Origin of the sequence: Pseudocitrobacter sp. 73 (assembly GCF_008369545.1) — a bacterium.
GTDB lineage: Bacteria > Pseudomonadota > Gammaproteobacteria > Enterobacterales > Enterobacteriaceae > Pseudocitrobacter > Pseudocitrobacter vendiensis.
In genome coordinates, this window is record NZ_VTZO01000001.1 from 1 (window position 1) to 230,686 (window position 230,686).

The following is a 230,686-nucleotide window of genomic DNA, read 5'->3' on the forward strand; positions in this document are numbered from 1 at the left end:
CAGCCAGATTGAGCAAACCGGCTTTGTGTTTGATGACGGGATTGGTAGTATGAAGCATGAGAGCTACCTCGTGTTTTGTATAAGGATTCGACACCCATATCAAAACCGGTAACTCTCAACCTTTCAAGGCCATGTGTCAGATCAAGTCGCGACTAATACAGATAATTAGCTGGATTTAGAATACATCTCAGAGAGACTATCATAATCTAAGTCGATAGATGTTGTATCCCGAATATCAGTGAATTCCGCTGCTAGTTCTTCAATCTCAAATCTTACACGGTATTGTGTCTTCTGTTCGATATAATCGGAGAGTAATTCTGTATCTACGGGCTTTAAGCATGTCACACCATCATGTTGGAGCAACACGATATTATCCCCTAAATACCGAATCATGTTTTGAAGAATCCATGACTCTGCACCGTGAAGAATATGAGCTAATAGTGTTGCTTTTTTTATGTTTTTCATCTCTTCTGTCTTAGTTTTAATAACCATTCCAGCATCATTTCTTATCTTAAAATGCCCCTTGGTTTTGGATGTATAATCATAAATGATAAAATCACGAACACATCGAATTTCTTTTGCAAGCCCATCAATCCAGCTTCCCGACAGATTTAGTTCGTTGCTCTTTATGTTTATTTTCTTCAAAGCCCCCCAAGTGGTGAGGTTCGAACCGTAAATTAGTGCAATGAGAATCTCTTTTGCCATGTTTTCACTACAACCAAAGAATGTGGCTACTTCGGTACGTATTTTCTTTTTGTTACGAACGTATTCATTAATAAATGGGGTAAAAATTCCAATTCGCTCACACATCTGTTTGAGCAATGTATAATGGCAATTTTCAATATCAACATCGTAATTCCCCGCTAAAGCGGCATAACGGATGATGCGAGAACAATTTTGCAGATTCCAGGCTCCTTCAGCACAAAACCTTCCTCCTTTAGATTGATGGTATGCTATCGGTAAGCGACCTGATTTATTCGCGCGTGCAATAGCAAGTATATACTCAATCTGATTAATCAATGATTCCTTTCCTCCTGTCTGGTCAAATTCATTTGCCAGACGTCGGAGTGATAACTCGTTTATAGAAATTTCGTTGGCAACAGATAACTCGACCTTACATTTTCTCCCATCTTTAAGTTGCGAACGAATTCCATTTCTCGGAGGGTTATAAGGTTTGTCATTTTTATCGATAAGCCCGCTATTGGCAACAACAGATTTGCAACTTTTAAGAAAAATGCTTTTGCCAATAGAAGTTGTTATATAGCCATCAGGCCATTTGCCTACAAGATGGTTACAAACCTGTTGTATTAATGGTATGTCACGTTTCATTTGAAGAAATCGAGACGCTGAGGCGATATGTTTTCTTCTCTCATATGCATACAGTGAAAATGCAAATGCATCGTCAGGGTGTGTTCTTCTCCCCACGGATCCAATATAAAGTAGGTTAAAGAAGAACTTCTTTTCTTTGGTACTATATTTACTCAGTATTTCTTGTGAACAAACACCCTGTTTTAGAAGTTGCTGCTCAACGTTTTTGTCAAAGTTTCTTGGTTTAATGCTCATGTTTGTTTTCCATTATGTCAAAACCTCTGCCAAGGCTACAAGCCTTGTGGCATAAGGGGTTGAAGTATTTTATTGATTGTTTTACTGCAACATATACTTAGCTGTGTTCCTGTCCTCCCTGGTCTCTTCGAAAAATCGAGGGACAAAAAAGACAGCAAAGCTAACCCGTCCCAATCAAGCTGGATTTAGTATTTGAGTTCGCATTCAGGGGGAAATTTAGCGAATGCACAAACAAACTAAATCCACAAAGGAAGGCTAGTTTTAATGAGATCAGGGTATGTTGCAATGTAGCGCGTCATTGGCTACAAAGAATTGTTCTCGGACCAGGTAGTCACTTCCTGGCACCACTGTCCAGTCATGGAAGGGAAACTGCACCCAGTGGAAAATAAGTTTTGAAACGGATACCGTTCTTTTTAGATTATTGAGAGTCGTTAACTATGTCAAACAGAAAGTACAGAAATTTTTTAAACGTTAAAGAATTCAAGCATTGCATTAATCCCGCCAGCATGATAAACACACACCAATTATTGAGCTTTAAGTACTCTGCTGATAGTTGTACGGGCAACGCCAGTTGTCTGCTGAATATCAGTATATGACATGCCTGCTTCCCTTAGTTTTATTATGCGCCGATGAAGTTCTAAATCAGCCTGACGTCCCCGAAATTTACCCTCAGATTTTGCTTTAGCAATCCCCTGTGCCTGTCTACGTCTTCTGTCTGTGTAGTCTTTACGAGCGATAGCTGCAAGCATATCTAACATCATCCCATTCAGGGCATCCATCATACGGTTTGTAAAATCATCTGCAATCTGAATCATCATGTGCGAGGTCGGCAGATCTAAGGCTACAACACGGATTCCTTTGGATTTGATAAACATGGATAGTTTCTCCCAGTCTTCACCATTTAGTCGGCTAAGACGATCAACTTGTTCGACAAGTAATACATCACCGGGTTGAGCAACATCAATTAGCTTGAATAGCTCAGGGCGAGAAAGGGAAGCCCCAGATTCATTTTCGACGAACCATGCAGCGATAGAAATCGACATCTTATCAGCAAAGGACTGTAGTTCAATTTTTGCACGATTCGCGTCTTGTTCTTTTGTTGACGCTCTTAAGTAGGCATAAACACGTTTTGTCATACCATTCGCCTTTGTAGTAGCGTTTATATGGTAGTAATTATATCGGTATCATATAGGTAGTAGCAATGGTTTTTTCAAGCCATTTCGGGATAGCGAAAAGCAGTAGTATATGGGTATAACCTAAAGACACTTGCAAGATGAAGGTAAGATATTTGTGATTGAAGAGGATAAACAGGATTGATGCTTCTTTAGACGATAACTGAAAGCTGCTACATTGATACTTCTAACTACAAAGTGTGCAAGGAAGACAATCTCATGCCAAAGATTCGTCATATAGAGGTAGAGAATTTTCGGGTAATAAAAAAGCTTTCGTGGTCACCATCCCCCGGTCTCAACTGTTTAATTGGTCCTGGTGACTCAGGGAAATCGACGATTCTTGATGCCATTGACCTTGCTCTTGGTGCAAGGAGATCCTACACATTTAATGATGCTGATTTCTATGGTTTAGACGTAAGTAAACCGATCACTATTTCTATAACGATCGGAATGCTTAATGATGAATTACTGAACTTTGAAAGATATGGGCATTTTTTACGATCATTTAATGCTGAAACATGTGAAATTCATGATGAACCACATCTGGACTTTGAACCTGTATTAACGGTAAAACTTGTTGTTGAGAGTGATTTAGAACCAGATTGGCGGCTCTATTCATTAAGAGCAGATAGTGACGGAATTGAGCGTCGTCTTCCGTGGAAACATCGTGAGATGATTTCTCCATCAAGATTAGGTGTTACTCCTTACAATAATCTCGCATGGGGTAGTCGATCAGTGCTTAACAAGCTTTCGGAGGAGAAGTTTGATGTCACTTCTGTCTTAACACAATTATCACGACAAACTCGTAATGCGTTTGCTGCTAACCCAGTAGAAGGCTTGGATAAAGTTCTTGAGGATGTAAAATTAATAGGTAACAAATTGGGCGTACCTTTAGGAGAGCTTAAGGCGTTATTAGACGTTAATGGAATCACCCTGTCTAATGGTGCTATTAGTCTGCATAGTAACGATGGCACACCTTTGCGGCAGTTAGGTACTGGATCTTCCCGGTTACTTATTAGCGGTATACAGAAAGCTACGAGTCAGTCAACAATGTTACTTGTGGATGAGGCCGAGTATGGGCTGGAACCATACAGAATATCAAGGCTCCTTAACGAGTTAGGGGCAAAAGAAGAGAATCCGTTACAACAAGTATTTTTAACTACTCATTCACCATATGTTTTGCGAGAATTACTGTCAAAGCAATTGCATGTTATAAGAAAAAAACACCTCATGCATCAGGCCGATGGTATATCTCATAATATTCTTAGTTTAGGTGGTGGTGATGATCAACAGGCGACGCTGAGAGCTTGTGCCGAGGCATTTTTTAGCAAAAAGGTAATAGTTGGTGAAGGTGCGACGGAAGTTGGGATTGTCCGAGGATTAGAATTATATTGTCAAGATATTAAGCACGACGGCTTTCTATCTAAAGGTGTATTTTGCACTGATGGTAACGGGGGAAGTAATTATTTTATTCGTGCTGAGATTTTCTCAAGTCTCGGTTATCCTACGGCAATACTTAAGGATTCAGATATTCAAGATGCCGCACATGCGGTCCAATCAGCGCAATGCATTGCAAAAGGGGTAAAGATTTACGAGTGGGGGCACGGTTTATCAACAGAGGGTGCCATTTTTTCGTGGTGTGATCTTACGCTTATTCCTAAGCTAATCAACCTTGCGATAGAACTAAATGGTCAACAAGAGGTTGCGCAGCATATTGAAAACAAGTCTGCTAATCAGTTTAAGTTGGAGAATTGTTTAAACCAGCCGGAAGAAAGAATGCGGATGGCTTTATATCAGGCAGCAGGTAGCTATAAGTGGTTTAAAAACATAGCAAAATCTGAAGAGTTATCACGAAAACTTATTGGCCCAAACTTCAAAACTTTCAAAGATGAGTTCCAAATTGTACTGAATGGGATTTATCAGTGGGCTTATGAAGAAGGCCATCAGCAATGAATATAAACCAAATACTTACATCAGAACGTGGGTCTGTTGTAGCTCCCGCTGGATGCGGTAAAACACAGTTAATCATTACCGCTTTAAATAATCCACACAATAAGCCTATTCTGGTTCTAACTCATACAACTGCTGGGGTTGCAGCTCTCAAGAAAAGGCTTAGGAAATTTAAAGTAGCAAACCAAAATTTTGTGGTAACAACTATCGATGGTTGGGCATTACGAGTTGCTCACACTTTTGCTGCATCTTGCCCCATGCACTCCTCGGCAGAAAGCCCAAAGCTATTTTATCCCGAGATGCGGCGGGTGGTTAATTCATTCGTTGCTTCTGGCACACTTTCTAAAATTCTTAAAGCATCGTATTCACGACTTTATGTCGATGAGTATCAAGACTGTAATATGGATCAGCACCAGTTAATCGTTTCACTTTCCGACCATTTACCGACAGTAGTATTTGGTGACCCTATGCAATGTATCTTTGATTTTAGTGGTGCAATGCCTAACTGGGTGTCTGAGGTTGAGCAACAGTTTCCATTGCTGGGAACCCTAACTACACCTTGGCGATGGAATAATGCCCATTCTCCAATATTAGGAGAATGGATTCTTCAGGCTCGTGACATTTTAATGTCTGGAGAAAAGGTCGACTTGAGTTCTTGCCCCCAGCACATTTTTTGGCATCCCCTTAGTGGAGATTATCAAACTGATCGTTCCAACAATTACAAGGCAGAACGATCTATATTAGAACTCTATCCAAATGACAGCTTATTAGTCATTGGAGCGTCTATGGATGAACAATCACGTCACAGTTATGCTCAGGGCAATCCCCGTATAGATGTTGTTGAACAGGTCCAACTTGCGGGAATTATAACAGCAGCTCAGGAATTTGACGAAAAAAAAGGCAAATCACTTGCTGATTCAATCGTAGATAATGTGTCTAAAATGATTACGAATGTTGATGCAGCAGTAACTAAACGCCGTATTGACACCATTCTAAACGGTCGTAATGAAAAACCGGCTACAGAATGCGAACAAGCATTATGTGATGTTGTAAATTCCAATTCACGGTCAAGTATTCTATCTGCTCTTCTGCAATTGGAAAAGAGGGATGGGGCACGAGTTTATCGTAAAGCAGCGTTTAAAGCCTTAAAAGATACAATATCAATGTCTATTGGCAGTCCACAGAAAAGTATGTTTGAGTCAGCTTCTATCATTCGTGAGCGTTTACGGCAAATAGGAGATAATCGAATACCAAAAAGGGCAATAGGTTCCACGTTACTATTGAAAGGGCTTGAAGCAGACCATTGTTTGATCCTTAATGCTCAAAACCGTGGTATGAACGCGAGGCATCTTTACGTTGCACTTTCAAGAGGGGCAAAGTCAGTCAGTGTTTTTTCTGCACACCAATATATAGGCTGATTTAGCAGTTGATTAGACAAGCCTAAAAACACTTAAGTTTGACGTAAGGAATTAATATTCCTTACTAAATTTTATAATCATTGGAAGATCATGATTGATCCCCCGCTGATATTTGGCGTAGATGCCAGTGCGTAAGACGGGGTTCTTTTGAACGGGGCTTACCTGCCTAAGCATTGGTGCGGTAAACCACTTCACTTACATCAGTGTTCGTTAGTATCAAGTTGATCTGAAAAGGTTTTCTTTTTCTTGCGTGCAGTATCATTAGAGACAGTTTTCAAGTATCGATAGAAATTATATGAAACACTGTTTAAATGCCCAGTAATAAAGTTTCCATCTGGGTTAAATGAGTGATAGAGTGTCACTCATAAGACCCTTTGGAGGCGTTATGTCAGAATTTGAATTACTGGCGCAGGATCTGCTTGAAAAAGTTGAAGTAGAAGAAAAGCAGCGACAGGAAAATGATAGAAAACTTATTGAGCAGGTACTGGAAATCTATGATCAGAAGTTTGTGGCAGAGCTCTTAAGAAAAGTTGGTAAAAACGATTGGAGCCGGGAAACGCTTAACCGCTGGATCAATGATAAATGCTCCCCAAGGTCACTGATTTCAGCCGAAGAGGCGCTTCTTCGAAAAATGCTTCCGGAACCACCAGCAAATCATCCAGAGTATGCATTTCGTTTCATTGATCTATTTGCCGGGATTGGCGGGATTCGTAAGGGTTTCGAAGCGATCGGGGGCCAGTGCGTCTTTACAAGCGAATGGAACAAACAAGCGGTACGTACCTATAAAGCTAACTGGTTTAATGACGAGTATGCACATACATTTAATCTCGATATCCGAGAAGTCACTCTTAGTGACAAACCTGAGGTATCAGAGACAGATGCATATGCTTATATCGACGAACATGTTCCAGACCATGACGTGCTTTTGGCTGGCTTCCCTTGCCAGCCGTTTAGCCTTGCGGGAGTGAGTAAGAAAAATTCGCTGGGTCGCGCGCATGGTTTTGAGTGTGAGGCACAAGGAACTCTTTTCTTTGATGTGGCACGTATTATCCGGGCAAAAAAACCAGCCATTTTTGTGCTTGAGAACGTCAAAAACTTGAAAAGCCATGACAAAGGTAAAACCTTTAAAGTCATCATGGAGACGCTTGACGAGTTGGGCTATGAAGTTGCCGATGCGAATGAGATGGGGAAAAGCGATCCTAAAGTCATTGATGGTAAGCATTTTCTTCCTCAGCATCGTGAACGTATCGTTCTGGTGGGGTTCCGGCGCGACCTGAAGATTCATAATGGCTTCACTCTACGTGATGTTAGTCGATTTTATCCCGAAAGACGTCCATCGTTGGGTGAGCTACTGGAACCAGTGGTTGACAGCAAATATATCCTGACGCCTAAACTCTGGGAGTACCTTTACAACTATGCTAAAAAGCATGCTGCTAAGGGCAACGGCTTTGGTTTTGGTCTCGTTAACCCTGAAGATAAAGAAAGCGTGGCCCGCACACTTTCTGCCCGTTACCATAAAGACGGATCCGAAATTCTAATAGACCGTGGCTGGGATATGGCAGCAGGTGAAGTCGATTTTTCGAATGTTGAAAACCAAGCTCGCCGCCCACGTAGACTGACTCCCCGCGAGTGCGCACGCCTCATGGGATTTGAAACGCCAGACGGCAAGCCTTTCCGAATTCCGGTTTCTGACACACAGTCATATCGTCAGTTCGGTAATTCCGTTGTGGTCCCTGTCTTTGAAGCCGTAGCCAGGCTACTGGAGCCTTACATCCTCAAGGCAGTTTCTGCCAAGACTGATAAAGCATAACGGATACTCCCGGCTTTCACGGGTCGGGAGCTTCTTATGGTAATTCTGCGTAAAGCCCTGTGAGTTCAGCAATAAAAGCCCCCAGCGTCATTAGTTCTCCTCTCACCGCTTCAGGATATTTTCTGTGGAGTGATGATGGTACAACCAGTTTTACTCCAGCATCCTTCATTTCTTTATGCTGAGTCAGAGAAACTCCCTCCTGTAGAGTGAAAAGATGTATCTGTCTGATTTTGTCCGCCTCGTTTAGTATCTGACGCCAGCGGTCTTTACATGTTGTCTTAACGGCTAACATACGGAGATTTTCTTCGGGGTATACAATATCGTGGTAAGCCTCAGCAGATGGGAATAGAAAGTCAGGTTTTTTATTGCCCTCTGTAACTGCCTGTGTGGCGAAGTGTCGCAGACCATGCTCAACGAAAAGATGTTCAAGATGTAGTTCAAGTGACTTTCCAGCTCTGGATTTTCGGCGATTACTAACGGAATTAGCCAGTGCAATAAACTCATCGACAGTGCCAAATCCCTTACGGATGATGTCCAATACGTGGAACTCTTCTACCAGCAGAAAGATGTCGTACTCTATACGGCGTCGCTCAATGAGCTGTTCGTCCGGGTTATCAGAGTTTTTTGCGTAGTGCCGACCTGCATATTGGATAATTTCATTTCCTGAGGGGAACTGCTTCTTCCAAGCGTCAGGAATATTGTATTTATGATTCACTGGTGCATGTTGCAGTGACAGCCCCCCTAGGATTTCACTGGAGGGCCCAAATATAAGTGTCCCCGGGATGATTTCCCCTATAACGGACTCAATAATATCCTCTTCATCAGGGTTTACGCAGACCCATATGTCCAACTCTGAACTATCACCGCCATGTTCATCCGGCTTAAATGCCAGAAGTGTTAAGGCTCCTGTGTTTTCAGGATCCTGAAGTGGACTCCCTCTTCCCCAGCGAGTGATCCTTCTCTCATTACGGGTCCCGCCAAAAAAACGATTATTGTAATAGATAGCGCGGGCCTCGATTTCCGGATATTCATGCGATGAAACATGCGCTGTTAGATAAACAGAAGGGTTCTGTTCTTGTGTATTGTTGATCGACGGAAGCAGTTTTTCAGCGATGTCGGAAGAAATATATAGGCCTACTTGGTGTCCACCAGTTGCGCCAGTATCATTAGCAGACAATCGTTTGATATAGAGAAAGTAATTGTCACTAGCTATCCTGAGCATCCAGTCATGAAAAATCGACATAAGCATCCCTCTGTTGTTTGAACGTTCAACGCTCGATTTTTCCACAGAAATGCAGGGGGAGCCAGCAAAGTTTTCCTGATTAATTAAGTGAATAAGAGCAGATATGGTTATCCTCGACATTATCAGCGATATGCCCAGTTACGGCTAACGGTCCTGCGTAAACAGCGCATAAAAGGAGTAAGTTCTCCATAGCGCTGAATCTGTAGCCCTGCACAAACGTGATGAGCAGCACACAGAGTAATGGCATGGTCAAACGGTTCGTAAAAACGATGAAGGAAGGCTATACACGTCCATGTCCAAATCGGATGTGGGAACAGCACTGCGAAATCTTGCAGCAGCGTTAACGCAGTAAACCACCCGCACAACACGCTGGGATATCACTCTCCGAGCGAACTCCGGCGGCAACGGGCGTTGTTAACTTAAGATACAAAAGTTGTCCGGAAATGGCGGGTCAAGAGCATCCGCCATATTACTATTCTGGCTTGCAATTAGGCGAAGAAAGAATTAATAGTCAATTGGAAGTTTCTTGCTGGGTTTGTTTATTTCTTCCCTCAATTTGTATTGATTGTAAGGCTTGTAGCCACGTTCCCAACGACCGTTGGTATATTTCTTGCAGCGTTGCTCAATAATATGCTCCATTTTTTCAAGAATATTTTGTTCTAATTTGAATAACTGATCATATGTGCCATCGTATTGTCGGGCGTCTGCTGATGCAACAGATAGTAACAGGTCTCTGCTTGGTCCACCGTTTTGGCAAAGAGAGTCATCGGGTACTTTGGACAGGTCTGTTGCAGTTAGCATGAGACCAGGAGGCATTGCCCAAGAGCTAGCTGATAATGATGCTACTGAAAGAATGGTAGTTACTAATAGCTTCTTCATTATATTATCCTTCTTTGAATTATTCATCCTACTATTAGGAAGTTAAAATATCTATATTGGTTTGAACCGATTGAATGATTCTGAACGGTGTACAGGAGATGGAAATGGACGCAAGAGGTTATAACAACATTGATGGATGAAATTTGAATATAACATTCAGAAGATGATTTCATTTCGTTTCTCCATAACTTCTATCTTAACAATGTGCTCTCCATTTCGATATATTCTCACATCGTCAGGTGGGGACTTAACCGTGTTACGGATTTCATTCATTATATCTTTCGATAACATATCGCAGCACTCCATATACATAACTTTTCTGGTATCAATGTCAGCTATGTCAGTGAATGAATCAATAATCCACGATTGAGGTATTTCGATTCCATGTACCGACTTCATGTATTGAACGATGAAGTAATCTGTTAAGTGAAATCGTCCGACTATGAATTTCCCCTTAAACATAAGGGCAGATGTCGAAGTTCCCCACTCATTACTTAAAAGTAAACTAGTTTCATTACATTGCATATTTTAAACATCCGGTAGAGGTATGCGATGATTCATTGTAGGACTGTCATATGATGTTTTAACATTCACATCAAGCAATATTGGCAATGTGTATAAAGCATGATTTTCCGTCGATGCGCTCATTAAGAATCTGAAATATTGAACATATTTTAACTTTATCGTTGTTTTGGTTGCTCATTTGTTCACCATATTGTTATAATTTTTTAAATTCCATTCATGGACTTCTGGAACTTTGGAATAGTGATCCAGAAAGATTAACTGGACTTGCATCACATGGGCGCGGCTCATATCGAAAAGGAAACGTTGCGGGGAAGAAATACACAGAGAATCTTCGGTGCTCCCTCTGCTTGCTTCAAATTCCTTTGTTTCACCGCCGTCAAATTTAGCATAAACTGTGGTGGGAAAATATGGCGCGAAAAGTTCACGCTTTTTATCGTCCGTAATCGCGCTAAAACACACGTCTATGAGCTTTTCGGTTCCTTCCCGTCTGATGGTAAGCATTGTCCCTTTTGTGCGCCCTAAGACGTTTAAAGAGCGCGTAGTGACATCACCGAAAGCATTTGTATAGTTGGCAGTTTCGACAAATCCACGTTCACGACGCTCCTGTAACATTTTTTCGTGCTGGAGCGCTGCATTTTGTTCTACGGCCTGTTCTGCTGCACGCTTGGCTGCCTTATTCGGATCTCTTGAAAACCATGCGAATAAAAATACTGCTGTGGCTATCACTCCGAAGATTGACCAGCGTGCTGTTTCCGATAATTTCATTATCAACTTCTCTTTAGTAAGCTTAACGTTAATGTTTGACGTACTCAGAAGTATCAAAGCTGCGGCACGATCGATGATGATTGCTTTGTTATCGCGAAGCATATTCCCTTCAGATTTACATCCCTGTCCATTCCGAGAAACATCAGGGCGTTTTGGTCCTTGCTGGCGATACCTACTGATTTTACCTCAGGCAAGAAATAGACGGTACTGGAGGCAGCGGTTATACCTGAAATGAGAACAACGCCTGATGCCATAATTTTTAATGTTTTTATAAGGATAGTCATTCTGGATACCTTCTTCCTATCGCACTCTATCGGGGACAGAGCGCCATCCTGTTAGTCCTGCTTATGAGAAACACTACTCGAAGAATCATGATCTTACATTGATCTGTAAAATCTATCAATATTTGATAATCGATCTATAAAAACGATCGATTTGTGCAAGTGGGAGAGGGGGGAGGGTTATGTTATTTAATTATTTTTCAATGACTTAATATGCGTAAGGCTAAGGTGGGGAGGGGATTGAGTCTAGTCTTGAATATTCTAACTGGAGGGCATTACCTTCGGTTTTTTGTGGCTTTGCAGCAACCATAGAAGTGCTCCATAAGAGCAGAGCAATGGGTCAGTATGTAGACCGAATGAATACGATGTAATTTAGAATCCTTGCTCTAAAACGCTCTGTATCGAGTGTTGTGAAGTTTTAGTATTGAAGGGGGGGGGCATGGTTATTTTAATCGCTCTGACAAAATACAGAGCGATTCATGGCGATTGAATGATGGATAACACTCACTTTAATCCCATGAGTTAATGAGATCTAATATTTCTTTAGTATCAGTAATAAAACTAATTTTTTCGCCATCCCAAAGAAAGCTCTGAACGTGTTTGTTTCTGTACTGAACTTTTATTCTCCATTTTTTGCCTATGTTATAGACAATTATATTTTCGATGATTCGTTTAAGCATCATATTCAGTTCTTGTGGCTCTTTAATCTCCTGTAATAGGTTAAAATCAAACGCTCGCTCTGAGATAATCATACTGTTCTGTCGCTTTATTTTTTCTTCAACTTCCTGTAATTTTTCTTCAAGATTATTTATCGTGTGGAACACACTTGTCGGTATCTTAGATACAGCGAGGAGCATATCATTTAGTTCCTGAATTTTCTTTTTTATTGTGTCGCGCTCTACCAATAATGCCCCATCAAGATTGGTTTTTTTCTCAAGTTTGAGTTTTCTCATTATCTTATAGAGTGCTACTTCTATGTTTTTAAAATTCTTCGTTATGTTACATTTCCCATCTCTTGCATTAGCACAAACATGGTATTGATATGTTTTCCCTGAAGCGACGTGAAATTTTCTGACAAGTGAGCCGCCACATTCATGTTTTAATATTCCGGCAAATGCATTGTGCTCAGATTTATATCCGGGTTTGTTTTGTTTCTGATCAGACTGTAAAAGCATGAATTCTTCTTTGCTGATAACAGCAGGATAATAATCCTCTATGATATCAAGCAGAATGACTTTCCGATCTTTAGTCGTCTCAGATGTTTGATATGCACCGTAAAGTGCAACCGAGTTGATTGTTTTTCCAACGGTTGTATGATTCCAGCCCGCTGAACGTAATGGTCTATGACCTTCGTCGTTTAACACTTTAGCGATTTTATTTGTTCCAAATCCTTCTCGTCGTAACTGAATGATTCTTCTGACCGTATCAACTCTGTCACTAAAAAGAAATTTATCATCTTTCCGTTCTAACCAGAAAGGCAAAACTTTGTTGATAACCTCACCACTTAGTGCGCGTTGTCGTTGCTGCCTTTTCGTTTCACGTAGACGCTGCGACTTTTTCTCAGATTCTTTATGGGCAAGATCCGCAGCTATAGCTATCTTGATGACACTTACGAGGTCGTTGACGGATTCTTTGTTTAATAATAAACCATCGACCAGCGAAGCGATAAAGACGTTGTGTTGCAGAATCGACTTAATAATCTGTTGAGTCACGTCGATGCCTTGGCGACTCAGGCGGTCTAACGATTCAATGATGATAGTGGAACCCTGTTCAATCTGACCTTTCTCGATAGCCTCGAGCATGTCACCGAGTGATGGCCTGTTTCCCTCTTTGAATGCTGAGATTCCGAGGTCTTGAAAGTTCTTATCTGATAGAATCAAATTATTCGCATGTGCGTACTGTTCAGCAAGCTCAGTTTGACGTCTTACGGAGTCGCCTTGTTCTTGCTTCTTTGATGAGAATCTTATGTAAGAATATGCTTGTCCGTTTTGTTTCATAACCACCTCAGTCACTTACGAGAGAGTATCAATTTTGCTTCTTTGCAACAATATCACCATGCAGTTTGGCAGTAAGCCGCTGTTCGAAAACATCTCCGTCAAATTTGGCGGCGGCAACCGTTACGGCCTGATTGGCGCTAACGGGAGCGGCAAATCCACCTTTATGAAAATCCTCGGCGGCGACCTTGAGCCGACGCTGGGCAACGTCTCTCTCGACCCGAACGAGCGCATTGGTAAGCTGCGTCAGGATCAGTTCGCCTTCGAAGAGTTCAGCGTTCTGGATACGGTCATCATGGGACACGGTGAGCTGTGGGAAGTTAAACAAGAGCGCGACCGCATCTATGCACTGCCGGAAATGAGCGAAGAAGACGGCTATAAAGTGGCCGATCTCGAAGTGCTCTACGGTGAAATGGACGGTTACTCCGCTGAAGCGCGCGCCGGTGAACTGCTGCTGGGCGTGGGTATTCCGCTGGAACAGCATTACGGCCCGATGAGCGAAGTCGCACCTGGCTGGAAACTGCGTGTGCTTCTGGCGCAGGCGCTGTTCTCTAACCCGGACATTCTGCTGCTCGACGAACCAACGAACAACCTGGATATCGACACCATTCGCTGGCTGGAACAGGTGCTGAACGAACGCGACAGCACCATGATCATCATTTCGCACGACCGTCACTTCCTGAATATGGTCTGCACCCACATGGCGGATCTCGACTACGGTGAGCTGCGCGTCTACGCCGGTAACTACGACGAATACATGACCGCCGCGACCCAGGCGCGTGAACGTCTGCTGGCCGATAACGCCAAGAAAAAAGCGCAGATTGCTGACCTGCAATCCTTCGTCAGCCGCTTTAGCGCCAACGCCTCTAAATCTCGCCAGGCAACGTCCCGCGCGCGTCAGATTGATAAAATCAAACTCGACGAAGTCAAAGCGTCGAGCCGCCAGAACCCGTTCATCCGTTTTGAACAGGATAAGAAGCTGTTCCGTAACGCGCTGGAAGTGGAAGCCCTCAGCAAAGGTTTTGATAACGGCCCGCTGTTTAAAGGCGTTAACCTGCTGCTGGAAGTGGGCGAGAAACTGGCGATTCTGGGGACCAACGGCGTCGGTAAATCCACGCTGATGAAAACCCTGGTCGGCGATTTAACCCCCGACACCGGTACGGTGAAATGGTCCGAAAACGCGCAAATCGGCTACTATGCGCAGGATCATGAATTCGAATTTGAAAATGACCTGACCGTCTTCGAATGGATGAGCCAGTGGAAACAAGAAGGCGATGACGAACAAGCGGTGCGCAGTATCCTCGGTCGTCTGCTTTTCAGCCAGGACGATATCAAGAAACCGGCGAAAGTGCTTTCCGGTGGTGAGAAAGGTCGTATGCTGTTCGGTAAACTGATGATGGAAAAACCGAATGTGCTGGTGATGGATGAACCGACCAACCACCTGGATATGGAATCCATTGAATCCCTGAACATGGCCCTGGAAATGTATCCGGGCACGCTGATCTTCGTCTCTCACGACCGTGAGTTTGTGAGCTCGCTGGCGACGCGCGTGATTGAAATTACGCCGGAGCGCGTGATTGACTTCACCGGTAATTACGAAGATTACCTGCGTAGTAAGGGTATTGAGTAATAGGATGGCTGGAAGCGCAGAGCGCGATTTGTGTTTCCAGCCACTTTTTATTTTTCCTCCGTTTCAACGCTATTCTTTTATAAAAACCAAATTTTAATTTCAACGCATTGCTGAGTTATAATAAATTTTGCAATGTGATTTATTTATTAAGTATATAAATCGATGCAATTGGATTGATTAAAAGTATTCTTCATTTAAATGGATGACGTTTTCTATGGAAAGAAAAAGAGTGTTTAATCTTTTTTATACCCCGCTGTTTCTCTTTATATATGGATTATGGAAATGCTGGCGGGCAAGTGATACTTCTGATGATATAGAAATCATCCAGTTTGGATTAGCCATGCTGGCGCTTCTCTTAAGTCTGGTCGCGATGTTTATTCTGGGGAGCGCGGTGATAGCGTGTAAGGCCAGTGCACGCACTTCGCAACGTTCCCAGGATGTGCTCATCCAAAAGTTTACTCTCTGCCGACGACTACTGCCCTTCATGATGGTTGGCGAAATTCTTTTTTGCGGCCTCGCGACCGTTGCCTTAGTGCTCTCAGAAATTATCTGGACTATGGGTCATGTAGAGATGAATGGCGGCGGTATGAAATTGCTGTTCGCCATGGTATTAGCGGTATTTGCCATACTCTGGATGATCATTAAAAGTTTCTTTTCTGTGCGTAAATGCTTTGCGCTATTTGAGCCTGAAGATTCGCGGGTGTCAGGCGTCAACATGCCGGAAATGCAGGCGCCTGAACTTTGGCAGTGGGTTAGGCGCCTTACCTCCCAGGGGCGGCTTACGCTACCGGATAACATCGTCGTCGGTTTTTTTGACGGCTTTTATGTCACGGCCAATCCCGTACAAATTGAAAAGGGCGAGCGCTTAACGGGTAATACACTCTATTTACCGCTAACATATTTGTCGCTCCTTAATGAAGCAGAGATTGCCGCCGTTGTGGGGCATGAGTTAGGTCACTTTACCGGCGAGGATACGCAGTACAGCCTGCGCTTCGCGCCACTCTACGCGGGCATGCAAAATAGCCTGCAACAGATGGCCAAAAACATGCAGGATGCCTGGATAGACCGCCTGGTACTGTATTCAGCCCTGGATATGGCGATGTGGTTTTTACAAACATTCCATGAGACGGTGAACCACTGGAGCCGCATCCGGGAACTGGCCGCTGATCAGGCCGGGGCTCGCGTATCATCCTCAGCGACCTTCGCCTGCGCATTGCTAAGAATTACGGCGCTAAGTGAACCTGTCGAACGCTACCTGGAAGCCGTCCTTCGCGGACGCGCGAACAGTGATAATTGGGCTAATGGGCTTGTACTTGCGTTGCAAAAGCAGGGGGGGCTTGATGTCCTTACCAGCATTGATAATGAAATTTCGCATCCCATGGATAGCCATCCCACGACCCGCGCGCGTATCACTGCCCTGAATCTTTCTCTCAATGAAGAGCTGCTTTCTCGCGCTTCTCGTGTTATTACGCCAGAGGAGAACCTCTTCTTCCCTGCGTTGCTGGGGCCTGTGGCTACCGCTTTATCTTGCGAGATCTCTCAGGAGATTGAACCACTGCGCGCCGAGATACGCGAGGAAATCGAGGCAGAAGCAACACTGGCGACAGAAGCGAAGGCCATATGGTCCTCCTCATCGGTTGCATGGGCTATAATGATCGTGGGTATTGTGCTGATATTCGGTGGGGGCTATCTGGTGCTCTTTCAACATCTTAGCGCAATATGCTGGCTGTTTACCTTAATCGGGCTCCCACTGGGTATACTGGGTAATGTGACATTAAACCGGGCACGTCAGCCGTTGTTCATGTTGACGCCGCAAAGTATTACCAGCCCCTATCTTGCGCAGCCACTACCGCTGGAATACATTGAACGTTATGAGGTAGTCGTCATCTCCGGCGTCGCGATGCTTCATCTTTATGTGCGACATGGCGATAAGTTGAATATCACCACCAAACGCTTTATGCAGGTATTCCGTTATGAACCTCAGGAAAGCCGGGTCGTTGTCGTGGTGAACAGCCCCTGGTGTGAAAAAGAGGGGCAAAAAGTTAAGCTTGATGCTGTAACGATGTCGCAGATCGTTGGGCAATATATTTCATCTGCGCATGCGCGCGCGGAATTGAGTAAATAGTAGATGTGTTTTTGCTGTGATGCCGGACTGAGTCCGGCATTTTTTGTTTTGTCATTAATGATATGCAGACCAGGAAGCGATTGAGATTTCAATTTTATGCGCTTTTGCAAATTTTTCTTGCTCTTTGCTTAAGACATCGGCTTTCTGACTAATTTCCTCAAAAGATTCTGTGAGTTGCTCTTTCTTTGTCTGGAATTCATCATCTTTAATATTTTTATCACCTGCCAGTACAGTGAGTGCCTCCAGGCTTTCATCTGTTTTAATAACTTGTTCTAAATAATGATAAGTTGCATTTTGGAGATCTTTAGCATCATCGGGGACACCCTTTTTTTCTTCCATTTCATGCCATATCTTTAGACGGTCCTGAAAACCTTCTTTATGGCGAAGCACGTTATCATTGTAATCCGCAAGAAATTCACGCGAGTCATTATTTGATAATTGCGTAATCATGTTTTCAATATCACTGATCGTCGTATTCCACATTGCAATTTTTTCGCCAAGATAAGCTTTAGGATCGGGCCCGCATCCCGTCAACCACAGACATGACAGGCTAATTAATAATATTTTTAGATATTTCATTGAAATAAATTCCTTTTATTTATGTGTTGGGTGACGTTACTGTGTGACATAAGCTATGAAATCACCGTGTAAAAATATCTTTAGTTTACGGGGATATTACTATGATGAATTGTAATTTTTTAGTGTTCTGTTTTCAAATCTTATTTTGTCTGTGATGTTATTTGAATAAGCACGATAAATAAATATTATTAATCCCATAAGTCTGTGGTATGACTTGGTCGTTTTTAAGGTTTTTCTATTATATAAATTGCATTTTGCTCATGAAGATGGGTAATATTCATGCTGCTTTTGTGACATCGGAATGTTATTTAATGTCTCGCACGCGAATATCACATATATTTATCATGCCGCTGCTTATTCTACTTTATGCAAGCTGGCAATACTGGCGGATAACCGACACGATAGATATAGCAAACTTATATAGCTTTGCGACCAACGGGATATTGCATGTACGCCTGGTGCTGGCGATATCTGGCTTGTTATTATCTTGTGGGGCGTTGAGTATTATCATCTGCGCCGTACTGCTATGCACGCTGTCGGCACGGCACAGTCGGGCTTCCGTTGAACAACTAATTTCCCGCTTTACACTTTGTCAGCGTCGTCTCCCCTATCTAATGGTGGGTGAAATGATGCTCTGTGGTTTAGCGGTGGTGAGTCTGCTTGCTTCTGAAATTCTGTGGGTCATGGCTCGTCACCAGATTCATGCAGTGGAAATCAAAGCACTTTTCGGCAGTGTAATCATCATTGTGATCATTATTGCTCTTCTGGGAAAGAGCATTTCTACTCTCAATAAATCACTGCAGTTTTTCCAGCCAACTGAGAGTATTCTTCTGGGGGAAAATATCTCTGAACAGCAGGCGCCCGTATTCTGGCAATGGATACGACAGATAGCCCACAATGCACATTTAACCGTCCCGGATAACATTGTTGTCGGTCTGTTTGATAGTTTTTTTGTAACAGCTAATGCCGTGCAACTCAACGATGGTGAGCGATTAACAGGTAACACGTTACATTTCCCGCTTACCTATGCTTCTTTGCTGTCAAAGGAGGAAAACGCGGCGATAATTGGTCATGAACTGGGCCATTTTACCGGGGATGATACGCAGTACAGTCTCCGTTTTATTCCAATTTACGACAGTATTAACCGTAGCCTTGTGGCGCTCGCAGATAATTCCATGGCTGGCTCATTTCTGAATAACCTTGTGTTGCACCCTGCGTTGGATATGGGGCGATGGTTCCTGGAATGTTTTCACGAGTCGGTCAACCACTGGAATCGTCAGCGCGAACTGGCCGCCGATCGTGCCGGTGCTAACAGTGCGTCCGTGCAGGATTTTTCTTCCGCGCTGCTACGTATTATTGCGTTAACCGAACCAGTTAACGAGCATCTGGACGCGTTGGTTAACCGACGCGTAAGGGCCGAGAACTGGGTTTCGAGCCTGCATGATTTTATTGCGCAGAGGGGGGCTTTGTATGTGCGGGCGGGAATCGATCGTGAGATAGCACATCCGATGGATAGCCATCCTGTGACACGTGAGCGGATCGCCGCCCTCGGCGTGGCACTTGATGAAACGCTTATCTCTCGGGCTTCTCGTCCGATAAGTAAGAAGGATTACGAGGTCGTTGAACGGTTATTTGATACGAGCGAACCAGCACTTTATCACACCCTATCCAGGGCTATCACTGAGCGTCAGCGTCAGGCACTTCAGGCTGATGCCAGTCAGGGCCTGGAACGTCTTGACTTGTGGATAATTCAGAAATCCGCGCCCATCCTTTTTTGGGGAGGCTGGCTGCTGATTGCGATGTCTCTCATTTTGTCGATTCCTGGCCTGGTGTTACAGCGCTGGAACTGGCTATTTTATGGTATCGCCATGCTATTTTTCGGCGTGGTCTTTACCTGGCAAGCAAAACGGCAGAAGCGCCGAGCCTGTCAGCCCGTCTTTTCCCTTACTGCGCAAAGTATCGAAAGTATTTATCTCCCCCAGCCACTTATGCTGTGCGATATAACCGCGTTTGATTTACAGGGTGAATCCAGTTCGCTGATGCTGGTGCTGTATGTGCGTGAGGGTTATCACCCCGACATTTCGTTGACAACGAAACAATCAATGCCGGCTATTCGTTTTAACGATGCGATACGCGCAATGCAGATTTATGACGTTAATGCGTTGTGGCTTAAAAGCGGTAATGAGCGTGTGAAGATGACGCCTGAGAAACTGATCGAGTGGATTAGGCAATACCTGACATCTGACCGTGCACGTCAGCATTTACAGGATTACACATGATTAACCTCGGTGATTACTGCTGCCGGGGTTAAGAGATTATGGGTTACTGCGCGAGCGAGAACACCACTTCAACGTTGTCGGTAAACACCGCGTCTTTGGCCGAGTAGGTGGGGGTGGCACGATTTGGTGATGCCTGGTAACTAACGTAATGCCATCGTTCCTCTTTTTCAGATGGCATGTACTCAATACTTACCAACGGTCCGACTTTGCGACCAAACCCTTTTGCCAGCGACTCCGCTTTATCAATGGCATTCTGAATCGCCATTTGACGTACTTTCTCCTGATACTCTTCAGGGTGAGCGACGGTGAATGAGATATTATCAATCTCATTTAACTGGAGCTTTAACGCGCCGTCCAGAAAGTCGTTAAGTTTATCCGGTTGGCGTAAAGTGATGATTAATTTACGGTAGGCGCTGTAACCCGTGACACTTTTTCGGCCATTTTCCGAATATGCGTAATCAGTACTGGTATCAATATTTCCGGCATCAATATCTTTTTTCTCAATCCCATTTTTATCGAGAAAATCAAAATAGTTGGCTATGCGGTCGTCGACGCTCTTTTTCGCCGTCAGGGCATCTTTCTTTTTGGCTACTACGGATACACGAATTACCACGATTTCCGCAGGAACTGACAGCATCGCTGTACCAACGGTATGAAGGCCCTGAACGGGGGGGACAGTATCTGCCTGAACGCAGATACTGAAACACGCGGCAGATAATATCGTCATTGCCATACACTGTTTTGCTTTCATTATATCTTCCGTGAATAAAATTTGTTTATATGTATTTTCTGTATTTATTGATGGGTTAAGTACGTTGAGTAATTCAATGGTGGTGCACAGTAAGATAATGGAGTATCACGCGTGTATTATCAAGAACGAAAAAACAAAGAGGAATAGAGAGAATAACCTGCTATCGGGCTATTCTCTCTTCTACAGGTTTATTCAGCTAATTTTCATGCGCCCATTAACTGGCCATTTATGCGTAACCGATATTTCTCTTCCTTCGGCAGCGCTGCCCCAGCGCGCGAACTACGGCGAGTGCGCCCCGGAAAAATGTACACCGCCGTCGATCGTGAAGGGCTCTACGATAATCAGGCTTCCATGCCCAGCGCCCGTCTGCCGTGAATATTCAGGTCGCTAAGGGTAAAGCGGCCCTCCCAGTTGACCTCGTAGTCTTCGCGCGGGAAATCGCCCGGCGAAGTGCCTTTCTCCAGTGCTGCCCGCACGTTATGAGCGTAGGCGAGGTTTTTCTCACACATGGGTGCGGCGGGAATATACATCACGTTGCCCCAGCCTTGCTGATTTTCCACAGGCGCGACGGCGTGAATAACATCGCAGTGCCACCATACCGAATCACCGGCCTCCACTGCCGGTATTGACGTCAGCGCCTTGATAAGCAATGGATGCCATTTTTCGGAAATTGGCAATACTCTGCCTGGCGCGACGCCACACAGCTCATCTTCCGGCACATCATCAAGCAGCGGACGCAGCAGCACGTAAGCCATCGCTTCCGGGATTGGCACTACGTGGAGCAGGCCTTGATCGGCAATCATATCCGAGAGCGCGGTCCAGCCCTGGAAGGTGCGGAAGACGGAGCATTTGGTGGTGTTATCGACGGTGTACTCTTCCACATCAGTACGGTGCGCCGCATTCCAGGGATCGTATTCGTCAATCCTGCCGTTAAACACATTGGCAAAAACCTGCTGATAAGTGGGCAGCAACCAGCGTTCCAGCGCGCCGGAATCCGTATGTGCGCCCAGACCTTTCGAGGTGGTGCCCGGCGGGCGGCGGCGGATGCGATCCGGATAAATCACGCTGACGTCCGGGTTAAACCACTGTTTGCCATCACTCTCGACCTGCCAGAGGCGGTTCAGGAACGACTGCACGGCGGCCATATCGTTGCTCTGTCGGGCTTGCATTTGCGCCTGCGACCAGTAGATCGGGTAGATTTTCGGGCGTGATGCTTCCAGCGAGCCGAAGAAGCTGTCGCCAGGGCCTTTATAGATATCATCAAAGTGGTTGGCATCCAGATAATCCAACATGGCGCGATCCCACGCCAGCGCCTGCTCACGCGGGAAGTGACCTTTGATCACCGCACAACCGCGTCGCTTGATCTCTTCGCGTGTTGCGTCGCTGACGCTACCCGATGCAATTTCAGAAAAAGGGATCTCCGGCCATATCGGCAGACCCTGCGCTTTTCGAGCCTCAATATCTGCAACACGGGCTTCAATTTTTGCGGTCAGCTTATCGAAAACCTGCTGTACGTCGCCGAGTTGAGCACGCAGCGCGGTTTTCATCTGGCGGATAGCCATTTGGGGATTATCGGGCAGCGTGTCGTGGGTAAAGGTAAGAGCCATATCAACCTCGCAATCTTTCATTCGAAAGTAAAAATGATTACAAGTGATACTTTAAGTTAAAAATAAGTTAATGCAAGTTTAAAATGTTGCTGGCTGATTGGGCAGGGATCGGTAGGCCGGATAAGGCAAAGCCGTCATCCGGCAATATACGAGGGCGCAGGTTTACGCCTGGAAGGGACCGGTTTTGTCCAGCACGGCCTGAATAACATTTAACGCGCCGTGATGGTTGTTATCATCCGTTTGATAATCGGCAATCGATTTAATGCTCTCGGCCGCATTTTCCATCGCAAACGCGTATTTCACCAGCTTCAGCATCTCGGCATCGTTGCCGCTGTCGCCAATGGCTACGCATGCCTGCGGGGAGATATCCCAACGCTTGAGCAGACGGCTGATGCCGTTGGCTTTGTGAAGGCCAGGAATAATCAGATCGATAAAGCCAAAGCCGCTGGTGACCGGCTTCATCACACCGTCAAGGGCGATGCGCAGTTTATCAATCAGCACAGGAATCTGTTCATCGGGCAAGTTGAGCGAGAATTTAAACAGCTTATCGTCGATATCCGTATAACGGGCGACGCGCTTGAGGCGGTAGTAGTGCTTTGACATCAGCGCCACAAACTCATCGGGCGCGTTTTCGCTGACATACGCGCTTTCCAGACCGCAGGCCACAAAGTTGAGCGTTTTATCCTTCAGCAGCTCGCCAATCACGGTTTGCGATTCGTGATGGGTCAGTTCACCGTGGAAAAGCTGTTGCCCGTGCTCATACACCAGCGCGCCGTTTTCAGCGACGAAAGAGATGCGGTTCTGGATTTCCGGGAAGAAGGTGATGAGCTGGTAATACTGATTACCGCTGGCAACGACGAACTCAATGCCACGCTGTTGAAGCTGTTCAAACTGCGCCAGAAAACGGTCACGATCGTACTTTTTGGCGTCATTAAGAAAAGTTCCGTCCATATCGGTGACGATAACTTTAACGGTCATACTCAGTGCTCCTGATGTAACTGCGACCAGAAACATTCTAATTACAATGTGACCGAAACCACAAATTTATTTCATATGAAAGTATGAGGGCGTGGGTCAATGTGCTTGTTGTTGCAATTCCTCCACCGCCACGCCGGTTATCGCACTGACTTTTTCACGATCGAGGCCTTCTTTGAGCAACGTTTGTGCGATGCGTTGCGCGGCGATTCGCTGGCCTTCTTCACGACCTTTCTGCTCAAGCTGTTCCGCAATTGTCATCAGAGTCTCCCTGTGCTTTGGCGCTCGCTGCGCCAGTTTCTCCAGCAATGCGCTACAGTTCTCGGTATTGCCTTCCACGAACATATAGCTCACCAACGCTTTTAACTGCGTTTCCGTAGTGTATCCCAACAGCAAAAGGGTCACCAGTTGCTCAAGCAAACCTGAGAGGTCGCGCTGGCGAATATGTTTTTGTAGCAGCTCGAGCAGCGCCATTCTCCGGTGCTGCATGATGTCGTCATCCGGTGTGATAGTGATATCCACCAGCGGGAAGGCATTGTAGAAAACCTGGCGTGCCAGGTCGGGATCGTCAAACTCGTTAATCCAGTCCATTGAATGGGGATAGGGGCTTTCCTCGCCGTGATAAAACAGAATCGGAATGACCAGTGGAATAGTTTTATGGCCGATATCCAGATGACGTTGCATCGCCGCGATGGCGTAGCGCATCAGGCGAAAAGCCATATGATCGTCCGGCGAGCTTTGGTGTTCAATGATGACGTAAATATAGCCTGCACCGTTCCCGGTTTGCAGAGAGTAGAGCACATCGGAATAGCGCGAGCGCAGTTTTTCATCGAGAAAACTTTCGGGCTCGAGCTTAAGCGTATCGAGGTTGCAGTGGGGGCGTAAAAAGGGTGGCAGATGCGCTTCAAGAAAGTCGCGCGCGGTTTCACCGTGACGCAAAAACGTTTTGAAAATCGCATCATGAGGTGTAGCGGGAAATTTGGTTTTCATGGCTGTCCGTGCCGGTTGTTGAAGATGGGCGGACTGTAGCACTCGTGAAATGATATGTGTTTTTGGCGTGATTATCCTGCGAGGCGACTCGGAAAACGGCCCCGTAGGACGTAAAAAAGCCGGGTTTCCCCGGCTTGAAACATGGCCTGATAAGCGAAGCGCATCCGGCAAGGGCTTACAGCGTATGCTCCGTACGCGCGATGATATCGTCCTGCGCATCGGGTGACAGGGCAGTGAAGAATGCCGAGTACCCTGCCACGCGCACCACCAGGTCGCGGTACTGGTCCGGGTGTTTTTTTGCCTCCAGCAGCGTTTCGCGGGAGACGATGTTGTACTGAATATGCCAGCCTTTATGGACTTCAAAGAAGGTACGCAGCAGCATCATCAACTTCTGCTTATCGCTCTCGTTATCCAGCGTCGCCGGGTTCAGCTTCTGGTTCAGCAGCACACCGCCAAGGATTGCTGAGGTCGGCAGCTTGCCCACGGAGCTAATAACAGCGGTCGGCCCCAGATGGTCAGTTCCCGAGGCCGGGCTTGCGCCTTCCGCCAGTGGGGTTTTGGCTCTACGGCCATCCGGCGTTGCCATGGTTTGCGCGCCAAACGGCACGTTTGCCGAGATGGACGAGGTGCCCGCATAGTAATTGCCACCAATTGGGCCGCGGCCGTAGCGCGGGTTGTGATACTGTTTCAGTTCGTCAATATAGGTCTGGTAAGCGCGCGCTAGCAGGGTATCGACGCTATCGTCGTCATTGCCGTACTTCGGTGCGCCGTTGATCAGGCGTTGACGAAGCTGTTCATGCGTCAGGCCTTCGTAATCTTCTGCCAGCGCTTTTGCCAGTTCCTGCTGACCAATTACGCCCTGATCGAAGACCAGTTTTTTCACTGCCGCCAGGCTGTTGCCGAGGTTGGCGATACCGACCTGAAGCCCGGAAACCCAGTCATACTTCGCGCCGCCTTGCTTGATGCTTTTCGCCCGCTCGATGCAGTCATCAACCAGCGCCGAGCAGAGAATGTCATGGACGTTCTCTTCCAACATCGTATCAACGACGTACTCAATTTCGATCGACTTGCGAGTGTAGTAACGAATCTGCGTATCCCATGCCTCCAGCACTTCATCGAAGTGGCTGAAGTTACCGGCAGAGAGCGCTTTCTGCTGACCGAGGAATACCTGCTGGCTGGTGGCATCGCGCCCGCCTTCCATTGCTGCCAGCATCACGCGAGCGAAGTTGATAAAGCTCATGCCGGTGCAGCGATAGCCCCATTTGCCGCCGACGGCGGTTTCGATGCAGCCGATGGCGGCATAGTCATACGCGTCCTGCTTTTCAACGCCCAGCTTGATAAATTCCGGAATAACGATCTCATCGTTGTTAAACGCTGGCATGCCGAAGCCACAGCGAATCACCTGTACGCAGGCGTCGAGGAAGTCGTTGCTCATGCCTGCGTGGTAACGCACGCTCAGGTTCGGCTGGGTGGAGCGCAGGCGACCGCAGGATTCGAGAATAGCGTAAGAGAGTGGGTTCACCGCATCCTGTGCGTCGCCGTTGACCAGTTTCTGACCGCCAATGGTGACGTTCTGATACAGCGGGCTACCGGCAGAGGCTTTAGAGTGCGAGCCGGAGCGGATTTTGTTCACTTCCAGCAGCTTCAGCCAGCAGCAATGTAACAGTTCAATGGCATGCTCGCGGTCCAGCGTCTGTTCCAGCTCGACATCGCGACGATAGTACGGATAGAGATACTGGTCCATACGGGCGAAGGAAACCGAGTGGCCGTTGGACTCAATTTGCAGAATCAACTGTATGAAGTAGCACAGTTGCAGCGCCTGCCAGAAGGTTTTCGGCGGCTCATGCGCAATGACATCGCAGTTTTCCGCCATCGCCAGCAGTTCATCGCGACGGTTTTCGCGGGTCTCTTCTGCAGCCATCTTACGCGCCAGATCGGCGAAACGCGCGATGTGCAGGCTTACCGCGTCGAGAACGATATCAATCGCTTTCAGGAACTGCTCGCCGTGCAGATCCTCCAGCACGGTGAGGTTAATGCGCGTGCGGCGCTCGGCCACTTTGGCGCGCATACCGTCGAGGCCTTTTTCCAGCAGCAGCGGGAAGTTTACCGCCAGGTGCGCGTCGCCGGAGGTCATATTGCCTTCGGCTTTGATAATTCCGGTGGCCAGCAGGGCTTTTTGTTCATCGGTAAACATACCGTAGCAGCGATCCTGCACGGTCTGGCCGCGCCACCATGGGCACACTTCGTGCAGCACGCGTTTGTTCTCTTCGCTCACTGCGAAACCGGCACCTGGGCGATCCGCCAGGTCGTCAATCTCTTTCTCAATCCAGCTCACGGTATATTCCGGGAAGATGGGGGCGGCGCGTACTTCGCTGGCCTGGTTGCCGATGATCAGTTCGTCGTGCTTGATCCAGATGGTACGTTCCGCCAGGTGATGCGCCAGCGCCAGCGCGCGACGAACCGGAATCGGTTTATCCAGATGTTGCTGATAGGCTTCGGTGTAGTGGCGTGCACGTTCAGTACAGACCGGCGGCTTGACGATATTTACCAGCGCCAGTTTATGCGCTTTGATACGGTCGGTCAGTTTGTCGAGCGTCAGAGTGGTCATCAGATTATCCTCGTAGGGTCGCCGTTAAGCCTTTTTCGCGCGCATACTGCTGGGCAAAATCCAGCAATTCCGGGTCGTCGAGTGGCTTGTCGGGGGCATTGTAGGGTTGGCCAAGCAGCGAATATTTATTGATGCCCAGCGTGTGATACGGCAAAAAGTGAATCTCCTGCGCGCCCAGTTTGTCGGCAGCAAATTCGGTAATGGCTTTGATGGAATCAACATCCGCGTTAAAGCCCTGAATCAGCGGCACGCGAATGGTCATTTTTTTACCTGCCGCCGCAATACGTTGCAGATTATCGAGCACGCGTTTGGCGGACCCATCGGTCCAGGTTTTGAAGTGTGCGTCGTCAACGTGTTTCAGGTCGGCGAGAAAGAGATCGATATAGGGCAGCGCAGGTTCCAGATAACGCCACGGTACGTGCAGGCAGGTTTCCACCGCCGTGTGAATACCTTGCTGATGCGCATTCTTCAGCAACGCCAGCGCCAGTTCCGGGTTCATAAACGGCTCACCGCCGGAAAGCGTCAGCCCGCCGCCGCTGCGATCGTAAAACGGCTTATCGCGCAGAACCGTCGTCATAATGTCCTCGACGCTTTTCTCCTCACCGCACACGGTAAGCGCCTGGGTGGGGCAGCAATCGCTAAGCACGGCAAGATGCGTTTGATTAAGCTTCTCGCGATGGATAAGCAGACCATTCAGCGCGCGTTCAATTACCTCAGGCACCGCCTGATGGCAAAGGTCGCATCCTTCAAGGCACAGACGCGGATCGAACAACAGATCCTGCTCGCGGGAGCGGCTTTCCGGGTTCTGGCACCAGCGACAACCGAGTGAACATCCTTTCAGGAAAACAACGGTGCGGATGCCTGGGCCGTCATGGGTGGAATAGCGCTGAATATTGAAAATCATAGGTCGCCCTCATCTTTCGTATAAAGATTTAAATACTTTCGAATGAAAGTTATTTTGACGCAAATCAACCAAACGTGAGGTTTACCCGTGGTAGTGTTAAAGCATGCTCAATCTCACGGTTTAAGGAACGGTGATGGAACTCTATCTCGACACTTCTGATGTAGCGGCAGTTAAAAAGCTGGCGCGGATTTTTCCGCTGGCAGGTGTAACGACGAACCCAAGTATCGTCGCGGCTGGTAAACAAAGCCTCGACGTTTTACTGCCTGCGCTGTACGAGGCAATGGGCGGGAAAGGCCGTCTGTTTGCACAAGTAATGGCGACCACTGCCGACGGCATGGTGGCAGATGCCCATAAACTGCGGGCGATTATTCCTGATCTGGTGGTAAAAGTACCGGTCACGGCGGAAGGCCTGGCGGCAATTAAGCTGCTAAAAGAGGAAGGTATTCCAACTCTGGGCACCGCCGTTTATGGTGCGGCGCAGGGCTTATTGTCGGCGCTGGCGGGGGCGGAGTATGTCGCGCCTTATGTCAATCGTGTGGATGCGCAGGGCGGCAACGGTATTCAGACCGTGTGTGAATTGCAGGAACTGCTGACGCTGCATGCGCCACGTTCGAAAGTGCTGGCAGCGAGCTTTAAAACTCCGCGTCAGGCGCTGGATTGCCTGCTGGCGGGCTGTAAATCGATTACGTTGCCGCTGGATGTCGCACAGCAACTGATTAGCTACCCGGCAGTGGACGCTGCGGTGGCGAAATTCGAGCAGGACTGGCAAACAGCGTTTGGTCGTACTTCGCTGTAAAACTTATTTTTCCCGACAGCATCAGCTGTCGGGAAGGGTTTATGAAATCATCACATCCGAATCGGTAATAAGCCCGTCGACGCAGGCAGGGTGATTCGGCTGACCGCTTCACCCCGCCAGCATCTAAAATAGCTACCTTCTGCGTCCTGTGTGAGCTGGATATCGGTTATCGGGCAGGTTGCGTTAAAATCCCACACACAAACAAACTGCGCGTTTTTTTTCTGGCTGCGTAAAATCACGTAACTCAGGTCGCTAATTGCCGGATTGCCTGGCGCGTTACCTTGCCATATCTCCCCATCGCCCGCGAACCAAAGGGTGATTTCTCCCCGGGGATGGCGGAACTGACGCCGCTGAAAATCATTCAGCGGCGAAACCACGCCATTACGCAGGATGCTAAGCGGGCCGGTCGCCGCAAAGGTTGCCCGTTCCCCCTGACTATCTGTCGCCTGCGCATCCAGATGCAGCGTCCAGTCAAGCTGTTGCTCATGCGGATTCACCACATCAGAAATATCGAGCAGCGCATCCTCCACCCACAATACCCGGCGGCGGAACTGAATGTCTTTCCAGGCATCGACATCCCACTCCACGCGTGTGTGGCTGTTCAGCTGCGGCGCAGGTTCTCGCCAGTCGACGTGGCTGTCGAGCCAGAAATAATCGGCGCCCTGATGCCAGCCAGAAACCTGCGGCGTCGCGGGCGGTTGATTAGTTTGATTTACGCTGATCGTGTTATGCGTCGCACTATTTTTATAATACGCGTAATGCATCGCCGCGCCGTAGCCGGTGGTGCCGAGATCCGGCAGGATAGGGAAATGGTGATCCCAGATCATCACGCTCAAACGATCGTAATGATCGTGCTCGCCGCCATAGGGGGAGTGCTTGATCAGCACCGCCTGGCCGTTTTGCGGTTTACGCCACAGGCTTATGCCCGCGCCCGGCGCGTACAGGGAGGTTTCTGGAATCACCGACGTGGGGAACTCCGGCAGGGCATTATCACGCCAGAGCACGGTTTCCATATCCTGAGTCTCTTCGCCGAGGAAATGCAGCACCTGGGCGTAGCGCGGTTCGTGATACAAAAACCATGCGAATTCATAGACATCGCGATGGTGTAACGTCTCCTGTCCTGCGATGCAATCATTCAGGCGGGGGAAGGTGCCGTCGGGCATCAGCAGGGAAAGCGGAAAATCGAGCATCTGCCGATAGTAAGGAAGATGCCGCAGGCTCCAGTACGTGCCATACGCCATTTTTTCAAAGGCCATAAAACCTTGTAGCGCGTAGTAGTGATAATGCACCGACCCTTCGAACCATAAGCCTTCTTCCAGCAGGCCATGTTCGAGCTGCCAGCGAAGCCCGTAGGGCTGATTGACGGCAAAATCAAGTAGCGTATCGTCTTCAAGAATAAAGCCAATCACCGCAATTGCCGCATTAATCTTGACCTCATGGTTATGAATTTGCGGGCTGCGGTGGGCCATCAAAAACGTGGCGGCTTCGCGCAGCAGGCGCTGGCAAATTGCGTGCTGCTCAGACGGTGATAACGCATCGGCGATAAAATCGTAGCCCAGCGCCATGTCCAGTACACAGTTGGCTTCGCACAGGGTTTGCGCGTTCATCTTGCCAGGACCGTTGTGCGGAATATTGCCGTGTTCCTGATAGCCGGGATAGTACTCGGCGTAGCGGGTTAATATTTCCGCCGCTTTATCGGCATAGCGCCTTTCCCCGGTGAGTTGCCACAGCAGGCCCAACTGGTAACAGGCCTGTGCATTACGCCCATTCATCTCGCGCCACCACGCGCTGTCATAGGGTTCGCCGCTGAATATCTGGTTATCAATCGGGCAGCGATGCTGTGTCGGGGCGTGGCGATCCCATATCAGCCTTACGCCGTGTTCGGGGCAAAAGTAGTAGAGATTCCAGCTGGCAATTCCCGTCTCTGGCACTTGCGCAGGGGCGCTGATAACGGGGTTAAGCCCACGGATTAACGCTTCAACCTGGGAACCGCGTAAGGCGCGTTCGCGAATCGTATCCCAGCGATGAATAAATTGCTTCATGGTTTGCTTATCCTTTGCATTAATGCGCGAGCGGCAGCGGGCTGATGAGCGTGGTGATGTCGTCCGGGTATTTCGCCTGCAACCATCGTGCTTTCTGGGTAAAGGCCGCATCGTCAGGCCAGGCATGCGCGGCGGAAGAAACGTTGAACAGCGCCTTTTTATCATCCCATTTATCGATGTCTTTCCACGGCCATGCGGTTTTACCGCCGACGAACTGAGCAACGTAGGCATAGCCGTTACGCAGGCTGTGATCGTCGAGGGAAAAGTTCCAGATATCGACGCCCACTTTCTCGCCCAGACGCCCCAAACGGCTATAAGCTTCGAGATTAAAGTTGCTGTAGTGCCACGGGCGGGTGCGTTCGAGTTCGGCGGTCTGTCGGCCCTGAATATCAAAATGCCCGGCGATGCGGCGAAGTTGGGTGATTTGCAGTTGTTTTTTCGCTTCTTCCGGTTTTCCGCTAAACCAGGCGAATGTCGCTGCCTGCAAATCAAACCAGGAGCCATGGTTGTTATGCCAGTTCTGCTCATCAAAACCGTTCTGACTGGTCATCATCCAGTGCCAGAAATCGCCATACCACACCTGAAGTTTCTGATAATCGCTATCGGAAAGCTGATGTGTGCCATGCAGCAGTTCAATGGCATCCACGACGTCAACCAGTGCGCGGCTGTCGATGATGCCGATACCGCGGCCATTGTTAATGCCTGGAATCGCCTGCGCGTATTGCAGGTTAGCGTTCATTTTGGTTTGTGAGTTGAGGAACCAACTGTTGATTTGCGCCACGGCTTTTTCGGCATAGCGTTTATCCTGTGTGAAGTACCAGGCCAGCGTCAGCGTATAGACATCGTTGCTCATTTTGACCAGACGATTTTTATCTGTGGCGTCACTGTTCGCCGCCGGGTTGGTTTCGCCATCTTTGCGGATGTAAGGCAGGCCATCTTTTTTGTCTGGATCGGGCCACCAGTAGGGCGGGAAACTGTAATAGTCATGTTTATCACCGCTCACCGCAACCAGCGTTTTATCCATCACCGAAAAAAGTGGATGCTTAAGCGCGGCGTCGGCACGTTTCACCAGCGCATCACGAGCCTGGATAAACGCGGGGGATTTTGCCGTAATCTGCTGTTGACTGTATGCCAGGTCATCGGGTGAGAGAATAGCCGGTTTTAGCGGTGTGACTGCGTGCAATGAGGCGCTCATGCTCAGGGAGAGCATCGTCAGACATAATATTCCACTATATTTCACAACTTTCATATTTATACCCTTAGTTAATGTCTGGGTGTTTGCCGGAAAATATGTTCATGGCGTCACCGATTTGTTATGTGATGAGTAAAAAATAAAGATCCTGCAGTATTTAAATACCGCCTGAAACAATGTTCTGGATTTAATTTGTCGCAGTGTAAAAGAGCATGCGGGAAAAAATGTGATGCAGATCCAACCTGACGTCAGAACGTAAAAACGGGGATGAAATTGTGTTCTTCATCACAAAATATGACAGAAATCAAAAAAAGTGAAAAACATAAATAAAAAACATAATTTCACAACTCATTGAAAATAAAATACATTTTTTATTTGTATAAAATTTAACCGATTTTTAGTGTGATCAGAGACAAAGTTTTCAATTTCGAAACGCTATTTCTATTTTGCCCCGTTGTATTTGAAAAACGCATTCTATTAAATGAAGGTTAATATTGAATCGGTCTGATTTAACTGAATCGGTAATACCACGCTGCCCTACAAAAAAAGGATATGAAAATGTCTGGAAATAAAATTCGCTCGATACTTCTGTTAACAGCTTTAGGACTGGGATGTGGGCAAACCTTTGCCAGTACAACGCTGAATGTCTGGATTCGTGCGGGCAATGACTCAAAAAATATCTATAAAAATGAGGCGCAAGCCTTTGAGAAAAAAACGGGCGTCAAAATTGAGTACTTCAACGCCACGACGGATTTTGAACAACGTCTGGCACGTGCCGCGGCGGGGAATGCACTGCCTGATTTGATCTTCAACGACGCCACGGCGTTGGGGCAATTTATTCAGCTCGGCATTGTCGAGGAGATAAAACCTGAGTCGATTGCCGGCAGTCAGGATCTGTTCCCCACGGCATGGGAAAGTACCCGTTATGCGGACGGCAAATACTACGGTGTGCCAACTTCCGCGCAAACTTTTGCCCTGTTTGTAAGAAAAGACTGGCGCGAAAAACTCGGCCTGCCTCAGCCGAAAACCTGGGACGACATCTTAGCGCTGGCGAAAGCCTTTACCACGCAGGACCCGGATGGCAACGGTAAGCAGGATACCTACGGGTTTATCGTTCCGGGCTCAACCACGCGCGGTTACGCCAGTTGGTTTATGAGCAGCTTTATCTGGCAGGCAGGCGGCGACTATGTCGAGAAGAAAGGCGATAAATTTACCGCCACGCTGAATACGCCGGAAGTTGCGCAGGCAACGCAGTTTGTGCGTACGCTGCTGTGCGAAAAAGTGGCTCAACCGGGGGCGATTAACGCCACCACGGCAGATGTCATACCGTCTTTCCGGTCCGGTCAGTCCGGGATGTTCTTCACGGGACCGTATCACATTGCGTTGATGGATAAAGATCCCGGCAAAGATAAGTACGAAATCGTCAACATCCAGGGGCCAAAAACGGAAGCCACACTGGCGGAAGGCACCACGGTATTTCTGATGAAAAGCAGTAAGCAGAAGGAAGATGCGCGTAAATTCATCGAGTTTATGATCTCGAAAGAAGGGCAGGAGATCGGCATGGGTAAAGGCAGCAAAAACATTCCGGTTGTTCGCCTGCCGGTGAACAAAAACGTCAATGTTGAGCAGGTCTATCAGGACTCACGCTGGAATAACTTTGCCGTCCTCTATAACAGTCATGGTCGCTATGTTCCGCAGATCCCAAACTGGACGCCTGCACGTCAGGTCACGGCTGACGGCTTTAACCGCATTTTTGCCGATTGTTCAAGCGACATTCCTGAAGAACTGAATGCCATGAATGAAAAGCTTAATCAGGAACTGGCAAAGCAAAACGTGCTGGCTAATTGAGGTCCCGGTTAATGACACTACACGAAAGTAAAATGGTGACGCCTCAACGCAAAGAGGCCGAGGGCGTTCGCTGGTTGACGCCCGCTCGCAAGCGCGCGCTAATCCCGTGGATATTTCTCGCCCCGGCGCTGATCATTTTTACCTGGTTCAAATTCATCCCCATGATTCAGGGGCTGGTGATGAGTTTCTACAAGGTGAACTTTAATCAGCCCAATGAGTGGATCGGCGGCGCAAACTTCGCGCGCGCGTTTGCTGATGCGGAATTACATTCGGCGGTGGCGAATACCTTCCTGTACGTACTGGTCACCATGGTGGTGGCTGCTGTACTGGCTTTTTTCCTTGCGATGCTGCTCGAAGGTCCTGCGCGCCATTTGCGGTTCATTCGAACCGCTATCTTTTTGCCTGCGGTCACCAGTGCGGCAATCGTGGCAGAGATGTGGCGCATTCTGTTTAACCCCACGCCGAACGGCGTGGTGAACCATATCCTGAGCTGGTTTGGGGTGGCGGATCAGGGGTTCCTCGCCAGCAGTGACCAGGCGCTGTGGGTCATTATGCTGCTGCATATCTGGAAAGCGGTGCCGTACAACATGGTTATCTTTATCGCCGGTCTTGCGGGTATCAGCCGAGATTTATATGACGCGGCGAACGTGGACGGCGCGAACTGGTGGAATCGCCTGCGTTACGTCACGCTCCCGGGAATGATTCCGGCACTGTCCGTGGTGTTGATGTTGTCATTTATTCGTGGTTTCCGCGTGTTTGCCGAAGTCTACGCCACGACCGGCGGTGGGCCATCTAACGCCACCGAGATGATCATGACGCATATCTACAAGCTGGGCTTCGAGCAGTTCGATTACGGCTATGCCTCAGCCGTGTCGTTCCTGTTGTTTGCCTTTACCGTGGTGCTAACCATCTGCCACCTGACGTTGAAAAAACGCATTGCGCGTTACTAAGGAGACAACATGATAAGTAAACGTTGGGACACGGCAGGACGCTGGTGTATCTATCTGTTGTTGTTAATTGTCTTTGTAGGCCCGTTCTGGGGCATTGTCGCCACGGCATTCAGCGGTGCGCCAGTTAAACCCGGCGAACTGCTGGCCTGGCCAAAATCCTTCTCGCTGGAGAACTTTATCTTCGCCTGGCAGGATATCGGCGTCTGGCAGTATCTGCTGAACTCCATTCTGGTGGTATTTTTCGGCACCATATTGCAGGTTTCGGTGAGTGCGCTTGCCGCCTACGCGCTGGCGCGTAAGAAGTTTCGCGGTGTTGCGCTGGTGAGCCTGGTTATTCTTTCAACCATGATGTTACCGGAAGAGGTGATCGCCATTCCGTTGTACATGATCATCAACTGGCGCCTGCCGTTTATCGATGCTTCTCTCTATAACAGCTATCTCGGCATGATCCTGCCGGTTGTGGGCTGGGCGTTCTCTATCTTCGTGCTGACCGAGTTTATGTCGGCAATCCCGAAAGAGCTGGAAGAAGCCGCGCGCATTGATGGTGCGAACGAATGGCAGATCTTTTTCCACGTCATTTTGCCGCTGGTCAAACCGGCGCTGGGAACGGTGGTGACCTTCGGTTTCATCATGATTTGGGACCAGTATCTGCTGCCGCTGATTGTCATTAACCAGGACAGCCTGAACACCATTCCGGTGATTCTGGGGACGCTGCGTACCGATGAAAGCATCACGCCGAATATTTTCATCGCCATTACGCTGCTGGCCATGCTGCCAAGCATCATCGTTTACCTGGGTCTGCAAAAACATTTCAATCGCGGGATTATGTCCGGCGCAGTTAAAGGATAAGGAGTCTGTTATGGGATCGGTTGTACTGAATAATGTCCGTAAATCCTACGGCGACGCGCATGTGATCAAAAATGTCTCTTTGACGATTCCGGATGGCGAATTCTGCGTGCTGGTAGGGCCAAGCGGCTGCGGGAAGTCGACGCTGCTGCGCATGATTGCCGGGCTGGAGGAGATCTCCGAGGGCGATATCCATATTAATGAGCGCGTCGTTACCGATGTGGAACCGAAGCTTCGTGATATTGCGATGGTCTTCCAGAGCTACGCGCTGTATCCGCAAATGACGGTACGCGAAAACATGGGCTTTGCGCTAAAAATGGCGAAGCTGCCGAAAACGGAAATCAGTCAGAAGGTGGAAGAGGCGGCGGAATTATTAAACCTGACGCCGCTGCTGGAACGTCTGCCGAAAGATCTCTCTGGCGGTCAGCGCCAGCGCGTGGCCATGGGGCGCGCCATCGTGCGCAAGCCGCAGGTTTTCCTGTTCGATGAGCCGCTCTCTAACCTTGACGCCAAACTGCGTACTCAGGTGCGCGGCGAAATTCGTGAATTGCACCGTCGACTGAAAACCACCTCGGTGTACGTCACTCACGATCAAATCGAAGCAATGACCATGGGGCAGATGATTGTCGTGCTGCGCGATGGTCGCATCGAGCAGGCCGGGACGCCGCTGGAGCTTTACGACCGTCCGGCAAATCTGTTTGTTGCCGGGTTTATTGGTTCGCCTGAAATTAATCAGCTTAAGGGTGAGATTGTGCTGGATGGCGATATTGCTCAACTACGGCTGCGCGACGGTTCGCTGCTGCGTCTGCCAGACGACATCAATGTCACTCAGGGGCAGCAGGTGGTTTACGCCATTCGCCCGGAGCAGGTCAATGTCGTGGGCCAGTCCCAGGAGGATGCGCTGGGCGCGGTGATCACCGCCATTGAAAATACCGGTTCAGACATGCAGCTATTTTGCGACACTGGCGGCGGAGCCTTTACCTCAGTATTTAAGCAGCGCCTGGCGGTGAAAGAGGGCGAGAAAGTGTGGTTACAGCCGAAGCTTTCTGGCGTGCATTTGTTTGATGCCGCATCGGGCGAGCGTATTGCCAACAAAGGGGAGTAGCGCCGTGGCGATGAAACTCTACACGCTTGATGAAATCTGTCTGGAATATGCCCGGCTGGGGCTGAAACAACCGTTTTCACCGCTTCAACTGGCGTTGAGTCGCTTGATCAATGATGCCGACGCTTTAAAACGGATGCCGCCGGAAAGTGTGGTACATAAAAAACTGCGCCCGGCGAGCGGGAATGCTCACGATTATTACAGTCTGGGCACTTACTGGTGGCCGAATCCGCGCAGGCCCAACGGCTTACCCTATATCCGTCGCGACGGGCATACCAATCCGCAGTGCGAAAATAATGATACGGACACCACGCGTATTATCCGCATGTGTGAGCGCTGCCTGACACTAGGGCTAGCGTGGTATTTCAGCGGGCAAAAACAGTATGCTCAGGCGGCGGCGGTACAAATACGCTGCTGGTTCCTTGATAGTAATACACGAATGAACCCGCATCTGAACTACGGCCAGGCGATCCCCGGCGTGGTCTCCGGCAGAGGTACAGGGCTTATCGATACGCGCCTGCTGTGGATGGTAATCGATACTATCGGCCTGATTTCACCCGCAGGTGTTCTCGATACCGATGATATCATTGGCCTGCATCAGTGGTTCCGCGATTTTAACCACTGGATGTACTACAGCGATATCGGCCATTCAGAATATGTCTGGCACAACAATCATGGCACCTGGTACGACGTGCAACGGACGGTGAATGCGCTGTTTTACGGTGATAAAGGTCTGGCGGCGCGAATTATTGAGCAAGGATTCACCCAGCGAATGGCGGCGCAAATTGATCAGGATGGTAAACAGACCATGGAGCTGGAACGCACCATGCCTTTCCACTATTCCCTTTTTAATCTGGAAGCCCATTTATTATTAAATCGCTACGCCGAACATGTTGAAATCGATCGCTGGAATCATATTCGCGATGGGCGTGGAGTGAAAAAAGGCATCGATTATCTGGTGCCTTTTATCCGCGAACCTGATCTATGGCCATACAGTGATTTACAGGGCATTGTTTGGGATAGCGCCACCCGCGTATTACTACAAACATTGCGTGGCTATCATAAATATTCAGAGCAATATCGAGATTTATTAACGACCTTCCCACAGGAAACGATGAGTCTGAAAGAACAACTGATGTGGTGCCCACCTTTACGCAGAGTCTGACAGACCTATTTACAGGCTGGGTGCGGCGTTAACGCCACACCCAGCCTGTTGTTGTACGCCATTAAACGCTACGTTAATGCCCGGTTATTCCGGGCATTTTTGTATTTGTTATTCTTGGTGCTAATAATTATAAATAACTTTAAATTATATATTTTTTAATAAAAATAAAATCAAAACAATATTTCAATTTAACTTGATAATGATCTCGCTTTTATTCTCAAATTAATGACAGGGATATTTTTTATATTTACTATTTCTCCTGAAGTACAGGATGAATGTCTGCGGCATGTTTAATGAACTTATCATTAAGCAACAGGGAGCTATTACTTCTAAAAAATACTTCTGCCGCCTTTTTGTAATATCAGAGGAAAATTGCGTGAAAAAAATTATTACCTTTATTTCACTTGCCCTGGTCAGTGCATCGGCAAGTGCTGTCACTATCGACCTGCGTCATGAATATACCGACGACAGTCAGGTTCAGAAAGATCGTTTATTGATTTCTCACCGCTTTGCCAATGGCTTCGGGATTTCGATTGAGGGCAAGGTGAAGTCGGGTGGTGATGATCAGGATAAGGCGTTTAACGACGTCGTTGATAACGGAGATGAATACGTTGTCAGCTACCAGTTTAACGCAGCACCGGGCTTCTCGGTGCAACCCGGCTTTGCGCTGGAAACATCATCTTCAAAAGCGATTTATAAGCCTTATATTCGCGGCCAATATACATTTGAAAATGGCATTTATATCGCTGGGCGTTATCGCTATGAATACACGCGTGATACTTCGGCGGATAAGGACGATGAACATATCAACCGCGGCGACCTGTGGCTGGGTTATAAAATTAAAGCGTGGGCTTTTGAAGGCAACTATTTGTATAAGAAGAGCGAAGACTACGATCGCTTTAATAACGGCAAAGACGATTACGAGTTGAACTTAAAAGTTGCTTATAGCATTGATAAAAACTGGAAGCCCTATGTGGAGCTGGGGAACGTCTCCGTGCGTTCTACAACGGACGAACGCCAGACACGTTACCGTGTTGGCTTGCAGTACACATTCTAAAGCTGAATACTTTCAGGCAGGTTATTGTGCCTGACCCGCCACCCGGCGGCGTCGCCAGCACAATGCCTGATGGCGCTGCGCTTATCAGGCCTACCCGCACCTGACCCGTAGGCCGGGTAAGGCGCAGCCGCCACCCGGCAAACAGACCGCACCGGGTTACCCGCAAACCTCACACCCTGGATGGCGCATCAGTTTCATTTCGCGGAACTGGCAGCTCATCGCGTCATACATCACGATTTTTCCGGCGGCAGGCGTGCCGTAGTGGGTGAGCACTTTAATCGCCTCCATCGCCTGTAATGAGCCAATCACGCCAATTAGCGGCGACATGACGCCCGCTTCTACGCAGGTCAGCGCATTCTCGCCAAACAGACGGCTCAGGCAGCGGTAACACGGCTCACCTTCCTGCCAGGTGAAGACGCTGATTTGCCCCTCCATACGAATGGCGGCGCCGGAGACCAGCGGCGTTTTATGGCGGAAGCAGCCCGCGTTAAGCTGATTGCGAACCGCGACGTTATCGGTGCAATCGAGCACAAGATCGTGCTGTTCGATCAACGCCCACAGCGCGTCGTCGTCAAGCATCGCGTTATGCGTTACCAGATGCGTATGCGGGTTAATCCGCGCCAGTGCATCGCGTGCGGAATCCACCTTTGGCTGACCAATGGTGGCGTCACTGTGCAGCGTCTGGCGCTGAAGGTTAGAGAGCGCCACGGTGTCGAAATCGACCAGCGACAGTTGCCCGATACCCGCGGCGGCCAGATACTGCGTTGCCGCGCAGCCCAGCCCACCGAGGCCGACGACCAGCACTTTCGCCTCTTTCAGCCGCTCCTGCCCGTCGAAATCAAAGCCGCGCAGAATGATTTGCCGGTTATAGCGCATCATCTCCGCATCGCTGAGTTCCGCTGCCATTACAGGCCTCCCAGCAGATGATTAAACGGTTCCACCTCAACCCATTCGCCTGCTTCGACATGACCGCGCTCGCGTTCCAGCACGATAAAGCAGTTACCCTGGCTGAAGGAGCTGAAAATGTGCGAGCCCTGATGGCCGGTGGTGCTGACGGTCAGTTCACCGTTAGCGTCGCGCTGCAAAACACCGCGCTGGAAATCGAGACGGCCAGGCGATTTTTTCAGGCGTGAGGCGGCACGCACGCGCAGGCGTGGCGCTTGTGTGGAGCCGGTGAAACCGCTCAGTTTCGCCAGCAGCGGCTGTACCAGTTGGTAGAAGGTGAGCGCCGCAGAGACCGGGTTACCCGGCAGACCACAGAACCAACTGTGGCTCAGTTTGCCGAACGCGAAAGGTTTGCCTGGTTTAATCGCCAGCTTCCAGAAGCCGATTTCGCCCAGTTCGTCGAGAATGGTTTTGGTATAGTCCGCTTCGCCAACGGAGACACCACCAGAGCTGATGACCACGTCAGCTTCGCTATCCGCTTTGATAAACGTCTGACGCAGCTGTTCCGGGTCATCGCGAATAATACCAAGATTAATCACCTCACAGCCCAGTTGTTCCAGCATCAGATGCACCGCCAGACGGTTGGTATCGTAAATCTGACCGTCACCCAGCGGCTGGCCAGGCAGTTGCAGTTCGTCACCGGTGGAGAACAGCGCCACGCGGATTTTGCGTATCACGTCAACCTCAGGGATTCCCAGCGAGGCCAGCACAGGCAGTTCAGCAACGGTCAGGCGCGTACCTGCCGGGAAAACCACCGCGCCGTTGGCGATGTCTTCCCCGCAACGGCGGATGTTCTGGCCCGCTTTCACCGGGGCGGTAAAACGCACGCCCGTATCGGTTTGTTCGGTTTGTTCCTGCATCACAACTGCGTCACAGCCCGCAGGAACCGGCGCACCGGTCATAATGCGGATGCAGCTTCCGACAGGCCATTCACCGTGATACGGCTGACCTGCAAAGGCTTTCCCCGCGACCATCAGCGGTGCGTCGGTGGCGATATCGCTCAGGCGCACGGCGTAACCATCCATCGCCGAGTTATCAAATCCGGGTACATCCAGCGGTGAAACCACATCGCGCGCCGTGATACGGCCAAAGGCCTGCACAAGGGGAACAGATTCTGAAGTATTGAGCGGGGTGATTCTTCCGAGCATCTGGCTCAGCGCATCATCAAGCGGGATCAGGCCGGCGGTAAAATCCATGGGTAAACTCCTGGGAAAACATCGAATCCGCCCATTATGGCAGAAAAGCGCGGCTCACTGTATTCCACCAGAGGCGTATCTTTATTCAAAAATCGAATAGGTTTGATGCCACGATAATGATATTTATAGATAAAGTTATTTAATGATAGGCAATGAAGAATCCATGGGAAAAGCAGTGATTGCGATTCATGGCGGGGCGGGCGCGATTTCCCGCACGCAGCTCTCGACGCAGAAGGAACTGGAGTACGTTGAGGCGCTTTCCGCAATTGTGGAACACGCGCAGCATAGCCTGGAGGCGGGCGCGAGCGCGCTCGACGTCGTTACCGAGGCGGTACGCCAGTTAGAGGAGTGTCCGCTGTTTAACGCCGGAACAGGGTCTGTGTTTACCGCCGATGAAACCCATGAACTCGACGCCTGCGTGATGGACGGTTATTCGCTGAACGCCGGGGCGGTGGCAGGGGTAAAACATCTGCGTAACCCGGTGCTGGCGGCGCGGCAGGTGCTGGAAAACAGCCCGCACGTGCTGCTGATTGGCGAGGGCGCTGAAACCTTTGCGCAGCAGCAGGGTATTGAGCTGGTGAATAACAACATGTTCTCTACGCCTGAGCGTTTTCAGCAGCTTCAGGAAGCAAAATCTCAGCGTTCTGTTTGCCTCGATCATGACGCCCCACTCGATGAGCGCACCAAAATGGGCACCGTTGGCGCGGTGGCGCTGGACAAACACGGCAATCTGGCGGCGGCGACCTCCACGGGCGGTATGACCAACAAGCTGCCTGGTCGCGTCGGTGACAGCCCGCTGGTGGGGGCCGGATGCTACGCGAATAATGCCAATGTGGCGGTCTCCTGTACCGGTACGGGGGAAGTCTTTATCCGCGCGCTGGCGGCTTACGATATCGCGGCACTGATGGAATATGGTCATCTTAGCCTGCACGATGCCTGCGAACGCGTGGTGATGGAAAAATTGCCCGCGCTGGGCGGCAGCGGCGGCCTGATTGCTATCGACAGCGAAGGCAATGTGGCGCTGCCGTTTAACAGCGAAGGGATGTATCGCGCCTGGGCTTATGCAGGCGACACGCCAACCATCGGCATTTATCGGGAATAAGGAGACGTTGCTTGCCGCACTCTGAACAACTCGATGCGGGGAATGTCCTGAGCGTTCAGGATCTCTGCGTGACCTTCGACCAACAGCAGGCCGTTCGCCAGCTTAGTTTTAGCCTTAAACGGGGTGAGACGCTGGCGATCGTAGGCGAGTCGGGATCCGGGAAATCCGTGACTGCGCTGGCGCTGATGCGCCTGCTGGAGCAGGAAAATGCGCGCGTGTGCAGTAAACAGATGCTGTTGCGCCGCCGCAGCCGCGATGTCATCGAGATAACAGATCAGTCGTCTGCGCAGATGCGCAAAGTCCGCGGTGCGGATATCGCGATGATTTTTCAGGAGCCGATGACTTCACTGAATCCGGTGTTCACGGTCGGTGAGCAAATTGCGGAATCTATTCGATTGCATCAGGGGATGAGCCGCGAAGAGGCGCTGGCGGAAGCGAAGAAAATGCTGGAACGCGTGCGCATTCCTGAAGCGCAGGCGATGCTGGCGCGTTATCCGCACCAGCTTTCCGGCGGCATGCGTCAGCGGGTGATGATCGCGATGGCGCTCTCCTGTCGCCCGGCGGTGCTGATTGCCGATGAACCCACAACGGCGCTGGATGTCACTATTCAGGCGCAAATCTTACAGCTTATCGACGTGCTGCAAAAAGAGATGTCGATGGGCGTGATTTTCATTACACACGATATGGGCGTGGTGGCGGAAATTGCAGACCGCGTGCTGGTGATGTATCAGGGTGAAGCGGTCGAGACAGGCAGCGTCGAGGCGATTTTCCGTGATCCTCAACATCCTTATACCCGAAAACTGCTGGCGGCGGTGCCGACGCTTGGCGAAATGCGCGGCAGCGATTTGCCGCGCCACTTCCCGGAATTTGATTCGCCCGCGTCTGACATTGAAGAACAAAATACCGTGGTTGCCGGCGAGCCTGTACTTCAGGTGCGCAATCTGGTTGCGCGCTTTGGTATACGCAGCGGCTGGTTGAATCGCGTGACCCGCGAAGTGCACGCGGTTGAAGATGTTAGCTTTGATCTCTGGCCCGGCGAAACGCTGGCGCTGGTGGGGGAATCGGGCTGCGGAAAATCCACCACCGGACGCGCGTTGCTGCGGCTGGTCGAGGCGCAGAGCGGTACCATCACCTTTAACGGCGCGCGGATCGATACGCTCTCCGCGCATCAGCTTCAGCCTCTGCGTCGCGATATTCAGTTTATCTTTCAGGACCCTTATGCGTCGCTCGACCCGCGCCATACGGTGGGTTACTCGATTATGGAGCCCCTGCGCATCCACAAGAAGCTGGAAGGCGAGGCCGCGCAACAACGCGTGGCCTGGCTGCTGGAACGTGTGGGCTTGCAGCCGGAGCACGCCTGGCGGTATCCGCATGAGTTTTCCGGCGGTCAGCGTCAGCGCATCTGCATTGCCCGCGCGCTGGCGCTGGAGCCGAAAGTGGTGATTGCCGATGAATCGGTTTCGGCGCTCGATGTGTCGATTCGCGCGCAAATTATTAATCTTCTGCTTTCCTTACAGCGGGAGATGGGCATTGCGTTTCTGTTTATTTCACACGATATGGCGGTGGTGGAGCGCATCAGCCACCGCGTGGCGGTGATGTACCGTGGGCGAATTGTTGAAATTGGCCCCCGGCGCGCCGTCTTTGAAAACCCGCAGCACCCTTACACCCGCAAATTACTGGATGCCGTACCGGTAGCCGATCCCACGCATCGTCGGCCGCAGCGCGTGCTGCTCTCTGACGAACTGCCGGGCAATATTTATAAGCGGGGAGACGCGGTGGTGAGCGTTCCGTTGCAGCAGGTTTCGCCGGGGCATTTCGTGGCCCGCGAACCGACGGCAAATGCGCTCTTGCGAGAATAATAATGACAGGCAGGGTACTTCAGGAGAACAACATGACACAACGCGTATCAGGTAAATGGCTTCTGGCGCTGGGCGTGGCCTCCGCGCTGGCCACGTCCCCGGCGTTTGCCGCCAAAGATGTGGTGGTGGCGGTCGGCTCGAACTTCACCACGCTCGATCCGTATGACGCCAACGACACTCTGTCGCAGGCGGTAGCGAAGTCGTTCTATCAGGGGCTGTTTGGCCTTGATAAAGAGATGAAATTGCAGAACGTGCTGGCGGAAAGCTACACGGTGTCTGATGATGGGCTGACCTATACCCTCAAACTACGTGAAGGCGTGAAGTTTCAGGATGGCACCGATTTCAACGCCGAAGCGGTGAAAGCCAACCTCGACCGCGCCAGCAATCCGGAAAATCATCTCAAACGTTATAATCTGTATAAAAATATCGCCAAAACCGAGGCGGTGGATGCCAGTACCGTCAAAATCACCCTGAAACAGCCGTTCTCGGCGTTTATTAATATTCTTGCTCACCCGGCGACGGCGATGATCTCCCCGGCGGCGCTGAAAAAATACGGCGATGAAATTGGATTCCACCCGGTGGGAACCGGGCCGTATACGCTGGAAACCTGGAATCAGACCGATTTTGTGAAGGTGAAGAAGTTTGACGGTTACTGGCAAAAGGGGCTGCCGAAGCTTGATACCATCACCTGGCGACCCGTTGTCGATAACAACACTCGTGCGGCGATGCTGCAAACGGGGGAAGCGCAGTTTGCCTTCCCGATCCCTTACGAACAAGCCCCGTTACTGGAAAAGAATAGCAACCTGGAGTTGGTTGCCAGCCCGTCAATCATGCAGCGTTACATCAGCATGAACGTGACGCAAAAGCCGTTCGATAACCCAAAAGTACGTGAAGCCATTAACTACGCGATCAACCGGCAGGCGCTGGTGAAGGTGGCGTTCGCCGGTTATGCCACCCCTGCGACGGGTATCGTCCCGCCGTCGATTGCCTATGCGCAAAGTTACCCTGCGTGGAAGTACGATCCGGCGAAAGCGCGTGAACTGCTGAAAGAGGCGGGCTACCCGAACGGTTTCAGCACCACGCTATGGTCATCGCATAATCACAGCACCGCGCAGAAAGTGTTGCAGTTTACTCAGCAGCAACTGGCGCAGGTGGGCATTAAAGCGCAGGTGACGGCGATGGATGCCGGACAGCGTGCGGCGGAAGTTGAGGGCAAAGGGCAGAAAGAGAGCGGCGTGCGCATGTTCTATACCGGCTGGTCCGCCTCGACGGGTGAAGCGGACTGGGCGCTGTCGCCGCTGTTTGCCTCGCAGAACTGGCCGCCAACCCTGTTTAACACCGCGTTTTACAGTAACCCGCAGGTGGATAAAGACCTGACCGAGGCGCTGAAAACCACCGACACGAAACAGAAAGCCAGCCTCTATAAAGCGGCGCAGGATACGCTCTGGAAAGCGTCGCCGTGGGTGCCGCTGGTGGTTGAGAAACTGGTTTCCGCACACAGTAAAAAACTGACTGGCTTCTATATCATGCCGGATACCGGTTTTAGCTTCGACGAGGCGGATCTGAAGTAAGGTTCTGCCCCCTGCCGGGGGCTGAACACAAGGAGAGTCATGCTCAACTATGTTATTAAACGCCTGCTGGGGCTTATCCCGACGCTGCTGATTGTGGCGGTGCTGGTGTTTCTGTTTGTTCATATGCTGCCGGGCGACCCGGCGCGCCTGATTGCCGGGCCGGAGGCCGATGCTGAGGTTATCGCGCTGGTGCGCCAGCAACTGGGGCTCGATCAGCCGCTATACGTGCAGTTCTGGCACTATATTACCAACGCGATTCAGGGCGATTTCGGCCTGTCGATGGTTTCGCGTCGCCCGGTGTCAGAAGAGATCGCCAGCCGTTTTATGCCCACACTGTGGCTGACGCTTGCCAGCATGGTCTGGGCGGTAATTTTCGGTATGGCGATGGGGATTGTCGCCGCCGTCTGGCGTAACCGCTGGCCCGACCGCCTTGGCATGGCGATTGCCGTCACCGGCATCTCGTTCCCGGCTTTCGCACTGGGCATGCTGCTGATGCAGGTTTTTTCCGTCGAGCTTGGCTGGCTGCCCACGGTGGGCGCGGATAGCTGGAAGCACTACATTTTACCATCGCTGACGCTGGGCGCGGCGGTGGCCGCCGTCATGGCGCGTTTCACCCGCGCATCGTTTGTTGATGTGCTTAACGAAGACTATATGCGCACCGCACGGGCGAAAGGCGTCAGCGAGCGACTGGTGGTGCTCAAGCACGGCCTGCGCAACGCGATGATCCCGGTCGTCACCATGATGGGCTTACAGTTTGGCTTTCTGCTGGGCGGGTCGATTGTGGTGGAGAAAGTGTTCAACTGGCCGGGGCTGGGGCGGCTACTGGTCGATTCGGTGGAGATGCGCGATTATCCGGTGATTCAGGCGGAAGTGTTGCTTTTTTCGCTGGAGTTTATTCTTATCAACTTAGTGGTGGATGTGCTCTACGCCGCCATTAACCCGGCTATCAGGTATAAATAAGTGCGACTACTTAACTGGCGACGCCAGGCCGCTCTCAATGCGATGCCGACGATTCACAGTACGCAACCGCGCACGCCATGGCGCGAGTTCTGGCGTCGATTCCGTCATCAGCCAGTGGCGATGGCGGCAGGGATATTTATTCTGCTGCTGATTGCGGTCGCGCTGGTCGCACCGTGGATTGCGCCATTCGATGCTGAAAACTATTTCGACTATGACAGGCTCAATGAGGGTCCGTCATTAATACATTGGTTTGGCGTCGATTCGCTGGGGCGCGACATCTTCAGCCGCGTGCTGGTGGGGGCGCAAATCTCGCTGGCGGCAGGCGTCTTTGCCGTACTGATTGGGGCGGCGATCGGCACGGTGCTTGGGCTGTTGGCGGGATACTACGAAGGCTGGTGGGATCGCATCATTATGCGCATCTGCGATGTGCTGTTCGCCTTTCCGGGGATCTTGCTGGCGATTGCCGTGGTGGCGGTGATGGGGAGCGGCATGACCAACGTGATTATCGCGGTCGCGATTTTCTCGGTGCCCGCCTTCGCGCGCCTGGTGCGCGGTAATACGCTGGTGCTCAAGCAGCAAACCTTTATTGAATCGGCGCGCAGCATTGGCGCGAACGATCTCACGATTATTTTCCATCATATTTTGCCGGGAACGGTGTCGTCGATAGTGGTCTATTTCACCATGCGAATCGGGGTGTCAATTATCTCGGCGGCGAGTCTCTCTTTCCTCGGGCTGGGCGCACAACCGCCGACACCGGAGTGGGGCGCCATGCTCAACGAAGCGCGCGCGGATATGGTGATGTCGCCGCACGTCGCGCTCTTTCCTGCAATTGCGATATTCCTGACGGTGCTGGCGTTTAACCTGCTGGGTGACGGGCTGCGTGATGCGCTTGATCCGAAAATTAAAGGCTAGAAGTCTGTTGGCGTGTTTTATCGTTAATTAAAACACGCCAACAGTATGAAACTATATTCTAACTAGATAATGTCCTTAGGGGATAATTTTAGAAATTAAATTATTCTGATGCATATATTTACTTGAGGTTAGTTATTTATTTGCATATATCTGGATTGATCTAAATTAATGTTTGTGAGGATGGTGTTGTAATTCGCATTTTTTGCTAAAGCAATAAGTGCATATAAATGTTTATAAAAACCAAATTGTATGTATCTATATTTTATTGTTACAGAATATAGAGCATTATTTGTCTAATTTTGAGCACATTTCGCAAATATTTCCTCGTCTCGCTAAGCCACCATTATATCAAGACTAAGTATTATCTGAATTTTGATGTCGCTAAGCGGCTTTTACGTTGAAAAAAGGAAGTACAAAATGAAACGTTCAACACTCGCTCTATTCATTTCCTGCGCAATGTTTTCCACGGCGAGCTTTGCTACGCCGGTTCAATTAGCTTCGGTAAAAAATCTCTCTACCGACACTGAAGTCAATGGTTTCCAGAGCTCTTTGTTTTATAGCGATACTGGCACGGTGAACGGTTTTGATCTGCCTATTCTCGGCTATACGGAAATGGACCAGGTAAACGGTTTCCAGCTTGGTGCCGCGGCGGGTTCTCATGTGCGTAACGGCGTCAACGGGGCGGCGATTGGCTTATTCAACTGGCACGGTGGTGAAGACAACGGTCTGAACATCAGCCTGGCAAACCAGGTTGGCGTAATGAACGGTGCAAGCGTCGGTATTTACAGTGCCGCTGACGAACTTAACGGCCTGAATATCGGTGCAGCTAACGCCGTCGGTAACCTGAACGGCACTGGTGATATTAACGGTATGAACGTTGCGGGCCTGGGTAACTATAATAAAGGCCGGATGTACGGCCTGAATGTTGCCGGTCTGGGTAACTATACCGAAGGTACTATGCGCGGCATGAACGTTGCTGGTATTGGTAACTATATTGGCGGTGACATGAAAGGTTTCAACGTCAGCCCGTTCAGCTGGGTTGAAAAAGATATTACCGGCGCCAACGTTACCCTTGCTAACCATAGCCGGAATGTCGAGGGCCTGAACGTTGGTGGTATCGCGAACTGGAGCGAAGGCGATATTAAAGGTATGAACGTGGCCGTCGTGAACGTTTCCGAAAATATGACCGGCCTGAACGTTGCGCCATTTAACAAATCAAAAGAGACGGTCGGTGCGAATATTTCCGCCTTCAACTGGTCTGAAAACACCACCGGTTTTAATATGGCGGCGTTTAACCGCACTAACGATATGACCGGTTTCAACCTGGGTGCTTTCAACGTAGCGAATAATGTCACCGGTATGAATCTGGGCGCGGTGAACTTCAACGGCGGGAATGTTGAGGGTCTGAACATGGGGGCGGTGAACGTAACGTCTGAAAATGTTACCGGTTCAAACATTGGGGCCATCAACGTGACGTCTGGCAGCAGCTCCAGCGACTTTGGTGCCTTCAACTATGCCGATACCACCAACTTCCAGTTTGGCCTGATTAACGCCACTAAACACCTGGAAGGTTTGCAGATTGGTGTGATCAACGTTGCGATGAACGCCACGGTGCCGGTGTTACCACTGGTTAACTTCCACCGCTCATTCTGATTCGGTGCCTGAGTGCCTGATGCGCTTCGCTTATCAGGCCTACAAGGTTTAGCAAAATTTTATAGGCCGGATAAGGCGTTTACGCCGCATCCGGCAGGAAAGCCCGAGAGGGCTTTCTTTTACTGCAGAATTACCACATCAAATCATCCGGCACTTTAAAATCAGCGTACGGATCGTCTTCATCCTGCTCTTCCTGACTCAATGCGCTGTTTAATACAATGCTGTCCGCATCACGCTGGGCAATTTTATCTGCCACACTCGCCGGGATAATCGCGTATTGCGCATCGCCATTCGCATCGATCAGCAAACGGGCGATCGCGAGACGACCATTTATCAGCTGGGTCTGCGTCACTTTATCGACAACGACTTTCTTGATGAGGTTATTGTCGGTAAAGTTAAAATCGATATTGCCTTTGCTGATGGTGATGCGGTTCATTTCAATCAACTGTTTAACCTGCGCCTTCAGCTCTTTTGATAAAACGGCCTGTTTTTGCTGCTCGCTCAGTTGCTTATCGCGCTCAAGCTGCGCTTTTTTGTTTTCCTCGACCGCTTCGCGCGCCTCACGCGCCTGCACGCGTGATTTCTTTGCCGTTCTCTGGACTTTGGCCATTTTTTTGCTGGTCACTAAGCCCGCTTTGAGCATCTGCTCTTGTAAGGTAAGTTTTGTCATCTTGCTTGTCAGTCCGTTAAGAGGGTCAGGGTGAAAACGTCAGGCTTACACCTTAAGCATTTTCACCGTGGCATCGATATCAATTTCGTCTTCCGAGAAGATGTGCGTGGTTCCCTGGAAGGTGGTGATAGCCAGTTTTTTCAGCGTGCGTGTTTCACCGGGTTTGGCCTCATTTTTGGGCCGAATGCTGTTCATCAGCACGCCAACAGAAAGCACTGCGTTCTCTTTGTCGATACGCGTATCGGCAGGCACATCTTCGCTGAACACCACGTAAGACTTAATCGAGGTAAGCTTCAGGCGCTCGCCCGCAATGTAGATATATTTGCTTTCCGGCAGCACTTTGACCGCATACGCCGAGAGCCCTTTGTTGTTGGTGGTGGGCTCAAAGGTTACGGCTGCATCTTTCTTGATAAGATCAGGATTGGCGACCTTGATCACATGAAAATAGCGATTGTCGCCGTTCTCATCTTTGATAAATCCAAAACCTTTATCTTTAAACCACGTTGTGATTGTTCCGTTCATCGCCATTACCGCCTGATTGTTTATCTACTCAGTTTTTGCAGCGCGCAGTTTAATGCACAATGCCTGCGCAGACCATGCCTTTGACTTAAGTTTGGGTGAGAAAGTGTGGGTTTGCGAGGGCTGGGGGGCGAAAGCGTAACGTGCGCAATTCCGCCCTGACCACGGTTATGCGCGTTCTTTCGCCCAGGGCCTGGCTACATTCAGACGACGATAAACGGAAGGGGTGATCCCGACGCGTTTTACGAACGCCCTGCGTAGCACATCACCGCTGGAATAACCGCACTGGCTCGCGATCGCCTTTAGAGGCAACGCATCTTTTTCCAACAGCATTTTTGCTTTATCTATGCGGCAGGCTTCCAACCATTCGCCAGCCGCCATCTGCATTTCCTGCTGAAATAGCCGCCCAAGATGGCGAATGCTTAGGCCAATATGATCAGACATCTCTTTCAGGCTTAATACGGTGTCGAGATTCGCGAGTGCCCAGCGCTGTAAATCCTGAAAGGCGCTCCGGGCTGAAGGTGAAATCTCGCTATGGCGGATAAAATGCCCCTGGTTAACCGGTCGGCGGAAAAACATCACCAGATTGCATGCCACCTCCTGAGCCACCTCGCTTCCCAGATCCTCTTCTATCAGGCGTAACGCTAAATCCATGCCTGATGTGACCCCCGCTGCCGTTCTTACCGGGCCGTCACAGACATACAGTGCATCAATATCCATCTCCGTTTGTGGAAATGCGTTGGCAAAACGGGCGGCAATTGCCCAGTGTGTGGTGACTTTACGTTGGGCCAGTAACCCGGTTTGCGCCAGTAAAAATGCGCCAGTACAGATAGAACCATAGCGATCGCTTTTTTCACAAAGCGCGTGAATATGACTCTTTTGTTGTTCCGTTAACGCCTGCTGCCAGACCTGCGGCGCGCCTGCTATTAAGAAGGTATTCGGGCTGAGCGTTTCGGTTTGTTCAAGAAGAGCGTTTGCCAACAACGTGACACCTGATGAGGCATTGATCGTCAATGTATTAACAGCAACGATGATCGGTTCATAGACCTGCCGATGAAGAAGGCGATTGGCTTCGGCGAAGACATCTAATGGCCCGGAAACGTCCAGAAGTTGCACGCCGGGAACGGCAAGAATGGCGATAATGCGTTTCATGAAAGGTGGGTGTCCTGATTCAGCGTAATGTCTTAAATCGTCGTAACTGGATTATTTGAGACAAACAGAATGCCTTGTAAACTTCCTAACATCAACCCACTGGAGGTAAATATGACTTTTAATGTACAAGGTATTCGAATCCCTGACAGCAAACTGGCTCGCGAAGCGACTGAATTCGTTCGTGATACGGAAAACGACCTGCTGTTTCATCACTCCAGCCGAGTCTATTACTGGGGAGCTCTGGCGGGCCAAAGACGTGGGTTAAACGTAGACCCCGAGCTGCTCTATGTTGGTTGCATGTTCCACGACGTTGGCCTGACGCACGAACACTGTAGCTGTGATAAACGCTTTGAGGTGGATGGTGCGAATGCCGCGCGCGCTTTCCTTGAAGGTCACGGCGTTGATGCCCATGATGTCGACAAAGTCTGGACGGCAATCGCGCTTCATACCACGCCCGGTATTCCTGAATTTATGGCACCGGAGATCGCATTATTAACGGCTGGCGTTGAAATGGATGTTCTGGGTATTGAGTATGAAAAGGTGAGTGATGAGAGCCGTGAAGCGGTGGTACATCAGCATCCGCGAGTTGGGAATTTTAAAGAAAACATTATTGATGCGTTTTATCAGGGAATTAAAGACAGGCCTCAAACCACCTTTGGTAATGTTAAAGCTGATGTGATTTGCGATAAAGATCCCCAGTTTATTCGTGGGAATTTTTGTAGCGTGATTCGAAACTCGCTCTGGAAGGCGTAATAAGTGAATGAATAATTTTTTATTCTATGTTTGAGATTTATCCCCATTGAGGATATCAGTTACATTGATCGCTGATATCCTCTACTTTGGAAATTAAGCTGTTACAGTTTTGCAAATTTCATCGCGGATTTTTTCTTCAATATCGGTTACTGACGCTGCTTGTGAGTCAAAAATATTATCCTCGCAAGACCAGGCAGAAAACGCATCCGCGAGGCCTGAGTCGAATACTTTCTTTGCATTTTCCGCAAGCACAGCGATGACCAAATCATGGTGGTTTTTATCGACTTTTCGGGCGATGTTACCTGCTAATTTATCGTTATCGTATCTCTCATTGGTTTGGCGCCAGCTTTTGGTGGCTGAGGTAGTTTTTATCATCACCTCTGCCCGGTAGCCCGCCTCTTTGAGGCGCTTTAATGTTTGCATGGGGGTATCGGCATTACGGAAGGTGCCTTCAATGACGATATTAAATTTGTTTTCAATGGCTTTTTTGAGCACACGCTCAACCATTTCACCGGAAAACTGCGCCGTGTGGCTGACAAAGTCATCGCCATAGGTAGCATAAATTGCCTGGAAATCAGGATGGTGGAAGCGAAAATCATCACCATTAATAACCAACGCATTAAAGTCAGTCCTCACCAGTGCATGCTTAATGAGTAACGACTTTCCGGCACCTGGTTGCCCACCTAAAACAAAACCAACCGGTTGCGCCTGTGATGTGAGTACTCTCTTCGTCAGGCGACGCCATACCGACTCAAAAGGGTCATCATTTATATCGATATTATGATGAGTTGTGTTTGCACTATAATATTTTTCTCTTAAATATTTAAACCGAACAACCCCTTCGTTAAAATTAACCTCGTCGGCATCAGTTGAATAAAGATAATCCCGATAAGTAATACATTGGTTAATATCCTGACTTAAATTCAATGCTTCAGAATTATCTATATTTCCACAAGCTTCCGATAAAAATGCAATACACTGACTAGCGCCATTTAAAAGCGCATCTTTTTCCATTAACGTTGCCATTTACGACTCCTGTAAAGAACATCTTTCCTGAAAAAATACTACTTGTTATGCTCCTCAAACCACATCTCAGCCTCATATCTTGCGCCACCGTGCTCGTCTGTGAGCATTTCCCGGAATATTTCATGCAGTTCCGGTAAATCGTAACCGTTGCCATTAATCGCACAGCCCGCCCAACTGCGGACTTCGCCATGGTTATCGCGAAGTAATCTGATAAGAAGGGGCATGATGCTGTCATCAGCATGGTAAATAAGTGCGCATGCGACGGCATGACGGACGGTGACAAAAGGAGAATCGATAGCCTGAGTACAGCGATGTTTGAGCGTCGCCCAAAGCGCTTTATCCGCAGAATGATTTGAAAATAATTGCCCCATCGCAATAATGGCGCTGGCGCGCACGATGGCGGTGATATCATTGACCGCGCAGGAATCAAGGAAGGCCATAATATCGGAGACGTTACTTTTCGCGGTTTTTATTTGCCCAAGAATAAAACAGGCAACTTCACGAGTACGGTAGTTTTTATCATGGCAGCGCTGTTTCGCCTGGGCCAGAATCGGGTCGGAACCCATGAGTTGTAGACGTCTCGCGGCAGCATAGCGCAGCGAATGGTCTTTATTTTCTAACAGAGGGTAGAGCTCATCTTCACTGAGCTGCTGGCAATAAAGCCAGGTCTTAAGCTCTTTGGCGTCCTGGCGGCGCTGATATTCCGTTCTCATAGTGACTCATCCTGAGTACACGCCGCACAGGGTGCGGTGCGAGGTCTTAAACCCGGCTACCCCACAGGTCGTACTCGTCGGCGTTATCCACTTTCACGCGGATAATGTCGCCCGGCTTGACGTTGGTTTCGCCATTCAGATACACCGCGCCGTCGATTTCCGGGGCGTCGGCCATGCTGCGGCCAATCGCGCCTTCTTCATCCACTTCGTCGATGATGACCATCACTTCACGGCCGACTTTCTCCTGCAATCGCTCGGCGGAGATCTGCTGTTGCAGCTGCATGAAGCGGTTCCAGCGATCTTCTTTCACGTCGTCAGGTACCTGATCCGGCAGATCGTTGGCGCTGGCGCCTTCAACCGGGCTGTACTGGAAACATCCGACGCGATCGAGACGCGCTTCTTTCAGGAAATCGAGCAGCATCTGGAAATCTTCTTCCGTTTCGCCCGGGAAGCCGACAATAAAGGTCGATCGCAGGGTCAAGTCAGGGCAGATTTCACGCCACTGTTTGATGCGCGCCAGCTGACGGTCAACGGAGCCAGGGCGTTTCATCAGTTTCAGAATACGCGGGCTGGCATGCTGCATCGGGATGTCGAGATACGGCAGAATTTTGCCTTCCGCCATCAGCGGAATTACGTCATCGACATGCGGATACGGATAGACGTAGTGCAGACGCACCCAGACGCCCAGTTTTGCCAGCTCTTCACACAGGCTAACCATGCTGGTTTTGACCGGGGAACCGTTATGGAAACCGGTGCGGTGTTTCACATCGACGCCGTAAGCGGAGGTATCCTGAGAGATAACCAGCAGCTCTTTTACGCCTGCGTCGGCCAGACGTTTCGCTTCAGAGAGCACATCGCCAATCGGGCGGCTGTCGAGGTCGCCACGCATGGACGGAATGATGCAGAAGGTGCAGCGGTGGTTACAGCCTTCGGAGATTTTTAAATAGGCGTAATGACGCGGCGTCAGCTTCACACCCTGTTCCGGCACCAGGCTGGTAAACGGGTTGTGCTGCGGCTTCGGCGCATAGTGATGGACGTGCTCCAGCACCTGCTCGTAGCTGTGCGGGCCGGTAATCTCCAGCACTTTAGGATGCACTTCGCGAATTTGATCTTCTTTGGCACCCAGGCAGCCGGTGACGATCACCTTGCCGTTTTCTTTTAAGGCTTCGCCAATCGCTTCCAGGGATTCCTGGACGGCGCTGTCGATAAAACCGCAGGTGTTGACGATAACCATATCGGCATCATCGTAGCTCGGGACCACGTCGTAACCTTCAGTACGCAGCTCCGTTAAAATACGTTCGGAGTCCACCAGGTTTTTCGGGCAGCCCAACGATACAAAACCAATTTTGCTCATTTTATATACTATTCATTGCTCGGAATCGGGAGATTATACATACGGCGCGCCATGACAGCCAGATACGTCAATCACCATTTTTCAGGCCCGGAGTGGAAGATGACCGGCAGTGTAGAAAAAGTGTTTCCGGCGCGTTTCAGTTGTTGAATTATTGACCTTACGCATCGTTCTGTACGAAAAATGACCTTATAATAAATGTGCCAAATGGATGAGGAGGGAGGAAATCACATGAGTGGAATGACGCTGAAACGCAACATGATGAATAAAATCATCAATGCGCGCATCGATCTCGACGCTTACCTGCAACTCAGAAAAGCGAAGGGATACATGTCGATCAGCGATAACGAGCATCTGCGTACTAACTTGTTTGATTTATGTGGTGAATTGCGTAGCAAAGCACCACAGCTGATACAGTCCGCAACGCCGAAAGAAAGGGATGCTTTGCGGCAGGCAGGCGAAGCAATCGCTTCTGCGGCTGTGTGTTTGATGACCGGGCACCATGACTGCCCGACCTCCATCGCCGTTAACGTGGAATCGCTCGAACGCTGTCTGACGACGTTGAGTGAAAGCATTTATAGTATGAATGCCCACATCGACCCTCTGCACGCCTGACCTCAGGGGGAGTTAGCTCCCCCTGTTAAAGGTTTTGTAAAATCACCCGCGTAATCAATGACGTTGTCTAACCTTAAGCCAATCATTGGCGGCTACCGGGATAGGCTATGCGTCGTACTCTTCTTACTTTGACCTTAAGTTCTCTGCTGTATGTCGCTTCCGCTCAATCGGCGGAGGTTAATGTTCAGGTGTTGCAGGATAAGCTTGAGCACCCCTGGTCGCTGGCTTTTCTGCCGGATGGTCACGGCATGCTGATTACGCTTCGTGGCGGCGAACTGCGTCACTGGCAGCAAGGAAAAGGGCTCTCAGCACCCATTTCGGGCGTGCCGAAGGTATGGGCAAACGGGCAGGGCGGGCTGCTGGATGTCGCGTTGGCCCCGGATTTTGCCCAGTCGCGCCGCGTGTGGCTGAGCTTTGCGGAAGCGGGTGACGATGGCAAAGCCGGAACGGCAGTCGGTTACGGAAAATTAAGTGCCGATAACCAAACCCTGAGTGATTTCAGCGTGGTGTTCCGACAGATGCCGAAGCTCTCTACCGGTAATCATTTTGGCGGCAGGCTGGTGTTTGATGGCAAAGGTCATCTCTATATTGGCCTCGGTGAAAACAATCAACGCAGCACCGCGCAGGATCTCGATAAACTTCAGGGCAAAGTCGTGCGCCTGACTGAGGAAGGGAAGATACCGGGCGATAACCCGTGGGTGAATAAATCAGGTGTGCGTCCGGAAATCTGGTCTTACGGTATTCGTAACCCGCAGGGGATGGCGATGAATCCGTGGAGCGAGACATTGTGGCTAAATGAGCACGGCCCGCGCGGCGGTGATGAAATCAACATTCCGCAAGCAGGCAAAAACTATGGCTGGCCGCTGGCGACGCACGGCATTAACTACAGTGGGCTGCCAATCCCCGAAGCCAAAGGGGAAACAGCGTCTGGCACTGAGCCGCCGCTTTACGTGTGGAAAAAATCACCGGCGTTGAGCGGTATGGCGTTTTACGATGCGAAGACGTTCCCACAGTGGCAGCACAAACTGTTTATCGGCGCGTTGAAGGATGAATCGGTGATTGTGATGCAGGTGGATGGCGATAAAGTGACGGAAGAGACGCGCATTCTCGGCGATCGAAAACAGCGCATCCGCGATGTACGCGTCGGACCCGACGGTTATCTTTATGTCTTAACCGATGAGTCCGACGGCGAGTTACTGAAAATCAGCCCTAAAAATTAACGCATAATGCGACGTAAAATACGGTTCGCCTGCTCTTCGAAGGTGGTTGCAGCTTCGTCGATGGAGGCTTTACCGTGGTCGATGCTTTCTCTGGCGGCGGTGAACAGTGCGCCAAATTGCGGATCTTCCAGATACGGCATGGCTGTCGATTTGTTTGGCATTGACTTCGACTGAATCAGCCCGGCAATCACCGGGTCTTCATCTTTCAGGATGCCAGCATCGCGGAGGATTTTTTCTCCGTCATGGCTCAGCGGTGCGCCGCGTTCAAGTCCGACCGGGAGAACACCTTCAGGTTCACTCATCAGGAAGTGCAACAGTAGAGCCGCTTCCTGCGGATGTTTGGTGTTGCGGCTGATGGAGTACATCAGCGCGGTTTTACTAAACTGCCCGGCATCTTTTGCGTCTTTATGCATCGGATAGGGGCCCATCACCAGGTCTGAAGGGTTTTTCAGGTTCTGCGATTCTGCGGTGTACAATACGTTCCAGTTATAAACGCCGCCCCATTCGCCGTTGATCCACGGCTTCATTTCGTAATTCACGCCTTTACCAAACGAGGCCATAGCTTTGCTGTCCGGGATAACGTGGTTATCCGCCAGCTTGCGGTAGAAGGTTAACGCCTCGACCAGTTCCTCATGTGACCAGGCGATCTTCTTCGTTTTCTCGTCGATCATCTCTTTCTGGTTCTTCTGGTACATATAAGAACGCAGCATCAGCAAAGCATCCTGCTCGGAGAGGATCAGCGGATAATAGTTATCGCCCAGTTTCTGTTTAAATACCGGGCCAGTCGCCAGCAATTCATCCCAGGTTTTTGGAAACTCGACGCCCGCTTTTTTCCATGTAGCGGCGTTGTAGAAGAACAACATGACGTTGGACGAAATAGGAATAGCGTTGATTTTGCCATTTACGGTGGTCGTTGCCAGCGCTTCAGGCGGGTATTGATCCAGACCCAGCGGTTGACTCAGTTTGTTGAGATCGTAAAAACCATCGCCTTTTTTCGACAGCAGCGTCAGCCAGTTCCAGTTGGTCTGGATAACATCGGCTTCGGTGTTGCTGTTCATCTGCGTGGTCAGGCGAGGATAAAAACCGTCCCAGCCGGTATATTCGGCTTTCACCTTAATGTTCGGATATTTCGCCTGGAAAGCTTCCAGCGCTTTCATGGTCGCCTGGTTACGGGCTTTACCGCCCCACCAGGCAAAACGCAGTTCGACCTGATCGGCGCTGTGCGCAAGGATTGGCATCGCGCTGAACGCGCAGCAGGCCAACATCAATAGTACTGATTTTTTCATTGAAGAATTCCTCCGTGTAAAAGATCAGCGGCTCTCTCTGCGCTGTTGATGGTAGGCAGATAACGCTTTTACCAGCGTCATTTCCTGTTGGCACCACGGTTTACCGTCGGCGTGAAGCACATCGTGGAACCACAGCGACTGCGGATCTGGATGCGTTTTTTGCACGCCCGGCCAGGGGATCCAGGTTTGGGTTTTTCCGGCGACCAGCCCCCAGTGGTAGCAGCCCGTTTCGAAGGCGCTGAACAGTGGAAGTTGTTCACTGAAGTTGCAATCGACATGGCGGGCAAGCCATTCGGTGCACAGTACCGGACGGTTGCGCTGGGCCAGTTTTGCCAGAATGTCCAGTTGACGGGCGGCGGTATTGTAGTTGTGGTAGCTGACGATATCAGACAGCGCCAGCGCGGTGGCATCAATGGGATGTTCAAACGTGTCGTATTCATCGTGATCCACATGCCATGCGCCAACGGTCAGCGGCTGGCTCGGGCGGATGTCATGCGCCCAACTGAATACGGAGACCATGAGTGTTAACGCGAACTCTTCCAGCGCTTCATCTACTTCGCCAGATTCGCCGGGGCCGCTAAATACGCCTCGGTTGCCGGGTTCATTGTAGAGATCCCAGATAGCCACGCGGTCATCATTTTTAAAGCGGGTTAAGATGTCGCGCACATAGGCTTCGACACGTGGCCAGAGGCTTGGGCTCATCACGATAGCGCGCCCCGGGCTGGCTGCCGCCTGACTGTTATGCAGGTTCGGTACTGGCTCTTTTTGCGGGCCAAGATAGGGTTCGTCGCCGGAGAAACCACAATCATCCATCAGGGTCAGCATCACCTGGATTTTATGTTTTGCGGCAAGTGTCAGAAAGGTGTCGATACGCGACAAAAGGCCATCGCGGTCGTCTTCCCAGACAATGAACGGCAGGTTGGTACGCAGGGCGTTGTAGCCATAATTGTGCGCCCACTCCAGCTCCTGATCGATAGTGTGGGCGTCGAAGGTATCGGCCTGCCACATTTCCGTCCAGTTCACCGCCGTGCGCGGTAAATAGTTAAATCCACAGGCCCATCCATGACTCTTGTACCACTCCTGCGCCTGTGACTTACTCCACTGAGATTGCATGAGTCTTCTCCATTGATAATAATATTAGCTAATATTTATTACTCACGTGGCGCACGCAATAAAATTCCTGGCATTTTGCCGTTTTGTTCACAAAAAAGTCGTAGATGTTTTGTGCTATAGTCGGCAGCGATAAGGAGCCGAAATGCAAAAGAAAAATAAGATAACCATGAGCGATATTGCCAGAGAAGCGGGGGTGTCACAGGCCACCGTATCGCTGGTGCTGAACAATAGTCGGGCGGTGCGTTTGAGCGACGATACGCGAGAGCGTGTTTTCATTGCGGCGCAAAAGCTGGGCTATAAGAAAATCGCCGTGGCGCACCGCCAGGAAGGGCAGGAAGAGATTGCATTACTGTTGTGCGGAATGGACGGTTACGATCCCTTTATTGATGCGCTGAGTGAGGCCAGCGGTACGGCCTGGCAGCGGGATACGTTGCTGACAGTATATGACTATGGCGATGATTTTGAGATGGCCCGGCAAATCATCCAACAGCTGGCGGGGCGTAAATGCGCGGGCGTGATTCTGGCGAGCCCAACGACACGAGCGTTCGATTTTTCTCCGTTTGAGCCGCTGCTTAATGTCCCGGTGGTATTACTGAATCAGTACGACCCTGCGCGGCCACTGCTGCCTACCTTTTTGCCAGACGACCGCGCGAATGCTTGCCAGATAGTAAATCATCTGCTGGAGCAAGGCGTGACGCGTATCGCACACATTACCGGGGATGAATGGATGGACGCCAGCGTCCTGCGCCTGGAAGGCTATCGACAGACGCTTGAGCAGGCGGGGATTGCCATTGATGACGCGTTAATCAAGCCGACAGACTGGTCTTTGAATGCCACCTTCAACGCCACGCTGGAATTAATGAAATTACCGCAGCCACCGCAGGCTATTTTCTGCGCCAGCGACTGGATGACGCTCGGCTGCTACCAGGCGCTGGCGACGCTGAATATTAAGGTGCCGGATGACATTCTGGTGTGCGGCTACGACGATCAGCGGATTGCGCATCAGCTTACGCCGAGACTCACCAGCGTACAGTTAGCTTACAGCGAACTGGGCCGAATGGCGGTAGCTTACTTATGCGACGGTGATGATGTTGCCACGCACGTCCGGCTGGTGGGGAAATTACAGGTACGCGGCAGCAGCCAGCGTACCTGAGGGGCATCAGGTGACGGGGATCATCACCACATTCTGGAAGGCCGGGCGATCTGCAAGCTGCTGATACCAGCGTGTCAGATTCGGATACGGCTGCCAGGTTTTTACCGTTTCCAGCAGGTTGTAAACGAACGGTGCAACAGCGATATCGCCGGGGCCAAAGTCGTCACCGGATAACCAGCGATGCTTCGCCAGTTCGGCGTCAAGCATCGCCAGCAACGGTTCACACTGGGTGATGGCTTTTTCAATCGCCGCGTGATCGCGTTTTTCCGGCGGCGTTCTGACCAGCCCCATCAGAATCAGGCGGTGGCTGGGGGAGAGCGTATCATTGGCCCAGTCCATCCACTTCTCGCCCTGTGCGCGCGTTGCCGGTGAATCCTGCCACAGGCGTCCCTGGCCATACTGGGCTACCAGATAACGCACGATAGTATTTGACTCCCACAGCACAATACCCGCCTCGTCATCTTTCAACAGCGGCACCAGACCATTGGGATTGAGCGCCAGGAATTCGGCATCGTGGTTCAAACCAAATTCCATGCCCGCCATAATCTGCTGATAAGGTAATTCCAGTTCCTCCAGCGTCCAGCGGACCTTTTTCACGTTCGTTGAGTTATTGCGTCCCCACAGCGTAATCATAATCACCCCAGTGTTTCGTATCAGTACGTATCAGCATGGTGATTCAATCCTGAGCATTAGGCAATCTCGATCAAAAAATTGTTCAGGATTTTCGCACATCACGGGGATCTTGCGTAAACTTAACAAACTTTACCAACTCACTGTTTCATTGAGAGAGTTTATACGTTATTACTCACCGCCTGGTGCAGCACGGTTACGGTAGTGGCGTGTTTTTTTGGAATGGATACTTGGGTGGCTTTTATGACGCGTGATGCTTTTTCCCTTCGAGGCCTGGTGACGGGCTCTGCTCTTTTACTTCTTGTCGCACCTGCTGTGCAGGCGGCGGAACAACTTCCTGATGCGCCGTCGATTGACGCACGTGCGTGGATCCTGATGGATTACTCCAGCGGTAAAGTGTTAACCGAAGGGAATGCGGACGAAAAACTGGACCCGGCCAGCCTGACCAAAATCATGACCAGCTACGTGGTGGGCCAGGCGCTGAAAGCGGGGAAAATTAAGCCGACCGATATGGTCACCATCGGAAAAGATGCATGGGCGACAGGTAACCCGGCACTGCGTGGCTCTTCCGTCATGTTCCTGAAGCCAGGCGAACAGGTTTCCGTTGAGAACCTGAATAAAGGTGTGATTATCCAGTCCGGTAACGACGCCAGTATCGCCATTGCGGATTATGTCGCAGGCAGCCAGGACTCCTTCGTGAGCCTGATGAATGGCTATGCACAGAAAATTGGCCTCACCAATACCACCTTCAAAACCGTCCACGGCCTCGATGCGCCGGGGCAGTTCAGTACTGCGCGCGACATGGCCTTGTTGACCAAAGCCATGATCCACGATGTGCCGGAAGAGTACGCGATTCACAAAGAGAAAGAGTTCACCTTTAACAACATTCGCCAGCCAAACCGTAACCGTCTGTTGTGGAGCTCCAGCCTGAACGTCGATGGCGTGAAAACGGGCACCACCGCAGGGGCGGGCTATAACCTGGTGGCGTCTGCCAGTCAGGGCGAAATGCGTCTGATTTCCGTGGTACTCGGCACCAAAACGGACCGTATCCGCTTTGGCGAATCAGAAAAACTGTTGACCTGGGGCTTCCGCTTCTTCGAAACCGTGACGCCGATTAAACCGGACGCCACCTTCGTGACGCAGCGCGTCTGGTTCGGCGATACCAGCGAAGCGAAGCTGGGCGCAGGCGAAGCGGGCTCGATTACCATACCGAAAGGGCAACTGAAAAACCTGAAGGCCAGCTATTCACTGACACAACCGCAGCTCACCGCGCCGCTCAAGAAAGGCCAGGTTGTCGGGACTATCGACTTTAAACTGAATGATAAAACTATTGAACAGCGTCCGCTGATCGTGATGGAAGCCGTGGAAGAGGGCGGGTTCATTAACCGGATGCTCGATTTCGTGCTGATGAAATTCCACGAATGGTTTGGTAGCTGGTTCTCTTAATTGACGATAACAGGCCGCGCCAGCTGGCGCGGTCAGTAAAGTAAGGATATCTGCGTTTTTTTCGCCAGCGCGACAATATCATCATCCGGGCGAATATCACTGGCAATTACATCAAACTTCTCCAGCGCGCCCATTCTTGCCGGGCGTACCTTACCAAATTTACTGTGATCCGCCACCAGCACGTGGTAGCGCGCCTGACGCATCGCCCAGTGTTTTACGGGTAACTCTTCAAGATTAAAGCAGGTTGCGCCCTGAATAATATCGATGCCCGCCGCCGAATAAAAGGCGATATCGGGGCAAAGATGGGCCAGCGTGTCGTGTTCGCTCAGCGGTTTAAAGATGGCGTTGCTGGCATGAAACTCGCCCCCGCAGAGGATAACTTTGCAGTTGGGTTTTTCCTGTAACGCCAGGAAGGTGTTCAGTGAATAGCAAACGCCGGTAAAGGGCAGCTCATTATCAATAGCGTCAATGATCCACGGTGTCGTCGTACCGCAGTCAAAAAAGGCCATCTGGTGTGCTTTCAACAACTGCGCAGCATGCTGAGCCGCACGCTTCTTTTCATCCACCAGGCGCGTTTTTTGATCGCTTAAGAGATAATGCGAGGCGCTACGCGGTTCGAGGACGATGTAGCCGCCGAGCAGCACCACAGGCCCGCTCTGGCTATTCAGGTCACGGCGAACCGTCATTTCTGAAACGCCCAACAGCGCTGCGGCTTCTTTAAGGTGCAGTTTATCGCTGCGTTTTAATGCCTGAATGAGTTGACCAATCCGCTCGTCGCGTCGTGTTTCCATGTTTCCTCTGCCGGGCCAGCTCCGGCAGGGCGCCGGAGTCAGCCTGTCATATTACCTGTGCCTGACGGCTTAGTCACGCACCCAACCCTTGCGAATGGGAAGGGAGAAAAGCATACGGTAGAGTGATTGCAGGCGTTGATAGACCTGAGAGCCAAAGCGATGCCAGAGCATTTGTGAGGTCAGGCAGCCAATCAGGCCGCTCAGGAAACCGCCGAGCATATCGATAGGCCAGTGCACGCCAAGATAAACCCGTGACCAGGCGATCGCGCAGGCAATAACCATTAATATCGCGCCGGACCACAAACGGTGCCAGAACAGGAATGCGAGGGCAAAGGTGAAAATCACCGTACCGTGATCGCTTGGGAAGGAATCGTCTGCGGCATGCGGCAGGAAGTTGTAGCCTACGCCATCAACAAAGGGTCGATCGTGCGGGAAAAGATGGCCCACAACCCATGAAAGCGTCAGGGCGACGACTATCGCCAGCGCGGTTTTAACCACCAGTTGACGCTGGGCGCAAACCTGTTGTTTCGGCCCCCAAAGCCAGAGCGCAGCCGCCAGGAAGGGAACGATAGAGATAAGGTCGCGGGCGATAAAGGTCGCCAGAGTGATTAACCACTGTGCCGAAGCGGGGGTGGCATTCAACAGCGCGAAGAGTTGGTGGTTCAGGATTTCCAGCATAATATCCAGACTTTTATGACAGATTAATGACCGATACCTTAAAAAGCTTAACCGCAGCGGTAAAGGGGGATTGTCTTAATTCCGCTCCCATGCACGCGTGCTAATCAGGTTAACTCGTTGAAATCAGCACACTATACCCATCCAAAGTTAAGTAAACCTTAAACGAGTAAATTTGTGCGGAATTATTACATCTGAGCGATAATTTACTATCGTCACTACGACCTGTGGATTAAACTTGCGCGTTTTTACACTGAGTTAGTTTTGGTAATGAGTAATCCCTCTCTTTCCGGCAAACGTCTGGGCCGTCAGGCGCTGCTTTTTCCGCTCTGTCTGGTGCTGTACGAATTCTCCACCTATATCGGCAACGATATGATTCAGCCGGGTATGCTGGCGGTGGTGGAACAATTCAACGCGGGCAACGAGTGGGTTCCCACCTCAATGACGGCTTATATGGCAGGCGGCATGTTTTTACAGTGGCTGCTGGGGCCGCTGTCGGACCGTATTGGCCGCCGCCCGGTGATGTTGACCGGCGTGGTATGGTTTATTGTCACTTGCCTGGCGACGCTGTTGGTACACAATATCGAACAGTTTATTTTCCTGCGTTTTCTGCAAGGGGTCAGCCTGTGCTTTATCGGCGCGGTAGGCTATGCGGCAATTCAGGAATCTTTCGACGAAGCCACCTGCATTAAGATTACCGCGCTGATGGCAAACGTTGCGCTGATTGCGCCACTGCTTGGCCCGCTGGTCGGTGCGGCCTGGGTGCACGTTGCGCCGTGGGAAGGTATGTTTGTGCTGTTCGCCTTGCTCTCGGTTGTCGCTTTCGGCGGCTTGTTCCGCGCAATGCCGGAAACCGCAACGCGTATCGGCGAAAAACTATCGCTCGGTGAGTTAGGTCGTGATTACGCGCTGGTGCTCAAAAATGGGCGTTTCCTGGCGGGCGCGCTGGCAACGGGCTTTGTTAGCCTGCCGTTGCTGGCGTGGATTGCCCAATCACCAGTGATTATTATCAGCGGTGAGCAGGCCAGCAGCTATGAATATGGCCTGTTACAGGTGCCTATCTTCGGCGCGCTGATCGCCGGTAACCTGACGCTGGCGCGCCTGACCTCTCGCCGCTCCGTGCGTTCGCTGATTATCATGGGCGGTTGGCCGATTATGGCCGGTTTAGTGCTGGCGGCGGCAGCAACGGTTGTTTCATCCCACGCCTATTTGTGGATGACAGCGGGGTTGAGTGTTTACGCGTTTGGTATTGGCGTAGCGAATGCCGGCCTGGTGCGTCTGACGCTGTTTGCCAGCGAGATGAGTAAAGGCACCGTTTCGGCGGCAATGGGGATGTTGCAGATGCTGATTTTTACCGTCGGTATCGAAGTCAGCAAACACATGTACCTGCAAGGCGGGAACGGGCTGTTTAGCCTCTTCAACCTGGCGAACGGCGTGCTGTGGCTGGTGGCGGTTGTTTTCTTCCTGAAAGACAAATCGGTCGGCAGCAGCAACCAGCCGCAATAATGTTTAAGCCCGGCAAGCGCTGCCGGGCAGTCATTCAGGCGAACGGGGCTTCGCCGTTCAATGCTTTCTCAATAATGTCCAGCACACCCTCTTCGTTATTATGCGGTGCGCGATACTTCGCCACTGACTTCACCACGTCCGACGCATTCGCCATCGCAAAACCGTAACCCGCCTGTTGCAGCATTTCGATATCGTTGCCGCTGTCGCCAAAGGCCAGAACCTCGCTGTCGTCAATGCCCCAACGGGCCTGCAGCAGACGCAGGCCGTTCGCTTTATGAACGCCAGGGACGATAAGATCGATACTGCCATGGCCGGTCGTGACGGCGGTGAGCATATCGCCCACTTCTTCATGAATCAGTTTTTGCATCTCGGGCACCAGAGTATCCGGGACATTCAGACCAAACTTCAGGAAAGTATCTTCAATATTGTCGAAGTTATCGACTTCTTCCAGACGATGATAGTAGCGGATGGCGATATCCTTGAATGCCTGATCGTAGCGTTTTAGCGTGTAAGCGCTCTGTTTTCCGCAGGCAATGATCTCCAGTTCGGTACGGGTTTGCAGATAGCGCACCACGTCCAGGAAATGCTGCTCTGGAATACTGCAGTTGAAAATATCTTCACCGGCATCCACTACCCAGCCGCCGTTTTCGGCAACAAACGCGATTTCATCAACAATCTCCGGGAAGAAGGAGATGAGCTGATAGTACTGGTTGCCGCTGGCGACCGCGAAGCGGATACCTTGCTGTTTCATACGCTGATACTGAGCCAGGAAACGCTCGCGATTATAGGTTTTTGCATCGCTGAGAAAGGTGCCATCCATGTCGACTGCAATCAGTTTGATACTCATCCATTACTCTCCATCACAACGTTGGGTTCAGGTTTAGCCACCGCACGCGCCACCAGCGCAGCGACCAGCACCAGCGCCAGCACAGCGAGCATGGCGCTGCGCAGACCATAATGTTCGCCGAGGAAGCCCAGCAGCGGCGGCCCGACAAGAAAAGCAAGATAACCGGTGGTGGCGACGACGCTCACGCGGGTCGGCGCATCCGGGCCGGTATCGCTGGCGGCGGAAATGGTTAACGGGAAGCCCAGCGACGCGCCCAGCCCCCATAAAATTACGGATACGCCGGCAACCCAGTCGATATCGACAAAGATAATCAGCGCGATACCCAGCGCGCCCATCAGCGCACTGGCACGAACCACCGTCACGCGGCTGTAGCGATCAATGAACCAACCGCCGGTAAAGCGGCCAAGGGTCATGCCCAGGGTGAATCCGGCATAAATTAACGCGCCGGATTTCGCGCTAAACCCGTGACCGTCAACCATCAGCAACGGCAACCAGTCATTGGCTGAACCTTCGGCAAATGCCATCGCCAGCACCACAACGCCTATCAGCATCAGTTGCATATCGCGCCAGAAGGGAACGCCTTTCTCACTATGCTGTGTGCCATCCGCGGCATTTTTGCCGGTACCTTCGGGAATCGCCCGAATGGCGATAGCGATAGGTGCGATGCCCACCAGCGCCGCCAGGGCAATGTGCCACATTGCGGGTAGACCAAACGCGGTTAACGCCATCCCCACGCCTGCGCCCACCAGGGTGCCGAAGCTGTAAAAACCGTGCATCATCGGCAGTACGGTTTTTTTCATCTCTTGTTCAACGGCAGCGCCTTCAACATTAATGGCCACTTCCGCCGCGCCAAAGCTGCCGCCAAACACTGCCAGCCCGGCGGCAAATATCCATGCTGAGCTGAACCAGAGTGCGATACTTAAAATCAGCATCCCGATAATGGCACAGGACATAGTCGTGCGAATCACCGTGCGCGTGCCAAAACGTTTCACCAGTGGAGCAGAGCAAAGAATACCGCTCATTGAGCCCACCGACAGCCCGAACAGCACAATGCCCATCTCCGCCGTCGAGACCGATAAAATATCGCGGATAGCAGGCGTACGTGTCGCCCATGAGGCCATCAGTAAGCCCGGTAAAAAGAAGAACATAAACAGCGCATACATGCGCAACTGAAGGGTCTTGCGGGGCGTCACATTGTTATCCATTAGCGAAGTTGACGAAATGATGCGACAACACTAGCAAGGCTGTGTACATTTGTACATAAACAAACGAGGAGAAATATGGCCCGTCGACCCAACGATCCGCAGCGCCGGGAGCGCATCCTGGACGCCACGCTGGAAACCATCGCCGCCCACGGTATCAGCGCCGTCACGCACCGCAAAATCGCCAGTTGTGCCGATGTCCCGCTGGGTTCGATGACCTATTACTTTGACGGCATTGAAGCATTGCTGGTGGAGGCGTTCACGGTATTCACTGAAAGGATGTCTCAGGAGTATCGTGACTTTTTCTGTGGGGTTGAAAACCCAGCCGCCGCCTGTGATGCCATCACTCAGCTTATCTATAGCAGTGAAGTCACCACGCCGCGTAACATGACGCTGATGTATCAGTTGTATGCCTTTGCCAGCAATCGCCCGGCGTTAAAAGGCGTGATGCAAAACTGGATGCAGCGTAGCCAGCAAACGCTGGAGCAGTGGTTTGATCCGGCAACCGCCCGCGCGCTGGATGCGTTTATCGAAGGGATGACGCTACATTTTGTCACCGACCGCCAGCCGCTGACAAAGGCGCAGATACGGGAAACGGTGGGAAGGATTGCGGGAGAGGGGCCGTAGAAAACAAAAAACCCATCAACCTTGAACCAAATCTGGCGGGGTTGATGGGCTCCACAAAATGGGGACATCAAAGAAAAGCAGTGGCATAAGTTATGACTGACGCTTATGCGAAAAGTTCTCTGTATCCCTAAAAATTTTTCTAAACATTTAAGACTAAGAATTATCCTAGCCCAGGCCAAATGATGATAATCAGTGTACCGGCCAATGTTAACAACACGTTAGCAATTGCGTAGGTGCCTGCATAGCCCAGCGCTGGAATGTTGCTTCGTGCAGTGTCGCTAATGATTTCCATCGCCGGTGCGCAGGTACGTGCGCCCATGATAGCACCGAACAGCAGCGCGCGGTTCATGCGCAGAATGTACGCGCCGAACAGGAAGCTAATCACCACCGGCACCAGGCTGACAATCAACCCCGCGACCAGCATCTGGCCGCCGACCGCGCCGAGGCTATTGCCGATGCCGCTGCCTGCGCTTAAACCCACGCCCGCCATAAACACCATCAGGCCGAACTCTTTCACCATGTTCAGCGCACCCTGCGGGATGTAGCCGAAGGTCGGATGGTTCGCACGCAGGAAGCCGAGCATGATGCCGGCAAACAGCAGACCCGCCGCGTTACCGACGCCGAAACTAAAGTTGCTGAACTGGAAGGTGATCATGCCGATCATCAGGCCAACAATAAAGAAGGCGCAGAAGGCCAGCAGGTCAGTGACCTGACTGTGAATAGAGACGAAGCCAATGCGGTCGGCAACGGTTTTAACGCGTCGTGCGTCGCCGCTCACCTGAAGCACATCGCCTTTATTCAGCACCACGTTATCGTCGATGGGCATTTCGATCTGGCTGCGAATGACGCGGTTGAGGAAGCAACCGTGGTCGGTGAGTTTCAGTTGCGCCAGGCGACGGCCAACGGCATTGTGGTTTTTGACCACGATTTCTTCGGTGACGATGCGCATGTCGAGCAGGTCGCGGTCAAAGACTTCTTTACCGTTACGGAAGCTCGGGTCGAGACGAGCATGCGCGTCCGGATATCCCACCAGCGCAATTTCATCACCCATTTGCAATACCGCATCACCGTCCGGGTTCGCCAGAATACCATTGCGTCGAATACGCTCGATATAGCATCCCGTCTGGCGATAAATACCCAGTTCGCGCAGGTTTTTACCGTCGGCCCACGCGACCAGTTCCGGGCCAACTCGATAGGCGCGGATAACCGGCAGGTAGACTTTACGATTAGTGTCCGTATCCAGGCCACGTTCGCGGGCGATTTGCTGGGCGCTGGTTTGCAGATCCTGATGTTGCAACTTAGGCAGATAGCGCGCGCCAACAATCAGGCTGACCAGACCAATCAAGTAGGTAAGAGCGTATCCGAGGCTTAAGTGATCCTGGGCGATAGCCAGCAAGCCCGGTTCCATGCCCGAATGGCGAAGCGTATCGCCTGCGCCAACCAGCACCGGGGTGGATGTCATTGAGCCTGCGAGCATACCGGCCGTCAGACCGATGTCCCAGCCGAACAGCTTACCAAGGCCCAGGGCAATCAGCAGTGCGCTGCCAACCATCACCAGCGCCAGCATCAGATAATTTTTGCCGTCGCGGAAGAAAATTGAAAAAAAGTTAGGTCCGGCTTCTACGCCCACGCAGAAAATAAACAGCATAAAGCCAAGATTGAGCGCCTCCGTGTTAATGCTGAAATGCTGCTGGCCTAATAACAGGGAGACGACTAAAACGCCAATAGAATTACCGAGTTGAACGGAACCCAGACGTAATTTCCCCAGGCAAAGGCCAAGTGCCAGCACCACGAATAATAACAGGATGTAATTCCCATTTAACAAATCTGCGACGTTTATATTCACGGAGACTAACTTCTTGTTTACCAGTAACTTGTTGAAAGAGTTGGTTATTTAGTCTAATGTTTTGGTTCAGACAGCCGCGTAGTTGCCTCTGTTCTGTACCTACAAAATAACCAAAAAATTGAAGCCGTTAGTTTAATCGTTCCTTATCGCTTCGGCTAGCAACAATCGCTTTTTGTACTTAAGTGTTTTGGCACGGATGGCCAGATGCTTTATCTGACTGGGCGCCCAATGGGTGAAATGTTGAGTTTGATAGAGAATTTTTCAGGAGGATCCTTTGAGATCTGAACGCGGCTGGACCGGCGTGATCTGCTGTTTCCTGCTTTTTATCGTGGTTTTCTTTTCATTGCTGCTGCATATGAAGGGCGCATTTCGTGCGTCTGGCGCGCCTGAGCTGGGGTTATTGTTCTTTTTAATTCCCGGTGCGGTCGCCAGCTTTATCTCCCCAAGACGTCGCTTGTTACGGCCACTGGTCGGCGCGATTCTGGCAGCGCCATTATGTATGGTGCTGATGCGGTTGTTTTTCTATTCTGAGCGTTCGTTCTGGCAGGAGCTGGCGTGGTTGTTTAGTGCGGTATTCTGGTGTGCACTGGGGGCGTTGTGCTTCTTGTTTGTGACAGCCCTATTACGGCTGAAAAACCGTGATGAGGATGCCCACCCGCTGGATGGGCATCGGAAGGATTAAGCGTACAGGCCGAGGGTCTCTTTTGCCCAGGCTTCAAAATCCGTACAGCCACCGATGTGCTGCTGATCAACGAAGATCTGCGGCACCGTCTCAACCGGTTTACCCACTGTTTTTTCCAGATCGGCTTTGCTGATGCCTTCCGCATGAATATCAACGTAGCGATAGTTGAAGTCGTCGCGTTCCTGCGTCAGTTTTTCAGCCAGTTCTTTTGCGCGAACACAGTACGGGCATCCCGGGCGACCAAAAATTACGGTGAACATCGTTTCTCTCCTCAACCTTAAAATAAGGCGCTCATCATGACCTGATTACGTCTGGTGCGAAAGAAGGTTCTGCCTGTTGCTTCGATTCATTCTGACTATGTGTGGCGAATTGCCCTGCAACAATCGCTTTGTGTGAGATAGACTTGAGGTCTGATAAAGCAACACGGTTAAGCGGAGGACGCATGCGTTCGCTCGGGGCGTTACCCAAAAGCGTTTTGATTCTGGAAGCAATCGGCATGGTGTTGTTAGGGGCCGCCTGGCTCTCTCTCAACGGCTATGTCACATTGCCTGCGCCTGTTGCCAGCCAGGAGGCGGCGGCGGTGATGATTTTCGCCGGGATAATCCTGATGCTCCCCGCCGCTTTTGCCCTGTTTTGGGGCATGGCGCAAACCGTTGCACCACAATTGATGGGGCGTAGTGCCAAAACGCCCCCTAAACAAGAAAAGGAAAAACATGATGACGCCGACCATTGATCTGCTTCTCAGCCATCGTTCTATTCGCCAGTTTACCGATAAGCCCATCAGTGACGAGCAACGCGCGGCGATTATCGCCAGCGCCCAGGCGGCATCCAGTTCGAGTTTTTTACAGTGCAGTTCGATTATCCGCATCACCGATAAAACAATGCGCGCGCAACTGGTCGAGATGACCGGCGGCCAACAGCATGTCGCGCAGGCTGCGGAATTCTGGGTTTTCTGCGCCGATTTTAATCGCCATCTGCAAATTTGCCCGGACGCGCAGCTCGGCCTGGCGGAGCAACTGCTGCTGGGCGTGGTCGATACCGCGTTGATGGCGCAGAATGCCTTTACCGCCGCAGAATCCCTTGGGCTCGGCGGTGTTTACATCGGCGGAATTCGTAACAGCATTGAGGCAGTGACCGAGCTGTTGAAACTGCCTGAACACGTGCTGCCGCTGTTTGGTTTGTGCCTGGGCTGGCCGGACAGCAATCCGGATATTAAACCGCGCCTGCCTGCTTCTATCGTGGTGCATGAAAACCATTATCAACCGCTGGATGCTAACGAACTGGCGAAATACGACGAACAGCTTGCGGAATATTATCTCTCGCGCGGCAGCAATAACCGTCGTGACACCTGGAGCGATCATATTCGCCGCACCATCATCAAAGAGAATCGCCCGTTTATTCTCGATTATCTCCACAAGCAGGGCTGGGCGACCCGCTAATAATCTTCATCCTTCAAATTGTCTCTGCGTTGGCTGCGCGCGTTGATACGATTCGAATAATTTGATTATTAGAAAGAAAAAAAGGCCGCCGGACGCCATTTTTCTTCCGGCGGTGCGTGTATGATACGCGGGCTTTTTTCAGGTTTTTTAGCGAGGTAAAAGGTGAAAATTGCCATTTTGTCCCGGGATGGAACGCTCTATTCCTGTAAGCGTCTGCGTGAAGCGGCAATGCGCCGTGGTCATATCGTCGAAATTCTCGATCCGCTCTCCTGCTATATGAACATCAGCCCGTCCGCGTCGTCCATCCATTATAAAGGGCGCAAGCTCCCGCATTTTGACGCGGTGATCCCGCGTATTGGTTCGGCGATCACTTTTTATGGCACAGCGGCGCTGCGTCAGTTTGAACTGCTGGGCAGCTATCCGCTTAATGAATCTGTCGCAATCACCCGCGCGCGTGACAAGCTGCGATCGCTGCAACTGCTGGCTCGTCAGGGTATCGACCTGCCTGTGACCGGTATCGCCCATTCGCCCGATGACACCAGCGATTTAATCGATATGGTCGGCGGTGCACCGCTGGTGGTGAAACTGGTGGAAGGCACGCAGGGTATTGGCGTTGTGCTTGCTGAGACGCGTCAGGCAGCGGAAAGTGTGATTGACGCCTTTCGCGGCTTAAACGCGCATATTCTGGTTCAGGAATATATTGAAGAAGCGAAGGGATGCGACATTCGTTGCCTGGTGGTCGGCGATCGTGTGGTGGCGGCGATTGAGCGGCGAGCGAAAGAGGGGGATTTCCGCTCTAACTTACATCGCGGCGGCGTGGCGACGGTGGCGGAAATTACGCTGCGCGAGCGCGAAATTGCCGTGAAGGCCGTACAAACGCTGGGGCTTGATGTCGCCGGTGTGGATATTCTGCGGGCTACGCGGGGGCCGCTGGTGATGGAAGTAAACGCCTCGCCGGGGCTGGAAGGCATTGAGAAAACCACCGGTATTGATATCGCGGGCAAAATGATCGAGTGGATTGAGCATCAGGCACATCCTGGCTTTTGTCTGAAAATCGGCGGCTGAGACTGTTTTTTCGGCTTTCGTGGTATACGCGTGCAATTTTGCGTAAGCTATAGCGATCGAATGCCGGGCCCATTGCCCGGTTTTGTTCTGTTTTAAACCGCATGAGGTCATAGGTCATATGGATTCACTCGTCGTCCCGAGTCTGGATACGTTACGTCAGTGGCTCGACGAATCAGGCATCAGCTTCTATGAATGCGATACCTGTCAGGCGTTGCACCTGCCGCATATGCAAAATTTTGATGGCGTGTTTGACGCTAAAATCGACCTTATTGATAACACCATTCTCTTCTCTGCGCTGGCGGAAATTCGGCCAACCGCACTGTTAGCGATGGCGGCGGATCTCTCTGCGATTAATGCCAGCTCGCTGACGGTCAAGGCGTTCATCGATGTACAGGATGATAATCTGCCAAAGCTGGTGGTTTGCCAGTCTTTATCTGCCTCTGTGGGTGTGGCCTACGAGCAGTTTGTCGCCTTTATGCGTCAAAGCGAAGAACAGGTGTCGATGGTGATTCTGGAGGCTTTCGCGCAGCAATTGCTGTTCAAAACGGAAGAAGAGGAAGATCAGCCATCTGAAGAGATTCAATACCACTTTCTCCACTGATCCTACCCCCGAATAGCGCAGCCATTGCCAGCGCGGTTGCGTATCACGTTCGTTTATTCCGTATTTAACCTAATTTTAAAGATTCATTCACTATCTGATAGGCCCTTTTGGCCTATCAGATAGAGTGATCTTGCATAAAAAATTGATAAAAGGCGTTTTTAACGCTGAGCTATAGCCTCTATCTCTGGCTACAGTTATTCTTGCGATGCCCGGATGATTCCCCCTCACTAGCCAAACCTTTTGCAGATTTGGCGAGGTTTTTGCATCCGTTAAGCGAGCAACGACTGCAGCGAGAGGAACCATTTCTTCTTCAATGCGGTACGACAAAATATGCATGATTATTGCATACCTCCGACTGCGTGTATTTGGTCCAAATGTTAACGGACGTTGAGAAGGAAAAGAGATATGGCCGCTTTCAGTAAAAAATGGTTAACGGGTCTGGTGACGGGTGTGCTGATGGCCACCTCGGCAAGCGCGCTCGCTGCGGAGCAAAAAACGCTGCATATCTATAACTGGTCTGATTATATCGCGCCGGATACGGTGGCGAATTTTGAAAAAGAGACCGGCATAAAAGTGGTGTATGACGTTTTCGATTCCAACGAAGTGCTGGAAGGAAAACTGATGGCGGGCAGCACCGGGTTTGACCTTGTCGTGCCCTCGGCGAGCTTCCTGGAGCGCCAGTTAACGGCGGGCGTGTTCCAGCCGCTGGATAAAAGCAAACTGCCGAACTGGAAAAATCTCGACCCGGAAGTGCTGAAGCTGGTGGCGAAACACGATCCGGACAACAAATACGCGATGCCCTATATGTGGGCAACGACCGGTATTGGCTACAACGTTGATAAAGTGAAAGCGGTGCTCGGTGCGGATGCGCCCGTGAACAGCTGGGATCTCATCTTCAAACCTGAAAATCTGGAGAAGCTGAAAAGCTGCGGCGTTTCCTTCCTTGATGCCCCGGAGGAGGTCTTTGCCACCGTGTTGAATTATCTGGGCAAAGATCCGAACAGCACCAAAGCAGATGACTATACCGGCCCGGCGACAGACCTGCTGCTGAAGCTGCGTCCGAACGTGCGGTACTTCCACTCCTCCCAATATATCAACGACCTGGCGAACGGCGACATCTGCGTGGCCATCGGCTGGGCGGGTGATGTATGGCAGGCGGCGAACCGCGCGAAAGAAGCGAAAAATGGCGTGAATGTTTCCTTTAGCATTCCGAAAGAGGGGGCTATGGCGTTCTTTGATGTCTTCGCGATGCCTGCCGATGCGAAAAATAAAGATGAAGCCTATCAGTTCCTCAACTACCTGATGAAGCCTGATGTGGTGGCGCATATCAGCGATCATATTTTCTATGCCAACGGCAATAAAGCCTCAACCCCGTTAGTGAGTGAGGCGATCCGCAATAATCCTGGCATTTATCCGCCGCCGGATGTATTCGCCAAACTCTTCACCCTGAAAGTGCAGGAGCCGAAGATTGATCGCGTGCGTACCCGCGCGTGGACCAAAGTAAAAAGCGGTAAATAACTGACGCAATCCGCCCGGCGCGCGCGACCGGGCGGATTAGCAGAGCAGTTTTTCGTATGGCAACCGGGCCATAACGAGTGTATTTTTTTTGCCGGAGAGCACCCCATTGAACGACGCGACCCCCCGCCCACAGGCGAAAATCCGTAAAGCGCTCACCCCGCTGCTGGAGATACGTAATCTGACCAAATCTTATGACGGCCAACATGCCGTGGATGACGTCAGCCTCACCATTTATAAAGGCGAAATTTTTGCGCTGCTTGGTGCATCCGGCTGCGGAAAATCTACGCTGCTGCGTATGCTGGCTGGCTTTGAGCAGCCCAGCGCTGGGCAGATTATGCTCGACGGTGTCGACCTGGCGCACGTTCCGCCCTATCAGCGTCCGATCAACATGATGTTTCAGTCCTATGCCTTGTTTCCCCACATGACCGTTGAGCAAAACATTGCTTTTGGCCTGAAGCAGGACAAACTGCCGAAAGCGGAAATTAGCGCCCGTGTCGCGGAAATGTTGGCGCTGGTACATATGCAGGAATTTGCCAAACGTAAACCACATCAGTTGTCCGGCGGTCAACGTCAGCGTGTAGCACTGGCCAGAAGTCTGGCGAAGCGGCCAAAGTTATTGCTGCTGGATGAGCCGATGGGCGCGCTGGATAAGAAACTGCGCGACCGGATGCAACTGGAGGTGGTCGATATTCTGGAGCGTGTTGGCGCGACCTGCGTGATGGTGACGCACGACCAGGAAGAGGCGATGACCATGGCCGGGCGCATCGCCATTATGAATCGCGGCAAGTTTGTGCAGATTGGCGAGCCGGAGGAGATTTACGAGCATCCGACCACCCGCTACAGCGCGGAGTTTATTGGCTCAGTGAATGTCTTTGAAGGGCTACTGAAGTCGCGCGAAGACGACGGGCTGGTGATTGATTCTCCGGGGCTGGTGCATCCATTGAAGGTCGATGCCGATGCGTCGGTGGTGGATAACGTCCCGGTATACGTCGCGCTGCGGCCGGAAAAAATCATGCTCTGCGAGGCGCCGCCTGAAAATGGCTATAACTTTGCCGTGGGTGAGGTGGTGCATATTGCCTATCTCGGCGACTTGTCGATTTATCACGTGCGCCTGAAAAGCGGGCAGATGATCAGCGCGCAGCTACAGAATGAACATCGCTATCGAAAAGGATTACCCACCTGGGGCGATGAAGTGCGTCTGTGCTGGGATGCCGACAGCTGTGTTGTTCTGACGGTGTAAGGAGGGCGGATGAGTGCTTTAGAATCGCCAGCCCGCGCCGCGAAACCGGCGGGTTTTGCCCGGTGGCTCACGCGTATGAACGTCGCGCACGGGCGTAAATTAGTTATCGCGCTGCCGTTTATCTGGCTAATTTTGCTGTTTTTGCTGCCATTTCTGACAGTATTCAAAATCAGCCTGGCCGAGATGGCGCGTGCTATTCCTCCGTATACGGATCTCATGTCGTGGGACGATGGGCAGCTTACGCTGTCGCTTAATTTTGGCAATTTCCTGCAATTAACCGACGATCCCCTGTACATAGAGGCCTATTTCCAGTCGTTGCAGATGGCGGGTATTTCGACGATCTTCTGCCTGCTGTTGGGCTACCCGCTGGCGTGGGCGGTGGCGCACAGTAAGCCATCGACGCGCAATATTCTGTTATTGCTGGTGATCCTGCCGTCGTGGACGTCGTTTTTGATTCGCGTTTATGCCTGGATGGGCATTCTTAAAGGCAACGGCGTGTTAAGCAATTTCCTGCAATGGGCCGGCATTATCGACCAGCCGCTGGAGATCCTGCACACCAATCTCGCGGTGTATATCGGCATTGTGTACGCCTATCTGCCGTTTATGGTGCTGCCTATCTACACGGCGTTGACGCGAATTGATTACTCGCTGGTGGAAGCGTCCCTGGATCTGGGCGCAAGGCCGCTGAAAACCTTCTTCAGCGTGATTGTGCCGTTAACGAAAGGCGGGATTATTGCCGGATCGATGCTGGTGTTTATCCCGGCGGTGGGGGAGTTTGTTATTCCGGAACTGCTTGGCGGCCCGGATAGCATTATGATTGGTCGCGTGCTGTGGCAGGAGTTCTTTAACAACCGCGACTGGCCGGTGGCGTCGGCGGTGGCGATCGTCATGCTCCTGCTGCTGATTGTGCCGATCATGTGGTTCCACAAACATCAGCAAAAACAGATGGGAGAACACGGATGAACAACTTACCGGTCGTCCGCTCACCATGGCGAATTCTGATTCTGGTGCTCGGATTTACGTTCCTGTATGCGCCGATGCTGATGCTGGTCATTTACTCGTTTAACAGTTCAAAACTGGTAACCGTGTGGGCGGGGTGGTCAACGCGTTGGTACGGCGAACTGTTCCGCGACGATGCGATGATGAGCGCGGTGGGGCTTAGCCTGACCATTGCCGCCTGCGCGGCAACCATGGCGGCGATTCTGGGCACGATTGCGGCGGTGGTGATGGTGCGTTTTGGCCGTTTTCGCGGCTCCAACGGCTTTGCCTTTATGATAACCGCACCGCTGGTAATGCCGGATGTCATCACCGGGTTATCGTTATTACTGTTGTTCGTTTCGCTCGGTCACGCCATCGGCTGGCCGTCCGATCGTGGCATGCTCACCATTTGGCTGGCGCACGTCACGTTCTGTACGGCGTATGTGGCGGTGGTGATTTCGTCGCGTCTGCGTGAGCTGGACCGCTCGATTGAAGAAGCGGCGATGGACCTCGGGGCGACGCCGCTGAAAGTGTTCTTTATCATTACCTTGCCGATGATTATGCCGGCGGTGATCTCGGGCTGGCTTCTGGCGTTTACGCTGTCACTGGACGATCTGGTGATTGCCAGCTTCGTTTCCGGGCCGGGGGCGACCACGCTACCGATGCTGGTCTTCTCCAACGTGCGTATGGGCGTCAACCCGGAAATTAACGCTCTGGCGACGCTCATTCTCGCGGTAGTCGGAATTGTCGGATTTATCGCCTGGTATTTGATGGCACGCGCAGAAAAGCAGCGTACGCGTGATATCCAACGTGCAAGACAAGGATAATCCTCTTAAAATTAAGCAAGGTTGTATTCGGTTCCCTGTCAGCAGGGAACCGTTTTCACGGAAGACGACATCTTGGGATTCTTTGCTAAAACCAGCCGTTCACATGCCAGCTTAAACGTTCCTGCTCTGGTGCAGGTGGCCGCGCTCGCCATTATTTTGATTCGCTGCCTCGATCTGTTGATGATTTTTAATCTGCTGGGTTTGCGCGGGCTCCTTGATTTTATTCATCGCAGCGTGCAAACCTGGAACCTGACGCTGGTGTTTCTGGCGAGCCTGACTCTGGTGTTTGTTGAGATCTGGTGTGCGTTTTCGGTGGTGAAAGGGCGCAACTGGGCGCGCTGGCTCTATCTGCTGACGCAGATTATCGCTGCCAGCTATTTATGGGCCGCCTCGCTGGGTTATGGATACCCGGAACTGTTCAGCATCGCCGGGGAATCAAAACGTGAAATATTCCGTTCGCTGGTGATGCAGAAAATGCCGGATATGCTGGTCCTGTTCCTGCTTTTTGTCCCAGCACACAGTCGACGGTTTTTCCGCTTCCAATAACGATGATACAATCGCCGCCCCTGAATTTCTGAAGGTCTTTGTATGCAGTGCGCACTTTATGACGCGGGTCGCTGTCGCTCCTGTCAGTGGATTGAACAGCCGGTAAACGATCAACTCGCCGCTAAGATGAACGATCTCCACACGCTGCTGGCCGGGGAGGCGGTAGAGGCGTGGTGCGCACCCGTCAGCGGGCCGGAGCAGGGTTTTCGTAATAAAGCCAAAATGGTGGTCAGCGGCAGCGTGGAAAAACCGTTGCTGGGCATGCTGCACCGCGACGGCACACCGGTTGACCTGACCGATTGCCCGCTGTATCCCGATTCTTTCGCGCCGGTTTTCGCCGCGCTCAAGCCGTTCATTGCCCGCGCCGGGCTGACGCCCTATAACGTCGCGCGTAAACGTGGCGAGCTGAAGTATCTGCTGCTGACCGAAAGCCAGCGCGATGGCGGCATGATGCTGCGCTTTGTGCTGCGCTCAGAAAGTAAGCTTGAACAACTGCGCGCCGCGCTGCCAGCCTTACAGGCGCAGTTACCACAGCTAAAAGTAATCACCGCCAATATTCAGCCGGTACACATGGCGATCATGGAAGGCGAGCAGGAGATCTTCTTTACCGAACAGCAGGCGCTGGCGGAAACGTTTAATGGCGTGCCGCTGTGGATCCGTCCGCAAAGTTTCTTCCAGACCAACCCGACCGTTGCCAGCGCCTTATACGCGACGGCGCGCGACTGGGTGCGCGCACTGCCGGTCACGCACATGTGGGATCTCTTCTGTGGCGTCGGCGGTTTTGGCCTGCACTGCGCGACACCGGAGATGACCCTCACCGGTATCGAAATTGCCCCGGAAGCCATCGCCTGTGCGAAGCAGTCTGCGGCACAACTGGGGCTCACTAAGCTTCAGTTTCAGGCGCTTGATTCCACGCAGTTTGCCACCGCCCAGGGTGACGTGCCCGAGCTGGTGCTGGTCAATCCGCCGCGACGGGGCATTGGTAAAGCGCTGTGCGATTACTTAAGCCAGATGGCCCCGCCGTTTATTATCTACTCCAGCTGTAACGCCCAGACGATGGCAAAAGATATAGCTAATCTGCCGGGTTATCACATCGCGAGGGTTCAGCTGTTCGACATGTTCCCGCATACTGCCCACTACGAAGTGCTTACGCTGCTGGTAAAAAGCGGAAGTTAAACAAAATGTGAACTTTTGTCGGGTGGAAATCAGGTAAGCTTTATCTTAGAAGATGTGGAAAAGGCACTGATTAATGACGGCAAAACAGATCCTGCTGGTGGAAGACGATCGCGATATCGCCACGCTGCTGCAACTCAACCTTGAAGATGAAGGCTATACCATCGTCCATGAAGAGGACGGTGGCAGGGCGTTGCAGCGCCTGGAGCAGACGCAATGGGATATGGTTATCCTCGATTTAATGCTGCCTAACGTCGATGGGCTGACGATTTGCCAGCGTATTCGTGAGCGCGGGCGCTATCTGCCGGTGATTATCATTAGCGCGCGCAGCAGCGAAACGGAACGCATTCTGGGCCTTGAAACCGGGGCCGATGATTATCTGGCAAAGCCGTTCTCGGTGCAGGAGCTGGTGGCGCGTATTAAAGCGCTGTTCCGCCGCCAGCAGGCAATGGGGCAGGATGTGCAGCAAACCAGCGGCACCATTACGGCCCATGGGCTGGTGATCGACCCGCTGGCGCGCAGTGTGCGTTTGCGCGGTAATCTGGTCGATCTCACCCCGCGTGAATTCGATTTACTGTGGTTCTTCGCCCGCCATCCAGGGGAGACTTTCTCGCGCCTTGATCTGCTGGAGAAGGTGTGGGGCTATCAGCATGAAGGCTACGAACACACGGTGAATACACACATTAACCGCCTGCGCGTCAAAATAGAACATAACGCCGCCGAGCCGGAAATCATTCTGACCGTGTGGGGCAAAGGGTATCGGTTTGTTGGAGGCCCGGCATGAAAGTGAAACTTAGCCTGAGCCAGCGCTTAACGCTGCTGTTTATTCTGCTGTTGGTGTTGTGCGCGACCATTGCCGGGGCAGTGCAACTCTACAGCAGCATGCAGTTTGGTAACGCCATGGTGCAGCGGCTGTCGGGGAATCTGGCGCAGCAGATTGTGCGCAGAGAGCCGCTCATGGATGCGCAGGGCAGGGTGGATCGCAACACGCTAAAACCGCTATTTGACCGTCTGATGACCTTTAATCCCAGCGTGGAACTCTATGTTATCTCGCCCGACGGCGAGATTCTGGCCGATGCCGCGCCGCCCGGGCATATCAAACGCCAGCGCGTCGCGCTCGCACCCGTAGAACAGTTTCTGAATCAGGCCGCGATGCCGGTGTATGGCGATGACCCGCGCAGTGCTGATAAGCATAAAGTCTTTAGCGCCGCACCGCTTCGTCAGGACGGTGAACTGCGCGGGTATCTGTATATCATTTTGCAGGGTGAAGAACTCAACGCACTGGCAGAAAATGCCTGGTACAAGACCCTGTGGAGCACGCTGCTGTGGGCGCTGCTGTTAGTGGCGGCCGTTGGGGGCCTGGTGGCGGTGCTGGTGCGTCAGTGGGTGACACGTCCGGTGAATGCCTTAACGCGCGAAGCCAGCCGTATCGATCAGGACAGCATTAGCGCGATTAAACATCTCGCCGCCCAGCCGACGGTCGATGAGCCGGGCGATGAAGTGGCGTTGCTGCGCAATACGTTTATTGAGCTGGCACGTAAGATTGCCTCGCAGTGGGATGAACTGGCTGACAGCGATCGCCAGCGCCGTGAGTTTATCGCCAATATTTCGCACGACCTGCGTACACCGTTGACTTCGTTATTGGGGTATCTCGAAACCCTGTCAATGAAAGCCGCTACGCTGACACCAGAAGAATCCCGGCATTATCTGGAAATCGCCCTGCGCCAGGGGCACAAAGTACGTCACCTTTCACAGGAGCTGTTTGAGCTGGCCCGGCTGGAGCATGGGGCAATTAAGCCGCAGCGGGAGCGTTTTGCCCTGAGCGAACTGGTTTCCGATGTGGTGCAGAAATTTGATCTTCCCCTTGAGACACGCAAAATCACCTTACAGACGGAGATCCCCGGGCATTTACCGCTGATCAACGCCGATCTCTCGATGGTGGAGCGCGTGGTGACCAATTTGCTTGATAATGCGATTCGTCATACGCCGCCGGGTGGAACGATCCGCCTGAAGATTTGGCAGCAGGAGGAACGGTTGCAGATGGAAGTGGCCGACAGCGGGCCGGGCATTGATGCGGCGGTGCGGGAACAGCTTTTTGTGCGTCCTTCGGCGCTCAGTCAGCAGGCAACGCGCGAGAAGCGCGGTGGGTTAGGTTTGCTGATCGTCAAAAAAATGCTGGAGCTACACGGTGGGGGCATTGGGCTGGAGGAATCAACCGGCGGGGCGTGTTTTCGGTTTTGGCTTCCGTGCGGGCGGTAATTGCCGGATGGCGGTGCAGCCGCCATCCGACGAAGAGCGATTACTCAGGGAACCACTGATTGCTGATTTTCTGATAGGTGCCATCAGCTTTAATCGCTTTCAGCGCGCCGTTCAGTTTTTCCAGCAGGGCTTTGTTATCCGGACGAACCGCGATGCCCAGACCGGTGCCGAAGTATTGCGGATCGGTCACTTTCTCGGTCGCCGCGCCCAATTGCGGGTTAGTTTTCAGCCACTCGTTCACCACCGCGGTATCACCAAATACGCCATCAATACGGCCATTTTTCAGGTCGATAATCGCGTTCTGGTAGCTGTCATAGGCCACGGTTTTCACTTCCGGATGTTTATCCATCAGGTATTTCTGGTGGGTGGTGCCGTTTTCCATCCCGATGCGTTTGCCTTTCAGGTCAGTGAAGGTTTTATAGGTATCTTTCTTCGCGATCACCAGCGCGGAGTTGGCATAGTACGGTTCGGTGAACGCCACCTGCTTGCTACGTTCCGGCGTGATATCCATACCGGAAATCACGGCGTCATATTTTTTGAATTTCAGCGCCGGGATCAGGCTATCAAACGCGTGGTTAGTGAAGGTGCACTCTGCCTGCATCTGTTTGCACAACGCTTTCGCCAGATCGATATCAAAGCCGACAATCTGATTGTTGGCATCCATCGACTCAAACGGTGGGTAGGTTGCGGAAACGCCAAAGTTGATTTTATCTGCGGCGCTGGCGCCAGCGGCGAAGGTGGCGAGTAATGCGGCCAGAACAAACTTTTTCATCGGTAAGGCTCCCGTCTGTCAAAATTAAAAGATGCTGCCCTGCGTGTGGCATGAATACATCCTGCCTGTTTTTGAATTTATATTCAATAAAAATGATTTTTTATTTTATTGAATATAAAAAAAAGCGGACAACTTAAAAGGTTGCCCGCTCTGTGATTGTGCCTTTATGCAATTAGCGTCATCAGTTTCTGCGCTCAAACACCAGCGCTTTTCGCTCAATCAGACGCATCAGCAACGTCAACAGACCGTTAACGATAAGATAGACTACGCCTGCCGCGCCAAAGACCATCACGTCGTAGGTGCGACCATACAGCAACTGCCCGTGGCCCATCACTTCCATCAGCGTGATGGTGTAGGCCAGAGAGGTACTTTTGAAGACCAGCACCACTTCGTTTGAGTAGGAAGACAAGGCACGTTTCAGCGCGTACGGCAGCAGAATCGCCAGCGTATCTTTCTTGCTCATTCCCAGCGCGCTACAGGATTGCCACTGCCCATCAGGAATGGCGCGAATTGCCCCGTAGAACAACTGAGTGGTATACGCGGCACTGTTCAGCGACAGGGCGATTAACGCGCACAGCCACGGTTCAGAGAGCAAATGCCACAGCCCCGGATAATCCTGCAACGACGGGAACTGGCCCGGGCCGTAGTAAATCAGGAAGATTTGCACCAGCAGCGGTGTGCCGGTAAACAGGGTGATATAACCGCGCACAATCCAGACCAGCACCGGCGTTTTCAGCGTCAGAACGATGGTGAAAATCAGCGACAGGATCAGCGCAACGGCAATGGACGCCACGGTTAGCGTCAGGCTGGTGTGCAGCCCTTTCATCAGTTCCGGTAAATACTCGAGCATCAGCCTGGTCTCCGTTCGAAGCGAGTGGTACGCAGGTCAATGCGTTTGAGGATGTACTGGCTGAGCAGGGTGATCACCAGGTAAATCGCCGCTGCGACGATGTACCAGGTAAACGGCTCCTGCGTACGCGTGGCGATACTTTTGGTTTGCAGCATTAAATCATTCACGCTAATCAGCGACACCAGCGCGGTATCCTTCAGCAGCACCAGCCACTGGTTACCGAGCCCCGGCAGCGCATGACGCCACATTTGCGGCATCACCAGACGGAAGAAAATCGCCGCTTTCGACAGGCCCAGCGCCTGGCCAGATTCCCATTGGCCAATTGGCACCGCTTTCAGCGCGCCGCGCAGGGTTTGCGAGGCATAGGCAGCATAAAGCAGCGACAGCGCAATCACGCCGCACAGGAACGGGCTAACGTCGAAGTTTTCGATCTGCATCTGTACCGGAATTTGCACCACGCCAAGGTTAAGCGTGAAGCCGTCCGACAGCATCAGCAGCAGCTGTGAGGAACCGAAATAGATAAACAGGACCACCAGAATTTCCGGCAGCCCACGCAAAATGGTCACGATAGCGGAGCCCGCCCACGCGACAGGGCGCCATTTTGCTGACTCCCATACCGCGAAGAACATCGCCAGCGCCAGCCCAATGACCAGAGCACAAACGGCAAGGCCGACGGTCATCCCGGCGGCGCTTGCTAATGGAAAAAATTCGTTCATCAGATCTTACTTCTGGAACCATTTGCTGTAGATGGTTTGATAAGTGCCATCTTTTTTCACTTTTTCCAGGGCTGCGTTGAATTTCTGCTGCAGCTCGGTGTTGCCCTGACGAACCGCGATGCCAAGACCCGTGCCGAAGTAGTCTTTATCCGTCACTTTGTCGCCGATGGCGGCCAGTTTGGCGTTGGCTTTCAGCCATTCGTTCACCACGGCTGAGTCACCGAAGACTGCATCGATACGACCGTTTTGCAGGTCCAGCTTCGCATTCTGATAGCTGTCGTACGGTACGGTGGTGATTTCCGGATGTTTATCCATGATGAATTTCTGGTGAGTGGTGCCGTTCTGCACACCCACTTTCTTGCCTTTCAGCGCATCGATGCTGGCGACTTTACCCTGCTGGCCGATGAACAGCGCCGAGTTGTCGTAATACGGAGTGGTGAAGAGCACCTGTTTTTCACGCTCAGGCGTGATGTCCATTCCTGCCATCACCGCGTCAACGCGGCGGAATTTCAGGCTTGGGATCAGGCTGTCGAAAGACTGGTTAGAGAAGGTGCAGGTGGCATCAATCTCTTTACACAGCGCATTCGCCAGGTCGACGTCAAAACCAACAATCTTGTTGTTGGCATCCATCGATTCGAACGGAGGATAGGACGCTTCGGTTGCGAAACGGATGGTCTGAGCGGCGCCAGCAGAAAGGCTTACGCTTGCGAGCAGTGCGGCAATCAGTACTTTTTTCATGGTCATTGTCCCGGGTCTCTTCAGTGAGAAAGGTAATTCTTAAACGCTTCAGTCTGTGGCTGGGTGAAGCAGCTGTTATCGCCCTGTTCAACGATATAGCCGTTTTCCATGTACACCACGCGGCTGGCGGTTTTACGCGCCACTTCCACTTCGTGGGTGACGATCACCTGAGTAATGTTGGTTTCCGCCAGTTCGCGAATGATGCTGACGATCTGGGCGGTGATTTCCGGGTCAAGAGCCGCGGTCGGTTCATCAAACAGCAGAACCTGCGGTTCCATCATCAGCGCGCGGGCAATCGCCACACGCTGTTGCTGACCACCCGAAAGGTGCAGCGGATAACGATCGCTGTAGGGCTTCAGGCGTAAACGCTCGAGCAGTTTCTCGGCGCGCGCCATCGCGTTTTCTTTGCTCAGGCCCAGCACGCGGCAGGGCGCTTCAATCAGATTTTGCACCACGGTGAGGTGTGGCCAGAGGTTGTACTGCTGGAACACCATGCCGACGTTCTGGCGCAGTTCGCGAATGGCTTTATCCGACGGTGCTTTGGCGAAATCAAAGTGATTACCGGCGATGCTCAGCGTGCCGGAGCGCGGCATCTCAAGGAGATTCAGCACGCGCAGCAGCGAGCTCTTACCCGCGCCGCTTGGCCCCAACAGTACCAGGGTTTCACCCTGCGGGCACTCAAGCGTGATGTCGAACAGCGCCTGATGCGCGCCGTAGAAGCAGTTAATGCCGTTTAATTTAATGCTCATCGATACTCGTCAAGATGCGTTAGCTGTAGGTACTTACCCTGAACGTCCGTTCAGCGGCTCACTCAGTTGCTGCGGTATCCGGAGGCTTAGACAGAATAACCTTCTGCTCAACCCGGCTTTGCCCGCTCATTATGTAATGAAAATGTTGCTAAATTCTCGAAGGTTTTCAGCAATTGAGGCCGCAAATAGTACCTTTGACAGAATAGTTATGCAATATTTGTGCGTTAAAACTTAAATATAAACCAGCGTTACACTTAAAGTTAGCACAAAATGTTGGGTGGGCGAGGCGGAAGGCGGAAATGTCGGCATTCCTCACGGAATGCCAGACAATTTACCCATGACAGGGGAATAGCGGGGAAGACTTAACGTTTTTCAAGCGACTGGCGCAGCGTTCCGGCTGGCGCGTGGACGCTGCCGCCAAGGTAACGCACATCATCAACCGCCCAGCACTGGCCTTCGCGGATCATCAGCACTTCGTCCTGCCAGCTTTGCGTACCCTGCTTGAGAGTCACACGCAGCGGAATATTTCGTGCATCCGTATTTGGGATTGTGGACGCACTGGCGACACTGGCGCTATCGGCAGGCGTTGTGCGGCTGGAGAACGGATCGGACTGCAACAGCGCACTGTGGCTGGCGTCGCTGCGGCTGTCATTCAGCACTTTTGCCAGATCGTCGCTCAGGTAAGGGCGCAGTGCCGCAAGGTCATTATTACGGTGCTGAATGCGATAATCGTAAAACTTTTGTGCCACGGCGTCCGGCCCGCCTTCCACGCAGGGCCCGCTTCGTGTACCAATATCTTTAAAGGCTGGCGTCACGGTGGTACAGGCGCTCAGCAGCATGACGCCAGGGAGAAGGAGTGCAAGAGTGGAGTAGCGCATAATTTTTCCTTTTAAGCAGCTCAACACATCCTCCTTCAAACGTGTCGTTTGTGCGATGCAGTCTGAAGGATTTGTGTATACGATTATGATGGAATCCCTTTCCAAGCATAGCGTATCAGGCCGATAATGGCAGTGCGCGATTGACGCTAAGGCATTGAACGTTAAAAGAAGGAGTACAACGATGCAATTCTCAACCACCCCGACGCTGGAAGGCCAGACTATTGCGGAATATTGCGGCGTGGTCACCGGTGAGGCGATTCTCGGGGCCAATATCTTCCGCGATTTCTTCGCAGGCATTCGTGACATTGTGGGCGGTCGTTCCGGTGCCTATGAAAAAGAGCTGCGTAAAGCGCGTGAAATCGCTTTTCAGGAACTGGGCGAGCAGGCAAAAGCGCTGGGGGCTGATGCCGTTGTTGGTATCGACATCGATTATGAAACCGTCGGCAAAGACAGCAGCATGCTGATGGTGAGCGTCAGCGGCACGGCGGTGAAAACGCGCCGATGAAACGCTTCCTGACGCTGGCTTTACTCGCGGGGCTTTTAGTGGGCTGCGCGGGCGAAAAGGGCGTAATAGATAAAACCGGGTATCAGCTTGATACCCGCCATCCGGCGCAGGCCGCGTATCCACGCGTAAAAGTGCTGGTGATTCACTACACAGCGGACGATTTTGACGTCTCGCTGGCGACACTCACGGACAAACATGTCAGCTCGCATTATCTCATCCCCGATGTGCCGCCAATCCACAACGGCAAACCGCGCATCTGGCAATTAGTGCCGGAAGATAAACTGGCCTGGCATGCCGGGATCAGCTTCTGGCGAGGGGCGACGCGGATTAACGACACTTCGGTGGGAATTGAGCTTGAGAACCGCGGCTGGCAGAAAACAGCGGGTGTGAAGCATTTTGCGCCATTCTCACCTTCGCAAATTGAGGCGCTGATCCCGCTGGCAAAAGATATTATCGCCCGATACGACATCCAGCCGCAAAACGTGGTGGCGCATGCCGATATTGCCCCGCAGCGTAAAGATGACCCCGGCCCGCTCTTTCCGTGGCAGCAGCTTGCCGCGCAGGGCATTGGTGCCTGGCCGGACGCACATCGGGTCGCGTTTTACCTGAACGGGCGCTCGCCGTATCAGCCTGTTGATACCGCCGGGTTGCTCGATCTGTTGTCACGCTACGGTTACGACGTGACGCCGGATATGACGCCCGCGCAGCAGAAAAGGGTGATTATGGCCTTCCAGATGCACTTCCGCCCGACGCTGTGGAATGGCGTGGCGGATGCGCAAACTCAGGCGATAGCGGAAGCGTTGCTGGAGAAATATGGGCAGGGGTGATGTTTTTTGCCGGGGGCGCTGCGCTTGCCCGGCCGACATTTACTGCTCGTTGTAGGCCCGATAAGCAAAGCGCCATCGGGCATTTTCACCGCTAGCGGTGCAGCTTCCCGTGATCTTCCAGCCACGCGGCGGTGCGCACGATACCGTCGTTCAGCGTCACAATCGGCGCATAACCCAGCTCTTCTTTCGCGCGGGTGATATCCAGCGTGAAATCAAAGTTCAGTTTCGAAACGCCATAATGGGTGAGAGCCGGCTCTTTGGCGGATTTATTGCCAAAGCGTTCCATGCTGCGCGCCACCATATCCAGCATCGGGTAGGGTACGGAACGGATCCGGCACTTGATATCCAGCTCGTCAATTAAACGCTCGACAATGCTGCGCAGGGTGCGCGGTTCATCGTTGGTGATGTTATACGCGCGGCCAGAAGGCAGGCCGTCGCACTGCGGCTGGCTGGCCAGCCACATGGCATGCACCACGTTTTCGTAATAAGTCATATCGACCATCGCATGGCCGCCGCGCGGCAGCAGCACGCTGCCGTAGTGGTGCATCATTTGCGCCAGACGCGGGATAAACACCTTATCGTGCGGCCCAAAAATACTTTGCGGACGCAGAATGGTAAAGCGCGTATTTGGGTTAGCCTGCGCCAGCAGTTGCACGACTTCTTCACCTGCTGCCTTGCTGCGGGCAAATTCGCAGGCAAAACGGTGCGGACGAAAATCTTCTTTGATATCGCGATGGTGGTGATAATCGAAATAGAGCGACGGAGAGGAGATATGAATAAAGTTGCGCACGCCCCAGGCCACGGCCCATTCGCCCAGACGGCGCGTGGCGCGCACGTTAGCGAGATCAAACGCTTCCTGGGTTCCCCACGGAGAAGTAAAGCTGGAGCAGTGCCACAGCGTATCGACACCGGCGAGCATCACTTTCGCCTGAGAAGAGACCAGTTCCGTTAAATCGGCGTGGACGAACTCCGCACCCATTTTCTCCAGCAGTTTGCCCATCGCTTCATTGCGACCGCTCGCTCTGACGCTGATGCCCTTGTTGCGCAAATACTCGACGGCATTTCTGCCGAGCCCGCTGGTCGCGCCGGTAACCAGTACCTTCATATCGATCCACTGTGTAAAAAGAATTTCGTGCGCATTTTTCCGTGAATTTCACTCTCATGCAATGGGAAACTAAGAAGAAATGAGCTTATGCCTCTTTTTTGCCCGTGATTTCTTCTGCAAGCCTGGCAATTCGCCGCGCCATACCGCGAAAAATGAACAGATGCGCGGGGATCATTAAAAGCCAGTAGAGTAATCCTGGCATACCGTGTGGATGCCACCAGGCGCGAACGTCAAGTTCACGATGGTCGCCTTTATCCACCAGTGTAAAACTGAGTCGCCCCAAACCCGGTGCTTTCATACCGAACAGCAGTGACAATTGTTTCTCCGGCTCGACGATAATCACTTTCCAGCTATCGACGCTATCGCCTGTTTTCAGCCGTGCGTGCGCCGGGCGGCCTTTTGCCAGTTTATGCCCTACCAGCAAATCCATCGCAGCACGCGTTTTCCACAGAATATTGCCAAAGAAATAGCCTTCGCGACCGCCCAGTCGATTCACCACTTGCCACAATGCCGCCAGGCTTGCCGGGGTTTTAACCTTATAACCTGCCTGTTTGGCAAAATAGCCGTATTCGGGCCGCCAGCGGGCAAACGCGTGTTCGTCGTAGCCCCAATCGCTGGAGTTCACCAGCTTCTTTTCTTCTTCCAGCGTCTGGCGTACGGCTTCATCAAACGTTATCAATTTCTGCGGGATCAACGCACGCAGTTCGCGATCGTCGGCCAGAAGATCGTGCTTTAAACCCTGGATCAGCGCTTTCGCAATTGTCGGCGGCACAGAGGTGATCACATTTAAGAACCACACCGAGATCCAGCTTGTCGGAAAAGGTATGGGAATTAAGGGGCGATGGCGCCCGCTTACCGCCATAAAGCGCTCAAATTGCTGTTGATAGGTCAGCTCTTCCGGGCCCGCCGCTTCTAAGACGCGATTCTCTGAGGCAGGATGCTCCAGCAACCCCGCCAGATACACCAGCAGGTTCTCCAGTGCAATCGGCGTCGTGCGCGAACGCACCCAGCGCGGCGGTGTCAGTACGGGCAGGTTGTAAACCATATCGCGCATCACTTCGAAAGCGGCAGAGCCCGCGCCGACGATGATCCCCGCGCGCAGTTCAGTCAGCGGAATGCCCGCTTCACGCAGAATATCCCCGGTGGCCTGACGGGCGCGCAGGTGCTCAGATTGTTCATGTGCGGGAGCCTGTAATGAGCTTAAAAAGATGATCTGTTTAACCGGAACCTGGCGTAGCGCATCGCGCACATTGAGCGCCACCTGGCGTTCATGGGCGAGAAAATCGCGGCTCTCACCCATGCCGTGTACCAGGTAATAGAGCGTATCCACGCCCTCAAGCAGGGCGGGAAGGGAAACCGGCCATTCAAGATCGAGCGAGTGACAGGTCGCGCCGGGAAGCTGCTGCTTTTCCAGACGTTCGATATGCCGCGCCGCCGCCCGCACGGTGTACCCGCGCGCGCTCAGTTCCGCCACCAGATGCTGGCCGATATACCCACTTGCACCGAGGACTAAAACGGTTTGCGGCACGTCATTCTCCTTATTTAGCTAAAAACGCTTTCCAGTGGCTGACGACGTCGCTGAGCTGCTCGCGGCTGACGTCCAGATGCGTCACCAGACGCACTACCGGCGAGGCGTTGATCAGCACATCACGTTCACGCATATACGCACCCAGCGCCGCTGCCTGCGCGTCACCCACGCGGACAAACAGCATATTGGTGTCGTGACGCATTACGTCCGCGCCGATCTCACGCAGTTGTGTTGCCAGCCAGGCGGCGTTGTCATGATCGTCCTGCAAACGCGCGACGTTATTTTTCAGTGCATAAAGCCCGGCGGCGGCCAGAATCCCGGCCTGACGCATTCCACCGCCGGTCATTTTACGCCAGCGCATCGCACGCTTGATGTAGTCGTGATTGCCGACCAGCAAGGAGCCGACAGGCGTGCCGAGACCTTTCGAGAGACAAATAGTGAACGAATCGCAATACTGCGCAATCTCGTTCAGTTCACAGCCGTATTCCACCACGGCGTTGAAAATGCGCGCGCCATCGACGTGCAGCCCCAGCTTGCGCTCGCGGGTGAATTCCCACGCCTGGCGCAGATAATCTCGCGGCAACACTTTTCCGTTATGCGTGTTTTCAATGCTCAGCAGTTTGGTGCGAGCAAAATGGATATCATCGGCTTTAATTTTCGCTGCGACTTTATCGAGCGGCAGGGTACCGTCGGCAGCGGCGTCAATTGGCTGCGGCTGAATACTGCCCAGCACTGCCGCGCCGCCGGCTTCATACAGATAATTATGCGCACCCTGGCCGACGATATACTCCTCGCCGCGTTCGCAGTGGCTGAGTAGCGCCACCAGATTCGCCTGGGTGCCCGTGGGTAAAAAGAGGGCGGCGTCCTTTCCGGCAAGATCGGCAGCGTAGCGCTGGAGTTCATTGACGGTAGGATCGTCGCCATAAACATCATCCCCAACCGGGGCGGCCATCATCTCTTCGAGCATGGCACGGCTCGGCCGGGTAACGGTATCACTGCGTAAATCGATCATGACATTTCCTTGTAACTGAGGAGAATGTCGATAGTTTTACCTGAGCCAGTTGGTTTTCGCCAGCTCCATCACTTCATCACCGCGTCCGTTAATAATGGCGCGCAGCATATAGAGGCTGAAGCCTTTGGCCTGCTCCAGTTTAATTTGCGGCGGCATGGCCAGCTCTTCTTTAGCGACCACCACATCGACCAGTACCGGGCCGTCGATGCTGAACGCTTTCTGAATCGCTTCATCGACGTCAGCCGATTTTTCCACGCGGATCCCTGGAATACCACACGCTTCAGCGATGCGCGCGAAGTTAGTGTCGTGCAGCTCGGTGCCGTCGGTGAGGTAACCGCCCGCTTTCATTTCCATCGCCACAAAGCCGAGAACGCTGTTATTAAAGACGAAAATTTTCACCGGCAGTTTCATCTGCACCACGGAGAGGAAATCGCCCATCAGCATGCTGAAGCCGCCGTCGCCGCACATTGCCACCACCTGGCGACCGGGGTGAGTCGCCTGTGCGCCCAGCGCCTGCGGCATGGCGTTTGCCATCGAGCCGTGGTTAAACGAACCAATCAGGCGGCGTTTGCCGTTCATCTTCAGATAACGCGCGGCCCAGACGGTGGGCGTGCCAACATCGCAGGTGAAGATGGCATCATCGGCAGCGAAATGGCTGATTTGTTGCGCCAGATATTGCGGGTGAATCGCTTTATCGCTGGGTTTGGCAAGGTCATCGAGCCCTTTGCGCGCGTCGCGGTAGTGCTCCAGCGCTTTATCGAGGAATCGACGATCGGTTTTCTCTTCCAGTTTCGGCAGCAGGGCGCGAAGCGTCGATTTGATATCACCGACCAGCGCCATATCAACCTTACTGTGCGCGCCAATGCTGGCGGGGTTAATATCAATCTGGATGATTTTGGCATCTGTTGGGTAGAACGGACGATACGGGAATTGTGTGCCGAGGAGGATCAGCGTGTCAGCGTTCATCATGGCGTGGAAGCCTGATGAAAAGCCAATCAGCCCGGTCATGCCCACATCGTAAGGGTTGTCGTACTCGACGTGCTCTTTACCGCGCAGGGCGTGAACAATCGGTGCTTTCAGTTTGGCCGCGAATTCGACCAACTCTTTATGCGCCCCGGCACAGCCGCTGCCGCACAGGAAGGCGATGTTGCTGGAGTAGCGCAGCAGTTGCGCCAGTTTATCAAGTTCTTCTTCGGCGGGCGTCACCACCGGAAGCGGGGCGTGGTACCAGTGGCTACTGGCGCTTTCCGGCGCGGCCTTCAGCGCCACATCGCCTGGAAGCACAACCACCGATACGCCGCGATTGAGCACGGCTTTGCGCATGGCAATGGCCAGCACCTGAGGAATTTGGTCGGGTGACGAAACCAGTTCGCAGTAGTGGCTACATTCGCGGAACAACTCCTGGGGGTGCGTTTCCTGGAAATAGCCGCTGCCGATTTCGCTCGACGGAATATGAGCGGCTATTGCCAGCACCGGCACGTGGTTGCGGTGGCAATCAAACAAGCCGTTGATTAAATGCAGGTTGCCTGGCCCGCATGACCCCGCGCAGGCGGCAAGTTCGCCGGTAAGCTGCGCTTCTGCGCCGGCGGCAAAGGCGGCGACCTCTTCGTGACGTGTGGGCATCCAGTCGATAGTCCCCATTCTGTTGAGACTGTCACTTAGCCCGTTCAGGGAATCCCCGGTTACTCCCCAAATCCGTTTCACTCCCGCTTGTTCAAGTGTTTTAGCAATAAAAGCGGCAACCGTTTGTTTCATGGTTTTCCATCTCCTTAATTGTGATACCGGTTACAAGTTTAGATGAAGATAATGATTATGCTTCCGGCCGCAGCGGCTTATCCTCACCACAATCGAGGATAAGACGTATAACAGGGAAGAATAAGGAGAAAGTTCAGATGGTTGCGACGGTGCAAGGATCGTTTAATCGTATGTTATCCCATGAGGATTTTGGCAAGCTGTTGTTACGCCTCGCTGTAGGCGGATTGATGCTGTTTCATGGCCTACATAAGTTGTTTGCGGGCATCGATGGTATTAGCGCTATGCTGGTAGCGAAAGGATTTCCGGGGTTTATTGCTTACGGCGTTTTAGTCGGTGAGGTTGTTGCGCCCGTTTTGATTATCCTCGGCGTTCTGACGCGTCTTTCCGCTTTGGTGCTGGCATTTACCATGGTTGTTGCCTGGCTGATGGTGGCAATGGGGAAAACTTTTGCGCTGGACGCTGTGGGGGCATGGGCGATTGAAAGCATCGTCTATTACTTTATCGGTGGGATGGCGATAGCGTTCTTAGGCGCGGGGAAATACGCCCTGGCAAAAGGGTCTGTCTGGCAGTAAGACGTTGTTGCGAAGACTAAAAAAACGGCCACCGTTTCCGATGGCCGTATCTGTTTTTGTACTGCAAGCCAGCCTTACGCCAGGACTAAATCACCCTGCGGATGACAGGAGCATGCCAGCACGTATCCGTCGGCGATTTCCTGCTCGCTCAGCGTCATGGTGCTGGTGACGGTGTAATCGCCAGACACCACTTTGGTTTTGCAGCAACCGCACACGCCTGCGCGGCAAGCGGCCTGTACCGGCACGTTGTTGCTTTCCATCGCCTCCAGAAGCGTCGTACCCACCGGGCCGTAAAACGTCTGCGCCGGTTGCAGTTTGGTGAACTTCAGACCGCTGTTAACGGCGTCGGCCACCGGCGTAAAGAATTTCTCTTTAAAGAAACGAGTCACGCCGAGCGCTTTCACCTCTTTCTCCACCATGTCCATGTACGGCGCGGGGCCGCAGGTCATAACGGTGCGAGACGCAATATCCGGCACGCTTTGCAGCAGTTCGCGGCTCAAACGGCCAGAGACAAAACCGTGAGTGGCGTTGTTCTCTGCGACCAGGGTGACCGGATAGTTGCGCCATTCGTCTGCGAAAATCACATCCTGCGGTGAGCGAATGTTGAAAATCACCTGCACGTCGGCCTGCGGGCGATATTTTGCCAACCAGCGACGCATCGACATAATCGGCGTCACCCCGCAACCGGCTGCCAGCAGCAGGAAACGGTCGTTCGGCTCATTGTCACAGGTAAACTCACCCATCGCCTCAGACAGCCAGATGTAATCGCCGCGTTTAACATCGCGGGTCAACCACTGGGAGCCTGCGCCATCGTCGATACGACGAACGGTCAGCGTAATGTATTCGCTCACTCCAGGCGTCGATGAGAGGGTATACGCGCGCAGGGTATCGGCAGAGTTACGCACGCTCACCAGCGCATGCTGACCTGGGCGATACGGATAGTAGTCATGGCACAGCAGTGACAGCGTCCACACATCCGGCGTTTCCTGGTGGATGTGGTGGACCTGCATCCGCCACGGACATTGAGGGGTTGGCATCGTCATCATTTACTCCTTACGCGCTCAGCAGCTGCTTCATATCTTCTTCAACGGTGGTCACAGAACGCAGACCAAACTTCTCGTTGAGGATTGCCAGCAGGTCCGGCGTGAAGAAGCCCGGTGCGGTTGGCCCGGTGACGATGTTTTTCACACCCAGCGACAGCAGGGTCAGCAGAATGACGATCGCTTTCTGTTCGAACCAGGAGAGTACCAGCGAGAGCGGCAGGTCATTGACGCCACAGCCCAGTTTTTCTGCCAGCGTCACCGCCAGGATAATGGCGGAGTATGCATCGTTACACTGACCGGCATCCACCAGACGCGGCAGGCCTTCGATATCGCCGAAGTCCAGTTTGTTGAAGCGGTATTTCCCGCACGCCAGGGTCAGGATCAGGCAATCGTCCGGCACGCTGGTGGCGAAATCGGTGAAGTAGTTACGTTCGCCGCGCGCGCCATCGCAGCCGCCGACCAGGAAGATGTGACGCAGTTTTTCGCGGCTCACCAGGTCAATCAGGGTATCGGCGGCGCCCAGCAGTGTCTGGCGACCGAAACCAACGGTGATCAGGTGCGGGATTTCGCTGTACGGGAAGCCCGCCATCTGCTGTGCCTGGGCAATAACCGGCCCGAAGTTGTCGCCTTCAAGGTGGCTCACGCCCGGCCAGCCGACGATACTACGGGTCCAGATACGGTCGTCGTATGCGCCAACAGTTGGGTCGATGATGCAGTTAGAGGTCATCACGATAGGACCCGGGAAGCGGGCGAATTCCACCTGCTGGTTTTGCCAGCCGCTACCGTAGTTACCGATCAGATGTTTGAATTTACGCAGTTCCGGATAGCCGTGTGCCGGCAGCATTTCACCGTGGGTATAGACGTTAACGCCGGTGCCTTCGGTTTGTTCCAGCAGATTGTAGAGATCTTTCAGGTCGTGACCGGAAATCAGAATACATTTCCCTTCGGTCGCTTTGACGTTCACCTGAGTCGGCGTCGGGTGACCATATTTGGTGGTTTCACCGGCATCCAGAATGCTCATTACTTTGAAGTTCATCTGGCCGATTTCCATTGAGCACTCCAGCAGAGCGTTCATATCGGAAGGCCAGGTGCCCAGCCACGCCATGATTTTGTGATACTGCGCGTAGATATCGTTGTCGTACTGACCGAGAACGTGCGCGTGCTCCATGTAAGCTGCCGCGCCTTTCAGGCCGTACAGGCACAGCAGACGCAGGCCGAGGATGTTCTCGCCAATCGCTGCTTTGTCTTTGTTCGGGGTAAATTCAGCGGCCTGCTGCTGCAGTGCGCCTAAATCATCGCTGACCAGTTGCAGGTCAGCCATCGGGTTATTCACGCTTGCGTTGGCATCAACGGCAAGGCATTGGGCTTTCAGTGCATCACGCAGGGCGATGGCTTCACGTGCGTAGCCGACGATGCGGGGAGAATCGAAGTTAACGTTGGTCAGCGTGGAGAAGAAGGCGCGCGGCGCAAAGTTATCAATTGCATGATCGACAATGCCGTATTCACGTGCTTTCACCGCCCATGCGGAGAGGCCTTGCAGAGCGGCAATCAACAGGTCCTGAAGATCGGACGTTTCGGCGGTTTTACCGCACATACCCTGCGAGTACGCGCAGCCGTTTCCTGCCGGAGTACGGATGGTTTGTTCACATTGCACACAAAACATGGTCACACCTTTTAAAGTTATATTTAATATACATGTTTAAGGGTAAGCCTGTGCCATGTGCATGAAAAGCGGTTTTTATCGCTAGTTACAGGGAGGTTGATTTAGCGCAATTTTGGCGGCAGCAAAGGCTACCGCCATGGGGGTATCAGGCGGTGAAGAAGGCCATCAGCAGGGGAACCAGCAGGCTCAACACAAAGCCGTGAACGATCGCGGGCGGCACCATTTCCACGCCGCCGGAGCGCTGAAGAACGGGGAGAGTAAAGTCCATTGACGTCGCACCGCATAAACCCAGTGCCGTAGAGCGGCTACGCTGCACCAGCGCTGGAATGAGCATAATGGCAATGAGTTCGCGTGCCAGATCGTTAAAGAAGGTAGCGCTGCCAATTACCGGGCCAAAAGCATCGGTGGTCATAATGCCGGAAAGGGAGTACCAGCCAAATCCGGACGCCATCGCCAGCCCGGTTTTTAACGGCAGACCGAGAATCAGGGAATTAATCGCTCCACCAATTAAAGAACTCGCCATCACCACCACGGAAATAATCATCCCACGGCGATTGAGGACAATCTGTTTTAGCGTCATGCCGCTATTGCGCAGTTGAATACCCACAAGGAACAAAAGGAAAATAAGCGTATATTCGCTGGCGGCAGTCGCGTGTTGTAAAAATGAAAGGCCACTTAAGCCCACGACAAAACCACCGACCACTACAAAACACAGCTTTAATGATTCCAGTGCCATTGCCAGTCGCGAAGGTAATTTTTCCTGCTGATGGTGGTGACGCCAGGGCAGAGACTTTTCGAGCCAGAAAAGTGCTGCAATATTACACAGTAAAATAACCACAATACTGATAGAGGAATAGTAGAAAATAGCCAACAGATTACTGGCCAGATTATCGAGAAAAGCCAGGCTCACGCCCATCAAAAAGAGAATGACGTAAACAATCCAGCTAAGAAGACGATTAATCAGCTGGAGTGTAGGGCGATGGGTGAGGGGGATCAGGTAACCCAGAATCAGGGGTACAAGAATGATCAGCAGTCCCGACAACATGAGCGGCATATTCCTTGCAGTGTGTATTAAGCGGCAATGACACTACCGAAATTGGCTTCAAATATCAAACGTGCCCGGTGGCGCTGCGCTTACCGGACCTACGGGATGCAGTGATCAAGTAGGTCGGATAAGCGTAGCGCCATCCGACACAAAAAAGCCCGCATAGCGGGCTTGAGACTGATGACAAACGCTATATTGCCTGATGCGCTGCGCTTATCAGGCCTACAAAGTTTCTACAATTTATTGAATTTGCAGTATTTTGTAGGCCGGATAAGGCGTAAATTAGTCGCGTTTTTCCAGTAGAGTACGGTAGATAAGGCCACCGAGGATACCGCCGATAATCGGCATAACCCAGAACAGCCAGAGCTGTTGCAGTGCCCAGCCGCCCTGGAAGATAGCGACTGCGGTGCTACGCGCCGGGTTAACAGAAGTGTTGGTTACCGGGATGCTGATCAGGTGAATCAGCGTCAGGGCCAGACCGATAGCAATTGGTGCAAAGCCCGCCGGTGCGTGTTTGTCGGTCGCGCCGTGGATAACCAGCAGGAAGCCACAGGTCAGCACGATTTCAATGACGATAGCGGAAAGCATAGAGAAGCCGCCCGGTGAATGTTCGCCGTAGCCGTTAGACGCGAAGCCGCTTGCCGCCGCGTCGAAGCCGGCTTTACCGCTGGCTACCAGGTACAGCACTGCCGCTGCAACGATACCGCCGATAACTTGCGCCACGATATAACCGATAACGTCTTTCGCCGGGAATCGACCGCCCGCCCACAGGCCCAGCGTGACTGCCGGGTTAAAGTGACCGCCTGAGATATGACCGACTGCGAACGCCATGGTCAGCACGGTCAGACCGAATGCCAGCGCCACACCCGCGAAACCGATACCCAGTTCCGGGAATGCCGCAGCCAGAACGGCGCTACCGCAACCACCAAACACCAGCCAGAAAGTACCGAAGAACTCTGCAGCTAATTTTCTAAACATAACCACCTCAATAAAAAGCACGTACAGGATGAGTAAATTCTCTCTGTACATTATTTATCGTCAGAAAGGGGTGACGACACAATTTATACCCACGCATAACCGCTGGCAGAGAAAGTGAACAGAATCACCGCACTGCCAACAGAATTAAGCCGAGTATAGAAGTCGTTATTTTAAAAACGTTATCATCCCTTCACCAGTTAAATTTGTACGTTTAATTTGATGTAAGGCAATGTGATGTTATTCCTTAAACAATCTGCGTGGTTGAATAGAGTGTAGTGCATTTTTTTAAGAATATTCATTGGTGGCATTATCTGTTTCCTATCCCATTTTTGTGCTAGCCAAAAGCATCGTCGCGTCGTGACCGGGCAGTCCGGAACCGTATCAATGCCGCACTCTCTGAACGGCTTGACGCAACTTGAATGTTTTTGCGTATATACTGCCGATAACAGAAGGAAAAGGCGGTAACGAAACGGAGGGGACATGCTTCTTGAACGCGTAGAAATTGTCGGTTTTCGTGGCATTAATCGATTGTCATTAATGCTGGAGCAAAACAACGTCCTGATTGGCGAAAATGCCTGGGGCAAGTCGAGCCTGCTGGACGCGTTAACCCTGCTGTTATCTCCTCGTGATGAGCTCTATCACTTTGTGCGCAATGATTTTTGGTTTCCGCCGGGGGATGTGAAGGGCCGTGAACATCATCTGCATATTATTCTGACCTTTCGAGAGTCTGAGCCGGGGCGTTATCGTGGGCGACGCTATCGCCCGCTGGCTGATTGCTGGTCGCGTGGTGAAGATGGTTATCATCGTCTGTTTTATCGTCTGGAAGGTGAGCTGGGCGCGGATGACAGCGTCATGACCCTGCGCAGTTTTATCGACAGCAACGGGCACGCGCTGGAACTGGACGATATCGATGCGATGGCGCGCCATTTGATTCGCCTGATGCCGGTGCTGCGCCTACGCGACGCGCGCTTTATGCGCCGTATTCGCAACGGCACAGTGCCCAATACGCCGGACGTCGAAGTGACTGCGCAACAGCTTGATTTTCTCTCCCGCGAGCTGGTGTCCAGCCCACAAAATCTGAGCGATGCACAGATTCGCCAGGGGCTGTCGGCGATGGTGCAACTGCTGGAACATTATTTTTCTGAACAAGGCTCGGATGAAGCGCGCAACCGCCTGATGCGTCAGCGCTCTCACGATGAACAGCGCAGTTGGCGTTATCTCGACATCATCAACCGAATGATTGATAAACCTGGCGCACGCAGCCACCGGATGATCCTTCTCGCGCTCTTTTCCACGTTATTGCAGGCAAAAGGCACCGTGCGCCTCGATAAAGACGCGCGTCCGTTGCTGTTAATTGAAGACCCGGAAACGCGACTACACCCGATCATGCTGTCGGTGGCGTGGAATCTCCTCAATCTGCTGCCGCTTCAGCGTGTGACCACCACCAATTCTGGCGAGCTGTTATCGTTGACGCCGATGGAGCATGTTTGTCGCCTGGTGCGTGAATCCTCCCGCGTGGCGGCGTGGCGTTTAGGACCGGGCGGCATGAACCCCGACGACAGCCGCCGCATTTCGTTCCACATTCGCTTTAATCGCGCGTCGTCGTTGTTTGCGCGCTGTTGGCTGCTGGTGGAGGGCGAAACCGAAACCTGGGTCATTAACGAACTGGCGCGCCAGTGTGGTCATCACTTTGATGCCGAAGGCGTTAAAGTTATCGAATTTGCCCAGTCAGGCCTGAAGCCGTTGATTAAATTCGCCCGACGAATGGGGATTGAGTGGCACGTGCTGGTGGATGGCGATGAGGCCGGTAAGAAATACGCTGCGACCGTGCGCGGCCTGCTCAACAATGACAGGGAACAGGAGCGTCACTACCTGACGACGCTCCCGGCGCTGGATATGGAACACTTTATGTACCGTCAGGGCTTCTCCGATGTCTATCATCGGGTGGCGCAGTTGCCGGAGAATATTCCCATGAACATGCGCCGGGTGATAACGAAAGCGATTCATCGCTCCTCAAAACCTGACCTGGCCATTGAGGTGGCGATGGAGGCAGGGCGGCGCGGCGTGGATGCCGTGCCGACGCTGCTGCGTAAAATGTTCTCGCGGGTTATCTGGCTGGCGCGCGGGAAAGCCGACTAAATATTGAAGCGCTGCTGGATCTGGCTGGTGATGCTGTCCAGCAGCGCGTAACGGCGGCGATATTCCGCACGTTTTTTACTGGCGATATCCGCTTCGTCTTTACGGGCGATGCTGAGCGGTAAATGGTAATAACCGCGCTCATCATTCACGCCGCCGACCGCTTCCCAGAAATTGTCATAATCCGCGTGGATTTTTTTCCCTTTATCGCGATAACGCAGGCTGCGGTAGATATGCGCCTGGTTGCTGACCGCGAGAATTTGCTCCATCTGCCAGCGCTGCGCAAAGCTGCACACCGCTTCCATCACCACGCGTTTCGGGAACAGGCCGTGACAGGCTTTGGTCGCCTGATGAATATCCTGCTGTGACTGCTCGGTTTTCCCGCCTTGCAAGCCACCAATAAATAGCGTGCGTTTGCCTTCATATTCGCAAATGGTGAAAGTGATTTCCGCCAGCATTTCATTGCGCGCGTTGCGCAGCAGAATGGTGCTTTCTCCCTCTTTATCCAGCGAGATAACGGACGCAAAATGGAGGGTATAGATTTCGCCTTCTTTGCCTTCGATTTCAGCCAGTGGGATGCCCGCGTGGGCGAAGTAGCGCTGTAACTCATCCGTGGTCAGCGCCTGGCGCAGCGTGCGGTAGTGGTAGCGCAGTGCATCCAGCAACTGTTGGCGATCAAGATTGACGGCCAGATAAGGGCGGTGCAGGCGAACGGGAAGACGTGGCTGAATTAACAGCAGGCGTTCGAGGTCCGGCCATTTCGCCATTTCTGCCATCCATTGGCGGGATAAACGCGGCATCCACAGCGAACGCAGCATAAACTTTCTACGAAAGCTGCGCTGATGCCAGAACTTACCGGGGCGCCACAGCCCGCTCCATAAGCAGAAAAACAGGCCAACGCTGGAGGTGGGGAGTGTCGGGTAGTGGGAGTTTTCAGTGGTTTGCAACATATCAGCAATCCGCGTAATGGATGATGCGTTGATTTCACCACTGGCAAACTTAACCAATTCTCAATAACTCTGTTACCCTGTTCACCTTTACTTATTTGTTTAGTAACGGTTGATGTTGATGCTCTCACTCTGGCTGAAACAACGAAAAATATCAGGATAGGTATGCGTATTAAGGGAAAAATAAAAAAACGATATGTGCTGCTTGCGGTGGTGGTCATCGCGGGGCTGATTGCCGTCTGGCGCACGCTGAATGCGCCGCTGCCGCAGTATCAAACGCTGATTGTTCGTCCGGGCGAACTGGAACAAAGCGTGCTGGCGACCGGTAAGCTTGATGCGTTGCGTAAAGTTGACGTCGGCGCGCAGGTCAGTGGGCAGTTGAAAACGCTCTCTGTTGAGATTGGCGATAAAGTTAAAAAAGGGCAGTTGCTGGGGGTCATTGACCCGGAGCAGGCCGAAAACCAGATTAAAGAAGTTGAAGCGACGCTGATGGAACTGCGCGCACAACGTGCTCAAGCGGATGCCGAACGTAAGCTGGCGCAGGTGACGCTGGCACGTCAACAGCAGCTGGCGAAAACGCAGGCCATTTCGCGCCAGGATCTCGACACCGCGACGACCGAGTTGGCAGTGAAACAGGCGCAAATCGGCACGATTGATGCGCAAATCAAGCGGAATCAGGCCTCGCTTGATACAGCAAAAACCAACCTCGACTATACGCGGATCGTCGCGCCAATGGCCGGAGAGGTCACGCAAATTACGACGCTGCAAGGGCAGACGGTAATTGCGGCGCAGCAAGCGCCAAACATTCTGACGCTGGCGGATCTCAGCACCATGCTGGTGAAAGCACAGGTGTCTGAAGCCGATGTGATTAACCTGAAACCTGGGCAGAAAGCCTGGTTCACCGTTCTCGGCGATCCGCTGACGCGCTACGAAGGCACGTTGAAAGATATCCTGCCGACGCCGGAAAAAGTGAACGATGCCATTTTCTATCATGCGCGTTTTGAAGTGCCTAACCCCCAGGGCGTATTGCGTCTGGAGATGACTGCCCAGGTCCATATCCAGCTCACCGGCGTGAAGAACGTGCTGACCATTCCGCTCAGTGCGCTGGGCGACAGCGTGGGCGATAACCGCTATACCGTGCGCCTGCTGCGTAACGGTGAGGTCAAACCGCGCGAAGTTTCCATAGGTTCGCGCAACGACACGGAAGTGGAAATTGTGAAAGGCCTGGAGGCGGGCGACGAAGTGATTATTGGCGAGGGCAAAGCGGGAGCCGCGAAATGACGGCGCTGCTGCAGCTCACGGATATTCGCCGTAGTTATCCTTCCGGTGACGGAAATATCGATGTCCTGAAAGGCATTACGCTGGACATCAACGCCGGGGAGATGGTGGCGATTGTCGGCGCATCCGGCTCCGGGAAATCCACGCTGATGAATATCATTGGCTGCCTCGATAAACCGACCAGTGGCACCTACCGCGTGGCGGGCGTTGACGTCGCCACGCTCGATAGCGATGCGCTGGCGCAACTGCGCCGGGAACACTTTGGTTTCATCTTCCAGCGTTATCATTTGCTCTCGCATTTGACGGCGGTGCAAAACGTGGAAGTGCCTGCAGTGTATGCGGGTATGGAGCGCAAAGCCCGCCTGCTGCGCGCGGCGGAGCTGCTCAAGCGCCTCGGTCTGGAAGAGCGCGTGGATTACGCACCTTCACAGCTTTCTGGCGGTCAGCAGCAACGTGTGAGTATTGCGCGTGCGTTGATGAACGGCGGGCAGGTGATCCTTGCGGATGAACCGACCGGGGCGCTGGATAGCCGTTCCGGCGAAGAGGTGATGGCGATTCTGCACCAGCTCAAAGAGCAGGGGCACACGATTATTATCGTTACCCACGATCCGCAGGTGGCCGCGCAGGCCGAGCGGGTGATCGAAATTCATGACGGTGAGATTTTGCGTAATCCACCGGCAAAGGCGGCGACGGGCGAAGCGCGACGCCTGACTGGCGAGCATGTCTCCGGCTGGCGGCAATTCAGCAACAGTTTCCGCGAAGCGTTGTCGATGGCGTGGCGCGCGCTGGCGGCCAATAAAATGCGCACGCTGTTAACCATGCTCGGCATTATTATCGGTATTGCCTCGGTGGTGTCGATTGTGGTGGTGGGCGATGCGGCAAAACAGATGGTACTGGCGGATATCCGTTCCATTGGTACCAACACGATTGATGTGTATCCCGGTAAAGACTTTGGCGACGACGACCCGCAGTATCAGCAATCGCTGAAATATGACGACCTGCTGGCAATTGAAAAACAGTCGTGGGTGAGCTCTGCCACGCCCGCGGTCTCGAAAAATCTGCGGTTGCGCGCGGGCAATATTGATGTTGCTGCCAGCGTGCAGGGCATTGGCCAGCAGTACTTTAATGTTTACGGCATGACCTTCAGCGAGGGCAACACCTTTAACGCGATTCAGGCCGCTGAGCGTGCGCAGGTGGTGGTGCTCGATAACAACACTCGCCGCCAGCTTTTCCCGAATAAAACCAGTGTAGTGGGTGAAATTATTCTGGTCGGGAATATGCCCGCCACGGTCATTGGGGTGGCGGATGAGAAACAGTCGATGTTTGGCAGCAGCACGATTTTGCGCGTCTGGCTGCCTTACTCAACGATGGCGGGGCGCGTAATGGGGCAGTCGTGGCTCAATTCGATCACGGTCCGCGTGAAAGAGGGCCACGACAGCAGTTTTGCCGAGCAACAGCTCACGCGTCTGCTTAATCTTCGCCATGGGAAAAAAGATTTCTTCGTCTGGAATATGGACAGCGTCTTGAAAACGGCGGAACGCACCACACATACATTACAGCTGTTTCTGACATTGGTGGCAGTCATCTCACTGGTGGTTGGCGGTATTGGCGTGATGAATATTATGCTGGTGTCGGTGACTGAACGAACGCGCGAAATCGGCATTCGTATGGCGGTGGGCGCACGGGCCAGCAATGTGCTGCAACAATTTTTGATTGAAGCGGTTTTGGTGTGTCTGGTAGGCGGTGCGCTAGGAGTGACGCTATCCTTAATGATAGCGCTGGCGCTGCAACTGGTTTTACCGGGCTGGGAAATCGGTTTCTCGCCCGTCGCGCTGCTTACGGCGTTTATCTGCTCGACACTTACTGGCGTACTGTTTGGCTGGTTACCCGCTCGTAATGCGGCCAGGCTTGACCCGGTGGATGCGCTGGCGCGAGAGTAAAAGAAAAATGCCAGTCGAAGGGACTGGCATTTTGACGGCGGGATGTACACAATGAAGCATGAAGGCTATGCGGTAGTTTCTGCCTCGACGACGGGAATAATCACGCTGGCGTGGTTACCCTTCGGGCCTTCATGAACATCAAACTGGACCGATTGCCCGGCTTTTAGCGTTCTGTAACCATCCATCTGAATGGTGGAGTAATGGGCGAATATGTCATCGCCACCGCCTTCCGGGCAGATAAAACCAAACCCTTTGGCATTGTTGAACCACTTAACAGTACCCATTTCCATACTTCGACATCCTTCGTAACGCTTATATGTAGATGGAATGAACCGGTGGTGGAGTCAGGAGCTGTTTAAAACCTCGCCAACTCTCGCCACTACAATTTAGAGTTTTCGCGCCAAGCGTCAAGGGTTTGAAGGGTGAGATGGACGGAAAATGAATCAAAATTTGAAGCAGTTAACGCTATTGACGGGAATGTGACAGAGTTCGCTAATGACAGCTATAGGTGATAGTTATCTATGATCTACAGTAGATTTAGTACCTGTATAAACAGAGGTCAGCGACTGCGCACTTGCCACCGAAGATGATGACTGACAATGAGTAAGAGCAGAGACTGGCTGGATTTTGACCAGCTAACGGAAGACAAACTCCAGGATGGGCTGAAACCCCCATCGATGTATAAAGTGATTTTAGTCAATGATGATTACACGCCAATGGAGTTTGTTATTGACGTGTTACAAAAATTCTTTTCTTATGATGTAGAACGTGCCACACAACTCATGCTCACCGTTCACTATCAGGGTAAAGCTATTTGTGGTGTTTTTACTGCCGAGGTGGCAGAAACCAAAGTAGCCATGGTGAACAAATACGCGAGGGAGAACGAGCATCCATTGTTGTGTACGCTGGAAAAAGCCTGAAATCAGGCATGAAAATTGGGGGAGGTGCCTATGCTCAATCAAGAACTGGAACTCAGTTTAAACATGGCTTTCGCCAGAGCGCGCGAGCACCGTCATGAGTTTATGACCGTCGAGCACTTGCTGCTGGCACTGCTTAGCAACCCATCGGCCCGTGAAGCGCTGGAAGCGTGTTCTGTAGACCTGGTCGCGCTGCGTCAGGAACTCGAAGCCTTCATCGAACAAACCACGCCGGTTCTGCCGGTCAGTGAAGAAGAGCGCGACACACAGCCGACGCTCAGCTTCCAGCGTGTCCTGCAACGTGCGGTCTTCCACGTCCAGTCTTCTGGTCGTAGCGAAGTGACCGGCGCAAATGTTCTGGTCGCCATTTTCAGCGAGCAGGAGTCGCAAGCTGCGTATCTTCTGCGTAAACATGAAGTGAGCCGCCTCGATGTGGTCAACTTTATCTCTCACGGTACGCGTAAAGATGAACCGAGCCAGTCTTCCGATTCCGGAAGCCAGGCCCCGAACAATGAAGAGCAAGCAGGCGGGGAGGAACGTATGGAAAACTTCACCACCAACCTTAACCAGCTTGCTCGCGTTGGCGGTATTGACCCGCTGATTGGTCGCGACAAAGAGCTGGAGCGCGCCATTCAGGTGCTCTGCCGTCGTCGCAAAAACAACCCGCTGCTGGTGGGCGAATCTGGCGTCGGTAAAACCGCAATTGCCGAAGGTCTGGCATGGCGCATTGTGCGCGGTGACGTGCCGGAAATCATGGCCGACTGCACCATCTACTCACTGGATATCGGCTCGCTGCTGGCGGGGACCAAATATCGCGGCGACTTTGAGAAACGCTTTAAAGCGTTGCTCAAGCAGCTGGAGCAGGACAACAACAGCATTCTGTTCATCGACGAGATCCACACTATTATCGGTGCGGGTGCAGCGTCGGGTGGCCAGGTGGATGCCGCTAACCTGATTAAACCGCTGCTCTCCAGCGGTAAAATTCGGGTAATGGGCTCAACCACTTACCAGGAATTCAGCAATATCTTTGAGAAAGATCGTGCCCTGGCGCGCCGTTTCCAGAAAATCGACATTACTGAACCTTCTGTCGAAGAAACCGTGCAGATAATCAACGGCCTGAAACCGAAGTATGAAGCTCACCATGACGTGCGCTACACCGCGAAAGCGGTACGTGCGGCGGTTGAGCTGGCGGTGAAATACATCAATGATCGTCATCTGCCGGATAAAGCGATTGATGTGATTGATGAAGCGGGTGCGCGTGCGCGTCTGATGCCTGTTAGCAAGCGTAAGAAAACGATCAACGTGGCGGACATTGAATCCGTGGTCGCGCGTATTGCGCGTATCCCGGAGAAAAGCGTCTCCCAGAGCGATCGCGATACGCTGAAAACGCTGGGTAATCGCCTGAAAATGCTGGTGTTTGGTCAGGATAAAGCCATCGATGCGTTAACCGAGGCGATCAAAATGAGCCGTGCCGGTCTCGGTCACGATCATCGCCCGGTCGGTTCATTCCTGTTCGCCGGTCCAACCGGGGTCGGGAAAACCGAGGTGACGGTCCAGCTGGCAAAAGCGATGGGCATTGAACTGCTGCGCTTTGATATGTCCGAATATATGGAACGCCATACGGTGAGCCGCCTGATTGGCGCGCCTCCGGGATACGTAGGTTTTGATCAGGGCGGTCTGCTCACCGATGCGGTTATCAAACATCCGCACGCGGTACTGCTGCTTGATGAAATCGAGAAAGCGCACCCGGACGTCTTTAACCTGCTGTTGCAGGTCATGGACAACGGCACGCTGACCGATAACAACGGCCGCAAAGCCGACTTCCGCAACGTGGTGCTGGTGATGACCACCAACGCCGGGGTGCGTGAAACTGAGCGTAAATCCATCGGCCTGATTCAGCAGGATAACAGCACCGATGCAATGGAAGAGATCAAAAAGATCTTTACGCCGGAATTCCGTAACCGTCTGGACAACATTATCTGGTTCGATCACCTCTCTACCGAGGTCATCCATCAGGTTGTCGATAAGTTTATCGTCGAGCTGCAGGTGCAGTTGGATCAGAAAGGCGTTTCGCTGGAAGTCACTCAGGAAGCCCGCAACTGGCTGGCGGAGAAAGGCTACGACCGCGCAATGGGCGCACGTCCAATGTCCCGCGTGATTCAGGACAACCTGAAAAAACCGCTGGCAAACGAGCTGCTGTTTGGTTCGCTGGTGGATGGTGGCCAGGTGACGGTGGCGCTGGACAAAGAGAAAAATGAGCTGACCTACGGGTTCCAGAGTGCGCAAAAGCACAAACCGGAAGCGGCGCATTGATTCTCTGAATTTAGTCATTTTAAACCGGGCGAGAGCCCGGTTTATTTATTTTTATAAAATAGAAAAGGCCGGGGATTTCCCCGGCCTTTCAGCATCTGGTTGCCACGAAGGGCTCAGGAACGATCAGCGACTACGGAAGACAATGCGGCCTTTGCTCAGGTCGTACGGGGTCAACTCAACAGTCACTTTGTCGCCCGTCAGAATGCGGATGTAGTTTTTGCGCATTTTACCGGAGATGTGCGCAGTTACCACGTGACCGTTTTCAAGTTCTACGCGGAACATAGTGTTAGGTAACGTATCGAGTACGGTACCCTGCATTTCAATATTGTCTTCTTTGGCCATCTAGTCCTCGGGGTATCACTACCATAGTTTTTAACCGGCAAGATAATGCCGAACTTCATCAAGTAAGTAAAGATTTTGCGAATGAATCGCCGAAAGTCGTTTTTGCGCATTACCCCAATGCCACGCGAAAAGAGCGTGCGAGGGACGCAGATCGGGTTGGATACTGCGGGAGATCTGACTCGAATGATTCCCAAACGGCGGCGGGGCAAAAGGCAGAAGCGACTCTCAGCGGACAATTATATCATCCCGACAAAAATTGTGCTGAAAACATTTACACTTCCGGTGAAAAGAGTGTCCGGGGTACCCAGAAATGTTCCGGCAAGCGATGCATGCGTAATATATCAAGTTGTTCAAGGTAGTCGCGTCGCGCTATTTCTATCGCGCCCAATGAGGCGGTATGACTATTCAGCACCTGGCAGTCGATAAGTTTTCCGCCGCTTTGCTTAAACGTATCGCAAAAGACTAACAGCGCCGTTTTTGAGGCGTTTTCCGCGCGGCTGAACATGGATTCCCCACAAAAGAGGGCGCCCAGCGAAACACCGTACATGCCGCCAACCAGCTCGTCACCTTTCCATACTTCAATAGAGTGCGCATGACCCAGTTCGTGCAGACGATGATAGGCCTGCACGATGCCGGGGGTAATCCAGGTGCCTTCGTTGCGGTCTTGCGCGCAACCTTCAATCACCTGGCCAAACGCATAATTTAGCGTGATGCGATAGGGTGAACGGCTGTGAAAACGCTTCATGCTGCGGCTGATGTGAAAGGTATCTGGCCACAGCACCGCGCGGGGATCGGGCGACCACCATAAGATTGGGTCACCCGGTGAGAACCACGGGAAAATGCCGCGCTGATAGGCCATCAGCAGGCGAGCGGGGCTCAAATCGCCCCCTAAGGCCAGTAAACCATTCGGCTCGCGAAGTGCCCCTTCCGGGGAAGGAAACGCTATCGAGTGACGTGAGAGCTGAACAAGGCGCATGTTTCTACTACCTCAAAATACCGATCGCTCAATAATAGCCTACAAACGCTGCTTGAACTGGTAATAACGCCCCTGTTGCGACAGCAATTCTGCGTGAGTACCTTGCTCAATGATTTGCCCGTTGTCCATCACCACGATGCGATTAAAACGCGCCAGCCCACGCAGGCGATGCGTCACCATCAGCACGGTTTTATCACGCATTAACTCTGCCAGTAAATCAAGAATCTGGCTCTCTGTCGTGGCATCCAGCCCTTCGGTGGGTTCATCCAGCAGCATCAGCGGCGCATCGTGCAGTAATGCGCGGGCGATTGCCAGACGACGCAGCTCACCACCGGACAGCTGGCGTCCGCCTTCGCCCAGCCAGCTGTTGAGACCGCTATCTTCCAGCAGTTTGCTAAGGCCTGTCTGTTCCAGAACGCCACTCAGTTCGGCATCGCTGGCGTCAGGACGTGCCAGCAGAAGGTTATCGCGCAGTGTGGCGCTAAAAAGATGCACACGCTGCGGCACCACGCTCATGGTGCGGCGCAGTGTCAATTCGTCCAGATTGCCGAGCGGTTGCTCATTAAGCAAAATCGCCCCTTGCTGCGGATCCCATGCGCGCGTAATCAACTGAAGCAACGTCGATTTACCACAACCTGTACGCCCCAGAATGGCAATATGTTCACCTGCGTTGATCTGCAGGGAGATATCGCTGAGCGCTGACTGCGCCTGCTCCGGATAGCGGAAAGTCACTTTCTCAAAGCGTAGCGCAACCTGGGTTGGTACAGCGGCTTTTGTTTGTGGGAACGTCACTTCAGGTTTTTGCTCGATAATCTGCGTCAGACGCAGCGCTGAAGCAATCACCTGACCAAGATGCTGGAACGCGCCGGTAACCGGGGCCAGCGCTTCAAACGCGGCCAGCGCACAGAAGACAAACAGCGCAATCAGCGCGCCAGGCTGCGTGTTGCCGCCTACGCCACCGGCGGCCAGCCAAAGCATGGCGATGACAGCTAAGCCGCCAATCAGCAGCATCAGCGCTTGCGACAGAGCCGTCAGCTCCGACTGGCGACGCTGTGCGTCATGCCAGTTTACTTCTGTCTGTTCCATCTGTTCGCGGTATCGCGTACTGGCGTTAAAAATCGTCAGCTCAGCCTGACCCTGTAACCAACTGGTCAACTGCTGGCGATAGCGCCCACGCAGGTGCGTTAATTGCTCGCCGGTGGGTTTGCCGGCACGATAGAACAGCGGCGGCAGCAAAAAGAGCGTCGGCAGCATAATACCGCCGAGGGTCAGTGCCAGCGTGCCATCCAGGAAACTCAGCCCGAAGGTCACGACCAGAATAACCACCAGCGCGCCGACTAACGGCGAAATCACGCGCAGGTAAAGATGGTCCAGCGTATCAACATCAGCCACCATACGGTTGAGCAGTTCGCCCTGACGAAAACGTGCCAGCCCGGCAGGGGAGAGGGGAAGCAATTTGCTGAAGGTGAAGACGCGCAGGTGCTGCAACACGCGGAAGGTGGCGTCGTGACTGACCAGACGCTCGAAATAGCGTCCGGCGGTACGGATAATCGCTGAACCGCGTACGCCTGCCGCCGGCAGCATGTAGTTAAAGCTGTAGACGCCCGCCACGCCGACGACGGCGGAGGCCGATAAGAACCAGCCAGAAAGCGTGAGCAAGCCAATGCTCGCCAGCAGGGTGACAATCGCCAGCACCACGCCAAGCGTCAGCAGCCATTTATGGCGTTTATACAGCGCCAGGTAGGGGAGTAACGCGCGCATTTAGATTTCCTCCTGACGGTTGGCGAGCAGATGCGCAAACGGTCCTTGCGCCCCGGCAAGCTGCTGATAGCTGCCTTGCTCAACAATCTGACCGTTATCCATCACCCAGATAGCATCCCAGTCGGTAATTTCTTCCAGTTGGTGCGTTACCATCAACGTGGTTTGCTGCGTAGAGGCGCGCGTCAGCGCCTGCATGACACGCTGCTCACTGTGCGCGTCAAGGCTGGCGGTGGGCTCATCGAGCAACAATAACCGACAGGGCATCAGCAACGCGCGTGCAACGGCAACACGCTGCGCCTGGCCGACGGAGAGACGCGCGGCCTGATCGCCTACCACGGTGTCAAGGCCCTGCGGAAGCTGCGATAAAAACTCGCTGACCCAGGCGTTATCCAGCGCGGCCTGTAACTGTAGCTCGCTGGCGTGAGGATTGGCCAGCAGAACGTTTTCGCGCAGCGTGGCGGCCGGGAGCTGCGGGTTCTGCCCGACCCAACTCATCATGCGCCGCCAGCTTTCGGGGTGGAGCTGACTCAGTTCCACACCATTAACTTGTAAAGAACCGGTATACGGCAGAAACCCTGCCAGCGTGTTCAGCAATGAGCTCTTTCCGGAGCCGCTTTGCCCCACCATCACCACGCGCTGCCCGGCCTCCAGACTAAAGTTCAGTGGCCCGGCAAGGGTTTTCCCTTCTGGTGAGGTTATGAACAGATCCGTTGCGGTTAGGGTCACAGGCTCTTTATCATTGATTTCTCGCTCACCTTGTTCGGGATGCGCCAGCGGCGTTTCCATAAAGGTTTTTAAACTGTCGGCTGCGCCAACGGCCTGCGCTTTGGCGTGATAGAAGGTGCCTAAATCGCGCAATGGCTGGAAAAACTCGGGCGCGAGGATTAATGCGAGGAAGCCCGACGAGAGCGTGACTGCCATCCCGTAGCTGCCAAAATTGAGTTCGCCGAGATAAGAGAAGCCAAAATAGACCGCTACCAGGGCAATCGAGAGCGAGGTAAAGAACTCCAGCACGCCGGAAGAGAGAAACGCCATGCGTAATACTTCCATCGTGCGCTGACGGAAATCCTGCGAGGCTTCGCGGATATTTTCGGTTTCAGCTTCCCCGCGACCAAAGATACGCAGTGTTTCCATCCCACGCAGGCGGTCAAGGAAATGGCCGCTCAGGCGAGCCAGCGCCTGGAAGTTGCGACGGTTAGCATCCGCCGCGCCCATACCGACCAGCGCCATAAACAGCGGGATCAACGGAGCGGTGAACAGCAGAATTAGCGCGGCCGCCCAGTTCGATGGGAAGATTGCGACCACAATCAGCAGCGGTACACATACGGCCAGCGCCATTTGCGGCAGATAACGTGCATAGTAGTCGTGCATGTCGTCGATCTGCTCAAGAATCAACGTCGCCCAACTGCCCGCAGGCTTGCCCTGTATCCATGCCGGGCCTGCCTGTTGCAGGCGATCAAGCACCTGCTTACGGATTTCGAAGCGAATATGCTGCCCCGCGTGGAACCCCACGCGTTCGCGCAGCCACACCACCCAGGCGCGCAGAATAAAGACCAGCACCAGCAGCACAAAAGGCAGCAGCAGCGCCTCGCGCGGAATATTTTCCATAATCATGTGGTGCAGAATGCGGGCCAGAAGCCAGGCTTGCGCGATAATTAATGCGCCGCTGACAAAGCCCAGCAAACGGGAAATCATCAACCAGCGACGGGAGATCAAACTTTGCTGTTTTAACCAGCGGGTGAGTTCTTGTTGGCGGCTTTTATTCATTGCGTGCTTCGCAGGTGCTTGTAATGAGAATTTTTAGGCACGGCAATGTTACATCGCGGCAAAAATAAAGGCGACCTATAGTCGCCTTATTTACCTTTGTTACTGACTTGTAAAGATTATTTACATGCGTCAGCCAAACCGTCGAGATAACGCTCTGCATCCAGCGCCGCCATACAGCCAGTGCCCGCAGAGGTAATCGCCTGGCGGTAGATGTGGTCCATGACATCGCCTGCGGCGAAAACGCCAGGGATGCTGGTTTGGGTGGCGTTGCCATGAATACCCGATTGCACTTTGATGTAGCCGTTTTCCAGTTCCAGCTGACCTTCAAAGATAGCCGTATTCGGGCTGTGGCCGATGGCGACAAACAGACCGGCAACGTCCAGCGTTTCAATGTTGTCGCTGTTTTGCGTATCGCGCAGACGCAGGCCGCTCACACCCATCTGATCGCCCGTCACTTCTTCCAGCGTACGGTGGGTGTGCAGCACGATGTTACCGCTTTCCACTTTATCCATCAGACGCTTGATCAGGATTTTTTCCGCGCGGAAACTGTCGCGACGGTGAATCAGATGCACTTCAGCAGCGATGTTAGAGAGATACAATGCTTCTTCAACCGCGGTGTTACCTCCGCCGATGACCGCAACTTTCTGGTTGCGATAGAAGAAACCGTCGCAGGTCGCGCAGGCGGAAACGCCGCGGCCTTTGAACGCGTCTTCAGAAGGCAGCCCCAGATAGCGAGCAGATGCACCCGTGGCAATGATCAACGCATCGCAGGTGTATTCGCCGCTGTCGCCAATCAGGCGAAACGGACGATTTTTTAAATCCACGCTGGTGATGTGATCGAACAGAATTTCGGTTTCGAATTTCGTCGCATGCTCGTGCATCCGTTCCATCAGCAGCGGCCCGGTCAGGTCGTTTGGATCGCCAGGCCAGTTTTCCACTTCTGTGGTGGTGGTCAGCTGACCGCCTTTTTCCATGCCGGTAATCAATACCGGGTGCAGGTTTGCGCGTGCGGCGTAGACCGCTGCGGTGTATCCCGCAGGTCCTGAACCAAGGATAAGCAGCTTACTGTGTTTGGCCGTGCCCATGAGATCCCCATAATTGTTGGCAGACATTGGGCAGGATTGTAGGGAATTTGTTGACGTAAAAAAAGGGCAGAGCGATTTTGTTAACGATATGTGCAATAGCAAGAACCGATGAATTGATGGTTTTTGCTACAAGAAATATAACTATTCCTACTGTCAGTCGCCCAATTATAAGACGATTTGCTATCAATTTTGCCCCACTGATAATGAATATCCGGCATGTTGTACTAAAAAACGATGTTTTGCTTTGACAATCCCCTGTGCTTTTGCGAAAACATTCAAGGAAGAAGAAAAGCAGTGTTGGCAGTGTTACGAATTTTAATGCACTGAAACACCATTTTTACCCGGCTCGCTGAAATCTACTTATGGTGTGGACAGACATCATACGTGATGTCAGCGGTGCTTTGCGGCGCCGGGCTTCTCATACACGTACCCCTGGGTTATGCGCTGTCAATGAATAGATTGCGCATGGACAACGGGTTCAGGCTCTGAACAGTGAAGTGCACAGGGTCAAGACAGGAGTAGGGAAGGAATACAGAGAGACAATAATAATGGTAGATAGTAAAAAGCGCCCCGGCAAAGATCTCGACCGCATCGATCGTAATATTTTGAACGAATTGCAAAAAGATGGGCGTATTTCCAACGTCGAGCTTTCAAAACGAGTAGGGCTTTCTCCGACGCCGTGCCTTGAGCGTGTGCGCCGACTGGAACGTCAGGGCTTCATTCAGGGCTATACTGCACTGTTGAACCCGCATTATCTGGACGCTTCACTGCTGGTCTTTGTTGAGATTACTCTGAATCGCGGTGCGCCGGATGTGTTTGAACAATTTAACGCCGCTGTACAAAAACTTGAAGAAATTCAAGAGTGTCATCTGGTTTCCGGTGATTTCGACTACCTGTTGAAAACCCGCGTACCGGATATGTCGGCATACCGTAAACTCCTGGGCGAAACCCTGCTGCGCCTGCCTGGCGTGAACGACACCCGTACCTATGTTGTTATGGAAGAAGTTAAGCAGAGTAATCGTCTGGTAATTAAGACTCGCTAATACGGAACAGGTGCAAAATCAGCTCAGTTTGATTACACTCCTGTTAATCCATACAGCAACAGTGCCGGGGAGACCCGGCGCTGTTGTCCGTTTTAGCATTTGGCACCTGGAGAGCCTTTCTTGAGCCAGGAATATACAGAAGACAAAGAAGTCAAACTGACAAAACTGAGCAGTGGACGCCGACTCCTTGAGGCGTTACTCCTCTTATGTTCCCTTTTTGCCATCTGGTTGATGGCGGCACTACTGAGCTTCAATCCTTCCGATCCCAGTTGGTCGCAAACAGCCTGGCATGAACCTATCCATAACCTGTGCGGCGCATCGGGCGCATGGCTTGCTGATACGCTGTTCTTTATTTTTGGCGTAATGGCTTACACCATTCCGGTGATAATCGTCGGCGGCTGCTGGTTTGCCTGGCGACACCGCGCCAGCGATGAATACATCGATTACTTCGCGGTCTCGTTACGCCTGATTGGCGTGCTGGCGATGATCCTCACCGCCTGCGGCCTGGCCGCGATAAACGCCGATGATATCTGGTACTTTGCCTCCGGTGGCGTGATTGGTAGCCTGCTCAGCACTGCGCTGCAACCGATGCTGCACAGCAGCGGCGGCACCATTGCGCTGTTGTGTATCTGGGCGGCGGGCTTAACGCTGTTCACCGGCTGGTCCTGGGTCAGCATTGCCGAGAAAATCGGTAGCTGGATCCTCAATATTCTCACCTTCGCCAGTAATCGTACGCGCCGGGATGACACCTGGGTGGACGAAGAAGAGTACGAAGATGACGAAGAGTATGAAGATGATGAACCCGTTGCGAAACGTGAGTCTCGTCGGGCGCGTATTCTTCGTGGCGCGCTGGCGCGCCGTCAGCGTATCGCTGAAAAATTCTCTAACCCGATGGGGCGCAAGACTGATGCGGCGCTTTTCTCGGGAAAACGCATGGATGACCCTGAAGAGGCGGTGCAGTACAGCGCGCGTGGTGTCCAGGCCGATCCTGATGATGTGTTGTTCTCTGGCTCTACCGCATTGCGCCCGGATGCCGATGATGTGTTGTTCTCTGGCTCAAGCGCAGTACGCAGCGAAAGCGATGAATACGATCCGCTGCTGAACGGTCATTCCGTGAACGAACCCATTGCCGCCGCTGCCGCTGCTACAACGGCGACACAGGCCTGGGCGGCCCCGGCTGACCCTGTGACGACAGCACCGAGCGCAGTCGATGGAGCAGCGCAGCCTGCCGTTGAATGGCAAACGGTCTCTGCTGCAAATCCGGTGGAACCATCAATCGCGCCTGCGCCAGAAGGTTGGCCGCCTGCTCAACCTCAGCAGTATCAGGATGACCCGCTGTTGCAGGGCTATCAACAACCTCAGCCGTATGTGCAGGAACCGGTTTATCAGCAACCTGAGCCGGTGTACGAACAGCCGCAGCAATACGTTCCAGAGCCGGTCTATCAACAGCCGCAGCCGTACGCGCCAGAGCCTGTCTACCAACAACCTCAGCCGCAGACGTCAGAACCTGTCTACGAACAGCCGCAGCCGTATTCATCGGAGCCGGTTTATCAACAGCCGCAGGTTGAGCCTGCTGCGCCTGAATCGGTTGTAGAAGAAGAACCGAAGCCACATCAGCGTCCTCCGCTTTACTATTTCGAAGAAGTGGAAGAAAAACGTGCACGCGAGCGTGAGCAACTGGCTGCCTGGTATCAACCGATTCCAGAGCCGCTGGCCCCGGTTGAGCAGCATATTGCACCAGCCGTTGCGCCAGCGATAGACCCGACGCCTGCCGTCGCGCCTGTCGCCGCCAGCGTGCGTGAGGCTTCCTCCACCGTTGCAGCCGCCGCCACGGCAGCCGCTGCCGCACCGCTCTTCAGCCCGGTTGATGGTCCGCGCCCACAGGTGAAAGAGGGCATAGGTCCGAAACTGCCGCGCCCTAACCGCGTACGCGTGCCTACTCGCCGCGAGCTGGCGTCTTTTGGAATCAAACTGCCGTCACAACGTATGGCAGAAGAACGTGCCCGTGGCATGGAGCGCGATCAGCACGATGTTGATATCGACAACCTGACTGATGATGAAGCCGATGCGCTGCATCAGGATGCTTTAGCGCGTCAGTTTGCGGCAACGCAGCAGCAGCGTTACGGCAGTAATACAGATATCGATAGCGCAGAAGACGATGCAGATGATGCCGCCGAAGCGGAACTGGCTCGCCAGTTTGCCGCCAGCCAGCAGTCGCGTTATGCCAGTGAACAGCCGGCAGGCGCGCATCCGTTCTCGCTGGATGACTTCGATTTCTCGCCAACTAAAGCGCTGGTCGATGACACCCCGAAAGCCCCGCTGTTTACGCCGAGTGTAGCGCCTGAGCCGCAGGTGCAGCAGCCTCAGGCACAGCCGCATTATCAGCAGCCACCTGTGCAGCAGCCGCCGCAGCATCAGCAGGCTTACCAGACTCAGGTGCAGCAACCACCAGTGCAACAGCCGCATTATCAGCAGCCACCTGTGCAGCAACCACAGCAGCAGGGCTATCAGCCTCAGGTTCAGCAGCCGCAACAACCGGCTCCGCAGCCTAAAGAGAGCCTGATTCACCCGCTGTTGATGCGTAACGGTGACGATCGTCCGGCGCTTAAGCCGACCACACCGCTGCCGTCCTTAGATTTGCTGACTCCGCCGCCAACGGAAGTTGAGCCGGTGGATACCTTCGCGCTGGAACAAATGGCGCGTCTGGTTGAAGCACGTCTGGCCGATTTCCGTATCAAAGCGGATGTCGTGAACTACTCTCCAGGCCCGGTCATCACTCGCTTCGAGCTGAACCTGGCACCAGGTGTGAAAGCGGCACGTATCTCTAACCTGTCGCGTGACCTGGCTCGTTCACTCTCCACCGTCGCTGTGCGCGTGGTGGAAGTCATTCCAGGTAAACCGTACGTTGGCCTGGAATTGCCAAATAAAAAACGTCAGACCGTCTATCTGCGCGAAGTGCTCGACTGTGCACGTTTCCGCGATAATCCGTCGCCACTCTCTGTGGTGCTGGGTAAAGACATCGCCGGTGAACCGGTGGTAGCGGATCTGGCGAAAATGCCGCACCTGCTGGTCGCCGGTACCACCGGTTCTGGTAAGTCGGTCGGCGTGAACGCCATGATCCTCAGCATGCTTTACAAAGCGCAGCCTGAAGATGTGCGTTTCATCATGATCGACCCGAAAATGCTGGAGCTTTCCGTTTATGAAGGTATTCCACATCTGTTAACGGAAGTGGTTACCGACATGAAAGACGCGGCCAACGCCCTGCGCTGGAGCGTTAACGAGATGGAACGTCGCTATAAGCTGATGTCGGCATTGGGCGTGCGAAATCTTGCAGGCTACAACGAGAAAATTGCCGAAGCGAAACGCATGGGGCGTCCGATTCCGGACCCATACTGGAAGCCGGGCGACAGCATGGATGCCACGCATCCGGTGCTGGAAAAACTGCCGTACATCGTGGTGCTGGTGGATGAATTTGCTGACCTGATGATGACGGTCGGTAAAAAAGTGGAAGAACTGATCGCTCGCCTGGCACAGAAAGCGCGTGCCGCGGGTATCCACCTGGTGCTGGCGACCCAGCGTCCGTCAGTTGACGTTATCACTGGTCTGATTAAAGCGAATATTCCGACGCGTATCGCGTTCACCGTGTCGAGCAAAATCGACTCCCGCACCATCCTCGATCAGGGCGGCGCAGAATCGCTGCTGGGGATGGGTGACATGCTCTACTCCGGGCCTAACTCCAGCACGCCGGTGCGTGTTCATGGCGCGTTTGTGCGCGATGAAGAAGTTCACGCCGTGGTGCAGGACTGGAAAGCGCGTGGTCGCCCGCAGTATATCGACGGCATCACCTCCGACAGCGAAAGTGAAGGCGGCGGTGGCGGCTTAGACGGTGGCGAAGAGCTGGACCCGTTATTCGATCAGGCAGTGAACTTTGTGACCCAAAAACGCAAAGCCTCGATCTCTGGCGTACAGCGCCAGTTCCGCATCGGTTATAACCGTGCGGCGCGCATCATCGAACAGATGGAAGCGCAGGGTATCGTGAGTGAGCAAGGGCACAACGGTAACCGCGAAGTGCTTGCGCCACCGCCGTTCGAGTGATCGTAAAACCAGGTAAATAAGTCAAAATTCAGTATTTTCTTCTGTCGCCTCGCCATGCTTAGGCCTAAAGTGAGCGACAGAAGACTCCCGTCGGGAGCATGATGCGATTAAGGATTAACGATGAAAAAGGCAGCAATCACGTGTGCATTACTTTCCAGCTTTGTTGTCAGTAGCGTCTGGGCAGATGCTGCCAGCGACCTGAAAAGCCGTCTTGATAAAGTAAGCAGCTTCCACGCGAGCTTCACCCAGAAAGTGACTGACGGTAGTGGCAATGCGGTACAGGATGGTCAGGGCGATCTGTGGGTAAAACGCCCGAATCTGTTTAACTGGCACATGACTCAGCCGGATGAAAGCATTCTGGTGTCTGATGGTAAAACCCTGTGGTTCTACAACCCGTTTGTGGAGCAGGTCACCGCCACGCGTCTGAGCGATGCAACGGGGAATACGCCGTTTATGCTGATCGCCCGTAACCAGTCCAGCGACTGGGCGCAGTACAACATCAAACAGAGCGGCGATGACTTTATGCTGACGCCGAAAGGCAGTAACGGCAACCTGAAGCAGTTCACCATTAACGTTGGCCGCGATGGCACCATCCATCAGTTCAGCGCCATTGAACAGGACGACCAGCGCAGCAGCTATCAGCTGAAATCGCAGCAAAATGGCGTGGTGGATGCGTCTAAGTTTACCTTTACGCCGCCAGCCGGGGTGACGGTGGACGATCAACGTAAGTAGAGGTAAGTCGTGAGCAACATGTCGCTCGACTTTTCAGATAATACCTTTCAACCTCTGGCCGCCCGTATGCGGCCAGAAAATTTAGCGCAGTACATCGGCCAGCAGCATCTGCTGGCGGCCGGGAAACCGCTGCCGCGCGCTATTGAAGCCGGGCATTTGCACTCGATGATCCTGTGGGGGCCGCCAGGCACCGGTAAAACGACCCTTGCGGAAGTGATTGCCCGCTACGCCAGCGCGGATGTCGAACGCATCTCTGCGGTGACGTCTGGGGTGAAAGAGATCCGCGAAGCCATTGAACGCGCCCGGCAAAATCGCAATGCCGGACGTCGCACCATTTTGTTTGTCGATGAAGTCCACCGTTTCAATAAAAGCCAGCAGGATGCCTTTCTGCCGCACATTGAAGACGGCACTATTACTTTTATCGGCGCGACAACCGAAAACCCCTCGTTTGAACTGAACTCGGCGCTGCTCTCCAGGGCGCGCGTCTATTTGCTGAAATCGCTCACTACTGAGGATATTGAGCAGGTTCTGGCTCAGGCGATGGAAGACAAAACGCGCGGCTACGGCGGACAGGATATTGTGTTGCCGGAGGATACCCGCCGGGCGATTGCCGAACTGGTGAACGGCGATGCGCGTCGTGCCCTGAATACACTGGAAATGATGGCCGATATGGCCGAAGTGGATGATTCCGGCAAGCGCACGCTTAAACCTGAACTGTTAACGGAAATCGCCGGTGAGCGCAGCGCGCGCTTTGATAACAAAGGCGATCGTTTCTACGATTTGATTTCCGCGCTGCATAAATCGGTGCGCGGTAGCGCGCCGGATGCCGCGCTTTACTGGTACGCACGCATCATCTCCGCCGGTGGTGACCCTCTGTACGTCGCGCGTCGTTGCCTGGCAATTGCCTCAGAAGATGTTGGCAACGCTGACCCGCGCGCGATGCAGGTCGCCATTTCCGCATGGGATTGTTTCACCCGCGTTGGCCCGGCGGAAGGTGAACGGGCAATTGCCCAGGCGATTGTGTATCTCGCCTGTGCGCCAAAAAGTAATGCCGTTTATACCGCTTTCAAAGCCGCAATGGCCGATGCGCGTGAACGCCCGGACTACGACGTGCCGGTTCACCTGCGAAATGCGCCGACCAAACTGATGAAAGAGATGGGCTACGGGCAGGAGTATCGCTATGCCCATGATGAGCCAAATGCCTATGCTGCCGGTGAAGAGTACTTCCCACAGGAAATGGCACAAACGCGCTATTATCGTCCAACTAACCGTGGCCTTGAAGGCAAGATTGGCGAAAAGCTCGCCTGGCTCGCTGAACAGGATCAAAATAGCCGCACAAAACGCTACCGCTAGCGCAGGCGTTGCGGTAATGTTGGCAATGTATCTTTGCAACCGCAGGCTGCGGTTGCATTCCCTTTTTTAATTCGATAAGCACAGGATAAGCATGCTCGATCCCAATCTGCTGCGTACCGAGCCAGACGCAGTCGCAGAAAAACTGGCACGCCGGGGCTTTAAGCTGGATGTAGATAAACTTCGCGCTCTTGAAGAGCGTCGTAAAGTGCTGCAGGTAGAAACCGAAAACCTGCAGGCAGAGCGCAACTCGCGATCGAAATCCATTGGCCAGGCGAAAGCGCGCGGGGAAGATATCGAGCCATTACGCCTGGAAGTGAACAAACTCGGTGAGCAGCTTGATGCCGCGAAATCTGAGCTGGATGTGCTGCTGGCAGAAATCCGCGATATCGCACTGACTATCCCGAACATTCCGCACGACGATGTGCCGGTCGGTAAAGACGAAAACGACAACGTTGAAGTCAGCCGCTGGGGTACGCCGCGTGAGTTCGATTTCGAAGTCCGCGACCATGTAACGCTGGGCGAAATGCACAGCGGCCTCGATTTCGCTGCGGCAGTGAAACTGACCGGTTCCCGCTTTGTGGTGATGAAAGGCCAGATCGCGCGCATGCACCGCGCACTGTCTCAGTTCATGCTGGATCTGCACACTGAACAGCATGGCTATAGCGAGAACTATGTGCCGTATCTGGTTAACCAGGACACGCTGTACGGTACGGGTCAGTTGCCGAAATTTGCCGGTGACCTGTTCCATACGCGTCCGCTGGAAGAAGAAGCCGACAGCAGCAACTATGCATTGATCCCAACGGCTGAAGTGCCGCTGACCAACCTGGTGCGCGATGAAATTATCGACGAAGACGACCTGCCGATCAAAATGACCGCGCATACGCCGTGCTTCCGCTCTGAAGCTGGTTCTTACGGTCGTGATACCCGTGGTCTGATCCGTATGCACCAGTTCGACAAAGTTGAGATGGTACAGATTGTTCGCCCGGAAGACTCTATGGCTGCGCTGGAAGAAATGACCGGTCATGCAGAGAAAGTGCTGCAGCTGCTGGGTCTGCCATACCGCAAAATTATTCTGTGCACAGGGGATATGGGCTTCGGTGCCTGCAAAACCTATGACCTGGAAGTGTGGGTTCCGGCGCAGAATACCTACCGCGAGATCTCTTCCTGCTCTAACGTCTGGGATTTCCAGGCGCGCCGTATGCAGGCTCGTTGCCGTAGCAAGTCTGATAAGAAAACCCGTCTGGTGCACACCCTGAACGGCTCCGGCCTGGCAGTAGGTCGTACGCTGGTAGCGGTGCTGGAAAACTACCAGCAGGCTGATGGTCGTATTGAGGTGCCGGAAGTTCTGCGCCCGTACATGAATGGCCTCGAATATATCGGTTAATTCACCTTTCTTATGTAAAAAGCGCCTGCGGGCGCTTTTTTTATGCCCATCATTGATACTGAGCAATACCTTAACGATTCAAAAGAGAAATACTCCCTTCGAAGTAACCCGCAGCATATAAAACTAAAAATTAAAAATTTCTCTATATATACATCTATATAGCGATGGTGTTTTCAATGTGAGCAACGAAGTGAGTATCCATGAAAATTAAGACCCCCGATGCCATTCTGGCAGCCGAGGTCAGCCGTCGCGGTTTGATGAAAACCTCGGCAATTGGCGGCCTGGCGATGGCCAGCAGTGCCTTCACGCTCCCGTTTAGCCGTATGGTAAGCGCTGCTGATGCGTTAGCCCCGGCAACTGCCGCTGAGCGTCTCACCTGGAGCGCGTGTACCGTAAACTGTGGTAGCCGTTGCCCGCTACGCATGCACGTTGTGGATGGTGAGATCAAATATGTCGAAACCGACAACACCGGTGATGATAACTACGACGGCTTACATCAGGTTCGCGCCTGTCTGCGCGGGCGTTCTATGCGCCGCCGTGTCTACAACCCGGATCGACTGAAATACCCGATGAAACGCGTAGGCAAACGCGGCGAAGGGAAATTTGAGCGCATCAGTTGGGAGGAGGCGTTCGATACCATCGCCACCAACATGCAGCGCCTGATCAAAGAGTACGGTAACGAATCTATCTATCTCAATTATGGTACGGGTACGCTTGGCGGCACCATGACGCGCTCATGGCCGCCGGGAAACACCCTGGTTGCCCGCCTGATGAACTGCTGTGGCGGTTATCTGAACCATTACGGTGACTACTCGTCCGCACAGATTGCAGAAGGTCTTAACTACACTTACGGCGGTTGGGCCGACGGCAACAGCCCGTCTGATATCGAAAACAGCCAGCTGGTCGTGCTGTTTGGTAATAACCCTGGCGAAACGCGTATGAGCGGCGGCGGGGTAACGTACTATCTTGAACAGGCACGTCAGAAATCGAATGCGCGCATGATCATCGTCGATCCGCGCTATACCGACACCGGCGCCGGGCGCGAAGATGAATGGATTCCCATTCGTCCGGGTACCGACGGGGCGCTGGTTTCTGCACTGGCGTGGGTGATGATCAATGAGAACCTGGTCGATCAGCCGTTCCTCGATAAATACTGTGTCGGTTACGACGAGAAAACGCTGCCCGCGGGCGCGCCAGCCAATGGGCACTATAAAGCCTATATTCTGGGCCAGGGCAACGACGGTGTGGCCAAAACGCCGGAGTGGGCTTCTGCTATCACCGGTATTCCGGTGGACCGCATTGTGAAGCTGGCGCGCGAAATTGCAACCGCTAAACCAGCGTTTATTTCTCAGGGCTGGGGACCGCAGCGTCATGCCAACGGTGAAATCGCCACCCGTGCGATCTCTATGCTCTCTATCCTGACCGGTAACGTCGGGATTCACGGTGGTAACAGCGGCGCGCGTGAAGGATCTTACTCTTTGCCGTTCGTGCGCATGCCGACGCTGGAAAACCCGATTCAGACCAGCATCTCCATGTTTATGTGGACCGATGCCATCGAACGTGGTCCGGAAATGACCGCGCTGCGCGACGGTGTGCGTGGGAAAGAGAAACTCGATGTGCCGATCAAAATGATCTGGAACTATGCGGGTAACTGCATTATCAACCAGCACTCGGAAATCAACCGTACCCACGAAATCCTACAGGATGACAAGAAGTGCGAGCTGATTGTGGTGATCGACTGCCATATGACCTCGTCTGCGAAATACGCCGATATCATCCTGCCGGACTGCACCGCGTCTGAACAGATGGACTTCGCGCTGGATGCGTCCTGCGGCAACATGTCGTACGTCATCTTTGCTGACCAGGCGATTAAACCGCGCTTCGAGTGCAAAACCATCTATGACATGACCACAGAACTTGCCAAACGGATGGGTGTGGAGCAGCAGTTCACTGAAGGCCGCAATCAGGAAGAGTGGATGCGCCATCTGTATGAACAGTCACGCAAAGCAATTCCTGAGCTGCCGGACTTCGACACCTTCCGTAAGCAGGGGATCTTCAAACAGCGCGATCCGCAAGGACATCACGTTGCGTATAAAGCCTTCCGTGAAGATCCTCAGGCCAACCCGCTGACCACACCTTCGGGCAAAATCGAAATTTACTCTCAGGAACTGGCGAAAATTGCCGCAACCTGGGAACTGGCGGAAGGCGATGTTATCGATCCGCTGCCAATCTACACGCCGGGATTTGAAAACTATAACGATCCGCTGACCGAGAAATTCCCGTTGCAGCTGACCGGTTTCCACTATAAATCCCGCGTCCACTCAACCTATGGCAACGTTGAAGTGCTGAAAGCGGCCTGCCGTCAGGAAATGTGGATCAACCCGCTGGATGCGAAACAACGCGGTATCGCCAATGGCGATCGTGTGCGCATCTTTAACGACCGTGGCGAAGTGCATATTGAGGCGAAAGTCACGCCGCGTATGATGCCAGGCGTTGTCGCACTGGGCGAAGGGGCATGGTATGACCCGGATGCTAAAGGTGTGGATCAGGCGGGCTGTATCAACGTTCTGACGACGCAGCGTCCATCGCCGCTGGCGAAGGGCAACCCGTCACACACAAATCTCGTTCAGGTTGAAAGGGTGTAAGGAGTAATCGATGACAACCCAATACGGTTTTTATATTGATTCGAGTCGTTGCACCGGCTGCAAAACCTGCGAGCTGGCGTGTAAAGACTACAAAGATTTAGGCCCGGACGTCAGCTTCCGTCGTATTTACGAATACGCGGGCGGCGACTGGCAGGAAGACAACGGCGTCTGGCATCAGAATGTCTTTGCTTACTATCTCTCTATTTCGTGCAACCACTGCGAAGATCCGGCCTGTACCAAGGTTTGCCCGAGCGGCGCGATGCACAAACGCGAAGATGGTTTTGTGGTCGTCGATGAAGATGTCTGCATCGGCTGCCGCTACTGCCATATGGCTTGCCCGTACGGTGCGCCGCAGTACAACGCAGCGAAAGGGCACATGACGAAATGCGATGGCTGCCACGACCGCGTGGCAGACGGTAAAAAGCCAATCTGTGTGGAATCCTGTCCGCTGCGCGCGCTCGATTTCGGCCCGATTGACGAACTGCGCAAAAAACACGGTAACCTTGCCGCCGTTGCGCCGCTGCCGTCTGCGCATTTCACCAAACCGAGCATCGTCATTAAGCCGAATGCCAACAGTCGCCCAACCGGCGACACCACGGGCTACTTAGCCAATCCGAAGGAGGTGTGAGATGGGAAGTGGATGGCATGAATGGCCGCTGATGATCTTTACGGTCTTTGGTCAATGTGTGGTGGGGGCGTTTATCGTACTGGCACTGGCGCTGTTAAAGGGCGACTTACGTCCTGACGCACAGCAACGCGTGGTGACCGGGATGTTTGCGCTGTGGGTGCTGATGGGTATTGCGTTTATTGCCTCGACGCTTCACCTGGGTTCCCCAATGCGCGCATTCAACTCGCTGAACCGCGTGGGGTCATCGGCGCTGAGTAATGAAATTGCCAGCGGCGCAATCTTCTTTGCGGTCGGCGGCCTTGGCTGGCTGCTGGCGATGATGAAAAAACTGTCGCCAGCGCTGCGTGGGCTGTGGCTGATTGTCACCGCAGTGCTGGGCGTAGTATTCGTCTGGATGATGGTGCGTGTGTACAACAGCATTGATACCGTGCCGACCTGGTACAGTGTCTGGACGCCGATGAGCTTCTTCCTGACGCTGTTCATTGGCGGCCCGCTGCTGGGCTATCTGCTGCTGCGTGCGGCCGATGTCACCGGTTGGGCGATGCGTCTGCTGCCTGCCGTTAGCATCGTTGCGCTGGTGGTGAGCGTGGTGGTTGCGCTGATGCAGGGCGCTGAACTGGCGACGATTCACAGCTCTATTCAGCAGGCATCAGCACTGGTGCCGGATTACGGTTCGTTGATGGCCTGGCGCGTGGTGCTGATTGCCCTGGCACTGGTGTGCTGGGTTGCGCCGCAGTTGAGAGGGTATCAACCCGCGCTGCCGCTGCTGAGCATCGCGGTGGTGCTGGTTATTGCGGGTGAGCTGATTGGTCGCGGTGTCTTCTATGGCCTGCATATGACCGTTGGCATGGCGATTGCCAGCTAAGTTATTGCGGGTATGAAAAAAGCCAGGGCATCGCGCCCTGGCTTTTTAATGCTTTTTATCATGAAATTTTTCGACCAATCGTTCCGGCACGTTCCGGTAATAAACGAATAAAAACAATGAAATGATTGGTGGCGTGTATTTATTTCCGCTTCGTTGGATAAGAAACATCAATCGTCGCCCTATATTCCCCGCAGCCCCCGTCAGACGGGCGATTGACTTTAATTATGGCCGTGGCATGATGCGCTCGAAATCTGATCATCCTCACGGTTTTTACCCATGAACACCTATACTCGGCCGGTGCAGTTGTTGCTCTGTGGCTTACTTTTGTTGACTCTGGCGATCGCGGTATTAAATACGCTCGTCCCGCTTTGGCTCGCCCATGAAAACTTGCCAACCTGGCAGGTCGGGATGGTCGGATCCTCCTATTTCACCGGTAACCTGGTGGGAACACTGCTGACCGGACGCCTGATCAAGCGTATGGGGTTTAACCGTAGCTACTACATTGCCTCCGCGATTTTTGCCGTGGGCTGCGTAGGCTTAGGGGTGATGGTCGGGTTCTGGAGCTGGATGTTCTGGCGCTTTGTTGCGGGCGTGGGCTGCGCAATGATTTGGGTGGTCGTGGAAAGCGCGTTGATGTGCAGTGGCACATCGCGTAACCGTGGGCGTCTGCTGGCGGCCTATATGATGGTGTACTACGTCGGTACCGTGCTGGGTCAAATCATGGTTAGCAAACTGCCAACCGATCTGCTGACCGTGTTACCGGTGATGACGGGTCTGGTACTGGCCGCCATTTTACCGATGCTGTTTACGCGTATTAACAATCAGCAGGATGAAACACATGTTTCGACCCGCGTGTGGTCGATGTTCACGCTGCGTCAGGCGCGCCTTGGCGTAAACGGCTGCATTATCTCCGGGATTGTACTGGGATCGCTTTATGGCCTGATGCCGCTCTATCTTAACCACCAGGGTGTCAGCGATTCCGGCATCGGTTTCTGGATGGCGGTGATGGTCAGTGCAGGTATCGTGGGTCAGTGGCCGGTTGGCCGCCTGGCGGATCGCTATGGCCGTCTGTTAGTCCTGCGTGTCCAGGTCTTCGTGGTGATCCTTGGTTGCCTTGCAATGCTGAGCAATGCAGCAATGGCACCTGCGTTATTTGTTCTCGGCGCGTCCGGATTTACGCTTTACCCGGTGGCGATGGCCTGGGCCTGCGAAAAAGTGGAACATCATCAACTGGTATCGATGAACCAGGCGCTGCTGCTGAGCTATACCATCGGTAGCCTGCTCGGCCCGACGCTGACGGCAATGCTGATGCAGAATTATTCCGATAACCTGTTGTTCGTGATGATTGCCTGCGTCTCGTTTGTCTATTTGCTTATGCTGCTGCGTAAAGCCGGGCATCATCCGACGCCCGTGGCGCATGCCTGATCCGCACTCAAAGTGAAAGCCCGATAATTCAAATATTATCGGGCGTTACGATTATTTCGCCTGCGCCAGAATATTCCCTTCCCAGCCTCTCTGCGCATAGTCATTAAGACCGCTGATGGTTTTCACCGGCTGACCCGCACTGAAGTTGATTTGTTTTAAATCCACCCACACCTGTGAGGCGGCAAAGGTCGATTTAAAGTGATATTCCTGATGCGAGAGGTCAGATATCGTCGTCCAGTATGTGCCAATACCTTTGTTGTTTTCCGGTTTCTTACTGTATTTCGCGTACATATCTATGACTTTTTGCTCGCTACTTTCTGCCGGAATACCGATTGGGTAAGCCACGTTATTGATGACTGACAGGACAAATCCCTGAGCCTGGTTCTTGTTTTCCGGTTTTGGAAGATTTTGCAAGTTCCAGCTGGCGCGTACCAGACGCTGGTCTGCGTCAAGCCCGGTTGGAATAGCGTCGCGTTTCGCGTGGCTGAAGCGCGCGAGATTCGCTAACTGTTTATCGTAAGACGGTGGGTTAGTCATGACGCGGTAATTTTTATCGTGGTAAATTTTCACTTTGCCATTATCAATTTCAATGATGGCGGAGTCGCCGCTCTTATCCTCGATCGCGATATGTTTAGTATCCGTCGCGTAATCCACCGGCAGTTTAGCCGCAGCCAGACGCACGTTATGGCGAATTCCTTCGACGGCATCGTTGACCGTCGCATAGTTATCAAGGATATAGCTTAACCACGCCCGGCTTTCGAGCACTGGCTTTTCCTGATTATCCTGCTGTACCTGTGAGCCATTCATATAAAACAGCGTATGCCCCGCCAGGCCGGCTTCATTCATACCATCCATTGGAAAGACACCATCGGCATAAACTACGACGCTTCCATAACGTGTGGTCCAGTGCGCCGCTTTAGCGCTGTCTCCGCCATTATGGGCGATGCCTTTTGGGGTGATTACCAGTGATGGATCGACAGGGCCAAAGAAATCCAGGTTGCGGGCGGTGACCATATAGCCCGGAAACATGTTCATAAATGCGCGGGTACAGGCATCGGCGCTGACGCTTACCCCCGCAGTGAGTACCAGACCTAAAGCGACGGCGGAGATTTTTTGATTCTTCATTTTTCTTCCTCAGTTAAGTTCACCCGTCTATGTTAGGGTTAATATGCTCAGCGCAATAAATCACTTAGCGGGGGAAAATCCCCCGTAAATGGATAAGGAACCTATGGAGCCGATTAATTTTTCTCTGGCGCAAATTGAAGCGTTTGCCTGCGTTTGTGAGTGCGGAACCCTGACGCAGGCGGCGAAAAAGCTGAAGAAAGACAGGACGACGGTAAGTCAGCTTATTGATTATCTTGAAATAGACTTAGGTTATGTCCTGTTTGATCGCACGAAGCGTCCGCTTGAACTGACCGATTCCGGCAAACGTCTGTATCGGCAGGCACGATTGTTTTTACATGAAGCGCAGGCTTTTTCGCAGGTTGCTAAGCAACTGCCCGAGCAGCTCAAGACACAACTGAGGCTGTGCTATGACCCTTTCACGCCGCGTGATTTTTTACTCAGCCTGGCAAGCACTCTCGCGCAGCAACATATTTCACTGGATCTGCTGATGTGTGAACGCCAACAGGCGGAGCGTTGGCTGGATGAAGGGAAGGCGGACATCGGTATATATCAGGCTCTGAATCGTTCGGTTAACGATCATCTTAAGTGGCGAGCGGTGGGGGCAATTTCGCTCTCTGTCTGGGCGCGAAAAGGCTTTTTCCCGGTCTCGCCGGTATCCATGTTACACCTCGCCGCCAGCCCGCAGCTTGTGCCGTTCTGCACGTTGCAGCAGACGCTGGCGCAGCGTATTCAAATTGCCGACCGTATCATTCGCGTTAATGAAATCACGTTGCTGCAAAAACGGTTGTCCGCCGGAGACGGCTGGGCTTTTTTACCGCGCCATTTTGGCGTAGAAGGGTGGGAAAATGTTGAACGTCAGGAGACCGAGGCGGGAGATAAGGGGTTAACGCATCCGATGGTTGCGCTGTGGAAGCCTGGGCAGATACAACCTAATCAACTGGAGCAGGTTTGGGATGCGATTGATATGACGTGGAGAGAGGATGCGTGACTCCTGATGCGGAGTCACGCTAAAGGCTTTAGTACATCACCTTATGACCATACTGTTCCAGAATCCCTTTTACGCGTTCCATGGTCTCTTTTTTCGGCGGATGGACGCCATCCAGTTTGTATTCTTCGCCCATCGCCACCCATTTATGTTTACCCAGTTCATGATACGGCAGCAGTTCGATTTTCTCGACGTTGCCCATATCGCGGGTAAATTCGCCCAGACGGTGCGCGGAATCGTCATCGTCTGACCAGCCCGGAACCACCACGTAGCGGATCCAGACGTTGATCTCTTTTTTCGACAGATACTGTGCAAATTCCAGCGTGCGATGGTTGGAGACGCCAACCAGATTCTGGTGAATTTCATCGTTCATCTGTTTGAGATCGAGCATCACCAGATCGGTGACTTCCAGCAGTTCATCGATGACCGGATCGTAGCGACGCACAAAACCATTGGTATCGAGGCAGGTGTGGATGCCTTCTTTCTTACAGGCGCGGAACCAGTCACGCACGAACTCTGCCTGAAGAATGGCTTCGCCGCCGGATGCGGTCACACCGCCGCCGGACGCGTTCATAAAGTGGCGATAGGTCACCACCTCTTTCATCAGTTCTTCAACAGTCACCTCTTTACCGCCGTGTGTATCCCACGTATCACGGTTATGGCAATAGAGGCAGCGCATCAGGCAGCCCTGGAAAAAAGTGATAAAACGGATACCTGGGCCATCAACGGTGCCACAGGATTCAAAGGAGTGAATGCGACCAGTTACAGACATTGCAGTGTTATCTCCAGTTTTTCCCCGCGTCCGGCAGGGGCGACGATCATGACTTCAGGCCGTCTTGAGTTTATTTTGCACGTTAATTTCATTATAGAGATTAACCCGCAAAATAGGCTCGGAGAGAGTAGGGCACTTATAAGAAAGGCCCCACTTACGCGGAGCCTTTATTGTACGCTTTTTAAATCGCGATTTCAGTCAAATCCATTACATGGACTGAGTGAAGGTACGAGTAATAACGTCCTGCTGCTGTTCTTTAGTCAGGGAGTTAAAACGTACTGCGTAGCCAGATACGCGGATGGTCAGCTGCGGATATTTTTCCGGGTTTTCCATCGCGTCGAGCAGCATTTCGCGGTTCATAACGTTAACGTTCAGATGCTGACCACCTTCGATAGACGCTTCGTGGTGGAAGTAACCATCCATCAGGCCTGCCAGGTTGGTTTTACGAACGTCGTCGTCTTTACCCAGTGCGTTCGGAACGATAGAGAAGGTGTAAGAGATACCATCTTTAGCGTAAGCAAACGGCAGTTTTGCAACGGAGGTCAGAGAGGCAACAGCACCTTTCTGGTCACGGCCGTGCATTGGGTTAGCACCTGGTCCGAACGGAGCGCCTGCGCGACGACCGTCTGGGGTGTTACCGGTTTTCTTACCATACACAACGTTAGAAGTGATGGTCAGAACAGACTGAGTCGGGATAGCGTTACGATAAGTAGTCAGTTTCTGAATTTTCTTCATGAAACGTTCTACCAGGTCAACAGCCATGTCATCGACGCGAGCATCGTTGTTACCAAACTGCGGGTATTCGCCTTCGATTTCGAAGTCGATAGCCAGACCGTCTTCGTCACGAATCGGTTTAACTTTCGCATATTTGATTGCAGACAGGGAGTCAGCCGCTACGGACAGACCCGCGATACCGCAAGCCATGGTACGGATAACGTCACGGTCGTGCAGCGCCATCAGAGAAGCTTCGTAGCTGTATTTGTCATGCATGTAGTGGATGACATTCAGTGCGGTGACGTACTGTTTAGCCAGCCAATCCATGAAGTGATCCATACGGTCGATAACTTCGTCGTATTTCAGCACATCGCCTTTGATCGGTTCAGATTTCGGACCAACCTGCATTTTCAGTTTTTCATCAACGCCGCCGTTGATTGCGTACAGCATGGTTTTCGCCAGGTTAGCACGCGCACCGAAGAACTGCATTTGTTTACCAACGATCATCGGGCTTACGCAGCAAGCGATAGCGTAGTCATCGTTGTTGAAGTCTGGACGCATCAGATCATCGTTCTCATACTGCAGAGAAGAGGTATCGATGGACACTTTCGCAGCGTATTTTTTGAACGCCAGCGGCAGTTTTTCAGACCACAGGATAGTGATGTTCGGTTCCGGAGACGGGCCCATGGTGTACAGGGTGTTCAGGAAACGGAAGCTGTTTTTGGTAACCAGAGTACGGCCATCAACGCCCATACCACCGACGGATTCAGTTGCCCAAATCGGGTCACCGGAGAACAGTTCATCATATTCAGGAGTACGCAGGAAGCGAACCATACGCAGTTTCATGACCAGGTGGTCAATCATTTCCTGAGCTTCTTGTTCAGTGATTTTGCCTGCTTTCAGGTCACGTTCGATGTAGATATCCAGGAAGCTGGAAGTACGACCGAAGGACATTGCAGCGCCGTTCTGAGATTTAACCGCAGCCAGGTAGCCGAAGTAAGTCCACTGGATAGCTTCCTGAGCGTTAGTAGCCGGACCAGAGATGTCGTAGCCGTATTTAGCAGCCATCTCTTTGATCTGACCCAGCGCACGGTGCTGTTCAGAGATTTCTTCACGCAGACGAATAGTCGCTTCCAGGTTCACACCGTTTTCCAGGTCAGACTGGAGAGAAGTGAACTGAGCGAATTTGTCTTTCATCAGGAAGTCGATACCGTAAACGGCGATACGACGGTAGTCACCGATGATACGACCACGACCGTAGGCATCCGGCAGACCAGTCAGGACGCCAGATTTACGGCAACGCAGGATGTCCGGAGTATAAACGTCGAACACGCCCTGGTTGTGAGTTTTACGGTACTCGGTAAAGATTTTTTTGATCATCGGGTCCAGTTCGCGATCGTACGCTTTGCAGGAACCTTCGATCATTTTGATGCCGCCAAACGGAATCAGCGCGCGTTTCAGCGGAGCTTCAGTCTGCAGACCAACGATTTTTTCCAGCGACTTGTTGATGTAGCCCGCGTCGTGGGAGGTGATGGTAGAAGCAACAGCGGTGTCGAAGTCAACAGGCGCGTGAGTGCGGTTTTCCTGTTTAACACCTTCCATTACTTTGTCCCACAGCTCGGTAGTTGCTTTAGTAGCACCTGCCAGGAAGGACTCGTCACCCTCGTATGGAGTGTAGTTTTTCTGGATGAAGTCACGTAAGTTGACTTCATTCTGCCAGTCACCTTTAGTAAAACCTTCCCAGGCTGTGGCTAACTTTTCATTAAGCTCGGACATGTAACACCTACCTTCTTATGTGGATTTTTTATTTACTGCCTGACACAACGCTCACTTTAGTGATGGTCGCCTTCACGCAGGTAAATGACCCAGTATGTCAGCCCAACTAACAGGCCTCCGCCAATGATATTCCCGATAGTCACCGGAATGAGGTTATCAGTGATGAAGTTCATGATAGTCAGGTGAGAAAAACTATCCGGGGTTGAACCAACTGCGGTCCAGAACTCCGGGCTTGCAAAGTTGCGAATCACAATCCCCATTGGGATCATAAACATGTTTGCAATACTGTGCTCAAAGCCGCTGGCGACGAACATGGCAACCGGAAGAACCATAATCATGGCTTTATCTGTCAGGCTGCGGCCAGAGTAGCTCATCCAGACGGCCAGGCAAACCATCAGGTTAGCCAGGATGCCGAGTGCTACGGCTTCGATAAATGTGTGGTGCAGTTTGTGGTCAGCGGTTTGCAGGACGTTCAGGCCCCAGCCACCGTTGGCGGTCATATACTCGCCGGAAAGCCACATCAGCAGAACAAAGAGCAGACATCCTACCAGGTTACCAACATAGACGTTCAACCAGTTTTTCGCCAGTTGACCCCATGTGATGCGACCGCTGGCTTTCGCCACTACGATCAGTACCGTGGAGGTGAAGAGGTCGGCCCCGCAAATGACGCAGAGAATCAAGCCCAGTGAGAAGCAGATACCCCCAATCAGTTTCGCGACGCCAAAAGGCATGCCCGCGGTTCCTGTGGTGGCAGTAATGTAGAAAACAAAAGCAATCGAGATGAACACGCCCGCAGTAATCGCCAGATAAAAGGTTTTCAGCGGATGCTTCGTTGCTTTATAGACACCTGCTTCTTCGGCAACTTTGGCCATCGCGGCAGGAACAAGTAGATCAAAAGGGTTGTCAGCTTTCACACTAACTCTCTCTTTATTAAGTCGGCGACGAGATACTAACAAAGCATTATAGATGAGAATTTGATGTAGATCATATCTCGCCTGGCTTATAGGCCCGCAAATCGAATGGTTTTTCATCGAAAGCGGCATAACTTTTTGATTATCAAAATAAAAATAAATTTTAAAGTTTGCAATATCAGTTGATTTATTTCGTCCCCCTCCCGTTTTGCCAGTTAATTAAAATGGAGTAATGATCATTTAAATTAACATTATTGGTAAGCTACCAATAATAGTGTTTACTTGTGCGTAACGTAATTATCACAAATTAATTTACGGCATTTTAGAAATAAAAAAAGGGCCGTTAAACGGCCCCACAATATAGCGTAGAGTAATCTTTAAACCTACTTATTCTCCGGTCTTTTTAGCCCTGCTTTGACCAAAACGCAGCTTTTGCACACTGCAATTTTTCGTAGGCCGCCAGGAGCGACTGGTGCGCCGGGAAGGCCACCAGATCGTTGTCAACGGCCTGCAAACCATAGAACGGCGCTTCTCCGCTCAGCGCAGCGCTGGCGGCTTCAACGGCTTCAGCACCGTACATACGAATAAACGCGTTCAGGTATTGCAGCGGCTGACGTTCTTCTTCCTGAGACAGCAGTAATAAGGTTTGCAGGCAGCGATAATAATTCGCCCGCTCAGCGCTAAAGATGGATGCGTTGAATTCCATTGTCCATTCGGTCCAGATCAGCGCCTGATCCAGATCGCCACCGGCCAGTGCAAGCATCGCTTTCAATTCACCGACACGCAGCGTATACCAACCATTGTCTTTGCCCGTTGCCAGGCCAAGCAGTTCACGCACGCGGGTGAAGTCGTCCAGACCTTCTTCATCAAGCTGCTCTATCAGATTCAGGTACTCTTCTTTTTCCCACTGACTATTTGGCAGGGTCAGAATCGTTTCACGCAGGTGGCTACCCATATTATTGTTTGCCAGCCACAGATCTTCCGCAGGATAGATATCCGACATTCCCGGCACCAGAATACGGCAGGCGTACACGCCTAAATGCTCGTAATCCGCGATATACACTTCTTTATCTTCCGCGTTGAAGATCGCCATAAGGGTAGCGAACTCTTCTTCAGTGGTGCCGGAGAAGTTCCAGTCCACAAACGGATAGTCGGCATCCTGCTTAAAGAGATCCCAGGAGATCAAACCGCTGGAATCGATAAAGTGAGTTTCCAGGTTGGCATGCTCGGCGACTTCTTCATCATCAAAGGTTGGCGGCGTGAACACGTCCAGATCTTTCAGACCACGGCCCTGAAGCAGTTCCGTAACGGTACGTTCCAGCGCGACGCCAAAGTCCGGGTGTGCGCCGAAGGAGGCAAAGCAGGTGCCGTTTGCCGGGTTGAACAGCACGACGCAGATAACCGGGTATTTGCCCCCTAAAGAGCCGTCGTAAGCGAAGATAGGGAACCCTTCCGCTTCCAGTTTTTCAATAGATGCTACGACACCAGGATAGCGCGCCATCACCTCTTTCGGGATTTCCGGCAAGCTGATGCTCTCGGCGATAATGCGGTTTTTAATGTGACGCTCAAAGACTTCCGACAAGCCCTGCACGCGCGCTTCGTTAGCGGTGTTGCCCGCAGACATACCGTTAGAAACGTACAGGTTGCCGACGATATTCATCGGGATATAAATGGTTTCACCGTCAGACTGGCGAGTAAACGGCAGGCCGCAAACACCGCGATCGGTATTGCCCGATTGCAGATCGACCATCAGGCTGCCAGTCAGTTGATCGTCAGGATCGTAGAACGCACGCAGTCGCGCATCAAGCAGGCCTTCCGGCAGTTCGTCATCTTCCGGAATAGGGAACCATTTTTCATTCGGATAATGCACAAATGGACCGTTAGCGATTTTCTCGCCCAGCCAGAAATCGGCGAAGAAGTAGTTGGTTGACAAGCGCTCGAAATATTCCCCTAACGCAGACGCCAGCGCGGCTTTTTTGGTTGCGCCTTTCCCGTTGGTAAAGCACAGCGAGCACGCCTTGTCGCGGATATGTACTGACCAAACATTTGGCACCGGATTCAGCCAGGAGGCCTCTTCGATGTCAAAGCCCAGGTCGAGCAGTTTTTTCTGGAAGCGAGCGATGGAATCTTCCAGTGCGGCATCTTTGCCGGGGATATAGGTTTGCGTCATGACGGTCTCATTTTTATCGTACGGAAAGCGCGCAATGATACGGGGTTTGGATGAATGACGCCATATTCATTGAATCGGAGGTTTAATAAGGGGCCATTGAGACTTTAGAAGGTGGGCGGAGAAGCGAAGTAGTGTAGGTAGCGGCGGAACCCTTTTTTTGTGGTCCCTCGTAAGCTATTGATTTTTAGTCAGGGATTATGGGGTGAGAAAAATAGGGTGCAATGGGCGGTATTAGTGTTTTTATCCAGCAAAACAGTTGGATAGAATGGAAAGGGTTGAGTTCACTGCCGGACAGGCAGCTTAGAAAGAGTGCAGCGCCGTTGCGTGCGTCGTCACGTTAGTTCACTGCCGGACAGGCAGCTTAGAAAGTCTGTCGCTGGAGTAGCGATTATGCCGAAAAGTTCACTGCCGGACAGGCAGCTTAGAAAGCGATCTGCCCCTGCGTATGTTTTATCAGGATGTTCACTGCCGGACAGGCAGCTTAGAAAGTGTCGGGTGTTTGAATATTACGTCCGGGAGCGTTCACTGCCGGACAGGCAGCTTAGAAACGACAGAAAAAAACCATTCCGCAGAATGCCAAGGTTCACTGCCGGACAGGCAGCTTAGAAACAGTCCTGGTCTTCCTGCACTGTATTGACATCGCTCACTTCTGCCAAAACAACTGACAACCCCCATCCCCACAGTATCTCCCCGCCTGGTCTATCCTTATCGCAACTCCCCATTCAGGTAATAAAATGAAATCGTTCGATCTACACCGTATGGCGCTGGATAAAGTCCCGCTGGACTTCCTTGGCGAAGTGGCGCTGCGTTCGCTCTACACCTTTATATTGGTTTTTCTGTTCCTGAAAATCACCGGTCGGCGCGGCGTGCGGCAGATGTCGCTGTTTGAAGTGCTCATCATCCTGACGCTGGGCTCCGCCGCTGGCGATGTGGCATTTTATGACGATGTGCCGATGCTGCCAGTGCTGGTGGTGTTTATCACGCTGGCTGCCCTTTATCGGCTGGTGATGTGGCTGATGTCGCGTAGCGAAAAACTGGAAGATTTGCTGGAGGGGAAACCGGTCATTATCGTGGAAGAGGGCGAGCTGGCGTGGGAACGTTTGCAATCTGAGAACATGACCGAGTTTGAGTTTTTTATGGAACTGCGGCTGGGCGGCGTTGAGCATCTCGGGCAGGTACGGTTAGCCATAATGGAAACCAATGGGCAGATTAGCCTCTACTACTATCCTGATGATGACGTAAAAGCCGGTTTGGTGATTCTCCCGGCGAGCTGCACGTCGCGCTTTACGACGATTCCCGAGGCAGCGGATTACGCCTGTGTCCGTTGCAGCGCAATTTTTCACTTTAATGCCGGGGAGCATCAATTATGTCCCCGCTGCGCAAATCCAGAATGGTCGAAGGCCAGCACCGCAAAACGCATCACCTGATAGCGGATTTCTCCATTTTCACTCGTCAATGCGGAAGATTCTGTTGTGTGACGTATGACGCATTTTATGACCACTCCGTATTACCCATTGCGGCGCGTGTCACTGAATGATAAAACCGATATCCACAGGAATAACTTATATCCGGGTGAAAACACCCGGGTAGACAACATTGCAACGTGGTGAGGGGAAATGGCTCAGGTCTTTAATTTCAGTTCGGGTCCGGCAATGCTACCGGCAGATGTCCTTAAACAGGCGCAAAACGAATTACGCGACTGGAACGGATTGGGTACATCAGTAATGGAAGTCAGCCACCGTGGGAAAGAGTTTATCCACGTGGCGGAAGAAGCAGAAAAGGATTTTCGTGACCTGCTCAACATCCCTTCCAACTATAAAGTGTTGTTTTGCCACGGCGGCGGTCGCGGCCAGTTCGCTGGCGTGCCGCTGAACATTCTGGGTGATAAAACCACCGCAGACTATGTTGACGCGGGTTACTGGGCAGCCAGCGCAGTAAAAGAAGCGAAGAAATACTGCACGCCGAACGTGATTGACGCCAAAATCACCGTTGACGGCAAGCGTGCCGTGAAGCCGATGAGCGAATGGCAGCTTTCTGACAATGCTGCGTATCTGCACTATTGCCCGAATGAAACCATTGATGGCATCGCTATCGATGAAACCCCGAATTTCGGTAAAGACGTGGTCGTTGCCGCTGACTTCTCCTCTACCATCCTTTCCCGCCCGATTGATGTCAGCCGTTTTGGTGTAATTTATGCGGGTGCACAGAAAAATATCGGTCCGGCAGGCCTGACGCTGGTGATTGTGCGTGAAGATCTGCTCGGCAAAGCCAATACCGCTTGCCCGTCGATTCTGGATTACTCCGTTCTGAACGAGAATGATTCCATGTTCAACACGCCACCGACCTTCGCCTGGTATCTGGCGGGCCTGGTCTTCAAATGGCTGAAAGAGCAGGGCGGCGTGGCGGCGATGGATCGCATCAACCAGCAGAAAGCTGAACTGCTGTATGGCGTCATCGACAACAGTGATTTCTATCGTAACGACGTTGCGGTGTCGAACCGTTCTCGCATGAACATTCCGTTCCAGTTGGCCGATAGCGCACTGGATAAAGTCTTCCTTGAAGAGTCCTTTGCGGCGGGTCTCCATTCGCTGAAAGGTCACCGCGTTGTGGGCGGGATGCGTGCGTCAATCTATAACGCAATGCCGCTGGCAGGCGTTCAGGCACTGACCGATTTCATGCAAGATTTCGAACGTCGCCACGGTTAATTTTTCGTTTTCATCCCCTGCAATAGTCGGCGGGGGTTTTTATTGTCGATTTTGAGAGTTGAGTTTCATGGAATCCCTGACGTTACAACCCATTGCGCGTGTTGATGGCACTATTAACCTGCCTGGTTCAAAGAGTGTCTCTAACCGCGCCTTGCTGCTGGCGGCTTTGGCACGCGGCACCACTGTCCTGACTAACCTGCTGGACAGCGACGATGTTCGCCACATGCTGAATGCACTGAGTGCGCTGGGAATTCAATACACCTTGTCTGCCGATCGCACCCGTTGTGAAGTCACGGGTAATGCAGGTCCGTTGCAGGCCAATGAATCACTGGAATTATTCCTCGGGAATGCCGGGACGGCGATGCGTCCTCTGGCGGCTGCGCTTTGTCTGGGTCACAACGATATCGTGCTGACCGGCGAACCGCGCATGAAAGAGCGTCCGATTGGCCACCTGGTTGACGCGCTGCGTCAGGGCGGGGCGCAAATTACCTATCTTGAGCAGGATAATTATCCACCGCTGCGTTTGCAGGGCGGCTTTAGCGGCGGCAACGTTGAGGTTGACGGTACCGTCTCCAGCCAGTTCCTGACAGCACTGCTGATGACCGCGCCGCTGGCACCGAATGACACCACCATTACTATCAAAGGCGATCTGGTTTCTAAACCGTATATCGACATCACCCTGCATCTGATGAAAACGTTTGGTGTTGAAGTGGAAAATCAACATTATCAGCGCTTTGTCGTGCGCGGCGGTCAGCAGTATCAGTCTCCGGGCCAGTATCTGGTGGAAGGTGATGCCTCGTCAGCGTCCTATTTCCTGGCAGCGGGCGCTATCCGCGGCGGAACCGTGAAGGTGACCGGGATTGGGCGTAACAGCGTGCAGGGCGATATCCGCTTTGCCGATGTGCTGGAAAAAATGGGGGCGACAGTTACCTGGGGCGATGACTACATTGCCTGTACCCGTGGTGAACTGAATGCCATTGATATGGACATGAACCATATTCCTGATGCGGCGATGACGATTGCCACCGCAGCGCTGTTTGCTAAAGGTACCACCACACTGCGTAACATCTATAACTGGCGCGTCAAAGAGACTGACCGTCTGTTTGCCATGGCGACAGAGCTGCGCAAAGTCGGCGCGGAAGTGGAAGAGGGTGAAGATTACATTCGCGTTACGCCGCCGACAAAATTGCAGTTTGCTGAAATTGGCACCTACAACGATCACCGCATGGCGATGTGCTTCTCGCTGGTGGCGTTGTCTGACACGCCAGTGACTATCCTTGATCCGAAATGTACGGCGAAGACTTTCCCGGACTATTTCGAACAGCTGGCGCGTATTAGTACGCTGGCTTAATAAACATCCTAATTTAAAAACGCCGACCTTGTGTCGGCGTTTTTTTTCGGACTTTCTGCGACTTCTTCATAGTGATAATCTTGATTGCTTTTGTAACATATTGATATTTAGATAAATTATACATAATCAATGGATGATTCACATGAAGAATACTAAACTTCTGCTGGCGCTGGCTGTCTCCGCTACGCTGCTCAGTGGATGTCAAAATACTCACGGTATCGACACCAACATGGCTATCAGTTCAGGTATGTCAGCTTATAAAGCGGCAACGTTGACTGATGCTGATGCCAAAGCCATGGCTAATCAGGGCTGTAAAGAGCTCGACAGCCAGAATCAGATGGCTGGCGCATCCAGCAAATACAGCAAACGCCTGGCGAAAATCGCCAAAGCGCTGGGTAATAACATCAACGGTACACCGGTCAACTATAAGGTTTACATGACCAGCGATGTGAACGCATGGGCGATGGCTAACGGCTGTGTGCGCGTGTACAGCGGCCTGATGGACATGATGAACGACAACGAAATCGAAGGCGTTCTCGGTCATGAACTGGGTCACGTCGCGCTCGGTCACTCTCTGGCTGAAATGAAAGCGTCTTATGCGGTGGTTGCCGCGCGTGATGCCATCTCTGCAACCAGCGGCGTGGCAGCTCAGCTCTCTCGCTCTCAGCTTGGCGATATCGCAGAAGGCGCCATCAATGCGAAATACTCGCGTGATAAAGAGTCTGAAGCCGATGACTTCTCTTACGATCTGCTGAAAAAACGCGGTATCAGCACCCAGGGCCTGGTCGGCAGTTTCGACAAACTGGCAAGCCTGGACTCCGGGCACACCAAATCAATGTTTGATTCGCACCCGCCTTCAACCGAACGTGCGCAGCATATCCGCGAACGTATCGCCTCTGACAAAAAGTAAAACATTGTCATCTTTTGGGCTGGCCCTGTGCCAGCCCGCTATAATTAGTGTTCACAATTCCTACCATTTTTGGCGTTAATTCCGTAATTCGCAGACAAAGGTAACTGTCAGGCGTAGACATGCGTATAATGCGCGCGTTTAGGTTCTATACGCCTTGTGTTGAAGGAGATAAAGATGACGGCAGTTGCCCCGGTAATCACAATTGATGGACCAAGCGGTGCGGGTAAAGGCACCCTGTGTAAAGCGATGGCTGAGGCTTTACAGTGGCATTTATTGGACTCGGGAGCCATCTATCGTGTTCTGGCGCTGGCCGCGTTACATCACCACGTCGACGTGACGTCGGAAGATGCGCTGGTTCCGCTGGCCGCTCACCTGGATGTGCGTTTTGTCTCTACGGAAGGCAACCTGGAAGTGATTCTGGAAGGGGAAGACGTGAGCGGTGAAATCCGCACCCAGGAAGTGGCGAATGCCGCTTCACAAGTGGCGGCTTTTCCTCGCGTTCGCGAAGCCCTTCTGCGCCGTCAGCGCGCGTTTCGTGAAGCGCCGGGCTTAATCGCCGATGGCCGTGATATGGGTACGGTGGTATTCCCTGATGCGCCAGTAAAAATTTTCCTCGACGCCTCATCGGAAGAGCGTGCGAATCGCCGCATGCTACAGTTGCAGGAAAAGGGCTTTAGTGTTAACTTTGAACGCCTTTTGGCCGAGATACAGGAACGAGACGACCGCGATCGCAACCGCGCCGTGGCGCCGCTGGTTCCGGCTGCTGATGCTTTAGTGTTGGATTCCACCACCTTAAGCATTGAGCAAGTGATTGAAAAAGCGCTACAATACGCGCGCCAAAAGTTGGCTATCGCCTAATACGCGACCGAATTTGCAGTACCCCCGTTGCAATGGAGTGACAGCGGGTATGTTAAACAACCCCATCCGACATGGAGTCAGGTGGACGTTAAATATGAAACCTGAAGATTAAACATGACTGAATCTTTTGCTCAACTCTTTGAAGAATCCTTAAAAGAAATCGAAACCCGCCCGGGTTCCATCGTTCGTGGCGTTGTTGTCTCTATCGACAAAGACGTCGTTCTGGTTGATGCGGGCCTGAAATCTGAGTCTGCAATTCCGGCAGAACAGTTCAAAAACGCAGCTGGCGAACTGGAAATCCAGGTTGGTGACGAAGTTGACGTTGCTCTGGATGCAGTAGAAGACGGCTTCGGTGAAACCCTGCTGTCCCGTGAGAAAGCTAAGCGTCACGAAGCCTGGATCACGCTGGAAAAAGCATACGAAGAAGCTGAAACTGTTACCGGTGTTATCAACGGCAAAGTTAAAGGTGGCTTCACTGTTGAGCTGAACGGTATTCGTGCGTTCCTGCCGGGTTCCCTGGTAGACGTTCGTCCGGTTCGCGATACTCTGCACCTGGAAGGCAAAGAGCTTGAGTTCAAAGTAATCAAGCTTGATCAGAAACGTAACAACGTCGTTGTTTCCCGTCGTGCCGTTATCGAATCCGAAAACAGCGCAGAACGCGATCAGCTGCTGGAAAACCTGCAGGAAGGCATGGAAGTTAAAGGTATCGTTAAGAACCTCACTGACTACGGTGCATTCGTTGATCTGGGTGGCGTTGACGGCCTGCTGCACATCACTGACATGGCATGGAAACGCGTTAAGCATCCGAGCGAAATCGTAAACGTTGGCGACGAAATCACTGTTAAAGTGCTGAAATTCGACCGCGAACGTACTCGTGTATCTCTGGGCCTGAAACAGCTGGGCGAAGATCCGTGGGTAGCTATCGCTAAACGTTATCCGGAAGGTACTAAACTGACCGGTCGCGTAACCAACCTGACCGACTACGGCTGCTTCGTTGAAATCGAAGAAGGCGTTGAAGGCCTGGTTCACGTTTCCGAAATGGATTGGACCAACAAAAACATCCACCCGTCCAAAGTTGTTAACGTTGGCGACGTAGTGGAAGTTATGGTTCTGGATATCGACGAAGAACGTCGTCGTATCTCCCTGGGCCTGAAACAGTGCAAAAACAACCCATGGCAGCAGTTCGCGGAAACCCACAACAAGGGTGACCGTGTTGAAGGTAAAATCAAGTCTATCACTGACTTCGGTATCTTCATCGGCCTGGACGGCGGCATCGATGGCCTGGTTCACCTGTCTGACATCTCCTGGAACGTTGCAGGCGAAGAAGCAGTACGTGAATACAAAAAAGGCGACGAAATCGCTGCAGTTGTACTGCAGGTTGACGCAGAACGTGAGCGTATCTCCCTGGGCGTTAAACAGCTCGCAGAAGATCCGTTCAACAACTGGGTTGCTCTGAATAAGAAAGGCGCTATCGTAAACGGTAAAGTGACTGCAGTTGACGCTAAAGGCGCAACCGTAGAACTGGCTGACGGCGTTGAAGGTTACCTGCGTGCTTCTGAAGCATCCCGTGACCGCGTTGAAGATGCAACTCTGGTTCTGAGCGTTGGCGACGACGTTGAAGCTAAATTCACCGGTGTTGACCGCAAAAACCGTGCAATCAGCCTGTCTGTACGTGCTAAAGACGAAGCTGACGAGAAAGATGCAATCGCGACTGTTAACAACAAACAGGAAGACGGCAACTTCTCCAACGCAATGGCTGAAGCATTCAAAGCAGCTAAAGGCGAGTAATTCTCTTACTCTTCGGTCTGATTATCAGCCGAAGAATCATGAGATTACTTGACAGATTACGGTTTTCGTTCTGTAATCAAGCACAAAGGGCGGCTACGGCCGCCCTTGTTTAAGCTGTTAGCTAATTTTCCTTGAAAGGAAACCGGAGGAATTATGACCAAGTCAGAATTGATTGAAAGACTTGCCAGCCAGCAATCTCACATCCCTGCAAAAGCAGTGGAAGATGCGGTAAAAGAGATGCTGGAGCATATGGCCTCAACCCTCGCACAGGGTGAGCGCATTGAAATCCGCGGTTTCGGCAGCTTCTCCCTGCACTATCGAGCACCACGTACCGGGCGTAACCCGAAGACTGGCGATAAAGTGGAACTTGAAGGCAAATATGTGCCGCACTTTAAGCCGGGTAAAGAACTGCGCGATCGCGCCAATATTTACGATTGAGTTTGTGCCGTGCGTTAACGGTTTAACTTGATTGCGAAAAAAGCACCTGCGGGTGCTTTTTTCATTTCTTGCGTTCCCGCATCACCGTCACTCCCCCACGCTTTCTGAATCCCCCTCGCAAAATCTTTTGCCGTTTGCTGCAAACTCAACATTGTCTGGAAGACGCCTCGACGCATCCGATTTTGCCCCACGACAAGGCATGACGCCCGCGCGACACTCGGCACAACAAGGAGGTGTTGATGCGTGTACCACAGTTTGCCTGCTGCGTGATTCTGGGGATGCTCCCTTTGATTTGGCTGCCTGTGCTTCCGCCGTTACCGATCATTAAAGCGGCCATTGTAGTGCTTAGCCTGGTAGCGTTTATTCGCCCAAAACGAGGTGTGCGGATTCTGTGTCTACTGGGATTATTTTTTTGCTGGGGCGTGCTGGCCGCCTGGCAGGTGCAACTGTCTGCGCTGCGTATTCCTGGAAAAAATCAGACCGTCGAGATAGTGCTTAGCCAGACTGACGGACAAACTACGCATCAGGGTAACATTACCCGTTTCAACGGGCAGCGGCTTTTCCCGACGCCGCTCATCACGTTGTATGGCAACTACTTGCCACAGCCACCGTGCGCAGGTCAACGCTGGGCAATGACGATTCGCGCACGCGCGGTGCATGGTCAGCTTAATGATGGTGTATTTGATTCTCAACGCTACGCGCTGGCGCAGCATCAGCCTCTGACCGGACGATTTATCGATGCCACGCCGCTTGATCTCACCTGTACTCTGCGCGCGCGGTTACTGGCGTCATTACAGGCCTCTCTTTCCGATTATCAATGGCGCGATGTGCTGCTGGCGTTAGGGCTCGGCGAACGTCTGCGCGTTGACCCGGAAATTAAACGGCTGATGCAACAAACCGGCACTTCGCATTTGATGGCGATTTCCGGGTTACATATCGCGCTTGGCGCATCGCTGGGCTGGATGATTATTCGCGCGTTACAGTTTTTCCTGCCGTGCCGCCTTATTAACTGGCGCCTCCCGCTGATTGGCGCATTAGTCTGCAGTTTCCTTTACGCCTGGCTTACCGGGTTACAGCCCCCGGCAGTACGTACGGTAGTGGCAGGTGGGATTTGGACGCTGCTGCGGCTATCCGGGCGGCGATGGCGTGGCTGGGACGTATGGCTGTGCTGCATTGCGGCTATCGTATTCATTGACCCATTAGCGGTGCTGTCCGACAGCCTGTGGCTCTCTGCCTTCGCGGTAGCCACGCTAATTTTCTGGTATCAGTGGGTGCCACCGCCGCGCTGGAAGGGATGTAGGGCGTGGTGTTTTCTGAAAGAAATGCTCTATCTGCAGTCAGGATTGATGCTATTGCTAATGCCATTGCAGGTGCTGATGTTTCACGGCGTCAGCACCACCTCGCTGGTGGCGAATTTGCTGGCGGTACCGGTGGTGACGTTTGTGATCGTGCCGTTGGTGCTTTTGGGAATGTTACTTCACCTAAGCGGGCCAATGGCACTTGAGACGGTGCTCTGGGTTTGCGCTGACACGGTGATGGAATGGGTATTTGCGTATCTGCGTAGCTTGCCAGATGGATGGCTAAGCGTGGATTCGCGCTGGGCGTGGGCAACGCTCATTCCGTGGATGCTGATCATCGTCTGGCGTCTTCACTGCTGGTGGACGTACCCTGCGCTCTATCTGTCTGGCGTAGCGCTGTTAACCTTCCCCCTGTGGCGCTCGACGCCCAATGACCGTTGGCAGGTCACCATGCTGGATGTGGGGCAGGGGCTTTCCGTCGTTATCTCGCGACATAATAGAGCGATTGTTTATGATACGGGTCTCGCGTGGCCTGGCGGCGATAGCGGAACACAGCTGATTATTCCCTGGCTGCGCTGGCGTAATCTGACCCCGGAGGGGATTATCCTGAGCCATGAGCATCTGGACCATCGAGGCGGTTTTGACAGCCTGCATAACGCCTGGCCGAAAAGCTGGGTACGGAGCCCTTTAGGTTGGAAAGGGCATCAGGGCTGTTTTCGCGGTGACGCCTGGCAATGGCAGGGATTATCTTTTCGGGTGCTCTGGCCGTTATCAGCAAACAGACAAACCGGTAATAATGGTTCCTGTGTTATTCGTATCGATGATGGTAAAAACAGCGTCTTGCTGACTGGCGACATCGAGTTATCGGCAGAAATGGCCATGCAAAGCCATTACTGGGAGCATCTTAGGTCTACAATAATTCAGGTGCCGCACCATGGCAGTAATACCTCGTCAGGCATCGCATTATTACAGCAGGTTAACGGGCAAGCCGCGTTGGCTTCCGAATCCCGCTATAACGCGTGGCGTCTGCCTTCGGCGAAAGTGAAGACGCACTATCAACAGCATAATTATGCATGGTTCGACACCCCGCATCAGGGGCAGATTACGGTCACTTTTTCTGCCAGTAAGTGGAAAGTAGAAGGCTTACGGGATCAACTTTTACCTCGTTGGTATCATCAGTGGTTTGGCGAGGGGCAGGATAACGGGTAGAATATGCGGCTATTTCAACATAAGCTGGTTTTTTGAATGCAGAACGACAAAGATCTCTCCACGTGGCAGACCTTCCGCCGACTCTGGCCGACTATTGCGCCATTTAAAGCAGGGCTGATTGTGGCTGCGGTTGCGTTAATCTTCAACGCAGCCAGCGATACCTTCATGTTATCGCTCCTCAAACCATTACTGGATGATGGTTTTGGTAAAACGGACAGGTCAGTGCTGTTATGGATGCCATTGGTGGTAATCGGTCTGATGGTGCTTAGGGGCATCACCAGTTATGTCTCCAGTTATTGCATCTCCTGGGTTTCCGGCAAGGTTGTTATGACCGTGCGCCGTCGCTTATTCAGTCATATGATGGGGATGCCTGTCTCCTTCTTCGATAAGCAATCCACCGGGACGCTGCTTTCTCGTATTACTTACGATTCTGAGCAGGTGGCATCGTCTTCTTCCAGTGCACTGATTACCGTCGTGCGTGAAGGCGCGTCGATTATCGGCCTGTTCATCATGATGTTCTACTACAGCTGGCAGCTGTCGCTGATCCTCATCGTACTGGCGCCGATTGTGTCGATTGCTATCCGCGTGGTTTCTAAGCGCTTCCGAAACATCAGTAAAAATATGCAAAACACGATGGGGCAGGTGACCACCAGTGCAGAGCAAATGCTGAAAGGGCACAAAGAGGTGCTGATTTTCGGTGGTCAGCAGGTAGAGACCAAACGCTTCGATAAAGTCAGCAACAAGATGCGTATGCAGGGTATGAAAATGGTATCTGCATCTTCCATCTCTGACCCGATCATTCAGTTGATTGCTTCTCTGGCGCTGGCTTTTGTCCTGTATGCCGCAAGCTTCCCGAGTGTTATGGAAACCCTGACCGCCGGTACTATCACCGTGGTCTTTTCATCCATGATTGCCCTGATGCGCCCACTGAAATCGTTGACTAACGTCAACGCGCAGTTCCAGCGCGGGATGGCTGCCTGCCAGACACTGTTTGCTATCCTTGACACTGAGCAGGAAAAAGATGAAGGCACTCGCGTGGTTGAGCGTGCGAAAGGCGATCTTGAGTTCCGTAATGTCACCTTTACCTATCCTGGTCGTGAAGCGCCTGCGCTGCGCGATATCAACCTGTCTATTCCGGAAGGCAAAACGGTAGCACTGGTGGGGCGTTCGGGCTCAGGTAAATCAACCATTGCGAGCCTGATCACCCGTTTCTACGATATCGATAAAGGCGAAATTCTGCTTGATGGGCATGACCTGCGTGAGTACACCCTGGCGTCATTGCGTAATCAGGTTGCGCTGGTGTCACAAAACGTTCACCTGTTCAATGATACCGTTGCCAATAACATTGCTTATGCGCGTACTGAAGAGTTCAGCCGCGAGCAGATCGAAAAAGCCGCAGAAATGGCCTATGCCATGGATTTCATCAACAAGATGGATCAGGGGCTGGATACGGTTATCGGCGAAAACGGCGTTCTGCTCTCTGGCGGTCAGCGTCAGCGTATTGCGATTGCTCGTGCGCTGCTGCGCGACAGCCCAATCCTGATACTTGATGAAGCGACCTCTGCGCTGGATACGGAATCTGAGCGTGCGATTCAGGCAGCTCTTGATGAGTTGCAGAAAAACCGCACCTCGCTGGTGATTGCGCACCGCCTGTCCACTATCGAGCAGGCGGACGAAATTGTGGTCGTGGAAGATGGTCGTATCGTTGAACGCGGTAGCCATGCGGATCTACTGGCCCACCGTGGCGTCTATGCGCAGCTGCACAAAATGCAATTTGGCGAATGATAGCGCGCATCTGGTCGGGCGAATCACCGCTCTGGTTGTTGCTGTTACCGCTCTCCTGGCTATACGGTCTGGTGAGCGGGCTTATCCGACTGAGCTATAAGCTGGGCCTTAAAAAGGCCTGGCGCGCACCGGTACCGGTTGTCGTTGTGGGTAACCTGACGGCGGGCGGTAACGGGAAAACGCCGGTAGTGATTTGGCTGGTCGAACAGCTCCAGCAACAGGGAATTCGCGTGGGTGTGGTGTCCCGTGGTTATGGCGGTAAAGCGGAAACGTATCCGCTGCTGCTGGACCCGGAAACCACCACTGCCCAGGCCGGTGATGAACCGGTGCTTATTTTCCAGCGCACGGGCGCGCCGGTCGCGGTGTCGCCTGTTCGTTCTGATGCGGTCAAAGCGCTGCTTGCTGCGCATCCTGTACAACTCATCATCACCGATGATGGCCTGCAACATTATCGCCTGGTGCGGGATAAAGAAATTGTCGTTATTGATGGTGTGCGCCGTTTTGGCAATGGCTGGTGGCTGCCTGCTGGGCCGATGCGCGAACGTGCATCACGTCTAAAATCCGTCGATGCGATCATAACCAACGGCGGTACGGCGCTGGCGGGAGAAATCCCGATGCGTTTACAACCCGGCCAGGCGGTAAACTTGCTGACCGGCGAACGTCGGGCGCTCACCGAATTACACGATGTGGTGGCGATGGCCGGTATCGGTCATCCTCCTCGTTTCTTTACCACGCTTGAAAATAGCGGCCTGCAACCGGTCAAAACCGTTGCGCTGGCCGATCATCAGGCGCTGACGCTTGCGGATGTCGAGGCGCTAACTGCGCCGGGGCAAACGCTCATTATGACCGAAAAGGATGCGGTGAAATGCCGCGCGTTTGCTAAGTCCAACTGGTGGTTTCTGCCGGTTGATGCCGAACTGAGCGGCGAGCGGGCGCAACGTTTACTTCAGGAACTGGTCGCTCTGGCGCAGCAATAGCCGAAACGGTAAGGTGCGAGGGTGGAATACGGGGATGTGACATGTCAGAGTTGCACTTGACCCTCAGCGCCGCGCGTCATCTCCATTTGGCTGCGCAGGGGTTACTCAAACGCCCACGGCGTAAGGCAAAACCGGCGGATATTCTTGCCACTATTCAACGCATGTCACTGCTGCAAATCGACACCATTAACGTTGTCGCCCGCAGCCCCTATCTTGTTCTCTTCAGTCGCCTGGGCGCGTATCCGCAAAGCTGGCTGGATGACGCGCTGCTTCGTGGCGAGCTGATGGAATACTGGGCGCACGAAGCCTGTTTTCTGCCTCGCTCGGATTTCCCGCTGGTTCGTCACAAAATGCTCTCGCCGCATAATATGGGCTGGAAATATCATCCGGAGTGGATGGCTGAGCATGCTGACGAGATTGACTCGCTTATCGCCCATATTGCTGAAAACGGCCCGGTGCGTTCTGCGGATTTTGTCCACCCGCGAAAAGGCGCAAGCGGCTGGTGGGAATGGAAACCGCACAAACGTCATCTGGAAGGGTTATTTACCGCAGGCAAGGTGATGGTGGTGGAGCGCCGCAACTTTCAGCGCGTCTACGACCTCACGCATCGCGTGATGCCAGGCTGGCAGGACGAACTGCATGCACTCTCGCAGGAAGATGCGGAAGCGTTAATGCTGGAAAACAGCGCGCGCAGCCTGGGAATATTTCGCCCGCAGTGGCTGGCTGATTACTATCGCCTGCGTCAGCCGAATCTCCCCGCACTGCTCAAACGCTGGCAGGATAAAGAACAGGTAGTGCCCGTACAGGTTGAGCAACTGGGCGAAATGTGGGTGCATACCGACATGCTACCTCAACTGGCGTTGGCGGAAGACGGCAAACTGAACGCCACGCACAGCGCCGTGCTTTCTCCCTTCGACCCTGTTGTCTGGGATCGCAAACGCGCGGAACAATTTTTTGATTTTACCTATCGGCTGGAATGCTACACCCCGGCACCCAAACGTCAGTACGGCTATTTCGTGTTGCCGCTGTTGCATCAGGGTAAGCTGGTGGGTCGCATCGACAGTAAAATGCACCGTAAAGAGGGCGTCCTGGAAATTTTTGCGCTTTATCTGGAGGAGGGGACTCGCATGAGCGCCTCACTGGAAAAAGGCCTGAAACAGGCGCTGGATGACTTTGCCCGTTGGCAAGGCGCTAACCGGATCCGCCTGCAACGGCTGCCGGAAAAGCTCTTTTTGCATCAGCGGGATGGCTGGGAAATTGACGTTGCCTGAGATGGCACTATGATAAGCTGCATCGAGGCCCACCCGGTGCATCAGGAGGAACCATGGATCACCGTTTATTAGAAATTATCGCCTGCCCGGTTTGTAACGGCAAACTCTACTACAGCCAGGATAAGCAGGAGCTGATTTGCAAGATTGATAACCTGGCGTTCCCGTTCCGTGATGGGATCCCGGTTCTGTTAGAACATGAAGCACGCCCGCTGGCGGCAGAAGAGAGCAGACCATGAGTTTTGTTGTTATTATTCCAGCGCGATTCGCTTCCACGCGCCTGCCGGGTAAACCCCTTCAGGATATCAACGGCAAGCCAATGATTGTTCACGTGCTGGAACGCGCGCGTGAATCGGGTGCGGATCGCATCATCGTCGCGACCGACCATGCAGACGTTGCGAAAGTCGTGGAAGCGGCGGGTGGCGAAGTGTGCATGACCCGTGCCGATCATCAGTCCGGTACCGAACGCCTTGCGGAAGTAGTCGAGAAATGTGGCTTTAGCGATGACACCATCGTGGTGAACGTGCAGGGCGATGAGCCGATGATCCCGGCGGTTATCATTCGTCAGGTGGCGGAAAACCTCGCGGCCAGCAAAGCAGGAATGGCCACACTTGCCGTGCCTATCGACAATGCGGAAGAAGCGTTTAATCCGAATGCGGTGAAAGTGGTGATGGATAAAGAGGGTTATGCGCTCTATTTCTCCCGCGCCACCATTCCGTGGGATCGCGACCGCTTTGCCAAAAGCCGTGAAACGGTGGGAGATTCCCTGCTGCGCCACATTGGTATTTACGGCTACCGCGCCGGATTTATTCGCCGCTACGTTGGTTGGGCGCCGAGCCCGCTTGAGCAGATTGAAATGCTCGAGCAGCTGCGCGTGCTGTGGTATGGCGAAAAAATTCACGTTGCCGTTGCCGAGGAAGTACCGGGTACGGGCGTCGATACGCTGGAAGACCTGGAGCGCGTTCGCGCAGAAATGAAGTAATCCTCTCGCCCCTGCTTTCGCGGGGGCCGTTTACCGCTACGTATTCTTCTGTTTTCTGTAACAGTTTTGATCTTATCCGGTGACATCTGCCTTGCATATGCTCATTATGAAAGCAGTAGCTTTTATGGGGGCAATCTGAAATGGAACAACTGCGCGCCGAACTAAGTCACCTTCTGGGGGAAAAACTCAGTCGGGTGGAATGTATCAATGAGAAGGCCGATACCGCGCTGTGGTCTCTGTATGACGCTCACGGCAACCCGCTACCTATACTCGCCAGGAGCTTCACCACGCCTGGCCTCGCCCGTCAGCTGGCGTGGAAAATCTCGATGCTCGCTCGTAGCGGCACTGTGCGAATGCCTGTCGTTTACGGCGTCATGACCCACGAAGAACATCCCGGCCCGGATGTCCTGCTGCTGGAACGTCTGCGCGGCGTACCGGTCGAAGCGCCAGCTCGTACTCCGGAACGTTGGGAACAGCTCAAAGACCAGATTGTTGAGGGCTTGCTGGCCTGGCACCGTCAGGATAGTGGTGGGTTGGTCGGGTTCGTCGACAGCACGCAGGAAAATCTGTGGTCATACTGGTATCGCCAGCGCGTCGAAGTACTTTGGGGTACCCTCAATCTTTATCAAAACACCGGCTTAACGATGCAGGATAAGCGTATTCTGTTTCGCACCCGCGAGTGCTTGCCTACGCTGTTCGAGGGCTTTAACGACAACTGCGTGCTGATCCACGGAAACCTTACCCTGCGCAGTATGCTGAAAGATGCACGCAGTGACCAACTGCTGGCGATGGTTGGCCCTGGGGCGATGTTGTGGGCGCCACGCGAGTTTGAACTGTTTCGTTTGACCGAAAGCGGCCATGCGGAAGGGCTACTGTGGCGATATCTTCAGCGCGCACCGGTGGCGGAATCGTTCCTCTGGCGACGATGGCTGTATCTGCTATGGGATGAAGTCGCCCAGCTTGTGAACACCGGGCGGTTTAGTCGCGAGAATTTCGATCTGGCGGCGAAATCACTCCTTCCCTGGCTCTCCTGAAATCCCTTTCAGCCACTGCCAGATTCGCCCGAGCGTTTCATAGCCGACGCGATCGCTGTGCATCAGCCAGACCGGGGACGGGATCGCTTTCTCCCATGGGTTCAGCGGCGATTCGATAGCCAGCTGGTTGGCGGGGGCTGGCAGGGGATTTAGCCCTGCATGCTGGAAGAAGATCATCGCGCGCGGCAGATGCGACGCAGAGGTTACCAGCAGGAACGGCGCATCACCGATCGCTGCTTTCACTGCGGCGGCTTCTTCCTCGGTATCTTTTGGTGTGTCGAGGACGATAATCTCGCTTCGCGGCACGCCGAGGCTTTCCGCCACCCGCGCGCCGGCTTCACCGGTACTGACCGGATTGGTCAACGCGCGTGCGCCGGTAAAGATCATTTTTGATCCCGGATTCGCCTGCCACAATCGAATCCCTTCATTCAGGCGCGGCAGGCTGTTGTTAATAAGGTTTGAGCTGGGCGCCCACGCCGGATTCCAGGTGTATCCGCCGCCCAGAACCACGATATATTCAGCGTGTTGCTCGCCGCGCCAGGTTGGATATTTATCCTCAATAGGTTTGAGTAACCCATCGGCAACAGGCTGTAGACTTAACAGCAGTATCAAGAGCCAGCCAAGGGTGATCGCCGTTTTGCCCGTCTTCTGAAAACGCGTAAACCAAACCAGGAATAATCCTAGCCCCGTCAGTAAAAGCAGCAGCGGCAGCGGCAACATCATTCCGCCAATATACTTTTTCAGCATAAAAAGCATCTGAATGGGTCCTTTTTTAACCATCTAGGTGGATCAACGCAGGGATATTACACCAGATAGCTTCATTATCGCCGTGGGTGTGACAAAATAGCCGCCTTGTTGTTGGCGAGTGAGGTCGTCCTGTGCAGGATCGCAATTTTGATGACATCGCGGAAAAATTTTCGCGCAATATCTATGGCACAACGAAAGGGCAGTTGCGGCAGGCCATTTTGTGGCAGGATCTCGATCGTCTGCTGGAAACCTTTGATTCTCGTCCACTGCGCGTACTGGACGCCGGTGGCGGAGAAGGGCAGACGGCGATAAAAATGGCCGAGCGTGGCCACAAGGTCATTCTGTGCGATCTTTCTGCAGAAATGATCGCCCGCGCAAAACAGGCTGCCAGCGACAAAGGTGTGAGCGACAACATGCATTTTATACAATGCGCGGTCCAGGACGTGGCTCACCATTTGGAAACCCCGGTTGATCTGATATTGTTTCATGCTGTGCTGGAGTGGATAGCGGAACCGAAAGACGCCTTGAATGCGTTATGGTCCGTTCTGCGTCCGGGCGGCGCATTATCGTTAATGTTCTACAATGCAAACGGCTTGTTGATGCATAACATGGTGGCCGGTAATTTTGACTATGTCATGATCGGTATGCCGAAAAAGAAAAAGCGGACGTTATCGCCGAACTATCCGCGCGATCCGCAACAGGTCTATGGCTGGCTGGAAGAGGCTGGCTGGCAGGTCACCGGGAAAACCGGCGTGCGAGTGTTTCATGATTATCTGCGCGAAAAACATCGGCAGCATGACTGCTATGAGATGTTACTGGAATTAGAGACGCGCTATTGCCGTCAGGAGCCTTACATTAGCCTGGGGCGCTATATTCATGTCACCGCGCGCAAGCCGCAGAAGCAAGGATAAACTATGAGTGAATTTTCCCAGACAGTCCCCGAACTGGTTGCCTGGGCCAGAAAAAATGATTTTGCCATCTCGCTTCCGGTCGACAGGCTCTCATTTTTGCTGGCTGTCGCAACGCTGAACGGCGAGCGACTGGAGGGTGAAATGACGGAAGGCGAGCTGGTGGACGCGTTTCGTCATGTGAGTGATGCGTTTGAGCAAACCAGTGAAACCATCAGTACGCGTGCCAACAACGCGATTAACGATTTGGTTCGCCAACGTCTGCTGAACCGCTTTACCAGCGAAGTGACCGAAGGCAATTCTATTTATCGCCTGACGCCGCTTGGGATCGGTATAACCGATTACTATATCCGCCAGCGCGAATTCTCGACTCTGCGCCTCTCCATGCAGCTGTCGATTGTGGCCGGCGAACTGAAACGCGCCGCCGATGCGGCAGCGGAAGGCGGCGACGAGTTCCACTGGCACCGTAACGTCTATGCGCCGCTGAAATACTCGGTGGCCGAGATATTCGATAGCATCGACCTGACCCAGCGCATTATGGATGAGCAGCAACAGTCGGTAAAAGATGATATCGCCCAGTTACTGAACAAAGACTGGCGCGCGGCGATCTCCAGCTGCGAAATGCTGCTGTCCGAAACGTCCGGCACACTGCGTGAATTGCAGGATACCCTGGACGCGGCAGGCGATAAGCTACAGGCAAACCTGTTGCGTATTCAGGATGCGACGCTCAGCCACGATCATCTGCACTTTGTCGACCATTTAGTGTTCGACTTGCAAAATAAACTCGACCGCATCGTGAGCTGGGGCCAGCAGGCAATTGATCTGTGGATCGGTTACGATCGCCACGTGCATAAATTTATCCGTACCGCTATTGATATGGATAAAAACCGCGTCTTCGCCCAGCGTTTGCGCGTGTCGGTACAAAATTACTTCGATGCGCCATGGGCGCTCACCTATGCCAGCGCCGATCGTCTGCTGGATATGCGTGACGAAGAGATGACTCTGCGCGACGAAGAGGTAATGGGTGAACTTCCGCCTGATTTAGAGTACGAAGAGTTTAACGAAATCCGCGAACAGCTAGCGGCGCTAATTGAAGAGCAGCTCGCTATCTATAAAACCAAAGCGATCCCGCTTGATCTGGGGCTGGTGGTAAAAGAGTATCTGCTCCAGTACCCGCGCGCGCGGCACTTCGATGTGGCGCGTATTGTGGTCGATCAGGCGGTTCGTTTAGGCTTTGCACAAGCAGATTTCACCGGGTTGCCAGCAAAATGGCAGCCAATTAATGATTACGGAGCCAAGGTACAGGCGCATGTCATCGACAAATATTGAACAAGTGATGCCAGTTAAACTGGCGCAGGCCCTGGCCAATCCTATTTTTCCGGCGCTGGATAGCGCGTTGCGTGCGGGTCGGCATATCGGTCTGGATGAGCTGGATAATCACGCCTTTTTAATGGATTTCCAGGAATACCTGGAAGAGTTTTACGCGCGCTATAACGTTGAGCTGATTCGCGCGCCGGAAGGGTTTTTCTACCTGCGCCCGCGTTCCACTACGCTGATTCCACGCTCGGTATTGTCCGAACTGGATATGATGGTCGGCAAGATCCTCTGTTACCTCTATCTGAGCCCGGAGCGCCTGGCAAACGAGGGGATCTTTACCCAGCAGGAGCTCTACGATGAGTTGCTGACGCTGGCGGATGAAGCCAAATTGTTGAAGCTGGTGAACAACCGCTCCACCGGTTCTGACCTTGACCGTCAAAAGCTGCAGGAAAAAGTCCGTTCATCCCTGAACCGTCTGCGTCGTCTGGGCATGGTGTGGTTCATGGGCCATGACAGCAGTAAATTCCGTATTACCGAATCCGTGTTCCGCTTCGGCGCGGACGTGCGTTCGGGCGATGATGCGCGTGAAGCGCAACTGCGTATGATCCGCGACGGCGAAGCGATGGCGATTGAAAACCATCTGCAACTCAATGATGAGAATGAAGACAATCAGCCGGATAGCGGGGAGGAAGAATAATGATCGATCGCGGTAAATTTCGTTCGCTAACGCTGATTAACTGGAACGGGTTCTTTGCCCGCACCTTTGACCTTGATGAATTAGTCACCACCCTGTCGGGCGGTAACGGGGCGGGGAAATCCACCACCATGGCGGCCTTCGTCACGGCACTGATCCCTGATTTAACCCTGCTGCACTTCCGTAACACCACCGAAGCGGGCGCGACCAGCGGCTCGCGCGACAAAGGTCTACACGGTAAGCTGAAAGCGGGCGTCTGTTACTCGGTACTGGACGTCATGAACTCGCGCCATCAGCGCGTGGTCGTGGGGGTACGTTTGCAACAGGTCGCCGGGCGCGACCGTAAAGTTGACATCAAACCGTTCGCGATTCAGGGGCTGCCAACCTCTATGCAGCCGACGTCGTTGCTCACCGAAACGCTCAACGAGCGTCAGGCGCGCGTACTGACCCTGCAAGAGCTGAAAGACAAGCTCGAAGCCATCGAAGGCGTGCAGTTCAAGCAGTTCAACTCCATCACCGATTACCACTCGCTGATGTTCGATCTGGGCATCGTGGCGCGTCGTCTGCGTTCCGCGTCTGACCGTAGCAAGTTCTATCGCTTGATTGAAGCCTCGCTGTACGGCGGGATCTCCAGCGCCATCACCCGTTCTCTGCGTGACTACCTGCTGCCAGAAAACAGCGGCGTGCGCAAAGCGTTCCAGGACATGGAAGCTGCGCTGCGTGAAAACCGCATGACGCTGGAAGCGATTCGCGTCACCCAGTCTGACCGCGACCTGTTCAAGCATCTGATTTCCGAAGCGACAGATTACGTGGCGGCGGACTACATGCGTCACGCCAACGAACGCCGTATCCACCTCGATAAAGCGCTGGAATATCGTCGTGAACTGTTTACCTCTCGTCAGCAGCTGGCAGCGGAGCAGTATAAACACGTCGATATGGCCCGTGAGCTGCAAGAGCACAACGGCGCGGAAGGCGATCTTGAAGCCGATCACCAGGCGGCAAGCGATCACCTGAATCTGGTGCAGACCGCGTTGCGCCAGCAGGAAAAAATTGAGCGCTACGAAGCGGATTTAGAAGAGTTACAGGTCCGCCTTGAAGAGCAGAATGAAGTGGTTGCCGAAGCGGCAGAGCAGCAGGAAGAGAACGAAGCCCGCGCCGAAGCCGCTGAACTGGAAGTGGATGAGCTGAAAAGCCAGCTTGCCGACTACCAGCAGGCGCTTGACGTACAGCAAACCCGCGCCATTCAGTACAACCAGGCGCAACAGGCGCTGGCCCGTGCGAAAGAGCTGTGCCATCTGCCCGATCTAACGCCTGATAGCGCCGACGAATGGCTGGAAACGTTCCAGGCCAAAGAGCAGGAAGCCACAGAAAAACTGCTTACTCTCGAACAAAAAATGAGCGTGGCGCAAACCGCCCACAGCCAGTTCGAACAGGCCTACCAGATTGTCGTTGCCATCAACGGCCCGGTAGCCCGCGATGAAGCGTGGAATGTGGCGCGTGAATTACTGCGTGATGGTGTCAATCAGCGTCACCTTGCCGAGCAGGCGCAGTCTCTGCGTGGTCGACTGAACGAGCTGGAACAGCGTCTGCGTGAGCAGCAGGAAGCCGAACGTCTGCTGGCCGAATTCTGCAAACGCCAGGGGAAACACTACGATATTGAAGACCTGGAGTCGCTGCATCAGGAACTGGAAGCACGTATCGCTACGCTCTCCGACAGCGTTTCAAGCGCCAGCGAACAGCGTATGTCACTGCGTCAGGAACTGGAAACGTTGCAATCGCGCATCTCCGCGCTGATGCACCGCGCGCCGGTATGGCTGGCGGCGCAGAACAGCCTGAACCAGTTGTGCGAACAGAGCGGCGAGCAGTTCGAATCCAGCTCGGATGTCACTGAATATCTGCAACAACTGCTGGAACGCGAGCGTGAAGCGATTGTTGAGCGTGATGAAGTTGGCGCGCGTAAACGTGAAATCGATGAAGAGATTGAGCGATTAAGCCAGCCGGGCGGCTCGGAAGATCAGCGTCTTAATGCGCTGGCCGAGCGTTTTGGCGGCGTGCTGCTGTCTGAAATTTATGACGATGTCAGCCTGGACGATGCGCCGTACTTCTCTGCGTTGTATGGCCCGTCTCGTCACGCGATTGTGGTCCCGGATCTCTCGCAGATCGCCGAGCAGCTGGAAGGTCTGGAAGATTGCCCGGAAGATCTGTATCTGATCGAGGGTGACCCGCAGTCGTTCGATGACAGCGTCTTCAGCGTCGATGAGCTGGAAAAAGCGGTGGTCGTGAAAATTGCCGATCGCCAGTGGCGTTATTCTCGTTTCCCAAGCCTGCCGCTGTTTGGCCGTGCGGCACGTGAAAACCGCATCGAGACCCTGCATGCCGAGCGCGAAGTGCTTTCTGAACGCTTCGCCACGCTCTCCTTTGACGTGCAGAAAACTCAGCGTCTGCATCAGGCGTTCAGCCGCTTTATCGGCAGCCATCTGTCGGTAGCGTTTGACGATGATCCGGAAGCAGAAATTCGCAAACTCAATACTCGTCGCGGTGAGCTGGAACGCGCGCTGAATACGCACGAAAGCGACAACCAGCAGCAGCGCACACAGTTTGAACAGGCGAAAGAGGGCGTAGCACAACTCAACCGTCTGCTGCCGCGTCTGAGCCTGCTGGCCGATGAAACGCTGGCAGACCGCGTCGATGAAATTCAGGAACGTCTGGATGAAGCGCAGGAAGCCGCGCGCTTTATTCAGCAGCACGGTAACCAACTGGCGAAACTGGAGCCGGTGGTGTCGGTTCTGCAAAACGACCCGGAACAGTTTGAACAGCTAAAAGAAGATTATGCCTGGTCGCAGCAGGTGCAACGCGAAGCACGTCAGCAGGCGTTTGCCCTGACGGAAGTGGTGCAGCGCCGCGCGCACTTTAGCTACTCTGATTCGGCTGAAATGCTGAGCGGCAACAGCGATCTTAACGAAAAACTGCGCCAGCGTCTGGAGCAGGCGGAAAGCGAGCGTACGCGTGCCCGCGAAGCGATGCGTACCCATACCGCGCAGCTGAGTCAGTACAGCCAGGTCCTGGCGTCGCTGAAAAGTTCTTACGACACCAAGAAAGAGCTGCTTAACGATCTCTACAAAGAGTTGCAGGATATTGGCGTACGCGCCGACAGCGGGGCGGAAGAACGTGCGCGTATTCGCCGCGATGAACTGCATGCGCAGTTAAGCAACAACCGTGCGCGTCGTAATCAGCTGGAAAAAGCGCTGACCTTCTGCGAAGCAGAAATGGATAACCTGACCCGTAAGCTGCGTAAGCTGGAACGTGATTACCTGGAAATGCGCGAGCAGGTGGTGAGCGCGAAAGCCGGCTGGTGCGCGGTGATGCGTCTGGTGAAAGACAATGGCGTAGAACGTCGTCTGCACCGCCGCGAGCTGGCGTATCTTTCTGCCGATGACCTGCGTTCGATGTCGGATAAAGCGTTGGGTGCGCTGCGTCTGGCGGTGGCTGACAACGAACACCTGCGCGATGTGCTGCGCATGTCGGAAGATCCGAAACGTCCTGAACGTAAAATTCAGTTCTTCGTGGCTGTGTACCAGCATCTGCGCGAACGTATCCGTCAGGATATTATCCGCACCGATGATCCAGTCGAAGCTATCGAACAGATGGAAATCGAACTGAGCCGCCTGACCGAAGAGCTGACCGGGCGTGAACAGAAACTGGCGATTAGCTCTCGCAGCGTGGCGAACATCATTCGCAAAACCATTCAACGCGAACAGAACCGTATTCGCCAGTTGAACCAGGGGCTGCAAAGCGTGTCGTTTGGTCAGGTTAACAGCGTGCGTCTGAACGTTAACGTTCGTGAAACGCACTCGACGCTGCTGAATGTGCTTTCCGAGCAGCATGAACAGCATCAGGATCTGTTTAACAGCAACCGTCTGACCTTCTCGGAAGCGCTGGCGAAGCTCTATTCTCGCCTTAACCCGCAAATCGATATGGGTCAGCGCACGCCGCAAACCATCGGTGAAGAACTGCTGGATTATCGCAGCTACCTTGAGATGGAAGTCGAAGTTAACCGCGGTTCCGATGGCTGGCTACGTGCGGAATCCGGCGCGCTCTCGACCGGTGAAGCGATCGGTACCGGGATGTCGATTCTGGTGATGGTGGTACAGAGCTGGGAAGATGAAGCGCGTCGTCTGCGTGGAAAAGACCTCTCGCCGTGCCGTCTGCTGTTCCTCGATGAAGCGGCCCGTCTGGATGCCCGTTCCATCGCCACGCTGTTCGAGCTGTGCGAGCGTCTGGAGATGCAGCTGATTATCGCCGCGCCAGAAAATATCAGCCCGGAAAAAGGCACCACCTATAAACTGGTGCGTAAAGTGGTTGGCACCCATGAGCACGTTCATGTGGTCGGTCTGCGCGGTTTTGCCGCACAACTTCCAGAGACGCTGCCGGGAACGGCTGACGCTTCGTGATGTAAAAGGGCGTAAATAAAAAACCCGGCGCGAAAGTGACCGGGTTTTTTCTCATTCAGGGAGAAGCGCCGTTTTAGCTATCTGCTTTTGAGGCTGGAAGAGGTATCATCTTTAGACTTCTTTACATTTGGTCAGGCAGAATTTTTTTGTCTTTATATACTGAGAGTAAGCCCGTTTTACGAGCATTAATGCAATAACAGGGGGCAAGGGATGTTGCTTAATAAAAAGAATGGTCGTCGATTGTCGGTCGTGAGTATGTGTCTGGCAATGACGTTTGCTCCACTGTTTAACGTGCTGGCCGATGAGCCAGAAGTCGTGCCTTCAGACAGTTCCGCCACGGTTGCGGAAACCGCGCCTGCGCTGGCGGTGCCGGGAAGTCAGGCATCCGCGATGGCGAATCTATTGGGAACGCAGCCGCTCCCGGATGGCGCAGCGGCGAAGAGCCGTGCCGATATTCAGTCCTGGCTGCCGGCAGGCTACACGCCGGTTTATCTGAATCCATTGGTTACACTTTACGCCGCACACGATATGAAACCGATGTGGGAAAATCGTGATGCCGTACGCGCGTTCCAGCAGCAACTGGCCGAAGTCGCTATCGCCGGTTTTCAGCCGCAGTTTACTAAATGGGTTGAGCTGTTAACCGACCCGAACGTTAGCGGGATGGCACGGGATGTCGTGCTTTCTGATGCGCTGATGGGCTATCTGCACTTCATCAGCGGTATACCGGTTCAGGGCAATCGCTGGCTCTACAGCGCGAAACCGTACACCCTGGCGACGCCGCCGCTGTCGGTTATTAACCAGTGGCAACTGGCGCTTTCTGATGGCACGTTACCGCAGTTTATCGCCGGGCTTGCCCCGCAGCATCCGCAGTATGAAACCATGCATCAGACACTGCTGTCGCTGCTCTCCGATACCAAACCCTGGCCAACCCTGAAGGCTGGCGCGTCGCTGCGTCCGGGGCAATGGAGTAGCGATGTGCCTGCGCTACGTGAAATTTTGCAGCGCCATGGCATACTCGATGGCGGGCCCACTATCACGCTGCCGGGCGATGAGCCGGCTGTCAGTCCATCGGCCCCATCCAGAAAAACCGCGAAATCGGGCCCACAAGTGTATGACCGAACGCTGTCTGATGCCGTTAAACGCTTCCAGACATCGCAGGGGCTCGGCAGTGATGGTGTCATTGGAGGCGCCACGCGCGATGCGCTCAATCTTTCCAACGCCGAACGTGCAGGTGTGGTGGCGCTGAATATACAGCGTTTGCGTCTGCTGCCAGGCAAACTCTCAACGGGTATTATGGTGAATATTCCGGCGTATTCGCTGGTCTATTATCAGGACGGAAATCAGGTGCTGGCGTCGCGCGTCATCGTGGGCCGCCCGGATCGCAAAACGCCGATGATGAGCAGTGCGCTGAATAACGTGGTGGTCAATCCGCCGTGGAACGTGCCGCCAACACTGGCGCGCAATGACATTCTGCCGAAACTGCGCAATGACCCTGGTTATCTTGAGCGTCACAACTATACGATGATGCGCGGCTGGAACAGTAGCGAAACCATCGACCCATGGCGCGTTGACTGGTCAACGATTACGCCGTCGAATCTGCCGTTCCGCTTCCAGCAGGCCCCAGGACCACGCAACTCGCTTGGGCGATATAAGTTTAATATGCCGAGTTCGGACGCCATTTATTTGCACGATACGCCGAACCATAATTTATTCCAGAAGGATGCCCGCGCGTTAAGTTCTGGTTGTGTGCGTGTGAATAAAGCCTCTGAACTCGCCGGTATGTTATTGGGTGATGCCGGATGGAATGACACGCGAATTTCCGATGCACTGAAGCAGGGTAATACCCGTTACGTGAATATCCGACAGAATATCCCGGTGAATCTTTATTACCTCACCGCCTTTGTGGATGCTGATGGAAAGACACAATATCGCACAGATATTTACAATTATGATGTAACAGCGCGATCTGGCGCACAAATTCTGCCAAAAGCGGAACAATTAATCAGATAAATGAAGTAGTTCAGGTAATTTAGTGGTCCTATCTATGTCGCAACCTTCGCCCCGGAAAGCCCTGGTGGCGCGGGTTGCGCTGGGATGGTCGCCTTGACGCTGGCAGAAATGCCCGGTAAGGTGCCCTACGTGCGCCAGAAGTGCATAAATTTCGATCACATTTACTTGTAGACCTGATTATCATGGACAAATTTGACGCTAATCGCCGCAAACTGCTGGCACTGGGTGGGGCTGCGCTGGGCGCTGCTGCCATCTTGCCGATGCCTGCACTTGCTACCCTCTCGACCCCACGTCCGCGGATCCTGACGCTGAACAATCTTCATACGGGTGAGTTGATAAAAGCCGAGTTTTTTGACGGCAGAGGCTATATTCAGGATGAATTAGCAAAACTCAATCATTTCTTCCGTGATTATCGCGCGAATAAAATAACCACTATCGACCCCTCATTATTTGACCAGCTTTATCGGTTACAGGGCTTATTAGGCTCTAATCGCCCGGTACAGTTAATCTCTGGCTATCGTGCCATAGACACCAATAATGAATTACGTGCCCATAGCCGTGGTGTAGCGAAAAATAGCTACCACACGAAAGGACGGGCGATGGATTTCCATATTGAAGGCGTTTCGTTAAGCAATATTCGCAAAGCCGCGTTATCTATGCGCGCAGGTGGTGTAGGATACTACCCACGTAGCAACTTTGTGCATATTGATACCGGGCCGGTGCGGCACTGGTAACGAAACAGGAGCCTTATGAACTATCGTATTATTCCGGTCACCGCGTTCGCGCAGAACTGTTCATTGATTTGGTGCGAGCAAACGAAACTTGCTGCGCTGGTCGATCCAGGCGGCGACGCGGAGAAAATCAAAGAACAGGTTGAGGCCGCTGGCGTTACTCTGGTTCAGATTTTACTCACTCACGGGCATCTCGATCACGTAGGCGCGGCGGCGGAGCTGGCAGCGCATTACGGTATTCCCGTGATTGGGCCGGAGAAAGAAGATGAGTTCTGGCTGCAGGGATTACCGCAACAGAGCCGGATGTTTGGCCTCGAAGAGTGCCAGCCGCTGACGCCAGACCGTTGGTTGAATGAAGGCGAAACGGTGAGCGTGGGTAACGTGAAGCTGCAGGTGCTTCATTGTCCGGGACACACGCCAGGCCACATCGTCTTTTTCGATGATGCGTCGCGTCTGTTGATTTCCGGCGATGTTATCTTTAAAGGCGGGGTGGGGCGCAGTGATTTTCCGCGCGGTGACCACGGCCAACTGATCGACGCGATTAAACGTAAGCTGTTGCCGCTGGGTGATGACGTGACGTTTATTCCAGGTCATGGGCCGCTGTCGACGCTCGGTTATGAGCGGTTGCACAACCCGTTCCTGCAGGATGAAATACCTGTCTGGTAATTGAAAAAAAGGCCGCGAACGCGGCCTTTTTTTCCTGATGCGCAGCGCTTATCAGCGCCTACAACGTTTCTGCAATATATCAAATTTGCACTATTTCGTAGGCCGGATAAGGCGTTTACGCCACATCCGGCAAGAACCGCGCGCACTTTGTCAGCAATATGAGGCCGCTTTTGCGGCCTTTTTACTTCATCTGACCCGTCTTACAACACGGCGACAATGGCTTCGCACAGCGGGGCCATGTTGTCCGGGGTCATACCCGCGACGTTGATACGGCCAGAAGCTACCGCATACACGCCAAACTCTTCACGCAGACGCAGCACCTGATCTTTGGTCAGGCCGCTGAACGAGAACATCCCGTTTTGTTTAGTGATAAAGCTGAAGTCGCGGTTTGCGCCTTTCTCCTGCAGCGTGTTCACAAACAGCAGACGCATGCGCTGAATGCGTTGACGCATGTCGGTCAGTTCCTGTTCCCAGATAGCGCGCAGAGCATCATTGCTGAGAATGGTCGCGACAACGGATGCACCGTGAGCTGGCGGATTCGAGTAGTTAGCACGAATCACCGACTTCATTTGGCTAAAGGCGCGATCGGCGTTGTCCGCATCACGGGTGACCAGTGTGCAGGCGCCAACACGTTCGTTGTACAGACCGAAGTTTTTAGAGTAGGAGCTGGCAACAATCAGCTCATCATGCAGCGCGGCGAACGCGCGCAGACCTTCAGCATCTTCTTCCAGACCGCGAGCGAAGCCCTGGTAGGCGAAATCGAACAGCGGCAGCCAGCCTTTCTCGGCAGAAATCTTCGCCAACTGTTGCCACTGTTCCAGCGTCGGATCGATACCGGTCGGGTTATGGCAGCAGCCGTGGAACAGCACCACATCGCCGGCCTGAGCATTGTTCAGGCTGGCAACAAGGCCATCAAAATTGAGCGCATGGTTCTGTGCGTCATAGTAGTCATATTCGCAAACTTCCAGACCCGCAGCGTTAAAGACGCCTTTATGGTTTGGCCAGCTCGGGTTGCTTACCCAAACGCGTTTCGCGCTGGTGTTTTTGGCGAGGAAATCTGCCGCCACGCGCAGTGCCCCAGTACCGCCAGGCGTTTGCGCCGTGCGGGCGCGTTTGGCATTGACGATTTCACTTCCTTTACCGAACAGCAGCTCTTGCGTGCAACGACCAAACTCCGGGATACCATCAATACCGAGGTAGTTTTTGGTCGTTTCATTTTCCAGCAGATAAAGCTCCGCTTTTTTAACGCTGGTCAGAACCGGGGTTTTACCGGTCTCATCTTTGTAAACTCCAATCCCAAGGTTGATTTTGCTCGGGCGGTCGTCGGCACGAAACAGATCGGCCAGGCCCAGAATTGGGTCGGCAGGGGCGGCTGTAATGTTCTCAAACATGACGGGTTCCATTTATGAGTGACTTGGAGAAATCCGCTATCAGGTTAACGGCAGATTTACAAAATGCCAACCGTTTGCAATGAAAAGCGCGAGCCTTTTCAAAAGTCGCGATTTTTAACTGGCTGAAATATAAAAAACAGGGCCGAAGCCCTGTTTCCTGTGCATATAACAAAGTGGCGTACTGATTAGAACTGGTACACGATACCCACGGCTGCCTGATCGTCGGTAGACAGACCAGTGGCTGCGGTGTACTCGTTTTCGTCCAGCAGGTTGAATTTATACGCTGCATAGACGTTCATGTTTTTGTTGAAGTAGTACCAGGTGCCCACTTCGACATATTTCTGCAGGTCAGCAGTGCCGCCTTCGAAGCCAGGGCGGGAAGCCAGGTTTTTACCTTTAGACTGTACGTAGCCAACGGAGGGACGCAGGCCGAAGTCGAACTGGTACTGAACCACTGCTTCAATGTTCTGGGTTTTGTTGGCAAAGCCAGTGTCTTCCGGGGTCATGTTGTATGTCTGAGAGTACATGACAGCCGCATAGACGTTGTTGGCATCGTACTTCGCAGAGGTCGCCCACGCTTCAGCTTTGTCGCCGCTTGCGCTGAAGGCCTGGGTTTTCTGATCGATGGTGCGGTTAGAGTTTGCATAGCCCGCGGAGACCGCGAAGCCTTCACCAAAGGCATACGTTGCAGAGGTGCTGATGCCGTCGCCATTCTGCTTCTGAATGTTACGATCTTCGTTTTTACCCTGATACTGTACCGCGAAGCTCAGACCATCGACCAGGCCGAAGAAGTCAGAGTTACGGTAGGTTGCTACGCCGTTAGTACGTGCAGTCATGAAGTTATCGGTGTAGTTCCAGCCGTCGCCGCCCCACTCAACCAGCATATCGGTTGCGGATTCAACGTCGTAGATAGCGCCGTAGTTACGACCGTAGTCGAAAGAGCCGAATTCACCGGCTTTCAGGCCTGCGAAGGCCAGACGGGTTTTGGTGGTTTGGGAGCCTTCAACATTGGATGCGTCCATGTTGTATTCCCACTGACCGTAACCGGTCAGTTGTTCGTTAATTTGCGTTTCCCCTTTCACACCAATACGGGCATAGGTGGTATCAGAGTTGCTGGTGTCACCATTGGTGGTCCACACATGCTCACCGACCATTTTGCCGTAAAAGTCCAGTTTGTTGCCGTTTTTGTTGTAGATTTCTGCAGCGTTAGCTGCACCGGCTACCAGCAGGGCAGGGATCACCACTGCCAGGATATTGCGCTTCATCATTATTTATTACCCTCATTAGGTTTTTTTTATATCGACACTCGCCACTGCCGCCAATAACTTCTGTCAATAAAAATTTACAGAAACATTGATGATAGTTTGGTGTCTTTTTGTGTCTGAGAGGCATATTTCCATTCAAACCACCGTTTCGCTAGCCTGAAAGTGCTACAAATATCCTAATTAAGTAACAAAAAGAAATTATGTGTAACAAAAAGTTAAAAATAAGGAACTTTGTGAGACAACTCAAAGTTCTGTTGGGGTTAGGGAAGTATTAAGCGAAATAGTGGGTATCTATATGAATTTCTTATCTTTAATATCTGATATGGTTGTTTGTTGAGCATGTTGATGTAAATATGAGCTGCCAGGAATGTTAAATTTAAGTATCGAGGTAGCGACGATTTCGCTTAAAAATAATGCTATCGGCTCAGGTATTTCTAAAATCCACAAGTAATTGCACATTTTTTGTGCGTAAAAGTTAACAGAAATGGGATGTAACAAACTACGCGATGTAGGGGGTTGATCCTTAAGGTAATTGACGAAGGTTTACGTTAAGGACACAAAAAAGGCCAGCATTTGCTGGCCTTGTTGAGAGTGCGGAAATTTAGAAGCTGGCGTTACGCGGCGTTCTTGGGAAGGCAATCACGTCACGGACGTTTTGTACGCCAGTTACATAGGCAATCAGACGTTCGAAGCCCAGACCGAAGCCGGAGTGCGGAACGGTGCCGTAACGGCGCAGATCGCGGTACCACCAGTAATCTTCTTTGTTCAGGCCCATCTCTGCCATGCGGGCATCCAGCACATCCAGACGCTCTTCACGCTGTGAACCACCGATAATTTCACCGATACCCGGGGCCAGCACGTCCATCGCCGCGACGGTTTTACCGTCGTCGTTAAGACGCATGTAGAACGCTTTGATCTCTTTCGGATAGTTTTTCACTACCACCGGCGCTTTGAAGTGTTTCTCAGCGAGGTAACGTTCATGTTCGGAAGAGAGGTCAACGCCCCAGTAAACCGGGTTTTCGAAGGTCTGGCCGCAGTTTTCGAGGATGGTGACCGCATCGGTGTAATCCACTTGTGCGAAATCCGCCTCGATAAAGCGTTGCAGACGTTCGATGGCTTCTTTGTCCACGCGTTCAGCGAAGAATTTCATGTCATCCATACGTTCTTCAAGGACCGCTTTGAAGACATATTTCAGCATGGCTTCCGCCAGCGCGGCGTTATCTTCCAGATCGGCAAAAGCCACTTCCGGCTCCAGCATCCAGAACTCGGCCAGGTGGCGGCTGGTGTTGGAGTTTTCAGCGCGGAAGGTCGGGCCGAAGGTGTAGATTTTTGACAGCGCGCAGGCGTAGGTTTCGCCGTTCAGCTGGCCGGAAACGGTCAGGAAAGACTCTTTACCGAAGAAGTCTTTATCGAAATCGACTTTCCCCTGGTCGTTACGCGGCAGGTTTTCCATATCCAGCGTGGAGACGCGGAACATTTCGCCAGCGCCTTCGGTATCGGATGCGGTAATCAGCGGGGTGGACACCCAGAAGAAACCCTGCTCATCGAAGAAGCGATGCAGCGCCTGTGCCAGCGTATGGCGAACGCGTGCCACCGCGCCAATCAGGTTGGTGCGCGGACGCAGGTGCGCCACTTCACGCAGGTATTCGATGCTGTGACGTTTAGCCGCCATCGGGTAGGTATCTGGATCTTCCACCCAACCGGTCACTTCCACGCTTGTCGCCTGGATTTCGAAGCTCTGGCCCTGGCCCTGAGAGGCCACGACTTTACCGGTGACGACCACGGAGCAACCGGTGGTCAGACGCAGGATTTCCTGATTGTAATTGGGCAGAGAATTATTAATAACGGCCTGTACAGGATCAAAGCAGGAACCGTCATAGACGGCGAGGAAGGAAAAGCCAGCTTTTGAATCTCGGCGAGTACGCACCCATCCGCGCACGGTGACTTCGCTGTCAACGGCGGCACGGCCCTGGAGTACGTCGGCTACAGGCACAACGCTCATAATAGTCTCTCTGTAAAGTTGTCCAATAAAGAATAAGTTGCTCCCTGAAAAGGGAGGTATCTATGTTACCTGTCATCCGCCATCAGACAAGCAGATTTCGCACTGTGAAGGAGAGAATTCAGAAATTAATAAAGAAGAAGGGAGCCGAATGGCTCCCTTTGGTGATTAACTCGCCTTTTTGACCTGTGGCAGGTCGAAGGCTTTGCGCAATGCGCGAACGAACGCCTTGTCGTGACAGATGGTTTTCCCTGGGCTGTCAGAGAGTTTTGCGACCGGCTTGCCGTTACATTCCACCAGTTTAATGACGATATTCAGTGGTTTTACCTGGGGGATATCGCAGGTAAGACGAGTACCAATACCGAAGCTCAGGTTAACGCGTGAAGAGAAATGACGATAGAGGTCGACCGCTTTGGGCAAATCGAGATTATCCGAGAACACCAGCACTTTGCTGTGCGGGTCGATACCCAGTTTCTCATAGTGGGCGATCGCTTTTTCGCCCCATTCAACCGGGTCGCCAGAATCGTGGCGTAGCCCCTGATAACGGGTCGCAAATTCCGGCCCGAAATCACGCAGGAACGCGTCCATGGTAATGCAGTCGGTGAGCGCGATCCCCAGCTGATCTGGGTACTCGGCAAGCCAGGCAGCCAGTGCCGCACGCTGGCTGGTCGCGAGGTCGGGGCTGATTTGCTGATGCGCCTGGAACCACTCGTGCGCCTGTGTACCCATTGGGGTAAGGTCAAGACGACGAGCGAGATCGTAGTTGCTGGTACCGGTGAACCACGGCTCCTGCTGGAGACGTTTGACGATCGCTTCCTGCACCTCGCGGGAGAAACGACGACGGGTACCGAAATCCATCAGGCGGAACGCGGACATATCAAGGTCTGCGGTCATACGCGTGAAATCAGTGAGTTTATGCTCAAGCATTTCAAGCGCCTGCGGTACGCCTTCTTCCGGCGAACGATAGCGATGAACCAGCTCGCTTATTACCGCCAGTAGCGGCACTTCCCACATAATGACTTCACGCCACGGGCCATCGAGCCGAATGTTCAGCTTGCCGTTATCATTGGTGACGGTCACCTGTTGCGGGTCATAGCGAAAATCGCGCAGCCAGGTCAGGTAATCTTCTTTAAAGAAGGGCAGCCCGGAAAGCCAGCGATATTCCTCATCACTGAGCTTCAGCGAGCGCATAGCGTCTACCTGTTCCCGAATGGCATCAGCATAAATGCCCAGCAGATCGTCACCACGGCAGCGGAATTCCGCCGCGACGTTTACGTCGTAGTAGTGGTGAAACACCGCCTGCTGCATGTGCAGTTTGTAGGCATCCGTATCAAGCAACGAATGCAGAACAGGAGTCACGAATTGAGTCATGGTGCGCAATAGCATCCTCTCACAGGAGCGTTTAGTAAAATAAACAACAGGGAGATTAGCAGGAGTATACCTTGTTTATTCATTTATTGAACCCCGATCACATCATAAGCCCTGCTAAGGGGCTAGGGCATTTCGTGCCAATGTGTTATCCAAATGTAGCAATTTTTGGTATTTGTCTGGAAAAGATGAAGATTCTGCATAGCGCGATTTAAACAACAGGAATAGACTGGATACGACATTTTACAAACGACGCTAAAGGTTTTTTATGACACAACAGCCCCAAGCCAAGTACCGCCACGACTACCGTGCGCCGGACTACCTGATCAGTGATATCGACCTGGCCTTTGACCTGGATGCCGCAAAAACCGTCGTGACGGCCCAAAGCCAGGTTTCCCGTCATGCAGCGTCCGATGTGCCGCTACGTCTGGATGGCGAAGATTTGACGCTTATTTCCGTACATGTGAACGGCGAGCAGTGGACGAACTATAAAGAAGAAGAGAAGCAACTGGTTATCAGCGGCTTGCCAGAGCGTTTTACGCTGCTAATTGTGAATGAAATCAGCCCGGCGTCGAACACCGCGCTGGAAGGGCTTTACCAGTCTGGCGAAGCGCTGTGTACGCAATGCGAGGCGGAAGGTTTCCGTCACATCACTTATTATCTCGATCGCCCGGACGTTCTGGCGCGTTTCACTACCAAAATTACCGCCGATAAAGCGAAGTATCCGTTCCTGCTGTCTAACGGCAACCGCGTCGCGCAAGGCGAGCTGGATAATGGCCGTCACTGGGTGCAGTGGCAGGATCCGTTCCCGAAACCGTGCTACCTGTTCGCGCTGGTCGCGGGAGACTTCGATGTCCTGCGCGATACCTTCACCACCCGTTCCGGGCGCCAGGTGGCGCTGGAGCTGTTTGTCGATCGCGGTAACCTTGATCGCGCGCCGTGGGCGATGACCTCACTGAAAAACTCCATGAAATGGGATGAGGAGCGTTTCGGCCTCGAATACGACCTCGACATCTATATGATTGTCGCCGTTGACTTCTTTAATATGGGCGCGATGGAGAATAAAGGTCTCAACATCTTTAACTCCAAATATGTGCTGGCGCGTACCGACACCGCGACGGATAAAGATTATCTCGATATCGAACGCGTCATCGGTCACGAATATTTCCATAACTGGACCGGGAACCGCGTCACTTGCCGCGACTGGTTCCAGCTCAGCCTGAAAGAAGGCTTAACCGTTTTCCGCGACCAGGAGTTCAGCTCCGACCTCGGTTCGCGCGCGGTGAATCGCATCAATAACGTGCGTACTATGCGCGGGTTGCAGTTTGCAGAAGATGCCAGCCCGATGGCGCATCCAATTCGCCCGGATAGTGTTATCGAGATGAACAACTTCTACACTCTGACCGTCTACGAGAAGGGCGCGGAAGTGATTCGCATGCTGCATACCCTGCTGGGGGAAGCGAATTTCCAGAAAGGGATGCAGCTCTACTTCGAACGTCATGACGGCAGTGCCGCAACCTGTGATGATTTTGTACAGGCGATGGAAGATGCCTCCAACGTTGATCTGTCGCATTTCCGCCGCTGGTATAGCCAGTCTGGTACGCCAATCGTCAGCGTGCATGATGATTACAACCCGGAAACCGAGCAGTATACGCTGACCATTAGCCAGCGTACGCCAGCGACGGCAGAGCAGCAGGAAAAACAGCCGCTGCACATCCCATTCGATATCGAACTGTATGATAACGAAGGGAAGGTGATCCCGTTGCAGAAAGACGGGCATCCGGTACATAACGTGCTCAACGTCACCCAGGCAGAGCAGACCTTTATCTTCGATAACGTCTACTTCCAGCCGGTGCCGTCGCTGCTGCGTGAGTTTTCAGCCCCCGTTAAGCTGGAATATAAGTGGAGCGATCAGCAATTAACCTTCCTGATGCGTCATGCGCGTAACGACTTCTCCCGCTGGGATGCGGCGCAAAGCCTGCTGGCCAACTACATCAAGATTAACGTCAACCGTCACCAGCAGAATCAGCCGTTGTCGCTGCCTGTGCATGTGGCTGATGCGTTCCGCGCCATCCTGCTGGATGAGAAAATCGACCCAGCGCTGGCGGCTGAGATTTTGACCCTGCCGTCGGCCAACGAAATCGCAGAACTGTTCGATGTTATCGACCCGATCGCCATCGCTGCCGTTCGCGAAGCGCTGACCCGCACGCTTGCCAATGAACTGGCAGATGAATTCCTGGTTATCTATAACGCCAACAAATTGCCGGAGTATCGTGTTGAGCATGAAGATATCGGCAAGCGTTCGCTGCGTAATACTTGCCTGCGCTATCTGGCGTTTGGCGAGCGCGAACTGGCGGATAAACTGGTGCGCCAGCAATATCATCAGGCCGACAATATGACTGATGCGCTGGCGGCGTTAGCGGCATCCGTAGCGGCAGAGCTGCCGTGCCGCGATGTGCTGATGCAGGAGTACGACGACAAATGGCATCAGGATGGCCTGGTGATGGACAAATGGTTCATCCTGCAAGCCACCAGCCCGGCGGATAACGTGCTGGAAACGGTGCGCAAGCTGTTGAATCACCGCTCATTCACCATGAACAACCCGAACCGTATACGCTCACTGATTGGCGCATTCGCCAGCAGTAACCCGGCTGCGTTCCACGCGCTGGACGGTAGCGGCTATCAGTTCCTGGTTGAGATGCTGACTGAACTCAATAGTCGTAACCCGCAGGTGGCTTCACGCCTGATTGAGCCGCTGATCCGCCTGAAACGTTATGATGCAAAACGTCAGGCGCTGATGCGTGCGGCGCTGGAGCAGTTGAAAGGGCTGGAGAATCTTTCCGGGGATCTGTACGAGAAGATTACCAAAGCGTTAGCGTAACAACAGTGCCGGATGGCGCTTCGCTTATTCGGCCTGGAATGACATTCTCTGGTAGGCCGGGTAAGGCGTAGCCGCCACCCGGCTTTTTTTACGCATGTTCAAACTGCTGATGAAACGCCGGAACACGAATATCACGGCGGTGAAGGGCCTGCCAGAATGTCTCCAGCGCACTATCCAGACGCCCCTGCAGGTTAGGGCTGAAGTTCGGTTTGTGCTGGTAATCCGTAACCTGACTGTCGTCGGCAAACACGCCATGCAGGATCTCCTGGGCTTTCAACGCGCTCAGTACCGGTTTCAGTGCGTAATCCACCGCCAGCATATGAGCAACCGTACCGCCTGTGGCTAATGGCAGCACCACTTTCCCCTCCAGCGCACGTTCGGGCAGCAGATCCAGCAGCGTTTTTAACGCACCGGAAAATGACGCTTTATAAATCGGCGTGGCAACGATTAAGCCGTCGGCCTGAGCCAGTTGCTCGGTCAACGTTTTCAGTGCCGGGCTGTCAAAACGTGCATAAAGCAAATCTTCTGGCTCGAAATTTTGCAAATGCCAGTGGCAAACCTCAACATCCACCGCCGCCAGTTTTTCACGGGCGTACTCCAGCAATGCGCTGGAACGTGAGGGAAAACGCGGGCTTCCCGCTAAGGTGATGACGCGCATACACTCTCCTTATAACAAAATGTGGTTATTTATCTAACATTGATAACAATAAGGATGAGTCTCGCAGACCCCCGAACGAACGCTAAATAATTTTTCTGCGGTTCGATTGCCGAAAAACGCATATGCGCGGCGTCGTACAAGGGCGGGGGAGAGAAAGAAGAAGGTCTCCTGGGAAAACGATTGCGTTTAATACGCTTTTTTTGCCGCAGGTCAATTCCCTTTCTGTGCGGGATAGCACATAATACGCCCCCGGTTTGCACACCGGGAATCCAGGAGAGTTCATGTACTACCCCTTCGTTCGTAAAGCCCTTTTCCAGCTCGATCCTGAGCGCGCTCATGAATTTACTTTTCAGTCATTACGCCGGGTAACCGGAACGCCGTTTGAAGCGCTGGTTCGCCAGAAAGTGCCTTCAAAACCGGTGAGCTGTATGGGATTGACCTTCAAAAATCCGCTGGGTCTGGCGGCCGGTCTGGACAAAAATGGCGAGTGCATTGATGCGCTCGGTGCGATGGGTTTTGGTTCGATCGAAATCGGCACCGTCACCCCGCGTCCACAGCCGGGGAACGATAAGCCGAGGATCTTCCGTCTGGTTGATGCCGAAGGTTTGATCAACCGTATGGGCTTTAATAACCTGGGTGTTGATAACCTGGTTGAGAACGTTAAAAAAGCACATTTCGACGGCGTGCTGGGTATTAATATCGGTAAAAATAAAGATACGCCGGTTGAGCAGGGTAAAGATGACTATCTGATTTGTATGGAAAAAATCTATGCTTATGCTGGATATATTGCCATCAATATCTCTTCGCCAAATACCCCAGGGCTGCGTACACTGCAATATGGTGACGCGCTGGATGATCTGCTTTCCAGTATTAAAAATAAACAGGCTGAACTTCAGGCGAAACATCATAAATATGTTCCTGTGGCAGTGAAGATCGCGCCGGATCTTTCTGTTGAAGAGTTGATCCAGGTTGCCGATAGTTTAGTTCGCCATAATATTGATGGGGTGATCGCAACCAATACCACATTGGATCGTTCTCTGGTCCAGGGGATGAAAAATTGCGATGAAACCGGTGGACTGAGTGGTCGTCCATTGCAATTAAAAAGCACCGAAATTATCCGTATGCTTTCCGGCGAATTAAACGGGCGCTTGCCTATTATTGGCGTAGGCGGAATTGATTCCGTTATTGCCGCCCGCGAGAAGATTGCAGCCGGGGCGACACTGGTGCAGATCTATTCCGGGTTTATTTTTAAAGGCCCACCGCTGATTAAAGAAATCGTTACCCACATCTAATCTTTTATCTCATTATGTGAACCAGGGCTTTATTTTAAGCCCTGGTTGCTTTATATTTCCTCATTGTTGCTTATTTAAACATTTTAGTCTTTTATTATTTAGGCAGTAAAAACGACGCGGGAAAGATTACACAGCAAACGGATGCTGAAATGAGGGGAGCGGACAATGCGAATTAAACCAGACGATAACTGGCGTTGGTATTATGATGAAGAGCACGATCGTATGATGCTCGATTTAGCCAATGGCATGTTGTTCCGTTCGCGTTTTGCTCGCCGGATGTTAACTCCCGATGCCTTCGACCCTACCGGATTCTGCGTTGACGACGCGGCGCTCTATTTCTCCTTTGAAGAAAAATGCCGCGACCTCGAACTCTCTAAAGAACATCGCGCTGAACTCATTCTTAATGCGCTGGTGGCGATTCGCTTCCTGAAGCCGCAAATGCCGAAAAGCTGGCATTTCCGCGCCCATGGCGATTGTTGGTCCCCGGTGACGGGTGATGCAGCATGCGTTTGGCTGAGCGATACCGATCAACAGGTCAATCTGTTGGTGGTGGAGCCGGGTGATAACGCCGCGCTATGTCTGCTGGCCCAGCCTGGGCTGGTGCTGGCCGGGCGAATGATGCAGTTGGGCGATGCTATCAAAGTGATGAATGACAGGCTGCAACCCCAGCCAGGCCTGGCGGGTTACAGCCTGGAGCAGGCGGTTTAACTTCGCAATTTCAATGCGGTTTTTGGCACACAGCTACAGCACAATATGGTGCCATCGTTGCCAATCGCGCTCTTCTTGAGCGGGCTCACTTCACCTTCTTCCAGCGTAATGCGGCAGCTCCCACAAATTCCCGCGCGGCAGGAGTAGGGAACACGAATTCCCTGCTGTTCAAGCTGTTCCAGTAACACCTGCTGGTTATTCCCGTTAAAGGTTTGTCCCTGCCAACTGATATCGACTTTGGTGGCCGCGTTATCTTCAACGGCTAACGTGTCGTCATCTGCGCCCGCGCCGTACAGTTTGCCAGGCCCGGTGGCGAGGACTTCCACTTCATCGCCCACACGAACCACGCCGCTGTTACGCGGGATCAGGTTCTGGCCGAAATCGACGTCGCCATTATCCTGCGCGGTGCGGAAAGCCTGCAGCGTATGCAGCGGTTCGCCTGCCGGATGCTTCTGGCCTCGTTCCGGGCTAATGGTGGTGAAAATGCAGCGACTGCACGGCTTCACCACGTCAAAAACGACTTCGCCAATGCGAATCGTCTTCCAGGTATCTTCATCCCATGCCTGCGCACCGGTCACCACCAGATTCGGACGGAACTGCTCCATTTTGACGCTGGCCGGGCAGCGCTGCTGTAAATCGCGCAGCGAGGCTTCGTTGGTCAGCAGGTAGGGGAAACCGTCGGCAAAGGAGAGCGGCACCGCATCGTGACGTTTTACGCGGCGAGTGAGCGTGTCGCCAAGCCAGCGCAACTGCACATCGCGTTTAAAGAATGGCGAGAGCCATTGATTGATCGCATCCGGAGCGATGTGGGCGGTAAAATGGTTGCCCCACACTTCCGTTGGCGCAGCCTGCGCAGTGAAATCGGCAAAACGCACCAATGCGCTGCTACCATCGGGTGCGGTTAAATGCAGACCGTCGCGGAGAATAGCGGGGGTGAAGCGCACCATCGCCGGGTACTGTCGCGCGGTGATAAACGTGCCATCGGGTTCGGTCACCATAAAGATGCGGTCGAACGCCATTCCGCTGATATCAGCAAAGGCGTGAGTGAGCCCGATACCCCTCATGGATTTCACCGGGTGAATGAAAAGTCGCGATAACGTCAGCATGACGCATTCCCTGAGTCAGAAATAAGCCTTTAACTTTATGACATGGGGCCGAGATTGGCTATAATGCGCAACAATTTTCTGCAAGTAAAAGTGATGATATGAATTCTCTGTTTGCCAGTACGGCCCGTGGGCTGGAAGAGCTGTTAAAAACTGAACTGGAAGGTCTGGGCGCGCAAGAGTGCAAAGTAACCCAGGGTGGGGTCCATTTTCAGGGAGACACGCGCCTTCTTTATCAAAGCCTGATGTGGAGTCGCCTGGCGTCGCGCATCATGATGCCGCTGGGCGAGTGCAGTGTCTGGAGCGATCTGGACCTCTATCTCGGCGTGCAGGCGATCAACTGGACGGAGATCTTTACCCCGAACGCCACTTTTGCTGTGAGCTTCAACGGGCTGAACGATGAGATCCGTAACAGCCAGTACGGTGCGCTGAAAGTAAAAGACGCCATCGTCGATGCCTTTACGCGCAAGAATTTGCCGCGCCCGAATGTCGATCGTGAAAATCCGGACCTGCGCATCAACGTGCGGTTGAACAAAGAGAAGGCGTTTATCTCTCTCGATCTGAGCGGTGAGGGCCTGCATCTGCGCGGCTACCGCGATCGTACCGGTCTGGCACCAATCAAAGAGAACCTGGCGGCGGCAATTGTTATGCGTTCTGGCTGGGTGCCGGGTACGCCACTGCTCGATCCGATGTGTGGTTCCGGTACGCTGCTGATTGAAGCGGCGATGTGGGCGACCGATCGCGCGCCGGGGCTGCATCGCGGCCACTGGGGCTTTGGCGGCTGGGCGCAGCACGACGACGCTATCTGGCAGGAAGTGAAAGCCGATGCGCAAACCCGCGCACGGGCAGGCCTTGCGGCTTATGAATCCCGTTTTTACGGCTCTGATACCGACCGTCGCGTAGTGGAAATTGCGCGCAGTAACGCCCGTCGCGCCGGTATTGGCGAGCTGATTACCTTCGAACAAAAAGACGTGGCGCAGCTAACCAATCCATTGCCGAAAGGCCCGTACGGTACCGTTATCAGCAACCCGCCATACGGTGAGCGTCTGGAGAGCGAACCGGCGCTGATTGCCCTGCACAGCCTGCTGGGCCGCATCATGAAAAACCAGTTTGGCGGCTGGAATTTGTCGCTGTTCAGCGCCTCGCCGGAACTGCTGAGCTGCGTGTCGCTGCGTGCTGAACGCCAGTTTAAAGCCAAAAACGGCCCGCTGGATTGTATCCAGAAGAACTATCACGTGTCGGAAAGCACCGGCGAAGTGAAGGCCACCGTCGCGGAAGACTATGCCAACCGTCTGCGCAAAAATCTCAAGAAACTGGAGAAGTGGGCGAAGCAGGAAGGCATTGAGTGCTATCGTCTGTACGATGCTGACCTGCCGGAGTATAACGTGGCGGTCGATCGCTATGCTGACTGGGTCGTCGTGCAGGAATATGCGCCGCCGAAAACCGTTGATGCGCACAAAGCACGTCAGCGCCTGTTTGATATTATTGCCGCAACTATCGCCGTGCTGGGCATCGCGCCAAACAAGCTGGTGCTGAAAACCCGTGAGCGCCAGAAAGGCAAAAATCAGTACGAGAAAATGAACGAGAAGGGCGACTTCATGGAGGTGAGCGAATATAACGCCCGCCTGTGGGTTAACCTGACGGATTATCTCGATACGGGCCTGTTCCTCGACCACCGCATCGCCCGTCGCATGCTGGGTCAGATGAGCAAAGGCAAAGATTTCCTTAACCTCTTCTCCTACACCGGTAGCGCCAGCGTGCACGCGGGCCTCGGCGGTGCGCGTTCCACGACCACGGTGGATATGTCACGCACCTATCTTGAATGGGCCGAGCGTAACCTGCGTCTGAATGGCCTGACCGGTCGTGCTCATCGTCTGATGCAGGCGGATGTGCTCGCCTGGCTGCGCGATACCGACGAACAGTTTGACGTGATCTTCATCGATCCGCCGACCTTCTCCAACTCAAAACGTATGGAAGATGCGTTTGATGTACAGCGCGATCACCTGCGCCTGATGAAAGACCTGAAGCGTCTGCTGCGTAAGGGCGGCACCATCATGTTCTCGAACAACAAACGCGGTTTCCGTATGGATCACGACGGCCTGACCGAACTGGGACTGAAAGCACAAGACATTACCCATAAAACACAGTCTCAGGATTTCGCCCGTAACCGTCAGATCCACAACTGCTGGCTGATTACCGCAGCCTGAAAGGAATAAAGAATGTCATTAATTAGTATGCATGGCGCGTGGCTGTCGTTCAGCGATGCGCCGCTCCTCGATAATGCCGAACTGCATATCGAAGATAACGAACGAGTCTGCCTGGTTGGTCGTAACGGCGCGGGCAAATCGACGTTGATGAAGATCCTTAACCGCGAGCAGGGTCTGGACGACGGACGCATTATTTACGAACAGGACCTGGTTGTGGCGCGTCTGCAACAGGACCCGCCGCGCAACGTCCAGGGCAGCGTGTATGATTTCGTCGCCGAAGGCATTGAAGAACAAGCGGTTTACCTGAAGCGTTATCACGATATCTCGCATCTGGTCATGACCGACCCGAGCGATAAGAATTTACAGGAGCTGGCGAAAATTCAGGAACAGCTGGATCACCATGGCCTGTGGCAGCTTGAAAACCGCATTAACGAGGTGCTGGCGCAGTTAGGCCTCGAACCTGATATGGAGCTGGCATCGCTTTCTGGCGGCTGGTTGCGTAAGGCGGCGTTAGGCCGTGCGCTGGTCAGCGCACCGCGCGTGCTGCTGCTTGACGAACCAACGAACCACCTCGATATCGAAACTATCGACTGGCTGGAAGGGTTCCTGAAGACATTCAAAGGCACCATTATTTTCATCTCGCACGACCGTTCGTTTATCCGCAACATGGCCACCCGTATTGTCGATCTCGATCGCGGCAAGCTGGTCACCTACCCGGGGAATTACGATCAGTATCTGCTTGAGAAAGAAGAAGCGCTGCGCGTGGAGGAATTACAAAACGCTGAATTCGATCGCAAACTGGCACAGGAAGAAGTGTGGATCCGTCAGGGCATCAAAGCGCGTCGTACCCGCAACGAAGGCCGCGTTCGCGCACTGAAAGCGATGCGTAATGAACGTAGCGCACGCCGTGAAGTGATGGGCAGCGCCAAAATGCAGGTCGAAGAAGCGTCTCGCTCCGGTAAAATCGTCTTTGAAATGGAAGACGTGAATTACCAGGTCGACGGTAAAGTGCTGGTGAAAGATTTCTCTGCGCAGGTACAGCGCAGCGATAAAATCGCGCTGATTGGCCCGAACGGCTGCGGTAAAACCACCTTGTTGAAACTGATGCTGGGTCAATTGCAGGCCGACAGTGGGCGCATTCACGTCGGAACCAAGCTGGAAGTCGCCTATTTTGACCAGCACCGTGCAGAGCTGGACCCGGATAAAACGGTGATGGACAACCTTGCGGAAGGTAAGCAAGAAGTGATGGTGAACGGGAAACCGCGCCACGTTCTGGGCTACCTGCAAGACTTCCTGTTCCACCCAAAACGTGCCATGACGCCTGTGCGAGCACTCTCTGGTGGTGAGCGTAATCGTCTTCTGCTGGCACGCCTGTTCCTCAAACCCAGCAACCTGTTGATTCTCGATGAACCGACCAACGACCTGGATGTCGAAACGCTCGAACTGCTGGAAGAGCTGATTGATGGTTATCAGGGCACCGTTTTGCTGGTCAGCCACGATCGTCAATTTGTTGATAACACAGTCACCGAATGCTGGATCTTCGAAGGCAACGGTAAAATTGGTCAGTATGTCGGCGGTTATCACGATGCGCGCGGTCAACAGAGCCAATCACAGGCGCAAAAACAAGCTATTGTTAAGAAAACAGCCGAAGCGACGCAGCCTAAAGCAGAAACTGTCAAGCGAACCAGTACCAAATTAAGCTATAACCTGCAGCGCGAGCTGGAACAGCTTCCGCAAAAGCTGGAAGATCTTGAGGCGAATCTGGAATCGTTGCAGGCCCAGGTGGCTGATGCCTCCTTCTTCAGCCAGCCGCACGACCATACGCAAAAAGTGTTGTCTGATCTGACGCAGGCCGAGCAGGCGTTAGAAGAGGCGTTTGAACGCTGGGAATATCTGGAAGCGTTAAAAAACGGTGCCTGATACCGAGGAGTTTTCATGTGCGATCAACATCATGCCGCGCGGCATATTCTGTGCCGTCAATGTGACATGCTGGTGGCGTTGCCGCACCTTGAACATCGACATAAAGCGGAGTGCCCACGCTGCGGCACGACGCTGACCACCGTATGGGACGAGCCGAGAACCCGTCCCACTGCTTATGCCATTGTCGCGCTTTTCATGCTGGTGCTGGCTAATCTCTTCCCCTTCATTTACATGAAGGTGGCGGGGGTTAACAGTGAAATTGAGCTGCTGGAAATTCCGCGCGTGCTGTTTACCGAAGATTACGCCAGCCTGGGCACCTTCTTTATGCTGTTTGTCCAGCTCGTGCCTGCTTTTTGCCTGGTCACCATTTTATTGCTGGTGAATCGGGTAAAAATGCCGGTTCGTGTGAAAGCCTATCTGGCCAGAATCCTCTTCCACTTAAAATCCTGGGGCATGGCAGAAATCTTTCTCGCTGGGGTGCTGGTCAGTTTTGTGAAGCTGATGGCCTACGGTGATATTGGTATTGGCAGCAGTTTCATTCCCTGGTGTCTTTTCTGCCTCCTGCAATTGCGCACTTTTCAGTGCGTCGATCGCCGCTGGTTATGGGACGACATTGCCCCGATGCCGGTGCTTCAAACTGAACCTCAGCCCGGTGTAACGGGGATTCGCCAGGGGCTGCGTTCATGCGCGTGTTGCACCGCGATTTTGCCTGCCGATGAACACGTTTGTCCGCGTTGTCATTCAAAAGGATACGTGCGCCGCAAAAACAGCCTGCAATGGACGATGGCGCTGCTGGTGACTTCTATCATTCTTTATCTTCCGGCGAATATTCTGCCGATCATGATTACCGATCTGCTGGGCGACAAAATGCCTTCGACGATTCTCGCCGGGGTGATTTTGCTGTGGAGTGAAGGCTCCTACCCGGTGGCAATGGTCATTTTTATTGCCAGTATTATGGTGCCTACGCTGAAGATGATTGCTATCGCGTGGCTCTGCTGGGATGCGAAAGGGCATGGCCGTCGTGACAGCGAGCGCATGCATCTGATTTATGAAGTGGTGGAATTCGTAGGGCGCTGGTCGATGATTGATGTGTTTGTCATCGCAGTGCTTTCTGCATTAGTAAGAATGGGCGGACTGATGAATATCTACCCGGCGATGGGCGCACTGATGTTTGCGCTGGTCGTGATAATGACCATGTTTTCCGCAATGACCTTTGATCCTCGACTGTCGTGGGATCGGGATCCGGAATCAAGCCATGAGGAATCGTAATAGCATGGAAACGAAGAGTGGGGAGGCCAAAGTGCAGAAGGTGAAGAACTGGTCTCCGGTCTGGATCTTCCCGATTGTCACTGCGCTGATTGGTGCATGGATCTTGTTTTACCACTATAGCCACCAGGGGCCGGAGGTGACGCTCATCACCACCAATGCCGAAGGTATTGAAGGCGGTAAAACCACGATTAAAAGTCGTAGCGTTGACGTGGGCGTGGTGGAAAGCACTACGCTGACGGACGATCTTACGCACGTGGAAATTAAAGCACGCCTGAATGCCGGCATGGAGAAACTGTTGCACAAAGACTCCGTTTTTTGGGTCGTGAAGCCGCAGGTTGGGCGTGAAGGTATCAGTGGGCTGGGTACCTTACTCTCCGGCGCGTATATCGAGTTGCAGCCCGGTAATAAAGGCGGTCAACAGGAAGATTATCAGTTGCTGGATCAGCCGCCGCTGGCGCCGCCGGATGCCAAAGGTATCCGCGTGATCCTCGACAGTAAAAAAGCCGGGCAGTTGAATCCGGGCGATCCGGTTCTGTTCCGTGGTTACCGTGTCGGATCTGTCGAAACCAGCACCTTTGATGCGCAGAAGCGGACGATCAGCTATCAGTTGTTTATCACTGCGCCAAACGATCGTCTGGTGACCAGTAATGTTCGCTTCTGGAAAGACAGCGGTGTAGCGGTCGATCTCACCTCTGCCGGGATGCGCGTAGAGATGGGTTCGCTCACCACGCTGTTTAGCGGTGGTGTCAGTTTTGACGTGCCGGAAGGGCTGGATCTCGGTCAGCCGGTAACAGAAAAGAGCGCTTTCCGCCTCTATGACGATCAAAAAAGTATTCAGGACTCTCTCTATACCGAGCATCTTGATTACCTGATGTTCTTCAAAGATTCCGTACGTGGCCTGCAACCCGGCGCGCCCGTTGAGTTCCGCGGTATTCGCCTGGGGACGGTCGGTCAGGTGCCGTTTGATGTGAAAGGTCTGCGTCAGGCGCTGAATAACGACTATCGTATTCCGGTGCTGATCCGTATCGAACCAGAACGTCTGGCAAATCAGCTGGGCGAGCACCCGGATTTGGGCAAACATCTTGAAGAGCTGATGAAACGTGGCCTGCGCGGCTCGCTTAAAACGGGCAACCTGGTGACCGGCGCGCTGTATGTAGACATGGACTTCTATCCGAAAGAGCCGCAGATGACCGGTATCCGTGAGTTTAGCGGTTATCAGATTATCCCAACCGTAAGTGGTGGTCTGGCGCAGATTCAGCAGCGTCTGATGGATACGCTGGACAAATTCAACAACCTGCCGCTGAATCCGATGATTGAGCAGGCAACCAATACGTTGACCGAAAGCCAGCGCACGATGCGTCAGCTGCAAACGACGCTGGATAATCTGAATAAGATAACGGCCAGCCAGTCTATGCAGCAGTTGCCGGAAGACATGCAGAAAACGCTGCGCGAGCTGAATCGCAGTATGCAGGGCTTCCAGCCGGGCTCGGCCGCTTACAACAAGATGGTCGCGGATATGCAACGTCTGGATCAGGTATTGCGTGAGCTGCAACCGGTTCTGAAAACGCTGAACGAGAAGAGTAACGCGCTGGTGTTTGAAGCGAAGGATAAAAAAGATCCAGAGCCTAAGAGGGCGAAACAATGAAAAAATGGATAGTGCTGGCGGCGGCCTGCCTGCTGGCAGCCTGTAGCAGTAGCGGTGAGAATAAAACCTACTACCAGTTGCCAGTGGACAAAGGCACGGTGCAAAACAGCGCCAGTGCCGGTCAACACCTGTTATGGGTAGAGCAGGTTACCGTTCCGGATTTCCTCGCCGGGAGCGGCGTGGTGTATCAGACCAGCGACGTACAGTATGTGATTGCCAGCAATAACCTGTGGGCCAGCCCGCTTGACCAACAGCTACGTACCACGCTCATCGCCAACCTGAGCAACCAGTTGCCAGGTTGGGTGATTGCTTCGCAACCTCTGGGCCACGATCAGGATACGCTTAACGTGTCGGTGAATGGGTTCCATGGGCGCTATGATGGCAAGGTCATTGTCAGCGGTGAATGGTTGCTGAACCATCAGGGACAACTGATTAAGCGTCCGTTCCACATTGAACTGGCGCAACAGAAAGATGGTTATGATGAGATGGTGAAAATGCTGGCGCAAGCCTGGAGCCAGGAAGCGGTCTCTATTGCCCGCTCTGTCAATCAGCAACTATAAGTAGAATTAATCATGCTAAGACCGCCGTGGGTGTAAAACCCACGGCGTTTTTTTTGTTTTTATGCTCAGCAGGTTAGTTGTCCCGCCTCACATTTTTTGTACAAATGAACTCGTAGATAGCTCACAAATATGACACTGGCGTGAATTTTGCGCATTGACGATAGTGATGATTCAGGTTATTCGTAATGTGTGGTTGCACACTTTGTAATCACTGTTTTCATTTCCACCAGATAAAAGTAATGAGGGAAACGAGGCATGAAGAGACAAAAACGAGATCGCCTGGAACGGGCACATCAGCGTGGGTATCAGGCCGGTATTGCCGGTAAGTCGAAAGAAATTTGTCCTTACCAGACGTTAAATCAACGTTCACACTGGCTCGGAGGCTGGCGAGAAGCCATGGAGGACAGGACAGTTATCGCCTGACGCTGTCTCTTTAGAAGAAACCTCCGCGATGCGGAGGTTTCGCGTTAATGCGGAGTCTTAGAACGCAGAAGTATCCTGGAACAACCCAACCTTCAGGTCGTTAGCGGTATAGATAAGACGACCATCAACCAGTACTTCGCCATCCGCCAGGCCCATGATCAGACGGCGGTTAACGATGCGCTTGAAGTGAATACGGTAGGTCACTTTCTTCGCGGTCGGCAGTACCTGACCGGTGAATTTCACTTCACCCACGCCCAGCGCACGGCCTTTGCCTTCACCGCCAAGCCAGCCAAGATAGAAGCCTACCAGCTGCCACATGGCGTCCAGACCCAGACAGCCTGGCATCACCGGGTCACCGATGAAGTGGCAGCCGAAGAACCACAGATCCGGGTTGATATCGAGTTCTGCTTCAACATAGCCCTTATCAAAATTGCCGCCAGTTTCGGTCATTTTAACGACACGATCCATCATCAGCATGCTAGGGGCTGGTAACTGCGGGCCTTTCGCACCAAACAGTTCACCGCGACCAGAGGCAAGAAGATCTTCTTTTGTATAAGATTCGCGTTTATCTACCATGTTTTCAGTAAGCCTTATTTTGAGTTCGGGACGCAGGATAGCTAACACGTGTACGCTGAACAAGTCCGATCAGTTCGAATTGAACCAGCCCAGCCAGCGCAACGGCCACGGATAACGATGCCGCGCGTCGGGCTGTGAGGCCTGCGCGATACGTTCCTGAATCGTTTGCAACAAATTCGTCTGCCCTTCAGCATCCCAGTTTAACTGGGTGAGAAGCGGCAGGGCCTCGGTCACATCATCGACCGCCCATATAGAAAATTGTCCGGCTTCAACCGCTTCCTGCACTTCCACTGACAGACTTAAATGGCGCACGTTGGCGTTGGGAATAATCACGCCCTGTTTACCGTTCAAGCCGCGCTGTAGACAGATAGCAAAGAAGCCTTCGATTTTTTCATTCAAACCGCCAACCGGCTGAGCGCGTCCAAATTGATCGACGGAACCGGTGATGGCAATGCCTTGATTGATAGGTACGCCGGAAAGGGCGCTTATCAAGGCACACAGCTCAGCCATGGACGCGCTATCGCCATCCACTTCGCTGTAAGACTGTTCGAAGGTTAATGATGCGGAGAACGGGATTTGCTGATCGAGTTCGAGTTCCGACATCAGAAACGCCTGCATGATCATCATGCCTTTAGCGTGAATGTTACCGCCAAGCTCGGCCTTGCGTTCGATATCTGTGAATTCGCCGTCGCCGATATGCACAACGCAGCTAATACGAGAAGGTTCACCAAAGGCGCGAGGGTGACCAGGGAATTCAATCACCGACAGGGCGTTAATCTGCCCGATACATTCACCTTCTGTTTCAATGAGAATCTGCTCAAGCAGGATCTCGTCCTGCATCCGCTCGGCCAGATAACCTTCACGCCACTGACGCTGCTCAAGCATGGTTTTGAGCTGCTCGTCGCCAATGGTTTCACCTTCACAGAACGGCGCGGTTTCGCGCAACTGACGGCTTATCCACAGCGGACAAAGCGGCAGCGTTTCCTGATCGCCGGTGTAGCGAGCGCCTTCCTGAATCAGACGCGGCCAGGCATCGGCCGCGAGCATCGGCAGGTTTGCATCACGCGCGACCAGCTGAACCCACTGACACCACTGTTTGATGGTCTCTTCATCGGTGAGCTGCAAATTGTCTTCATACTCGCAGTAGAGTGACTTTTCCGCCAGCTCAGGTTCCATTTCCTGGAAATCGGCCAGCGCGTCACGATCGCCAACCAGCATCACCTTCAGCGACAGCGGCATGGAAGGGATCGTGACGGGTAACGGACGTGACTCATCAAAGGAGAGCCACTCAAAACGCTGCTGGGTCACCTGCGATTTTAGACGCATCCACAACAGGGGCTGAGCCAGTAAGGCGCGCAGAGAGAGAATCAGCACGCCACCGTTGGCTTTGTGCACCAGACCAGGCTGAAGCGAAATATCGCCATTAAACTGACGCACGCAGCCGAACAGCTGCTCGGCTTCCACCCAGTCGGCAAAAATGACCGGGCCAGAGCTTGCGAAATTATCGTCCGGCGACGTTGCCGGAGAGACACTGACCTGGCCTGCGGCGATGGAATAGTTCACGCCGGTCAGGCGAGACGCTGAATCACCACGCAAGGCGTGGGTCGTGTTGTTAAGCAGTTGCAGGTACGCTTTTTCTTCTGGCGCTTTCACCAGTAAAAAGTCGCTGACGCCCTGAGGGTGCAGAAACTGCTCCAGAGCATAGTGCAAGCGAGCCTGCAGCTCGCTGAATAAGGATTCATTAACTGACGAGATTTCAGGCAGGGTAAATAGCGCCTGGTATGCATCAGTCGCAGGGGCAAGGTCGCGCCGGGAAAGAGTATTTATGGTCAAAGTCGCTATTTTTAGTCAGATGTAAAGCGCGAGATTATACCTTATGCCGCAGGGAAGCTCACGGAGAATAGGGCGGTTATTCTGATATCGCCGACATTGTTTTCACACTCACAGATTTCTTCTCAGCACATTGGCAAAAAACTGATATCCTGAAAAGAGTTACACGGTCACCTTGGGATCGCAATGAAATATCAACAACTGGAAAATCTTGAGAGCGGGTGGAAGTGGAAGTACCTGGTGAAGAAGCACCGGGAAGGCGAACCGATCACCCGTTACATTGAAACCAGCGCCGCGCAGGAAGCGGTTGATCTCCTGCTGAAACTTGAGCACGACCCGGTACAGGTGAATGAGTGGATTGCGCAGAATATCAATCCCGGCCTGGTGAATCGCATGAAGCAAACAATTCGTGCGCGCCGTAAACGTCATTTTAACGCCGAACATCAGCATACGCGTAAGAAGTCGATAGATCTGGAATTCGCCGTCTGGCAGCGTTTGGCAGGTCTGGCTCAGCGACGCGGCAAAACCTTATCAGAAACCATTGTGCAGTTGATCGAAGACGCGGAAAACAAAGAGAAATATGCCTCGAAGATGAGCACCCTGAAGCAGGATCTACAGGCGCTATTAGGCAAAGAATAATCGTTTAAACCTTTTGTTCAGGCCAAAAAAAAACCCCGCAATGCGGGGTTTTTTCATAAGACGATAACTTAAGCCTGCGGCTGAGCTACAACGTCTTTGATACCTTTAACTTCGATCTCTACGCGACGATCCGGAGCCAGGCAGTCGATCAGTGCAGCGCGAGCTTTCACGTTGTCACAGGTGTTGCCAGTAACCGGGTTGGATTCGCCCATGCCACGTGCAGAGATTTTGTCAGAAGGAATACCTTTAGAGATCAGGTAATCAACAACGGACTGAGCACGTTTCTCGGACAGACCCTGGTTGTAAGCGTCAGAACCGATGCGGTCAGTGAAGCCCAGAACAACTACGGAACCGTCTTTCGGATCCAGGTTGCTCAGCTGGCTGTACATCTGATCCAGAGCCTGCTGGCCTTCTGGTTTCAGAGTTGCTTTGTTGAAGTTGAACAGAACGTCAGACTTCAGAGTGAAGTGTTTGGTCTGTACTTCTGGAGCCGGAGCCGGAGCCGGTGCAACTACTGGAGCTGCATCTTCCTGCTGGCCGAAACGGTAGGAAACACCTACGCTCAGCAGGCCGTTGTCCGGACGACCACCAACGGTGTTCGCGTCACCGATGTTGTTAGTCCACTGGTATTCCAGACGGGTAGCGATGTCACGGGTAACCGCGTATTCAACGCCGCCAGCGAATACTGGGGATACGCCAGTGTCGTGGTCTTTGAAGCCGGTGTTGTTTTTAGCGTCTGCACGCCAAACCATACCACCCAGACGAGTGTAGATGTCCAGATCGTCAGTGATTGGGTAACCCAGTTTAGCGGTCAGCTGAACGCCCTGAGCTTTGAAAGCACCGTTCTGCTCGCTGCCTTTGTACGGCATGCGGCCTAACCAGTCATAACCCATTTCGAAACCAACGTACGGGTTAACCTGATAACCACCGAAGGCACCTGCGCCCAGCTGGCTTTCATGGGTCGGACCGTTGTTGTCGATCTGGTTGTTACCGACATCGTGGAACTGAGACCAACCCAGTTTAGCACCAGCATACCAGGTGTTATCTTTCGGAGCGGCCTGCGCTACGGTAGCGAAACCAGCCAGTGCCACTGCAATCGCGATAGCTGTCTTTTTCATTTTTTGCGCCTCGTTATCATCCAAAATTTGCCATGAAAATCTAAAAGACTCACGGTTAAATCCTTCACCGGGGGCGTGACTTATTAATTACTCAGCAGATCTCTGCGGCGTAAGCTGATCACCCCTGGCGATGTAAAGTCTACAACGTAGTTGGAAACTTACAAGTGTGAACTCCGTCAGGCATATGAAAAAAAAGGGGTTGTATACACAATATTTAACATTTACGGCTAGAATTTATGCGAGATAAAATTCTGAGAACCGCATCACATCAGCGTTCTCAGGAATTTCAGCTCCTGAAACATGCTCTTAACGAGAGCGCAAAAAAATTTCCAGGAAAATTCCTAATTTCTTTTAATGATACAAATTTGAGTGAATTTTTAGCCCATTCAGTTGTCCTGCTGGATGAGAGGAAGAGTTAACCGGGCGCATGATAAACGCCATGGCATTTCCTTCCTCGGCCGCATTCATCAAGCGGGCATGTTCCTGCTCCGACAATTCTTCCGCCACCCAGGCGATAACCACACTATAGTTCCCTGTACGTAATGCGCGCTCCATGGCGTCAAGCATGTTGTACGAGGACATCTGGCGAAGCTGCATGACTTTGGATAATGGTAGACCGGAAGCCTGAACCCACTGGCGACTCAGTTTTTGCTGAGGCGTAAGCCACAGCTGCCAGCGCGATTGCTGACCGAGCTGTTGTAATAAAGGCAGCAGGAGTAACTGCGCCATCATGGGTTGATCTTCGCGATAAACCACCTCGCTTACCAGGGCAGGGGAGGCCTGTACAGGAGACGCGAAACTGTGATGAGTCGCAGACGCAGCCGCGACAGAAGAACGATTTACAACACCAGATGTATACATAGCTCATCCAACCTTGTGGGTTACTGTATGAATATACAGTACTACCCCTGACACTAAAGATCAACCCCATTTTCTGAAAGCGACTCGCAAATTCGCACACCAAATTCACACAGTTCTTGCCGTGTCGACGGAAGTTACTTATGTTGCTCATTACCGGATCTATTAACAGTTCCAATGTTTGCAACCACATGATTAGTAAAGGATAATCATGAAAAAAATATCATATAAACGGATTTATCAATCCCAGGAATATCTTGCGCCGCTTGGGGTCGTGCGTTCCCGATCGCTCTTTGGGGGCTATAGCCTCTCGGTAAACAACACGGTGTTTGCCATGGTCTCAGAAGGAGAACTGTATTTGAGGGCTTGTGAAGAAACGGCTGTTTATCAACGTAAAGAGAAAACGCCACTCTTAACGCTTAAGAAGAGAGGCGGCCCACTGCAACTTAACTATTTTCACGTTGATGAAACCTTATGGCAGAACCACAAATTATTGCTGCGCTTAAGTAAGCTTTCATTAAAAGACGCACTGCGAGAGAAAAACGGTCGTCAGGTTTCACAGCGACTGAAGGACTTACCCAATCTCTCCTTCCATATGGAGTTATTAATGGCTGAGGCGGGAATCAAAAACGTGGCCGATTTACGCCAGTTAGGCGCAAAAGACGCGTGGGCGAAATTACGCCGTCTGCGCGAGAATCTGAGCGTAGGGTTTATATTATCGCTCGAAGGGGCGTTGACCGGCGTTCACGCTGCAGCCGTTCCTTTGAGCCGACGCGATGAGTTGATTGACTGGGCAAGCGCGTTGAACATCCACACGCCCGCCCAGGTCGATTAAGCGAGCACGCGTTGCTGCAGACGGCAAATTTCCGGTAGCAGGGCAACCAGCAAGCCGATTTGTTGCACAACCAGCGGCTCTTTACTGTCCGGGCGTGGCTCAAGATGGCGGATGCGTTCCGCCAGCCCAACCAGCGCTTCCTGAACACGATCTTCATCCGTAGGCAGATGATGGAAAGCGTCGTCGACATAGCACACGGCATCGTCCAGCAGGGCCAGGATATCCGGGTTAGTGAGCTTTTCACGGTGTGCGCCGAGCGCGGAGATATAGCTGGTGAGCGTATGGTTCAGGCACAACAAACGGAATGCTGTTTCTCGCATCTCATTGGTGACCTTGGGTTCCGTCGACATATTTGATACGACCGACGCCAGTTCAGCATCGCGATTATGTGCGTCGCGGCGGGCAATACGATAGGCAAGACGGTTGTCGCGTCCCTGATGATACTGTTCGAGAATCGCATCCAGATAGCGGCAGTTCGCATTCACTGCACGGGCAAGCACCCGAGGGAGATCTCGGAACTTCCAGTCCGGCCAGATAAAACTGACAGCGAACCAGGCGATACCACAACCGATCAGCGTATCGATAACGCGCGGCAGCGCTACCTCAAAGCCTTCTCCCAGCAGGTTGAAGCACAACAGCACCAGCAGGGTAATGAACATCGTGGCGTGGGCGTATTGGACATTACGAAAGGCGAAGAACAGCACCCCGGTTATCACAATCAGCACCAGTTGCCCTTCCAGCGACGGCACCAGCAAGAGAACAGGAATACCCAGCGCCACGCCGACCAGTGTACCGATAATACGCAATGCCAGACGATGGCGCGTGGCGTTGTAGTTTGGCTGGCAGACAAACAGGCTGGTGAGCAAAATCCAGTAACCGTGGTTCAGGCCGGTAAGCTGGATAAATGCATACCCGGCGCAAAGCACCAGCGACATTCTTACCGCGTGGCGGAACAGGGCAGACTCCGGAGACATATTCATGCTCAGACGCAGGCGAATATCGCTAAAGCCGTGCAGGCCGTCATCGGCGAGCAGGGTTTCCGTTTCGCTTTTTGCCTGGGCTTGCGCCTGTTCGGATTCGATAGTGGCCAGCTGTGCGTCAATCGCCCGCAGGTTATTAAGCAGAAAGCCCAACGCTTTCATCTGTTCTGGTGACGCACCACTTCCCCGGACGCGATCTAACGCGGCATCCAGATGGGTAAACGCCCGCTCAAAACGGCTGTCATGCTGGTAAGGCGTACGCAGCAAAATCGCTTTCGAAAGCTGCTGGCAAGCCTGCGCCTGCATAGAAAGCAGACGCTGGAAGCGGAACATCACGTCACTGTAGCGGAAAGTATCGCGTAACGTCTGATACTGAATATGCGAGGAGCTGGCCCGCTCGTGGATATCCTGCGCCACAAAGTAGTAGTGCAGTGTGCGACGCGTCCCGCGCTGGCCACGGTCGCCGCGCAGACGCGTCAGCAACGAGGTTTTGGTCTGGTTGAGCGTCGCCATCAGCTTGCCGTTTGCCAGTGCCAGTTCATACAGCGGAGCCTGGTTTTCGTCTTCAATGTCTGGATCGAACAGACGTGATTTCAGTTCCAGATAATGTGCCAGCTGTTCGTAGGTACGGGCGATATTATCCTGTAACGGACGGATCGGGAAAATCAGATGCCCGGTGAGGGTTAGCAGGTTATACCAGACAGCGCCGGCGATCAGCAGCATCGGTTGCTGATACCACTGGGAATAGAGGGAAACGCCCAGCATGGTATAGATGGCAATCAGCAGCGCGCCAAAGGCTATTGTGGCGTAGCGCTGCCCCAGGCAACCTAAAAGAATAAACCCGGTAGTCGATACCGTCAGCCCCAGCGCAAACAGCCATGGCCAGGGGAAGAGCAATTCGACGGATGCGGAAGCAATAAAGAAGCAGATTAGCGTAATGACCAGATTACGCAGACGTCCAGCTAAACGATCGTCAAGGTCGGTCAGCGCCGCCGCAACGACGCCGAGAGTTAATGGAATGGTCAGTTTTGAATCGCCGAGCCACCACGGCAGCGCCGTGGTGCCACACAGGGCGATAAAAATCCTGACGTTATAAAGCCATGCGCTGTTCCATGTATAGCGGCGTAGCAGGGGACTTAACATAAAGATAATCAGCCCCGATTACTGAAAGCGACGACGCGCATTGGCTTCGCGCGCGGCGCGAGCCACTTCAACCGGTACTACGCGACGGCCAACTGGCCACAGCGCAATCGCCGCAATTTTGAAGTTGGCGATGCCCACCGGAATCCCGATGATGCTGATGCATTGGGTGATACCTACCGCGATATGCGACAAGCACAGCCACCAGCCAAACAGCACCAGCCAGACGATATTGAGCACGGTGCCCCCCGCATTCAGCACGCTGTTTTTCGACTGCGGCTCAAGCTCATCAACATGCACCGCTTCGTTGCCGTAAGGGATCAGCGACAGTTTGGTTATCTCCCAGCAGGAACGGGTGAGCGGCAGGGTGATAATAAAAATGACACTAAAGAACGTTGCTACCAGCCAACCTAAGGTTGTAGCAAAACCACCTAATACAAAATTTAAAATATTCAGAACGGTACGCATAAATCCTCTGTGCGGCCTGTGAATAATAAGTCCGGGTAATTGTAACGTTTTTTTGCGCTGGAGCACCTATTCTCTGGCGGTTACACTGTGTGATATCGAAAAAGTCAGGATTCGGCGAAGATGGAATTAAGAGCGACAACATTGGGCAGGCGCATGGCGCAGCATCCTTACGATCGGGTTGAGCTTCTCAACGCGGGGGTTAAGGTATCGGGCGAACAGCATGAATATCTCATTCCTTTTAATCAATTGTTGTCGATTAACTGCAAGCGCGGTTTAGTGTGGGGTGAGCTGGAATTTGTCCTCCCTGAAGATAAAGTTGTCCGTCTGCACGGTACAGAATGGGGCGAAACTCAACGTTTTCATCGTCACTTAATCACCCGCTGGCAGGCATGGAGCCAGGAGATGAGCGACATTTCCGCCGATGTGTTACAGCAACTGCTGGCGGAAATTGCTGACAATAACGACGCCGGGAAATGGCTTACCCGCCAGCAGACTGCGATTATCCGTCAGCGGATTTTGCATGCGCTGGAAGGTTTGCCGGTGCCGGTGAGTCGTCTGGACAGCTTCGACAATTGTCGCGAGGCGTGGCAACAGTGCCAGGCCTGGCTTAACGATGTGGAAGCCAGCCGTCAGGCGCATAATCAGCGCTATACCGACTCGATGCTGGAGCAGTACGCCGATTACTTCGAACAGGTTGAATCCTCACCGCTTAACGATTCGCAGGCGCGTGCGGTGGTGAACGGTGAACGCTCGCTGCTGGTGCTGGCGGGCGCAGGTAGCGGTAAAACGTCGGTGCTGGTGGCGCGCGCAGGCTGGCTGATGACACGCGGTGAAGCGGCAGCAGAGCAAATTTTACTGCTGGCGTTTGGGCGCAAAGCGGCGCAGGAGATGGATGAGCGTATACAGGAGCGTCTGCGTACGGATGCGATATCCGCGCGAACCTTCCATTCCCTGGCGTTACACATCATTCAGCAAGGCAGTAAAAAAGTGCCGGTGGTCAGCAGACTGGAAAATGACACCGCCGCCCGCTACAAACTTTTCACCGACTGCTGGCAGCAGCAGTGCAAAGAGAAAAAAGCCCAGGCCAAGGGCTGGCGCTTATGGTTGCAGGAAGAAATGGGTTGGGAGGTTGGCGAAGACAATTTCTGGAACGATGCGAAGATCCTCAAACGGATGGGCAGTCGACTGGACCGCTGGGTTAGCCTGATGCGCATGCATGGTGGTACGCAGGCCGAGATGATCGACAACGCGCCGGAAGAGGTTCGTGAACTGTTCGGCAAGCGCGTTAAGCTGATGGCCCCGCTGCTGAAAGCGTGGAAAACCGCGCTAAAAGAAGAGAACGCGGTGGATTTCTCCGGGCTGATTCATCAGGCCATTAACGTGCTGGAAAAAGGGCGCTTTGTCAGCCCCTGGAAACACATTCTGGTCGATGAGTTTCAGGATATCTCCCCACAGCGTGCGGCCTTGCTGGCAGCGCTACGTAAGCAGAATTCACACACTACGCTGTTTGCCGTGGGGGATGACTGGCAGGCAATTTATCGCTTCAGCGGTGCACAGTTGTCTCTTACCACTGCTTTTACGCACTATTTCGGTGAGGGCGATAACTGCGCGCTGGATACCACCTATCGCTTCAACGGTCGCATCGGTCAGATAGCCAACCGCTTTATTCAACAAAACCCGCACCAATTGCATAAGCCATTAAACAGCCTGACGGCCGGTGATAAAAAGGCGGTTACCCTGTTGCCGGATGATCAGCTTGATGCGCTGTTTGATAAGCTAAGCGGTTATGTCACCGCGGATCAGCGTATTCTGGTGCTGGCGCGGTATCACCATCTGAAACCACCTGCACTGGAAAAAGCCGCCACCCGTTGGCCGAAGCTGAATATCGATTTTATGACCGTGCATGCCAGTAAAGGTCAGCAGGCGGATTACGTGATTGTGCTGGGTTTGCAGGAGGGGCAGGATGGCTTCCCTGCACCTGCGCGGGAATCCATCATGGAACACGCGTTGCTGCCGGAGCCGGAGGATTTTATCGACGCCGAAGAACGTCGTTTGCTGTACGTGGCGATGACCCGCGCCCGACACCGCGTGTGGTTGATGTTCAATAAAGAGAATCCATCGCCGTTTGTCGACATGCTTAAACAGCTGGATGTACCGGTGGCGCGTAAACCGTGAAAAAGAAACCCGGCGTGATCGCCGGGTTGATGAATTACTTCAGACGATGGGCCAGATAACGCTGATAATCCGGAATCAAAATATCTACCGGGTCGCTGAAATGCGGCGACTGAATAATGAGATCGGCCGTTGAGGCGTTGGTGGCGACCGGAATGTTCCAGACGGTCGCCAGACGCAACAGCGCCTTGACGTCCGGATCGTGCGGCACGGCGTTTAGCGGGTCCCAGAAGAAAATCAGCACATCAATTTTCCCTTCAGAGATGAGCGCGCCAACCTGCTGATCGCCGCCCATCGGGCCGCTCAATAGCGCATTCACTTCCAGACCTGTGGCGCGCGCCACCAGGTTTCCGGTCGTGCCGGTCGCCGATAACGCGTGCTGTGCCAGCACAGCTTTGTGGCGATCGACCCATTTCATAAGCATATCTTTGCAGTGGTCGTGGGCAACCAGCGCAATGTGTTTGCGCGCAGGCAGTGTGCGAGTGGTGAGTTCCATAGCGTAATATCCTGATCAATAAATGCAGACAGATTACTGGATGGGAATACTGCTGCAAGCTTTAAGGGTAAAAAATATGATGAGTGGTGAAATTGGCGGCAGTGCGCGCGTTTATGGCTGGCCTGGGCGGATTGACGTACACTTAGCGCAAAGGCCAGGAGGATAATGATGACTGAAAGTGATATTGCAGACATTTTGAACACTACGCGCACCATTGCGCTGGTTGGCGCAAGTGACAAACCCGATCGCCCAAGCTATCGGGTGATGAAATATTTGCTGGATCAGGGTTACCGCGTGATACCGGTCTCGCCAAAAGTGGCGGGTAAAGAACTGCTGGGTCAGAAGGGCTACGCAACGCTTGCGGATGTGCCGGAAAAAATCGATATGGTTGATGTTTTCCGTAACTCAGAAGCGGCCTGGGGCGTGGCGCAGGAAGCGGTAGCCATAGGGGCAAAAGTACTATGGTTACAGCTGGGCGTGATTAACGAACAGGCGGCCGTGCTGGCGCGCAATGCGGGGCTTAGTGTCGTGATGGATCGCTGCCCGGCGATTGAAATTCCGCGTCTGGGGCTGGCGAAATAATTGATTCCGCCCGGTGGAACACTCGGGCGGTCTCTGATTTTCCTGCGTACAGAACGCCGTTAAACGGTCAGCGCATTCACCACGTCGGCGACGCTGACAACGGCTTTAATGCCGCCAATCCCGGTTCCCAGTGAGATATAACCTTCATCCGTATTGCCTTCCAGCATACCCAACCGCAAGCCACGAAGCCCGCCCATCGCGTGGCCAATCTCCTCTTTACTGGCCCCGGACTTGTCCATAGCGACCAGTTTCTCGGTCAGTTTCCCCGGCAGAGAGCGGTAGTAGTCCGGCAGGGTACGGAACAGACTTAAATCCAGCCCGTTTGCCGCGACAATTTTTTCTTTAATCGATTGCGGTACGCGGTTTTCCAGCGTGCTGATAAACACTGAACCCGCGAAGACACCTTCCGCGCCCAATGCGTGGGCGGCTCTGGCTGTACGTTGATCAACAATCCCCCCGGCGGCGAGTACAGGCACGTTTTCTACAGCATCGACGATCATCGGGACGATGGAGAAGGTGCCCAACGCGGTGGCAGGCAGGGTTCCGCCTTCGTCAAAACCGGTCGCTACGATGATATCCGCGCCAGCGCGTTCCGCTTCACGGCTGTTGGCGGGCGTAGGGTTGATATCACGATAAATAATGGCAATGCCGGCGGCTTTTAGCTCAGCAAACAGCGCAGGAATAATCGCGCCTTCACCATAGCCGGTATAGACCACGGCTTTCACCGCTTCTTCTTTGACAACCTTCAGGATGCCCGGCGTCCAGATGTCGTTCTGCGGTGAAGGGATAAGATTCACGGCAAACGGCTTTTCGGTTAATCGCTTGGTTTTGCGGATCTCTTCGCGCATTTTCTCGGCGGTTTCTTGCGGGGTAGAGACCGCCGTTTCAGCGGTAAGACCTGCGTTTGGCCCCAAAACCCCCAGCCCGCCGGCATTGCTTACGGCGGCAACCAAACGCGCATCGGTTAACCACGAGAGTGGGCCCTGAATAACCGGTTTTTCAATGCCTAAAATCTGGCAGATACGATTCGTTTTCATGATCTTATTTCCCCGTCACGAACTCAATTCTGGTGTGGGAGGGAGTGTATAGCGATTTATTGTTCATAAAAATAGTGAAAAAAGTTATTCACTGTTATTAAATTAGTAACAATAAAAACTGGCGACGGTCATCGCACATGCAATTGAATCTGTTTGAAAATATTAAGATATTCATGGAAATAGTCGACGCCGGAAGCTTTACACAAGCGGCGGAAAACCTGGAACTGCATCGCCCGGCGGTCACTAAAGCGGTGCAGCAACTGGAAACGCAATGCGGCGTCCGCTTACTTCAGCGCACCACGCGGCGCATCGCGTTAACTTCGGAAGGCGAAGAGTTTTACCGCCGTAGCAAACCTTTGTTGTATCAGGCCGATGAACTCCTGGCATCATTTGCGCCTGACCGCCCATTACACGGGCAGCTGCGCGTCGATATGCCGGTTGCCTTTGCTCGTCAGTTGGTGGTTCCCCGGCTCGCTGAATTTTATGCCGAACACCCTGACCTTGAGATTATCCTCACCGGTAGCGATGTACGGCGCGATATGCTGCGCGAGGGGCTGGACTGCATGCTGCGCGTCGGGAAGCTTGATGACGGCGACTATATGGCGCGCCCGATGGGCGAGGTGAGGAGAATGACCTGCGCCAGCCCAGGGTATCTTGCGCAGCATGGCACGCCGCAGACGCTTGACGATCTGCGTCATCATCAGGCCATTAACTGGATTGTCAGCAATAATCGCGAGATCGTGCCCTGGCACTTTACGACGTCTCAGGGCGTCGAAGAACGCGTTCTGCCGGGGCGATTGATTCTGGATAATGCCGAGGTCTATATTTCGGCGGGTCTTTCCGGGCTCGGATTGTTGCAGGGGATGAATTTCTTCTTACAGCCCTATATCGATAGCGGGCAGTTGGTCGAGGTACTGCCGAATTTTCCCTGCCCATCGCGTAAGTTATCGCTTATCTACCCGCATCGGCATCTGCCGCAGAAGGTAAGGGTATTTGCGCAATGGCTGGAAAGCGTGTTGCAGGCGTTATGACCGAATTAGTGTAAAAAAAACACCGCTCACGCAAGTGAACGGTGTGATTAGGGTGTGTAGCGGGGGGTTAGTTACGCAGTCGCGGCGCCTGAAGCTGCTGGCGAATAGTACGCGCCAGCTCATCCATCGAAGGTTGTTCCGGATGATCTTCACGCACTTCACCACTCAACTGTGCTTCAGCCAGATAGGTGTGAACCGGCTGACCGTCTTCATCTTCCATGACCACGTGGTACCACGGCAGCATACGAAGTTCATCGTTTGCCGCCAGTTCATCGGGCTCAGGTTCATCAAGTGAGTATTCCGGGTCGATATCGACAACCACGCCCAGATACCCTAATAAGGAATGACGGACCTGTTGGCCGATACCGAATTTGCTGGCAATCATAGTCACCTCCCGGGAAACATTAACTACATACAATATGTGGTCGTTGTTTCGCTTTTCAAGTTACATGACGCGACAGGCAAACCCTTTCAGATACAGCCCTTCGGGATAAGTGGCGATCACCGGGTGATCGGCCGCCTGACGGAACTGCTCTATAAATTGTACATCACGACCGGCATCTATTGCGGCATCAGCGATGATTTTCTGGAATAAATCTGTTGTCATCAGCCCGGAGCAGGAGAAGGTCAGCAGCACGCCACCCGGATTCAGCAGTTGGATAGCGAGCATGTTGATATCTTTATAGCCACGGCAGGCGCCCTGAAGCTGGCTTTTATTCTCAACAAATTTCGGCGGATCCATCACGATAACGTCGAATTTTTCGCCCTGATCGCGGTATTTGCGCAGCAGTTTGAACACGTCGTCACGGACGAACTCCGCTTTGCTGAGATCCAGTTTGTTCAGTTCGACATTCTGTTTTGCGATATCCAGCGCTTCCTGCGACGTATCGACGCTGGTGACCTGACGGCAACCGCCCATCAGCGCAGAGACAGCGAAACCGCCGGTATAAGAGAAGCAGTTGAGGACGCGTTTGTCGGCTACATAGCGGCGTGTTGCCAGACGGCTGTCGCGCTGATCGAGGTAGTAACCGGTTTTGTGACCGTGCTGGATATCCACCAGCAGCTTCATACCGTGTTCCTGAATTGGCAGCAGGGCTGGCGGCAGTTCACCGGTAACCGGGCCTTGCGTCAGTTCCATACCCTCTTTCTTACGCACAGCAACGTCGCTACGATCATAAATCGGGCACTCCGGGTACAGCGTTTGCAACGCGCTGATTAACGCCGCGCGCTGATATTCCGCTCCGGCGCTCAACAGTTGCAGGACGAGGAAGTTGCCAAAGCGGTCGATCGTTACGCCCGGCAACCCGTCAGATTCACCGGCAATCAGACGATAGCTATCGAGGCCATCCTGCTGTGCCAGCCAGTCGCGCCACTGCTGCGCTTGTTGCAGGCGACGGACAAAAAAGGCGATATCGATGGTTTCATCGGCATCGAACGTCCAGACGCGCGCGCGGATTTGCGATTCCGGCGAGTAAGCCCCGCGGGCTAACCATTTCCCTTTGTGATCAACGATATCAATGGTTTCACCGAGGTTGGCTTTGCCTTCCATGCGGGCAACGGCCCCGGAAAAGACCCAGGGATGGCGGCGGAGTAAGGATTTCTCACGCCCTTTGGTTAACACTAAACGTACGCTCATAGATAATTATTCTGGCTATTCGATGGGAAGGGCTGCATTTTCCCGACTTCGCCGTCCAATTGCAATGAACATGGCAATATTGCGGCCCCGCGTTCGGTAAAACGTCTGGAAAATGTCATACTTAATGGAACTTCAGGGATTGCGACGGGAGGCAAAATGGCATCAGTGTGCACCATTGCGTGGGTCTATGGCCTTGTTCAGGGCGTAGGGTTTCGCTACAACACTCAGCGAGAAGCGCTACGGTTAGGGCTTAAGGGCTACGTCCGTAATATGGATGACGGCAGCGTGGAAGTGGTCGCCTGCGGCGAACAGGAGCAGGTGGAAGCGTTGCTGGCGTGGCTAAAAGCCGGAGGCCCACGCAGCGCCAGAGTTGACCGGGTTCTGGCCGAACCGCATCAACCCCAGAAAGCGTGGGATGGCTTCAGCATTCGCTATTAAATGCATTTTACCGGTTTAGGCAGGCCGGCAATTTTCGTCGCCTGCTTAGCCGGGCCTTTCGGGAATAAACGATACAGATAGCGGCTGTTGCCTTTCTCTTCGCCAAACTTATTGGCCATCGCCTTCACCAGCATGCGGATAGCGGGGGAGGTGTTAAACTCCAGATAAAACTCGCGAACAAAACGCACCACTTCCCAATGTTCCGGGCTCAGTTCAATGCCTTCATTTGCGGCAATTGCAACCGCCATGCCTTCGCTCCACAGGGTGGAGTCTTTCAGATAACCGTCGTTATCGGTCTCAATTTCACGGTCTTCGTAGATCAACATAATTTTTCACATGCCATACAAACGGTGGGCAGTGTAGCAAAAAAAAAGGCCCCGCATAAGCGAGGCCTTGTGATGTTCAGTCAGCGTTAATCGCGGCTGGCGAAGCCCAGGATGCTCAGCAGGCTGATAAAGATGTTGTACAGCGACACATACAGGCTCACGGTGGCGCGGATGTAGTTGGTTTCACCGCCGTGAATGATGTTGCTGGTCTCATACAGGATCGCGCCAGAAGAGATCAAAATGAACACAGCGCTAATCGCCAGATGCAGAGCCGGCAGTTGCAGGAAGATGTTTGCCACCATACCAATCAGCACCACCACAATACCTGCCATCAGCATACCACCGAGGAAGGACATGTCTTTGCGGGTGGTCAGCACGTAGGCCGAGCAGCAGAAGAACACCAGCGCGGTACCGCCCAGCGCCATACCAATCACATCGCCCATACCGGCAGAAAGGTAGGCGTTGAGGATTGGCCCCAGGATATAACCCAGGAAACCGGTGAAGGCGAACGCGGAGATAATCCCGGTCGGTTTGTTCGCGGTTTTATAGGTCAGGAACATCAGGCCGTACATGCCGACCAGCGTCAGAATCAATCCCGGAGACGGTAGCATCAGTACGGTGCTTGCGGTTGCGGTGATCGCCGAAAACGCCAGCGTCAGGCTCAGCAGGAAATAGGTATTACGCAGAACTTTATGCGTGCTCAGCAGGGACGAGCGGTCACGCGATGAGGTAATTATGCGATCCATGATTCACTCTCTTCATGATGGATATTAATAGTGAAACAGCATAAGAAATGTCCTGCATATCCCCTAATCCTTTTACCCATCTTTACTCAGCGCAAAGACCGAGATCAACCTCTTATAGGTGACTGAAAAACATTGCCTTATATCGTTAGCAGGGCTAAGAGTGAAGAGGGTGTCTCAACAATTAAAATAAAGGCAAGGGAAATGAAACCACATCATCACAACCGTATTACCGCCATCATGCTGGCGACAGGGCTGGCGTTCCTCTCCACCTCTGCCAACGCGGCGAACGTACCGCAGGGCACGATACTGGCGGAAAAACAGGAACTGGTCAGAAACAACGGCAGCGAGCCCGCCTCGTTGGATCCGCATAAAGTCGAAAGTGACGTTGAATTTAATATCATCAGCGACATGTTCGACGGGCTGGTGGCGGTGAAGCCTGATGGCACGATTGAACCCCGGCTGGCGGCATCGTGGGAAAACAAAGGTAACTGGATATTCCACCTGCGCGAGGGGATTACATGGTCCGACGGTACGCCGATTACCGCACAGGATGTCGTCTGGAGCTGGCAGCGTTTGGTTGACCCGAAAACGGCCTCACCTTACGCCAGCTATCTGGGAAATATGAATATTGTCAATGCTGCCGATATCGCCGAAGGGAAAAAAGCGCCGGATACGCTGGGCGTTAAAGCGCTTGATGATAAAACGCTGGAAATTACGCTCACTCAGCCTACCGCCGCATTTTTACCGATGCTGGCGCACCCGTCGCTGGTGGCGCTGGATAAAACGCTGATCATGCGCTTTGCTGAAAAATGGACTAAGCCTGAACACTTTGTCAGCAGCGGGCCCTATACGTTGTCTCAATGGGTGGTGAATGAGCGAATTGTCGGCAAACGCAATCCGCGCTACTGGGATGACGCCCACACGGTGATCAATCAGGTCACTTATCTGCCCATCTCATCGGAAGCGGCGGATGTGAACCGCTATCGGGCGGGCGAAATTGACATTACCTCAACGGTGCCGATTAACCAGTTTGCGCTGCTGAAGAAAACGATGCCGGAGCAGCTTGATGTCTCTCCCCATCTGGCGACCTATTACTACGAACTTAACACCACCCGCCCGCCATTTAACGACGCCCGCGTGCGCCGCGCGCTGAATATGGCGCTGGATAAAGAGATCATTGCCGGGCAAGTATTGGGGCAGGGGCAACGTCCGGCCTGGCTGGTGAGTCAGCCAGAGATTGGCGGTATCACGCTAAAAAATCCTGACTACGCCAGTTGGCCGCGCGAGAAGCGGATAGCTGAAGCTAAAAAGTTGCTCGCGGAAGCCGGTTTTGGCGACGACCACCCGCTGAGCTTTAATCTGCTCTATAACACCTCTGAGTCGCATCAACGTATTGCTATTGCCGCCGCATCGATGTGGAAGAAAAATCTTGGTGTGGAGGTCAAACTGCAAAATCAGGAGTGGAAAACGATGCTCGACGCGAAACGCACGGGAAATTTTGACGCCGTGCGCTACGCCTGGATTGCCGATTATGACGATGCCACCACCTTCCTCAACAACTTCCGCACCGGCGACAGCAGTAACACCAGCCGCTATAGCAACCCGGCTTATGATGCAGCGTTGCTGAATGCGGCGAAAGCCCCTGATATCGCCGCGCGCGGACGTTATTATCAGCAGGCCGAAGATCTGTTAGCGCAGGATGTGCCGTCTATTCCGGTGTACCACTATGTACGATCGCACCTGGTGAAACCGTGGGTGGGCGGTTTCACGCCTGACAGGTTGGGCTATTACTTCACGAAAGATATGTACATCAAGAAGCATTAATCAAACTGAGCGCGCTGTAAGTGTCGAAAAACTCGCCATTTTGTTGTAATTTCAGACGAATAACACGTTTTTGACTGTTTTTCAGGCAAACGAACAAAATGGGGCTTTACAGGTCGGAGCGGGATGTTTATAGTGCGCCTCATTGGAAGCGTGGCCGAGCGGTTGAAGGCACCGGTCTTGAAAACCGGCGACCCGAAAGGGTTCTAGAGTTCGAATCTCTACGCTTCCGCCAAATATGAAACCCCAGACAAGAAATTGTCTGGGGTTTTTTGCTTTTCTGTCGGTTTCCAGTATGCCATTTCCGTCAGGCTTGCGTTGGTGAGTTTAAGAATACATCAGACAGATTCGTGACCAGCATCTGTTTTACCTTGCAGCCTGAGTTCCAGGATACTGTCGGGCGATGATGTCATTCAACTAAGCTTTATCTCAGGATGAAAAAATGTGGCCTTAGCAAAGAGCAGTACCGAATGTAACATACCGGCGCTGTTAAGGGATAAGAACAGGCAAAAGCAGAATTAGCCTGGAGTTCAGGTAACACGGATGTGATAAATTGTATCAATTAATATGCACTTGTTAAGGAGAGGCAAATGCGAAAGATACTATTACTGGCCGCTGTGCTGCTGGCGTCACAGCCACTGGTGATTCAGGCGGAAGAGATAACGCTATTACCTTCAATTAAGCTACAAATTGGCGATCGTGATTCATATGGTCACTACTGGGATGGTAACCACTGGCAAAACCGGGATTACTGGGATCGCCATTATGAATGGCACGATAAGCACTGGCGTAAAAAAGCGCAAAGCTTATGAGAAAGGCTATAAAGACGGCCAAAAGGCCTATAAGCATGACTGGAAGAAACATCATCACCATCACTGAGTAGGGAAAAGGCCTGTTTCAGGCTTTATCTTTACGGGATGTTCTGGTCTTTGTACGCGTAGTATCAAATAGGATTAAGTTAACAAAAAGCACTGCATTACTTCACGTTTTTAACATGTTTTTAATTAAACTGAGCCTCATCAGTTCCCGCCTGACATACATTCATTCTATTGATAAATAAAGCTATCCAGAAATGTTGCAGTATATCTCCCTGATCTTATGGATAAATACAAACAATTACATTCATTGACTTGATTTTACTTAAAGTGCAATGTCCCTCTTTATCACGTGTCTTTTATTAAGATGATATTGATTATCAGGGAATTGATGGATGGTGTTTTCTCCACGGCAAGCGGCTGTCGCACTTTTTTTTAGCGGTATTTCCTTTTCAGGCATGACGGCCCTTTTATCGCCTGCTGACCGTAATTCGATTCAACAGCAGCAACAGCAACTGCTGGATCAAAACCAGCAGCAGCGTGACGAGCTTCAGCGCGCCACACCGATACCGCAGGAACATCCTTCATCCGCACCGGCAGATGCCGCGGGCCCTTGTTTTACGCTCAATCACATTACCCTGCAAAATGCGACGCTGATGTCCCCACGGGAACAGCAAAAAATGATTCGCCCGTGGCAGGGGCGTTGCCTCAATATTGCGCAAATCACCCAGCTCACGAATCAGATCTCTGACTGGTATATTCAGCGTGGCTATATCACCAGCCGTGCATATCTGACGGAGCAGGATCTCTCTGGCGGTGAATTACATATCGCCGTGCTGGAAGGTCGTTTGCAACAAATCCGCCTGGAAGGTGTACCTGCGCGTACACTGGCAATGACCTTTCCTGGCCTGGAGGGTAAACCGCTAAACCTACGGGATATCGAGCAGGGTATGGAGCAAATTAACCGCGTACGTACCGCTCCCGTACAAATTGAAATCTTGCCCGGAGAGCTGCCGGGCGACTCCATTGTAAACCTCACCGCCACGCCGGAGTTTCCACTTCAGGCATCCGTCACGTTTGATAACAGCGGCCAGAAAAGCACGGGTGTTGGGCAAATCTCCGCCTCGCTGGTGGGTAATAACCTGTTAGGTCTGGCAGATAAATGGTTTATCAGCGGCGGGCGAAGCAGCGCGTTTTCTCATTCGCGCGATGCGAAAAATCTTGCCGCAGGTGTCAGCATCCCCTACGGCTATGGTCTGTTTGATTACACCTACACCTGGAACGACTATCTCAACGTCATTGATAACGCCGGCTACAACTGGCGATCCACGGGTGACACGGAAACGCACCGGATAAATTATTCCCACGTGTTGTTTCGCAACGGCGACCTGAAAACCGGCGTTTCTCTCGGTCTGAACCACCGTGTAAACCGTAATTTCCTTGATGGTGTGAAACTGGAAAGCAGCAGCCAGGAGTTCACCAGCCTGCTGTTTGGCCTCAATCATACCCAGAAAATCCTCGGCGGCGTGGCGACATTCAACCCTACCTTCAGCCGCGGAATGCCGTGGTTTAACGCCACTGACGATCACCTTTACCCCGATCAGCCGAAAGCGCAGTTCCGCAAATGGAGCGTTAACGCCAGCTGGCAGCGCGGGCTGACGGATAAGCTGTGGTGGCTTTCCAGCGTCTACTGGCAGTGGTCACCAGACCGGCTTTATGGCAGCGAACGCCTGAGCATTGGCGGTGAAAGTTCCGTACGCGGTTTTAAAGAACAGTACATCTCTGGCGATAACGGCGGCTACTGGCGTAATGAAATCAATTACACCCTGTTCACGATGCCTGTTCTGGGGCAAATCGGCACGATGGCGGCGCTGGACGGGGGCTGGCTGAAAAAGGATGCCAGCGACCAATATGCCGCAGGCACGTTGTGGGGCGGTGCTGTCGGGCTGACCAGCGCCGGGCGCTGGTTCTCCAGCCAGTTCACCGTTGGTACGCCGCTGGCGTATCCAGGCTGGCTTTCGCCGGATCATCTCAATATTTATTACCGCATTTCAGTGGCACTTTAAGGGGCAGGATGATGGAAAAGGATCAGGTTCGTTTTTCCCAACGTGTCGTGAGTGGGCTGTTCAGTCTGCTGCTGATTACACAGCCTGTGCTCCCGGCCATTGCGGCCTCCATCACCCCATCCGGCAATACGCAGATGGATAAAGCGGGCAACGGTGTGCCCGTTGTAAACATCGCCACGCCAAATCAGTCCGGTATTTCGCACAACAAATATCACGATTACAACGTTGGCAAAGAGGGGCTGATCCTCAATAACGCCACCGGCAAGCTGAATCAGACCCAGCTTGGCGGCCTTATCCAGAATAACCCCAACCTGAAAGCCGGGCAGGAAGCCAAAGGTATTATCAACGAAGTGACCGGCACGAATCGCTCGCAGCTTCAGGGCTACACCGAAGTGGCGGGGAAAGCGGCTAACGTGATCGTGGCGAACCCCTATGGCATCACCTGTAACGGTTGCGGATTTATCAATACCCCTAACGCCACGCTGACTACCGGAAAGCCGGTGCTCGACGCGAACGGTAAACTCCAGTCGCTCGATGTCACAAAAGGCAGCATTACCATAGAAGGGCTGGGGCTGGATGGCAGCCAGAGCGACGCCGTATCGATTATCGCCCGAGCCACGGAAATCAACGCCGCGCTGCATGCAAAAGATTTAAAGGTCATCGCCGGAGCCAATCGGGTATCGGCCAGCGGTGAAATCACTGCGCTGAAAGGTGAAGGCGATGCGCCAAAAGTTGCCGTCGATACCGGTGCGCTGGGGGGCATGTATGCCAACCGTATTCACCTTGTTTCCAGCGAAAAAGGGCTGGGCGTTAACCTGGGGAACCTGAATGCGCGGCAGGGCGATATTACGCTGGATGCGAACGGGAAGCTGACGGTAAAAAACAGCCTGGCAAGTGGAGCGATGACGGCGCAAGGTCAGGATATTGCGTTAAGTGGCGATCATAAGGCGGGCGAGAACGTATTTGTCAGCAGTCAGAACGCTATCGCCCTGAATAACGCAACGCTGGTCAGTGATAAAAACATACAGTTAAGTGCTAATGGACGGCTCACGCAGAACGGCGGCAAGCTTACAGCAGGCCAGAATCTGACAGCCAATGCGCAAACGCTCATACAGAACAACGTAGCTCAGGCAGATGCTGCTGGAAATATTGCGCTCACCAGCAGTGAAAGCATCGCTACGCAGGGAAGTGTTATTGCCGGAAAACAGCTTAATGTTGTCGGAAAATCTTTGAGTAACAGTGGGCAGTGGAGTGCCGAGGAAGCTGCGAGCATTAAGGGAAGCAGCCTGAATAACGGCGGGGTTGTGCAGGGGAAATCACTGGCGATTGTCGCCGAACAGGATGTCCGTGTTACAGGGCGACTCAATGCAGCGGATTCACTGAATATCAACGCTAAATCGGTGACGACCGCCGCCAGCGCGCAGGTACAAAGTGGAAACGATCTGACGCTGACGACAGAAACCGCCTCCCTTAGCGGAACCCATGCCGCGAATAATCAATTTACCGTGGCAGCGAATACGCTGACCCATGACGGTAAATCGAATGCCCGAACTGTCTATCTTAACGCGCCAGACACTATCGCCAATAATGGCACGCTGGTGGCTGATAGCCTGAATCTTACCAGTCAGCGGATCACCAATAGCGGCCTGATGCAGGGCAATGCGGCGCTGAATTTGCATACGGGAGAATTAACTAACCTCAGTGGCGGTTCGCTCTACAGTATTGCTGCACTGACGCTGGATATTCCCAATCTGACTAACCGCGGGTTGATCACGACGGATGGCAATTTACGTCTTGGCGGTAGCAGCCTGGTGAATGCAGGTGAGATCAACGGCATCAGTATGCAAAACGATTATGCGACGGTGACAAACGACGCTACAGGTCGTTTACTGGCGGGAAATGCCCTATCCATCTCCGGGCAACATCTCGATAACGCCGGTTTACTGGCGGCGAATAGCATGAAGTTGAACAGCCAGTCCATGAATAACCGCGGAAATATGCTCTCCGTTGGGGCGATAAATCTCACCAGCCAGACGTTTAATAATGCGGGGTTATTACAGGGAGATACCCTGACGCTGCAGACAAATGAATGGGTTAATAGTGGGAATGCGTTAGGTGAATCGGGCGTAACGGCTACGGTTCACGATCTCTTCTCCAGCCAGGGGCAAGTGTTAAGTCAGCAAAAAATGGTGTTGGCGGCCACGCGTATTGATAACCAGGGGATGCTGGCAGCGAAGCTCCTTGAGCTGCAAGGTGATCTGAACAATAGCGGGATTTTGCAGGCAAGCCAGACTCTCGCCTGGAACGGTAGCCATTTCAGTAACCTTGCTGGCGCTCAGGTGACTGGGGGCGAGGAGCTGCTGATTAATGCCAATCAGTTCGAAAATAACGGCCTGGTGGAAGGTGCTTCGGCGACGATCACCGCTGACAACCTGCAAAATAGTGGCAGTGTTCAGGCACGAAATGACCTGAAGATTGTGGCAAGCGGGCGGCTTGATAATCAGGGGAAATTACTTAGCCAGAATTTGTTTGAACTGACTGCATCCCGGTTGTTTAACGACCATACCATTGCGGCAAAATCGCTCATCATCGGCTCGCCGGAACTGACCAACAACGGTCTTGTGCAGGGAAATAGTGCATTACAGCTCACTTCCCGGAATGTGCTGAATGCTCAACCGGGCCAAATAGTGAGTGGGGCGGGGCTGGTTCTGAATCTCGACAAGCTGGAAAACCACGGCCTGTTGCTGGTTAACAACGGCTTTACCCTGGAAGGCGCGCAGTTGTCTAACGTGGGCAATATTCAGGCAGACAGTGTCGATCTGCAGATGCGTGATGCGTTAAACAACCAGGGGCAGATACTGGCGAAGCACGATGCGTTAGTCAGCGCTGCCACACTGGAAAATGACGGCTCTCTGGCCGCCCAAAATATCACGCTGAGCGGAACATCAATTCGTAACGATGGCCTGGTACAGGGGAATGACAATGTGTCGGTCACTGCGGATATCCTCACAACGAACCCGGCAGGCCGATGGTTAGCGGGCAAAGCGCTAACGATGGACGCAAGCCTGGTGGATAACACGGGTGTGATGCAGGGCGATACGATTGCGCTAACGGCAAAGATGCTGAACAACAGCGGGGTGCTTAATGGCCTGAGCGGCATGCAAGGGGCACTGACCGGGCAGCTTATAAACCAGGGGCAGATTCAAAGTGGTGGTGCTTTGTCGCTGGTGGCCGATAACCTGAGCAGCGCCGGACGTATTGCAGGCGATACGCTTTCGCTCACAGCCGGGGCGCTCAGTAATACCGGCCTGTGGCAGGGGATGAAGGGGTTAACACTGACTGGCGATACCCTTGCTACCGGTTCTGCATCCCGCACATTGAGCGGCGGTATGCTTGCCCTCAATGCAGGGAATATGACAACACAAGGCACCTTACAGGGGCAGAACGTTACCGTTGTCGCAAATGACTGGCAGCATAATGGCTCACTGCTTAGCCTTGGTACTCTGACGGCTGATGTTAGTAATACGCTCACTACGCCGGGCGATCTGATGAGTCAGGGAACAATGCGGCTGATTGCACCGCAATTTGATAATAGCGGTAAGATCCTGAGTGAACGTGGTATTACGCTGGACGGCCAGCAATTGACGAACAGCGGGACAGTACAGGGAAATACGCTGGCGGCGCACCAGAATAGTATCCACAACCAGGGAACGCTGACGGGCCTGCAAAGCCTGACGCTCGAAGCGCGGGAGAATTTGACGGCTCGGGTGGCGATGGCGTCATCGCAACAGGAACTGATTAACGCGGCGGGTGGCTCATTGTTGACGCAGGGCGCGCTGACAGTGACGTCCGCAGACGTTACCAATGCCGGAATATGGCAGGGGCAATCGGTGTTACTCAGTGCCCGGTCGCTGAATAATAGCGGTGCAATTCAGAGCGCCGATACGCTGCAACTGACGCTCGCCGATCATTTAACGTCTTCTGCAGGAAGTAAAATTACGGCGCTCGGTAATGCGGCTCTACAGGCGCTCTCGTTAGCTAACCAGGGGCAGTGGGCGGCCAAAAACCTTACGCTGAAGGGAACCTCGTTCGATAATGGTGGGGCGATCAGTGGTGTAAACGGTCTGACATTAGCCATGAGTGGGGCCGTCAGCCAGGCGCGTTCTGGTAGTCTGTTAAGCGGTGGCGTGCTGAATCTGAACGCAGCGTCCGTAGCTAATAGCGGTAAAATTCAGGGCGCGGTGCTTGCTGTAACTTCCGGGGCGTTAACCAACAGTGGAAGGTTGCAGGGCGATAATGGCACCACGCTGACACTTGGTGGCGATTTAACTAACAATACTGACGGAGAAATTGTCAGCCGCGAGGCGATGACGGTAAATACGTCCTCTCTTTTCAATGATGGATTAATTCAGGGTGGCAGTGATAGCCGCCTTAATGCCACAGCCCGACTGCATAATGAGGGCAAACTGCTTGCCGGCGCGGGGCTGACGCTCACCACCCCAGACTACGCCGGGACGGGCTGGCTGCAGGCGACGAATCTTATCGTTAATGCTGCAACGGCCAGTAATGACGGGAACTGGCTTGCGGATAACGCGACGCTGACAGGCAGCGATTTCACGAATAAGGGCACAACCCAGGCAGGCCAGCTTACAGTCAATTACGGCCAGTTGAACAATAACGGCACGTTAATGGGAACGTCGCAACTTCTTGTTAATGCCCTTCAGGTTAACCAGAGTGCCGCAGGTACGTTGTTAAGCGGCGGTGATTTGTCGGTTCAGAGTACGGGTCTGAATCCTCTCGGCCAGGTGATTGCACTGGGAAATGTAACGCTGAAGCTGGTTAATGCCTTTACCGCCGAAAATACGCTTGCCGCAGGGAAAACACTTTCTGTCACCAGCGATGGTGCTATTGATAACCAGGGCGTTATGCAGGGGCAGGCAGTCAATCTGCACGCTGGCGGGCAACTCAGTAACAACGGGCAGATAACGACGGGTCGCGATGCGAGTTCATTCAGCGGTCGCAATGTCCTGCTGAATGCAGCGGGAACGCTGCAAGGTGGCGGTGATATTGCGGTGACCAGTTTAGGCAATATTTCGGTCGATGGCTTTACCGGCACCTTGGGTTCGTTGACGCTTAATGCGCCGGGCGAAATTATCAATACGGCGTTGCTGTATGCCGCAAATAACCTTGCGCTTTATGCCAACAGTATTACCAATCTGCGTGGCGATATTCTGGCGGGTAATCATCTGTGGATGCAAAAAGATGCGGCAGGCAATGCTAACGTTGAAGTTGTGAATACCTCCGGCACCATTGAGACGCAGAACGGCGACATCACCATTAAGACGGTGGCGTTGCGTAATGAACGTGCTGGTTTGCAGTCAACAACGCAGCCGACAGATCTCTCCTCAAACTACGACTGGATTGGGCAATCGGATGTTGATATTCCGGTGGCTGTCCTGGGTCTCGAGACATTAATTCAGGATAAATACAGCACTTATACTCATGATGGGGCGGGTTCCTGCGGAGGCAAACCCTGCTTCCTGTATGAGGATACCCATTTCTATTATCGCCCGGTGGAAGGGTATGAAACGCGTAAATTTGCACTGAGCCAGACTGCACAGATTGTGAGTGCAGAGGGCGGAAGTGCACGTATTGCCTCCGGTAACGATATTCATATTGTTGCGAGTCAACTCAACAACCAGGCGAGCGTAATCCTGGCGAATAATGATATCAACCTGACAGGGCAGACACTCAATAATCAGAGCTACCAGAGTGGTACCTTTACTGAATACGCCGTTTATAAGTATGAACGTGTGATCACTGGGGGTTCCCCATCCTCATCTTCAGGTACCTATTCGCCGACACATCGCGATACCACTTACGAACATAATGTGCCTTATATTTTGGATGGCATTGTTACTGAGACTGAAAATGGCGAGCTGTTTCGTGCGGTAATTCAGGCTGGTGGCGATGTAACGGCAAACTTCACGGATACTATAGGTAACGAAACCGCGATCGCTAATGCCGGACGCGTCAGCAATACTCTCTCTGCACCAACGATGAATTCAATAAGTCAGCAGTCAATCGGTAACGGCGTCCAAAAACAGACACTGGTTGATAGCGGCACGGTCAACGTTAATTCCCCGCAATGGAATGACCAGCTACAAAACGCGCTACAGCAGATTAATGGCGGTGGGGCGCTCGATAATGGGGCGGTATCCGACGCCGGACTGAGTAATATCTCAGGCACACAAAAAGGCAATACCAGCCTCGGCCAACTGACAGGTTCGGTAAATCCTGGTGCAAATGGGGTGGATGTCTCCGGGCAAAATCAGGGAAAAACGGTTGATACCACTGCGTATCCGCTACCCTCAGGGCAGAACGGTTACTTTGTCGTTTCCGACGATCCGTCAAGCCCATACCTTATCAACGTCAACCCGAAACTCAATGGCCTCGGGGAGCTTGATCCCAATTTGTTTGCTGATTTGAACGCTTTATTGGGTATTAAACCTGGCGATGTACCGCGTGAAACCAACAGCGCATATACGGATCAAAACCAGTTCCTGGGGTCATCCTATATGCTTGGCCGCCTCAACCTGAACCCGGATTATGATTACCGTTTCCTGGGTGATGCCGCTTTTGATACGCGCTATGTCAGTAACGCCATGCTGAACCAGACGGGTAGCCGCTACATTAACGGTATAGGTTCCGAGCTGGATCAAATGCGTTATCTGATGGATAACGCCGCCAGCGCACAGCAGTCGCTGGGGCTGAAATTTGGCGTGGCTCTGACGGCAGAGCAGGTGTCTTCACTTGAGCACAGTATGCTGTGGTGGGAGACCGCTGTCATCAACGGTGAAACCGTCATGATACCGAAACTCTATCTGTCGCCGAAAGACGTCACGGTGAATAACGGTAGTGTGATTTCTGGCAATAGTGTCCAGCTTACGGGCGGTAATATTACTAACTCTGGCAGCACGCTGCTGGCAAATAACAACCTGGTTCTCGACAGCCAGAACAGTATTAATAATCTCAATAATGGTCTGATGCAGGCAGGCGGTCACCTCGACCTGAATGCAATTGGTGATATCAATAACATCAGTTCCACGATTAGCGGCAAGACTGTCGCGCTGGAAAGTCTGGACGGCAATATTAATAACCTGACGCTGGTGGAGCAGGTTGATATTGCGAGCTTTAAAGATACCCGGCTTGGGGAAACCGCAGCTATTAACGCCCAGGACTCTCTGTCGCTCGCCGCCGGTAATAACATCACCGTGACCGGGGCAAACCTTACATCCGGCGGCGATCTGCTGATGAATGCGTGGGGTGATGTCGCGGTGAATGCGAATCAGATCAACGATTCCTTCAGTCGTTCCACTGCCTGGCAGGTGCAGACCAGTCATGATGCCGTGAGCTGGCAGGACAGTTCGATAAGCGCGGGCGGCAACCTGGGTATTAATGCCGGAAACAATCTTGACCTGACAGCGAGCAGCGTTAACGCAGGCAACAGTGTGGTCCTGGCCGCAGGGAACGACCTCAATCTGAATGCAGCAGATACCCGTCAGGACAGCCGTAACGGGAACAGTGAGTCGCACAGTACCGGGCTTGAACGTACCACGGTTTCTGCCGGGGGTAACCTGATTCTGAAAGCGGGCCAGGATATTAACTCTCAGGCCGCAGGCCTCGCTGCAGAAAATGATGTTACCTTGCAAGCCGGGCGTGATGTGAATCTGCAGGCCGAAGCCACGGTCAGCGGCAGCAGTACGCATGAGAAGAAAAAAACCGTCATTGATGAGTCGGTACGCCAGCAGGTTACGGAAATTGCCAGCGGCGGCAACACAACTATCGTTGCCGGGCAGGACGTCAATGCACAGGCTGCGCAGGTCACAGCACAGGGTGATATCGCTGTGGGCGCGGGTCGGGATATTAACCTGACTACCGCAACGGAAAGCGATTACCACTACTTCGAACAGACCAAAACCAAAAAAGGGTTCCTCAGCAAAAAGACCACGCATACCATCGAGGAAGAGAGCGCCACCCGTGAAGCTGGCACGTTGCTGAGCGGTGATAACGTCACCGTTTCGGCGGGGAACAACCTGCTGCTGAAAGGCTCAAATGTGGTGGGGGACGGTGACGTGTCGCTGCACGGCGGCAATAATGTTGATATTCTGGCGGCAACCAACAGCGATACATCGTGGCGCTTTAAAGAGACCAAAAAGAGCGGCCTGATGGGCTCCGGCGGTATCGGCTTCACCATTGGCAGCAGTAAAACGACACACGACCTGCGTGAAGCAGGTACCACTCAAAGTGAGAGCTTCAGTACCGTGGGCTCGACGGGCGGTAGCGTGGTGATTTCAGCGGGAAATCAGGCGCATATTGGTGGTGCCGATATTATCGCGCAGAAAGATTTGTCGGTTATCGGGGACAGCGTGGTGATTGAACCCGGCCACGATAAACGCACCCGCGATGAGAAATTTGAGCAAAAATCCAGTGGCCTGACAGTTGCGCTCTCCGGCGCGGTGGGTGGTGCCATCAACAACGCCGTCAGCGCCGCGAAAGAGGCGAAGAGTGAGAGTGATAGCCGACTGGCGGCGCTGCAAACGACGAAAGCGGCGTTGTCGGGATATCAGGCCAGTCAGGGCGTGGCGCTGGATGCGGCCAAAGGTACGGCAGATGGGAACAATAACACCATTGGTATCAGTGCGTCTCTGACCAGCCAGCATAGTAAATCAAAACAACATCAGGAAAGTGATGCCATCGCGGGAAGCACTCTGAGTGCCGGGAACGATCTCTCTATTGTTGCCAATGGCAAAAAGGGCGGGGTAAACAGCGGTGACATTCTGATTGGTGGAAGCCAGTTGAAGGCCGGAGGCGATACGCTTCTCAGTGCGCAGAACGATATTCTGCTGAGTGGCGCAGCCAACACCCAGAAAACCACCGGAAGCAACAGCAGTAGCGGGGGCGGCGTTGGGGGTGGGATCGGCGTGGGTAGCGGTGGCTGGGGAGTTAGCGTTTTTGCTAACGGAAATTCCGCGCACGGCAATGAAAAAGGCGACGGAACCGAATGGACCGAAACCACGCTTGATAGCGGCGGCACCACGACGCTCAGCAGTGGCCGTGACACCCTACTCTCCGGGGCGCAGGTCAGCGGTGACCAAATTGTGGCAGATGTTGGCCGTGATCTTTGGCTCATCAGTCAGCAGGACAGCAATGCCTACGATTCAAAACAGAACAGCCTTGCGGCAGGTGGCAGCTTTACTTTTGGCTCGATGACAGGCTCCGGCTACATCAACGCCAGCCAGGACAAGATGAAGAGCACCTATGACTCGGTGCAGGAGCAGACCGGGTTATACGCAGGTAAGGGTGGCTACGATATTACGGTCGGTAACCATACCCAGCTGGATGGCGCGGTGATTGCCTCGACGGCGACAGCGGAAAAAAACAGTCTCGATACTGGCACGCTGGGCTTTAGTGATATCGATAATAAAGCTGATTACAAGGTCAGTCACGCAGGGGCCAGTATTAGTGGCGGCGGTGATATTGGTGGTAAGGAATTTACCGGCAATATGGCCGGGGGGATGGCTTCAGCGTTAAGCCACAGTGGTCACGCAGAAGGGACGACCCAGGCGGCGGTCAGTAATGGCACGATTACGATACGTGATACCGCCAATCAGCAGCAGGATGTGGCTGACCTGAGCCGCGACACAGAACATGCCAACGACAGCATCAGCCCGATCTTTGATAAGGAAAAAGAACAGAAACGTCTGCAGGCTGTTCAACTGGTCCAGGACATCGGTAGTCAGGCGTCTGATATTGCCAGAACACAGGGGCAACTGGCAGGGCTGGCGGCACAAAAAGACCCTGAAGCACTGGATAACGCCCGGGCACAGTTACTGGCAGAGCATAAAACCGTAACCGATGAGATGGTGTCGCAGCAGGCATATGATAATGCGATGCAGCAGTACGGTACCGGAAGCGATATCCAGCGGGCCATCCAGGGCGTGACGGCCGGGCTGTCTGGCCTGGCGGGTGGCAATATAGCGGGTGCACTGGCGGGCGCGTCGGCCCCGGAACTGGCCAACCTGATTGGTCACGGGATGGGAATTGATGAAAATGACCATGCGACAAAAGCGCTGGCTCATGCAATTTTGGGTGGCGTGGTCGCATCCTTGCAGGGGAACAGTGCTACCGCCGGCGCGATGGGCGGCGCATCGGGTGAGCTGGTTGCAGCCGCAATAGCAAATGCTCTTTACCCGGGGCAGAAGCCAGCGGAGCTATCGGAAGAGCAGAAACAAACAGTCAGCGCACTGGCTTCGGTATCGGCAGGAATTGCAGGTGGGTTGACGGGTGATAGCATCTCTGGCGCGGCAGCAGGAGCGCAGGCAGGGAAGAATACGGTTGAGAATAACTACCTAAGCTCTAAAGAAGCACGACGACTGGATCAGGAATTAACTGAATGCAAATCTTCTGGCGGAGACTGCAAATCTGTTGTTCAGAAGTATCTGGATATTAGTAACAAAAACAGCAAGGAGCTGGCTGAGGCCTGTACTGGTGGTGGCGTCGCGTGTATAACCTGGGAGGAGCTGATTCAGGGAGGTACGAATGTTGCTAATGACCCGCAATCAGGACAATTTAGACTGGATGAAAAACTAAAGGATCCCGATGCGGCAGCAATCGTAAATTATCTCAACGGCTCAGACCTTAAGTTTCTTAAAGATAACATTACAGAGGGTGATCGCTTACTGTCTGTTATCAGCGATCCAACTTCATGGCCTGTTGCGGTAATGGGAGGTAAGGCCTTCATCACCAATGCAGTCAATAATACTAAAGAACAGCTTATAGCTGTGGGGGTTGGTGTTGGATTAGGAGCCGGTATGCAATACGGAACGACGGGTGAGGTGAAACTTTCAGATCTGATAGGAACCGGCATGATTGGTGGGATTACTGCCGGTAAAGGTTATAATCCAACCGTGACATGGAATGCAGTAGGTGGTTATTACCAAGCTGAAATCAGTGGTGATGATCCATTTATTTCGTCTTTACTGAGTAAAGTAGGGGCTTCGGCTGGTTATGCTGCGGGTAATGTTCTAAAAGTTCCATTTGATAAAAAATTAAACCCAATATCGAAGCAGTATGAATGGATTCCAACTGGTGTTTGGACAATAACGAAACCAGCACCGCAGCATCCATTGCCATCAATAATGGGTAATGTCGGCGACTCTGCTGTATCGGGTATGGTTCAGGATAAGCTGAAAGATAGTGGAGGTAAGTGATGAAAGATAGCACTAAGTCATTACTTAACCTTTTATCCTTATGCTGCTCTATGAGCTTGGCGTTGTTTGCCCTGACTATGCTTGGCCGCTTATTAGGGGCATGGTTAGCTTGGGATGTGAATGAGAGCTTCCCATTTTCATTAAAAGATTTAATTACTTGTCTCAAACTAACTTGGATGGGAGTACCTGCTGGATTTGTTTTTTGGTATTTTTATTATCGGTGAGTCTGGTAAAGCATTAAGTCTATATGATGGTGGTGCGGTAGCTTCTCCTGTTAATGAGGGGTGGTAGCGTCTGCGCGGCCAAAAACGCTCAACAGAGCAAAAAGTTGCCGCGCCGGAAGTACGGCAGGGAAAACGGTTGTAACTAACTGAAAGCACAGGGAAAAGCCGTTATCATCACAGCAATGTGCACCGGAGAGAGTTGTTGTTGAGAATAATGCGCTCAGTCTGCCATCAGGAATGATGGGTTACGGACAGGCTGTAGCATCCAGAAATCAGTATGCAGATGCTAATAATCTAACTGCAGAACAAAAACAGGTTGGGATGGATAAGCTGGCAAAAGGGGATCTGCCAGAAGGTGCTAATATCACAAAAGTTATTGTTGAAGGCTATCAGGATGGTGTCATGATAGCAGGGGCTTGGTATTTGGGGCCTGCTGCATCGGTTGGCAAGGTAATTAGTGGTGGAGTCGTTGCATAAATGGCCAACGGAAGCTATCAGTGGTTTGATCTGAGTCAGCCTGGTAATGAAAACAAAAGCTGGAACTGGAAAAGTAGTGCTAGTTCAGGCATTGCAGGTATGCTTGCGCCAGGAAGGACTATTGGATAAAACGTCGGAATTTCTATGGGGAGTGCATTTTTAACTGATGCTCCAGATACTGGTTCTATCGGTGGTGCAGCTATTGATGCATGGTTTGGTGTAAAAATTGGTGAGTTTGCTCCTTTCCCTGGGGAGGTTAATGACCTGATTGGCGGTATCGGTAGGGAAGTTATAAGCAATAAGATTAAGAATAAAGTTAATGAAAGTGAAAAATAAAGCCACATTATCTGTTTTTCTTCTAAGTACTATTTACTATGGACTTTGTTTTTATTCTTTTATTTTCCTGGTAAATAATGTGATTATTGAATTGTTGTTATCTGGACATATTGATTATTCTAAAAAATCATTAATTTATTTATCTGTTGTGAGTTTGATTATTGGGTTAAATTCAGGTGCAAGAATATGGATCTTCGCAAAACTTGAGGAGCGAAAATCGCGTAAATTGCCCCCGTCAGACCCTGAGTGAGATTCGCAATAATCCCAACTCATACAGTTGGGATTATTGAAGAGTTAATTGTATTGCGTTGGACTGGTCTGGTTTTGAAGTCAGCAACCTACGCTTCCGCCAAATAAAAAAAGGGGTTACCGAAAGGTAACCCCTTTTTGCTTTGGGCTGATGGTACAGGCCAGGCCTACTCAGAGACGGTCAACATGCCCTTTACCCTGATAAAGGGGGCAATGGCCCCCTTCATATCTATTTCAATCAGTCACCTGCGACTTTCTGCCCGTCCCCGAGCTCTTTGATTACGCGCTTGTGCGTTGTGCCAGCGCGTTGAACACCATGGCGATAGCATGCGCGCCCGGATCCATATTCCCTGCCAGGCTGTCGCTGTTGAGATACGAGGCCCGGCCTGCATTGGCTTTGGTTGCGTGGCTGGTGGCATCAGCCCCGGCTTGAGCCGCCCGATAAGCCGCATTCAGATCCCCCGGATGTTGCGCCAGTGCCTCCAGCGCCGGTTGCAGCGCGTCAATCAGCGTGCGATCCCCCAGATCTGCGCCGCCATAAAACTTCATCTGACCGAGCCCGGCCTGTAGCGCGGCAACGACCGATTTACCTTCGTGAATGGCCTGACCCGCCGCAGTAAAGAAGATGGACATCAGCACACCGCTGGAGCCGCCCATCACCACTGTTAAGCGTTCGCCGATCAGTGCGCACAAGGTGTCGAGTTGATCCAGTGGCAGTTGTTGCTGGTGCAACAGGCTGGCGATTTCACGCGCGCCGGCCGCAAAAGTGGAGCCGGTATCACCATCGCCCACTTTGGCGTCAAGGGCATTGAGTTCGCTTTCCAGCCCTGAGAGCGTCACGGTAACCGTTTCAACGTAGCGCCCAACCCGCGCATTTTCGGAAGGCGTAAAGTCGACCCGGGCGCTGCGGATATCGCAGGGCATGTTTTGTTGTGGGCGAAGGCGTACTGGCGGCAGCCAGCCTGCGGTTTTCACCTCTGCCAGCAGCGCTTTTTCAATGCCATCTTCCATGACCATCGCGGTAATCGAAAAACCTTTCATATCCAGTGCGCTGACGAGTGGCGCCGGCCCGATGAGCCAGTCGGTGCGTGTAGCCAGTGGGCCAGCGGTCAGTTCGCGAGTGAGAATCGCCATTTCGGTAACCGACACGCCGCCCAGGTTATTCAGCATGAGCATCAGGCGGCCCGTATCCGGTATTGCCGCCGCGATTTTTTCAACCATCAGACGCACAATGTCGGCACTGTTCTGTGTATCGACGACAACGGCCCCAGGCTCGCCGTGGATGCCCATCCCCAGTTCAGCCTGGCCCGGATGGTGGCGAACGTTATCCTGTGGATCGGCAGGCAGATGGCAGCTTGAAAGCGCAACGCCGAGGCTGAAGACCCGGTTCATCGCCATACGAGCTTCGCGGGCGACCGTATCCAGGTTACTGCCGGTTTCGGCAAAATAGCCTGCAACTTTGTGGATCAGGATAGTGCCGGCAATCCCGCGCGGGTGTTTGTTATCCGGCAGGGAGATGTCATCGCCAACAATCACCATCTCCACTTTGTAGCCCATGCGGCGGGCTTTTTCAGCGGCGAGGCCAAAGTTGAGCCGGTCTCCGGTGTAGTTTTTCACGATAAGCAAGCAGCCCGCATCGCCCGTGACTGCCTGAATAGCGGTAAGCACCGCATCAACGCTGGGAGAGGCGAAGAGATCGCCGCACACCGCCGCCGTGAGCATGCCTTTTCCGACGAAACCGACATGGGCCGGTTCATGCCCTGCACCGCCACCGGAAATGACGGCGACTCTGGATTTGTCCAGATCGCGGCGCACCACAATGCGGATCGCAGGGTCGCATTCCAGTCGGGCAAGGTTGTTCCAGGGGCTGGCGATTACCGCCCCTTCAATCGCGTCATTAACGAGGTTTTCGCGTTGATTGTAGAAAAATTGCGACATAACAGTTTCCTGAGCTTAGGGTGTGACACGTCTGCACAGTGAACTGCGCAGCGCGTGTCAGAGAGTGAACGGTCGTTACTGTCTGGTATTCAGACGGTTTAATGTAAGTGGGTCGCCGTTGTGCAGGTTATCAAAGGCGTTACCCTGCTGGCACAGCCAGGGAATACCGCCCTGACGGGCAATAATTGCGCCGTGGGCTAATGGGCTACCGTGCCGCAGGCAGATAGCGGCGGTGTTACTGGTGTCGAGTTGCAACACGACGGACGGGTAGATGTCATCGGCAATCAGAATAGTGCGATGCAGCAGAACAGGGGCGTTGTCAGTCACATCCGTCAGATGCCCCAGCGTGCGATGCATAATGTCTTCAACGTCAATATAGCGCGCCTGAAGATAGGCATCATCAAGCTCACGATACTGCTGACTGAGGGCCATCATGGTGTCCTGCCACGCACGTTCGGCGCTGCATTTCCGCTGACGCAGTGTCTCGCTGGCGCTGTTCAGCAGGTCGGGATCGTCAAGCAGGGTATGCTGGCCTGAGAAGATGGCGGCAATGTCATCCGAATATTTTTCAGCCGCCAGGCGGGTTAAGTCGGTGAGATCGTCCAGGGTATGACTTACCGCTATTTTCAGACGACGAAACTCCTCTTCCTGCGTACCGCCTGCAAGATCATCGAAGTGATGATTAATGGGTTGGTAATGCAGCACCTGTCCACTCACCGTTGTCAGAGCGGGTTGTGCGTTATCAACCTCAGTGTCTGCCAGGCAATGTTCACCAAAATTGTCCGCTGCCAGCGCCTGGAATGCAGCCAGCGCTTCGGCGGCCTGCGGCCCTTTGGCTACCAGCCGAATCCGATCGTGGCAGCGAACCTTCAACAGTGCAATTTGATTGATGCTGTCAGGTTTGACGCATTTGCCCTCTTTTTCCAGCAGTAGCACCGCATCAAACCCGGACAGCCCCTCGACCAGTCGGGCGGCAGGGCGAACATGCAGGCCGTTAGGGTTGTTAATCACCACCGTAACGGACTCGGCCTGCGCATCGCAAACGTCGTTTTCTTCCGCCGATAGGCTATCGCGGAGGTCTTCCTGTGCGGGGAAACCGAGCTGAACACGCTTTGCCTGCAGCGCACTTTGTGCATCTTCGATAACCTTGTCGATACTCGCACCGCTGGCGGCGCTGACCGTGGCGGCCAGCGCGCCCTCGACCAGCGGGGCCGGGCATAAATGCACACGGGCAGCCACCTCCGGATCCAGCAGGTCGAGTGCGGTTTCGGCACTCAACAGTGCGCTACCCATATCCATTAACACCAGAATCGCGTCCGTATCCGCCACGGAGAGGATTGCGTCCATCACCTTAATGGGGTCGGTGCCGATAGGATTGGTTGGGTCGTCAATGCCTGCGGCGATAGCCAGCTTACAGCTATCCCCCCTTAACATCTGGCGAGCCAGTTCCCCGACGCCCTGGCCCAGTTGGGCACTGTGCGAGACAATTACCAGGTTTACCATCGCCTTATCCTCTGTATTACGCGTTAGCCGCAGCAGCCAGCATTTGCACCATAAACAGCGCTGATGTGGCGCCCGGATCCTGATGACCAATACTGCGTTCCCCCAGGTAGCTGGCACGTCCTTTACGCGCCTGCAGGGTAATGGTGGATTGTGCGGCCTGTTCAGCCACCTCGCAGGCAGCCTCCAGCGCGGCGGTCATCGATAAATGGTTTTCGCTGGCGTGACGCAGTGAATCCGCCACCGGCAGCCAGACGTCACACATCGTTTTATCGCCTCGTTCGGCTTTCCCCCGGCTCACCACGCCGTCAGCGCCTTCGCGGATCATCAAATAGAGCTCCTCAACGCTGAGGTTCTGGCGAGCCTGGGTGACCTGAGCTGCGCGGATAAAAAAAGTACCGAATAGTGGGCCGCTGGCCCCGCCTACGTTGGAAAGCAGCACCATGCCCGTATTCTTCAGAATAAAGCCAATGTCTTTGTCGGCAATGGACGGTAATTTTTCTACCACCTTGCTGAACCCGCGATGCATATTCAGGCCGTGATCGGCGTCGCCGATTTCGCGGTCGAGGCCGGTAAGAAAATCGCTCTGGGTGGTGAAAATTTCGCCACAGCGATACAGCCAGTCGACAATGTTATTTCTGTTCAGTGACATTGCAGATCTCCTTAATGACCCCAGTTGAGGGCAGGGGTGTGAACGGGGGCATCCCAAAGCGCGAGCGTCTCGGCATCGGCTTTCAGCAACGTAATAGAAAAACCGGACATATCCAGCGAGGTACACCAGGAGCCGACCAGACTGCGGGCAACGGTTATCCCGGCGTTATCGCACAGTGTTTCCAGGCGGTTATAGACGCCGTAAAGTTCAGAAAGCGGGGTGGCGCCAAGGTTGTTGACCATTGCAATCACCCGATCTCCCTTTTGCAGCGCCTGTTTGGTCTGGGTAACTTCCTGCCAGATTCCTTTTACCGGGTCCCACTGGCGTAACGTACGGCTGTAATTGCCGTTCTCCAGCAGGGTGGTAAACATAGCGTCAACGGTGTCGTTCAGCGAGGTGAAGGGGCGGCGGTCGATGCCCGGTTCACCGTGTATGCCCACGCCAAACTCCATTTCGTTGTCATTGAGTTCAAACGATGGTTTTCCGGCGGCAGGGACGGTGCATGCGCCAAGCGCAATGCCGATAGAGTGACCCTGATTGTTCAGCCTGCGGCCCAGGCTGGCACAGGCTTCAAGGCTGTCGCCACGTTCTGCGGCTGCGCCCACCAGTTTTTCGATAAGCACCGTGTTCGCCACGCCGCGCCGACCGGCGGTATAAAGACTGTCTTTGACGGCAACATCATCATCGACCACCACCGTGGTGACTTTCACGCCGCTCTCGTGGAGCAGCTCGGTGGCGGTTTCAAAGTTCAGCACATCGCCGGTGTAGTTTTTGATAATCAGCAGTACGCCTTCGCCACCGTCAATATGCATCGCGCATTCAAACATTTTATCCGGGGTCGGAGAGGTGAAAATTTCTCCCGGACAGGCACCACTCAGCATCCCCACACCAATAAACCCGCAGTGCATTGGCTCATGACCGCTTCCGCCGCCGGAAAGCAGGGCCACTTTACCCGCGACGGGCGCATCTGCCCGGGTCACATAGACCGGGTCCTGGTGTAGTTTCAGTTCCGGATGCGCTTTCGCCATCCCGGCAAGTTGTTCAGTCAGTACATCTTCCACACGGTTAATCAGTTTTTTCATTATGCATACTCCGCTGGAGGTTATTGGCTCACCTGGTCAGTGAGCCCGGTGTAGGGTTTCGGCTGCGATACTGGCGTTTCAGTATCCTGGCCGATGAATTGATTCTCCCCTGGCGGGTAAAAAAGAAAATCCCTGTTGATTTAGGTTTCAAGTCGGAACGGAAATAGGTGAAAACGTTCCATATTGGAACGGTATTAAGGGGTTGTCGCTAAAAGTGAGAAGCCGGACAATGTTTCAAGGTGTGTTTCGGTATTCGTCGGAGGCGATGAGCGCAGCAGAGACTATTTTTTTTTGCCCATAAGGGTCAAAATGGCGGCGATACAGAATTTTCTGTCGTTGAATTGTGTGATAGCGATCCAGACCTTGATCTCAATCCTGATGTTTTGTCGCGGTTAATGTTCCATTCTGAAACGTTATTTTCTGAATGGCGTTCCGAAGTGGAACTAAACAGCGAAGCATTTTTTTGTTCTGCGCCCGCTCTACAGTGAGTGCTACCGCGTCGGTCGTGCTCAACCTCCCGTTGGAAACGCGATAAACAGGAGTGAGCGTCACCCGGCGTCATCATGGAAACGAGTTCAATGTGAGGGTGTAGAGAATGCTACAAGTGATTCAGTCTCCGGCAAAATATCTTCAGGGTCCTGATGCAGCTGCGTTGTTCGGTGAATATGCTAAAAATCTGGCAGACAGTTTTTTTGTGATTGCCGATGATTTCGTCATGAAACTGGCGGGTGACAAAGTGCTGAATGGTCTGCATGAAAACGGCATAAGCTGCCATGCAGAACGCTTTAACGGCGAATGCAGTCATGCGGAAATCAATCGCCTTGGCGCGATTTTGCAGCAGAAAGGGTGCAAAGGCGTGGTGGGTATTGGCGGCGGGAAAACGCTCGATACAGCAAAAGCCATTGGCTATTACCATAAACTGCCCGTTGTGGTTATCCCGACCATTGCCTCTACGGATGCGCCGACCAGCGCATTGTCAGTCATTTATACCGAAGCCGGTGAATTTGAAGAGTATCTGATCTACCCGAAAAACCCCGATATGGTGGTGATGGATACGGCGATTATTGCTAAAGCCCCTGTACGGTTACTGGTTTCGGGTATGGGTGATGCACTCTCTACCTGGTTTGAAGCGAAAGCCTGCTACGACGCGCGTGCGGTCAGTATGGCGGGTGGTCAGTCAACGGCTGCCGCATTGAGTCTTGCGCGTTTGTGTTATGACACCTTGCTGGCGGAGGGCGAAAAAGCACGCCTGGCGGCTGAAGCGGGTGTCGTTACCGTTGCGCTGGAACGCATTGTTGAAGCCAACACCTATCTGAGCGGCATTGGTTTCGAAAGCAGTGGCCTGGCAGCGGCTCACGCTATTCACAATGGCTTCACCATTCTGGAAGAGTGTCACCATCTGTATCACGGTGAGAAAGTGGCTTTCGGTACGTTGGCCCAACTGGTGCTGCAAAACAGCCCAATGGAAGAAATCGAGACGGTACTGCGTTTCTGCCAGAAAGTGGGCTTACCGATGACGCTGACGCAGATGGGCGTGAAAGAAGGCATTGAGGAGAAAATTCTCGCGGTGGCAAAAGCAACCTGCGCGGAAGGGGAAACCATCCACAATATGCCGTTCCCGGTGAGCCCGGAAAGTGTTTACGGCGCGATCCTGACGGCCGATCGTCTGGGCGCACAATGGTTGGCTACTGAGTAACGATTACCGCTGGTCGCTAACCCGGCCAGCGTTCCACCAGCGTTGTGGATCTCCCCTGGCGTTGCCGTTACCGGTGCCGGGGGTTGTTGTTTTTATGGACCGGCCTTTTCAGGCAGGCAAAGAAGAGAGTAATAAGGCTATGACCACGCAGAATGAGCACGTCGAACAGGCTCTGACGTCATTTATTGACCAGTCCTGGCACCGCTGCGGCAAGATGATGAAGCGCGAATTCTGGAGTACGCCGCATCAGGCTCAGGGGCTGACGTTCCAGTCTATCTGCCGTCGTAAGACTGCGCTGCTGACCATCGGCCAGGCGGCGCTGGAGGATGCCTGGGAGTATATGGACGGTCGCCCGTGTGCCCTGTTTATTCTGGATGAGTCTGCTTGTGTTCTGACCCGCTGCGGCCACCCGGATACCCTGGAGGCGCTGGATTCGCTGGGATTCATGGCCGGTAGCTACTGCGCGGAAAGTATTATTGGTACCTGTTCTCTCTCTCTGGCGTCCATGATCGGGCAGCCGGTAAAAACTCTGGGCAGTCAACATTTTAAACAGGCCTTATTCCCGTGGGCGTTCTGCTCCACGCCAATTTTTGATAACAATGGGCGTTTATTTGGTTCGATTGCCCTGTGTTGTCTGGCTGAGGATTCGGGCGTGGCCGATCTCTCTCTGACCCTGGCGATGGCCAGAGAAGTGGGGAATTCGTTGCTGACGGACAGCTTACTGGCGGAGTCCAACCGCCATCTTAATCAGATGTACGGCCTGCTCGAAAGCATGGATGATGGTGTGATGGCCTGGAATGAGCAGGGCATATTACAGTTTCTTAATCCCCAGGCGGCGCGGTTATTACATCTCGATGCGCAAGCGTGTCAGGGGAAAAATATTAACGATCTGGTCACGCTGCCTGCCCTGCTTCGGCGGGCCACCAAACAGGCGCGCTCCCTCAGCCACGCCGAAGTCACGTTCGAAAGCCAGCACCAGTTTGTCGATGCGGTCATCACGCTAAAACCGATTGTTGAAGCGCAGGGAACCAGTTTCATTCTGCTGCTCCATCCGGTTGAACAAATGCGCCAGTTAATGACCAGCCAGTTGGGTAAGGTGAGCCATACGTTTTCGCAGATGTCGGCGGACGATCCGGAAACCCGGCGGTTGATTCATTTTGGTCGTCAGGCCGCGCGGGGTAATTTCCCGGTGCTGATGTGCGGGGAAGAGGGGGTGGGTAAAGAGTTAATCGCGCAGGCAATTCATAACGAAAGCGAACGGGCGGCGGGCCCGTTTATTGCCGTTAACTGCCAGTTATATGCCGATAATGCCCTTGGCGTGGATTTCATGGGCAGTTCGGCAACGGAAGAAGAGAACGGGCGCCTGAGTCGTCTTGAGCTGGCGTCCGGTGGGACACTCTTTCTGGAGAAGATCGAATATCTGGCCCCGGAGCTACAGTCCATTTTACTTCAGGTGATCAAGCAGGGTGTGGTGACGCGTCTGGATGCGCGCCGCTTGATTCCGGTGGATGTTAAAGTGATTGCCACCACGACGATGGATCTCGGCAATCTGGTGGAACAAAACCGTTTTAGCCGTCAGCTTTATTACGCTCTACACTCGTTTGAAATCAGCATTCCACCGCTGCGTGAAAGGCGGAACAGTATTCCGTCGCTGGTGCATAGCCGCTTGCGCACGCTGGAGCGGCGTTTCTCATCGCGACTAAAAGTTGACGACGATGCGCTGGCGCATCTGGTGGCCTATTCGTGGCCGGGAAATGATTTTGAGCTGAACAGCATCGTGGAGAATATTGCTATCAGCAGCGAGCATGGGCACATCCGTTTAAGCAATCTGCCAGGGTGGCTATTCAGCGAACACCCCGGTGTGGCGGGAAACAGTACATTAATGCCCGCCAGTATGAGCATTTCGGCAATAGAGAAAGAAGCGATTATTCACGCCGCCAGAGTGACCAGTGGGCGCGTACAGGAGATGTCCCGGTTGCTGAATATTGGCCGCACCACCCTGTGGCGTAAAATGAAGCAGTTTGATATTGATGTCACTCAGTTCAAGCATCGACATCAGGATTAAGGTTCTCCTCTGGCAGGCACTCCGCCACGCGCGCCATCGCAAACAACGCATCAGACAGACGGTTGATGTAACTTTTTAATGACTCGCGCAGGGGCACAGTTCTGTCCATCGCCACCAGAATCCTTTCAAGCTGTCGGGCCTGCGTGCGTGCCACATGCAGGTAAGCCGAAGCCAGGTTCTTGCCGGGGATGACGAACGCTTTTAGTGGGCCCGTTGCGGTCATATTACGGTCGATCTCTTGTTCAAGGCGGTTAATATCCGCCTGATCGATAACACGGTTAAGACGGGTAAGCCCCCGTGCATCGCAGGCCAGTTCAGCCCCTACCACAAACAGCTCCTCCTGAATGCGGTGCAGCCCGGCACGCAGGTCAGGATTGTCACTGGCAGCATGACAGACGCCCAGCAGTGAAATTAGCGTATCCACACTGCCGTAGGCTTCCACTCTGATATCGTCTTTATTGATTCGGCTACCGCCAAACAGCGCCGTCGTGCCTTGATCACCGGTTCGGGTATAGATGCGATACATGTTATAGCGCCTCGCTAAAGGGGATGACTTTCACCAACTGACCCGCATTTGCGCCGAGATTACGTAACCGGGCGTAGCCACTGGCAGGAGGGCAGCGACGCAGGGGGCGATCGGCAGGGTACTGGGCATGCGTCAGTACGGTATCGCCGCTGGCGGAAACGCCGATCCCGGTACGGAGCGCGGAGTGCTGCGCGGCCTGATGGGCAAGCGCCAGTGCGTTATCGATGTCAGCGCAGAGGATGGTTCGGCAGGGTACACCCTGTTCCTCAAGACCGAGGCTTATCTGACGCAGCGTTTCGCTGTCGTGCAGGCCGGGATGGTAAAACAGATGCACTGCGGGTGAGCCCGGGATACCGGAATTTTGCATACGCGTTCTCCACGTGGGGGAAATCACAAAAGCGGGCACAGAGGCCCGCGAATGGTTTGGTGACGTGCTTCAGAACGCCTGACGGAAAATCTCAACAATCTCTTTCTCATTCCCTTTACGTGGGTTAGAGAACGCGTTGCCGTCTTTAAGCGCCATTTCCGCCATATACGGGAAGTCAGCCTCTTTTACGCCAAGTTCATTCAGGTGCTGAGGAATGCCAACGTCTTTGGACAAACGGGCAATGGCGTTAATCGCGCACTCAGCGGCATCCATTGTGGAGAGCCCGGTGGTGTTTTCGCCCATAAAGGTGGCGATATCGGCAAATTTTTCCGGGTTGGCTA

At 52.8% G+C, this 230,686-nt stretch carries 186 protein-coding genes, 1 tRNA gene, 3 pseudogenes and 1 CRISPR repeat array (1 of these 191 cut by a window edge); of the genes and pseudogenes, 105 read left to right on the top strand and 85 right to left on the bottom strand.

Going from position 1 to position 230,686, the window contains the following annotated elements:
- Positions 1-165: 165 nt before the first annotated feature.
- Positions 166-1,563, bottom strand: a complete 1,398-nt coding sequence (locus F0Q32_RS00005; protein WP_149461409.1) for a hypothetical protein — start codon at positions 1,561-1,563, stop codon at positions 166-168.
- Between the two features lie 524 nt (positions 1,564-2,087).
- Positions 2,088-2,699, bottom strand: a complete 612-nt coding sequence (locus tag F0Q32_RS00010) for a recombinase family protein (protein ID WP_149461410.1) — start codon at positions 2,697-2,699, stop codon at positions 2,088-2,090.
- 255 nt (positions 2,700-2,954) lie between these two features.
- Here F0Q32_RS00010 and F0Q32_RS00015 point away from each other — a divergent pair, with 255 nt between their 5' ends.
- The 3 genes from F0Q32_RS00015 (at position 2,955) to F0Q32_RS00025 (ending at position 7,913) form a co-directional block, all read left to right on the top strand.
- Positions 2,955-4,688 carry an ATP-dependent endonuclease gene (locus F0Q32_RS00015; protein WP_149461411.1) on the top strand — a complete coding sequence of 578 codons (1,734 nt, stop codon included), beginning with the start codon at positions 2,955-2,957 and terminating at the stop codon, positions 4,686-4,688.
- Entirely contained in the window at positions 4,685-6,103 is a 1,419-nt protein-coding gene (locus F0Q32_RS00020; protein ID WP_149461412.1) for a UvrD-helicase domain-containing protein, read from the top strand. Before F0Q32_RS00015 ends, F0Q32_RS00020 begins: the two co-directional genes overlap by 4 nt.
- Positions 6,104-6,488: 385 nt before the next feature.
- Entirely contained in the window at positions 6,489-7,913 is a 1,425-nt protein-coding gene (locus tag F0Q32_RS00025) for a DNA cytosine methyltransferase (RefSeq protein WP_149461413.1), read from the top strand.
- A gap of 34 nt (positions 7,914-7,947) precedes the next feature.
- Here the strand turns inward: F0Q32_RS00025 and F0Q32_RS00030 are convergent, their stop codons facing one another.
- The gene (locus F0Q32_RS00030) at positions 7,948-9,156 is read right to left on the bottom strand and encodes a type II restriction endonuclease (protein ID WP_304627144.1); all 1,209 of its coding nucleotides are present in this window, start codon (positions 9,154-9,156) and stop codon (positions 7,948-7,950) included.
- 188 nt (positions 9,157-9,344) lie between these two features.
- Here F0Q32_RS00030 and F0Q32_RS26380 point away from each other — a divergent pair.
- Positions 9,345-9,579: pseudogene (locus F0Q32_RS26380) on the top strand (integrase core domain-containing protein); the annotation flags it as partial.
- Positions 9,580-9,660: 81 nt separating this feature from the next.
- Here the strand turns inward: F0Q32_RS26380 and F0Q32_RS00035 are convergent.
- The 4 genes from F0Q32_RS00035 to F0Q32_RS00055 form a co-directional block, all read right to left on the bottom strand.
- Positions 9,661-10,035, bottom strand: coding sequence for a hypothetical protein (locus F0Q32_RS00035; protein WP_149461414.1), 375 nt, complete (start codon positions 10,033-10,035; stop codon positions 9,661-9,663).
- A gap of 699 nt (positions 10,036-10,734) precedes the next feature.
- Entirely contained in the window at positions 10,735-11,325 is a 591-nt protein-coding gene (locus tag F0Q32_RS00045; protein WP_149461663.1) for a hypothetical protein, read from the bottom strand.
- Between the two features lie 53 nt (positions 11,326-11,378).
- A complete protein-coding gene (locus F0Q32_RS26065; RefSeq protein ID WP_255475117.1) occupies positions 11,379-11,609 on the bottom strand; it encodes a hypothetical protein in 231 nt (76 codons plus the stop codon).
- 506 nt (positions 11,610-12,115) lie between these two features.
- Positions 12,116-13,603 carry a recombinase family protein gene (locus tag F0Q32_RS00055; RefSeq protein WP_149461416.1) on the bottom strand — a complete coding sequence of 496 codons (1,488 nt, stop codon included), beginning with the start codon at positions 13,601-13,603 and terminating at the stop codon, positions 12,116-12,118.
- A 34-nt stretch (positions 13,604-13,637) separates the two neighbouring features.
- Here F0Q32_RS00055 and F0Q32_RS00060 point away from each other — a divergent pair, with 34 nt between their 5' ends.
- A complete protein-coding gene (locus tag F0Q32_RS00060) occupies positions 13,638-15,230 on the top strand; it encodes an ABC-F family ATPase (RefSeq protein WP_149461417.1) in 1,593 nt (530 codons plus the stop codon).
- Between the two features lie 214 nt (positions 15,231-15,444).
- On the top strand, positions 15,445-17,355 hold the full coding sequence (locus F0Q32_RS00065; protein ID WP_188016800.1) for a M48 family metallopeptidase: 1,911 nt from the start codon (positions 15,445-15,447) through the stop codon (positions 17,353-17,355).
- Between the two features lie 54 nt (positions 17,356-17,409).
- On the opposite strand, the gene F0Q32_RS00070 is transcribed toward F0Q32_RS00065, so the two are convergent.
- Positions 17,410-17,934: a hypothetical protein gene (locus tag F0Q32_RS00070; RefSeq protein ID WP_149461419.1), complete on the bottom strand. Its 525-nt coding sequence runs from the start codon at positions 17,932-17,934 to the stop codon at positions 17,410-17,412.
- Between the two features lie 344 nt (positions 17,935-18,278).
- On the opposite strand from F0Q32_RS00070, the gene F0Q32_RS00075 reads away from it, so the two are divergent.
- On the top strand, positions 18,279-20,213 hold the full coding sequence (locus F0Q32_RS00075) for a M48 family metallopeptidase (RefSeq protein WP_188016801.1): 1,935 nt from the start codon (positions 18,279-18,281) through the stop codon (positions 20,211-20,213).
- A 43-nt stretch (positions 20,214-20,256) separates the two neighbouring features.
- On the opposite strand, the gene F0Q32_RS00080 is transcribed toward F0Q32_RS00075, so the two are convergent.
- The 6 genes from F0Q32_RS00080 to F0Q32_RS00105 form a co-directional block, all read right to left on the bottom strand.
- Positions 20,257-20,964: an SIMPL domain-containing protein gene (locus F0Q32_RS00080; protein ID WP_149461421.1), complete on the bottom strand. Its 708-nt coding sequence runs from the start codon at positions 20,962-20,964 to the stop codon at positions 20,257-20,259.
- A 341-nt stretch (positions 20,965-21,305) separates the two neighbouring features.
- On the bottom strand, positions 21,306-22,571 hold the full coding sequence (locus F0Q32_RS00085) for a DUF1479 domain-containing protein (RefSeq protein WP_149461422.1): 1,266 nt from the start codon (positions 22,569-22,571) through the stop codon (positions 21,306-21,308).
- 162 nt (positions 22,572-22,733) lie between these two features.
- Complete coding sequence (locus F0Q32_RS00090; RefSeq protein WP_149461423.1) at positions 22,734-23,549, bottom strand: Cof-type HAD-IIB family hydrolase; 816 nt, start codon at positions 23,547-23,549, stop codon at positions 22,734-22,736.
- Positions 23,550-23,645: 96 nt separating this feature from the next.
- Entirely contained in the window at positions 23,646-24,536 is an 891-nt protein-coding gene (locus F0Q32_RS00095; RefSeq protein WP_149461424.1) for an Rpn family recombination-promoting nuclease/putative transposase, read from the bottom strand.
- Between the two features lie 175 nt (positions 24,537-24,711).
- Positions 24,712-27,144, bottom strand: coding sequence for a formate C-acetyltransferase/glycerol dehydratase family glycyl radical enzyme (locus F0Q32_RS00100; RefSeq protein ID WP_149461425.1), 2,433 nt, complete (start codon positions 27,142-27,144; stop codon positions 24,712-24,714).
- Between the two features lie 4 nt (positions 27,145-27,148).
- Positions 27,149-28,048 carry a glycyl-radical enzyme activating protein gene (locus F0Q32_RS00105; RefSeq protein WP_149461426.1) on the bottom strand — a complete coding sequence of 300 codons (900 nt, stop codon included), beginning with the start codon at positions 28,046-28,048 and terminating at the stop codon, positions 27,149-27,151.
- 133 nt (positions 28,049-28,181) lie between these two features.
- Between F0Q32_RS00105 and fsa the strand changes: the two genes are divergently transcribed.
- Entirely contained in the window at positions 28,182-28,844 is a 663-nt protein-coding gene (gene fsa / locus F0Q32_RS00110; RefSeq protein ID WP_149461427.1) for a fructose-6-phosphate aldolase, read from the top strand.
- Between the two features lie 50 nt (positions 28,845-28,894).
- On the opposite strand, the gene F0Q32_RS00115 is transcribed toward fsa, so the two are convergent.
- Both F0Q32_RS00115 and F0Q32_RS00120 read right to left on the bottom strand, forming a co-directional pair.
- On the bottom strand, positions 28,895-30,886 hold the full coding sequence (locus tag F0Q32_RS00115; protein ID WP_149461428.1) for a heparinase II/III family protein: 1,992 nt from the start codon (positions 30,884-30,886) through the stop codon (positions 28,895-28,897).
- Positions 30,887-30,905: 19 nt separating this feature from the next.
- On the bottom strand, positions 30,906-32,135 hold the full coding sequence (locus F0Q32_RS00120; protein WP_188016802.1) for an alginate lyase family protein: 1,230 nt from the start codon (positions 32,133-32,135) through the stop codon (positions 30,906-30,908).
- 495 nt (positions 32,136-32,630) lie between these two features.
- Here F0Q32_RS00120 and F0Q32_RS00125 point away from each other — a divergent pair, with 495 nt between their 5' ends.
- From F0Q32_RS00125 to F0Q32_RS00150, 6 genes are all read left to right on the top strand, one after another.
- Positions 32,631-33,926, top strand: a complete 1,296-nt coding sequence (locus F0Q32_RS00125) for a sugar ABC transporter substrate-binding protein (protein WP_370516859.1) — start codon at positions 32,631-32,633, stop codon at positions 33,924-33,926.
- Between the two features lie 32 nt (positions 33,927-33,958).
- Positions 33,959-34,876, top strand: a complete 918-nt coding sequence (locus tag F0Q32_RS00130) for a carbohydrate ABC transporter permease (protein WP_370516864.1) — start codon at positions 33,959-33,961, stop codon at positions 34,874-34,876.
- A 9-nt stretch (positions 34,877-34,885) separates the two neighbouring features.
- Positions 34,886-35,725, top strand: coding sequence for a carbohydrate ABC transporter permease (locus F0Q32_RS00135; RefSeq protein ID WP_149461431.1), 840 nt, complete (start codon positions 34,886-34,888; stop codon positions 35,723-35,725).
- 10 nt (positions 35,726-35,735) lie between these two features.
- Positions 35,736-36,827 carry an ABC transporter ATP-binding protein gene (locus tag F0Q32_RS00140; RefSeq protein ID WP_149461432.1) on the top strand — a complete coding sequence of 364 codons (1,092 nt, stop codon included), beginning with the start codon at positions 35,736-35,738 and terminating at the stop codon, positions 36,825-36,827.
- A 10-nt stretch (positions 36,828-36,837) separates the two neighbouring features.
- Positions 36,838-37,989, top strand: a complete 1,152-nt coding sequence (locus tag F0Q32_RS00145; protein WP_149461665.1) for an alginate lyase family protein — start codon at positions 36,838-36,840, stop codon at positions 37,987-37,989.
- Positions 37,990-38,365: 376 nt separating this feature from the next.
- Complete coding sequence (locus tag F0Q32_RS00150; RefSeq protein WP_255475119.1) at positions 38,366-39,046, top strand: oligogalacturonate-specific porin KdgM family protein; 681 nt, start codon at positions 38,366-38,368, stop codon at positions 39,044-39,046.
- Between the two features lie 156 nt (positions 39,047-39,202).
- Here F0Q32_RS00150 and moeB read toward each other — a convergent pair whose 3' ends face one another.
- Both moeB and moeA read right to left on the bottom strand, forming a co-directional pair.
- The gene (gene moeB, locus F0Q32_RS00155; protein ID WP_149461434.1) at positions 39,203-39,952 is read right to left on the bottom strand and encodes a molybdopterin-synthase adenylyltransferase MoeB; all 750 of its coding nucleotides are present in this window, start codon (positions 39,950-39,952) and stop codon (positions 39,203-39,205) included.
- Positions 39,952-41,187: a molybdopterin molybdotransferase MoeA gene (gene moeA, locus F0Q32_RS00160; protein WP_149461435.1), complete on the bottom strand. Its 1,236-nt coding sequence runs from the start codon at positions 41,185-41,187 to the stop codon at positions 39,952-39,954. Before moeA ends, moeB begins: the two co-directional genes overlap by 1 nt.
- 163 nt (positions 41,188-41,350) lie before the next feature.
- Between moeA and iaaA the strand changes: the two genes are divergently transcribed.
- The 6 genes from iaaA (at position 41,351) to F0Q32_RS00190 (ending at position 49,244) form a co-directional block, all read left to right on the top strand.
- The gene (iaaA, locus tag F0Q32_RS00165; protein ID WP_149461436.1) at positions 41,351-42,289 is read left to right on the top strand and encodes a beta-aspartyl-peptidase; all 939 of its coding nucleotides are present in this window, start codon (positions 41,351-41,353) and stop codon (positions 42,287-42,289) included.
- 11 nt (positions 42,290-42,300) lie between these two features.
- Positions 42,301-44,148, top strand: coding sequence for a glutathione ABC transporter ATP-binding protein GsiA (gene gsiA, locus F0Q32_RS00170; protein ID WP_149461437.1), 1,848 nt, complete (start codon positions 42,301-42,303; stop codon positions 44,146-44,148).
- A gap of 32 nt (positions 44,149-44,180) precedes the next feature.
- On the top strand, positions 44,181-45,719 hold the full coding sequence (gene gsiB, locus F0Q32_RS00175) for a glutathione ABC transporter substrate-binding protein GsiB (protein WP_149461438.1): 1,539 nt from the start codon (positions 44,181-44,183) through the stop codon (positions 45,717-45,719).
- Positions 45,720-45,758: 39 nt separating this feature from the next.
- Positions 45,759-46,679 carry a glutathione ABC transporter permease GsiC gene (gene gsiC, locus F0Q32_RS00180; RefSeq protein ID WP_015965178.1) on the top strand — a complete coding sequence of 307 codons (921 nt, stop codon included), beginning with the start codon at positions 45,759-45,761 and terminating at the stop codon, positions 46,677-46,679.
- Positions 46,680-47,591 (top strand): glutathione ABC transporter permease GsiD, encoded by a 912-nt coding sequence (gene gsiD, locus F0Q32_RS00185; RefSeq protein WP_149461439.1) that lies wholly within the window; start codon positions 46,680-46,682, stop codon positions 47,589-47,591.
- A 417-nt stretch (positions 47,592-48,008) separates the two neighbouring features.
- Positions 48,009-49,244: a hypothetical protein gene (locus F0Q32_RS00190; RefSeq protein ID WP_149461440.1), complete on the top strand. Its 1,236-nt coding sequence runs from the start codon at positions 48,009-48,011 to the stop codon at positions 49,242-49,244.
- Between the two features lie 130 nt (positions 49,245-49,374).
- On the opposite strand, the gene F0Q32_RS00195 is transcribed toward F0Q32_RS00190, so the two are convergent.
- From F0Q32_RS00195 to F0Q32_RS00205, 3 genes are all read right to left on the bottom strand, one after another.
- Positions 49,375-49,914 carry a DUF2058 domain-containing protein gene (locus F0Q32_RS00195; protein ID WP_149461441.1) on the bottom strand — a complete coding sequence of 180 codons (540 nt, stop codon included), beginning with the start codon at positions 49,912-49,914 and terminating at the stop codon, positions 49,375-49,377.
- 45 nt (positions 49,915-49,959) lie between these two features.
- Positions 49,960-50,442, bottom strand: a complete 483-nt coding sequence (locus F0Q32_RS00200) for a cold-shock protein (RefSeq protein ID WP_149461442.1) — start codon at positions 50,440-50,442, stop codon at positions 49,960-49,962.
- Positions 50,443-50,601: 159 nt separating this feature from the next.
- Positions 50,602-51,585 (bottom strand): GlxA family transcriptional regulator, encoded by a 984-nt coding sequence (locus F0Q32_RS00205; protein WP_149461443.1) that lies wholly within the window; start codon positions 51,583-51,585, stop codon positions 50,602-50,604.
- 111 nt (positions 51,586-51,696) lie between these two features.
- On the opposite strand from F0Q32_RS00205, the gene F0Q32_RS00210 reads away from it, so the two are divergent.
- Positions 51,697-52,338, top strand: coding sequence for an HD domain-containing protein (locus F0Q32_RS00210; protein WP_149461444.1), 642 nt, complete (start codon positions 51,697-51,699; stop codon positions 52,336-52,338).
- Between the two features lie 93 nt (positions 52,339-52,431).
- Here the strand turns inward: F0Q32_RS00210 and F0Q32_RS00215 are convergent, their stop codons facing one another.
- Genes F0Q32_RS00215 through rimO form a run of 3 tightly spaced genes read right to left on the bottom strand, consistent with a single transcriptional unit; the run spans position 52,432 to position 55,431 of the window.
- The gene (locus tag F0Q32_RS00215; protein WP_149461445.1) at positions 52,432-53,364 is read right to left on the bottom strand and encodes a zeta toxin family protein; all 933 of its coding nucleotides are present in this window, start codon (positions 53,362-53,364) and stop codon (positions 52,432-52,434) included.
- A 38-nt stretch (positions 53,365-53,402) separates the two neighbouring features.
- Positions 53,403-54,077, bottom strand: a complete 675-nt coding sequence (locus F0Q32_RS00220; protein ID WP_149461446.1) for a HEAT repeat domain-containing protein — start codon at positions 54,075-54,077, stop codon at positions 53,403-53,405.
- Between the two features lie 46 nt (positions 54,078-54,123).
- A complete protein-coding gene (gene rimO / locus F0Q32_RS00225) occupies positions 54,124-55,431 on the bottom strand; it encodes a 30S ribosomal protein S12 methylthiotransferase RimO (RefSeq protein WP_108474656.1) in 1,308 nt (435 codons plus the stop codon).
- Between the two features lie 228 nt (positions 55,432-55,659).
- On the opposite strand from rimO, the gene F0Q32_RS00230 reads away from it, so the two are divergent.
- Together F0Q32_RS00230 and F0Q32_RS00235 are read left to right on the top strand one after the other, a co-directional pair.
- The gene (locus tag F0Q32_RS00230; RefSeq protein WP_188016803.1) at positions 55,660-56,043 is read left to right on the top strand and encodes a biofilm formation regulator BssR; all 384 of its coding nucleotides are present in this window, start codon (positions 55,660-55,662) and stop codon (positions 56,041-56,043) included.
- 107 nt (positions 56,044-56,150) lie between these two features.
- Positions 56,151-57,263 (top strand): PQQ-dependent sugar dehydrogenase, encoded by a 1,113-nt coding sequence (locus tag F0Q32_RS00235; RefSeq protein ID WP_149461447.1) that lies wholly within the window; start codon positions 56,151-56,153, stop codon positions 57,261-57,263.
- Here F0Q32_RS00235 and F0Q32_RS00240 read toward each other — a convergent pair.
- Together F0Q32_RS00240 and F0Q32_RS00245 are read right to left on the bottom strand one after the other, a co-directional pair.
- Complete coding sequence (locus F0Q32_RS00240) at positions 57,260-58,549, bottom strand: ABC transporter substrate-binding protein (protein WP_149461448.1); 1,290 nt, start codon at positions 58,547-58,549, stop codon at positions 57,260-57,262. The genes F0Q32_RS00235 and F0Q32_RS00240 overlap by 4 nt on opposite strands.
- Before the next feature lie 24 nt (positions 58,550-58,573).
- Positions 58,574-59,662: a cellulase family glycosylhydrolase gene (locus F0Q32_RS00245; RefSeq protein ID WP_149461449.1), complete on the bottom strand. Its 1,089-nt coding sequence runs from the start codon at positions 59,660-59,662 to the stop codon at positions 58,574-58,576.
- 142 nt (positions 59,663-59,804) lie between these two features.
- Here F0Q32_RS00245 and F0Q32_RS00250 point away from each other — a divergent pair, with 142 nt between their 5' ends.
- Complete coding sequence (locus tag F0Q32_RS00250; protein WP_149461450.1) at positions 59,805-60,815, top strand: LacI family DNA-binding transcriptional regulator; 1,011 nt, start codon at positions 59,805-59,807, stop codon at positions 60,813-60,815.
- A gap of 6 nt (positions 60,816-60,821) precedes the next feature.
- Here the strand turns inward: F0Q32_RS00250 and F0Q32_RS00255 are convergent, their stop codons facing one another.
- The gene (locus F0Q32_RS00255; RefSeq protein ID WP_149461451.1) at positions 60,822-61,448 is read right to left on the bottom strand and encodes a glutathione S-transferase family protein; all 627 of its coding nucleotides are present in this window, start codon (positions 61,446-61,448) and stop codon (positions 60,822-60,824) included.
- A 240-nt stretch (positions 61,449-61,688) separates the two neighbouring features.
- Between F0Q32_RS00255 and dacC the strand changes: the two genes are divergently transcribed.
- Positions 61,689-62,891, top strand: a complete 1,203-nt coding sequence (gene dacC / locus F0Q32_RS00260) for a serine-type D-Ala-D-Ala carboxypeptidase (protein WP_149461667.1) — start codon at positions 61,689-61,691, stop codon at positions 62,889-62,891.
- 32 nt (positions 62,892-62,923) lie between these two features.
- Here dacC and deoR read toward each other — a convergent pair whose 3' ends face one another.
- Positions 62,924-63,682, bottom strand: coding sequence for a DNA-binding transcriptional repressor DeoR (gene deoR, locus F0Q32_RS00265; protein WP_149461452.1), 759 nt, complete (start codon positions 63,680-63,682; stop codon positions 62,924-62,926).
- A gap of 69 nt (positions 63,683-63,751) precedes the next feature.
- A complete protein-coding gene (gene ybjG, locus F0Q32_RS00270; protein ID WP_015965162.1) occupies positions 63,752-64,360 on the bottom strand; it encodes an undecaprenyl-diphosphate phosphatase in 609 nt (202 codons plus the stop codon).
- 267 nt (positions 64,361-64,627) lie between these two features.
- Between ybjG and F0Q32_RS00275 the strand changes: the two genes are divergently transcribed.
- Entirely contained in the window at positions 64,628-65,863 is a 1,236-nt protein-coding gene (locus F0Q32_RS00275) for an MFS transporter (protein ID WP_149461453.1), read from the top strand.
- A gap of 34 nt (positions 65,864-65,897) precedes the next feature.
- On the opposite strand, the gene F0Q32_RS00280 is transcribed toward F0Q32_RS00275, so the two are convergent.
- Entirely contained in the window at positions 65,898-66,710 is an 813-nt protein-coding gene (locus F0Q32_RS00280) for a Cof-type HAD-IIB family hydrolase (RefSeq protein ID WP_149461454.1), read from the bottom strand.
- Entirely contained in the window at positions 66,707-67,873 is a 1,167-nt protein-coding gene (locus tag F0Q32_RS00285; RefSeq protein WP_253896820.1) for an MFS transporter, read from the bottom strand. Before F0Q32_RS00285 ends, F0Q32_RS00280 begins: the two co-directional genes overlap by 4 nt.
- Positions 67,874-67,990: 117 nt before the next feature.
- Between F0Q32_RS00285 and F0Q32_RS00290 the strand changes: the two genes are divergently transcribed.
- Positions 67,991-68,539 (top strand): TetR/AcrR family transcriptional regulator, encoded by a 549-nt coding sequence (locus tag F0Q32_RS00290; protein ID WP_149461456.1) that lies wholly within the window; start codon positions 67,991-67,993, stop codon positions 68,537-68,539.
- A 160-nt stretch (positions 68,540-68,699) separates the two neighbouring features.
- Here the strand turns inward: F0Q32_RS00290 and F0Q32_RS00295 are convergent, their stop codons facing one another.
- Positions 68,700-70,385 carry an aspartate:alanine antiporter gene (locus tag F0Q32_RS00295; protein ID WP_108474643.1) on the bottom strand — a complete coding sequence of 562 codons (1,686 nt, stop codon included), beginning with the start codon at positions 70,383-70,385 and terminating at the stop codon, positions 68,700-68,702.
- Between the two features lie 274 nt (positions 70,386-70,659).
- Here F0Q32_RS00295 and F0Q32_RS00300 point away from each other — a divergent pair, with 274 nt between their 5' ends.
- A complete protein-coding gene (locus F0Q32_RS00300) occupies positions 70,660-71,067 on the top strand; it encodes an inner membrane protein YbjM (protein WP_149461457.1) in 408 nt (135 codons plus the stop codon).
- Here the strand turns inward: F0Q32_RS00300 and F0Q32_RS00305 are convergent.
- On the bottom strand, positions 71,064-71,327 hold the full coding sequence (locus F0Q32_RS00305; protein WP_015965155.1) for a GrxA family glutaredoxin: 264 nt from the start codon (positions 71,325-71,327) through the stop codon (positions 71,064-71,066). The genes F0Q32_RS00300 and F0Q32_RS00305 overlap by 4 nt on opposite strands.
- A 182-nt stretch (positions 71,328-71,509) precedes the next feature.
- Between F0Q32_RS00305 and F0Q32_RS00310 the strand changes: the two genes are divergently transcribed.
- The 12 genes from F0Q32_RS00310 (at position 71,510) to F0Q32_RS00365 (ending at position 82,713) form a co-directional block, all read left to right on the top strand.
- A complete protein-coding gene (locus F0Q32_RS00310) occupies positions 71,510-71,800 on the top strand; it encodes a DUF1418 family protein (RefSeq protein ID WP_149461458.1) in 291 nt (96 codons plus the stop codon).
- Positions 71,784-72,506, top strand: coding sequence for an oxygen-insensitive NADPH nitroreductase (nfsA, locus tag F0Q32_RS00315; RefSeq protein ID WP_149461668.1), 723 nt, complete (start codon positions 71,784-71,786; stop codon positions 72,504-72,506). The genes F0Q32_RS00310 and nfsA overlap by 17 nt, the downstream gene beginning before the upstream one ends.
- A 162-nt stretch (positions 72,507-72,668) precedes the next feature.
- Entirely contained in the window at positions 72,669-73,571 is a 903-nt protein-coding gene (rimK, locus tag F0Q32_RS00320) for a 30S ribosomal protein S6--L-glutamate ligase (RefSeq protein WP_149461459.1), read from the top strand.
- A 118-nt stretch (positions 73,572-73,689) separates the two neighbouring features.
- A complete protein-coding gene (locus F0Q32_RS00325; protein WP_149461460.1) occupies positions 73,690-74,172 on the top strand; it encodes a YbjN domain-containing protein in 483 nt (160 codons plus the stop codon).
- A 405-nt stretch (positions 74,173-74,577) separates the two neighbouring features.
- The gene (potF, locus tag F0Q32_RS00330; RefSeq protein WP_149461461.1) at positions 74,578-75,690 is read left to right on the top strand and encodes a spermidine/putrescine ABC transporter substrate-binding protein PotF; all 1,113 of its coding nucleotides are present in this window, start codon (positions 74,578-74,580) and stop codon (positions 75,688-75,690) included.
- 106 nt (positions 75,691-75,796) lie between these two features.
- On the top strand, positions 75,797-76,930 hold the full coding sequence (potG, locus tag F0Q32_RS00335; RefSeq protein WP_149461462.1) for a putrescine ABC transporter ATP-binding subunit PotG: 1,134 nt from the start codon (positions 75,797-75,799) through the stop codon (positions 76,928-76,930).
- 9 nt (positions 76,931-76,939) lie between these two features.
- Positions 76,940-77,893, top strand: coding sequence for a putrescine ABC transporter permease PotH (potH, locus tag F0Q32_RS00340; protein ID WP_149461463.1), 954 nt, complete (start codon positions 76,940-76,942; stop codon positions 77,891-77,893).
- Positions 77,890-78,735, top strand: a complete 846-nt coding sequence (potI, locus tag F0Q32_RS00345) for a putrescine ABC transporter permease PotI (protein ID WP_015965147.1) — start codon at positions 77,890-77,892, stop codon at positions 78,733-78,735. The genes potH and potI overlap by 4 nt, the downstream gene beginning before the upstream one ends.
- Positions 78,736-78,756: 21 nt before the next feature.
- A complete protein-coding gene (locus tag F0Q32_RS00350) occupies positions 78,757-79,281 on the top strand; it encodes a YbjO family protein (protein WP_149461464.1) in 525 nt (174 codons plus the stop codon).
- A gap of 42 nt (positions 79,282-79,323) precedes the next feature.
- Complete coding sequence (gene rlmC / locus F0Q32_RS00355) at positions 79,324-80,457, top strand: 23S rRNA (uracil(747)-C(5))-methyltransferase RlmC (RefSeq protein WP_149461465.1); 1,134 nt, start codon at positions 79,324-79,326, stop codon at positions 80,455-80,457.
- Between the two features lie 73 nt (positions 80,458-80,530).
- On the top strand, positions 80,531-81,238 hold the full coding sequence (locus F0Q32_RS00360; protein ID WP_149461466.1) for a response regulator transcription factor: 708 nt from the start codon (positions 80,531-80,533) through the stop codon (positions 81,236-81,238).
- Positions 81,235-82,713, top strand: coding sequence for an ATP-binding protein (locus tag F0Q32_RS00365; protein WP_149461467.1), 1,479 nt, complete (start codon positions 81,235-81,237; stop codon positions 82,711-82,713). The genes F0Q32_RS00360 and F0Q32_RS00365 overlap by 4 nt, the downstream gene beginning before the upstream one ends.
- A gap of 40 nt (positions 82,714-82,753) precedes the next feature.
- Here F0Q32_RS00365 and artJ read toward each other — a convergent pair whose 3' ends face one another.
- The 6 genes from artJ to F0Q32_RS00395 all read right to left on the bottom strand — a co-directional run bounded on the left by artJ (position 82,754) and on the right by F0Q32_RS00395 (position 87,416).
- The gene (artJ, locus tag F0Q32_RS00370; RefSeq protein ID WP_149461468.1) at positions 82,754-83,485 is read right to left on the bottom strand and encodes an arginine ABC transporter substrate-binding protein ArtJ; all 732 of its coding nucleotides are present in this window, start codon (positions 83,483-83,485) and stop codon (positions 82,754-82,756) included.
- Positions 83,486-83,666: 181 nt separating this feature from the next.
- A complete protein-coding gene (gene artM, locus F0Q32_RS00375) occupies positions 83,667-84,335 on the bottom strand; it encodes an arginine ABC transporter permease ArtM (RefSeq protein WP_149461469.1) in 669 nt (222 codons plus the stop codon).
- Entirely contained in the window at positions 84,335-85,051 is a 717-nt protein-coding gene (gene artQ, locus F0Q32_RS00380; protein ID WP_149461470.1) for an arginine ABC transporter permease ArtQ, read from the bottom strand. Before artQ ends, artM begins: the two co-directional genes overlap by 1 nt.
- A gap of 6 nt (positions 85,052-85,057) precedes the next feature.
- On the bottom strand, positions 85,058-85,789 hold the full coding sequence (artI, locus tag F0Q32_RS00385) for an arginine ABC transporter substrate-binding protein ArtI (RefSeq protein WP_149461471.1): 732 nt from the start codon (positions 85,787-85,789) through the stop codon (positions 85,058-85,060).
- 20 nt (positions 85,790-85,809) lie between these two features.
- Positions 85,810-86,538: an arginine ABC transporter ATP-binding protein ArtP gene (artP, locus tag F0Q32_RS00390; protein ID WP_149461472.1), complete on the bottom strand. Its 729-nt coding sequence runs from the start codon at positions 86,536-86,538 to the stop codon at positions 85,810-85,812.
- Positions 86,539-86,900: 362 nt separating this feature from the next.
- On the bottom strand, positions 86,901-87,416 hold the full coding sequence (locus F0Q32_RS00395) for a lipoprotein (protein WP_149461473.1): 516 nt from the start codon (positions 87,414-87,416) through the stop codon (positions 86,901-86,903).
- A 181-nt stretch (positions 87,417-87,597) separates the two neighbouring features.
- On the opposite strand from F0Q32_RS00395, the gene F0Q32_RS00400 reads away from it, so the two are divergent.
- On the top strand, positions 87,598-87,921 hold the full coding sequence (locus F0Q32_RS00400) for a heavy metal-binding domain-containing protein (RefSeq protein WP_149461474.1): 324 nt from the start codon (positions 87,598-87,600) through the stop codon (positions 87,919-87,921).
- Complete coding sequence (locus tag F0Q32_RS00405; protein ID WP_149461475.1) at positions 87,918-88,748, top strand: N-acetylmuramoyl-L-alanine amidase; 831 nt, start codon at positions 87,918-87,920, stop codon at positions 88,746-88,748. Before F0Q32_RS00400 ends, F0Q32_RS00405 begins: the two co-directional genes overlap by 4 nt.
- A 91-nt stretch (positions 88,749-88,839) precedes the next feature.
- Here F0Q32_RS00405 and F0Q32_RS00410 read toward each other — a convergent pair whose 3' ends face one another.
- The 4 genes from F0Q32_RS00410 to poxB form a co-directional block, all read right to left on the bottom strand.
- Entirely contained in the window at positions 88,840-89,853 is a 1,014-nt protein-coding gene (locus F0Q32_RS00410; RefSeq protein ID WP_149461476.1) for an NAD(P)-dependent oxidoreductase, read from the bottom strand.
- Positions 89,854-89,938: 85 nt separating this feature from the next.
- Positions 89,939-91,381, bottom strand: a complete 1,443-nt coding sequence (locus F0Q32_RS00415) for an SDR family oxidoreductase (protein WP_149461477.1) — start codon at positions 91,379-91,381, stop codon at positions 89,939-89,941.
- A gap of 10 nt (positions 91,382-91,391) precedes the next feature.
- Positions 91,392-92,393 carry a low-specificity L-threonine aldolase gene (gene ltaE, locus F0Q32_RS00420; protein ID WP_149461478.1) on the bottom strand — a complete coding sequence of 334 codons (1,002 nt, stop codon included), beginning with the start codon at positions 92,391-92,393 and terminating at the stop codon, positions 91,392-91,394.
- A gap of 36 nt (positions 92,394-92,429) precedes the next feature.
- Positions 92,430-94,148: a ubiquinone-dependent pyruvate dehydrogenase gene (gene poxB / locus F0Q32_RS00425; protein WP_149461479.1), complete on the bottom strand. Its 1,719-nt coding sequence runs from the start codon at positions 94,146-94,148 to the stop codon at positions 92,430-92,432.
- A gap of 137 nt (positions 94,149-94,285) precedes the next feature.
- Between poxB and F0Q32_RS00430 the strand changes: the two genes are divergently transcribed.
- On the top strand, positions 94,286-94,720 hold the full coding sequence (locus tag F0Q32_RS00430) for a DoxX family protein (protein WP_149461480.1): 435 nt from the start codon (positions 94,286-94,288) through the stop codon (positions 94,718-94,720).
- A gap of 74 nt (positions 94,721-94,794) precedes the next feature.
- Here the strand turns inward: F0Q32_RS00430 and hcr are convergent, their stop codons facing one another.
- From hcr to aqpZ, 4 genes are all read right to left on the bottom strand, one after another.
- Complete coding sequence (gene hcr, locus F0Q32_RS00435) at positions 94,795-95,763, bottom strand: NADH oxidoreductase (protein ID WP_149461481.1); 969 nt, start codon at positions 95,761-95,763, stop codon at positions 94,795-94,797.
- A gap of 10 nt (positions 95,764-95,773) precedes the next feature.
- Positions 95,774-97,426 carry a hydroxylamine reductase gene (gene hcp, locus F0Q32_RS00440; protein WP_149461482.1) on the bottom strand — a complete coding sequence of 551 codons (1,653 nt, stop codon included), beginning with the start codon at positions 97,424-97,426 and terminating at the stop codon, positions 95,774-95,776.
- Between the two features lie 145 nt (positions 97,427-97,571).
- On the bottom strand, positions 97,572-98,471 hold the full coding sequence (locus tag F0Q32_RS00445; RefSeq protein WP_149461483.1) for a lysine exporter LysO family protein: 900 nt from the start codon (positions 98,469-98,471) through the stop codon (positions 97,572-97,574).
- Positions 98,472-98,753: 282 nt separating this feature from the next.
- Positions 98,754-99,449, bottom strand: a complete 696-nt coding sequence (gene aqpZ, locus F0Q32_RS00450) for an aquaporin Z (protein WP_015965127.1) — start codon at positions 99,447-99,449, stop codon at positions 98,754-98,756.
- Between the two features lie 480 nt (positions 99,450-99,929).
- On the opposite strand from aqpZ, the gene F0Q32_RS00455 reads away from it, so the two are divergent.
- Positions 99,930-101,588, top strand: coding sequence for an ATP-dependent endonuclease (locus F0Q32_RS00455; protein WP_015965126.1), 1,659 nt, complete (start codon positions 99,930-99,932; stop codon positions 101,586-101,588).
- Here F0Q32_RS00455 and F0Q32_RS00460 read toward each other — a convergent pair.
- Positions 101,585-102,535, bottom strand: a complete 951-nt coding sequence (locus F0Q32_RS00460) for a VirK/YbjX family protein (protein ID WP_149461484.1) — start codon at positions 102,533-102,535, stop codon at positions 101,585-101,587. The two genes, F0Q32_RS00455 and F0Q32_RS00460, sit on opposite strands and share 4 nt — an antisense overlap.
- Before the next feature lie 162 nt (positions 102,536-102,697).
- Between F0Q32_RS00460 and macA the strand changes: the two genes are divergently transcribed.
- Both macA and macB read left to right on the top strand, forming a co-directional pair.
- Positions 102,698-103,813 (top strand): macrolide transporter subunit MacA, encoded by a 1,116-nt coding sequence (gene macA, locus F0Q32_RS00465; protein ID WP_149461485.1) that lies wholly within the window; start codon positions 102,698-102,700, stop codon positions 103,811-103,813.
- A complete protein-coding gene (gene macB, locus F0Q32_RS00470; RefSeq protein WP_149461486.1) occupies positions 103,810-105,750 on the top strand; it encodes a macrolide ABC transporter ATP-binding protein/permease MacB in 1,941 nt (646 codons plus the stop codon). The genes macA and macB overlap by 4 nt, the downstream gene beginning before the upstream one ends.
- A 65-nt stretch (positions 105,751-105,815) precedes the next feature.
- Here the strand turns inward: macB and cspD are convergent, their stop codons facing one another.
- Positions 105,816-106,040, bottom strand: a complete 225-nt coding sequence (gene cspD / locus F0Q32_RS00475; protein ID WP_149461487.1) for a cold shock-like protein CspD — start codon at positions 106,038-106,040, stop codon at positions 105,816-105,818.
- 309 nt (positions 106,041-106,349) lie between these two features.
- Here cspD and clpS point away from each other — a divergent pair, with 309 nt between their 5' ends.
- Both clpS and clpA read left to right on the top strand, forming a co-directional pair.
- Positions 106,350-106,670 carry an ATP-dependent Clp protease adapter ClpS gene (clpS, locus tag F0Q32_RS00480; protein WP_015965121.1) on the top strand — a complete coding sequence of 107 codons (321 nt, stop codon included), beginning with the start codon at positions 106,350-106,352 and terminating at the stop codon, positions 106,668-106,670.
- 30 nt (positions 106,671-106,700) lie between these two features.
- Positions 106,701-108,980 (top strand): ATP-dependent Clp protease ATP-binding subunit ClpA, encoded by a 2,280-nt coding sequence (clpA, locus tag F0Q32_RS00485; RefSeq protein WP_149461488.1) that lies wholly within the window; start codon positions 106,701-106,703, stop codon positions 108,978-108,980.
- A gap of 123 nt (positions 108,981-109,103) precedes the next feature.
- Here clpA and infA read toward each other — a convergent pair whose 3' ends face one another.
- The 5 genes from infA to trxB form a co-directional block, all read right to left on the bottom strand.
- Positions 109,104-109,322 (bottom strand): translation initiation factor IF-1, encoded by a 219-nt coding sequence (gene infA / locus F0Q32_RS00490; RefSeq protein ID WP_002211347.1) that lies wholly within the window; start codon positions 109,320-109,322, stop codon positions 109,104-109,106.
- A 271-nt stretch (positions 109,323-109,593) separates the two neighbouring features.
- On the bottom strand, positions 109,594-110,298 hold the full coding sequence (gene aat, locus F0Q32_RS00495) for a leucyl/phenylalanyl-tRNA--protein transferase (RefSeq protein ID WP_149461489.1): 705 nt from the start codon (positions 110,296-110,298) through the stop codon (positions 109,594-109,596).
- A gap of 39 nt (positions 110,299-110,337) precedes the next feature.
- Positions 110,338-112,059 (bottom strand): cysteine/glutathione ABC transporter ATP-binding protein/permease CydC, encoded by a 1,722-nt coding sequence (gene cydC / locus F0Q32_RS00500; RefSeq protein ID WP_149461490.1) that lies wholly within the window; start codon positions 112,057-112,059, stop codon positions 110,338-110,340.
- Positions 112,060-113,826, bottom strand: coding sequence for a cysteine/glutathione ABC transporter permease/ATP-binding protein CydD (gene cydD, locus F0Q32_RS00505; protein WP_149461491.1), 1,767 nt, complete (start codon positions 113,824-113,826; stop codon positions 112,060-112,062).
- Positions 113,827-113,942: 116 nt separating this feature from the next.
- A complete protein-coding gene (gene trxB / locus F0Q32_RS00510) occupies positions 113,943-114,911 on the bottom strand; it encodes a thioredoxin-disulfide reductase (protein WP_149461492.1) in 969 nt (322 codons plus the stop codon).
- A 548-nt stretch (positions 114,912-115,459) separates the two neighbouring features.
- On the opposite strand from trxB, the gene lrp reads away from it, so the two are divergent.
- The 9 genes from lrp to F0Q32_RS00560 all read left to right on the top strand — a co-directional run bounded on the left by lrp (position 115,460) and on the right by F0Q32_RS00560 (position 129,081).
- Positions 115,460-115,954 carry a leucine-responsive transcriptional regulator Lrp gene (gene lrp, locus F0Q32_RS00520; protein ID WP_000228469.1) on the top strand — a complete coding sequence of 165 codons (495 nt, stop codon included), beginning with the start codon at positions 115,460-115,462 and terminating at the stop codon, positions 115,952-115,954.
- Between the two features lie 120 nt (positions 115,955-116,074).
- Entirely contained in the window at positions 116,075-120,049 is a 3,975-nt protein-coding gene (ftsK, locus tag F0Q32_RS00525) for a DNA translocase FtsK (protein ID WP_149461494.1), read from the top strand.
- A gap of 120 nt (positions 120,050-120,169) precedes the next feature.
- On the top strand, positions 120,170-120,781 hold the full coding sequence (gene lolA / locus F0Q32_RS00530; protein ID WP_149461495.1) for an outer membrane lipoprotein chaperone LolA: 612 nt from the start codon (positions 120,170-120,172) through the stop codon (positions 120,779-120,781).
- 9 nt (positions 120,782-120,790) lie between these two features.
- Positions 120,791-122,134, top strand: coding sequence for a replication-associated recombination protein RarA (gene rarA, locus F0Q32_RS00535; protein WP_149461496.1), 1,344 nt, complete (start codon positions 120,791-120,793; stop codon positions 122,132-122,134).
- A gap of 91 nt (positions 122,135-122,225) precedes the next feature.
- Positions 122,226-123,518, top strand: coding sequence for a serine--tRNA ligase (gene serS, locus F0Q32_RS00540; protein ID WP_113857371.1), 1,293 nt, complete (start codon positions 122,226-122,228; stop codon positions 123,516-123,518).
- A gap of 200 nt (positions 123,519-123,718) precedes the next feature.
- On the top strand, positions 123,719-126,163 hold the full coding sequence (gene dmsA / locus F0Q32_RS00545; RefSeq protein ID WP_149461497.1) for a dimethylsulfoxide reductase subunit A: 2,445 nt from the start codon (positions 123,719-123,721) through the stop codon (positions 126,161-126,163).
- A 10-nt stretch (positions 126,164-126,173) separates the two neighbouring features.
- The gene (gene dmsB, locus F0Q32_RS00550; protein WP_015965110.1) at positions 126,174-126,791 is read left to right on the top strand and encodes a dimethylsulfoxide reductase iron-sulfur subunit DmsB; all 618 of its coding nucleotides are present in this window, start codon (positions 126,174-126,176) and stop codon (positions 126,789-126,791) included.
- 1 nt (position 126,792) lies between these two features.
- A complete protein-coding gene (locus tag F0Q32_RS00555; RefSeq protein WP_149461498.1) occupies positions 126,793-127,656 on the top strand; it encodes a dimethyl sulfoxide reductase anchor subunit family protein in 864 nt (287 codons plus the stop codon).
- A 276-nt stretch (positions 127,657-127,932) separates the two neighbouring features.
- The gene (locus tag F0Q32_RS00560) at positions 127,933-129,081 is read left to right on the top strand and encodes an MFS transporter (protein ID WP_149461499.1); all 1,149 of its coding nucleotides are present in this window, start codon (positions 127,933-127,935) and stop codon (positions 129,079-129,081) included.
- A 51-nt stretch (positions 129,082-129,132) separates the two neighbouring features.
- On the opposite strand, the gene F0Q32_RS00565 is transcribed toward F0Q32_RS00560, so the two are convergent.
- A complete protein-coding gene (locus F0Q32_RS00565) occupies positions 129,133-130,206 on the bottom strand; it encodes a linear amide C-N hydrolase (protein WP_149461500.1) in 1,074 nt (357 codons plus the stop codon).
- A gap of 88 nt (positions 130,207-130,294) precedes the next feature.
- Here F0Q32_RS00565 and F0Q32_RS00570 point away from each other — a divergent pair, with 88 nt between their 5' ends.
- On the top strand, positions 130,295-131,194 hold the full coding sequence (locus tag F0Q32_RS00570; protein WP_370516862.1) for a LysR family transcriptional regulator: 900 nt from the start codon (positions 130,295-130,297) through the stop codon (positions 131,192-131,194).
- Positions 131,195-131,222: 28 nt separating this feature from the next.
- Here the strand turns inward: F0Q32_RS00570 and pflA are convergent, their stop codons facing one another.
- From pflA to ycaO, 4 genes are all read right to left on the bottom strand, one after another.
- Positions 131,223-131,963: a pyruvate formate lyase 1-activating protein gene (gene pflA, locus F0Q32_RS00575; protein ID WP_149461501.1), complete on the bottom strand. Its 741-nt coding sequence runs from the start codon at positions 131,961-131,963 to the stop codon at positions 131,223-131,225.
- A 207-nt stretch (positions 131,964-132,170) separates the two neighbouring features.
- A complete protein-coding gene (gene pflB / locus F0Q32_RS00580; RefSeq protein ID WP_149461502.1) occupies positions 132,171-134,453 on the bottom strand; it encodes a formate C-acetyltransferase in 2,283 nt (760 codons plus the stop codon).
- 56 nt (positions 134,454-134,509) lie between these two features.
- Positions 134,510-135,367, bottom strand: coding sequence for a formate transporter FocA (gene focA / locus F0Q32_RS00585; protein ID WP_149461503.1), 858 nt, complete (start codon positions 135,365-135,367; stop codon positions 134,510-134,512).
- A 400-nt stretch (positions 135,368-135,767) separates the two neighbouring features.
- Complete coding sequence (gene ycaO / locus F0Q32_RS00590; RefSeq protein WP_149461504.1) at positions 135,768-137,534, bottom strand: 30S ribosomal protein S12 methylthiotransferase accessory factor YcaO; 1,767 nt, start codon at positions 137,532-137,534, stop codon at positions 135,768-135,770.
- A gap of 279 nt (positions 137,535-137,813) precedes the next feature.
- A CRISPR array of direct repeats spans positions 137,814-138,143; the repeat unit is 28 nt; unit sequence GTTCACTGCCGGACAGGCAGCTTAGAAA.
- Positions 138,144-138,268: 125 nt separating this feature from the next.
- On the opposite strand from ycaO, the gene F0Q32_RS00595 reads away from it, so the two are divergent.
- The 14 genes from F0Q32_RS00595 to F0Q32_RS00660 all read left to right on the top strand — a co-directional run bounded on the left by F0Q32_RS00595 (position 138,269) and on the right by F0Q32_RS00660 (position 154,137).
- Positions 138,269-138,961, top strand: a complete 693-nt coding sequence (locus tag F0Q32_RS00595; RefSeq protein ID WP_149461505.1) for a DUF421 domain-containing protein — start codon at positions 138,269-138,271, stop codon at positions 138,959-138,961.
- Positions 138,962-139,150: 189 nt separating this feature from the next.
- Positions 139,151-140,239, top strand: coding sequence for a 3-phosphoserine/phosphohydroxythreonine transaminase (serC, locus tag F0Q32_RS00600; RefSeq protein ID WP_149461506.1), 1,089 nt, complete (start codon positions 139,151-139,153; stop codon positions 140,237-140,239).
- A gap of 67 nt (positions 140,240-140,306) precedes the next feature.
- Positions 140,307-141,590: a 3-phosphoshikimate 1-carboxyvinyltransferase gene (gene aroA / locus F0Q32_RS00605; protein WP_149461507.1), complete on the top strand. Its 1,284-nt coding sequence runs from the start codon at positions 140,307-140,309 to the stop codon at positions 141,588-141,590.
- A 142-nt stretch (positions 141,591-141,732) separates the two neighbouring features.
- A complete protein-coding gene (locus tag F0Q32_RS00610; RefSeq protein WP_149461508.1) occupies positions 141,733-142,500 on the top strand; it encodes a M48 family metallopeptidase in 768 nt (255 codons plus the stop codon).
- A gap of 174 nt (positions 142,501-142,674) precedes the next feature.
- Complete coding sequence (gene cmk, locus F0Q32_RS00615) at positions 142,675-143,358, top strand: (d)CMP kinase (protein WP_149461509.1); 684 nt, start codon at positions 142,675-142,677, stop codon at positions 143,356-143,358.
- Positions 143,359-143,472: 114 nt separating this feature from the next.
- Positions 143,473-145,146 carry a 30S ribosomal protein S1 gene (gene rpsA / locus F0Q32_RS00620; RefSeq protein WP_015965095.1) on the top strand — a complete coding sequence of 558 codons (1,674 nt, stop codon included), beginning with the start codon at positions 143,473-143,475 and terminating at the stop codon, positions 145,144-145,146.
- Positions 145,147-145,299: 153 nt separating this feature from the next.
- The gene (gene ihfB, locus F0Q32_RS00625; RefSeq protein ID WP_015965094.1) at positions 145,300-145,584 is read left to right on the top strand and encodes an integration host factor subunit beta; all 285 of its coding nucleotides are present in this window, start codon (positions 145,300-145,302) and stop codon (positions 145,582-145,584) included.
- A gap of 239 nt (positions 145,585-145,823) precedes the next feature.
- Positions 145,824-148,091: a ComEC family protein gene (locus F0Q32_RS00630; RefSeq protein ID WP_149461510.1), complete on the top strand. Its 2,268-nt coding sequence runs from the start codon at positions 145,824-145,826 to the stop codon at positions 148,089-148,091.
- Positions 148,092-148,127: 36 nt separating this feature from the next.
- A complete protein-coding gene (msbA, locus tag F0Q32_RS00635; protein ID WP_149461511.1) occupies positions 148,128-149,876 on the top strand; it encodes a lipid A ABC transporter ATP-binding protein/permease MsbA in 1,749 nt (582 codons plus the stop codon).
- A complete protein-coding gene (gene lpxK, locus F0Q32_RS00640) occupies positions 149,873-150,853 on the top strand; it encodes a tetraacyldisaccharide 4'-kinase (protein ID WP_149461512.1) in 981 nt (326 codons plus the stop codon). The genes msbA and lpxK overlap by 4 nt, the downstream gene beginning before the upstream one ends.
- A gap of 41 nt (positions 150,854-150,894) precedes the next feature.
- Positions 150,895-152,124, top strand: a complete 1,230-nt coding sequence (locus F0Q32_RS00645; RefSeq protein WP_149461513.1) for a winged helix-turn-helix domain-containing protein — start codon at positions 150,895-150,897, stop codon at positions 152,122-152,124.
- A gap of 53 nt (positions 152,125-152,177) precedes the next feature.
- Entirely contained in the window at positions 152,178-152,360 is a 183-nt protein-coding gene (gene ycaR / locus F0Q32_RS00650) for a protein YcaR (RefSeq protein WP_015965089.1), read from the top strand.
- On the top strand, positions 152,357-153,103 hold the full coding sequence (gene kdsB / locus F0Q32_RS00655) for a 3-deoxy-manno-octulosonate cytidylyltransferase (protein ID WP_149461514.1): 747 nt from the start codon (positions 152,357-152,359) through the stop codon (positions 153,101-153,103). Before ycaR ends, kdsB begins: the two co-directional genes overlap by 4 nt.
- A gap of 140 nt (positions 153,104-153,243) precedes the next feature.
- Positions 153,244-154,137 (top strand): YcbJ family phosphotransferase, encoded by an 894-nt coding sequence (locus F0Q32_RS00660; protein WP_149461515.1) that lies wholly within the window; start codon positions 153,244-153,246, stop codon positions 154,135-154,137.
- On the opposite strand, the gene elyC is transcribed toward F0Q32_RS00660, so the two are convergent.
- The gene (elyC, locus tag F0Q32_RS00665) at positions 154,114-154,893 is read right to left on the bottom strand and encodes an envelope biogenesis factor ElyC (RefSeq protein ID WP_149461516.1); all 780 of its coding nucleotides are present in this window, start codon (positions 154,891-154,893) and stop codon (positions 154,114-154,116) included. The genes F0Q32_RS00660 and elyC overlap by 24 nt on opposite strands.
- Before the next feature lie 122 nt (positions 154,894-155,015).
- Here elyC and cmoM point away from each other — a divergent pair.
- The 7 genes and pseudogenes from cmoM (at position 155,016) to F0Q32_RS00700 (ending at position 165,661) form a co-directional block, all read left to right on the top strand.
- A pseudogene (cmoM, locus tag F0Q32_RS00670) lies at positions 155,016-155,802 on the top strand (tRNA uridine 5-oxyacetic acid(34) methyltransferase CmoM).
- Complete coding sequence (mukF, locus tag F0Q32_RS00675) at positions 155,799-157,121, top strand: chromosome partition protein MukF (RefSeq protein ID WP_149461518.1); 1,323 nt, start codon at positions 155,799-155,801, stop codon at positions 157,119-157,121. The pseudogene cmoM and the gene mukF overlap by 4 nt, the downstream one beginning before the upstream one ends.
- A complete protein-coding gene (gene mukE, locus F0Q32_RS00680) occupies positions 157,102-157,806 on the top strand; it encodes a chromosome partition protein MukE (protein WP_149461519.1) in 705 nt (234 codons plus the stop codon). The genes mukF and mukE overlap by 20 nt, the downstream gene beginning before the upstream one ends.
- A complete protein-coding gene (gene mukB / locus F0Q32_RS00685; protein WP_149461520.1) occupies positions 157,806-162,254 on the top strand; it encodes a chromosome partition protein MukB in 4,449 nt (1,482 codons plus the stop codon). The genes mukE and mukB overlap by 1 nt, the downstream gene beginning before the upstream one ends.
- A 210-nt stretch (positions 162,255-162,464) precedes the next feature.
- Positions 162,465-164,264: a L,D-transpeptidase gene (ldtD, locus tag F0Q32_RS00690; RefSeq protein WP_149461521.1), complete on the top strand. Its 1,800-nt coding sequence runs from the start codon at positions 162,465-162,467 to the stop codon at positions 164,262-164,264.
- A 182-nt stretch (positions 164,265-164,446) separates the two neighbouring features.
- On the top strand, positions 164,447-164,998 hold the full coding sequence (locus tag F0Q32_RS00695; RefSeq protein ID WP_149461522.1) for a YcbK family protein: 552 nt from the start codon (positions 164,447-164,449) through the stop codon (positions 164,996-164,998).
- A 15-nt stretch (positions 164,999-165,013) separates the two neighbouring features.
- Positions 165,014-165,661: an MBL fold metallo-hydrolase gene (locus tag F0Q32_RS00700; protein ID WP_149461523.1), complete on the top strand. Its 648-nt coding sequence runs from the start codon at positions 165,014-165,016 to the stop codon at positions 165,659-165,661.
- Between the two features lie 200 nt (positions 165,662-165,861).
- Here F0Q32_RS00700 and F0Q32_RS00705 read toward each other — a convergent pair whose 3' ends face one another.
- From F0Q32_RS00705 to pncB, 4 genes are all read right to left on the bottom strand, one after another.
- Positions 165,862-167,052, bottom strand: a complete 1,191-nt coding sequence (locus tag F0Q32_RS00705; protein WP_149461524.1) for an amino acid aminotransferase — start codon at positions 167,050-167,052, stop codon at positions 165,862-165,864.
- Positions 167,053-167,237: 185 nt separating this feature from the next.
- Positions 167,238-168,320, bottom strand: coding sequence for a porin (locus tag F0Q32_RS00710; protein ID WP_149461525.1), 1,083 nt, complete (start codon positions 168,318-168,320; stop codon positions 167,238-167,240).
- Positions 168,321-168,918: 598 nt separating this feature from the next.
- Positions 168,919-170,319, bottom strand: a complete 1,401-nt coding sequence (asnS, locus tag F0Q32_RS00715; RefSeq protein ID WP_149461526.1) for an asparagine--tRNA ligase — start codon at positions 170,317-170,319, stop codon at positions 168,919-168,921.
- Between the two features lie 165 nt (positions 170,320-170,484).
- Positions 170,485-171,687: a nicotinate phosphoribosyltransferase gene (pncB, locus tag F0Q32_RS00720; protein WP_149461527.1), complete on the bottom strand. Its 1,203-nt coding sequence runs from the start codon at positions 171,685-171,687 to the stop codon at positions 170,485-170,487.
- A gap of 265 nt (positions 171,688-171,952) precedes the next feature.
- Between pncB and pepN the strand changes: the two genes are divergently transcribed.
- Positions 171,953-174,565: an aminopeptidase N gene (pepN, locus tag F0Q32_RS00725; RefSeq protein WP_149461528.1), complete on the top strand. Its 2,613-nt coding sequence runs from the start codon at positions 171,953-171,955 to the stop codon at positions 174,563-174,565.
- Positions 174,566-174,653: 88 nt separating this feature from the next.
- On the opposite strand, the gene ssuE is transcribed toward pepN, so the two are convergent.
- Positions 174,654-175,223, bottom strand: coding sequence for an NADPH-dependent FMN reductase (gene ssuE, locus F0Q32_RS00730; protein WP_149461529.1), 570 nt, complete (start codon positions 175,221-175,223; stop codon positions 174,654-174,656).
- A 281-nt stretch (positions 175,224-175,504) separates the two neighbouring features.
- Here ssuE and pyrD point away from each other — a divergent pair, with 281 nt between their 5' ends.
- The gene (gene pyrD / locus F0Q32_RS00735; RefSeq protein WP_149461530.1) at positions 175,505-176,515 is read left to right on the top strand and encodes a quinone-dependent dihydroorotate dehydrogenase; all 1,011 of its coding nucleotides are present in this window, start codon (positions 175,505-175,507) and stop codon (positions 176,513-176,515) included.
- 165 nt (positions 176,516-176,680) lie between these two features.
- Positions 176,681-177,223 (top strand): cell division protein ZapC, encoded by a 543-nt coding sequence (gene zapC, locus F0Q32_RS00740; RefSeq protein ID WP_149461531.1) that lies wholly within the window; start codon positions 176,681-176,683, stop codon positions 177,221-177,223.
- On the opposite strand, the gene F0Q32_RS00745 is transcribed toward zapC, so the two are convergent.
- Entirely contained in the window at positions 177,220-178,329 is a 1,110-nt protein-coding gene (locus F0Q32_RS00745) for a YcbX family protein (protein WP_149461532.1), read from the bottom strand. The genes zapC and F0Q32_RS00745 overlap by 4 nt on opposite strands.
- A gap of 98 nt (positions 178,330-178,427) precedes the next feature.
- On the opposite strand from F0Q32_RS00745, the gene rlmKL reads away from it, so the two are divergent.
- The 6 genes from rlmKL (at position 178,428) to rmf (ending at position 186,350) form a co-directional block, all read left to right on the top strand.
- On the top strand, positions 178,428-180,533 hold the full coding sequence (gene rlmKL, locus F0Q32_RS00750; protein ID WP_149461533.1) for a bifunctional 23S rRNA (guanine(2069)-N(7))-methyltransferase RlmK/23S rRNA (guanine(2445)-N(2))-methyltransferase RlmL: 2,106 nt from the start codon (positions 178,428-178,430) through the stop codon (positions 180,531-180,533).
- 12 nt (positions 180,534-180,545) lie between these two features.
- The gene (locus tag F0Q32_RS00755; RefSeq protein ID WP_149461534.1) at positions 180,546-182,453 is read left to right on the top strand and encodes an ABC transporter ATP-binding protein; all 1,908 of its coding nucleotides are present in this window, start codon (positions 180,546-180,548) and stop codon (positions 182,451-182,453) included.
- A 15-nt stretch (positions 182,454-182,468) separates the two neighbouring features.
- Complete coding sequence (gene pqiA / locus F0Q32_RS00760) at positions 182,469-183,722, top strand: membrane integrity-associated transporter subunit PqiA (RefSeq protein WP_149461535.1); 1,254 nt, start codon at positions 182,469-182,471, stop codon at positions 183,720-183,722.
- Positions 183,723-183,726: 4 nt separating this feature from the next.
- Positions 183,727-185,367, top strand: coding sequence for an intermembrane transport protein PqiB (gene pqiB / locus F0Q32_RS00765; protein WP_149461536.1), 1,641 nt, complete (start codon positions 183,727-183,729; stop codon positions 185,365-185,367).
- Positions 185,364-185,927: a membrane integrity-associated transporter subunit PqiC gene (gene pqiC / locus F0Q32_RS00770; protein ID WP_149461537.1), complete on the top strand. Its 564-nt coding sequence runs from the start codon at positions 185,364-185,366 to the stop codon at positions 185,925-185,927. The genes pqiB and pqiC overlap by 4 nt, the downstream gene beginning before the upstream one ends.
- 255 nt (positions 185,928-186,182) lie before the next feature.
- Positions 186,183-186,350, top strand: coding sequence for a ribosome modulation factor (gene rmf, locus F0Q32_RS00775; protein ID WP_015965056.1), 168 nt, complete (start codon positions 186,183-186,185; stop codon positions 186,348-186,350).
- Between the two features lie 57 nt (positions 186,351-186,407).
- Here the strand turns inward: rmf and fabA are convergent, their stop codons facing one another.
- Positions 186,408-186,926 carry a bifunctional 3-hydroxydecanoyl-ACP dehydratase/trans-2-decenoyl-ACP isomerase gene (gene fabA / locus F0Q32_RS00780; protein ID WP_010429339.1) on the bottom strand — a complete coding sequence of 173 codons (519 nt, stop codon included), beginning with the start codon at positions 186,924-186,926 and terminating at the stop codon, positions 186,408-186,410.
- Positions 186,927-186,995: 69 nt separating this feature from the next.
- Positions 186,996-188,759: a Lon protease family protein gene (locus F0Q32_RS00785; RefSeq protein ID WP_149461538.1), complete on the bottom strand. Its 1,764-nt coding sequence runs from the start codon at positions 188,757-188,759 to the stop codon at positions 186,996-186,998.
- A gap of 183 nt (positions 188,760-188,942) precedes the next feature.
- Between F0Q32_RS00785 and matP the strand changes: the two genes are divergently transcribed.
- Positions 188,943-189,395, top strand: a complete 453-nt coding sequence (gene matP, locus F0Q32_RS00790) for a macrodomain Ter protein MatP (RefSeq protein ID WP_149461539.1) — start codon at positions 188,943-188,945, stop codon at positions 189,393-189,395.
- A 68-nt stretch (positions 189,396-189,463) separates the two neighbouring features.
- Here matP and ompA read toward each other — a convergent pair whose 3' ends face one another.
- The gene (gene ompA, locus F0Q32_RS00795; RefSeq protein ID WP_149461540.1) at positions 189,464-190,513 is read right to left on the bottom strand and encodes a porin OmpA; all 1,050 of its coding nucleotides are present in this window, start codon (positions 190,511-190,513) and stop codon (positions 189,464-189,466) included.
- Between the two features lie 351 nt (positions 190,514-190,864).
- Positions 190,865-191,374, bottom strand: a complete 510-nt coding sequence (gene sulA / locus F0Q32_RS00800; protein ID WP_149461541.1) for an SOS-induced cell division inhibitor SulA — start codon at positions 191,372-191,374, stop codon at positions 190,865-190,867.
- A gap of 208 nt (positions 191,375-191,582) precedes the next feature.
- On the opposite strand from sulA, the gene F0Q32_RS00805 reads away from it, so the two are divergent.
- A complete protein-coding gene (locus F0Q32_RS00805; RefSeq protein WP_149461542.1) occupies positions 191,583-192,206 on the top strand; it encodes a TfoX/Sxy family DNA transformation protein in 624 nt (207 codons plus the stop codon).
- Here the strand turns inward: F0Q32_RS00805 and yccS are convergent.
- The gene (gene yccS / locus F0Q32_RS00810; RefSeq protein ID WP_149461543.1) at positions 192,203-194,329 is read right to left on the bottom strand and encodes a YccS family putative transporter; all 2,127 of its coding nucleotides are present in this window, start codon (positions 194,327-194,329) and stop codon (positions 192,203-192,205) included. The genes F0Q32_RS00805 and yccS overlap by 4 nt on opposite strands.
- 18 nt (positions 194,330-194,347) lie before the next feature.
- Positions 194,348-194,794 (bottom strand): YccF domain-containing protein, encoded by a 447-nt coding sequence (locus F0Q32_RS00815; protein ID WP_149461544.1) that lies wholly within the window; start codon positions 194,792-194,794, stop codon positions 194,348-194,350.
- Between the two features lie 120 nt (positions 194,795-194,914).
- On the opposite strand from F0Q32_RS00815, the gene helD reads away from it, so the two are divergent.
- Positions 194,915-196,969: a DNA helicase IV gene (gene helD, locus F0Q32_RS00820; protein ID WP_149461545.1), complete on the top strand. Its 2,055-nt coding sequence runs from the start codon at positions 194,915-194,917 to the stop codon at positions 196,967-196,969.
- 34 nt (positions 196,970-197,003) lie between these two features.
- On the opposite strand, the gene mgsA is transcribed toward helD, so the two are convergent.
- The gene (gene mgsA, locus F0Q32_RS00825) at positions 197,004-197,462 is read right to left on the bottom strand and encodes a methylglyoxal synthase (protein WP_149461546.1); all 459 of its coding nucleotides are present in this window, start codon (positions 197,460-197,462) and stop codon (positions 197,004-197,006) included.
- 168 nt (positions 197,463-197,630) lie between these two features.
- On the opposite strand from mgsA, the gene F0Q32_RS00830 reads away from it, so the two are divergent.
- Complete coding sequence (locus F0Q32_RS00830; RefSeq protein WP_188016811.1) at positions 197,631-198,044, top strand: CoA-binding protein; 414 nt, start codon at positions 197,631-197,633, stop codon at positions 198,042-198,044.
- 59 nt (positions 198,045-198,103) lie between these two features.
- Here F0Q32_RS00830 and F0Q32_RS00835 read toward each other — a convergent pair whose 3' ends face one another.
- Positions 198,104-199,081 (bottom strand): nitronate monooxygenase family protein, encoded by a 978-nt coding sequence (locus F0Q32_RS00835; protein ID WP_149461548.1) that lies wholly within the window; start codon positions 199,079-199,081, stop codon positions 198,104-198,106.
- 137 nt (positions 199,082-199,218) lie between these two features.
- On the opposite strand from F0Q32_RS00835, the gene F0Q32_RS00840 reads away from it, so the two are divergent.
- On the top strand, positions 199,219-200,112 hold the full coding sequence (locus tag F0Q32_RS00840; protein ID WP_149461549.1) for a LysR family transcriptional regulator: 894 nt from the start codon (positions 199,219-199,221) through the stop codon (positions 200,110-200,112).
- Positions 200,113-200,179: 67 nt separating this feature from the next.
- Here the strand turns inward: F0Q32_RS00840 and hspQ are convergent, their stop codons facing one another.
- Entirely contained in the window at positions 200,180-200,497 is a 318-nt protein-coding gene (gene hspQ / locus F0Q32_RS00845; RefSeq protein ID WP_108474540.1) for a heat shock protein HspQ, read from the bottom strand.
- A gap of 60 nt (positions 200,498-200,557) precedes the next feature.
- Complete coding sequence (rlmI, locus tag F0Q32_RS00850) at positions 200,558-201,748, bottom strand: 23S rRNA (cytosine(1962)-C(5))-methyltransferase RlmI (RefSeq protein WP_149461550.1); 1,191 nt, start codon at positions 201,746-201,748, stop codon at positions 200,558-200,560.
- Positions 201,749-201,904: 156 nt separating this feature from the next.
- Here rlmI and yccX point away from each other — a divergent pair, with 156 nt between their 5' ends.
- A complete protein-coding gene (gene yccX, locus F0Q32_RS00855; RefSeq protein ID WP_149461551.1) occupies positions 201,905-202,186 on the top strand; it encodes an acylphosphatase in 282 nt (93 codons plus the stop codon).
- On the opposite strand, the gene tusE is transcribed toward yccX, so the two are convergent.
- Together tusE and yccA are read right to left on the bottom strand one after the other, a co-directional pair.
- The gene (tusE, locus tag F0Q32_RS00860; protein ID WP_108474537.1) at positions 202,183-202,512 is read right to left on the bottom strand and encodes a sulfurtransferase TusE; all 330 of its coding nucleotides are present in this window, start codon (positions 202,510-202,512) and stop codon (positions 202,183-202,185) included. The genes yccX and tusE overlap by 4 nt on opposite strands.
- A gap of 86 nt (positions 202,513-202,598) precedes the next feature.
- A complete protein-coding gene (gene yccA, locus F0Q32_RS00865; RefSeq protein ID WP_015965039.1) occupies positions 202,599-203,258 on the bottom strand; it encodes an FtsH protease modulator YccA in 660 nt (219 codons plus the stop codon).
- 201 nt (positions 203,259-203,459) lie between these two features.
- Here yccA and F0Q32_RS00870 point away from each other — a divergent pair, with 201 nt between their 5' ends.
- From F0Q32_RS00870 to F0Q32_RS00905, 9 genes and pseudogenes are all read left to right on the top strand, one after another.
- The gene (locus tag F0Q32_RS00870) at positions 203,460-205,082 is read left to right on the top strand and encodes an ABC transporter substrate-binding protein (protein ID WP_149461552.1); all 1,623 of its coding nucleotides are present in this window, start codon (positions 203,460-203,462) and stop codon (positions 205,080-205,082) included.
- Between the two features lie 144 nt (positions 205,083-205,226).
- Positions 205,227-205,314: transfer RNA gene (locus F0Q32_RS00875), tRNA-Ser, on the top strand.
- Between the two features lie 355 nt (positions 205,315-205,669).
- A pseudogene (locus tag F0Q32_RS26690) lies at positions 205,670-205,958 on the top strand (DUF2502 domain-containing protein).
- Between the two features lie 394 nt (positions 205,959-206,352).
- Positions 206,353-207,960 (top strand): ShlB/FhaC/HecB family hemolysin secretion/activation protein, encoded by a 1,608-nt coding sequence (locus tag F0Q32_RS00885; protein ID WP_255475120.1) that lies wholly within the window; start codon positions 206,353-206,355, stop codon positions 207,958-207,960.
- 11 nt (positions 207,961-207,971) lie between these two features.
- Positions 207,972-219,233, top strand: a complete 11,262-nt coding sequence (locus F0Q32_RS00890; protein ID WP_149461670.1) for a hemagglutinin repeat-containing protein — start codon at positions 207,972-207,974, stop codon at positions 219,231-219,233.
- Positions 219,233-219,457 (top strand): hypothetical protein, encoded by a 225-nt coding sequence (locus F0Q32_RS00895; RefSeq protein WP_149461555.1) that lies wholly within the window; start codon positions 219,233-219,235, stop codon positions 219,455-219,457. Before F0Q32_RS00890 ends, F0Q32_RS00895 begins: the two co-directional genes overlap by 1 nt.
- 240 nt (positions 219,458-219,697) lie before the next feature.
- Entirely contained in the window at positions 219,698-219,934 is a 237-nt protein-coding gene (locus F0Q32_RS26385) for a hypothetical protein (protein ID WP_255475121.1), read from the top strand.
- 144 nt (positions 219,935-220,078) lie between these two features.
- Positions 220,079-220,270: a hypothetical protein gene (locus F0Q32_RS26390; RefSeq protein ID WP_255475122.1), complete on the top strand. Its 192-nt coding sequence runs from the start codon at positions 220,079-220,081 to the stop codon at positions 220,268-220,270.
- Positions 220,254-220,520, top strand: a complete 267-nt coding sequence (locus F0Q32_RS00905; RefSeq protein ID WP_149461556.1) for a hypothetical protein — start codon at positions 220,254-220,256, stop codon at positions 220,518-220,520. Before F0Q32_RS26390 ends, F0Q32_RS00905 begins: the two co-directional genes overlap by 17 nt.
- 278 nt (positions 220,521-220,798) lie before the next feature.
- Here F0Q32_RS00905 and F0Q32_RS00910 read toward each other — a convergent pair whose 3' ends face one another.
- The 4 genes from F0Q32_RS00910 to dhaK form a co-directional block, all read right to left on the bottom strand.
- On the bottom strand, positions 220,799-222,457 hold the full coding sequence (locus F0Q32_RS00910; RefSeq protein ID WP_149461557.1) for a glycerone kinase: 1,659 nt from the start codon (positions 222,455-222,457) through the stop codon (positions 220,799-220,801).
- 75 nt (positions 222,458-222,532) lie between these two features.
- Positions 222,533-223,960 (bottom strand): dihydroxyacetone kinase phosphoryl donor subunit DhaM, encoded by a 1,428-nt coding sequence (gene dhaM, locus F0Q32_RS00915; protein ID WP_149461558.1) that lies wholly within the window; start codon positions 223,958-223,960, stop codon positions 222,533-222,535.
- A gap of 16 nt (positions 223,961-223,976) precedes the next feature.
- The gene (dhaL, locus tag F0Q32_RS00920) at positions 223,977-224,609 is read right to left on the bottom strand and encodes a dihydroxyacetone kinase subunit DhaL (RefSeq protein ID WP_149461559.1); all 633 of its coding nucleotides are present in this window, start codon (positions 224,607-224,609) and stop codon (positions 223,977-223,979) included.
- Positions 224,610-224,620: 11 nt separating this feature from the next.
- Complete coding sequence (gene dhaK / locus F0Q32_RS00925; protein WP_149461560.1) at positions 224,621-225,691, bottom strand: dihydroxyacetone kinase subunit DhaK; 1,071 nt, start codon at positions 225,689-225,691, stop codon at positions 224,621-224,623.
- 595 nt (positions 225,692-226,286) lie between these two features.
- Here dhaK and F0Q32_RS00930 point away from each other — a divergent pair.
- Together F0Q32_RS00930 and dhaR are read left to right on the top strand one after the other, a co-directional pair.
- Positions 226,287-227,387: a glycerol dehydrogenase gene (locus F0Q32_RS00930; RefSeq protein ID WP_149461561.1), complete on the top strand. Its 1,101-nt coding sequence runs from the start codon at positions 226,287-226,289 to the stop codon at positions 227,385-227,387.
- Between the two features lie 139 nt (positions 227,388-227,526).
- Positions 227,527-229,452, top strand: coding sequence for a dihydroxyacetone kinase operon transcriptional regulator DhaR (dhaR, locus tag F0Q32_RS00935; RefSeq protein WP_149461671.1), 1,926 nt, complete (start codon positions 227,527-227,529; stop codon positions 229,450-229,452).
- On the opposite strand, the gene F0Q32_RS00940 is transcribed toward dhaR, so the two are convergent.
- The 3 genes from F0Q32_RS00940 to dhaT form a co-directional block, all read right to left on the bottom strand.
- Entirely contained in the window at positions 229,430-229,978 is a 549-nt protein-coding gene (locus F0Q32_RS00940) for a cob(I)yrinic acid a,c-diamide adenosyltransferase (RefSeq protein WP_149461562.1), read from the bottom strand. The two genes, dhaR and F0Q32_RS00940, sit on opposite strands and share 23 nt — an antisense overlap.
- Before the next feature lies 1 nt (position 229,979).
- Positions 229,980-230,345 carry a glycerol dehydratase reactivase beta/small subunit family protein gene (locus F0Q32_RS00945; protein WP_149461563.1) on the bottom strand — a complete coding sequence of 122 codons (366 nt, stop codon included), beginning with the start codon at positions 230,343-230,345 and terminating at the stop codon, positions 229,980-229,982.
- Between the two features lie 69 nt (positions 230,346-230,414).
- Positions 230,415-230,686: the end of a 1,3-propanediol dehydrogenase gene (gene dhaT / locus F0Q32_RS00950; RefSeq protein ID WP_149461564.1), read on the bottom strand. The gene runs 892 nt beyond the window's last position; 272 of the gene's 1,164 nt are visible here — the last part of the coding sequence; the start codon falls outside the window, past its right edge; its stop codon occupies positions 230,415-230,417.

Coding starts and splice junctions, on each gene's coding strand:
- F0Q32_RS00910 (WP_149461557.1), bottom strand. CDS start 222,457: ATGTCGCAATTTTTCTACAATCAACGCGAAAACCTCGTTAATGACGCG.
- dmsB (WP_015965110.1), top strand. CDS start 126,174: ATGACAACCCAATACGGTTTTTATATTGATTCGAGTCGTTGCACCGGC.
- msbA (WP_149461511.1), top strand. CDS start 148,128: ATGCAGAACGACAAAGATCTCTCCACGTGGCAGACCTTCCGCCGACTC.
- F0Q32_RS00395 (WP_149461473.1), bottom strand. CDS start 87,416: ATGCGCTACTCCACTCTTGCACTCCTTCTCCCTGGCGTCATGCTGCTG.
- F0Q32_RS00290 (WP_149461456.1), top strand. CDS start 67,991: ATGGCCCGTCGACCCAACGATCCGCAGCGCCGGGAGCGCATCCTGGAC.
- F0Q32_RS00015 (WP_149461411.1), top strand. CDS start 2,955: ATGCCAAAGATTCGTCATATAGAGGTAGAGAATTTTCGGGTAATAAAA.
- dhaR (WP_149461671.1), top strand. CDS start 227,527: ATGACCACGCAGAATGAGCACGTCGAACAGGCTCTGACGTCATTTATT.
- F0Q32_RS00230 (WP_188016803.1), top strand. CDS start 55,660: ATGAGTGGAATGACGCTGAAACGCAACATGATGAATAAAATCATCAAT.
- F0Q32_RS00570 (WP_370516862.1), top strand. CDS start 130,295: ATGGATAAGGAACCTATGGAGCCGATTAATTTTTCTCTGGCGCAAATT.
- F0Q32_RS00745 (WP_149461532.1), bottom strand. CDS start 178,329: ATGCTGACGTTATCGCGACTTTTCATTCACCCGGTGAAATCCATGAGG.
- fabA (WP_010429339.1), bottom strand. CDS start 186,926: ATGGTAGATAAACGCGAATCTTATACAAAAGAAGATCTTCTTGCCTCT.
- sulA (WP_149461541.1), bottom strand. CDS start 191,374: ATGTATACATCTGGTGTTGTAAATCGTTCTTCTGTCGCGGCTGCGTCT.
- F0Q32_RS00220 (WP_149461446.1), bottom strand. CDS start 54,077: ATGAGAACGGAATATCAGCGCCGCCAGGACGCCAAAGAGCTTAAGACC.
- F0Q32_RS00055 (WP_149461416.1), bottom strand. CDS start 13,603: ATGAAACAAAACGGACAAGCATATTCTTACATAAGATTCTCATCAAAG.
- F0Q32_RS00200 (WP_149461442.1), bottom strand. CDS start 50,442: ATGGCGATGAACGGAACAATCACAACGTGGTTTAAAGATAAAGGTTTT.
- F0Q32_RS00360 (WP_149461466.1), top strand. CDS start 80,531: ATGACGGCAAAACAGATCCTGCTGGTGGAAGACGATCGCGATATCGCC.
- artP (WP_149461472.1), bottom strand. CDS start 86,538: ATGAGCATTAAATTAAACGGCATTAACTGCTTCTACGGCGCGCATCAG.
- ycaO (WP_149461504.1), bottom strand. CDS start 137,534: ATGACGCAAACCTATATCCCCGGCAAAGATGCCGCACTGGAAGATTCC.
- F0Q32_RS00045 (WP_149461663.1), bottom strand. CDS start 11,325: ATGAAATTATCGGAAACAGCACGCTGGTCAATCTTCGGAGTGATAGCC.
- F0Q32_RS00090 (WP_149461423.1), bottom strand. CDS start 23,549: ATGACCGTTAAAGTTATCGTCACCGATATGGACGGAACTTTTCTTAAT.
- F0Q32_RS00080 (WP_149461421.1), bottom strand. CDS start 20,964: ATGAAAGCAAAACAGTGTATGGCAATGACGATATTATCTGCCGCGTGT.
- dmsA (WP_149461497.1), top strand. CDS start 123,719: ATGAAAATTAAGACCCCCGATGCCATTCTGGCAGCCGAGGTCAGCCGT.
- F0Q32_RS00195 (WP_149461441.1), bottom strand. CDS start 49,914: ATGACAAAACTTACCTTACAAGAGCAGATGCTCAAAGCGGGCTTAGTG.
- F0Q32_RS00125 (WP_370516859.1), top strand. CDS start 32,631: ATGAAAATGTCTGGAAATAAAATTCGCTCGATACTTCTGTTAACAGCT.
- iaaA (WP_149461436.1), top strand. CDS start 41,351: ATGGGAAAAGCAGTGATTGCGATTCATGGCGGGGCGGGCGCGATTTCC.
- hspQ (WP_108474540.1), bottom strand. CDS start 200,497: ATGATTGCCAGCAAATTCGGTATCGGCCAACAGGTCCGTCATTCCTTA.
- ldtD (WP_149461521.1), top strand. CDS start 162,465: ATGTTGCTTAATAAAAAGAATGGTCGTCGATTGTCGGTCGTGAGTATG.
- asnS (WP_149461526.1), bottom strand. CDS start 170,319: ATGAGCGTTGTGCCTGTAGCCGACGTACTCCAGGGCCGTGCCGCCGTT.
- F0Q32_RS00940 (WP_149461562.1), bottom strand. CDS start 229,978: ATGTATCGCATCTATACCCGAACCGGTGATCAAGGCACGACGGCGCTG.
- rmf (WP_015965056.1), top strand. CDS start 186,183: ATGAAGAGACAAAAACGAGATCGCCTGGAACGGGCACATCAGCGTGGG.
- serC (WP_149461506.1), top strand. CDS start 139,151: ATGGCTCAGGTCTTTAATTTCAGTTCGGGTCCGGCAATGCTACCGGCA.
- F0Q32_RS00405 (WP_149461475.1), top strand. CDS start 87,918: ATGAAACGCTTCCTGACGCTGGCTTTACTCGCGGGGCTTTTAGTGGGC.
- elyC (WP_149461516.1), bottom strand. CDS start 154,893: ATGCTTTTTATGCTGAAAAAGTATATTGGCGGAATGATGTTGCCGCTG.
- F0Q32_RS00085 (WP_149461422.1), bottom strand. CDS start 22,571: ATGGCTCTTACCTTTACCCACGACACGCTGCCCGATAATCCCCAAATG.
- helD (WP_149461545.1), top strand. CDS start 194,915: ATGGAATTAAGAGCGACAACATTGGGCAGGCGCATGGCGCAGCATCCT.
- F0Q32_RS00115 (WP_149461428.1), bottom strand. CDS start 30,886: ATGAAGCAATTTATTCATCGCTGGGATACGATTCGCGAACGCGCCTTA.
- F0Q32_RS00895 (WP_149461555.1), top strand. CDS start 219,233: ATGAAAGATAGCACTAAGTCATTACTTAACCTTTTATCCTTATGCTGC.
- rimO (WP_108474656.1), bottom strand. CDS start 55,431: ATGAGCAAAATTGGTTTTGTATCGTTGGGCTGCCCGAAAAACCTGGTG.
- rlmKL (WP_149461533.1), top strand. CDS start 178,428: ATGAATTCTCTGTTTGCCAGTACGGCCCGTGGGCTGGAAGAGCTGTTA.
- ihfB (WP_015965094.1), top strand. CDS start 145,300: ATGACCAAGTCAGAATTGATTGAAAGACTTGCCAGCCAGCAATCTCAC.
- nfsA (WP_149461668.1), top strand. CDS start 71,784: ATGACGCCGACCATTGATCTGCTTCTCAGCCATCGTTCTATTCGCCAG.
- F0Q32_RS00145 (WP_149461665.1), top strand. CDS start 36,838: ATGAAACTCTACACGCTTGATGAAATCTGTCTGGAATATGCCCGGCTG.
- dhaL (WP_149461559.1), bottom strand. CDS start 224,609: ATGTCACTGAACAGAAATAACATTGTCGACTGGCTGTATCGCTGTGGC.
- F0Q32_RS00755 (WP_149461534.1), top strand. CDS start 180,546: ATGTCATTAATTAGTATGCATGGCGCGTGGCTGTCGTTCAGCGATGCG.
- clpS (WP_015965121.1), top strand. CDS start 106,350: ATGAGTAAGAGCAGAGACTGGCTGGATTTTGACCAGCTAACGGAAGAC.
- F0Q32_RS00280 (WP_149461454.1), bottom strand. CDS start 66,710: ATGAGTATCAAACTGATTGCAGTCGACATGGATGGCACCTTTCTCAGC.
- dhaM (WP_149461558.1), bottom strand. CDS start 223,960: ATGGTAAACCTGGTAATTGTCTCGCACAGTGCCCAACTGGGCCAGGGC.
- F0Q32_RS00565 (WP_149461500.1), bottom strand. CDS start 130,206: ATGAAGAATCAAAAAATCTCCGCCGTCGCTTTAGGTCTGGTACTCACT.
- F0Q32_RS00890 (WP_149461670.1), top strand. CDS start 207,972: ATGGAAAAGGATCAGGTTCGTTTTTCCCAACGTGTCGTGAGTGGGCTG.
- ssuE (WP_149461529.1), bottom strand. CDS start 175,223: ATGCGCGTCATCACCTTAGCGGGAAGCCCGCGTTTTCCCTCACGTTCC.
- pyrD (WP_149461530.1), top strand. CDS start 175,505: ATGTACTACCCCTTCGTTCGTAAAGCCCTTTTCCAGCTCGATCCTGAG.
- potH (WP_149461463.1), top strand. CDS start 76,940: ATGAGTGCTTTAGAATCGCCAGCCCGCGCCGCGAAACCGGCGGGTTTT.
- matP (WP_149461539.1), top strand. CDS start 188,943: ATGAAATATCAACAACTGGAAAATCTTGAGAGCGGGTGGAAGTGGAAG.
- pflB (WP_149461502.1), bottom strand. CDS start 134,453: ATGTCCGAGCTTAATGAAAAGTTAGCCACAGCCTGGGAAGGTTTTACT.
- F0Q32_RS00025 (WP_149461413.1), top strand. CDS start 6,489: ATGTCAGAATTTGAATTACTGGCGCAGGATCTGCTTGAAAAAGTTGAA.
- serS (WP_113857371.1), top strand. CDS start 122,226: ATGCTCGATCCCAATCTGCTGCGTACCGAGCCAGACGCAGTCGCAGAA.
- F0Q32_RS00275 (WP_149461453.1), top strand. CDS start 64,628: ATGAGTAATCCCTCTCTTTCCGGCAAACGTCTGGGCCGTCAGGCGCTG.
- F0Q32_RS00190 (WP_149461440.1), top strand. CDS start 48,009: ATGAAACGTTCAACACTCGCTCTATTCATTTCCTGCGCAATGTTTTCC.
- cspD (WP_149461487.1), bottom strand. CDS start 106,040: ATGGAAATGGGTACTGTTAAGTGGTTCAACAATGCCAAAGGGTTTGGT.
- deoR (WP_149461452.1), bottom strand. CDS start 63,682: ATGGAAACACGACGCGACGAGCGGATTGGTCAACTCATTCAGGCATTA.
- F0Q32_RS00070 (WP_149461419.1), bottom strand. CDS start 17,934: ATGAAATATCTAAAAATATTATTAATTAGCCTGTCATGTCTGTGGTTG.
- dacC (WP_149461667.1), top strand. CDS start 61,689: ATGACGCGTGATGCTTTTTCCCTTCGAGGCCTGGTGACGGGCTCTGCT.
- gsiB (WP_149461438.1), top strand. CDS start 44,181: ATGACACAACGCGTATCAGGTAAATGGCTTCTGGCGCTGGGCGTGGCC.
- ltaE (WP_149461478.1), bottom strand. CDS start 92,393: ATGATCGATTTACGCAGTGATACCGTTACCCGGCCGAGCCGTGCCATG.
- potF (WP_149461461.1), top strand. CDS start 74,578: ATGGCCGCTTTCAGTAAAAAATGGTTAACGGGTCTGGTGACGGGTGTG.
- F0Q32_RS26065 (WP_255475117.1), bottom strand. CDS start 11,609: ATGACTATCCTTATAAAAACATTAAAAATTATGGCATCAGGCGTTGTT.
- F0Q32_RS00105 (WP_149461426.1), bottom strand. CDS start 28,048: ATGATTTTCAATATTCAGCGCTATTCCACCCATGACGGCCCAGGCATC.
- macA (WP_149461485.1), top strand. CDS start 102,698: ATGCGTATTAAGGGAAAAATAAAAAAACGATATGTGCTGCTTGCGGTG.
- lrp (WP_000228469.1), top strand. CDS start 115,460: ATGGTAGATAGTAAAAAGCGCCCCGGCAAAGATCTCGACCGCATCGAT.
- F0Q32_RS00885 (WP_255475120.1), top strand. CDS start 206,353: ATGACGGCCCTTTTATCGCCTGCTGACCGTAATTCGATTCAACAGCAG.
- F0Q32_RS00205 (WP_149461443.1), bottom strand. CDS start 51,585: ATGAAACGCATTATCGCCATTCTTGCCGTTCCCGGCGTGCAACTTCTG.
- F0Q32_RS00430 (WP_149461480.1), top strand. CDS start 94,286: ATGGTTGCGACGGTGCAAGGATCGTTTAATCGTATGTTATCCCATGAG.
- poxB (WP_149461479.1), bottom strand. CDS start 94,148: ATGAAACAAACGGTTGCCGCTTTTATTGCTAAAACACTTGAACAAGCG.
- F0Q32_RS00700 (WP_149461523.1), top strand. CDS start 165,014: ATGAACTATCGTATTATTCCGGTCACCGCGTTCGCGCAGAACTGTTCA.
- artQ (WP_149461470.1), bottom strand. CDS start 85,051: ATGAACGAATTTTTTCCATTAGCAAGCGCCGCCGGGATGACCGTCGGC.
- F0Q32_RS00140 (WP_149461432.1), top strand. CDS start 35,736: ATGGGATCGGTTGTACTGAATAATGTCCGTAAATCCTACGGCGACGCG.
- F0Q32_RS00240 (WP_149461448.1), bottom strand. CDS start 58,549: ATGAAAAAATCAGTACTATTGATGTTGGCCTGCTGCGCGTTCAGCGCG.
- F0Q32_RS00100 (WP_149461425.1), bottom strand. CDS start 27,144: ATGACCACTCTGACGCTCGACAAACTGACCGACCGTATCAAAGCGCAT.
- mgsA (WP_149461546.1), bottom strand. CDS start 197,462: ATGGAACTCACCACTCGCACACTGCCTGCGCGCAAACACATTGCGCTG.
- F0Q32_RS00840 (WP_149461549.1), top strand. CDS start 199,219: ATGCAATTGAATCTGTTTGAAAATATTAAGATATTCATGGAAATAGTC.
- F0Q32_RS00830 (WP_188016811.1), top strand. CDS start 197,631: ATGACTGAAAGTGATATTGCAGACATTTTGAACACTACGCGCACCATT.
- F0Q32_RS00400 (WP_149461474.1), top strand. CDS start 87,598: ATGCAATTCTCAACCACCCCGACGCTGGAAGGCCAGACTATTGCGGAA.
- ycaR (WP_015965089.1), top strand. CDS start 152,178: ATGGATCACCGTTTATTAGAAATTATCGCCTGCCCGGTTTGTAACGGC.
- cydC (WP_149461490.1), bottom strand. CDS start 112,059: ATGCGCGCGTTACTCCCCTACCTGGCGCTGTATAAACGCCATAAATGG.
- cydD (WP_149461491.1), bottom strand. CDS start 113,826: ATGAATAAAAGCCGCCAACAAGAACTCACCCGCTGGTTAAAACAGCAA.
- F0Q32_RS00020 (WP_149461412.1), top strand. CDS start 4,685: ATGAATATAAACCAAATACTTACATCAGAACGTGGGTCTGTTGTAGCT.
- pepN (WP_149461528.1), top strand. CDS start 171,953: ATGACACAACAGCCCCAAGCCAAGTACCGCCACGACTACCGTGCGCCG.
- lpxK (WP_149461512.1), top strand. CDS start 149,873: ATGATAGCGCGCATCTGGTCGGGCGAATCACCGCTCTGGTTGTTGCTG.
- pqiA (WP_149461535.1), top strand. CDS start 182,469: ATGTGCGATCAACATCATGCCGCGCGGCATATTCTGTGCCGTCAATGT.
- F0Q32_RS00835 (WP_149461548.1), bottom strand. CDS start 199,081: ATGAAAACGAATCGTATCTGCCAGATTTTAGGCATTGAAAAACCGGTT.
- F0Q32_RS00130 (WP_370516864.1), top strand. CDS start 33,959: ATGGTGACGCCTCAACGCAAAGAGGCCGAGGGCGTTCGCTGGTTGACG.
- F0Q32_RS00710 (WP_149461525.1), bottom strand. CDS start 168,320: ATGATGAAGCGCAATATCCTGGCAGTGGTGATCCCTGCCCTGCTGGTA.
- F0Q32_RS00660 (WP_149461515.1), top strand. CDS start 153,244: ATGGAACAACTGCGCGCCGAACTAAGTCACCTTCTGGGGGAAAAACTC.
- F0Q32_RS00325 (WP_149461460.1), top strand. CDS start 73,690: ATGGATTCACTCGTCGTCCCGAGTCTGGATACGTTACGTCAGTGGCTC.
- infA (WP_002211347.1), bottom strand. CDS start 109,322: ATGGCCAAAGAAGACAATATTGAAATGCAGGGTACCGTACTCGATACG.
- artJ (WP_149461468.1), bottom strand. CDS start 83,485: ATGAAAAAGTTTGTTCTGGCCGCATTACTCGCCACCTTCGCCGCTGGC.
- F0Q32_RS00705 (WP_149461524.1), bottom strand. CDS start 167,052: ATGTTTGAGAACATTACAGCCGCCCCTGCCGACCCAATTCTGGGCCTG.
- F0Q32_RS00365 (WP_149461467.1), top strand. CDS start 81,235: ATGAAAGTGAAACTTAGCCTGAGCCAGCGCTTAACGCTGCTGTTTATT.
- F0Q32_RS00555 (WP_149461498.1), top strand. CDS start 126,793: ATGGGAAGTGGATGGCATGAATGGCCGCTGATGATCTTTACGGTCTTT.
- F0Q32_RS00630 (WP_149461510.1), top strand. CDS start 145,824: ATGCGTGTACCACAGTTTGCCTGCTGCGTGATTCTGGGGATGCTCCCT.
- zapC (WP_149461531.1), top strand. CDS start 176,681: ATGCGAATTAAACCAGACGATAACTGGCGTTGGTATTATGATGAAGAG.
- F0Q32_RS00120 (WP_188016802.1), bottom strand. CDS start 32,135: ATGAAAGTTGTGAAATATAGTGGAATATTATGTCTGACGATGCTCTCC.
- F0Q32_RS00460 (WP_149461484.1), bottom strand. CDS start 102,535: ATGTTGCAAACCACTGAAAACTCCCACTACCCGACACTCCCCACCTCC.
- F0Q32_RS26385 (WP_255475121.1), top strand. CDS start 219,698: ATGGGTTACGGACAGGCTGTAGCATCCAGAAATCAGTATGCAGATGCT.
- F0Q32_RS00255 (WP_149461451.1), bottom strand. CDS start 61,448: ATGATTACGCTGTGGGGACGCAATAACTCAACGAACGTGAAAAAGGTC.
- F0Q32_RS00410 (WP_149461476.1), bottom strand. CDS start 89,853: ATGAAGGTACTGGTTACCGGCGCGACCAGCGGGCTCGGCAGAAATGCC.
- F0Q32_RS00285 (WP_253896820.1), bottom strand. CDS start 67,873: ATGTATGCGCTGTTTATGTTCTTCTTTTTACCGGGCTTACTGATGGCC.
- F0Q32_RS00560 (WP_149461499.1), top strand. CDS start 127,933: ATGAACACCTATACTCGGCCGGTGCAGTTGTTGCTCTGTGGCTTACTT.
- pncB (WP_149461527.1), bottom strand. CDS start 171,687: ATGACTCAATTCGTGACTCCTGTTCTGCATTCGTTGCTTGATACGGAT.
- F0Q32_RS00455 (WP_015965126.1), top strand. CDS start 99,930: ATGCTTCTTGAACGCGTAGAAATTGTCGGTTTTCGTGGCATTAATCGA.
- F0Q32_RS00075 (WP_188016801.1), top strand. CDS start 18,279: ATGCCGCTGCTTATTCTACTTTATGCAAGCTGGCAATACTGGCGGATA.
- trxB (WP_149461492.1), bottom strand. CDS start 114,911: ATGGGCACGGCCAAACACAGTAAGCTGCTTATCCTTGGTTCAGGACCT.
- dhaK (WP_149461560.1), bottom strand. CDS start 225,691: ATGAAAAAACTGATTAACCGTGTGGAAGATGTACTGACTGAACAACTT.
- moeB (WP_149461434.1), bottom strand. CDS start 39,952: ATGGCAGCGGAACTCAGCGATGCGGAGATGATGCGCTATAACCGGCAA.
- F0Q32_RS00445 (WP_149461483.1), bottom strand. CDS start 98,471: ATGTTGTCGGGACTGCTGATCATTCTTGTACCCCTGATTCTGGGTTAC.
- F0Q32_RS00135 (WP_149461431.1), top strand. CDS start 34,886: ATGATAAGTAAACGTTGGGACACGGCAGGACGCTGGTGTATCTATCTG.
- kdsB (WP_149461514.1), top strand. CDS start 152,357: ATGAGTTTTGTTGTTATTATTCCAGCGCGATTCGCTTCCACGCGCCTG.
- F0Q32_RS00310 (WP_149461458.1), top strand. CDS start 71,510: ATGCGTTCGCTCGGGGCGTTACCCAAAAGCGTTTTGATTCTGGAAGCA.
- aat (WP_149461489.1), bottom strand. CDS start 110,298: ATGCGCCTTGTTCAGCTCTCACGTCACTCGATAGCGTTTCCTTCCCCG.
- ompA (WP_149461540.1), bottom strand. CDS start 190,513: ATGAAAAAGACAGCTATCGCGATTGCAGTGGCACTGGCTGGTTTCGCT.
- F0Q32_RS00245 (WP_149461449.1), bottom strand. CDS start 59,662: ATGCAATCTCAGTGGAGTAAGTCACAGGCGCAGGAGTGGTACAAGAGT.
- F0Q32_RS00215 (WP_149461445.1), bottom strand. CDS start 53,364: ATGGCAACGTTAATGGAAAAAGATGCGCTTTTAAATGGCGCTAGTCAG.
- F0Q32_RS00095 (WP_149461424.1), bottom strand. CDS start 24,536: ATGAAAACCAAATTTCCCGCTACACCTCATGATGCGATTTTCAAAACG.
- lolA (WP_149461495.1), top strand. CDS start 120,170: ATGAAAAAGGCAGCAATCACGTGTGCATTACTTTCCAGCTTTGTTGTC.
- gsiC (WP_015965178.1), top strand. CDS start 45,759: ATGCTCAACTATGTTATTAAACGCCTGCTGGGGCTTATCCCGACGCTG.
- F0Q32_RS00870 (WP_149461552.1), top strand. CDS start 203,460: ATGAAACCACATCATCACAACCGTATTACCGCCATCATGCTGGCGACA.
- fsa (WP_149461427.1), top strand. CDS start 28,182: ATGGAACTCTATCTCGACACTTCTGATGTAGCGGCAGTTAAAAAGCTG.
- moeA (WP_149461435.1), bottom strand. CDS start 41,187: ATGGATTTTACCGCCGGCCTGATCCCGCTTGATGATGCGCTGAGCCAG.
- hcp (WP_149461482.1), bottom strand. CDS start 97,426: ATGTTTTGTGTGCAATGTGAACAAACCATCCGTACTCCGGCAGGAAAC.
- F0Q32_RS00250 (WP_149461450.1), top strand. CDS start 59,805: ATGCAAAAGAAAAATAAGATAACCATGAGCGATATTGCCAGAGAAGCG.
- F0Q32_RS00235 (WP_149461447.1), top strand. CDS start 56,151: ATGCGTCGTACTCTTCTTACTTTGACCTTAAGTTCTCTGCTGTATGTC.
- ybjG (WP_015965162.1), bottom strand. CDS start 64,360: ATGCTGGAAATCCTGAACCACCAACTCTTCGCGCTGTTGAATGCCACC.
- hcr (WP_149461481.1), bottom strand. CDS start 95,763: ATGACGATGCCAACCCCTCAATGTCCGTGGCGGATGCAGGTCCACCAC.
- aroA (WP_149461507.1), top strand. CDS start 140,307: ATGGAATCCCTGACGTTACAACCCATTGCGCGTGTTGATGGCACTATT.
- yccS (WP_149461543.1), bottom strand. CDS start 194,329: ATGTTAAGTCCCCTGCTACGCCGCTATACATGGAACAGCGCATGGCTT.
- mukE (WP_149461519.1), top strand. CDS start 157,102: ATGTCATCGACAAATATTGAACAAGTGATGCCAGTTAAACTGGCGCAG.
- F0Q32_RS00210 (WP_149461444.1), top strand. CDS start 51,697: ATGACTTTTAATGTACAAGGTATTCGAATCCCTGACAGCAAACTGGCT.
- F0Q32_RS00010 (WP_149461410.1), bottom strand. CDS start 2,699: ATGACAAAACGTGTTTATGCCTACTTAAGAGCGTCAACAAAAGAACAA.
- pqiC (WP_149461537.1), top strand. CDS start 185,364: ATGAAAAAATGGATAGTGCTGGCGGCGGCCTGCCTGCTGGCAGCCTGT.
- F0Q32_RS00930 (WP_149461561.1), top strand. CDS start 226,287: ATGCTACAAGTGATTCAGTCTCCGGCAAAATATCTTCAGGGTCCTGAT.
- F0Q32_RS00805 (WP_149461542.1), top strand. CDS start 191,583: ATGAAAAAAATATCATATAAACGGATTTATCAATCCCAGGAATATCTT.
- F0Q32_RS00030 (WP_304627144.1), bottom strand. CDS start 9,156: ATGTCGATTTTTCATGACTGGATGCTCAGGATAGCTAGTGACAATTAC.
- clpA (WP_149461488.1), top strand. CDS start 106,701: ATGCTCAATCAAGAACTGGAACTCAGTTTAAACATGGCTTTCGCCAGA.
- pflA (WP_149461501.1), bottom strand. CDS start 131,963: ATGTCTGTAACTGGTCGCATTCACTCCTTTGAATCCTGTGGCACCGTT.
- F0Q32_RS00945 (WP_149461563.1), bottom strand. CDS start 230,345: ATGCAAAATTCCGGTATCCCGGGCTCACCCGCAGTGCATCTGTTTTAC.
- F0Q32_RS00305 (WP_015965155.1), bottom strand. CDS start 71,327: ATGTTCACCGTAATTTTTGGTCGCCCGGGATGCCCGTACTGTGTTCGC.
- rlmC (WP_149461465.1), top strand. CDS start 79,324: ATGCAGTGCGCACTTTATGACGCGGGTCGCTGTCGCTCCTGTCAGTGG.
- tusE (WP_108474537.1), bottom strand. CDS start 202,512: ATGTTGATCTACGAAGACCGTGAAATTGAGACCGATAACGACGGTTAT.
- cmk (WP_149461509.1), top strand. CDS start 142,675: ATGACGGCAGTTGCCCCGGTAATCACAATTGATGGACCAAGCGGTGCG.
- F0Q32_RS00035 (WP_149461414.1), bottom strand. CDS start 10,035: ATGAAGAAGCTATTAGTAACTACCATTCTTTCAGTAGCATCATTATCA.
- F0Q32_RS00595 (WP_149461505.1), top strand. CDS start 138,269: ATGAAATCGTTCGATCTACACCGTATGGCGCTGGATAAAGTCCCGCTG.
- F0Q32_RS26390 (WP_255475122.1), top strand. CDS start 220,079: ATGGGGAGTGCATTTTTAACTGATGCTCCAGATACTGGTTCTATCGGT.
- F0Q32_RS00005 (WP_149461409.1), bottom strand. CDS start 1,563: ATGAGCATTAAACCAAGAAACTTTGACAAAAACGTTGAGCAGCAACTT.
- macB (WP_149461486.1), top strand. CDS start 103,810: ATGACGGCGCTGCTGCAGCTCACGGATATTCGCCGTAGTTATCCTTCC.
- yccX (WP_149461551.1), top strand. CDS start 201,905: ATGGCATCAGTGTGCACCATTGCGTGGGTCTATGGCCTTGTTCAGGGC.
- pqiB (WP_149461536.1), top strand. CDS start 183,727: ATGGAAACGAAGAGTGGGGAGGCCAAAGTGCAGAAGGTGAAGAACTGG.
- yccA (WP_015965039.1), bottom strand. CDS start 203,258: ATGGATCGCATAATTACCTCATCGCGTGACCGCTCGTCCCTGCTGAGC.
- rpsA (WP_015965095.1), top strand. CDS start 143,473: ATGACTGAATCTTTTGCTCAACTCTTTGAAGAATCCTTAAAAGAAATC.
- aqpZ (WP_015965127.1), bottom strand. CDS start 99,449: ATGTTTAGAAAATTAGCTGCAGAGTTCTTCGGTACTTTCTGGCTGGTG.
- artI (WP_149461471.1), bottom strand. CDS start 85,789: ATGAAAAAAGTACTGATTGCCGCACTGCTCGCAAGCGTAAGCCTTTCT.
- F0Q32_RS00610 (WP_149461508.1), top strand. CDS start 141,733: ATGAAGAATACTAAACTTCTGCTGGCGCTGGCTGTCTCCGCTACGCTG.
- mukB (WP_149461520.1), top strand. CDS start 157,806: ATGATCGATCGCGGTAAATTTCGTTCGCTAACGCTGATTAACTGGAAC.
- F0Q32_RS00695 (WP_149461522.1), top strand. CDS start 164,447: ATGGACAAATTTGACGCTAATCGCCGCAAACTGCTGGCACTGGGTGGG.
- potI (WP_015965147.1), top strand. CDS start 77,890: ATGAACAACTTACCGGTCGTCCGCTCACCATGGCGAATTCTGATTCTG.
- artM (WP_149461469.1), bottom strand. CDS start 84,335: ATGCTCGAGTATTTACCGGAACTGATGAAAGGGCTGCACACCAGCCTG.
- rlmI (WP_149461550.1), bottom strand. CDS start 201,748: ATGAGCGTACGTTTAGTGTTAACCAAAGGGCGTGAGAAATCCTTACTC.
- F0Q32_RS00645 (WP_149461513.1), top strand. CDS start 150,895: ATGTCAGAGTTGCACTTGACCCTCAGCGCCGCGCGTCATCTCCATTTG.
- F0Q32_RS00905 (WP_149461556.1), top strand. CDS start 220,254: ATGAAAGTGAAAAATAAAGCCACATTATCTGTTTTTCTTCTAAGTACT.
- F0Q32_RS00815 (WP_149461544.1), bottom strand. CDS start 194,794: ATGCGTACCGTTCTGAATATTTTAAATTTTGTATTAGGTGGTTTTGCT.
- F0Q32_RS00065 (WP_188016800.1), top strand. CDS start 15,445: ATGGAAAGAAAAAGAGTGTTTAATCTTTTTTATACCCCGCTGTTTCTC.
- mukF (WP_149461518.1), top strand. CDS start 155,799: ATGAGTGAATTTTCCCAGACAGTCCCCGAACTGGTTGCCTGGGCCAGA.